At 63.6% G+C, this 224774-nt stretch carries 216 protein-coding genes, 2 tRNA genes, 1 pseudogene and 1 riboswitch (2 of these 220 only partly in view); of the genes and pseudogenes, 110 read left to right on the top strand and 109 right to left on the bottom strand.

Annotated features, from left to right (window positions below):
* From yidC to rpmH, 6 genes are all read right to left on the bottom strand, one after another.
* A protein-coding gene (gene yidC / locus B9A11_RS11455; RefSeq protein ID WP_058247657.1) for a membrane protein insertase YidC crosses the window boundary here: on the bottom strand, positions 1-810 show its 5' portion. It extends 993 nt beyond the left edge of the window; only the first 810 of its 1803 coding nucleotides appear in the window; the start codon lies at positions 808-810; the stop codon falls past the left edge of the window.
* Positions 811-970: 160 nt separating this feature from the next.
* On the bottom strand, positions 971-2518 hold the full coding sequence (locus B9A11_RS11450) for a putative bifunctional diguanylate cyclase/phosphodiesterase (RefSeq protein WP_058247656.1): 1548 nt from the start codon (positions 2516-2518) through the stop codon (positions 971-973).
* A gap of 59 nt (positions 2519-2577) precedes the next feature.
* On the bottom strand, positions 2578-3465 hold the full coding sequence (gene ttcA / locus B9A11_RS11445) for a tRNA 2-thiocytidine(32) synthetase TtcA (RefSeq protein WP_058247655.1): 888 nt from the start codon (positions 3463-3465) through the stop codon (positions 2578-2580).
* A gap of 25 nt (positions 3466-3490) precedes the next feature.
* A complete protein-coding gene (gene yidD, locus B9A11_RS11440) occupies positions 3491-3724 on the bottom strand; it encodes a membrane protein insertion efficiency factor YidD (RefSeq protein WP_083499841.1) in 234 nt (77 codons plus the stop codon).
* Complete coding sequence (gene rnpA, locus B9A11_RS11435; protein ID WP_058247864.1) at positions 3721-4056, bottom strand: ribonuclease P protein component; 336 nt, start codon at positions 4054-4056, stop codon at positions 3721-3723. The genes yidD and rnpA overlap by 4 nt, the downstream gene beginning before the upstream one ends.
* Positions 4057-4149: 93 nt before the next feature.
* Complete coding sequence (gene rpmH, locus B9A11_RS11430; RefSeq protein ID WP_012177012.1) at positions 4150-4284, bottom strand: 50S ribosomal protein L34; 135 nt, start codon at positions 4282-4284, stop codon at positions 4150-4152.
* Between the two features lie 312 nt (positions 4285-4596).
* Between rpmH and B9A11_RS11425 the strand changes: the two genes are divergently transcribed.
* From B9A11_RS11425 to B9A11_RS11405, 5 genes are all read left to right on the top strand, one after another.
* The gene (locus B9A11_RS11425) at positions 4597-5262 is read left to right on the top strand and encodes a TVP38/TMEM64 family protein (protein ID WP_234988809.1); all 666 of its coding nucleotides are present in this window, start codon (positions 4597-4599) and stop codon (positions 5260-5262) included.
* A gap of 1 nt (position 5263) precedes the next feature.
* Positions 5264-6682, top strand: coding sequence for a dihydrolipoyl dehydrogenase family protein (locus B9A11_RS11420; RefSeq protein ID WP_058247654.1), 1419 nt, complete (start codon positions 5264-5266; stop codon positions 6680-6682).
* Positions 6683-6691: 9 nt separating this feature from the next.
* Positions 6692-8074, top strand: a complete 1383-nt coding sequence (locus B9A11_RS11415) for a sensor histidine kinase (RefSeq protein WP_058247653.1) — start codon at positions 6692-6694, stop codon at positions 8072-8074.
* Positions 8075-8131: 57 nt separating this feature from the next.
* A tRNA-Arg gene (locus tag B9A11_RS11410) sits at positions 8132-8208 on the top strand.
* 109 nt (positions 8209-8317) lie between these two features.
* Positions 8318-8779, top strand: a complete 462-nt coding sequence (locus B9A11_RS11405) for an NUDIX hydrolase (RefSeq protein ID WP_058247652.1) — start codon at positions 8318-8320, stop codon at positions 8777-8779.
* Between the two features lie 6 nt (positions 8780-8785).
* On the opposite strand, the gene B9A11_RS11400 is transcribed toward B9A11_RS11405, so the two are convergent.
* The 3 genes from B9A11_RS11400 to B9A11_RS11390 all read right to left on the bottom strand — a co-directional run bounded on the left by B9A11_RS11400 (position 8786) and on the right by B9A11_RS11390 (position 11713).
* Positions 8786-10111, bottom strand: a complete 1326-nt coding sequence (locus B9A11_RS11400) for a cytochrome-c peroxidase (RefSeq protein ID WP_143595859.1) — start codon at positions 10109-10111, stop codon at positions 8786-8788.
* Positions 10112-10309: 198 nt separating this feature from the next.
* A complete protein-coding gene (locus B9A11_RS11395) occupies positions 10310-10816 on the bottom strand; it encodes a flavin reductase family protein (RefSeq protein WP_058247651.1) in 507 nt (168 codons plus the stop codon).
* 9 nt (positions 10817-10825) lie between these two features.
* On the bottom strand, positions 10826-11713 hold the full coding sequence (locus tag B9A11_RS11390; protein ID WP_058247650.1) for an aldo/keto reductase: 888 nt from the start codon (positions 11711-11713) through the stop codon (positions 10826-10828).
* Between the two features lie 138 nt (positions 11714-11851).
* On the opposite strand from B9A11_RS11390, the gene B9A11_RS11385 reads away from it, so the two are divergent.
* The 5 genes from B9A11_RS11385 to B9A11_RS11365 all read left to right on the top strand — a co-directional run bounded on the left by B9A11_RS11385 (position 11852) and on the right by B9A11_RS11365 (position 21992).
* A complete protein-coding gene (locus B9A11_RS11385; protein WP_058247649.1) occupies positions 11852-12553 on the top strand; it encodes a GntR family transcriptional regulator in 702 nt (233 codons plus the stop codon).
* A gap of 265 nt (positions 12554-12818) precedes the next feature.
* The gene (locus B9A11_RS11380) at positions 12819-17198 is read left to right on the top strand and encodes an Ig-like domain-containing protein (protein WP_058247648.1); all 4380 of its coding nucleotides are present in this window, start codon (positions 12819-12821) and stop codon (positions 17196-17198) included.
* Positions 17199-17281: 83 nt separating this feature from the next.
* Positions 17282-18601: a TolC family protein gene (locus tag B9A11_RS11375; protein WP_058247647.1), complete on the top strand. Its 1320-nt coding sequence runs from the start codon at positions 17282-17284 to the stop codon at positions 18599-18601.
* A 17-nt stretch (positions 18602-18618) separates the two neighbouring features.
* On the top strand, positions 18619-20811 hold the full coding sequence (locus tag B9A11_RS11370; RefSeq protein ID WP_058247646.1) for an ATP-binding cassette domain-containing protein: 2193 nt from the start codon (positions 18619-18621) through the stop codon (positions 20809-20811).
* Complete coding sequence (locus B9A11_RS11365) at positions 20811-21992, top strand: HlyD family type I secretion periplasmic adaptor subunit (RefSeq protein ID WP_186009195.1); 1182 nt, start codon at positions 20811-20813, stop codon at positions 21990-21992. The genes B9A11_RS11370 and B9A11_RS11365 overlap by 1 nt, the downstream gene beginning before the upstream one ends.
* Positions 21993-22086: 94 nt before the next feature.
* Here B9A11_RS11365 and dtd read toward each other — a convergent pair whose 3' ends face one another.
* The 10 genes from dtd to B9A11_RS11315 form a co-directional block, all read right to left on the bottom strand.
* Positions 22087-22530, bottom strand: a complete 444-nt coding sequence (gene dtd / locus B9A11_RS11360; protein WP_058247644.1) for a D-aminoacyl-tRNA deacylase — start codon at positions 22528-22530, stop codon at positions 22087-22089.
* Positions 22527-23423 (bottom strand): carbohydrate kinase family protein, encoded by an 897-nt coding sequence (locus B9A11_RS11355; RefSeq protein ID WP_058247643.1) that lies wholly within the window; start codon positions 23421-23423, stop codon positions 22527-22529. Before B9A11_RS11355 ends, dtd begins: the two co-directional genes overlap by 4 nt.
* 69 nt (positions 23424-23492) lie before the next feature.
* Positions 23493-24626, bottom strand: a complete 1134-nt coding sequence (locus B9A11_RS11350) for a TFIIB-type zinc finger domain-containing protein (RefSeq protein WP_058247642.1) — start codon at positions 24624-24626, stop codon at positions 23493-23495.
* Positions 24627-24685: 59 nt separating this feature from the next.
* Complete coding sequence (locus B9A11_RS11345) at positions 24686-25813, bottom strand: SPFH domain-containing protein (protein ID WP_058247641.1); 1128 nt, start codon at positions 25811-25813, stop codon at positions 24686-24688.
* 116 nt (positions 25814-25929) lie between these two features.
* Positions 25930-26907 carry a DUF2927 domain-containing protein gene (locus B9A11_RS11340; RefSeq protein ID WP_058247640.1) on the bottom strand — a complete coding sequence of 326 codons (978 nt, stop codon included), beginning with the start codon at positions 26905-26907 and terminating at the stop codon, positions 25930-25932.
* Between the two features lie 2 nt (positions 26908-26909).
* Entirely contained in the window at positions 26910-28106 is a 1197-nt protein-coding gene (locus tag B9A11_RS11335; protein WP_058247639.1) for a toxic anion resistance protein, read from the bottom strand.
* Positions 28107-28133: 27 nt separating this feature from the next.
* A complete protein-coding gene (locus B9A11_RS11330) occupies positions 28134-29021 on the bottom strand; it encodes a 5-bromo-4-chloroindolyl phosphate hydrolysis family protein (RefSeq protein ID WP_058247638.1) in 888 nt (295 codons plus the stop codon).
* Between the two features lie 174 nt (positions 29022-29195).
* Positions 29196-30026, bottom strand: a complete 831-nt coding sequence (locus B9A11_RS11325; protein ID WP_143595858.1) for a hypothetical protein — start codon at positions 30024-30026, stop codon at positions 29196-29198.
* Positions 30027-30038: 12 nt separating this feature from the next.
* Positions 30039-30236, bottom strand: a complete 198-nt coding sequence (locus B9A11_RS11320; protein WP_058247636.1) for a hypothetical protein — start codon at positions 30234-30236, stop codon at positions 30039-30041.
* Between the two features lie 110 nt (positions 30237-30346).
* Complete coding sequence (locus tag B9A11_RS11315; RefSeq protein WP_058247635.1) at positions 30347-31162, bottom strand: pseudouridine synthase; 816 nt, start codon at positions 31160-31162, stop codon at positions 30347-30349.
* A gap of 117 nt (positions 31163-31279) precedes the next feature.
* Here B9A11_RS11315 and B9A11_RS11310 point away from each other — a divergent pair, with 117 nt between their 5' ends.
* Together B9A11_RS11310 and B9A11_RS11305 are read left to right on the top strand one after the other, a co-directional pair.
* Positions 31280-31729 carry a nucleoside deaminase gene (locus tag B9A11_RS11310; protein WP_058247634.1) on the top strand — a complete coding sequence of 150 codons (450 nt, stop codon included), beginning with the start codon at positions 31280-31282 and terminating at the stop codon, positions 31727-31729.
* Complete coding sequence (locus B9A11_RS11305) at positions 31726-32268, top strand: rRNA large subunit pseudouridine synthase E (RefSeq protein WP_058247633.1); 543 nt, start codon at positions 31726-31728, stop codon at positions 32266-32268. Before B9A11_RS11310 ends, B9A11_RS11305 begins: the two co-directional genes overlap by 4 nt.
* Here B9A11_RS11305 and B9A11_RS11300 read toward each other — a convergent pair.
* The 5 genes from B9A11_RS11300 to clpS form a co-directional block, all read right to left on the bottom strand.
* Positions 32265-33950, bottom strand: a complete 1686-nt coding sequence (locus B9A11_RS11300) for a PAN domain-containing protein (RefSeq protein WP_058247632.1) — start codon at positions 33948-33950, stop codon at positions 32265-32267. The genes B9A11_RS11305 and B9A11_RS11300 overlap by 4 nt on opposite strands.
* A gap of 75 nt (positions 33951-34025) precedes the next feature.
* Entirely contained in the window at positions 34026-34907 is an 882-nt protein-coding gene (gene hemF / locus B9A11_RS11295) for an oxygen-dependent coproporphyrinogen oxidase (protein WP_058247631.1), read from the bottom strand.
* A 69-nt stretch (positions 34908-34976) separates the two neighbouring features.
* The gene (locus B9A11_RS11290; RefSeq protein ID WP_058247630.1) at positions 34977-35777 is read right to left on the bottom strand and encodes an SDR family NAD(P)-dependent oxidoreductase; all 801 of its coding nucleotides are present in this window, start codon (positions 35775-35777) and stop codon (positions 34977-34979) included.
* A 15-nt stretch (positions 35778-35792) separates the two neighbouring features.
* A complete protein-coding gene (locus B9A11_RS11285) occupies positions 35793-36770 on the bottom strand; it encodes a class I SAM-dependent methyltransferase (protein ID WP_058247629.1) in 978 nt (325 codons plus the stop codon).
* Between the two features lie 18 nt (positions 36771-36788).
* Complete coding sequence (gene clpS, locus B9A11_RS11280; protein ID WP_186009202.1) at positions 36789-37115, bottom strand: ATP-dependent Clp protease adapter ClpS; 327 nt, start codon at positions 37113-37115, stop codon at positions 36789-36791.
* A gap of 127 nt (positions 37116-37242) precedes the next feature.
* Between clpS and B9A11_RS11275 the strand changes: the two genes are divergently transcribed.
* Both B9A11_RS11275 and B9A11_RS11270 read left to right on the top strand, forming a co-directional pair.
* A complete protein-coding gene (locus tag B9A11_RS11275; RefSeq protein ID WP_058247627.1) occupies positions 37243-37941 on the top strand; it encodes an HAD family hydrolase in 699 nt (232 codons plus the stop codon).
* Between the two features lie 368 nt (positions 37942-38309).
* Entirely contained in the window at positions 38310-39647 is a 1338-nt protein-coding gene (locus B9A11_RS11270; RefSeq protein WP_234988807.1) for a D-alanyl-D-alanine carboxypeptidase family protein, read from the top strand.
* Here B9A11_RS11270 and B9A11_RS11265 read toward each other — a convergent pair whose 3' ends face one another.
* Together B9A11_RS11265 and rpsU are read right to left on the bottom strand one after the other, a co-directional pair.
* On the bottom strand, positions 39648-41387 hold the full coding sequence (locus B9A11_RS11265; protein WP_058247625.1) for an alpha/beta hydrolase: 1740 nt from the start codon (positions 41385-41387) through the stop codon (positions 39648-39650).
* A 162-nt stretch (positions 41388-41549) separates the two neighbouring features.
* Positions 41550-41756: a 30S ribosomal protein S21 gene (gene rpsU, locus B9A11_RS11260; RefSeq protein WP_008207378.1), complete on the bottom strand. Its 207-nt coding sequence runs from the start codon at positions 41754-41756 to the stop codon at positions 41550-41552.
* A 111-nt stretch (positions 41757-41867) separates the two neighbouring features.
* Here rpsU and B9A11_RS11255 point away from each other — a divergent pair, with 111 nt between their 5' ends.
* Entirely contained in the window at positions 41868-42542 is a 675-nt protein-coding gene (locus B9A11_RS11255) for a COQ9 family protein (protein WP_058247624.1), read from the top strand.
* Between the two features lie 52 nt (positions 42543-42594).
* The gene (locus B9A11_RS11250) at positions 42595-43578 is read left to right on the top strand and encodes an NAD(P)H-quinone oxidoreductase (protein ID WP_058247623.1); all 984 of its coding nucleotides are present in this window, start codon (positions 42595-42597) and stop codon (positions 43576-43578) included.
* A gap of 18 nt (positions 43579-43596) precedes the next feature.
* Here the strand turns inward: B9A11_RS11250 and hemC are convergent, their stop codons facing one another.
* The gene (gene hemC / locus B9A11_RS11245) at positions 43597-44556 is read right to left on the bottom strand and encodes a hydroxymethylbilane synthase (RefSeq protein WP_058247861.1); all 960 of its coding nucleotides are present in this window, start codon (positions 44554-44556) and stop codon (positions 43597-43599) included.
* Positions 44557-44658: 102 nt separating this feature from the next.
* Between hemC and hemE the strand changes: the two genes are divergently transcribed.
* Positions 44659-45687 carry a uroporphyrinogen decarboxylase gene (gene hemE, locus B9A11_RS11240; RefSeq protein WP_058247622.1) on the top strand — a complete coding sequence of 343 codons (1029 nt, stop codon included), beginning with the start codon at positions 44659-44661 and terminating at the stop codon, positions 45685-45687.
* A gap of 69 nt (positions 45688-45756) precedes the next feature.
* Here hemE and B9A11_RS11235 read toward each other — a convergent pair whose 3' ends face one another.
* Positions 45757-46731 carry a DMT family transporter gene (locus tag B9A11_RS11235; RefSeq protein WP_058247621.1) on the bottom strand — a complete coding sequence of 325 codons (975 nt, stop codon included), beginning with the start codon at positions 46729-46731 and terminating at the stop codon, positions 45757-45759.
* Positions 46732-46872: 141 nt separating this feature from the next.
* Here B9A11_RS11235 and B9A11_RS11230 point away from each other — a divergent pair, with 141 nt between their 5' ends.
* Positions 46873-47802, top strand: coding sequence for an ABC transporter ATP-binding protein (locus B9A11_RS11230; RefSeq protein WP_058247620.1), 930 nt, complete (start codon positions 46873-46875; stop codon positions 47800-47802).
* Entirely contained in the window at positions 47799-48560 is a 762-nt protein-coding gene (locus B9A11_RS11225) for an ABC transporter permease (RefSeq protein WP_058247619.1), read from the top strand. Before B9A11_RS11230 ends, B9A11_RS11225 begins: the two co-directional genes overlap by 4 nt.
* A gap of 2 nt (positions 48561-48562) precedes the next feature.
* Here the strand turns inward: B9A11_RS11225 and B9A11_RS11220 are convergent, their stop codons facing one another.
* The gene (locus B9A11_RS11220) at positions 48563-49624 is read right to left on the bottom strand and encodes a YeeE/YedE family protein (protein WP_058247618.1); all 1062 of its coding nucleotides are present in this window, start codon (positions 49622-49624) and stop codon (positions 48563-48565) included.
* Positions 49625-49838: 214 nt separating this feature from the next.
* Here B9A11_RS11220 and B9A11_RS11215 point away from each other — a divergent pair, with 214 nt between their 5' ends.
* The 4 genes from B9A11_RS11215 (at position 49839) to B9A11_RS11200 (ending at position 52947) form a co-directional block, all read left to right on the top strand.
* Positions 49839-50261: a cupin domain-containing protein gene (locus B9A11_RS11215; protein ID WP_058247617.1), complete on the top strand. Its 423-nt coding sequence runs from the start codon at positions 49839-49841 to the stop codon at positions 50259-50261.
* Between the two features lie 66 nt (positions 50262-50327).
* The gene (locus B9A11_RS11210) at positions 50328-51557 is read left to right on the top strand and encodes an MFS transporter (RefSeq protein WP_058247616.1); all 1230 of its coding nucleotides are present in this window, start codon (positions 50328-50330) and stop codon (positions 51555-51557) included.
* 64 nt (positions 51558-51621) lie between these two features.
* Positions 51622-52494 (top strand): 50S ribosomal protein L11 methyltransferase, encoded by an 873-nt coding sequence (locus tag B9A11_RS11205; protein WP_058247615.1) that lies wholly within the window; start codon positions 51622-51624, stop codon positions 52492-52494.
* Between the two features lie 105 nt (positions 52495-52599).
* Entirely contained in the window at positions 52600-52947 is a 348-nt protein-coding gene (locus B9A11_RS11200; protein WP_058247614.1) for a hypothetical protein, read from the top strand.
* 136 nt (positions 52948-53083) lie between these two features.
* On the opposite strand, the gene B9A11_RS11195 is transcribed toward B9A11_RS11200, so the two are convergent.
* Positions 53084-53287, bottom strand: coding sequence for a DUF1127 domain-containing protein (locus tag B9A11_RS11195; RefSeq protein ID WP_058247613.1), 204 nt, complete (start codon positions 53285-53287; stop codon positions 53084-53086).
* 323 nt (positions 53288-53610) lie between these two features.
* Between B9A11_RS11195 and ruvC the strand changes: the two genes are divergently transcribed.
* The 5 genes from ruvC to B9A11_RS11170 all read left to right on the top strand — a co-directional run bounded on the left by ruvC (position 53611) and on the right by B9A11_RS11170 (position 56965).
* Positions 53611-54099 (top strand): crossover junction endodeoxyribonuclease RuvC, encoded by a 489-nt coding sequence (ruvC, locus tag B9A11_RS11190; protein WP_058247612.1) that lies wholly within the window; start codon positions 53611-53613, stop codon positions 54097-54099.
* Positions 54096-54767 (top strand): Holliday junction branch migration protein RuvA, encoded by a 672-nt coding sequence (ruvA, locus tag B9A11_RS11185; RefSeq protein WP_058247611.1) that lies wholly within the window; start codon positions 54096-54098, stop codon positions 54765-54767. Before ruvC ends, ruvA begins: the two co-directional genes overlap by 4 nt.
* Positions 54768-54773: 6 nt before the next feature.
* The gene (gene ruvB, locus B9A11_RS11180; RefSeq protein WP_058247610.1) at positions 54774-55802 is read left to right on the top strand and encodes a Holliday junction branch migration DNA helicase RuvB; all 1029 of its coding nucleotides are present in this window, start codon (positions 54774-54776) and stop codon (positions 55800-55802) included.
* 69 nt (positions 55803-55871) lie between these two features.
* Positions 55872-56519, top strand: a complete 648-nt coding sequence (locus tag B9A11_RS11175; RefSeq protein ID WP_234988801.1) for a hypothetical protein — start codon at positions 55872-55874, stop codon at positions 56517-56519.
* Between the two features lie 71 nt (positions 56520-56590).
* Complete coding sequence (locus B9A11_RS11170; protein ID WP_058247609.1) at positions 56591-56965, top strand: SpoIIAA family protein; 375 nt, start codon at positions 56591-56593, stop codon at positions 56963-56965.
* A 96-nt stretch (positions 56966-57061) separates the two neighbouring features.
* Here B9A11_RS11170 and trpS read toward each other — a convergent pair whose 3' ends face one another.
* Positions 57062-58093 (bottom strand): tryptophan--tRNA ligase, encoded by a 1032-nt coding sequence (trpS, locus tag B9A11_RS11165; protein WP_058247608.1) that lies wholly within the window; start codon positions 58091-58093, stop codon positions 57062-57064.
* A gap of 75 nt (positions 58094-58168) precedes the next feature.
* Here trpS and B9A11_RS11160 point away from each other — a divergent pair, with 75 nt between their 5' ends.
* On the top strand, positions 58169-58858 hold the full coding sequence (locus B9A11_RS11160) for a rhomboid family intramembrane serine protease (RefSeq protein ID WP_058247607.1): 690 nt from the start codon (positions 58169-58171) through the stop codon (positions 58856-58858).
* Between the two features lie 51 nt (positions 58859-58909).
* Here the strand turns inward: B9A11_RS11160 and B9A11_RS11155 are convergent, their stop codons facing one another.
* The 5 genes from B9A11_RS11155 to B9A11_RS11135 all read right to left on the bottom strand — a co-directional run bounded on the left by B9A11_RS11155 (position 58910) and on the right by B9A11_RS11135 (position 67269).
* A complete protein-coding gene (locus B9A11_RS11155) occupies positions 58910-59989 on the bottom strand; it encodes a calcium-binding protein (RefSeq protein ID WP_058247606.1) in 1080 nt (359 codons plus the stop codon).
* A 100-nt stretch (positions 59990-60089) separates the two neighbouring features.
* Positions 60090-61571 carry a phospholipase D family protein gene (locus tag B9A11_RS11150; protein ID WP_058247605.1) on the bottom strand — a complete coding sequence of 494 codons (1482 nt, stop codon included), beginning with the start codon at positions 61569-61571 and terminating at the stop codon, positions 60090-60092.
* Positions 61572-61580: 9 nt separating this feature from the next.
* Complete coding sequence (gene murJ / locus B9A11_RS11145; RefSeq protein ID WP_058247604.1) at positions 61581-63125, bottom strand: murein biosynthesis integral membrane protein MurJ; 1545 nt, start codon at positions 63123-63125, stop codon at positions 61581-61583.
* A gap of 201 nt (positions 63126-63326) precedes the next feature.
* Positions 63327-66122 (bottom strand): [protein-PII] uridylyltransferase, encoded by a 2796-nt coding sequence (locus B9A11_RS11140; protein ID WP_058247603.1) that lies wholly within the window; start codon positions 66120-66122, stop codon positions 63327-63329.
* Positions 66082-67269, bottom strand: a complete 1188-nt coding sequence (locus B9A11_RS11135; RefSeq protein WP_058247602.1) for a penicillin-binding protein activator — start codon at positions 67267-67269, stop codon at positions 66082-66084. The genes B9A11_RS11140 and B9A11_RS11135 overlap by 41 nt, the downstream gene beginning before the upstream one ends.
* A gap of 86 nt (positions 67270-67355) precedes the next feature.
* Here B9A11_RS11135 and rsmI point away from each other — a divergent pair, with 86 nt between their 5' ends.
* Genes rsmI through B9A11_RS11115 form a run of 4 tightly spaced genes read left to right on the top strand, consistent with a single transcriptional unit; the run spans position 67356 to position 70482 of the window.
* Positions 67356-68222, top strand: a complete 867-nt coding sequence (gene rsmI / locus B9A11_RS11130) for a 16S rRNA (cytidine(1402)-2'-O)-methyltransferase (RefSeq protein ID WP_234988800.1) — start codon at positions 67356-67358, stop codon at positions 68220-68222.
* Entirely contained in the window at positions 68219-68590 is a 372-nt protein-coding gene (locus B9A11_RS11125) for a YraN family protein (RefSeq protein ID WP_058247601.1), read from the top strand. Before rsmI ends, B9A11_RS11125 begins: the two co-directional genes overlap by 4 nt.
* A gap of 60 nt (positions 68591-68650) precedes the next feature.
* A complete protein-coding gene (gene gshB / locus B9A11_RS11120; protein ID WP_058247858.1) occupies positions 68651-69586 on the top strand; it encodes a glutathione synthase in 936 nt (311 codons plus the stop codon).
* Positions 69583-70482 carry an alpha/beta hydrolase gene (locus B9A11_RS11115; RefSeq protein ID WP_058247600.1) on the top strand — a complete coding sequence of 300 codons (900 nt, stop codon included), beginning with the start codon at positions 69583-69585 and terminating at the stop codon, positions 70480-70482. The genes gshB and B9A11_RS11115 overlap by 4 nt, the downstream gene beginning before the upstream one ends.
* Here B9A11_RS11115 and B9A11_RS11110 read toward each other — a convergent pair.
* Positions 70452-71966 carry a YifB family Mg chelatase-like AAA ATPase gene (locus B9A11_RS11110; protein ID WP_058247599.1) on the bottom strand — a complete coding sequence of 505 codons (1515 nt, stop codon included), beginning with the start codon at positions 71964-71966 and terminating at the stop codon, positions 70452-70454. The genes B9A11_RS11115 and B9A11_RS11110 overlap by 31 nt on opposite strands.
* Before the next feature lie 360 nt (positions 71967-72326).
* Here B9A11_RS11110 and B9A11_RS11105 point away from each other — a divergent pair, with 360 nt between their 5' ends.
* A complete protein-coding gene (locus tag B9A11_RS11105) occupies positions 72327-73205 on the top strand; it encodes an RNA polymerase factor sigma-32 (protein WP_083499837.1) in 879 nt (292 codons plus the stop codon).
* Positions 73202-73969, top strand: coding sequence for a ChaN family lipoprotein (locus tag B9A11_RS11100; protein WP_058247597.1), 768 nt, complete (start codon positions 73202-73204; stop codon positions 73967-73969). Before B9A11_RS11105 ends, B9A11_RS11100 begins: the two co-directional genes overlap by 4 nt.
* Position 73970: 1 nt before the next feature.
* On the opposite strand, the gene B9A11_RS11095 is transcribed toward B9A11_RS11100, so the two are convergent.
* The 6 genes from B9A11_RS11095 to B9A11_RS11070 form a co-directional block, all read right to left on the bottom strand.
* Positions 73971-75983, bottom strand: a complete 2013-nt coding sequence (locus B9A11_RS11095; protein ID WP_058247596.1) for a M3 family metallopeptidase — start codon at positions 75981-75983, stop codon at positions 73971-73973.
* A gap of 91 nt (positions 75984-76074) precedes the next feature.
* Complete coding sequence (locus B9A11_RS11090) at positions 76075-76824, bottom strand: hypothetical protein (protein ID WP_058247595.1); 750 nt, start codon at positions 76822-76824, stop codon at positions 76075-76077.
* Positions 76821-77855: a HesA/MoeB/ThiF family protein gene (locus B9A11_RS11085; RefSeq protein WP_058247594.1), complete on the bottom strand. Its 1035-nt coding sequence runs from the start codon at positions 77853-77855 to the stop codon at positions 76821-76823. The genes B9A11_RS11090 and B9A11_RS11085 overlap by 4 nt, the downstream gene beginning before the upstream one ends.
* Positions 77855-78310 (bottom strand): dUTP diphosphatase, encoded by a 456-nt coding sequence (gene dut / locus B9A11_RS11080; protein WP_058247593.1) that lies wholly within the window; start codon positions 78308-78310, stop codon positions 77855-77857. Before dut ends, B9A11_RS11085 begins: the two co-directional genes overlap by 1 nt.
* Positions 78311-78348: 38 nt before the next feature.
* Entirely contained in the window at positions 78349-79548 is a 1200-nt protein-coding gene (coaBC, locus tag B9A11_RS11075; RefSeq protein WP_058247592.1) for a bifunctional phosphopantothenoylcysteine decarboxylase/phosphopantothenate--cysteine ligase CoaBC, read from the bottom strand.
* Between the two features lie 73 nt (positions 79549-79621).
* On the bottom strand, positions 79622-80614 hold the full coding sequence (locus tag B9A11_RS11070; protein WP_058247591.1) for a TraB/GumN family protein: 993 nt from the start codon (positions 80612-80614) through the stop codon (positions 79622-79624).
* A gap of 81 nt (positions 80615-80695) precedes the next feature.
* On the opposite strand from B9A11_RS11070, the gene B9A11_RS11065 reads away from it, so the two are divergent.
* Positions 80696-81364, top strand: a complete 669-nt coding sequence (locus B9A11_RS11065; protein WP_058247590.1) for a DUF2161 domain-containing phosphodiesterase — start codon at positions 80696-80698, stop codon at positions 81362-81364.
* On the opposite strand, the gene B9A11_RS11060 is transcribed toward B9A11_RS11065, so the two are convergent.
* On the bottom strand, positions 81346-82269 hold the full coding sequence (locus B9A11_RS11060) for a DMT family transporter (RefSeq protein WP_234988799.1): 924 nt from the start codon (positions 82267-82269) through the stop codon (positions 81346-81348). The two genes, B9A11_RS11065 and B9A11_RS11060, sit on opposite strands and share 19 nt — an antisense overlap.
* A gap of 410 nt (positions 82270-82679) precedes the next feature.
* Between B9A11_RS11060 and B9A11_RS11055 the strand changes: the two genes are divergently transcribed.
* The 8 genes from B9A11_RS11055 to B9A11_RS11020 all read left to right on the top strand — a co-directional run bounded on the left by B9A11_RS11055 (position 82680) and on the right by B9A11_RS11020 (position 91622).
* A complete protein-coding gene (locus B9A11_RS11055; protein ID WP_058247589.1) occupies positions 82680-82967 on the top strand; it encodes a co-chaperone GroES in 288 nt (95 codons plus the stop codon).
* Between the two features lie 68 nt (positions 82968-83035).
* Entirely contained in the window at positions 83036-84685 is a 1650-nt protein-coding gene (groL, locus tag B9A11_RS11050) for a chaperonin GroEL (RefSeq protein WP_058247588.1), read from the top strand.
* A gap of 205 nt (positions 84686-84890) precedes the next feature.
* Positions 84891-85184, top strand: a complete 294-nt coding sequence (locus tag B9A11_RS11045) for a hypothetical protein (protein WP_143595857.1) — start codon at positions 84891-84893, stop codon at positions 85182-85184.
* A gap of 70 nt (positions 85185-85254) precedes the next feature.
* The gene (locus tag B9A11_RS11040; protein WP_058247586.1) at positions 85255-86421 is read left to right on the top strand and encodes a hypothetical protein; all 1167 of its coding nucleotides are present in this window, start codon (positions 85255-85257) and stop codon (positions 86419-86421) included.
* Positions 86422-86609: 188 nt separating this feature from the next.
* Positions 86610-87224 carry a ribonuclease HII gene (locus B9A11_RS11035; protein ID WP_058247585.1) on the top strand — a complete coding sequence of 205 codons (615 nt, stop codon included), beginning with the start codon at positions 86610-86612 and terminating at the stop codon, positions 87222-87224.
* A 106-nt stretch (positions 87225-87330) separates the two neighbouring features.
* The gene (locus tag B9A11_RS11030; RefSeq protein WP_058247584.1) at positions 87331-88434 is read left to right on the top strand and encodes a site-specific DNA-methyltransferase; all 1104 of its coding nucleotides are present in this window, start codon (positions 87331-87333) and stop codon (positions 88432-88434) included.
* A gap of 284 nt (positions 88435-88718) precedes the next feature.
* Positions 88719-89612, top strand: a complete 894-nt coding sequence (locus tag B9A11_RS11025; protein WP_058247583.1) for a DMT family transporter — start codon at positions 88719-88721, stop codon at positions 89610-89612.
* Between the two features lie 102 nt (positions 89613-89714).
* The gene (locus B9A11_RS11020; RefSeq protein WP_058247582.1) at positions 89715-91622 is read left to right on the top strand and encodes a methyl-accepting chemotaxis protein; all 1908 of its coding nucleotides are present in this window, start codon (positions 89715-89717) and stop codon (positions 91620-91622) included.
* 3 nt (positions 91623-91625) lie between these two features.
* Here B9A11_RS11020 and aroC read toward each other — a convergent pair whose 3' ends face one another.
* Positions 91626-92735: a chorismate synthase gene (aroC, locus tag B9A11_RS11015; RefSeq protein WP_058247581.1), complete on the bottom strand. Its 1110-nt coding sequence runs from the start codon at positions 92733-92735 to the stop codon at positions 91626-91628.
* A gap of 91 nt (positions 92736-92826) precedes the next feature.
* Positions 92827-92937, top strand: a riboswitch (TPP riboswitch).
* Positions 92938-92976: 39 nt separating this feature from the next.
* On the opposite strand from aroC, the gene thiB reads away from it, so the two are divergent.
* From thiB to B9A11_RS11000, 3 genes are read left to right on the top strand one after another with little or no spacing between them, the layout of a single operon-like run.
* Positions 92977-93951, top strand: a complete 975-nt coding sequence (gene thiB / locus B9A11_RS11010; protein WP_058247580.1) for a thiamine ABC transporter substrate binding subunit — start codon at positions 92977-92979, stop codon at positions 93949-93951.
* Complete coding sequence (locus B9A11_RS11005; protein WP_058247579.1) at positions 93927-95465, top strand: thiamine/thiamine pyrophosphate ABC transporter permease ThiP; 1539 nt, start codon at positions 93927-93929, stop codon at positions 95463-95465. The genes thiB and B9A11_RS11005 overlap by 25 nt, the downstream gene beginning before the upstream one ends.
* Complete coding sequence (locus B9A11_RS11000; RefSeq protein ID WP_058247578.1) at positions 95458-96153, top strand: thiamine ABC transporter ATP-binding protein; 696 nt, start codon at positions 95458-95460, stop codon at positions 96151-96153. Before B9A11_RS11005 ends, B9A11_RS11000 begins: the two co-directional genes overlap by 8 nt.
* A gap of 76 nt (positions 96154-96229) precedes the next feature.
* On the opposite strand, the gene B9A11_RS10995 is transcribed toward B9A11_RS11000, so the two are convergent.
* The 3 genes from B9A11_RS10995 to petA are packed head-to-tail and all read right to left on the bottom strand — an operon-like array spanning position 96230 to position 98957.
* Positions 96230-97021: a cytochrome c1 gene (locus B9A11_RS10995; RefSeq protein WP_058247577.1), complete on the bottom strand. Its 792-nt coding sequence runs from the start codon at positions 97019-97021 to the stop codon at positions 96230-96232.
* 16 nt (positions 97022-97037) lie between these two features.
* On the bottom strand, positions 97038-98366 hold the full coding sequence (petB, locus tag B9A11_RS10990) for a cytochrome b (protein WP_058247576.1): 1329 nt from the start codon (positions 98364-98366) through the stop codon (positions 97038-97040).
* A 12-nt stretch (positions 98367-98378) separates the two neighbouring features.
* A complete protein-coding gene (gene petA, locus B9A11_RS10985) occupies positions 98379-98957 on the bottom strand; it encodes a ubiquinol-cytochrome c reductase iron-sulfur subunit (protein WP_058247575.1) in 579 nt (192 codons plus the stop codon).
* A 211-nt stretch (positions 98958-99168) separates the two neighbouring features.
* Here petA and B9A11_RS10980 point away from each other — a divergent pair, with 211 nt between their 5' ends.
* Entirely contained in the window at positions 99169-99822 is a 654-nt protein-coding gene (locus B9A11_RS10980) for an outer membrane protein (protein WP_058247574.1), read from the top strand.
* A 70-nt stretch (positions 99823-99892) separates the two neighbouring features.
* Here B9A11_RS10980 and B9A11_RS10975 read toward each other — a convergent pair whose 3' ends face one another.
* The 3 genes from B9A11_RS10975 to B9A11_RS10965 are packed head-to-tail and all read right to left on the bottom strand — an operon-like array spanning position 99893 to position 102227.
* Positions 99893-100492 carry a glutathione S-transferase gene (locus B9A11_RS10975; RefSeq protein WP_058247573.1) on the bottom strand — a complete coding sequence of 200 codons (600 nt, stop codon included), beginning with the start codon at positions 100490-100492 and terminating at the stop codon, positions 99893-99895.
* Positions 100493-100552: 60 nt separating this feature from the next.
* A complete protein-coding gene (locus B9A11_RS10970) occupies positions 100553-101476 on the bottom strand; it encodes a tyrosine recombinase XerC (RefSeq protein ID WP_058247572.1) in 924 nt (307 codons plus the stop codon).
* 43 nt (positions 101477-101519) lie between these two features.
* Positions 101520-102227, bottom strand: a complete 708-nt coding sequence (locus B9A11_RS10965; RefSeq protein WP_058247571.1) for a DUF484 family protein — start codon at positions 102225-102227, stop codon at positions 101520-101522.
* A gap of 183 nt (positions 102228-102410) precedes the next feature.
* Between B9A11_RS10965 and B9A11_RS10960 the strand changes: the two genes are divergently transcribed.
* Entirely contained in the window at positions 102411-102734 is a 324-nt protein-coding gene (locus tag B9A11_RS10960) for an antibiotic biosynthesis monooxygenase family protein (protein ID WP_058247570.1), read from the top strand.
* 9 nt (positions 102735-102743) lie between these two features.
* On the opposite strand, the gene B9A11_RS10955 is transcribed toward B9A11_RS10960, so the two are convergent.
* Positions 102744-103433 (bottom strand): winged helix-turn-helix transcriptional regulator, encoded by a 690-nt coding sequence (locus B9A11_RS10955; RefSeq protein ID WP_058247569.1) that lies wholly within the window; start codon positions 103431-103433, stop codon positions 102744-102746.
* A gap of 259 nt (positions 103434-103692) precedes the next feature.
* Between B9A11_RS10955 and B9A11_RS10950 the strand changes: the two genes are divergently transcribed.
* Complete coding sequence (locus B9A11_RS10950; RefSeq protein WP_058247568.1) at positions 103693-104106, top strand: universal stress protein; 414 nt, start codon at positions 103693-103695, stop codon at positions 104104-104106.
* A gap of 44 nt (positions 104107-104150) precedes the next feature.
* Positions 104151-104699: a hemerythrin domain-containing protein gene (locus tag B9A11_RS10945; protein WP_058247567.1), complete on the top strand. Its 549-nt coding sequence runs from the start codon at positions 104151-104153 to the stop codon at positions 104697-104699.
* Between the two features lie 67 nt (positions 104700-104766).
* Here the strand turns inward: B9A11_RS10945 and B9A11_RS10940 are convergent, their stop codons facing one another.
* From B9A11_RS10940 to uvrB, 4 genes are all read right to left on the bottom strand, one after another.
* Positions 104767-105126: a hypothetical protein gene (locus tag B9A11_RS10940; RefSeq protein ID WP_058247566.1), complete on the bottom strand. Its 360-nt coding sequence runs from the start codon at positions 105124-105126 to the stop codon at positions 104767-104769.
* Between the two features lie 298 nt (positions 105127-105424).
* Entirely contained in the window at positions 105425-105613 is a 189-nt protein-coding gene (locus tag B9A11_RS10935) for a PLD nuclease N-terminal domain-containing protein (protein ID WP_058247565.1), read from the bottom strand.
* Positions 105614-105688: 75 nt separating this feature from the next.
* Complete coding sequence (locus B9A11_RS10930) at positions 105689-105934, bottom strand: hypothetical protein (RefSeq protein WP_058247564.1); 246 nt, start codon at positions 105932-105934, stop codon at positions 105689-105691.
* 116 nt (positions 105935-106050) lie between these two features.
* Complete coding sequence (gene uvrB / locus B9A11_RS10925; RefSeq protein ID WP_058247563.1) at positions 106051-108243, bottom strand: excinuclease ABC subunit UvrB; 2193 nt, start codon at positions 108241-108243, stop codon at positions 106051-106053.
* A gap of 411 nt (positions 108244-108654) precedes the next feature.
* Between uvrB and B9A11_RS10920 the strand changes: the two genes are divergently transcribed.
* Complete coding sequence (locus tag B9A11_RS10920; RefSeq protein WP_058247562.1) at positions 108655-108966, top strand: ETC complex I subunit; 312 nt, start codon at positions 108655-108657, stop codon at positions 108964-108966.
* A gap of 74 nt (positions 108967-109040) precedes the next feature.
* Positions 109041-110471, top strand: coding sequence for a DUF6880 family protein (locus B9A11_RS10915; RefSeq protein ID WP_058247561.1), 1431 nt, complete (start codon positions 109041-109043; stop codon positions 110469-110471).
* Positions 110472-110544: 73 nt separating this feature from the next.
* Here B9A11_RS10915 and B9A11_RS10910 read toward each other — a convergent pair whose 3' ends face one another.
* From B9A11_RS10910 to B9A11_RS21130, 3 genes are read right to left on the bottom strand one after another with little or no spacing between them, the layout of a single operon-like run.
* Complete coding sequence (locus B9A11_RS10910) at positions 110545-110820, bottom strand: hypothetical protein (RefSeq protein ID WP_058247560.1); 276 nt, start codon at positions 110818-110820, stop codon at positions 110545-110547.
* A complete protein-coding gene (locus B9A11_RS10905) occupies positions 110774-111232 on the bottom strand; it encodes a hypothetical protein (protein WP_143595856.1) in 459 nt (152 codons plus the stop codon). The genes B9A11_RS10910 and B9A11_RS10905 overlap by 47 nt, the downstream gene beginning before the upstream one ends.
* The gene (locus B9A11_RS21130) at positions 111223-111411 is read right to left on the bottom strand and encodes a hypothetical protein (RefSeq protein ID WP_143595855.1); all 189 of its coding nucleotides are present in this window, start codon (positions 111409-111411) and stop codon (positions 111223-111225) included. The genes B9A11_RS10905 and B9A11_RS21130 overlap by 10 nt, the downstream gene beginning before the upstream one ends.
* A 609-nt stretch (positions 111412-112020) precedes the next feature.
* On the opposite strand from B9A11_RS21130, the gene B9A11_RS10895 reads away from it, so the two are divergent.
* Positions 112021-113265, top strand: a complete 1245-nt coding sequence (locus tag B9A11_RS10895) for a lytic murein transglycosylase (RefSeq protein WP_058247557.1) — start codon at positions 112021-112023, stop codon at positions 113263-113265.
* 4 nt (positions 113266-113269) lie between these two features.
* Here B9A11_RS10895 and B9A11_RS10890 read toward each other — a convergent pair whose 3' ends face one another.
* Both B9A11_RS10890 and B9A11_RS10885 read right to left on the bottom strand, forming a co-directional pair.
* Positions 113270-120652: a Hint domain-containing protein gene (locus tag B9A11_RS10890; RefSeq protein ID WP_058247556.1), complete on the bottom strand. Its 7383-nt coding sequence runs from the start codon at positions 120650-120652 to the stop codon at positions 113270-113272.
* Between the two features lie 230 nt (positions 120653-120882).
* Positions 120883-122481, bottom strand: a complete 1599-nt coding sequence (locus B9A11_RS10885) for a hypothetical protein (RefSeq protein WP_058247555.1) — start codon at positions 122479-122481, stop codon at positions 120883-120885.
* Between the two features lie 160 nt (positions 122482-122641).
* Here B9A11_RS10885 and B9A11_RS10880 point away from each other — a divergent pair, with 160 nt between their 5' ends.
* Positions 122642-123697 carry a phosphatase PAP2 family protein gene (locus B9A11_RS10880; protein WP_234988798.1) on the top strand — a complete coding sequence of 352 codons (1056 nt, stop codon included), beginning with the start codon at positions 122642-122644 and terminating at the stop codon, positions 123695-123697.
* 104 nt (positions 123698-123801) lie between these two features.
* On the opposite strand, the gene B9A11_RS10875 is transcribed toward B9A11_RS10880, so the two are convergent.
* Positions 123802-125850, bottom strand: coding sequence for a S8 family serine peptidase (locus B9A11_RS10875; RefSeq protein WP_058247554.1), 2049 nt, complete (start codon positions 125848-125850; stop codon positions 123802-123804).
* Positions 125851-126118: 268 nt separating this feature from the next.
* Here B9A11_RS10875 and B9A11_RS10870 point away from each other — a divergent pair, with 268 nt between their 5' ends.
* Both B9A11_RS10870 and B9A11_RS10865 read left to right on the top strand, forming a co-directional pair.
* A complete protein-coding gene (locus B9A11_RS10870; RefSeq protein ID WP_058247553.1) occupies positions 126119-127576 on the top strand; it encodes a phosphatase PAP2 family protein in 1458 nt (485 codons plus the stop codon).
* Between the two features lie 65 nt (positions 127577-127641).
* A complete protein-coding gene (locus B9A11_RS10865) occupies positions 127642-128040 on the top strand; it encodes a c-type cytochrome (RefSeq protein WP_058247552.1) in 399 nt (132 codons plus the stop codon).
* Between the two features lie 4 nt (positions 128041-128044).
* On the opposite strand, the gene B9A11_RS10860 is transcribed toward B9A11_RS10865, so the two are convergent.
* From B9A11_RS10860 to B9A11_RS10840, 5 genes are all read right to left on the bottom strand, one after another.
* Entirely contained in the window at positions 128045-128725 is a 681-nt protein-coding gene (locus B9A11_RS10860) for a hypothetical protein (protein WP_058247551.1), read from the bottom strand.
* A gap of 48 nt (positions 128726-128773) precedes the next feature.
* Positions 128774-129247: a hypothetical protein gene (locus tag B9A11_RS22090; RefSeq protein WP_083499835.1), complete on the bottom strand. Its 474-nt coding sequence runs from the start codon at positions 129245-129247 to the stop codon at positions 128774-128776.
* Between the two features lie 43 nt (positions 129248-129290).
* The gene (gene parE / locus B9A11_RS10850) at positions 129291-131249 is read right to left on the bottom strand and encodes a DNA topoisomerase IV subunit B (RefSeq protein WP_058247549.1); all 1959 of its coding nucleotides are present in this window, start codon (positions 131247-131249) and stop codon (positions 129291-129293) included.
* Positions 131250-131396: 147 nt separating this feature from the next.
* A complete protein-coding gene (locus tag B9A11_RS10845; protein WP_058247548.1) occupies positions 131397-131867 on the bottom strand; it encodes a dihydrofolate reductase in 471 nt (156 codons plus the stop codon).
* A 10-nt stretch (positions 131868-131877) separates the two neighbouring features.
* Complete coding sequence (locus B9A11_RS10840) at positions 131878-132669, bottom strand: thymidylate synthase (RefSeq protein ID WP_058247547.1); 792 nt, start codon at positions 132667-132669, stop codon at positions 131878-131880.
* A gap of 96 nt (positions 132670-132765) precedes the next feature.
* Here B9A11_RS10840 and B9A11_RS10835 point away from each other — a divergent pair, with 96 nt between their 5' ends.
* Positions 132766-133806 carry a zinc-dependent alcohol dehydrogenase family protein gene (locus B9A11_RS10835; protein ID WP_058247546.1) on the top strand — a complete coding sequence of 347 codons (1041 nt, stop codon included), beginning with the start codon at positions 132766-132768 and terminating at the stop codon, positions 133804-133806.
* A 162-nt stretch (positions 133807-133968) separates the two neighbouring features.
* Here the strand turns inward: B9A11_RS10835 and B9A11_RS10830 are convergent, their stop codons facing one another.
* On the bottom strand, positions 133969-134667 hold the full coding sequence (locus B9A11_RS10830) for a CbiX/SirB N-terminal domain-containing protein (protein WP_058247545.1): 699 nt from the start codon (positions 134665-134667) through the stop codon (positions 133969-133971).
* A 241-nt stretch (positions 134668-134908) separates the two neighbouring features.
* Between B9A11_RS10830 and B9A11_RS10825 the strand changes: the two genes are divergently transcribed.
* The 5 genes from B9A11_RS10825 to B9A11_RS10805 are packed head-to-tail and all read left to right on the top strand — an operon-like array spanning position 134909 to position 139131.
* Positions 134909-135877, top strand: a complete 969-nt coding sequence (locus B9A11_RS10825) for a hypothetical protein (protein ID WP_058247544.1) — start codon at positions 134909-134911, stop codon at positions 135875-135877.
* A 6-nt stretch (positions 135878-135883) separates the two neighbouring features.
* Positions 135884-137245: a surface lipoprotein assembly modifier gene (locus tag B9A11_RS10820; RefSeq protein WP_058247543.1), complete on the top strand. Its 1362-nt coding sequence runs from the start codon at positions 135884-135886 to the stop codon at positions 137243-137245.
* Between the two features lie 37 nt (positions 137246-137282).
* On the top strand, positions 137283-137717 hold the full coding sequence (locus B9A11_RS10815) for a VOC family protein (protein ID WP_058247542.1): 435 nt from the start codon (positions 137283-137285) through the stop codon (positions 137715-137717).
* Positions 137711-138406: a DUF1194 domain-containing protein gene (locus tag B9A11_RS10810; RefSeq protein ID WP_058247541.1), complete on the top strand. Its 696-nt coding sequence runs from the start codon at positions 137711-137713 to the stop codon at positions 138404-138406. Before B9A11_RS10815 ends, B9A11_RS10810 begins: the two co-directional genes overlap by 7 nt.
* Entirely contained in the window at positions 138403-139131 is a 729-nt protein-coding gene (locus B9A11_RS10805) for a DUF1194 domain-containing protein (protein WP_306345504.1), read from the top strand. Before B9A11_RS10810 ends, B9A11_RS10805 begins: the two co-directional genes overlap by 4 nt.
* A gap of 120 nt (positions 139132-139251) precedes the next feature.
* Here B9A11_RS10805 and B9A11_RS10800 read toward each other — a convergent pair whose 3' ends face one another.
* From B9A11_RS10800 to B9A11_RS10790, 3 genes are all read right to left on the bottom strand, one after another.
* A complete protein-coding gene (locus tag B9A11_RS10800; protein WP_058247540.1) occupies positions 139252-139749 on the bottom strand; it encodes a MarR family winged helix-turn-helix transcriptional regulator in 498 nt (165 codons plus the stop codon).
* Positions 139750-139923: 174 nt separating this feature from the next.
* Positions 139924-140184 (bottom strand): succinate dehydrogenase assembly factor 2, encoded by a 261-nt coding sequence (locus tag B9A11_RS10795; RefSeq protein WP_058247539.1) that lies wholly within the window; start codon positions 140182-140184, stop codon positions 139924-139926.
* The gene (locus B9A11_RS10790; RefSeq protein ID WP_058247538.1) at positions 140185-140580 is read right to left on the bottom strand and encodes a helix-turn-helix domain-containing protein; all 396 of its coding nucleotides are present in this window, start codon (positions 140578-140580) and stop codon (positions 140185-140187) included.
* 86 nt (positions 140581-140666) lie between these two features.
* Between B9A11_RS10790 and B9A11_RS10785 the strand changes: the two genes are divergently transcribed.
* From B9A11_RS10785 to B9A11_RS10775, 3 genes are all read left to right on the top strand, one after another.
* Positions 140667-141869 carry a pyridoxal phosphate-dependent aminotransferase gene (locus tag B9A11_RS10785; RefSeq protein WP_058247537.1) on the top strand — a complete coding sequence of 401 codons (1203 nt, stop codon included), beginning with the start codon at positions 140667-140669 and terminating at the stop codon, positions 141867-141869.
* A complete protein-coding gene (locus tag B9A11_RS10780) occupies positions 141866-142399 on the top strand; it encodes an EF-hand domain-containing protein (protein WP_058247536.1) in 534 nt (177 codons plus the stop codon). Before B9A11_RS10785 ends, B9A11_RS10780 begins: the two co-directional genes overlap by 4 nt.
* A gap of 98 nt (positions 142400-142497) precedes the next feature.
* Complete coding sequence (locus tag B9A11_RS10775) at positions 142498-142896, top strand: hypothetical protein (protein ID WP_058247535.1); 399 nt, start codon at positions 142498-142500, stop codon at positions 142894-142896.
* A gap of 3 nt (positions 142897-142899) precedes the next feature.
* On the opposite strand, the gene B9A11_RS10770 is transcribed toward B9A11_RS10775, so the two are convergent.
* Positions 142900-143175, bottom strand: a complete 276-nt coding sequence (locus B9A11_RS10770) for a hypothetical protein (protein ID WP_058247534.1) — start codon at positions 143173-143175, stop codon at positions 142900-142902.
* A gap of 215 nt (positions 143176-143390) precedes the next feature.
* Here B9A11_RS10770 and B9A11_RS10765 point away from each other — a divergent pair, with 215 nt between their 5' ends.
* The gene (locus B9A11_RS10765; RefSeq protein ID WP_058247854.1) at positions 143391-143702 is read left to right on the top strand and encodes a hypothetical protein; all 312 of its coding nucleotides are present in this window, start codon (positions 143391-143393) and stop codon (positions 143700-143702) included.
* Positions 143703-143798: 96 nt separating this feature from the next.
* Positions 143799-144590 (top strand): inositol monophosphatase family protein, encoded by a 792-nt coding sequence (locus tag B9A11_RS10760; RefSeq protein ID WP_058247533.1) that lies wholly within the window; start codon positions 143799-143801, stop codon positions 144588-144590.
* Positions 144591-144650: 60 nt separating this feature from the next.
* Here the strand turns inward: B9A11_RS10760 and B9A11_RS10755 are convergent, their stop codons facing one another.
* From B9A11_RS10755 to putA, 3 genes are read right to left on the bottom strand one after another with little or no spacing between them, the layout of a single operon-like run.
* Positions 144651-145019 carry a GFA family protein gene (locus B9A11_RS10755; RefSeq protein WP_058247532.1) on the bottom strand — a complete coding sequence of 123 codons (369 nt, stop codon included), beginning with the start codon at positions 145017-145019 and terminating at the stop codon, positions 144651-144653.
* A complete protein-coding gene (locus B9A11_RS10750) occupies positions 145016-145756 on the bottom strand; it encodes a rhomboid family intramembrane serine protease (protein ID WP_058247531.1) in 741 nt (246 codons plus the stop codon). The genes B9A11_RS10755 and B9A11_RS10750 overlap by 4 nt, the downstream gene beginning before the upstream one ends.
* 45 nt (positions 145757-145801) lie before the next feature.
* Complete coding sequence (gene putA, locus B9A11_RS10745) at positions 145802-149209, bottom strand: bifunctional proline dehydrogenase/L-glutamate gamma-semialdehyde dehydrogenase PutA (RefSeq protein WP_058247530.1); 3408 nt, start codon at positions 149207-149209, stop codon at positions 145802-145804.
* A gap of 110 nt (positions 149210-149319) precedes the next feature.
* Here putA and B9A11_RS10740 point away from each other — a divergent pair, with 110 nt between their 5' ends.
* Together B9A11_RS10740 and B9A11_RS10735 are read left to right on the top strand one after the other, a co-directional pair.
* Entirely contained in the window at positions 149320-149796 is a 477-nt protein-coding gene (locus B9A11_RS10740; RefSeq protein ID WP_058247529.1) for an Lrp/AsnC family transcriptional regulator, read from the top strand.
* A 79-nt stretch (positions 149797-149875) separates the two neighbouring features.
* Positions 149876-149961, top strand: a tRNA-Leu gene (locus B9A11_RS10735).
* Positions 149962-149984: 23 nt separating this feature from the next.
* Here B9A11_RS10735 and B9A11_RS10730 read toward each other — a convergent pair.
* Positions 149985-150737: an alpha/beta fold hydrolase gene (locus B9A11_RS10730; RefSeq protein WP_058247528.1), complete on the bottom strand. Its 753-nt coding sequence runs from the start codon at positions 150735-150737 to the stop codon at positions 149985-149987.
* A 128-nt stretch (positions 150738-150865) separates the two neighbouring features.
* Between B9A11_RS10730 and B9A11_RS10725 the strand changes: the two genes are divergently transcribed.
* Positions 150866-151735 (top strand): glucosamine kinase nucleotide-binding domain-containing protein, encoded by an 870-nt coding sequence (locus B9A11_RS10725; protein ID WP_234988797.1) that lies wholly within the window; start codon positions 150866-150868, stop codon positions 151733-151735.
* Positions 151726-152823, top strand: a complete 1098-nt coding sequence (nagA, locus tag B9A11_RS10720; RefSeq protein WP_058247527.1) for an N-acetylglucosamine-6-phosphate deacetylase — start codon at positions 151726-151728, stop codon at positions 152821-152823. The genes B9A11_RS10725 and nagA overlap by 10 nt, the downstream gene beginning before the upstream one ends.
* 9 nt (positions 152824-152832) lie before the next feature.
* Here the strand turns inward: nagA and irr are convergent, their stop codons facing one another.
* Entirely contained in the window at positions 152833-153252 is a 420-nt protein-coding gene (irr, locus tag B9A11_RS10715) for a Fur family transcriptional regulator Irr (RefSeq protein ID WP_058247852.1), read from the bottom strand.
* Positions 153253-153450: 198 nt separating this feature from the next.
* Between irr and fabA the strand changes: the two genes are divergently transcribed.
* Positions 153451-153960: a bifunctional 3-hydroxydecanoyl-ACP dehydratase/trans-2-decenoyl-ACP isomerase gene (fabA, locus tag B9A11_RS10710; protein WP_058247526.1), complete on the top strand. Its 510-nt coding sequence runs from the start codon at positions 153451-153453 to the stop codon at positions 153958-153960.
* Positions 153961-154017: 57 nt separating this feature from the next.
* Here the strand turns inward: fabA and B9A11_RS10705 are convergent, their stop codons facing one another.
* Positions 154018-154635, bottom strand: coding sequence for a hypothetical protein (locus tag B9A11_RS10705; RefSeq protein WP_058247525.1), 618 nt, complete (start codon positions 154633-154635; stop codon positions 154018-154020).
* Between the two features lie 264 nt (positions 154636-154899).
* Between B9A11_RS10705 and B9A11_RS10700 the strand changes: the two genes are divergently transcribed.
* The 8 genes from B9A11_RS10700 (at position 154900) to B9A11_RS10665 (ending at position 161491) form a co-directional block, all read left to right on the top strand.
* Positions 154900-156780, top strand: coding sequence for a PhoX family protein (locus tag B9A11_RS10700; RefSeq protein ID WP_058247524.1), 1881 nt, complete (start codon positions 154900-154902; stop codon positions 156778-156780).
* 143 nt (positions 156781-156923) lie between these two features.
* A complete protein-coding gene (locus B9A11_RS10695; RefSeq protein ID WP_058247523.1) occupies positions 156924-157325 on the top strand; it encodes a hypothetical protein in 402 nt (133 codons plus the stop codon).
* A 104-nt stretch (positions 157326-157429) separates the two neighbouring features.
* Positions 157430-158659, top strand: a complete 1230-nt coding sequence (fabB, locus tag B9A11_RS10690) for a beta-ketoacyl-ACP synthase I (RefSeq protein WP_058247522.1) — start codon at positions 157430-157432, stop codon at positions 158657-158659.
* A 16-nt stretch (positions 158660-158675) separates the two neighbouring features.
* Complete coding sequence (locus B9A11_RS10685) at positions 158676-159467, top strand: enoyl-ACP reductase FabI (RefSeq protein ID WP_058247521.1); 792 nt, start codon at positions 158676-158678, stop codon at positions 159465-159467.
* A gap of 21 nt (positions 159468-159488) precedes the next feature.
* Positions 159489-159812, top strand: a complete 324-nt coding sequence (locus tag B9A11_RS10680; RefSeq protein ID WP_143595853.1) for a hypothetical protein — start codon at positions 159489-159491, stop codon at positions 159810-159812.
* A gap of 3 nt (positions 159813-159815) precedes the next feature.
* Positions 159816-160175, top strand: a complete 360-nt coding sequence (locus B9A11_RS10675) for a hypothetical protein (protein WP_143595852.1) — start codon at positions 159816-159818, stop codon at positions 160173-160175.
* Positions 160172-160783 carry a DedA family protein gene (locus tag B9A11_RS10670; RefSeq protein WP_058247518.1) on the top strand — a complete coding sequence of 204 codons (612 nt, stop codon included), beginning with the start codon at positions 160172-160174 and terminating at the stop codon, positions 160781-160783. Before B9A11_RS10675 ends, B9A11_RS10670 begins: the two co-directional genes overlap by 4 nt.
* Positions 160784-160816: 33 nt before the next feature.
* Positions 160817-161491, top strand: coding sequence for an FAD-binding oxidoreductase (locus B9A11_RS10665; protein WP_058247517.1), 675 nt, complete (start codon positions 160817-160819; stop codon positions 161489-161491).
* A 4-nt stretch (positions 161492-161495) separates the two neighbouring features.
* On the opposite strand, the gene B9A11_RS10660 is transcribed toward B9A11_RS10665, so the two are convergent.
* The 6 genes and pseudogenes from B9A11_RS10660 to B9A11_RS10635 form a co-directional block, all read right to left on the bottom strand.
* Entirely contained in the window at positions 161496-162029 is a 534-nt protein-coding gene (locus B9A11_RS10660) for an acyloxyacyl hydrolase (protein ID WP_058247516.1), read from the bottom strand.
* A gap of 2 nt (positions 162030-162031) precedes the next feature.
* Complete coding sequence (locus B9A11_RS10655; protein WP_083499834.1) at positions 162032-164989, bottom strand: error-prone DNA polymerase; 2958 nt, start codon at positions 164987-164989, stop codon at positions 162032-162034.
* A 48-nt stretch (positions 164990-165037) separates the two neighbouring features.
* Complete coding sequence (locus B9A11_RS10650) at positions 165038-165946, bottom strand: metal ABC transporter permease (protein WP_058247515.1); 909 nt, start codon at positions 165944-165946, stop codon at positions 165038-165040.
* 17 nt (positions 165947-165963) lie between these two features.
* Positions 165964-166857, bottom strand: a pseudogene (locus B9A11_RS10645) (metal ABC transporter permease); the annotation flags it as partial.
* Entirely contained in the window at positions 166850-167596 is a 747-nt protein-coding gene (locus tag B9A11_RS10640; protein ID WP_058247514.1) for a metal ABC transporter ATP-binding protein, read from the bottom strand. The pseudogene B9A11_RS10645 and the gene B9A11_RS10640, both read right to left, overlap by 8 nt.
* A complete protein-coding gene (locus tag B9A11_RS10635) occupies positions 167593-168558 on the bottom strand; it encodes a metal ABC transporter solute-binding protein, Zn/Mn family (protein ID WP_058247513.1) in 966 nt (321 codons plus the stop codon). Before B9A11_RS10635 ends, B9A11_RS10640 begins: the two co-directional genes overlap by 4 nt.
* Before the next feature lie 149 nt (positions 168559-168707).
* Between B9A11_RS10635 and B9A11_RS10630 the strand changes: the two genes are divergently transcribed.
* The 6 genes from B9A11_RS10630 (at position 168708) to rlmH (ending at position 174161) form a co-directional block, all read left to right on the top strand.
* The gene (locus B9A11_RS10630) at positions 168708-169385 is read left to right on the top strand and encodes a glycosyltransferase family protein (RefSeq protein WP_058247512.1); all 678 of its coding nucleotides are present in this window, start codon (positions 168708-168710) and stop codon (positions 169383-169385) included.
* 63 nt (positions 169386-169448) lie between these two features.
* Entirely contained in the window at positions 169449-170438 is a 990-nt protein-coding gene (gene deoC / locus B9A11_RS10625; protein ID WP_058247511.1) for a deoxyribose-phosphate aldolase, read from the top strand.
* Between the two features lie 47 nt (positions 170439-170485).
* Positions 170486-170779, top strand: coding sequence for a hypothetical protein (locus B9A11_RS10620; RefSeq protein WP_058247510.1), 294 nt, complete (start codon positions 170486-170488; stop codon positions 170777-170779).
* Complete coding sequence (locus B9A11_RS10615) at positions 170776-173112, top strand: aldehyde dehydrogenase family protein (protein ID WP_058247509.1); 2337 nt, start codon at positions 170776-170778, stop codon at positions 173110-173112. Before B9A11_RS10620 ends, B9A11_RS10615 begins: the two co-directional genes overlap by 4 nt.
* Before the next feature lie 170 nt (positions 173113-173282).
* Positions 173283-173687 carry a ribosome silencing factor gene (gene rsfS, locus B9A11_RS10610; RefSeq protein WP_370736531.1) on the top strand — a complete coding sequence of 135 codons (405 nt, stop codon included), beginning with the start codon at positions 173283-173285 and terminating at the stop codon, positions 173685-173687.
* A gap of 3 nt (positions 173688-173690) precedes the next feature.
* Entirely contained in the window at positions 173691-174161 is a 471-nt protein-coding gene (gene rlmH, locus B9A11_RS10605) for a 23S rRNA (pseudouridine(1915)-N(3))-methyltransferase RlmH (RefSeq protein ID WP_058247508.1), read from the top strand.
* Between the two features lie 141 nt (positions 174162-174302).
* Here rlmH and B9A11_RS10600 read toward each other — a convergent pair whose 3' ends face one another.
* The gene (locus B9A11_RS10600; protein WP_058247507.1) at positions 174303-175106 is read right to left on the bottom strand and encodes an undecaprenyl-diphosphate phosphatase; all 804 of its coding nucleotides are present in this window, start codon (positions 175104-175106) and stop codon (positions 174303-174305) included.
* A gap of 224 nt (positions 175107-175330) precedes the next feature.
* Between B9A11_RS10600 and B9A11_RS10595 the strand changes: the two genes are divergently transcribed.
* The 11 genes from B9A11_RS10595 to B9A11_RS10545 all read left to right on the top strand — a co-directional run bounded on the left by B9A11_RS10595 (position 175331) and on the right by B9A11_RS10545 (position 191188).
* Complete coding sequence (locus tag B9A11_RS10595; RefSeq protein WP_058247506.1) at positions 175331-176770, top strand: NAD(P)-dependent oxidoreductase; 1440 nt, start codon at positions 175331-175333, stop codon at positions 176768-176770.
* A 121-nt stretch (positions 176771-176891) separates the two neighbouring features.
* On the top strand, positions 176892-181436 hold the full coding sequence (gltB, locus tag B9A11_RS10590; RefSeq protein ID WP_058247505.1) for a glutamate synthase large subunit: 4545 nt from the start codon (positions 176892-176894) through the stop codon (positions 181434-181436).
* Positions 181437-181757: 321 nt separating this feature from the next.
* Complete coding sequence (gene mtgA / locus B9A11_RS10585) at positions 181758-182480, top strand: monofunctional biosynthetic peptidoglycan transglycosylase (RefSeq protein WP_058247504.1); 723 nt, start codon at positions 181758-181760, stop codon at positions 182478-182480.
* Positions 182481-182574: 94 nt separating this feature from the next.
* A complete protein-coding gene (gene fzlA, locus B9A11_RS10580; protein ID WP_058247503.1) occupies positions 182575-183240 on the top strand; it encodes an FtsZ-binding protein FzlA in 666 nt (221 codons plus the stop codon).
* 69 nt (positions 183241-183309) lie between these two features.
* The gene (queG, locus tag B9A11_RS10575; protein WP_058247502.1) at positions 183310-184350 is read left to right on the top strand and encodes a tRNA epoxyqueuosine(34) reductase QueG; all 1041 of its coding nucleotides are present in this window, start codon (positions 183310-183312) and stop codon (positions 184348-184350) included.
* A gap of 193 nt (positions 184351-184543) precedes the next feature.
* Entirely contained in the window at positions 184544-184993 is a 450-nt protein-coding gene (msrB, locus tag B9A11_RS10570) for a peptide-methionine (R)-S-oxide reductase MsrB (RefSeq protein ID WP_058247501.1), read from the top strand.
* Complete coding sequence (gene msrA, locus B9A11_RS10565; RefSeq protein ID WP_058247500.1) at positions 184990-185493, top strand: peptide-methionine (S)-S-oxide reductase MsrA; 504 nt, start codon at positions 184990-184992, stop codon at positions 185491-185493. Before msrB ends, msrA begins: the two co-directional genes overlap by 4 nt.
* 138 nt (positions 185494-185631) lie before the next feature.
* On the top strand, positions 185632-187194 hold the full coding sequence (locus B9A11_RS10560; RefSeq protein ID WP_058247499.1) for a methyl-accepting chemotaxis protein: 1563 nt from the start codon (positions 185632-185634) through the stop codon (positions 187192-187194).
* Positions 187195-187288: 94 nt separating this feature from the next.
* A complete protein-coding gene (locus B9A11_RS10555; RefSeq protein ID WP_058247498.1) occupies positions 187289-189313 on the top strand; it encodes an NADPH-dependent 2,4-dienoyl-CoA reductase in 2025 nt (674 codons plus the stop codon).
* Positions 189314-189507: 194 nt separating this feature from the next.
* On the top strand, positions 189508-190068 hold the full coding sequence (locus B9A11_RS10550) for a type 1 glutamine amidotransferase domain-containing protein (RefSeq protein WP_058247497.1): 561 nt from the start codon (positions 189508-189510) through the stop codon (positions 190066-190068).
* A gap of 214 nt (positions 190069-190282) precedes the next feature.
* Positions 190283-191188: a LysR family transcriptional regulator gene (locus B9A11_RS10545; RefSeq protein ID WP_058247496.1), complete on the top strand. Its 906-nt coding sequence runs from the start codon at positions 190283-190285 to the stop codon at positions 191186-191188.
* 169 nt (positions 191189-191357) lie between these two features.
* Here the strand turns inward: B9A11_RS10545 and B9A11_RS10540 are convergent, their stop codons facing one another.
* The 4 genes from B9A11_RS10540 to B9A11_RS10525 are packed head-to-tail and all read right to left on the bottom strand — an operon-like array spanning position 191358 to position 194319.
* Positions 191358-192305 (bottom strand): OmpA family protein, encoded by a 948-nt coding sequence (locus tag B9A11_RS10540; protein ID WP_058247495.1) that lies wholly within the window; start codon positions 192303-192305, stop codon positions 191358-191360.
* The gene (locus B9A11_RS10535) at positions 192277-192846 is read right to left on the bottom strand and encodes a peroxidase-related enzyme (RefSeq protein ID WP_058247494.1); all 570 of its coding nucleotides are present in this window, start codon (positions 192844-192846) and stop codon (positions 192277-192279) included. The genes B9A11_RS10540 and B9A11_RS10535 overlap by 29 nt, the downstream gene beginning before the upstream one ends.
* Positions 192843-193589, bottom strand: a complete 747-nt coding sequence (locus tag B9A11_RS10530; RefSeq protein ID WP_234988796.1) for a GNAT family N-acetyltransferase — start codon at positions 193587-193589, stop codon at positions 192843-192845. The genes B9A11_RS10535 and B9A11_RS10530 overlap by 4 nt, the downstream gene beginning before the upstream one ends.
* 4 nt (positions 193590-193593) lie before the next feature.
* Positions 193594-194319 (bottom strand): competence/damage-inducible protein A, encoded by a 726-nt coding sequence (locus tag B9A11_RS10525; protein WP_058247493.1) that lies wholly within the window; start codon positions 194317-194319, stop codon positions 193594-193596.
* A 49-nt stretch (positions 194320-194368) separates the two neighbouring features.
* Between B9A11_RS10525 and sfsA the strand changes: the two genes are divergently transcribed.
* On the top strand, positions 194369-195073 hold the full coding sequence (gene sfsA, locus B9A11_RS10520) for a DNA/RNA nuclease SfsA (protein ID WP_058247849.1): 705 nt from the start codon (positions 194369-194371) through the stop codon (positions 195071-195073).
* Positions 195074-195268: 195 nt separating this feature from the next.
* Here sfsA and B9A11_RS10515 read toward each other — a convergent pair whose 3' ends face one another.
* The 3 genes from B9A11_RS10515 to mutY form a co-directional block, all read right to left on the bottom strand.
* On the bottom strand, positions 195269-196189 hold the full coding sequence (locus B9A11_RS10515; RefSeq protein ID WP_058247492.1) for a manganese-dependent inorganic pyrophosphatase: 921 nt from the start codon (positions 196187-196189) through the stop codon (positions 195269-195271).
* 146 nt (positions 196190-196335) lie between these two features.
* Positions 196336-197484, bottom strand: a complete 1149-nt coding sequence (locus tag B9A11_RS10510; RefSeq protein ID WP_058247491.1) for an alkane 1-monooxygenase — start codon at positions 197482-197484, stop codon at positions 196336-196338.
* A 116-nt stretch (positions 197485-197600) separates the two neighbouring features.
* Complete coding sequence (gene mutY, locus B9A11_RS10505) at positions 197601-198653, bottom strand: A/G-specific adenine glycosylase (protein ID WP_058247490.1); 1053 nt, start codon at positions 198651-198653, stop codon at positions 197601-197603.
* 83 nt (positions 198654-198736) lie between these two features.
* Here mutY and B9A11_RS10500 point away from each other — a divergent pair, with 83 nt between their 5' ends.
* Genes B9A11_RS10500 through B9A11_RS10490 form a run of 3 tightly spaced genes read left to right on the top strand, consistent with a single transcriptional unit; the run spans position 198737 to position 201112 of the window.
* Positions 198737-199246: a DUF721 domain-containing protein gene (locus B9A11_RS10500; protein WP_058247489.1), complete on the top strand. Its 510-nt coding sequence runs from the start codon at positions 198737-198739 to the stop codon at positions 199244-199246.
* A 37-nt stretch (positions 199247-199283) separates the two neighbouring features.
* Positions 199284-199985, top strand: a complete 702-nt coding sequence (locus tag B9A11_RS10495) for a DsbA family protein (RefSeq protein WP_143595851.1) — start codon at positions 199284-199286, stop codon at positions 199983-199985.
* Entirely contained in the window at positions 199982-201112 is a 1131-nt protein-coding gene (locus B9A11_RS10490; RefSeq protein ID WP_058247488.1) for a CaiB/BaiF CoA transferase family protein, read from the top strand. The genes B9A11_RS10495 and B9A11_RS10490 overlap by 4 nt, the downstream gene beginning before the upstream one ends.
* A 3-nt stretch (positions 201113-201115) precedes the next feature.
* Here the strand turns inward: B9A11_RS10490 and B9A11_RS10485 are convergent, their stop codons facing one another.
* From B9A11_RS10485 to B9A11_RS10465, 5 genes are all read right to left on the bottom strand, one after another.
* Positions 201116-201559, bottom strand: a complete 444-nt coding sequence (locus B9A11_RS10485; RefSeq protein ID WP_058247487.1) for a hypothetical protein — start codon at positions 201557-201559, stop codon at positions 201116-201118.
* Positions 201550-202680, bottom strand: a complete 1131-nt coding sequence (locus B9A11_RS10480) for a saccharopine dehydrogenase family protein (protein WP_058247486.1) — start codon at positions 202678-202680, stop codon at positions 201550-201552. Before B9A11_RS10480 ends, B9A11_RS10485 begins: the two co-directional genes overlap by 10 nt.
* Before the next feature lie 4 nt (positions 202681-202684).
* Positions 202685-203731 carry a saccharopine dehydrogenase gene (locus B9A11_RS10475; protein WP_058247485.1) on the bottom strand — a complete coding sequence of 349 codons (1047 nt, stop codon included), beginning with the start codon at positions 203729-203731 and terminating at the stop codon, positions 202685-202687.
* A gap of 117 nt (positions 203732-203848) precedes the next feature.
* Positions 203849-204508: a histidine phosphatase family protein gene (locus tag B9A11_RS10470; protein ID WP_058247484.1), complete on the bottom strand. Its 660-nt coding sequence runs from the start codon at positions 204506-204508 to the stop codon at positions 203849-203851.
* 62 nt (positions 204509-204570) lie between these two features.
* Positions 204571-205497 carry a mechanosensitive ion channel family protein gene (locus tag B9A11_RS10465; protein ID WP_083499830.1) on the bottom strand — a complete coding sequence of 309 codons (927 nt, stop codon included), beginning with the start codon at positions 205495-205497 and terminating at the stop codon, positions 204571-204573.
* A 134-nt stretch (positions 205498-205631) separates the two neighbouring features.
* Here B9A11_RS10465 and map point away from each other — a divergent pair, with 134 nt between their 5' ends.
* Positions 205632-206444 carry a type I methionyl aminopeptidase gene (map, locus tag B9A11_RS10460; protein WP_058247483.1) on the top strand — a complete coding sequence of 271 codons (813 nt, stop codon included), beginning with the start codon at positions 205632-205634 and terminating at the stop codon, positions 206442-206444.
* 136 nt (positions 206445-206580) lie between these two features.
* Here map and B9A11_RS10455 read toward each other — a convergent pair whose 3' ends face one another.
* Both B9A11_RS10455 and B9A11_RS21120 read right to left on the bottom strand, forming a co-directional pair.
* The gene (locus tag B9A11_RS10455; RefSeq protein WP_058247482.1) at positions 206581-207621 is read right to left on the bottom strand and encodes a TRAP transporter substrate-binding protein; all 1041 of its coding nucleotides are present in this window, start codon (positions 207619-207621) and stop codon (positions 206581-206583) included.
* 12 nt (positions 207622-207633) lie between these two features.
* Entirely contained in the window at positions 207634-207900 is a 267-nt protein-coding gene (locus tag B9A11_RS21120) for a hypothetical protein (protein WP_143595850.1), read from the bottom strand.
* On the opposite strand from B9A11_RS21120, the gene B9A11_RS10450 reads away from it, so the two are divergent.
* On the top strand, positions 207901-208869 hold the full coding sequence (locus B9A11_RS10450) for an MBL fold metallo-hydrolase (RefSeq protein ID WP_058247481.1): 969 nt from the start codon (positions 207901-207903) through the stop codon (positions 208867-208869).
* A gap of 1 nt (position 208870) precedes the next feature.
* Here B9A11_RS10450 and rsmD read toward each other — a convergent pair whose 3' ends face one another.
* The gene (gene rsmD / locus B9A11_RS10445; RefSeq protein WP_058247480.1) at positions 208871-209428 is read right to left on the bottom strand and encodes a 16S rRNA (guanine(966)-N(2))-methyltransferase RsmD; all 558 of its coding nucleotides are present in this window, start codon (positions 209426-209428) and stop codon (positions 208871-208873) included.
* Positions 209425-210633: an NAD(P)/FAD-dependent oxidoreductase gene (locus B9A11_RS10440; protein ID WP_058247479.1), complete on the bottom strand. Its 1209-nt coding sequence runs from the start codon at positions 210631-210633 to the stop codon at positions 209425-209427. Before B9A11_RS10440 ends, rsmD begins: the two co-directional genes overlap by 4 nt.
* Positions 210634-210715: 82 nt before the next feature.
* Here B9A11_RS10440 and B9A11_RS10435 point away from each other — a divergent pair, with 82 nt between their 5' ends.
* Entirely contained in the window at positions 210716-211204 is a 489-nt protein-coding gene (locus B9A11_RS10435; RefSeq protein WP_058247478.1) for a peroxiredoxin, read from the top strand.
* Positions 211205-211296: 92 nt separating this feature from the next.
* On the opposite strand, the gene B9A11_RS10430 is transcribed toward B9A11_RS10435, so the two are convergent.
* The 6 genes from B9A11_RS10430 to B9A11_RS10405 all read right to left on the bottom strand — a co-directional run bounded on the left by B9A11_RS10430 (position 211297) and on the right by B9A11_RS10405 (position 217252).
* A complete protein-coding gene (locus B9A11_RS10430; protein ID WP_058247477.1) occupies positions 211297-211587 on the bottom strand; it encodes a 4a-hydroxytetrahydrobiopterin dehydratase in 291 nt (96 codons plus the stop codon).
* Positions 211584-212768 carry a GNAT family N-acetyltransferase gene (locus B9A11_RS10425; protein WP_058247476.1) on the bottom strand — a complete coding sequence of 395 codons (1185 nt, stop codon included), beginning with the start codon at positions 212766-212768 and terminating at the stop codon, positions 211584-211586. The genes B9A11_RS10430 and B9A11_RS10425 overlap by 4 nt, the downstream gene beginning before the upstream one ends.
* Before the next feature lie 33 nt (positions 212769-212801).
* Positions 212802-213563: a glycerophosphodiester phosphodiesterase family protein gene (locus B9A11_RS10420; RefSeq protein WP_058247475.1), complete on the bottom strand. Its 762-nt coding sequence runs from the start codon at positions 213561-213563 to the stop codon at positions 212802-212804.
* Positions 213563-214027 carry a RidA family protein gene (locus B9A11_RS10415; RefSeq protein WP_058247474.1) on the bottom strand — a complete coding sequence of 155 codons (465 nt, stop codon included), beginning with the start codon at positions 214025-214027 and terminating at the stop codon, positions 213563-213565. The genes B9A11_RS10420 and B9A11_RS10415 overlap by 1 nt, the downstream gene beginning before the upstream one ends.
* A gap of 190 nt (positions 214028-214217) precedes the next feature.
* Positions 214218-215522, bottom strand: a complete 1305-nt coding sequence (locus B9A11_RS10410; RefSeq protein WP_058247473.1) for an HlyD family type I secretion periplasmic adaptor subunit — start codon at positions 215520-215522, stop codon at positions 214218-214220.
* A complete protein-coding gene (locus B9A11_RS10405; protein ID WP_058247472.1) occupies positions 215519-217252 on the bottom strand; it encodes a type I secretion system permease/ATPase in 1734 nt (577 codons plus the stop codon). Before B9A11_RS10405 ends, B9A11_RS10410 begins: the two co-directional genes overlap by 4 nt.
* A gap of 215 nt (positions 217253-217467) precedes the next feature.
* Between B9A11_RS10405 and B9A11_RS10400 the strand changes: the two genes are divergently transcribed.
* Positions 217468-218217 carry an MlaA family lipoprotein gene (locus tag B9A11_RS10400; protein WP_058247471.1) on the top strand — a complete coding sequence of 250 codons (750 nt, stop codon included), beginning with the start codon at positions 217468-217470 and terminating at the stop codon, positions 218215-218217.
* Positions 218218-218228: 11 nt separating this feature from the next.
* Positions 218229-218813, top strand: coding sequence for an MlaC/ttg2D family ABC transporter substrate-binding protein (locus B9A11_RS10395; RefSeq protein WP_058247847.1), 585 nt, complete (start codon positions 218229-218231; stop codon positions 218811-218813).
* 63 nt (positions 218814-218876) lie between these two features.
* Here the strand turns inward: B9A11_RS10395 and B9A11_RS10390 are convergent, their stop codons facing one another.
* Positions 218877-221027, bottom strand: a complete 2151-nt coding sequence (locus tag B9A11_RS10390; RefSeq protein ID WP_058247470.1) for a transglycosylase domain-containing protein — start codon at positions 221025-221027, stop codon at positions 218877-218879.
* A gap of 258 nt (positions 221028-221285) precedes the next feature.
* Between B9A11_RS10390 and B9A11_RS10385 the strand changes: the two genes are divergently transcribed.
* Together B9A11_RS10385 and B9A11_RS10380 are read left to right on the top strand one after the other, a co-directional pair.
* Complete coding sequence (locus tag B9A11_RS10385) at positions 221286-221624, top strand: P-II family nitrogen regulator (protein WP_058247846.1); 339 nt, start codon at positions 221286-221288, stop codon at positions 221622-221624.
* Positions 221625-221657: 33 nt separating this feature from the next.
* Positions 221658-222989 carry an ammonium transporter gene (locus B9A11_RS10380; protein WP_058247469.1) on the top strand — a complete coding sequence of 444 codons (1332 nt, stop codon included), beginning with the start codon at positions 221658-221660 and terminating at the stop codon, positions 222987-222989.
* Between the two features lie 529 nt (positions 222990-223518).
* On the opposite strand, the gene B9A11_RS10375 is transcribed toward B9A11_RS10380, so the two are convergent.
* Entirely contained in the window at positions 223519-224286 is a 768-nt protein-coding gene (locus B9A11_RS10375; protein WP_058247468.1) for a FadR/GntR family transcriptional regulator, read from the bottom strand.
* Positions 224287-224449: 163 nt separating this feature from the next.
* On the opposite strand from B9A11_RS10375, the gene B9A11_RS10370 reads away from it, so the two are divergent.
* Positions 224450-224774, top strand: the start of a protein-coding gene (locus B9A11_RS10370) for a calcium-binding protein (protein ID WP_143595849.1). Its footprint extends 671 nt past the window's final position; 325 of the gene's 996 nt are visible here — the first part of the coding sequence; its start codon is at positions 224450-224452; the stop codon falls past the right edge of the window.

The raw sequence follows: 224774 nt of genomic DNA, 5'->3' as shown, positions 1-224774 counted from the left end.
GGTGAAGCCGATCCAGCCGTTTTCCGACACTTGGGTGACCTCGGCGCGGGCGCCCTCATTCGGGTTGATGTCGAAATCGGGCATGTCCGAGTAGCCGATTTCGGACAGCGTACCGTCGGCCATTGCCACAACACCTTCGTGCAGGACGAAGAAGTTTTTGACATCAGCGGGTTCGCCGTGACGGGCCACGATGCCGTAGGGCGCAAGCGAGACCGTCGCATCACCGGGGTTTTCGACCGTTTGCGTCACGGTGAACATGAAGTCTTGGTCAATCGAAATCGAACGACGGAAGATCAGGCCCGAGGGGCTGTCCCAGCGAAGGATCACCGGTGTTTGCGCGGTCAGCGTCTCGCCGGTCTCGACGGTCCAAGGAGTGTTCGCCCCGGGCACATCATCCAAGGACAGGCCCGCACCCGGCGCCCAGCCGTAAAGCGCGTAATAGGCATCATCGTTGCCCGCCGGATCCAGCATCTGAACGATGGGCGAGCCCTCTTCGAGCGTTTCGCGATAGTCTTTAAGGCGCAGGTCGTCGATCCGGCCGCCGGTCAGCGAGATTGAGCCTTCGAGGCGCTCGGTTTCCAGCGGTAGACGCGGGGCTTCGGTGGTTTCCGTAGCTGCGAGTGCGTCCCCTGCCGCGCTAGGTGCCGCGGCCGGAGCCGTTGCAATGTCCGCGTCTGCGACGGTTTCCACCGCAGCGGGTGCGTTCGGGTCCTCTACCGTTTCCGGTGGGGGGAAAAAGTAGAACCAAACCAAAATCACAGCAAAGCTGAGTGCCGTCGCAAGAAGTAGGTTCTTGTTCTGATCGTCCATTGGGACTGCCGCCTTTCCCTTGAGAAGTCATCGCTGGGTTCAAACCCTACAGGCCTCAAAGGTCAAGCAGTTTCCCTGTTTTCCATGGGGAAATGCGCTTGGTGGGTAGGTTTCTGTTGGCGCTTATCGTGCCGGCGTTCGGATGTCTTGGCCAAAGCACTTACCCGGAGCCGCGGCCAAGACGCTGCGCACCCGCGATCCGTTCGGCGTGCCCGGCGGCCCAATCGACCATCTGATCTGGTGGCATGGGGCGGGCGATGCCGAAACCCTGGACGTGATCGCAGCCGAGTTGCGCCAAAAGGGCGTGTTCCCCAACGCTTTCGACCCCTTCGGCCAGCGTCTCGAGGCCCAGTCGATCAGCCATACCAAGAATTGCGGCCAACATCCGGTGTTGGTCTTCGTCCCGGTCGACGCGAGTCACAAAGCTGCGGTCAATCTTGAGGCGGTGCACTTTGAACCGCCGCAACGAGGTGATCGACGCATGGCCGGTGCCAAAATCGTCCAAGTCGATATGGCAGCCCATTTCGCCAAGAGACATGATGTTCCGCGCAACAATGCCCTCGGGGGAGCCAGCGATCACGGTTTCGAGGACTTCGATACCGAGTCGCTGCGGAGTGAGGCCAAAGCGATCCAGTTCCCACTGAATGCGTTCAACGAGGCGGGGATCGCGAAGTTCCGTATCCGAGAAATTGACGCTGACGCGTGGAATACCCAAGCCCGCTTGATCCCAACTGCGCAAAGCTGTGAGGGAATGCTGCAAGATCACTTCGCTCAGCCGTTCCATTTTACCCGACTCTTCGAGCACGCGAAGAAACTGGGCGGGGGGCACAATGCCACGCTCTGGGTGAATCCAGCGAGCGAGCGCTTCGACGCCGCTGATCTCGCCGGTCGAGGTGCAAACCTGAGGTTGGAACCAGGGTTGGATCTGCCCATTTGCCAACGCACGATCCACCTCGCTCTTGAGGGTCGTCTGTTCACGGTGCGCGGCCCGCATGTTTTCTGACCAAGCCCGAATGGCGGAGGGGCCGTTGGCCATGGCTTCGCCCAAGGCGATCTGCGCCCCTTCGAGCATTTGCTTGCCGGTTGCATCGTCTTTCAGACGCGCGCTGCCGCAAAAACCAATGGAGGCCGACAGGTAGCGCATCGTGTTGTCGATCGACGCGGGTTCCTCAACGCCGGATTGGAGCCGCGTTGAAAGTTGTAGCAATGCTTCGAGATCGAGCCGCAGAGATGGCCCGAGCAGCACAAGGTAGCGAGAATCGCCGAGGCGTACCGCCACGTCGTCGCGTCTCAGGGCATTACGCAACCGATTCAGGGACAAGTCCCGCAGAATATCAGCGGTATCTTCGCCGTCGCGATCCGCGACATCGTCAAACCCCTCAAGTTCGACCAGAATCACCGCTGTGGCGAGATTCGCGGCGCGCGCGCGTTCCAAAGCTTTTTCCGCCATCGCAGACGCAGTGATCAAATTCACAAGGTCTGCCGACTTGCCGCCAGCCGAATCCTCTTGCGGCACGACTTGCCCGCCACCGACCGCAATGAACAGCAGCGGCATTCCCAGCGCAGCCAAGATCAAAAGCGGCTCGCCGCCCAACCAGAACGCGGCCAGCACTGTGGCGGGCAAAAACGCCAATGCCTGCGGACCGTATAGCCCGCGACGCAGCATGGACTGCAAACTCGCGATGCGTGCGCCAAAGCCCGCCTTCATCATCGGTCCCTTTCCCTAGTCACCAAAGGCGACCTTAGAACAGACCGGTAACTCAGATATTAACGCACCGGGAACTTTTCCGAAGAATTTACAGACCCTGCGTTCGTCGCCAGCCCAACAAAGTCAAAAATCTTGGGGTCCAGCATGTGCGACGGGCGAATATTCATCAAAGATCGGAACATCACGTTGCGCCGTCCGGGGCTGTTTTTCTCCCATCCGTCAAGGATTTGCTTGACCTGTTGGCGCTGCAAGCCGTCTTGGCTGCCGCACAGATCGCACGGAATGATCGGATAGTTCATCGCCTTCGCGAATCGCTCACAATCGACCTCGGCCACATGCGCGAGCGGGCGGAAAACGAACAGATCGCCCTCTTCGTTGACCAGTTTTGGCGGCATTGTTGCCAGTCGCCCGCCGTGGAACAGGTTCATAAAGAACGTTTCGAGAATATCGTCGCGGTGATGGCCCAAAACCACCGCCGAGCAACCCTCTTCGCGGGCGATCCGGTACAAATTGCCGCGGCGAAGACGCGAGCACAGCGCGCAATAGGTGCGGGTCGAGGGCACTTTGTCCACCACGATAGAGTAGGTGTCTTGGTACTCGATCCGGTGCGGAACGCCCATTTTCTCAAGGAATTCAGGCATTACGGTCGCGGGAAAGCCCGGCTGACCTTGATCCAGATTGCAGGCCAGCAGTTCCACCGGCAACAAGCCGCGCCATTTCAATTCATAGAGAATCGCCAGCATCGTGTAGCTGTCCTTGCCGCCGGAGAGGCAGACCAGCCACTTGGCGGGCTTGGCGTCTTTTTCATGCGCGTCGGGCGCGATCATCCCATATTGGTCAACCGCTTCGCGCACGTTCTGCACGATTCGTTTGCGCAGCTTCTTGAACTCGGTGCTTTTGGGGGCGCCGTAGAAGAGCGGATGGATATCGTCACCGTCATCAAGCATTTTTGAAACCTTTTGAGCAAAGCGATCAATCGGGGTCTTTGGGCGGCACGTTGTCGATGCCGCTGCCGCCCCATGGGTTGCAGCGCAAAATCCGCCACGCCGCCAGCCAGCTGCCTTTTGCCGCGCCGTGTTTTTCCAATGCTTCCAACGCGTAAGCCGAACAGGTCGGGTGAAACCGACAGCCGTTTCCGACCCACGGGCTGGCCACCAAACGATAGGCTTTGACCGGCAGGGCGACGATTCGGGCGAGGGGGCTCATGTGCTGTGCGCTTTGCGCAGGGCGCGGCGCAGATCGTCCTGCATGGCGATGAAATCGCGCGCGGCGGTCTGTTCGGCGCGGCCAATCAGCACATAGTCAAAGCCGTCCTGACCCAGCTCGGGCAGCACCAGTCGCGCGATCTCACGCAAGCGCCGCTTGGCCCGGTTGCGCGCAACGGCGTTGCCGACCTTTTTCGAACAGGTAAAGCCCACGCGAACGCCCGTCGCCTCGCCCTCGGCACGCTTTCGGGCCTGCAAGAGAAAGGCTCCTGCTGGGACCCGCCGTGCCTTGGCGGCTTTGAGAAAGTCGGCGCGTTTCTTAAGAACCTGCATCAGCGGAATGCGCAAAAAGGGCCGCCGCGGATCGCTCCGGGGCGGCCTTTTCGACAAAGCCAACTGCTCCGCCAAACGGCGAAGCGGCAGACCTTATGCGCTCAGGCTTTTGCGGCCGCGAGCGCGACGTGCGTTCAGAATTTTGCGCCCGGCTTTGGTGGCCATGCGCGCGCGGAACCCGTGGCGACGCTTGCGGACGAGGTTCGACGGTTGAAAAGTGCGTTTCATCGCGGCTACTCCGTGTCATGAAACCGCGACGAGGTAACTCGCACGGCCATTGGCATTCGAAGCCCTGCCTATAGGGGGACGCTTTGCGCATGTCAAACGTGGAATCGGCATTCGTTGCAACAATCCGCGCGTTTATTCCGCCGAAATGTTTCAGACCGGATGAATCTCGGCAAAATGTTCACGGATTGGCGTCATCCCGTTCAAGCGGGCGTGATCGGGGTATCGCCCCACGCCTCCAGCGGCCATGTTCAGGGCATTCCTAACGAAAGAGCCGCAAAAGTGAAGCGTCACCTGCCCCTGATCACGATTCTCATGGTCGCCGTTGTCGGTTTTTTAACGCTCCGAGACTATCTGACCTTTGAGACTTTGCGTGAAAACCGCGAGGCGCTGCTGGCCTATCGCGATTCGCATGTCGTGTTGATGGCGTTGGCGTTCCTTGGAACCTATGTGGCAATCGTCGCCTTTTCCCTGCCGGGGGCGGCGGTGGCCTCTGTTACCGGGGGCTTTTTGTTCGATCTGACCTTTGGGACGGTGCTCAACGTCACATCGGCCACCATCGGCGCAATGGTGATCTTTGTCGCGGCGCGCGCGGGGCTTGGCCAAACGCTGGTTGCCCGTATTGAGACGTCGGATGGCACCCTCAAACGGCTCAAGAATCGCCTGCACGACAATGAAATCAGCGTCTTGTTCCTGCTGCGGCTGGTGCCTGCGGTGCCGTTTTTCGTCGCCAACCTGCTGCCGGCGCTGGTCGGGGTAAAATTTCGCAACTTTGTGCTGACGACCGCGTTGGGCATTATTCCCGGCGCGATCGTGTTTACTTCGATTGGGGTGGGGCTGGGCGAAGTCTTTGATCGCGGCGAAGATCCCGATCTGTCCCTTTTATGGGAGCCGCACATCATCGGCCCGATTCTCGGACTGGCGGCGCTTGCGGCTTTGCCTTTGGTGATCAAAGCCCTGCGCGGCAAAGAGGAGATCTAAGATGGAGCAGATCAAAACCGATCTATTGATCCTTGGTGCCGGGTCTGGCGGGCTGTCCGTGGCGGCGGGCGCCGTGCAGATGGGGGCCGATGTGGTCCTGCTCGAAGGGCACGAGATGGGCGGCGACTGCCTGAACTACGGTTGTGTTCCGTCCAAGGCTTTGATCGCAAGCGGAAAAACGGCCTACATGATGGCGCAGGCCGCGCCCTTTGGGATTACGCCCGTCGCGCCGCAGGTCGATTATGCCGCGGCCAAGGGCCACGTCCGCGAGGTGATCGACACTATCGCGCCGGTCGACAGTCAGGAGCGATTCGAAGGCTTGGGCGTGCGGGTGATCCGGGAATACGGGCGCTTTGTCTCGGACACGCAGGTCGAGGCGGGCCCCTACCGCATCACCGCCCGGCGGATCGTGATCGCCACGGGATCGTCGCCCATGGTGCCGCCGATTCCCGGCCTGTCCGACGTGCCCTATCTGACGAACGAAACCCTGTGGGAGCTGACCGAACGGCCGTCGCATCTGTTGATCATTGGCGGTGGGCCTATCGGGATGGAAATGGCGCAGGCGCATCGGCGGCTCGGGTCAGAGGTCACCGTGATCGAAGGCGCGCGCGCCCTGGGCAAGGACGACCCCGAGATGGCCGCCGTTGTGCTGGATGCGCTGCGGGCCGAGGGCGTGACCATTGCCGAAGGTGCCTTGGTCCAAGAGGTGCGCGGCACTGCGGGGGCGATTGAAGTGCACGCCAAAGATGGGCGCGTTTTCAATGGCTCGCACCTGCTTGTCGCCGCCGGTCGCAGCGCCAACATAGGTAAACTCAACCTCGAAGCCGCCGGGATCGAGACCACCAAGACCGGGGTAAAGGTCGACGCCGCCCTGAAAACCACCAACCGCCGGGTCTATGCCATCGGCGACGTGGCCGGCGGGCTGCAATTTACCCACGTGGCGGGCTACCACGCCGGGATCGTTATCCGCTCGGCGCTGTTCGGCCTGCCCGCCAAGGCCAAGACCGACCACATCCCTTGGGCGACCTACACCCAGCCCGAACTGGCTCAGGTCGGCCTGACAGAGACGCAGGCGCGCGAAAAATACGGTGACGCGCTGGAAATCGCGCGCTTTCACTATGCCCACAACGACCGCGCCATCGCCGAGCGCAAAACCCCTGGCCTGATCAAGGCGATGGTCCACAAGGGCAAGCCCGTCGGCGTGTCGATCGCGGGCCATCAGGCGGGCGAGTTGATCAACCTTTGGTCCATGGTCATCGCGAACGGCCTGAAAATGAGCGCCGTGTCGAACATGGTTTCGCCCTATCCTACTGTGGGAGAGGTTAACAAACGGCTGGCAGGTGCCTATTTCACGCCTAAATTGTTTGAGAACGAAACCGTGAAAACCGTGGTCCGCCTTGTCCAGCGATGGCTGCCCTGAGACTTTGACATGCTGAACTCTCTCTCTGGCCGCTTCCTGATTCTGACCGTGATCTTTGTCATGTTGGCCGAGATCATGATCTTTGTGCCGTCGATTGCGCGCTTTCGCGAGGATTACCTGCTCTCGCGGCTTGAACGCGCACAGATCGCGTCGCTTGCGCTGTTGGCCGATGACATGCTGTCCACAGAGCTAGAGGCAGAACTGCTTGATAACGCAGGTGTTTACAACGTCGTGCTGCGGCGGGACCAGATGCGGCAGCTGGTGCTGGCCTCGCCCTTGCCCGCCATGGTGCACCAGACCTTTGACCTGCGCGAGGCCACGGCGGGCGAGTTGATCCGCGATGCGGTGCTGCGCCTTGCCGACCCTCAGGCGCGTGTGATTCGGGTGATTGGCGTGCCGTCTTTGGACGCCGGCCAACTGATCGAAGTCACCATGGACACCGCGCCGCTGCGCATGGCGATGCTGGATTACGGGGTGCGAATCCTGATCCTGTCGGCGGTAATTTCGGTGATCACCGCGATGCTTTTGTTCCTTGCGGTGCGCGTTTTGCTGGTCAAACCGATCAAAAGCGTCGTCGGCCAGATGCAGTCCTACGCCGCCGCCCCCGAAGATGCGCGGCGGATCATCAAACCCACCGCAAGCGTGCGCGAATTGCACGAAGCCGAGGTGGCGCTTCAGGCTTTGGAAACCCAATTGACGCAAAGTCTGCGGCAAAAAGAGCGTCTCGCCCAGCTTGGCGGGGCGGTTGCGCGGGTCAGCCACGATTTGCGCAATATCCTGACGTCGGCGCAGCTGTTCACCGACCGGATCGAGATGTCCGAGGATCCCGCCGTCAAACGCATGGCGCCGAAACTGGTGAATTCGATCACGCGGGCGGTGTCTTTGTGCGAAAATACCCTCGCGTTTGGCCGCGCCGAGGAACCCGCCCCGGCGCTGACGCTGTTCAATCTTGCCGAGCTGACCAGCGAAGTGCTCGAAGCAGAGCGTCTCGCCATCGGGGAGGATGACATTTCCCTGTCCGAAGACGTGCCCGCCGGGATGGTTCTGCGCGGCGATCCCGAACAGATTTACCGAATCCTGTCGAATCTTGTGCGCAACGCGCGTCAGGCCATCGCTGCCACCGGCCAGTCCGGTGAGATCAGCGTTGCCGCCAACATCGACGAGGACGACTGGGTGATCCAAGTGGCCGACACCGGGCCGGGGCTGCCGCCAAAGGCGCGCGAACACCTGTTTCAGCCCTTTCAGGGCGGGGTCCGCAAAGGGGGATCGGGGCTTGGCCTCGCGATTGTGGCCGAGCTGGCAAAGGGCCATGGCGGGGCGCTGACGCTGCTGCGCAGCGACGAAAACGGCACCTGTTTCGAGGTCAGATTGCCGATGGGCGAAATGAACTGAATTTTCTTTCATTTTCCTCTTGCGCATCCCCGCGCCAAACCGTAAACCCCGCCTCACGGACCGATAGCTCAGCTGGATAGAGTACTTGACTACGAATCAAGGGGTCGGGGGTTCGAATCCTCCTCGGTCCGCCAGGATAGGGAAAGCCGCGCAGCACAGTCTGCGCGGTTTTTTCGTTTTTATGGCTTTCGTAACCTTTCTGGCGAATTATCTAAGTGTGTGTGCCCAGGCAGGAGAGGGTAGGTGCCTGAAATAGGGGAGCAAATCGCAGCCTTGCCGCTGCGCCGGGATGACAAGCATCATCTGCGGGTTCTGATGGTGACATCTCGGAACACGGGGCGTTGGTTGATTCCGCGTGGCTGGGAAATGGACGGCAAGACCCCGTGGCAGGCCGCCGAAATCGAAGCCATGGAAGAGGCGGGGGCCAAGGGCGAAATCAGTCCCGAGGTAATCGGCACCTATCGCTACGCGAAGATCCTGTCCGACGGGCGGATCATCCCCTGCGTCGTGCGGGTCTACCCGATGATTGTGCACAAGCTCAAAGACGACTGGAAAGAGCGCAAACAACGCTCTCGCCGGTGGTTCTCTCTTAAAGAGGCGGCCAAGCGGGTGATCGAGCCAGAGCTGGCCGATCTTTTGCTGTCGCTCCAGACCGAAGCGAACCTGCCCACCGCCCTGCGCAAGCTGTCGACCCGGCGCGTCTAAGCGCGCTTAGTCTACGGGCAGCCCGCTGGGCACCTCGTCCGGCCGCCCCAAGGGGCGCTGCATCGCGGATTGCCCGGTCAGGGCGTTGAGGAACGCTTCGATCGCATCGATATCCTCTTCGATCATTTTGACCGGTTGCAGGTCCAGATGCGCCACTTGTCGCGCCATCTCTTGGGTGTTTGCGGCCAGCACAAAGTCGTTCGCCTTGAGCCAATCGACCTGCGGCAGCCGTGCCATGCCGGGGGTCCAAGCGTTGCGGCTGGTGATCGGATCACACATGTGGCGGATCATGTCGCGCAACGTCGGATAGGCGCCGCTGTGCCCATAGGGCGCGGTCAGGGCCACATTGCGCAGCGACGGGGTGCGGAAACGGTAGGCATCGGCGGGCAGCTTGGTCACCTCCATCCGGCCGACGTCGCTGCCGATCAGCGTTTCAAACGCGCGTCCCGGCCCGAATTGCGGCACGCCCACCGCGTAGAAATTCTGGTCCGTAAACAGCGGTCCATTGTGGCAATTGGCGCAGCCCGCGTCGCCAAAGAACAGCGCGCGTCCCTTTTCCGCCAGCGGCGGCAGAGGCGTGCCCGCGTTCAGATAATCGTCGTAAGGGCTGTCAAAGCTTTGCCATTCGGTGCCGATGAACGCGGCCAAAGCGTTGGCGATCTCGACAATCGTGATGTCATCCTTGGACCGGACCTCGCGCACATCGCGGCGGAACAGGTAGGCGTATTCGGGCGTGTTGCGCACCCGCTCGGCCACCTGTTCCCAACCAAGGTCGATGCGCTCGGCAAAGGCGGCGCTGACCGGGTTTTCGTCGGGCTTGCCCGCCATTTCGGCGTCAGAGCTCATGGGGAACAGCGCCTGCGCCGCCAAAACAGAGTTCAACCCCTCGGGCAAAAGCGTGCCTGCGGGGGTGCGAAAGCGCAGCCCGTCGCTGTCCACCTGTTCAACCCGGCCATCGTGAAACAGCACCCGCATGTCGCGGTGGCCAAGGTTCCACAGCGCAGGGGCGTTGCGCGGGATGCGGGCCGAAATCAGCGACAGGCCATCACCGGGGGTGCGATCCATGCCCAGCCCGCTGCCGCCTTCGCCAATCCCAAGGCTCACGCCATCGGCGCTGTTCAGGCTGTGGTGATGGCAGGTGCCGCAGCTGATATTCTGATTGCCCGACAATATCTTATCGTAGAACAGCATCTGCCCCAGCCGGGCCTGCCGGGCGTCGAAATCAAGGTAATCCTGTGCGGTGACGGGCTCTTGGGCCGACAGGGGCGTGCCCAGCCCGACCGCGACAGACACCACGCGCATGAAATGAGATGTGTACCGAAAAAACTGCATGACCAACCATAAAGGGAATTTGACCGGAGATGACTAAATTGTGATCCTCTCGCCGCCCTATGGCAAGTGACGGAATTGCCACGTCTATTTGGTGGCGCGCTTTGGGCCCATCCCTACATGTTGCCGCAACGTCAACGCGGCGTCTCGCAATCGGAAACCGCTCTCAGAGCGGCGATTCTGAGCGCCCCCGCCGCAGGGTCAGGCCAAGGGCGAAAACGCCCCAAAGCCGCCACCCTGAAACGCCAGCGGGCGGCCTTCGCGTGTGGTGACGCGGGTGACTTCGCCGATCACGATGGAATGGTCACCGGCATCATGCAACGCCACTTGGCGGCATTCGAACCGGGACAGGCAGCCTTCGATCAGGGGGGTGTTGCCGTCGCCAGAGGTCCAAGGCAGCGTGTCAAATATGTCGCCTGAGCGGGCGAAACCTTGGCACAGGTCGCGCTGCTCTTCGCCCAGCACGTGGATCGCAAAGTGCTGCGCCGCAATGTAAAACGGATAGCGCGAGGACGATTTTGCCGGCGACCACAGCACCAGAGGCGGGTCGAGCGAGACGCTGGAAAAAGAGTTCGCCGTGATCCCCAGCGGCCCGGTCCCGGTGTCGCAGGTCACCACCGTCACGCCGGTGCAAAACCGCCCCAAGGCGGTGCGGAAATCGCGCGGGTCGGCGCTGGCCGGGTCAAAGCTATGAGGCATCGAGGTCATCGTGGCTCCTTAGGGGACTTCTTGGCCGAGCGCGAGCGTGTAAAGGTCGAACCACGTTTCGCGGTCCAGTTTGACCTTGGCAGCATCGCTGATCCGGCGAATCCGGTCCAGATTGTTGGTGCCAAGCACAGGTAGGATACGCGACGGATGTGCCAAGAGCCACGCAACGGCGACCGACGCGGCGTCAGTGCCGACATCCGCGCCGATTTGCGTAAGGCGGGCGCGCAGGCTCTCGTTGGCTTCGGCAAACAGCGTCCCGCCGCCAAGGGGCGACCACGCCATCACCGGCTGGCCTTGGCGCTGGTGAAAGGCGATGTCGCCATTGGTCAGCGGCGCGTTGTTCAGCAGGCTGATCTCGATCTGGTTGGTGGCCAGCGGCGTCTGCATCCCCGCTTGCAGCAGCTCCCAGTCCCAGGGGCGAAAGTTCGATACGCCAACGGCGCGCACCTTGCCCGCGCGCACCAGATCATCCAGCGCCGCGCCGGTTTCCAGATGGTCCATGAACGGGTCGGGTCGGTGGATCAGCAAAAGGTCGATATGATCAATGCCCATCAGCCGCAGGGAGGCATCCACCGACGCATGGATATGCGCCCGCGAGGTGTCATAGTGTTTCACCCGCTTGTCCGCGTGCCGCCCGACCGGCGCGACGATGTCGCATTTCGTGACGATCTCAACCTGCGCGCGTAAGGCCGGGGTCAGCGCCGCGCCCAACACTTCCTCGGCCATGTAACCGCCGTAGATGTCCGCTTGATCCAAGGTGGTGATGCCCTGATCGAGACAGGCGTCGATCTTGGCGCGCACATAGGCGGGCGAGGTGTCCTTGTCGCTCGTCAGCCGCCACATCCCGTAGACGAGGCGGCTAAGGTCCAGACTGTCCGTGATCGCAACGCGTTCCATGGCGGCTCCTGCGTGAGGCTTGGGGAAAGGTGTGGCGGAAATGGGCGGGCAGGTCCAGTGCCCCTTGCACGCGGGCGGCATTTGGAAAATCAATGCTGTAGCAATCCCGAAAGCCCCTAAGAGCCGCCCGAAAGCCTGATGACCGACCGCCACGCCTTGCCCCTGTACCTTCAGATCTCGGAAATGCTGATCCGCGAGATCGGCGCGGGGCGTCTGGCCGATGGGGCGCGCTTGCCGCCGGAACGGGACTATGCCGCGCAATTGGGCATTTCGGTGGGCACGTTGCGCAAGGCGCTGGGCGATCTGGCGGACAAGGGCTTGTTGCGGCGGGTGCAGGGGTCGGGGAATTACATCCGGGCCAAGGCCGACGTCCAATCGGTCTATGCGTTCTTTCGGGTCGAGCTGCTGGAGGGCGGCGGGTTGCCCACTGCCGACGTGCTGTCGCTGGACCGCGTGACCAAGTCCGCCGATCTGCCGGACTTTGGCGCCAGCGCGCAGGCGTGGCGCATCCGGCGGTTGCGGCGGCTGAACGGCATCCCTGCGGTCTTGGACGAGGTCTGGCTGGACGCCTCTTATGCGCCAAGCCTGACGGTGCGCGATCTGTCGGACTCTTTGTATCTGACCTACCGCGAAAAGCTGAACCTGTGGATCACCAGCGCCGAAGATCGCATGTCCATCGCCCCCGTCCCGGACTGGGCCCCGGCGGAGTTCGGCCCGAAACCGGGGGTGCAGATGCTCTTGGCGACGCGGGTCAGCCTGACGGCGGATGGCACCCGTGCAGAGGTATCGCGCGGCTATATCGACACCTCTGTGGCGACCTATATCGCACGTTTAAAGTGATCTAGATCACACCCTTACGTTGATCAATCGCAGGTCAACACGGCGCATCGGGCCGACTGTCGACATTTTCGCAACAGCGCATCAGCCATATTTTCACCACATTTTAAGGAACATGTGGTGCGGACCCTCGCAATTTTGCCCGGATATCGCTGTGTTAACAAAAAACTATCTGGCGAAATTAAGGCAAATGCGGTAGTTACAAATCAGAACAATAAGTCGGCCACATAAAAATCAGGGCCGTCGATTAGAGTAGAGCGGTGTTATCATGAGCGCGATCGATTTCGTGATCCGTACCCGTGCGGGTGCGCTTCAACGTGGTTCCGTAGGCGGCAGCGATGAGGATTTTCTCATCGACGCAGGTGCCGGGAACGATATTTCCCTTCATATTCGTCAGTCGGATCTGCGTGGCTATGACCGCGCGGCAGATGATCTGCTGATCACACTGGCCGATGGCCGGGTCATCGTGCTCGAAGGTTACTTCGACACGGGCGCTGAGGGCGCAAATCGCCTGTTCATCAGCGCCGATGGCATCCTCAACGAGGTCAGCTTTGTCGAGACCGACAGCGGCGCGTTGTTCGCCCAGTATGGCCCGACCGAGACCTGGGGCAAGTGGAGCCCCACCGACGAGCTGATCTATGTCGACGACCCGCAGGTGGTCGCGGATGTGCCGCTGGGCGCTTACGACGGCGAAGAAGAGCAAGTCTCGATGCTGGCAACCGGCCTTTTGGGCGCGGCAACCGGCCTTGGCGCGACGGGTGTCGGCGCAGGTCTCGCAGGGGCGGCCGTGATTGGCTCGCTCGGCGGTGGCGGCGGCGATGGCGGCACCGAATGGACCGCGCCGACCGTGGATAACCCCGACGCGAACGTGGCCGTAGGTGGCGGGGACAACCCCGAGCTGACCATCACCGGCACCGCCAACCCCGGTTCGGAAATCGTGGTCACCGTGGGCGACAAAGAGGTCACCGTGATCGCGGGCGAAGACGGCACGTGGGAAGCGGTCTTTACCGGCGATGATTTCCCCGATGACGGCGTCTATGACGACGTGGTCGTGATCGTCACCGACCCGAACGGCACCATCACCAACCTCGATGGCCCGTCCTTTGAGATCGACACCACGCCTCCGGCTGTGGACATCTACAACGGTACCACCGGCGCGGGCGATCTGTTCAACGCCGAAGGCCACGAAGGCGGCGTGACCATTTCCGGCACCGCCGAGGGGGGCACCACCCTGACCATCGAGGTCGAGGGCCACTCCGAGACGGTCACCGTTGGCGGCGACGGCACCTGGAGCTTTACCTTTGACGAGACGGTGCTGCCGGGCGGCGAATACACCACCGACGTCAAGATCACCGTGGTTGACGGCTTTGGCAACGTGACCGTGATCACCGACGTGATCGAGATCGACACGATCCCGCATCCGCTGACCATCGACATGGTGACCCCGGACAACGTCATCAACGGAGTTGAGGCCGACGCGGGCTTTATGATCACCGGCACCTCGACGCCGGGCGCGGTTGTGACCGTGACCTTCGAAGACCTGACCCAAGAGGTTCTGGTCGCCGCCGATGGCACCTGGGAGCTGAGCGTAACCGCGACGGACTTCCCGGGCGGCGAGTACACCTCGTCCATCACTGTCAGCACCGTGGACCTTGCGGGCAACGCGTCCTCGCTGACGACCGAAGTGCAGATCGACACCGTCAACGTGGTCGAGATGAACAACGGCCCGCTGACCGGCGATGACATGATTTCCGGCGCGGAATATGACGCAGGTATCACGCTGACCGGCACCACGCAGGCCGGCGCGACGGTCGAAGTCACCATCGAAGGCGTCACCCAGACCTTCACCGCAGGCGGTGACGGCGCGTGGTCGGTGACCTTTGCGGGCGGCACGCTGCCGGGTGGCACCTATGACACCGTGGCGACCATCGTCTCGACCGATCTGGCGGGCAACGCGTCGACCATGACGCACAGCTTTACCATCGACACCGAAGCGACCGTGACCATCGACACCTCGCTGGTGGCGGGGGATGGCGTGATCAACGCGTCCGAGTACAACGGCATGATCGCCGTGACCGGCGCGGGCGAGCCCGGCGCAACCATCGAAGTGTCCAACAGCATCAACAGCTGGACGACCACCGTGGGCGCGGATGGCTCTTGGTCGATCACCCTGTCTCCGACGATGCTGGACGGCGGTCCGGGCCACTCGGAACTGGGCTACACCTCGACGCTGTACGTGACCTCGACCGATCTGTCGGGCAACACCACCAGCACCTCGGGCACCATCGACGTCGACCTGAACACCATGATCCTCGCAGGTGTCGTGGACGCGGACGGCGTGATCAACGCCGCAGAGCGCGCCGATGGCGTGGTCCTGAACGGCGGCGGAGAGCCGGGGGCCGCGATCGTGGTCACCGTCTCGGGCGAGCAGCTGTCCACCACCGTGGATGCGACCGGCATGTGGTCCGTGACCATCCCGGCCTCGGTCATCCCCGAGGGCGAAGCTTCGTTGGCCTTCTCGGCGACCGCGACCGACCTTGCGGGCAACACCGCGACCGCATCGGGCAACATCGCCATTGATACGGTCGCCAACGTGGCCGTGATCACCGACACCGTTGAAGGCGACGGCATCATCAACGACGCAGAGCGCGCGGACGGCGTGACCCTGACCGGCCAGACCGAGCCAGGCAACACCGTCACCGTGACCATGGGCAACATCACCCACACCGCCACCGTGGCGGCGAACGGGTCGTGGACCGTGGACTTCAGCGCGGCGGAACTGCCGGTGGGCGAGCGCACGCTCAACGTCACCGCCAATGCGACCGATCCGGCAGGCAACACCGCCACCGCGACCGGCACCGTCGACGTGGACACGCTGGTGCGCAATTTTGCGATCACCTCGGATGCGCCGGGCGGCGCGGACGGCATCGTCAACGCGGCAGAGGCCGCGGACGGCCTGACCCTGACCGGCACGACCGAGCCGGGCGGCTCTGTGGTACTGAACCTCGGTGGTCAGACTGTCCAAGCCAACGTGGCAGCGGACGGGTCGTGGACCGCGACCTTCAGCGCGGCGCAGATGCCTTCGGGCGAGCAGACCGTGACGCTGACCGCGACCTCGACCGATGCCGCGGGCAACACCGACGTCATCAGCCAGAACGTGCGCATCGACACCGACGCAGGCCTGCTGACCATCTCGGCAGCTCCAGTCGAAGGCGACGACGTGGTCAACGCGGCAGAAGCCTCGGACGGCGTGGTGCTGACCGGCACCTCGACCCCGGGCCAGCTGGTGGACGTGACCATGGGCGGCGTGACCCACACCGTGCAGACCGGCTCCAACGGGATCTGGACCGCGCCCTTTGCGGCGTCGGAAGTCCAGCCCGGCACCTACGTGGCGCAGATCAGCGCGACCATCACCGACAGCGCGGGCAACACCCTGACCCGCACCGACGCGGTGAACGTCGACACCGAAGTGGTGAACTTTGCCGCCAGCGGCGATCCGGTCGAAGGGGACAACGTCATCAACGCCACCGAGGCCTCGAACGGCTTTATCCTGACCGGCACGACCGAGCCCGGCTCGATCGTCAACGTCACCTTCGAAGGTTTGACAATTGGCGCGTCGGTCAGCGGCTCTGGCGCATGGTCCGTGGTCTTCCCGGCCCCGGCGATTGACGGCGGCGAATACGCCTCTGGGGCCGTGATCGAGACCATCGACCCGGCGGGCAACCCGGCGACCACCTCTGTGACCTTCAGCGTCGACACCTACGTCAACGAGCTGACCTCGGACGCAGCGACCCTCGCGGGTGACGGTGTGATCAACGCCGCAGAGGCCGCGCAGGGCGTGACCCTGTCCGGCACCGTCGAGGCAGGATCGGATGTCACCGTGACCTTTGGCGGTATGGCCCACGTGGCCACCGTGCAGGCGGACGGCAGCTGGACGGTGGACATTCCGCCCGCAGCGATCCCCACCGGCACGCTGGACGCGCCGATGCTGGTCGAGGCAACCGACCCGGCGGGCAACACCACCGTGATCAACGAAACCGTGCACATCGACACCGATGCGCCGGACGTGTTGACCTGGCTGGGCTATGGCCGCGACGGCACCGGCGTGGACGAAATCCGCACCGAGATCACCGAAGACACGGTCTATCTGGGGCAACTCGACACCTCTGGCGCGGCCCCGACCGTGACGGATGTGGACGTGGCCACCACCACTGATGTGCCGTTCCTGGATCGGTCCTACATCTCGCTGGATGGCTCTGTTCCCGATGGCACGCACCTTGTCCTGGCCAGCACCGATGCGGCGGGCAACACCTCTGGCAGCTTGCTGGTGACCGACGATCCGGCCACGAACCAGGTGCTTATGTCCGACGGCATCGCCGACGCGCTCGGCCAGTTCCAGATCGAGACGATCGACCTGCACTTTGCCGAAGACAGCCGTCTGACCATCACCGAGGAGCAGATCCTTGCGCTGTCCACCAACAGCGACACGGTGACGATCGAAGGTGGCAGCGACGACGCGGTCACGATCACCGGGGCGCAGGCCACCGGTACGCAGACCGTCGGTACCGAGACCTACAACGTCTTTACCCTTGGCGATGCCACGGTGCTTGTGGATGACGACATCCACACCAACACCGGCATCATCTAAGGGCACCTACGTCCGGAGGGCGGGCTGAACCCGCCCCGGATCCCGACCATAATCATAATCGCGCCGAGAGCGGGGGCACGACCATGAGCAAGAGCAGGCGGAGCCTGGGTCTGATCGCTATTCTGGCGATGCTGCCCGGGTGTATGAAAGACATGGGGGACGGGGTTGTCTCGCGCTTTAAGGGCGCAGAGCCCACAGCCACGGCCCCGGCAGATCCCAAGCTGCAAAAGGCGGTCGCGAAACCGTCCGATGCCTCTGAAATCATTCACGCTTTGCAGACCCGGCCTTCGGTCATTCTGTCCGGCACGCCCTACAGCCGTGTGGCTGACGCCGTGATCGCCTCTGACTCCCGCGTCGCCGAGGCAGAGCTGCGCGTCGCCCAACTGCGCGCCGAAGCCGCCCAGAGCAACTGGATGCCCCGGATCGGGCCGCGTATCTCTTTGAACTCGCTTGGGGATTTCGTCGCAGAGCTGGTCATCAACCAGGTCCTCTTTGACAATGGCCGCAAAAAGGCCGAGCGCGATCTGGCCAAGGCCAACGTGGAAATCGCTGCTGTCACGCTGGTCGAGGACGGCAACGAGCGCGTGTACGACGCCCTGTCGCTGTATATCCGCGCCGAGGAAAACCGTGATCTGTCGGCCCACCTGAACAGCGCGCTCAAGGAAATGGCGCACTTCGAATGGGTCATGCAGGAGCGCGTCAACGGCGGCGTGTCCGACATGTCCGACCTCAACGTGTTGCGGCAGAAACTGTCCTCCATGCGCGCCCGGTCCGGTGAGGCGCAAGAGGCGACCACCACCGCGATGGCCGAGCTCAACGCCATGTCCGCGCGCAAGCTGGACGAGCTGCGCGGCATCGGCGGGCTCAAGGAAACCTCCGCCGGGGAGCCTCTGGGCGTGATCCGCGCCAGCGCCAAGCGCGAGCAAGCCATTGCCGAGGCGAAAATCGCCCGCGCGTCGAACCTGCCCGGTCTGGCGGCCAATGGCGCGGTCGGGGCAGGGGGGCTGAGCGGCGGTCTTGAGGTCACTACGGACTCGTTGTTCTCGCTGGGCACCATGGCCGAATTCGAGGCGATTGAGGCCACCAAGGAAAGCGCCACCCGCCGCGTGGCCGAGGCCCGCGAAGTGGCCGAACGGCAGGTGCAGGCGCAAAGCAACCGTCTGGTGGCCTTCCGCCGCCAAGCCGCCGAGGCGAGCACGCTCACCGCACAGGCCAAGCAGAACCTCGACCTGTTCCGCGCCCAATACGAGGGCGGGCAACGGCAGGTGATGGACGTGGTTGGCGTGTACGAGACCTACGCCGCCGCATTGGAAACCGAGATTCAGTTGAAATACAAAGCCGCCCGCGCGGAGCTAGAGCTGGCCCGCCTGCGCGGCGCGCTGGCCGAGGGGGCACGGATTTGAGCGCCTCTGTCCTGTCCATGGCGGGCCGCGCCCGCAGCGCGGTGCTGGCGGCGGTGCCGCAGGGCAAACCCGCAGGTAACGCCCGTCGCGCGCGCCACTCGGAACGCGCCAACAGCCGCGCTGACCTGATCCGCGTCCTTGCGGGCCGCTTGGGCGTCGACGCCAAGGCGACCGACATCCTCGAAGCGCTGTCCCAGCACGCCGGTGAGGGCGACAGCTATGACCTGCGCGCGCTGCGCATGGGCGTCGAAGCGGCGGGCCTGCTGGCGCTTGAGGACGAGCCCGACACGCTGGTCCCCGGCCTCTGGCCTGCCATCGCCCTGATGCGCAACGGGCAGGCGGTGCTGGTCCTGTCGCAGGACGGCGGGCAGCTGACGATCTACGACGACACCACGTCTTCGCGGCACTCCGAAGTCGCCGTGGCCGAGTTCGGCCCCTATTTCACCGGCCAGTTGATCCGCGCCGAAGCGCCGGTGCAACTGCTGTCGGAAAACCACGCGCGCATCGAGCGCGAGCAGCATTGGTTCTGGGGCCAGTTTGGCCGTTTCAAGCGCCATTTCGGCGAGGTCGCGCTGGGGTCTTTTGTGGCCAACCTGCTGGCCGTGTCGGTGGCGCTGTTTTCCTTGCAGGTCTATGACCGCGTGATCCCGCACCAGTCCGAAGCGACGCTCTGGGTGCTGGCCGCGGGCGCGGGTCTGGCGCTGCTGATGGAGGCTTTCCTCAAGGTCGCGCGCTCGCAATTGCTGGACGGCGCGGGGCGGCAGATCGAACTGGGCGTGCAAAAGCTGCTGATGGATCGGCTGCTTGGGATGCGTTCGGATATTCCGGGGCGTTCGCCGTCTAAGCTCTTCTCCTCCATGCGCGAATTCGGGTCGGTGCGCGAGTTTTTCACCGCCTCGACGGTGGGCGCGCTGGCGGATATTCCCTTTATCTTTGTCTTCCTGCTGATGGTCTGGTCGATTGCGGGATCGGTGGTCTGGGTCTTGGTCCTTGGCGGTGTGCTGATGGTCGTGCCGGGCTTTTTCATGCAGAAACGGATGATCCGCCTGACGCAGGAAATGCACGGGGCCAGCGCCAAGCAATCGCGGCTGTTGCAGGAAACCGTGACCGATCTGGACACGATCAAGACGCAGCGCGCCGAAGACCGCTTTGCCCGCCTGTGGGAAGAGTTGACTGCCGTGCAGGCGCTCAAGAGCTCGGACCAGCGGCGGTTGGGCGCGGTGCTGACCTTCTGGAGCCAAGGCGTGCAGCAGGCGACCTATGTGGCCGCCGTCATCACCGGCACCTACCTTGTTTTTGCTGGCGAATTCACCGTCGGCTCGATCATCGCCGTGGGCATCCTGTCGTCGCGCACGCTGGCGCCGCTGACGCAGCTGTCGGGCATTCTGGCGCGCTGGGGCAACGTCAAGGCGGCGCTCGACGGGCTGGATGGCCTCGCCAACATCCCGCAGGACCGCTCGGGCGAGCGGACGTACCTGCGCCGCGAACGGCTGAACGGCCAATACGAGCTGAAGGGCGTGACCTACCGCTATGATCCCGAAGGCGCGGCGGTGCTGGACCTGCAACACCTGGTGATCCAACCCGGGCAGGTGCTGGCGGTGCTGGGGGCCAACGGCTCTGGCAAATCGACCTTCCTCAAGATGCTCACGGGGCTGTACGCGCCGAGCAGCGGACAGCTGATGATCGACGGCACCGAGATGGCCCAGATCGAACCCAAGGACCTTCGCCGTTCGATTGGTTACCTCGGGCAGGACGTGCGGCTGTTCCACGGCACGCTGCGCGACAACCTGAACCTCAATATGCTCGAACGCGACGACAACCGCCTGTATGAGGCGCTCGATTTCGCGGGGCTGGGGCCGTATATCAAGGCGCACCCCAAGGGGCTGGATCTGGACATCAACGATGGCGGCGAAGGGCTGTCGGTCGGTCAACGCCAGAGCATCGGCTGGGCGCGGCTGTGGCTGCAAGACCCCGACATCTGCCTGCTGGACGAACCCACGGCGGCGCTGGACCAGACGCTGGAAAAGACGCTGATCTCGCGGCTTGAAAGCTGGCTGCACGGGCGCACCGCCGTGATCGCGACGCACCGCGTGCCGATCCTGACGCTGGCTTCGCGGACGCTGATCCTTGCGAATGGGCGCATGGCCATTGACGGCCCGCGCGATCAGGTGCTCGACCACCTGCGCACTTCCGGACAAGGAGCCGCGTGATGGCCACCTCGACCACCAACCTCAGTTCTCAATTGGCCGGCAAGATGCGCGGCCCGTCCCTGACCATCTGGCTGTGTGCCGCGTCGGTCTGGGTGTTCATTATCTGGGCGTCCTTCGCCTGGCTTGATGAGATCGTCCGTGGGCAGGGCGAGATCATTTCCTCTTCGCGTCCTCAGATCATCCAGAACCTCGAAGGCGGTATCCTGACCGAGCTTTTGGTGAAAGAGGGCGACGAAGTTCTGCGTGGCGATATTCTCGCGCGCCTGCATGGTACCCAGTTTCAGTCTTCCGTTGACGATTTACGCGATCAGATCACCGCCCTCGAGATTCGCCGTCTGCGGCTCGAGGCTGAACTGGCGGGGGCGTCGAAATTCGATGTCCCCGCATCTTTGGCGATGCGTTCGCCCCAGATGGTTGCGTCCGAGCAGGCGTTGTTGAATGCGCGGCAGCAGGACTTTTTCTCGCGCCGGGATGGCGCGGCGCGGATCCTGGATCAGGCCGCGTCCGAGAAGAAGCTGATGGAAAATCTGCTGGATAAAAAGGTCGTGGCGCTGATCGAGGTCACGCGCGCGCGCAAGGCCCATGCCGATGCGCAAAAGGCCTTTGACGATGTGGTGACGCAGACCGAGCTGACCCGCGCGCAGGAGTATTCCGACACGCTCAAAGAGCTTGCGACGCTGAAACAGAACCTCAAGGCTTCGCAGGATCAGCTGAACCGGACGGTGCTGATTTCGCCGATGCACGGCGTGGTGAACAAGCTGCAAGTGACGACGATTGGCGGCGTGGTGCGCCCCGGCGAAGAGATCATGCAAATCATTCCCGTGGACGAGGAACTGTTCGTCGAGGCGCAGATCCGCCCCGAGGACATCGCCAACATTCGTCCCGGCCAGGAGGCGACGATCAAGCTGTCGGCCTATGACTACACGATCTACGGCACGCTCAAGGGGCGGGTGGATGTGATCTCTGCCGATACCTTCAAGGACGAGCGCCGCCCCGAGCAGGAGCCGCATTATAAGGTGTCGGTGCGCGTGGATATGTCGGCGATGACCGACCGTCAGGCCTTGATGGAGATCCGTCCGGGGATGCAGGCGACGGCAGAGCTGCACACCGGCGAAAAGACCGTGCTGCAATACCTGCTGAAGCCTTTGTACAAATCCCGCGAAGCCTTCCACGAGCCGTAGGCTGATCCAACGGGGCCGCGTTGCGGCGCTTGTCTACGCCTCCGGCGGCCTGCGGCCTTGTCGTCGCGGTTGGCGTCCAGCCCAGCGGTTGCGCCTAGTCGGCGGTGTCCATCCAGATGGTGACCGGGCCGTCGTTGACCAGATGCACCTGCATATCCGCGCCAAACCGCCCGGTGGCGACGGGAATGCCCAGCGACGCCAGCTTTGCGGCGAAGTATTCGTACAGCTTTTCGCCCTCGTCGGGGCGGGCGGCGGCAGAGAAACCGGGTCGGTTGCCGCGACGGGTGTCGGCGGACAGGGTGAACTGGCTGACCACCAGCGCGCTGCCAGAGATGTCCAGCAGCGAGCGGTTCATCTTGCCCTCGTCGTCCTTGAAAATCCGCAGTTTCGAGATTTTCGCGGCCAGCTTGTCGGCCTCGGCTTCGGTGTCGCATTGCATGGCGCAGATCAGGATCACCACGCCTTGGGCAATTTCGCCGACGGTGGTCCCGTCGATGTCGACGCGCGCGCCGCTGGTGCGTTGGATCAGCGCTCTCATAGTTCGTGCTTTCGCGGCGGGTTGGCCCCTGCGCGGCTGACCGTGATGGCGGCGGCGGCGGCGCCCAGTTCGGCGGCGGGCTTGAGGCTGTCGAGCCAAGCTGTGGACAGCGCCGCGCGGCTCAGAAGGCCGTCACGCGCCAGCCCGGCCAAAAAGCCCGCGTTAAAGGTGTCGCCCGCGCCCACGGTGTCGACCACTTCGACGCGCGTGGCGGGGACGGTCAACGTGCCTTCGCGAGAGACGACGTCGACGCCTTCGGCCCCGCGGGTGACCAGCACCACCGACGCGCCGTTTTTCAAGAGCTCTTCGGGCGAGGTGCCGAGCCACGCCATATCCTCGTCCGAGACCTTGACGATGTCGGCGCGTTCCAGCATGGCGGTGAGGCGCGCGCGATACTTAGGCTCATCGGTGATAAAGCCGGGGCGGATGTTCGGATCAATCATCACCGGAAGGTCGCCCGCGCGCGCGCAGAGCGCGGCATAGCTGTCCGCCTGCGGTTCGGACACAAGGCTGATGCCGCCAAAGAACAGCGCGGTCAGGCCGTCGAGGCCCGGCAGATCGTCCTCGGACAGCATCCGCCCGGCGGTGTTCTCGTCATAAAACGCATATTGCGCGTGGCCGTTCGTCAGCGTCACAAAGGCCAGCGTCGTCGGGCGATCCGAGCGCGGGCACAGGCGGTGATCGACGCCCGACCCGTCCAGCGCATCGGTCAGCATCTGACCAAACAGGTCATTGGACAACCCGCCAAAGTAGCCCGCCGGCGCACCCAGCCGCCCCAGCGCAATCGCCGTGTTCATCACCGCGCCGCCCGCGTAGGGCGAGAACGCGGGCTCGCCTTGCGTAGTCTCACGCGGAAGCATGTCGATCAGGGCTTCGCCGCAGCAGAGGATCATGGCCGGTCTCCGAAAGTGATGTTTGCGCTAACTTGCACGATCTTTGCGTTCAGGCAAGCCTTGCGCGGCTTATTGGTTCATGGCGATCAGATAGCCAACGCCGCCCGCCACCAAAAGGCCAAGGATCACGGCAAAGGTGATCTTCCACGCCGACCAAGGCCGCTCGCCCTGCACCCGGCCCGTGCGGCCATTCACCACGAACCGATAGGATTTATCGCGATACTTATAGGCGGCGATCCAGACCGGCAGCAGAACATGCTTGAAGGTCACGTCCTTCACGTCAGTGTTCACGTGGTGAATGCGCTGGCGGTCGCCGCCGATGTCGAACTTGATGTCGCGTTCGATCTGGCGGTCCATCTTGACCCGCGCCTCGTCGAAACCGGCGTCCAGATCGACCTGATAGCCTTCGGCCCGGAAGCCAGCCAGATACTCGGGGCTGTAGGGCTCCATCGCGGCCAGATCCCACGGCTCCAGCGCGTCGGTGTATTTCTTGGGCAGGGACTGCGAGGCCAGCACCAGAACGTCGTCAAAGAACCGATGCACTCGGCCAGACACGCGCTGCCAGCGGATTTTCTGCACGCGTTCGGTGGTCATCTTGCCATCGCGCATGACGCTGCGGTTTTCGTAGTAAACGGTGCCACGCTCGCCCTGATAGGCCGAGTTGGTGTCGGCGTCATAGGTCCAATAAGGCACGTAAATGCCGGTCATCTTGCGCCCCTTGCGTGCGTATTCTTGCAGACCGTTGGGCGCAAACCACAGCTTGCCCAGCCAGTCGGTCATGGCGGCGCGGGCGGCGCTTTCGTCCATGGCAAAGGGCAGCAGGCCGCGCGGTTTGATGTGCCGGTTGACGCCGGTGTCGGTCACGACCGGGGTCGCGCAAAAGGGACACTCGGTGGCGTGCTGCTCGGGGTCGAATTCGACTTCGGCGCCGCAGTTGGGACATTTGGAAACGCGGGTTTCCTCGATCTCTTGCAAGGGCAACAGGTTGTCGATGGCGGCGCGGAAGTCGAGCTCCTTGACGCCGCCGCCCCACGGCCCGGCACCCGCGATGGCTTGCGAGTTCCCGCAGTGATCGCAGACCAACTGCCCGCCCTCGGGGTCAAATCGGAAATCCGAGCCGCATTGATCGCAGGGAAAGCGGTGTTCCTCGGTGGGATCGGTCTTGGCAGTAGCGGGCGGCGGAGGAGGGGGGGCGTCGGACATAACAGGCTCGGATCAGCGGCAGAAAGGGGGCCAGCGCGGCCCCCTGTTGAGTTCAGGATTTAGCCAGCCGGGGGCGGCGGAGGCGGGGGCGGCGGCATCACCGTAAACAGCTGCGCCAACTCCTGCACTTGGCCAGCGGGCTTCCAGCCGTCTTGCCCTGCGGTCCAGACGAGGGTTTCACGGGTCAGCTCGCCATCGGTTGCCATCCGGCCCAGACGCGCCTTGGAGAACGGCCCCTTGGTCGCGCCATTTTCGGCAATATGCCAGACGTGTTCGACCGGCGGCGGCGGCGGGGCCATCGGGGCTGCGGCAGGGGCGGCGGCTTGGGGTTGCGCGCCCCACGGACCCATGCCCATCTGACCGGCCATGCCCGCGCCCATGGCGGCGCCCATACCCATGCCCATGGCCGAATCCATCGACCCACCCGTGCCCATGGCCTCGGCGGCCTTCCACTTCATGTGGTCATTGAGGTTGCCTGCAATCCCGCGCGAGGTCCGCGCATCCAGTGCCTTTTCCACCGCCGGGGGCAAGCTTATGTTTTCAATGTACAATTCCGGCAAGGCCAAGCCATAAGCGTGGATCACCGGGTCAATCGCCTTGGCGATCAGCGCGCCGACTTCGCCGGTGTTTGCGGCCATGTCCAGCACCGGAATGCCGCTCTTGGCAATCGCTTTGGAGAATTCCTGCACGATCACGTTACGGATTTGGTAACTGATCTCGTCCATGGTGAACTCACCATCGGTGCCGACGATCTCGGTCAGGAACAGCGCGGGATTGTCGACCTTGACGGTGTACGTGCCAAAGGCCCGGATGCGCGTCGGCCCGAACTCGGGGTCGCGGATCATGATCGGGTTCTTGGTGCCCCATTTGAGGTTGGTAAAGCGGTTGGTGTTGACGAAGTAGATTTCCGACTTGAACGGGCTCTGGAACGCGTGGTCCCAATGCTGCAACGACGTCATGATCGGCATGTTGTTCGTTTCGAGCATATACAGCCCCGGCGTGAACACATCGGCCAGCTGGCCTTCGTGCACAAACACCGCCGCCTGACCTTCGCGGACGGTCAGCTTGGCGCCATACTTGATCTCGTGGCCTTCGCGCTCAAAGCGGTAAACCATGGTGTCGCGCGTGTCGTCCGTCCAGTGAATGACGTCGATGAACTGCCCGCGCAGGAAATCGAAAATGGGCATAGGGCCACCTCGCTTGTACTTTTCGGGCAAAGGGTAAGCCGCGCCGCAAGGCATCGTCAAACCGCTTTGCCGCGGTGCAATGCGCCCCTGTCAAAATGGTCAGGGCGCGGAAATTATCAAAGCCCGCCAGCCAGTTCGGTGGCGCGCTGGTTGATGACGGGGCTGGCCTGCGACAGGGTCATGCCGGGGCGCAGGCGCGGATCATAAAGGATCTTGAGCAGCATCTCGTCATGGGTGGTCAGCAGCGCGAACTCGTCATCGTCGTTAAAGATCGTCGGGCGCGCGCGCGGGTCGTCATTGCCAAGACCCAGCCCCTGCGCCACCTCTTCGTGGATGCAGGACCGGCGCAGCAGCTCGGGGTGCTCGGTGCGGATCACGGCGATGGCGGTGCCGTAATCATAGCCGCCCGGCGTGTCGGAAAAGGCCATCACGAGGCAATGGATGCCGCGCGGCAGATTGTTGAACACGCGCAAGGCGTTGGGGTTTACGTCCGGCACGATCTGGCGAATGCGCGGGGCGATCCTGTCCTTGTCGTCTTCGGACATGAACAACACGTGAAAGTTCGCGCCGCTCTCGACCATCTGGATCGGGTGGCCGGTGACGCGCGACAGGCGCGCCGCATAGCTGGCGACCTGCGCCTGATCCCAGGCGATCTGGTCACGGGGCACACGCGGGCCGAACTCTGTCGTCATGCGGATCGGCTTGGTCCACTTCTTGATCGCGCCGGACCCACCTTGCGACGGCTGCAAGCCGCCGCCACGCACGTATTCCTCTTCCAGCGCGATGCGGGCAAAGTTGCGCGCCAGCATGGTGTCGGTAAAGGCCGTGTCCGGCCCGCCGCCATCGGTGCGCAGCAAGCCGCGCGCCAGCCGGTCATGCTGCACGCGGGCGTAGTAATCGACCAAGGCGAGGCTGGCCGCCGAGGGCTGCGCCGCCACATTGGGCGCGGGCAGCGCCGCGGGGACCACGGCTTCGGGTCGCTGCGCCGGGGTGACAGAGGTCTTGCGCGGGGCAAGGTCCGAGCCGACGCAGCCCGCGAGGGCCACGCAGCAGAGCGCCGCCGCAGCGGCTTTGAGCTTGCCCGTCACGCGCATGATCAGGACGGAACGGCGGTCGAAGCGGTGTCGCCCACGCCATCTTTGCGCGCCTTGGCGGCCGCCAGTGTGTCGCGCAACTCGCTTTCCATCTTCTTCAGCTCTTCCTCGGCCTTGGCACGGCGTTCCTTGCCTTCGTCGGCAATGCGCAGGCTGTCCTGAATGGTGCCGATCAGATCGGCGTTGGCCTGCTTGACCGCTTCGATGTCGAACACGCCGCGCTCCATCTCTTCGCGGATCATGGCGTTGCTCTGACGCAGGTTCGCCGCGTTCGAGGTCAGCAGCTCGTTGGTCAGATCGTTGGCATCGCGCACGGCGGCGGCGGCCTGTTTGCTGCGCTGGATCGTGACCGCCTGCGCCAACTGGGTTTCCCACAGCGGAACGGTGTTCACGAGGGTGGAGTTAATCTTGGTCACCAAAGACTTGTCGTTTTCCTGCACAAGGCGGATCGAGGGCAGCGATTGCATGGTCACCTGACGGGTCAGTTTCAGGTCATGCACGCGGCGTTCCAGATCGTCGCGGCTGGCGCGCAGGTCGCGCAGCTCTTGCGCCTTCATCACCTGATCGCCCTCGGGGGCGGCCTGAACTTCGGCCTCCTTGGCGGGGATCACTGTGGTGTCGAGCTCGGCCAGCTTTTCCTCACCGGCGGCGATATACAGCGCCAGTTCGTCGTAGAACTGAAGCGTCTTTTCATAGAGCAAATCCAAGGACTTAATGTCCTTCATCAGGGTGTGCTCATGCTTCAGAAGGTTGTCGGTGATCTTGTCGATCTGGCCCTGCACCTCTTCGTAGCGGGCGGTGAATTTCGCAAAAGGCGCGGCGCGGCCCAGCAGTTTTTCCCACCAGGAGCGATCCCGGCGCACGTCCAGTTCCGAAACGGAAAAGCCGCGAATGGTCGTCACGATCCCGCGCAAGCTGTCGCCCGCCGGACCCACATCCTTGTTGCGCACATCGGCCAGCATGGCCTGCGAAATCTCTTGCAGTTCCGCCTGCGCGGCAGAGCCAAAGGAGACAATCGAGTTGGTGTCGCCCATGTCGATTTCATCCATCCGGGTGCGGATTTCCTCGGACACTTCGGCGTCAGCCTCTTTCAGGGGCACCACGGCGTTGGCATCCTTGGGCTCTGGCAGAACCACCGCGTTCAGCTCATCGACCATGCCGACGATCTGTTCGGCCTCTTGACGTGTTTTCTCAGACATAGGAAATCCCCGTTTATTATCGGCACCTTACAGGCGCACACCTTCACGCTGGAGCCGGTCCCGCAGCACTTCGATTTCGATTTGCAGGTCGGCGTTATTGTCGGTCAGCAGGTGATCGATCTTTTTGTCAAAGCTCTCTTCGAGATCGGTCAGCAGCATCATGAAATCCGTTTTCGCGGCGCGGTCGGGTTTGCGGTCGTAAATGTCCGAAAACTTAACGGCGGCGTCGCGGGCACCCATCAGGTAAACCCCCAGAAACTTTTTGGCGGCGGTCAGATCGCGCGGGTCCTCTTCGACGGTGCGGATCATCTCGCGCACCTTTTCGGCAAAGCGTTCCACGCGCGCCTCGACCTGCCGATCGCCGGCGCGTTTCACCGCGTCCTGCATCCCGTTCAGATAGGTTTCGGCCTCGTCGACCACGCGGGCGACGCGATCTTGTTGAAAGGTATCAATGCCTTCCATGCCTTTGTCGCGCATCGGGTCCAGACCAAACGCCCCAACCGTCAGGGCCATCGCGGCCACGCCGAAAATCACCGGCGCGATCAAACCCGGCTCGTTCTGCCAAGCGGCCAGACCCGTGCCAATGCCGGTCAGCAGCGCGGCAAAGACCTTGCGCGGCAGGGCAGGGCGGCGCGCCACCTTGCGCGCATCAAAGGCGGCCTGCGCCTTGAGCCCCTCGCGCATCAGCCACGCGCCCAGCAGCAGCGCCCCGGCGCCAAGCAGACCCACGGCCATGCTGATCGCGCCTTCGTTGATCGACAATGCGGCGAGCACGATGGGCGGGATGAACAAGATGTTGGATTGCGCGCCAGCCGGGGCCACCTTGGCCCCCTTGTAGGCGGGCGCGACGGGGCGGTCATCGCTGGTCGGTCCGCTGCCGTCGGGGCTGTATTTTCCGCCGAATTTCTGAGCCATATCAAAGCCCTCCAAGCCAGCCGGTGGACACACCGAACAGCAGGACGATCAACAAGACATAGCTTACCTTTTGCAAGGCGTTTCCGGACATAGGGACCCCCGTGCACTCACGCTCCGAGGGAAACTTAGGCACAAAATGCTGCACTTGCTAGGGGGAAGTGACGGGCCTTTGCGTCAAGCCGCCGATTCGCGCGGCATCCGGTCCAAAAGCATGTCTGCTTCCATCTCGAATGCGTCCCGCCCCGCCTGAAAGCCGTTTTTCCGGGCACGCGTGGCAAAGCTGTCGGTCATTACGTCCAGCTTGGCCACATAACGCTTGCGGGCAAAGAGATAATCCTCGCCATCCCACGATGCGATCAGGCGCTCTGCCTCTTCGGACAGCATGGCGCTGAACTTTTCCACGGGTTTGCGGACGCGGCGAAACCCTTTGATATCGCTGACATTATCGCGCGCCAGACGGACCACCATGTCGCGAGCGACCTCTGTGCGGCGGGTCAAATCGGCATCCTGCAAGGACGCCACTTGATCGGCGACGATGGCCAGCTTGGCCTCGATGGCTTCCATGGCGGTGTCGATTTCGATGCGGGCGACGACCTCGGGGTCGTTCAGCCCCTTGTCGGTCATCGGGTCCAGACCAAAGGCGGCCACGCTTAGCCCCATGGCAAAGACGCCCAGCACCAGCGGGAACAGCAGATCGGCAAACTGGTGCCCGGCAAGGATCAGCACCATGACCCCGATCAGGGCAGAGCCAAGCAGCTTGCGCGGCAAGCGCGGCCGATGGGCGACCTGCGCCGCATCATATTCGCGCTGGATCTTTTGACCGCGCGAGATCAGCCGCAAAGCGATCGAGAAAATCCAGATTTCCACAAGGGCCGTGGCCACCCCGGCAAAGGAGCCTTGGAACACCCAAAGCAATAGCGGAAAGGCCGCAAGAAACATCACATTCAGAGCCGAATCGAAATTAGCGGCCTCATTGGATGCGCGTTTTTCGAATCTGTCTCTCATGGTGCTGCTTCCCTACAGATAGCTCAGGGCAAAGATCATCAGCCACAGCATCACAAAGGCCAGCTTTTGCGTCAGCTGCCCGTTGGTTTTGGCGCGCGCGGCGCTGGTGGCGAGAATATCGATCGTATCGGTGGCCACGGTGCGCAGGCTTCCCAGCACCATGAACGAAGATACGGCGAGCGTAAGTATGGCAATCAACGTGGTCATCATGCCGTTATTTCTGCCTGCGAATCCGGGCAAAAACGGGGCATCTCACGGGAAAAAGAAAGGTGAGTTAACGAACCGTAAATATCCCCATTCTAATTCTGCGCCTGCACAATTTAATTCGGCTTGCGGCCCTTGGGCGGCATCCGGCGCTTGGGCCGCAGGTTTTTTCCCTTTGGTTTCAAAGGAGCGGGTGCCTCTAGGCCCAGTTGGTCGCGCACGGTTTTGCGGCGGACCTCTTCGACTTCGCCGGATTTCAGCTGCCCCAATTGGAAGGGGCCGTAAGAAATGCGGATCAGTCTGTTCACACTTAGGCCGATGTCGGCCATGGCGCGGCGGATCTCGCGATTCTTGCCTTCGCGCAGGCCGACGGTCAGCCAGGCGTTGGCCCCTTGCTGGCGGTCGAGGTTCACGATCATCGGCTGAAAGCGCTGCCCGTCCACCACGATCCCGTCGCGCAGGGGTTTGAGCATATCGTCGCTCGGGTTGCCCTTGACCCGCACGCGGTAGCGCCGCAGCCAGCCGGTGCTGGGCAGTTCCAGCTTGCGCTTGATCCCGCCGTCGTTGGTCAGCAGCAACAGCCCTTCGGAGTTCAAATCGAGCCGCCCGATGGACATCACCCGAGGCATATCTTCGGGCAATTCGTCATAAATCGTCTTGCGCCCCTTTTCGTCGCGCGTGGTGGTCACGAGGCCGGTGGGCTTGTGATACAGCCAGATGCGCGGCGCTTGCGGCACGGCGAGCATGACCCCGTCCACGGTCACGCGATCCTTGTCGGTCACGTTCAGCGCGGGGCTGTCGATGGTCACACCGTTCACGGCCACGCGGCCTTCGGCGATCAGCTTTTCGGCTTCGCGGCGGCTGGCACGGCCCGACCGGGAAATGACCTTGGCGATGCGGTCGCCTTCGGGGGTTTTGGATGTCTCGCTCATAGGGCGCGCTCTATAGCAAAGCTTTGGTTTGCACAAAGCTTAAACCGCGCGAGGGGCGTCGCACCAGCGTTTAACAGCGCATCTTTCGCCCCGCGCGCGGGCTGTTTAAAAGGGCGCATGACCTTTACCAGCCACATGCACATTGCCCTGTCTCAGGCGCGGGCCGCCGCCAAGCGTGGCGAAGTGCCGGTGGGCGCTGTGATCGTTGCCAAAAGCGGCAAGGTCATCGCGCAGGCTGGCAACCGCACGCGCGAGCTGAACGACCCCACCGCCCATGCCGAAGTCCTTGCGATCCGCGCCGCCTGTGCCGCGCTTGGGCAGGAACGGCTGGAGGGCTTTGATCTTTATGTGACGCTGGAGCCGTGCCCGATGTGCGCCGCCGCGATCTCTTTTGCGCGCATCCGGCGGCTGTATTACGGCGCGTCCGATCCGAAATCCGGCGGCGTGGCCCAAGGCGCGCGGGTCTATGCGCATCCGCAATGCCACCACGCCCCCGAGGTCTATGACGGGCTGTCCGCGGACGCCTCGGCCCGTTTGCTCAAGGATTTTTTCGAGGCCCGCCGATGACCCTGATCCTGTTCAACAAACCCTTTGGCGTGCTCTCGCAGTTCACCGACAAGGGCACCGAGGGCTCCACCCGTCCGACGCTGTCGAGCTACGTGAACGTGCCCAAGGTCTACCCCGCGGGCCGTCTGGACCGCGACTCCGAGGGGCTGTTGCTGTTGACCGACGATGGCCGCCTGCAAGCGCGCATTGCCCACCCCAAGTTCAAAAAGCCCAAAACCTACCTCGTACAGGTCGAAGGCACGCCGACGGGGGCGCAGGTCGACGCGCTGCGCACCGGCGTGACGCTAAAGGACGGCCCAACGCGCCCCGCCAAATGTCAGACAATTGACCCGCCCGCCCTGTGGGAGCGTGACCCGCCGGTGCGGTTCCGCAAATCGGTGCCGGACGCGTGGCTGCGCCTGACCATCACCGAAGGCCGCAACCGTCAGGTCCGCCGGATGACCGCGCACGTGGGCTTGCCCTGTTTGCGGCTGGTGCGCTGGTCCATTGGCGAATGGTCGCTGGACGGGCTGGGCCTTGGCGACTGGCGTGACGCCTAGGGCTGTTCGAAATAGCCGATGTCGACGCCGCGTTCGGTGAAATACTCGGGCGGGGTCGCGTACAGTTGGCACTGGTTGCCGGGGCGCCAGTTTACCCCCAGACAGTCGCCATCGCGCTGGCAGATCGCCGCGCAATCGTCGAAATTGCGCGCGGTGACGGTGCGGTCGGGCGTGGTCTGATAGGACTTGTCGTTGCGCTTTTTCAGCACCAGATCGGCGTTGGAAAACCGCACGAAATCCTGCGCATCGCTGCGCACCACGCTCGAGGCTTTGGCGAACAGTCGAAGAGTGGTCGCGCGGGGCAAGTCCTTGAGGAAACAACGGTTGTTCCAGCGGTCCAGCGTGGCGGCGTTGCAGCGCGGGTTGGCTTCGCAGGCGGCTTGGCATTGCGACAGGCTGCTGGCGGAGACGGTTTTCAAATCGCGCCCGACGATGTCGCGGCCCGGATAGGCGCGAAAGCCGGTCTCAGCGACGACCACCGGAGCGGCGACCGGGGTAGGGGCGGGGGCGCGGCCCCCGAACAGGCGGCGATACTCGGCGTTCTTGGGCAGGTCTGCCAAGTCCGCCGCCCACGGGAACAGCGCGAGGCTGTCCAGCCGCACCGGATCATCGCTCTTGGCGTCATTCCAGCGTTCGCGCACTTCGGAGGCGCTCTCGACCCAGCCGTAGGCGGTGCCCAGCCAGACGCCAACGGTGTCCCCCGGAGCAAACCGGCCGGCCGTCAGGCGGTTCGCGGGCATGGGCACAAAGCACTCTGCGAAAAAGCGGTAGTCGCCCGAAGGCACAAGCCCCATGTAGCCCAACAAATCCCCCGCGTCGTCGCGCGTCAGCATGATTTGGAGGGTTTCGACGGAATTGTCGCCCGCTTCGCCATAAAACTCGTCCATCGCGTCGCGATAGCCCTTTTGCAGCCGAGTGGCGGATCGGTTCGCCTCCAGCCCCGTCCAAAGGCTGGACTCAAACCCGCGCGAGGCGATCATGGCGTTCTCGCACAGGGTTTCGATGAGGTCTTCGTCGATGGCGGCTTGCCGTTCGACGCCCAGCACCGGGATCTGCGCTAGGATCGCTTCGCCCACCTTGTCGATGTAGTGCATCTGGTCGGGCGGCGTGTCCAGAAAACGCTGGTAGAGATAGGCGTTCATCGTCGGAGTGCCTTCGATATCAGCGGCTTGGTGTACCGCATAGACACCTGCCGCGGCGCTGAGCGCGATCTTGAAGGCGGATTCGACCGTGTCTTTGTCCACCGCCGCGCTGTCGGGCAGGGTCAGCCCCGGCGAGTGGAAGCCCAGCTTGGCCCCGGCCCAGATCGCGCGGTCATGGACGAACACCGGCACGCCGTTGCCCGTTTCATACCCGCCGCGCAGGAACGCCAGCGCGCAGGCGCTTTCGCAGCGCTCGCCGGGTAGGACGCGGGTGTGCCAGCCAAGGTTGGTGCCAATGTCCAAGGCGCGCGACAGCGTCCCGCCGGGGCTGTTCAGGCACAGGGGGGCGCCCGAGGTGCCATAGCCATAAGGGATTTCGCTGTCCTTGGTGATCTGCCCGTCAAAACGCCCCAGACAGGCGCCGTCCTCATCAGCCTCGGTCCAGTCGTCCATGGACATGGTCAGGGAAAAGCCCTGCGCCAAGGCGGGCGCGCCGAATGTCAGAGCGCCCACAACAGTCAAAATCCCGGCAAACCGCATGACCCATCCCCCTTTTCCAATTCTCGCGCCCAAGGGTGCATGAGGCGTTAGGGATTGGTCAACCTATTGGGCGTGTCAGACCCACTTGGCCAAGGGCGGCAGGCTCATCAACACGGCATTTGCGTCATGACCGGTGGCCAGACCGAACTTGGTGCCACGGTCATACACAAGGTTGTATTCCGCATAGAGCCCGCGGTGGACCAGCTGCACGTCCTTTTCCGCCGCGCCAAAGGGCATCACGCGGCGCTTTTCGACCAAGGGCAGATAGGCGGGCAAAAAGGCGCGGCCAATGTCCTGGGTCAGGGCGAAATCCGCCTCCCAGTCGCCAGAGTTCTGGTCGTCCATGAAGATGCCGCCGACACCGCGCGCGCGGCTGCGGTGCGGGATGTAGAAATACTCGTCGGCCCATGCCTTGAGACGCGGGTAATGCGCCTCGTCATGGGGGTCGAGATGCGCCTTTTGCGTGGCGTGGAAATGCGCGGTGTCCTCGTCGAACTCGATGCAGGGGTTCAGGTCAGAGCCGCCGCCGAACCACCACGCGCCGGGGGTCCAGAACATGCGGGTGTTCATGTGGACGGCGGGGCAGTTGGGGTTCTGCATATGCGCCACGAGGCTGATCCCCGAGGCCCAGAACTGCGGGTTTTCAGCGATGCCGGGAACGCCGCGCGCGGCCATCGCCTTTTGCGCGGCGGTGCCAAGGGTGCCGTAAACGGTGGACACGTTGACGCCGACTTTTTCGAACACACGCCCGCCACGCATCACGCTCATAAGACCGCCGCCCGCGTCGCTGCCGTCATCGGAATGGCGCTTGGTCTCGGTCACCTCAAAGCGGCCGGTGGCCATGTCGGTCAGGGGGCCTGCGGCGTGGCTGTCTTCGAGCCCTTCAAAAGCGGCGACGATCTGGTCGCGCAACTCCCGGAACCACGCGCTGGCGCGCGCCTTTTCTGCATCCATCATCTGGCTGTCCTCTCCCTGTTTGGGGGCTGTCTAGACCGCGCAGGGCAGGGCCCGCAACGGGGCAATCTGTCAGTGCGCCGGGGCGGCAACCGTATCCAGCAGCGTGCGCCCGCCGTCGACGGTCAGGATTTGCCCGGTCATAAAGCTCGCAGCGTCGCTGGACAGGTATTGCACCGCCTCGACCAGCTCGCCGGGGCCAGCGATGCGGCCAAGGGGGGTGTGATCCTCGATGTCCGAGCGGTAATCGCGGTGCTCTTTAAGCGTGTCCTGCAAGCTGGCCGACATGACAGAGCCAAAGGCCACGGCGTTCACCCGGATGCGGTGCGGCGCAAGCGCCACGGCCATGGATCGCGTCATCTGGTCCAGCGCGGCGCAGGACACGGAATAGCCAAGCAGTTCCGGATGGGTCCGGCGCGCGGCGATGGACGATAGGTTGACGATCGCGCCAACGGTGCCTTCTTGCTGGTCTTTTGCCTGTTTGATCATACGATTGGCGACCATCTGGGTCATCCGGTACGAGGTCATCAGGTTCTGCGAAATCAGCTGTTCGACCGTCTCATCCTCGACGTCAAAGGGGTCGGACGGGGCCATCTGCCGCGATGCGTTGACCAGAATGTCGATGCGGTCAAAGGCGTCGATGGTCGCCGACAGCAGGTTCGCCATGGTCAGCCGCTCGCGCAGATCCCCGGCGAAGTAGCGCATGTTGGCGTCTTCGCAATCCTCGCCGCATTCGCGCACCAATTGCGGCTCGTCCATATCGGCGAGCATCACGTTCGCACCCTTGTTGGCAAAGTGCCGCGCGATGGCCAGCCCCACGCCATTGGCCGCGCCGGTGATGATGGCCGTCTTGCCTTCGATCGAGAAACTCATGGCGTGCTCTTTCGTTTAGCGTTTGGCCCGATTGGGGCGCATCGCGTGCAGGATCTTGAACTTGGAACTGCCGGCGATCTCGGTCACGTCGCGGAACAGCGTGGTCAGCGCTTGCTCGTAGGGCAGGTGGCGGTTGGCAACCATCCACAGCTGGCCATGCGGGGCAAGCGCCTTGGCCGCGGTGGCGATAAAGGCCTGACCCAAGGCCGGTTCCGCCTTGCGCCCGGTGTGGAAGGGCGGGTTCATCACCACGCCGTCCAGCTTGGTGGGCGGGGTCCAGCGGGTGGCGTCGGCCCAGTGAAAGCTGGCGCGCGGGTCGGTCACGTTGACCTCGGCGCAGTCCAGCGCGGCTTTTTCCGCCTCGACCAGATGCAGCGATTTGACGCCCTCGTGGCGCAGGATTTCGCGCGACAGCCAGCCCCAGCCCGCGCCCAGATCGGCAAAGTTGCCCTTGAGCGGCGGCAAGGCCTGCGCCAGGGCAACCGACGCCGGGTCGGCCCCATCGGCGGAAAACACGCCCGGCGCGGTGAAATCGCCGTCCTTGTTTGCGGACATGGCGGGGCGGTCCCACGCCAGCAAGGCTTCATCGGCGGTGAACCACACGCATTTGCCGTGCGCCTTGGACACTTGGCCCAGCAGCGCGACCTTGGCGCGCAAGGCCTTGATGATGGGTTCGATCCCGTCGGTCTTGGCCCCGTCGACGACGATCAACCCGCCGGGGGCAATTTTCACCGCGCGGGCAATGCGCGCCTCGTTCAGGTCGCGGGCGCGACCAAGGGTCACAACCGCCCCGGCATACGGACCCTCGGGCGCGGTCAAAACCGTCGCGCCGCGCGCGATCAGCGCATCATAATCGGGGCGAAAGGTCTGGATGACCTCGACGTCGCCCTCGGGCAGGGGCCCCTCGCTGGAGGCACCGAAAAGGGCAACTTTCCCGTCGGGCAGCATCAGCCCGCCGGAGTGAATGGCGTAAGAAAGACGATCAGCGCTCATGACAGGTAGGCGAAACGCCTATTCCTTTTCCATGGTGCACTGCAGCGGATGCTGGTGCTTGCGGGCAAAATCCATCACCTGACCCACCTTTGTTTCGGCAATTTCATGGCTGAAGACGCCGACCACCGCGACGCCCTTTTTGTGAACGGTCAGCATGATTTCAAACGCTTGCGCGTGGGTCATGCCGAAAAAGCGTTCCAGAATGTGCACCACGAATTCCATCGGGGTGTAGTCATCGTTGAGCAGCAAGACCTTGTACAGCGGCGGGCGCTTGGTCTTGGGGCGGGTCTGAACCACCACGCCTGCGTCACCGTCCCCGTCGTCGGGGGCGTTGTTGCCGCTCATGGCAAAGATATTAGGCAGCTGGGTGTCAGTCATCGAAACCTGTTCGCATTTTGCGTTTCGGGATACGGCCCTTCTATATAACCTGTCAAACGCCCACGAAAAGGGGGCGCCCTGTCATGAGGTCACAATGGTGCAAAAACTAAAAACAATTGGTTTCGATGCAGATGATACACTTTGGCACAATGAGCGGTTTTTTCAGCTGACGCAGGAGCGATTCGCCGATCTGCTCAAGGATCATGCGGAAAAGGACCACCTGGAAGAGCGCTTGCTAGAGGCGGAAAAGCGCAACGTCGGGCACTATGGATTTGGGGTCAAAGGGTTCGTCCTGTCGATGATCGAGACCGCCATCGAGGTGACGGACGAACGCGTTCCTGCGTCTGTTATCAAGGAGTTGCTCAAGGCGGGGCAGGATATGCTCGACCACCCGATGGAGCTGCTGCCCCACGCGCGGGACGCGGTAGAGGCGGTCGCAGGCAGCCATCATCTGGTGCTGATCACCAAGGGCGACCTGCTGCATCAGGAACGCAAACTGGCGCAATCGGGTCTGGGCGAGCTGTTCGACGGGATCGAGATCGTCTCGGACAAACAGCCGCAGACCTACGCGCGGATTTTCGGCGACACTCCGGGCGGCACCGAGGGCGCGATGATGGTCGGCAACTCGATGAAATCCGATGTTGTCCCCGCGATCGAGGCCGGGGCCTGGGGGGTGCACGTGCCCTTTCACATCGTTTGGGGGCTGGAACACGCCGACGCGCCCGACGCCGCGCGTTATCGTGAGCTCGAGCATCTGGGTCAGCTGCAAGCGCTGGTTGAAGAGCTGGGCTGACAGACTCAAATCGTGCCACATTCCCGCCACATTTCGCCTTATTCCCGTCACAATGGCTTGTCTTGGGGGTAGGGCGTTCACGCCCCCTAGATGTGGTTCGCCTTCGCTCACAAAATCTATGGTTAATCAAAGATTTGCGGGTTTCCGGAAAGCCGGTCTCGTGTTATCGTTTTGTTAATCATAAAGCCGTCAAATAGCGGCGAGCAGAAAAATTTACTCACCGAAAAATCGGGAGTGAACGAGGCAGAAAGGCAGACATCGTGACGGGACGTCGCAGGCAGGCTGGCCGTATAGGCCTGTATTTACTCACGTTCATTTGGTTGGCACTGTTCGTGCCGTTCAGCGCCAAGGCCGCGCCCTATGCGGCGATGGTGATGGATGCGCGCAGCGGCAAGGTACTGCATTCGAGCAATGCGGACACGCGGCTGCATCCGGCGTCTCTGACCAAGATGATGACCCTCTATATCGCCTTCGAGGCGGTGCAAAACGGCGAGCTGACCATGGATACGCTGGTGACCGTGTCCAAGAACGCCGCCGCAGAGCCGCCCTCCAAGCTTGGCCTGCGGGCCGGGCAAAAGATCAAGCTGCGCTATCTGGTGCGCGCCGCGGCGGTGAAATCGGCCAACGATGCGGCGACCGCGATTGGCGAGGCGATCGAAGGCTCCGAGGCGGCCTTTGCGCGGCGCATGAACCGCACCGCCAAGGCGATGGGCATGACCCGCACGACCTTTAAGAACGCGCATGGTCTGACGGAAAACGGCCACCTGTCCACGGCGCGCGATATGTCGATCCTCGGGCGGCACGTGATCTATGACTACCCGCAGTACTACAACCTGTTTTCGCGCAAAACGGCGGACGCGGGCGTGCGCACCGTGTCGCACACCAACGCGCGGCTTTTGTCGTCGTACAAGGGCGCGGACGGGATCAAGACCGGCTACACCCGCGCGGCGGGCTTTAACCTTGTGGCATCGGCAGAGCGCGGTCGCCAGCGGGTGATCGCGACCGTGTTTGGCGGGCGCTCGACGGCCTCGCGCAACGCCAAGGTCGCGGAATTGCTGGATTTGGGCTTTAAGCGCTCGCCGAACCGTGTGGCGCTGCGCGCGCCGGGCAAGCCGCCCTACCTGGGCAAGGGCACCGCCGTCGTGGTCGTCGAAAACGGCGGCAGCGCGCCGAAAACCCGAGCGAAATCCATCGTCGTCGGCAGCGCCGCGGTCAAGAAAAGCCTGCGTCCCATCGCACGCCCCGCCGCTGCGGTGCCGGATGTGGCGCCCCTCGTGGCGCAGCTTGAGGATGACATCGAAAGCGTGCTGAAAGAGGTCCAGACCGTTTCGGCCCAGGCGCCTGCGCCGACCCCCACGGTCAAGCCAAAGCAGCGCCCGATGATCATGTCCGCCGCCGCCATCACCCCCAAGGCCAAGCCGACCCCCGCCCGCGAGGCCGAGGTCGTCACGCGCCTGTCCACTTCGGGCGGGCGTCACTGGGGGATCAACGTGGGCCGCTATCCCAACCGGTTCACGGCGGAAAAGGTGCTGCTGAAAACCGCGCTTGCGGAAACCTCGACCCTTGATGGCGCGCTGCGCAAGGTGGTCAAAGGGTCGCGCGGCTTTGACGCGACCTTTATGGGGCTGACCCGCGACACCGCCGAGCTGGCTTGTAAACGGCTGCAAGCACGGCAGGTCACCTGCTTTATGGTCGGGCCGGGCTGATCAATTGGTCTGCATCGCTTCGATCAGGGCCATAACGGCGTCCAGCCGGGGCTGATCGGGGATCAACGGCGTTATCAAAGCGCGCATCTCTTCGGGGGTGCGCGCATTTTTCTGGCGCAAGTTCGCGATGGCTCCGATCAGATCATTCGAGGGGCAGCCCTGTTTGCGGTATTCCCATGCGCTGACCTGTCCAATGGCGCGCGGATGCAGCCCGCAGCGCACATCGGGGGGCGTGTTGCGCCAGAACAGCGTCACCATATCCGCCAGAACCGAGCTTTCGTTCGAGAAGTAGTTATGCGCCAGCATGTCTTCGCCCAAGGATGTCACGTCGATGCTGTCGAACTTGTCCGAGGCCAGCAGAACGTCGCCGCCAAGCCCGGCGCGCGGGGCAGAGCCGTGCAGTTTGCGCGAGGACACCAACGCCCAGTCGGTCGACGAGGCATAAAGCGACACGCGCCGGGCCAAGGGGTGAAAGGTCCGGGCCATGGTGGCGAACAGCTGCGCGTCCACATCGGGCGCGGCGAACATGACCTGACCAAAGACCGGATCGTCCCCCGGCTGGCTGTCGCGTTTCAGCGCCATGATCTCTAGCGCGTCGGTTAGCGCGCGGCTGCCCATGGAATGCGCAAGCACGTGGATCGTCTGCGCCCCAGAGCGCGCCGCGAGATCCTCTAGAAAGACCGCAAGCCGCCGGCCCGACACCCGCACAGCCGCCGCATCGGCGATATAGCCCACGGTGGTGTTGCGCGACGGCCAAGAGAACAGCACCGGCACCGCGCTATCGCCCATGTCATGCGCGATTTGCGCGGCGCGCTGGCTGGCGTATTCGAAACTGTGGTTAAATCCATGGATATAAACGAACAAATCGCGCCCCGGCTGGCCGCTGAATTCGCCCTGAAGGCGGCCATAAAAGCTGTCCGGGTCCACGGGCTGAACCGCGCGCAGCAGCACGTGCTTGGACGGTGAGGGGCTGAACTCCAGCCGCCAGACCGACGGGCGCTCCACCGTGCCGGGCACATGCGTCGCGGGGATCGTGACCGTGGCTATCCCCAGCTCCAGCCGGTCGCCGCGCCGCCCGCTGTAGAACTTGGTCGGGGCGGGATGGCCACTGCGGGCGCGGTCGGTGGCGTAATAGACATCCATGGAAATAAAGGGATTTTTGCCCTCGGTCAGCGCGGTTTCAAAGGATGGCTGAGACAAGGATTGCGCCGCGGCATTGGCGTTGGCGGCGGCTTCGGGATCGCCATCCAGCGTGGCCACACGGGCCAGCGCGAGATATAGTTGTTCCAACGTGTCGTCGTCGCGGCCCGTCTCGGCTTCGGCGGAAATCGCGGCCTCCAGCGCGCGGCGGGCATGTCCCAGCGCGTTTTGCGATTCGTATAGTGCGGCGGCCTGCTCATAGGCGGGCACCGGGTCGATATTCAGCTCTGCACGCGAAAATTTCTGGGTGCGCGCCACATGAGACCACGCGTCGCCAGCGGCCATCGCATACCCAAGCTGCTCCAAAAGCTGCGCGCGCAGGGTCAGCAGGTCAATGAGAATGCGCAGCTCTGGCGGGCTGCCCAACACTGCCGAATCGCGCAGGGCCGCCTCGGTCTGCTGTAGGGCGCTCACCGGATCGTCCACCGCAAGCTGGTCCAGCGTGATGATCCGGGACAGATCTTGGGCCTTGGTGGGCAGCGGTCCCAGCAGCGCCGCGCCACAAAGCAGCAGAGCCATAAGGCGAACGAAAAAGGTCATAGGAAAAGTCCAACGCGTTAAGTTGCCGCGATTAAACCGATCTAAACCTTTCCGGGCAAGGCTGGCATTCCATGCCCTAACGTCGCCAAAGGAGGCGCAAAATAAAAACCCCCGCGCGGAACGCAGGGGTTTTCTGAATGTCATAAAGCGTTCGAACGTCGCTTAGAGCATACCTTCGCGCTGGGCTTTTTTACGAGCCAGCTTGCGGGCACGGCGAATTGCTTCGGCCTTCTCGCGCGCTTTTTTCTCGGACGGCTTCTCGAAATGCTGCTTGAGCTTCATTTCACGGAAAACGCCTTCGCGCTGGAGCTTTTTCTTCAGGGCACGGAGCGCCTGATCGACGTTGTTGTCGCGAACACTAACCTGCATGTGGTTGTCACCACCTTTCTAGTCTAGAGTTGCAAGGAATTGCAGGAGGTGGCCCTATAGCAAGCCTCGCCCTATATGTCCAGTGTGATGGCCAACCAAAAGGAGCCAACCATGACCGACACCCTTTCCGATCGGCTGCTGGACGCGGCCCTGATGCACGTGGCCTTTGACGGCTGGACCGAGACGACCTTTAACGCGGCGGTGGCCGACGCCGAGGTCGATCCGGTGGTGGCTCGCGGGCTGTTCCCGCGCGGCGCGGTGGATCTGGCGATTGCCTATCACAAGCAGGGCGACGCCGAAATGTTGCGCAAGATCAACGCGGCGGACCTGTCCGAGATGCGGTTTCGCGACAAGGTGATCTTTGCCGTGCGCGCCCGGATCGAGGCCGCCGAGGATCGCGAGGCGGTGCGCCGGGGGACAACCCTGTTCGCCTTGCCGCTGTATGCGGGTGACGGGGCCAAGCTGATCTGGGGCACGGCGGATGCGATCTGGACCGCGCTGGGCGACACCTCGGACGACATCAATTGGTACACGAAGCGCGCGACGCTGTCGGCGGTCTATTCGTCGACGGTGCTCTACTGGTTGGGCGATGATTCGCTGGGCAATGACGCCACTTGGGAATTCTTGGATCGGCGGATCGAGGACGTCATGCGCTTTGAAAAGGTCAAGGCGGGGGTGCGCGAAAACCGCCTGTTGTCCACCGTCTTGGCGGGGCCGATGGCGGTTTTGTCCCGCGTCAGCGCGCCGCGCCGTGCCGATGACCTGCCGGGGGGCGTCGGCCACTAAGCCTTGCGCCGCCGCGTCGTCCTGTTAGCAATGGCCCAAACAGGAGGCCAAGATGACAGACCAGATGCGCGCAATCGAAATCACCGAAGCGGGCGGGCCGGACGTGCTACAGCCGTGCGCGCGCCCCGTGCCGACGCCGGGTGCCGGGCAGGTGGTGATCCAGGTCGCTTACGCCGGGGTGAACCGCCCCGATGCCTTGCAGCGCGCGGGCAGCTACGCGCCGCCCCCCGGTGCCTCCGATCTGCCGGGGCTCGAGGCCTCGGGCGTCGTGTCCGCCGTTGGTCCGGACGTGGCCTGGCCCAAGGTCGGCGATGAGGTCTGCGCCCTGCTGCCCGGCGGCGGCTACGCCGAATATGTGGCGACTCCGGCGGCGCATTGCCTGCCCGTCCCCACTGGCATGGGCCTGAAAGAGGCCGCTTGCCTGCCCGAGACCTTCTTTACCGTTTATTCAAACGTCTTTCAGCGCGGCGGGCTGCAAGCGGGCGAGCGGTTCTTGATCCACGGCGGGTCCAGCGGCATCGGCACGACCGCGATCCAGCTGGCGAAACATTTCGGCGCGCGGGTGTTTGTGACGGCGGGCTCGGATGAGAAATGCGCCGCTTGTGTCGACCTCGGGGCCGAGCGCGCGATCAACTACCGCGATGAAGACTTCGTCGAGGTGCTGCGCGCCGAAGGTGGGGCGAACCTGATCCTCGACATGGTCGGCGGTGACTATATTCCCCGCAACATCAAGGCTTTGGCCGATGATGGGCGGCTTGTGCAGATTGCGTTCCTGCAAGGACCGAAGGTGGCGCTGAACTTTGCCCAAGTCATGACGCGCCGCCTGACGATCACCGGCAGCACCCTGCGCCCGCAAAACGATCTGGCCAAGGCGCGCATTGCCGATGCTCTGCGCGAACAGGTCTGGCCGCTGCTGGATGCGGGGCAAATCGCGCCGGTGATGGACAGCGAATTCGCGATGGACGACGCGGCCCAAGCCCATGCACGCATGGAAAGCTCGGGCCACATCGGCAAGATCGTTCTTAAGGTGCGTTAACGCGCGAGGCGGCGGGGGTTAATCCCGCCACTCGAAAAAGCCTTCGCCCGCCACGCTCAGCAGTTGCGCGGCGAGGGCGCGGCCCATGTCCGGGCCTTCGACGATCAAGCCGCTGATCTCGGCGGCGTGCGCCTCGGACCCGTCGGGCTTGAGGATCTCACCGCGCAGGTGCAGGCTGTCGCCATCCAGCTCTGCCAAGGCGGCAATCGGCGTCTCGCAGGAGCCATCCAAAGCCTCCAAAAACGCACGCTCGGCCGCCAGACGCTGGCCGGTGGGCACATCGTGAATCGCCGCCAGCATCCGCTCGGCGCGGGCATCATCGGCGCGGCGCTCAATGCCGATCGCGCCCTGGGCCACGGCGGGCAGCATGTCTTCGGGCGCGATGGGCTGGTTCGCCACGTCCATCATGTCCATCCGGCGCAGACCGGCGCAGGCGAGGAAGGTCGCGGTCGCCACCCCTTCGGACAGCTTTTTCAGGCGGGTCTGCACGTTGCCGCGAAACTCGACCACTTGCAGATCGGGGCGCCGGAACAGCAGCTGCGCGCGGCGACGCAAGGATGAGGTGCCAACAACCGCGCCCTGCGGCAGATCGTGGATCGTCTTGTAATCATGGCAGATAAAGGCGTCGCGGGTGTCTTCGCGCGGCAGATAGGTGTCCAGCAGCAGACCTTCGGGCTGCGCGACGGGCATGTCCTTCATCGAGTGGACGGCGATGTCGATGCGGCCATCCAGCATCGCTTCCTCGATTTCCTTGGTGAACAGCCCCTTGTTGCCGATTTCCTTGAGCGGGCGATCCGCCTGGATCATCGCGCGATCATCGCCGGTGGTCTTGATGACAACGATCTCAAAGGCAGTTTCCGGCAGCTCGAACGCGGCGGCCAGACGGCCACGCGTCTCATAGGCCTGCGCCAGCGCAAGCGGCGAGCCACGGGTGCCGATTTTGAGGGGCGAGGCGGGGGTGGGAAGGTCTAGCGTCATGCCCGCAGGTTTATGCGGCGGCATGGTCACTGGCAATGGCTTGCGTTTTGACATATTGCCGCCAGAGGCCAGATTGGCACACAGACCAAGAGGGAGGTCCCGATGACCAAGAAAATTCTACGCGCCCTTGCCGGGGAAACCCTGCCGACGCCGCCGATCTGGATGATGCGCCAAGCGGGCCGCTACCTGCCCGAGTACAAGGCGACGCGCGCCGAGGCCGGGGACTTCCTGTCGCTGTGCTATAATCCTGAGCTGGCGACCGAGGTGACCTTGCAGCCGATCCGCCGCTATGGCTTTGACGCGGCGATCCTTTTTGCCGACATCCTGCTGCTGCCGCAGGCGCTGGGGGCGGATTTGTGGTTTGTGACGGGCGAAGGTCCGCGCCTGTCCACCATCACCACCGATGCCGAGTTCGACAAGCTGGGGCAGGGCGAGATAATCCACGACACGCTGAACCCGGTCTATGAAACCGTGCGCCGCCTGTCCAAGGAACTGCCCTCCGAGACGACGTTGATCGGTTTCGCGGGCGCGCCCTGGACCGTGGCGACCTATATGATCGCCGGGCGCGGCACCCCGGATCAAGGCCCGGCGCACGCGCTCAAGGCCGAGAATCGCGCGCTGTTCGAAAAGATCATTGACCGTCTGACCGAGTCGACCATCGACTACCTGTCCGAGCAGGTCAAAGCGGGCGCCGAGGTGGTCAAGATTTTCGACAGCTGGGCGGGGTCTTTGCAGGGCGAGGATTTCGACCGCTACGCGCTGGAACCGGCGCGGATCATCACCAGCGAGCTTAAATCGCGCTTTCCTGACCTGCCCGTGATCGCCTTCCCGCGTCAGGCAGGGGACAAATACATCGGGTTCCACAAGGCAACCGGAGCGGATTGCGTCGCGGTGGATGACAGCGTGACGCCGGAATGGGCGGCGGAACATGTGCAGGTCGATGGTTGCGTTCAGGGCAACCTCAAGAGTTCTCACATGGTGACGGGCGGGCAGGACCTGATCGACGAGACGCGCCGCGTGGTCAAAGCGTTTTCGAAGGGGCCGCATATCTTTAACCTCGGGCACGGCATTACGCCGGATGCCGACCCCGAGAACGTGCAGCTGATGATCGACACGATCCGAAACGGTTAAGGCAGGCGGGCCAAATTCCTTGAGGAAGGAATTTGCAAAAGTTTTGAAAAACTTTTGGTCGCCCGGCCTTTAGCGGCGTCCCCATCTTGCCCGTCGACCGGGCAGGGGGCGCTGTTTCTGCTGCTCTCGCACAAAGACGAACAGGCCCGCGCCGATGATCAGCGCGCAGCCAATCCACGTCGCAAGGCTCGGCCATTCTCCGAACATCACCCAGCCCCACAGGATCGCCAGTGGCAGGCCGATGTACTCGAAAGGTGCCACCGTGGCGGCGTTGGCTGTGCGGTATGCCGCGCTCAGGCAGTAGCCTATGAGCCCCGATGTGGTGCCCAGTCCGATCAACACGATCCAGTCTTCGGGCGCGGGCCAAATCCACGCGCGCAGCAGGAATTTGAGGCTTTCGTTTTGCACCCCTTCGGCAAACCGCCCGTCGCCTGCGATGAGGAAAAACGCCACCGACACCAGCAAGAATGTTCCTTGGGTGTAGACCGCCATCGCCGAGGCCCGCGTCGTGACCCCCAGTTTGCGGGTCATCACCTGCATCAACGCATAAAAGCCCGCGCCGATCACCGGCAGCAGCAAGGTCAGGCGTGACACCTCGACGTCGGCTTTCCACGGCTGCTGCATCACCAGCACGCCTGTAAAGCCCACCACCACCGCGCCCAGGCGCAATGGCCCCACAGGCTCGCCCAAGATCGGGATCGCCAGAACGGTGATCAGCAGCGGCGCGACAAAGAACAGCGCCGTCGCTTGGCCAAGGGGCATCACCGCCACCGCCGCGTAAAAGCTCATATTGGCCATCACAACGAAAACGCCCCGCAGCGCGTGAAACCCCAAATGCCGGGTGCGCAGGATGCGAGGGCCGCCTTCGTACATGACAAAGCCAAAGGTAAAGAGCATCCCGATTGCGGAACGCGCAAAAATCATCTGATGTAAAGGATAGCCGCCAGACAGCAGCTTGATCATCATATCGTTGGCCGAAATCGCAATGACCCCGACACAAATAAAGAAAATGCCCAATCCAGGCCGGTCCAAATTGTCAGTCATTGGCTTGTGTTAGCGCCTCATATCAGGCGTTAACCTTCTAAAAGCGACATCGCAAAATGTATAAGCGTTGTGCAAAAATGTTGGATTGCTCTCGCGCGTAAGAGGTCTACGTTCGCCAATACGCAAAACAGGAGGCACCCCATGGCGATGGTCCAGATCACAGATGCGCGCAAGTCCTACGAGGGCGGCTTTGAGGCGCTGCGCGGGGTCAACCTCAGCATTGAACAAGGCGAGATCCTCGCGCTGCTTGGTCCCAATGGCGCTGGGAAAACTACCTTGATTTCAGCGATTTGCGGGATCACACAGCCGACGTCCGGTCTGATCCAAGTGGGCGGGCACGACGTGGTGCGCGACTATCGCAAGGCGCGCGCTCTTGTTGGATTGGTGCCGCAAGAGATCAACCTCGAACCCTTTGCCAAGGTTCGCAGTACGGTGGAATTCTCGCGAGGATTGTTCGGCCTCAAACGCGATGACGCGTTGATTGAACGCATCTTGCGGCAGTTGTCGCTGTGGGACAAACGCGACAATTCCGTGCGCGAACTGTCCGGCGGGATGAAGCGCCGCGTGCTGATCGCCAAGGCGCTCGCGCATGAGCCGCGCGTGCTGTTTCTGGACGAGCCGACCGCAGGCGTTGACGTGGAACTGCGCCGCGACATGTGGGACGTGGTGGCCGAGATGAAGCGCGACGGCGTGACCATCATCCTGACCACCCATTACATCGAAGAGGCCGAGGCCATCGCCGACCGCGTGGGCGTCATCAACAAGGGGCAAATCCTGCTGGTCGAGGAAAAAGCATCGCTGATGCAGCGGATGGGGCAAAAGACCCTGCGGATCGAGCTGACCGATCCCATCGACGCCATCCCCTCCAGCCTTAACGAATACGCGCTGATCCGCGCCGAGGACGGCGGGTTGATCTACACCTATGACACCCGCGCCGAGCGCACCGGCATTGGCCGCCTCATGGCCGACCTGTCCGAAGCGGGGCTGCATGTGCGCGACGTGTCCACCGCGCAGAACTCGCTCGAAGATATTTTCGTGGGCCTCGTTGCCCAACAGGAGGACGCCGCATGAACTGGCCCGCCATTGGTTCTATCTACAGTCATGAAATGATGCGGTTTTTCCGCACGCTCATGCAAAGCTTCCTGTCTCCGGTGATCTCGACCTCGCTGTATTTCGTGGTCTTTGGCGCGGCCATTGGCAGCCGGATCGACGAGGTCGAGGGCGTCAGCTATGGCGCGTTCATCGTGCCGGGGCTGATCATGCTCAGCGTCATCACGCAGGCTATTTCCAACGGCTCTTTCGGCATCTTCTTTCCGAAATTCACCGGCACCATTTATGAACTGCTCTCTGCCCCGATTAACTTTTTCGAAATCGTCATCGGTTTCGTCGGGGCGGCGGCGACCAAGGCGCTGTTCATCGGGATAGTGATCCTTGGCACGTCGTTCCTGTTCGTCGATCTGACGATCCAGCACCCGGCGGCGATGATGGCGTTCATGGTCATGACGGGGGTCAGCTTTGCGCTGTTCGGCTTTATCATCGGCATCTGGGCCAAGAATTTCGAGCAATTGCAGCTGGTGCCGCTCTTGATCGTGACGCCGCTGATTTTTCTGGGCGGGTCGTTTTATTCGATCTCTATGCTGCCGCCGTTCTGGCAGACGATCGCCTTGCTCAACCCGGTGGTCTACCTGATTTCCGGCTTTCGCTGGGCGTTCTTTGGCATGGCGGACGTGCCGATTGCCGCCAGCCTTTTGGCCATCGCGGCGTTCATGGCGATCTGTCTGGGGGTCGTGTGGTGGATCTTTAGAACCGGGTGGCGCATCCGGTCCTAGGGTCAGACGGTGGCGGGCTGGCCACGCCCGCCCATCACAACGTCCATGGCCATGCCGCCGACCCACATGCAGAACAGCGCCAGCCACGCGGTCCCGGCAAAGATCGACCCTCCGGACACCCCCGCGCCAATGGCACAGCCGCCCGCCAGCATCCCGCCAAACCCCATCATCACCGCGCCGATCATGGCGTTGCGCATGGGGGTGGGGCCCTCAAACCCTTGGAATTTCAGCTCTTTGGTCACCAGCGCGGCAAGGAACGACCCCAGCACCACGCCGGGCACAAGGCCGATGTCAAACTCCAGCACCGCGTTGCGATCCAGAAAGAACATCAAGGTGTTGGCGGACGGTCCGGTAAAGGTCAGGCTTTCGACCTGCACGGGCTCGAACGCCGATTGCGCCAGCGCAAAGGTCAGCCCATAGCCCACAGCGGCGGCAAAGCCCACGCCGGAGGCAAAGACCAAGCGGCCAAAGCCGATCCTGTTGCGGCGGCTGAGTTCCAGCGCGATCAGGGCGATCAACAGCCCGATCACTAGGCCGGTGCTTTGCGGCAGGCCGACGGTGGTCAGCAGGTTCATGTTGCGCCCGCCAGAGGTGATCCACAACGCGGCCAAGTAATCGCGGATCGGCGAGAGCCAACCGGTCAGGCTCATTTGCGCGACCACGGCAAAGATCAGGCCCGAAACGACCGACCGCAGGTTCCCGGTTGCCGCCAGCACCAGCAAGCGCCCCGAACAGCCGCGCGCCAGCACCATGCCCATGCCGAACAACAGCCCGCCGATGATCGCGCCGGACCAGCTGCCGGGGACGGCCATCATGCGCGCCTCGCCGGTGTCGATCAGCCCCAGCATCTGCGCGCCTTGCACCCAGACCACGGCGGTCGAAAAGGTCAGCAGCCAGACGGCCACCTTGTCGCGCATCATCCCACGCGCGAATTCCACCGTCGCCGCCCGCAGGCAAAAGCGCGAGCGCTGCGCCGCCACGCCAAAGATCACCCCGGTGATCAGGCCGAACAGCGCGGCGGTTGGGCTTTCGCCGATGCGGTCGATAAGCGGGACGATATCCATAAGAGCCTCCGTTCGCGGTTTGCGCACCAATGCGGCAATTCGAATGTGTCTGCCTTGATTCAGATCAGTTGGGTCTGGTCTGCGGGCGACACGCCGGTCGCAAACGGGGCGTCTGGGCACGACAGGGCGGCGGTCGCACATGGCGCAGACCGCTGCGGATGATTCGGCGCAGGCTTTTGGTCATTCGAAATGTCGCGAGGGAAGGAGACGCGCCATGGAAATGAATGTTGTCGAAGCCATGGGCCAAGCCATGCTGGCCCTGCCCGTCGTGGCCAATGCCGATCACGCCCCGCTGGAGGGCGGCGAAGATCCGGCCTTTGGCACCGTGACCTGGCGCACGCTGTTCAGCGCCGATCGCACGCAGACCGCCGGAATGGTCATGGGCGTTGCCGAGTTCGGCCCCCAGGGCACATTGAACGCGCATCGCCATGGTCCGGCGGAAATCTATTTCGGATTGTCCGGATCGGGGGTCGTGACCATCGAAGGTATCCCGCATGAGATCGGCCCCAACGTCGCGCTGTTCATCCCTTCGGACGCCGAGCACCACACCGTGGCCGGGGACGAGGGGCTGCGGTTCTTGTATGTTTTCCCCAAGGACAGCTTTGCCGAGGTCGAGTATCGCTTTTCCCAAGCGTGACCTCTGTGCGCTGGCGCAGGGTTTCGGCTCTCGCCAGACCTGTAAAATAGGCGTAAGGGCAGGGGTATGAAAACCATGCCCCTCGCCGAAGCCCGGCAGCTGCCCCTGTGGCGCCGCCCCGTAGCCCTGTTGTTCCTCATGGCGATTGCCATGCCGCTGAGCTTTATGACGTGGTCGGCGCTGCTCAATAACTTTGTCATCGAGGTGGCGGGGTTCGACGGGTCCGATATTGGCTGGCTGCATACGGTGCGCGAAATCCCCGGCTTTCTGGCGATTGGCGTGATCCTTGTCATCATGGTGATGCGCGAGCAGGTACTGGGGCTGTTGTCGCTGGCACTGCTGGCGGTGGCGACCGCCGTGACCGCGTGGTTCCCCACGGTGGGCGGGATCATGGTTATCACGCTGCTGTCGTCCATCGGTTTCCATTATTACGAAACGGTAAACCAAAGCCTCCAGCTGCAATGGCTCCCCAAGGACCGCGCGCCGCAAATGCTGGGTTGGCTCTTGGCCGCAGGCTCTGCCGCGACGCTGGTGGCCTATGTGGTGATCGTGCTGCTGTGGGACACGCTGGGGTTGACCTACAACATGGTCTATCTGGCGTCCGGCGGGGCGAGCCTGTTGATCGCGGTCTACTGTCTGTTGGCCTTTCCGCAATTCGAAAGCCCCAACCCGCAGGTCAAGAAATTCGTCCTGCGCCGCCGCTACTGGCTGTATTATGCCATGCAGTTCATGGCGGGCGCGCGGCGGCAGATTTTCACGGTATTTGCGGGCTTTATGATGGTCGAGCGGTTCGGTTTCGACGTCCACGAAGTCACCGCGCTGTACCTGATCAACCTGATCGCCAATATGATCCTCGCGCCGGTGTTCGGCAAGATCGTCCACCACTTTGGCGAGCGGCGCGCGCTGGCGTTTGAATACGCCGGTTTGGTGACGGTGTTCTTGCTGTACGGCGGGGTCTATTGGTTCGGCTGGGGCGTGGTCCTGGCCTCGGCGCTGTATGTCATTGACCACATGTTCTTTGCCTTGGCCTTGGCGCTTAAAACCTATTTCCAAAAGATTGCCGATCCCGGCGATATCGCCCCCACCGCTGCCGTGGCGTTTACCATCAACCACATCGCGGCAGTGTTCCTGCCGGCGCTGCTGGGCTATCTGTGGCTGGTCTCGCCCGGCGCGGTCTTTGGTCTGGCGGCGGGGATGGCGGCGACCTCGCTGGCGCTGGCCCTGATGATCCCGCGCCACCCGCAGCCGGGAAACGAGACGATCTTTGCCCGCTTTGCCCCTGCTGCCGCCGAATAGGCTAGCGGTCGCGCGCCCAAGGGGGTAAAGGGGCCAAAACCCCTGCTGTGCCCCGGAGAGTGCCATGCCGACCTATACCGCTTTTACCAAACTGGCCGCCAAGGACCGCGCCGAGGCGCTGGGCGAGGCTCTGGAAGAGCTGGAACCCGAACCCACGGGCATCGGCGTGTTCGAGATCGAAGACGGCTCTGGCACGTGGGAAGTGGGCGGCTATTTCCTTGAACAGCCCAACGACATCGAACTGGCGCTGATGGCCGCTGCCTTTGATGCGCAGCCTTTCGTGGTGTCCGAAGTGCCGGATACCGACTGGGTCGACAAGGTCCGCCGCGAGCTGACCCCGGTCGTCGCGGGGCGCTTTTTCGTCTATGGCAGCCACGACGCCGACAAGATCCCCGAAGGGTCCGAGCCGCTGTTGATCGAGGCCGCCATGGCCTTTGGCACCGGCCACCACGGCACCACGCAGGGCTGCCTTGAGGCGCTGGATCGTCTGGCCGGCGAGGGCTTTGTCGGGCAGAACGTCGCGGACATCGGCTGCGGCACGGCGGTGCTGGCCATGGGCGCGGCGCGGATTTTCCCGAACCCGGCGATTGCGTCGGACATCGACGAAGTGGCGGTCGACGTGGCCGAGGCCAACGTGCGCGCCAACGACATGGAAGGCCGGGTGATCTGCGTCGAGGCGGCGGGCTTTGGCCATGACGACCTGCACGCGCGCGCGCCCTATGATCTGGTGTTCGCCAACATCCTCAAGCAGCCGTTGATCGACCTTGCACCGGATATGGCGAGCCACCTCGCCCCCGGCGGCTATGCGATCCTGTCCGGCATCCTGACCCGTCAGGCGGACGAAGTCGTCGAGGTCTACGCCGCCAACGGGATCACCCAGATTCGCCGTGACGTGATCGGCGACTGGGTGACGCTGACGCTGCAAAAATCTGTGTGATACGAAACTGATTTGCGGAAAATCTGCGGCGTTTGCCCCATTTTTGCCGCAAATCAGGGCTATTTCTTTTGCATCCGGTGGGGGCCGGATGAGTGAGATGTTGCTATGGAAAACACGCTGCAAGATTTTCGTAAACGCCAAGAGGCAGTGCATCGCAAGCACAGCCGCATGGCAAAAGGGTATGTGAACAAACTGGACAAGACCACCGGCGTCATCGTCCAGCAGCCTGACAGCAAGACCGGCGGCATCGGCCTGCGTGTTCTTGTGTTCCTTGGCCTCTTCTTTATGGCGTTCAAAGGCTTTGTGCTGGCTTGGCTGGGCGAGGAGGCCTTTCTTGGCCACGTGGCAGAGCTGCAAACCGGATCGACGGTCGAGCAGGCGGGCGCGTGGCTGATGCAGATTGACCCCGTGACGGCGCGGATCGCCGAGGTGATCACACCATTCTTGGGATAACTGGATGTATCCGCAGATGGGGGCCTTTGGGCCCCTTTTTTGTGCCGTGCCGCACCGTTTCACTGGAAAAAGAAAAGGCCACGCTCCCGCCCGGGACCGTGACCTTTTGCAATGTGAAGCGGGGGTGGTGCGCTATTTAAAAGCGCGACATCCCGTCGATGTCACCCCGGCCCAGACCGATATCGTCCAGCTCACGGTCGGTCAGAGCGGACAGGCTCTTGCGGGTGATGCGGGTGTCGTTCCACGCGGAAAACGCGCTGACGGCATGGGTGAACATCAGGCCAATGCGGCGGGCAGAGCCAGTTGCGGCAGCGGGTTGGGTCGTATCGAATGCAGCCATGTCTGGTCTCCTTTTGACTATGGGCGGCTTGTTCTTAAACCGCACATAGAATGGGCAATCGTGCCAAACAAGCAGCAGTTTTTGCATAGGTCCCATGCCGCTTTTGCATGGCGATAACGCGGTTAACGCACTGTAAAAATTGGTAAAAATCCAACTGAAACGGTGTCGGTTTTGCCATCCGAAACGGCGCTTTTGTGGACCGCTTTGGGCGGGGTGTCGCCATGGTGACACGTCGGGTCGTTTTTGCGCTGAGGGGCATTAACCTTGGCGTTTGTTCGCGTTTCGTGCTACTCGTGGCGAAATAACAACAAATGTAGGCAGTCATGCGGGTATTGGGCATTGATCCGGGGCTAAGGAACCTCGGGTGGGGGGTGATCGACGCGGATCGCGGACGGTTGCGCCATGTGGCGAACGGGGTGATTCACTCGGAAAAGGGTGAATTGGCGGCGCGGCTGTTGTGGCTGCATGGCCAGTTGACCGAAGTCTTTCGCACCTATCAGCCCACGACCTCGGCGGTGGAACAGACCTTTGTGAACAAGGACGCGGTGGCGACGCTGAAACTGGGGCAGGCGCGGGCGATTGCCCTTTTGGTCCCGGCGCAGTTCGGCTTGGACGTGGGTGAATACGCCCCGAACAAGGTTAAGAAAACCGTGGTTGGCGTCGGCCACGCGGAAAAGCAGCAGATCCAGCACATGGTTAAAATGCAGCTGCCCGGCGCGGTTTTGAACGGGCCTGACGCGGCAGACGCCTTGGCGATTGCCATCTGTCATGCGCATTATTACGGCGCGCAACATATGAAGGTACGGGCATGATCGGACGGATCGCAGGGCGGATCGAGTATAAGAACACGGACCACGTGCTGATTGACGTGCGCGGTGTCGGCTATGTGATCTACGTCTCGGACCGGGTCATGGCGAGCCTGCCGAACCCCGGCGAGGCGGTGGCGCTGTTCACCGACCTCTTGGTGCGCGAGGATTTGCTCCAGCTGTTCGGCTTTCCGACGCTGGTGGAAAAGGAATGGTTCCGCCTGCTCATGAGCGTGCAGGGCGTGGGGGCCAAGGCGTCTCTGGCGATCCTTGGGACGCTCGGCCCCGACGGGGTTAGCCGGGCGATTGCCCTGGGCGACTGGAACGCGGTCAAAGCGGCCAAGGGCATCGGCCCCAAGACGGCGCAGCGCGTGGTCAACGAGCTCAAGGACAAGGCCCCGGCGGTTATGGCCATGGGCGGTGCGGCGAGCGTTGCGACCGAGGCCTCCGAGGACGACGCGGTGATCGAACCGGTCGCCGCTGCGCCCCGCCCGAAACCCGCGCCCAAGCCCAACGCCTCGGCGCAGGCCGAAGCGCTGTCGGCCTTGGGCAACCTTGGCTACGCGCCCGGAGAGGCCGCCAGCGCCGTGGCCGAAGCGGCAGGCGATGCGCCGGATGCGGACACCCCCGCCTTGATCCGCGCCGCGCTCAAGCTGCTGGCGCCAAAGGGATAATCACCGATGATCGACTCTGATCCCGCCCTGCGGCCCGACCCTTTGCCCGAGGACCGCGACCGCGCCTTGCGTCCGCAGATGCTGGGCGATTTCGTCGGCCAGGCCGAGGCCCGCGCCAACCTGCGCGTCTTTATCGACTCGGCCCGCCATCGCGGCGAGGCCATGGACCACACGTTGTTTCACGGCCCGCCCGGTCTGGGGAAAACCACCCTCGCGCAGATCATGGCGCGTGAGCTGGGCGTCGGCTTTCGCATGACCTCGGGGCCGGTGTTGGCCAAGGCCGGGGATCTCGCGGCAATCCTGACCAACCTCGAAGCCAAGGACGTGCTGTTCATCGACGAAATCCACCGTCTGAACCCCGCCGTCGAAGAGGTGCTGTACCCCGCGATGGAGGATTTTGAGCTGGATCTGGTGATCGGTGAAGGCCCCGCCGCGCGCACCGTTCGGATCGAGTTGCAACCCTTTACGTTGGTGGGGGCGACGACCCGTCTGGGCCTGTTGACCACGCCTTTGCGCGACCGTTTCGGCATCCCGACGCGGCTGAATTTCTATACGATCCCGGAGCTTGAGACCATTGTCGCCAGCAATGCGGTCAAGCTGGGCGTGACCATCAAGGGCGACGGTGCGCTGGAAATCGCGCGGCGCTCGCGCGGGACGCCGCGGATCGCGGGGCGGCTGCTGCGGCGCGTGGTGGACTTTGCCGTGGTCGAAGGTGGCGGCGTGGTGACCCAGGCGCTGGCCGATAGCTCGCTGACGCGGCTGGGGGTGGATAACCTTGGGCTCGACGGGGCCGACCGGCGGTATTTGCGGCTGATCGCGGAAAACTACGCGGGCGGCCCGGTGGGGATCGAGACGATCAGCGCCGCCCTCAGCGAAAGCCGCGACGCGCTGGAAGAGGTCATCGAGCCGTACCTGCTGCAACAGGGCTTGATCCAGCGCACCCCGCGCGGGCGGATGCTGGCGCAAAAGGCGTGGACGCATCTTGGCATGGCCGCGCCGAAACCGCCCGGTCAGAGCGATCTGTTCACCAGCTAGGGCATCTGGGCATTTGCCGCGTGTTGCGCCATAAAGCGGCACGCCAAACGCCGATAAAAGACCAAAGCCATGACCGACCTGATCACCCCCGAAGAGATCACCGCCCTGTTCACCCGCGCCGATGGCCAGTTCCTCTGCGCGCGCTGGGGGCGGCCCCTGTCGCCCATCGTCTTTGGCGTCGAGGACGAGACGCTAAGCGTGGTCAAAGGCGCGTTCGAAGCGGTCTGCGCCATGTCCGGTCATAAGATGGCCGAGACCGATCCGGAACTGGGCAGCAACGTCATGGTGTTTTTCTTTCGCCAGTGGGACGAACTGCTGGAGGTCCCCGACCTCGACCGGCTGATCGAGGGGCTTGGGCCGATGGTCGCGCGCCTCAAGGAGGCGGACGCCAACCAGTACCGCGTCTTCCGTTTTGACAAGGACGGCTCGATCAAGGCCTGTTTCGTCTTTCTGCGCATGGACAAAGAACTCAGCGCGCTGCCCGCTGAAACCTTGGCGCTAAGCCAGGTCATCCAATCCATGCTGGTCTGGTCCGATCAGGCGTTTTCCAAGCGCTCGCCGCTGGGCAAGCTGGAAAACGGTCACGTGGTCCTGCGACCAGAGATCGCGGCGGTGGTCAAGGCAGCCTACGCCCCGGAATTGCCCCCGGTTTCGACCGATTCCAGCCACGCATATAGAATTTTCGCCAGACTCGCCTCAAATTTGCCAGATTCTTGATCAAGGTTAAGGGCGTCCTAAATCTGCTTGGGGACACTGCCACACTTTAAATCCATCAAGGACGCTGCCCGTTGACCTTGAGATATGCCGAGTACCCGGAGGATCGGATCGTGGAATTCACGGTTTCTGGCCGCGTGTCCCAAGAGGATTACGACGCGGTTCTGGGGTCTTTGCATGCCTTTATCGACCGGCACGGCGGCGCGCGGATCCTTGAGGTGTCCAAGCAGTTGGATGAGATTGCGCCGTCTTTGTTGACGCCCGAAATTCAGACTGAAGGCTGGGGGATGCCCCAGGTCAGTCATGTCGCGGTGGTGTCTGACAGCGGCTGGTTCAGCCCGGTTGTCCGGGCGGCTGGCGGTCAGGCGGGCACGCGGCTGCGCTTGTTTCAGCTGGATGAGTTGGACAGCGCAAGGTCTTGGCTTCAAGACCCTTTTTCGCACGGATAGGGGAAGATCCGGGCGAAGCAAAACGGGCCGAGGGGATGCCTTCGGCCCGTTTCGTTTTCTCTCTCAGGCGCTTAACGCACCGTTCAAGTCAGGCGCTCAGCGCACCATGCCAACGATCTCATAGGTCTTGGCAAGGATCGGCGCGGCGATTTCGCGCGCTTGGGTCGCCCCATGGCGGAGGATCGCGTCGATCTCGTCCGGGGCTTCCATCAGACGGGCCATCTCGGTCGAAATCGGCGACAGCTTGGCCACCGCCAGATCGGACAGCATCGGCTTGAATTCCGAGAACTGCTTGCCCCCCACATCGGTCAGCACCTGATCCACGGTCTGATCGCTCAGCGCGGCGTAGATGTTCACCAGGTTGCGCGCCTCGGGACGCTCTTCGAGCCCCTTGGCCTCGGAGGGCAGGGCGTCGGGATCGGTGCGGGCCTTGCGGATTTTCGAGGCAATCGCGTCGGCGTCGTCGGTCATATTGATGCGCGACATATCCGACGGATCGGATTTCGACATCTTTTTCGACCCATCGCGCAGCGACATCACGCGGGTGGCCGCGCCTTCGATGACCGGCTCGGTGATCGGAAAGAACTCGACCCCAAAGTCATTGTTGAACTTGATCGCGATGTCGCGGGTCAGCTCAAGGTGCTGCTTTTGGTCCTCGCCGACCGGCACATGCGTTGCGTGATACAGCAGAATATCGGCGGCCATCAGCGCCGGATAGGCAAACAGCCCAAGCGAGGCGTTTTCCTGGTTCTTGCCGGCCTTGTCCTTCCACTGGGTCATGCGCTTCATCCAGCCCATCCGGGCCACGCAGTTGAAAATCCACGCCAATTGCGCGTGCTCGGGCACTTGGCTTTGGTTGAACAGGATCGATTTGTTCGGGTCGATGCCCGAGGCAATGAACCCCGCGCACAGCTCGCGCGTGGCGCGCGTCAGCTTGGCCGGGTCTTGCCAGACCGTGATCGCGTGCAGGTCAACCATGCAATAAATGGACTGGATACCGCTGTTCTGACTGTCGGCAAAGCGCTTGAGCGCGCCAAGATAGTTGCCAAGCGTCAGACCGCCCGAGGGTTGGATCCCCGAGAAGACGCGCGGTGTGAAGGCGGGAGAGGTTTGGACCCCCTCGGTCATGGGCTTACTCCGTCTGGAAGTTTCAATCCAAGTGGCTTACCGAGGGGGCGTGAGCGCGTCAAGAAAGGCCATCCGATGCAGCACCCGCATAACGAAGCCCCGGTGAACCCGTTGCCCCCCGCCGTGCTGGGGCTGTTCGTGGTGATGATGGGCATCGAAGCCGCCTTTAGCCTTGGCGAACGGTCGTTGATCGGCGGGCCGGGGGCGGTGGGATGGCGCACCGGCGCGCTTGAGGCCTATGGCTTTTCCGGCACGGTGTTCGACTGGATGGTCGAGAACGGCGTCTGGCCGATCGAGCATCTGGCGCGCTTTGTCACCTATGCGTTTTTGCACGTCGCCTTTTCCCACGCGCTGTTCGGCATGGTGCTGACGCTGGCCCTGGGCAAGGCGGTGGCCGAAGTGGTGGGCAACCTCGGGTTTCTCGCGATTTTCTTTGTGTCCTCGGCGGTGGGTGCGCTGTGCTGGGGGCTGGTTCTGGACGATCCGCGCATCTTGGCGGGGGCCTATCCCGGTGCCTACGGCCTGATCGGGGCCTTCACCTTTTTGCTGTTCCAAAAGCTCAAGCGCAAAGGCGCGCCGCCGTTTCGGGCCTTTGCCTTGATCGGCGCGCTGGCGGTGATCCAGTTGATCATGTGGCTGGGGACCGGGCGTCAGGGAACCGAATGGTTGGCCGACTTGTTCGCCTTTGCTTGCGGCTTTGGGTTGGCCATCGTTCTTGCGCCGGGCGGCTGGGCGCACGCGCTGAACGTGATCCGGCGGCGCTGAACGGCAAAAGGGGGCCAAGCGGCCCCCGAAACTGGTTAAGATACCCGCGCCTTACAGCACAAAGTCGTCGGCGGTCAGGGTGAACGCGCCGTTCAGCAGGATATCCATGTCCGAGCTGCCGTCGCCATCGACGTCCATTTTCAGCAAGGTGTTGCTGCCGTGGACCACGGCGCGCAGCTCACCCGCGGTGCCGGAAAACTGAGCGTTGCCAATCAGGGTAAAGGCTTGGTCGCCCGAGGTGGCAATATCGGCGTCGATGTTGCTTAGGTGAACCACGTCATAGCCCTGCTCAAAGTCGCGGATCACATCGCGCGCCGCGCCAAGGCCGCTTTCGCTGGTGTCGGTAAAGACAAAGCTGTCCTTGGCGAAGTCCGCGCCCGCGCCGTCGCCGCCCCACATGATGTCACGGCCTGCACCGCCTTCGAGCGCGTCAATGCCCGTGCCGCCGCGCAGCACGTCGTTGCCGGCGTCACCACGCACCAGATCGTGATGCGCGCCGCCGTCGACAAAGTCGTTGCCATTGCCGCCGTAGACCTGATCGCTGAGACCACCACCGTACAGCCGGTCGTTGCCGTCGCCGCCGTGCATGGTGTCCTGGCCATCGCCGCCCAGCATGGTGTCATTGCCGCCGCCCAGCAGCGCGTAGTCGTTGCCGCCAAGGCCAAAGATCTTGTCATCCGACGTGGTGTTGAGCGAAGAAAAGCGGTTGTCCCCCGGCGTGCCAACCACGCGCAGACCGTCAAGGTTGAAGTAGGTAAAGTTCTCAAAGTTCAGCAGCGTATCGGTGCCCGCACCGCCCGTGGCCTGCGCGCCGGTGGCGTTCATGTTGATGGACACCGCGCCCTGGCCCTGCAGGTTGTCGTAATAGCCGACATACATGGTGTCGACGCCGTCGCCTGCGTCGATGTAGTCGTCGCCAAGGCCAATCTCGATGGCGTCATTGCCGCTGTCACCTGCAACGGTGTCATTCCCCACGCCGCCCGCCAGCGTGTCGTTGTCGGCCCCTCCATCGAGGAAGTCATTGCCGGTCAGACCGTAGATTTGATCGTTGCCGCCCATGCCAACGATGCTGTCCGCATCCGCGGTGCCCGATAAAATGTTGCCGTTGTTGTCGCCCAGATAGTTGGCCATGAAAAACTCTCCTGTAAAACTGGGCTCCGTTTACAGAGGTTAATTTTTGACTACACGGTAAGGAAAACCGGAATTGTTCGGATTTTCCGAGGGTTTGACCCTAAAACATGTCAGCGGGCAGGAACATCATCTTGCGCGCAAACTTGTGCCCCGCAGCCATGGGGAAGGGCAGGACAAAGGCTTCGCGGCTGTCCGGCGCGCGGGTGGCCTCGGCCTCGGCGCGGGTTTGCCACGTGCGGGCGTCACGCAGATCGGCCCCGTCGAGACGCAGCCATTTCTGCCCCAGACGGTCCAGCAGGTTGGCGGCGAAATCGCCGTTGCGGATCAGGGCCGACGCCTCTGTGTCCCAGCGCATGGACCGCCCGTTGAGGTTGGCCGAGCCGATGATCGCGGCGCTGTCATCGACCAAAGTGACCTTGGAATGCAGGTACACCGGCCCCGCGCCATCGACGGCGGGATCGCTCGGGGCGGCCTCATGCGGTTGCACCGGCGTCAGCAGTGCCAGCCGGGGGCCAAAGGCCTGTTGCAGCCGGTCAAGCTGGCGCATTTGCAGGCCGTGGGCGTGACGGGCGTCCCAGCTGTAATCCTCGTCGAACAGCACGCGGTCGGCGGCGGCGGGCAGGATCACCACCAGATGCAGGTCCGGCGCGCGGGCCGCGGCGGCAACCAGCGCATCGGTCAGCGGCGCGTGCCGCAGGAACTGCGTCTCGATGTAGATAAAGCGCTCGGCCTCCTGGAACAGCTTGATCAGGGCGGTCTCATGCTCGGTGATGCGGGGCTGCGGCGACAGGCGGGCGGCGCCTTCGCAGGGGCTGGAAAAGGTCCGCAAAACGCGTAGATCGGCACGGCCTTGTGCGCGGGCGCTGGCGGGCATCTGCGCCGCACGCTCGGCCATGGAGGCCCCGCCGCAGGCCATCGCGGCGTTCCAGACTTCGGCGAAATGCCCGGCCAGCGAGGCGGCAAAGTCGTCGTCCTCGATCGCCACGGACAAATCGTGCCACGTCTGATCAGGCGCGCGGTCGTGGTCCTTGGTGTCAAAGCGCCGCTCGTTGATGTCGAGGCCGCCGATCACGCAGCGTTTGCCGTCGGCGATGGCGAATTTCTGGTGCAGCGTCACCGGGCGCAGCACCGGCCCCGCCTTGAGGAACAGCCGTTCGACCGGGGTCAGCTGGGTCGGGTCTTGCTTTTGCAACTCGCGCATGGCCTGCCGGATGCGCCCACGCATGAACAAACGCCAGACCGACCCGGCGCGCTGCCCGTGCGGAGCACACAGAATCTGCGTATCCCCCTGAACCACATCGGCAAATTGCGACGCGCAGACCCACGCGTTCCGATGCAGATCACGGATGAACAGCGGATCGAAATCGGCAATCAGCAGCCGCAGACGCACGCCTTTGCGCGTGACCCAAGCGATCAGATCGGCCCAGGTTTCCAGCCCCATTTCCAGCAATTCCGGCGCGCGCAGACGGGTGCGCGGGTCGATGATGCGAAACGACAAAAGCAGCTCTTCGCGGGCCGATGCCACAAGGCGTTCCATGGCGGGAAAGCCCTCTTCGGCGGTAATCAGCGGTGTGAGCGTCATTGTGTCCCCTTATTTTCTGCGCCGGACGATCCCGCGCAGTTCGGCCATGCCAAAGGCCCCCAGCATCTGACCCGCAACGGCATAAGCCACAATGCCGATGGCGATCAGAACAGCAAGAGCCGCATATCGTACATAGGACATACTCAGCACGGGCATCATCAGTTCCTGTGCGCCCCAAAGAACCCCGCCCATCACCGCCGATGCTGCCACGATCCGCCACAAACGGGTGAAAAACCGGGCATCGAAGTGCGCGACTTCGCCCATTTTGCGTGCGCCATAGGCCAGTTGCGCGACCATGGTCCAGCCCGCGAGGGTGGTGGCAATGGCCGAGGCGGTCCAGCCGATGACGGGCGCAAGGCCGATGGCAACGGCGGCGTTCAGCACCATGGCCCAGACCGCGTAATGGAACGGGCTGCGGGTGTCTTCGCGGGCGAAGAACAGCGGTTGCAGCACCTTTTGCAGCACGAATGCGGGCAGCCCGAGGCCGTAGATCGCCACCGCCAGCGCGATGGCCTGACTGTCGGCGCGGGTCGTGGCACCGCGCTCGAACAGGACCGACACCAGCGGCAGAGGGATCACCACCAGCGCCACCGCGCAGGGCACGGTGATCGCCAGCGACAGCTCTCCGGCGCGGGAAAAGGCGTTGCGCGCGCCCGCGTCGTCCTGCGCCTTGAGGCGGCGCGACAGGTCCGGCAGCAGCACGATGCCGACGGCGATGCCCACCACGCCCAGCGGCAACTGGTACAGGCGATCGGCGGCATAGAGCCAACCGACGGCGCTATCGAAATGGCTCGCAACCTGTTGGCCAACCAGCAAGTTCACCTGCATCACGCCCCCTGCCAGCGCGGCGGGAATGGCGACGACCAGCAGGCGCTTCATGTCGGGGGTCCAGCGCGGGCGACCGGGGCGCAGGCGGATGCCCGCCCGCTCGGCGGCGACCCAGACCACGGCCAATTGCGCGACACCCGCCAAGGGCACGGTCCAGATCAGCCACAGGATGATTTCACCGCCGAGGACGTAGCCAATCGTCATGGCGCTACAGACGAGAATGTTCAGCAAAACCGGCGCAGCGGCGGCGGCGGCAAAGTACCCCGCGGCGTTCAAAGCGCCCGAAAACAGCGCCGCCAGTGAGATCAGCAGGATATAGGGAAAGACGATGCGGCCAAAGCCCACGGTCAGGTCAAACCGCGCATCCCCGGCAAAGCCCCCGGCCGTGGCATAGACCAGCGCGGGCATGAAAATCAGCGCCAAGGCGGTCAGGATCAGCAGGCAAAACGCCAGCCCGTTCAAAGCGTCTCGGGCAAAGACTAGCGGGTCTTCTTCGCCTTCGTATTTCTTGGAGAACATCGGCACAAAGGCGGCGTTGAACGCGCCTTCGGCAAAGAAGCGGCGGAACATGTTGGGCAGGCGAAAGGCGGCCACAAAGGCATCCATCACCGGCCCCGGCCCGATCAGCGCAAGGATCATGACTTCGCGCACCACGCCCAGAACGCGTGACGCAAGGGTCCAGAACCCGACGGTCATGACGCCGGAAATCAGCTTGATGGGTTTCATGTGCTCAGCCTCTTGCTTGGCGCAGGCTTAGCGGATCGCTCTGGGGTTGGATAGGGGGCGCAGCCGCGCGGCGGCCCCCAGCGTGAAAACTGCGCGATTTCACTGCGCATGGACGGCCTATTCAGGGCGCGGCCCCGACCAGCGCGCGCGGGTCGGGGCCTGTTTGCGCTCGTTGGGGTGCGCACCCGGCGATTGACCGCCCTAGCCGTAGGCGCGTTCGGTCCCTTCGCTGATCGCTTCGCGCAGTTTCTTTTCGATCACGTCGCGTTTCACCTGGCTGTGCAGTTTCAGCCCGAACATGTCCTTGACGTAGAAGGTGTCGACCACCTGCTCGCCATAGGTCGCGATGACCGCGCTGGCGATGTAGATGTTCATATTCGCCAAGGTCCGCGTCAGATCGTAGAGCAAGCCGGGGCGGTCACGGGTGTCGACCTCGATGATCGTAAAGATCTCGGACCCTTCGTTGTCAAAGGTGACATGGGTCGGAACCTTGAACGCTTTTTCGCGCTTTTTCAGCTTGTCCTTGGGCTTGATTGCGTCGCGCGCGACGACTTCGCCCATTAGGGTCTTGCGGATCATGTCTCGCAGGCGCGGGATGCGGCTGGCTTCATACGGATGGCCGTCGCTGTCCTGAATCCAGAAGGCAGCGGTGGCGTAGCCGTCCTTGGTGGTAAAGGTCCGCGCGTCCACCACGTTGGCCCCGACCAGCGCCAGCGCCCCCGCCAGACGCGAGAAGATGCCGGGATGGTCCTGCAAGGCAAAGCACACGCGGGTGGCGTCGCGGTCCTCGTCGGGGTGGATGTCCAGCTTGATCTCGTCGTCGGTGATCTCGCGCAAGAGCTGGGCAAAGATCACATGGGCGGTGATGTGCAGCCCCTGCCAATACGGATCGTAATGGCGCTGGGTCTCGCGGCGCAGATCGGTGCCGGTCCAGTCCTCCAGCGACTCGCGCAGCAGCTTTTTCGCCTCGGCGCCGCGGTTCTCGCGGTTGAGGTCTTCCATCCCGCCTTCGAGGGCGCGGCGGGTCTGGCGATAGAGCGCGCGCAGCAGCGCGGCCTTCCAGTTGTTCCACACGTTGGGGCCGACGCCGCGAATGTCGCAGACGGTCAGCACACAAAGCAGGTCCAGCCGTTCCTTGGTCTGCACCGCCTTGGCAAAGTCGCGCACGGTGCGCGGGTCGGCGATGTCGCGTTTCTGCGCCATGTCCGACATCAGCAGATGATAGCGCACCAGCCATTCGACGGTCTCGGACTCTTTCTTGTTCAGGCCCAGACGCGGGGCGACGGTGCGGGCGATGCGCGCGCCAAGGATCGCGTGGTCTTCGTCGCGGCCCTTGCCGATGTCATGCAGCAGCAGCGCCACGTACAGCACCCGGCGGTTGACGCCTTCGGACAGGATATCCGAGGCGACGGGCAGCTCTTCGAGCAGGTTGCCGTGTTCGATTTCCGACAGGTGCCAGATGCACTGGATGGTGTGCTCGTCCACCGTATAGCTGTGATACATGTTGAACTGCATCATCGCCACGATGGGTTCGAATTCGGGGATGAAGGTGCCCAGGAACCCCAGCTCGTTCATCCGGGTCAGCGCCCGCGCCGGGTTGCCATGCTTGAGCATCAGGTCAAGGAACAGCTTTTGCGCGGTCTTGTCGTTGCGAAAGTCGTCGTCGATCAGGTCGAGGTTCGCCTTGACCAGACGCATGGCGTCGGGGTGGATCAGCAGCCCGGTGCGCAGCCCTTCTTCGTAGAGGCGCAAGAGGTTGAGCTTGTCCGACAGGAAGGCGTCGTCATCGGCGATGGCGAGACGACCATGGACCACCTTGTAGCCCGCCTTGACCTTGGGCTGGCGTTTAAAGATGCGCTCCAGCAGGGGGGCGCCCTTGGTGTGGTCCGCCTCGAGCGAGGTCAGCAGGATGCGCGTCAGATCGCCCACAGAGGTCGCGTGGTGGAAATAGGCCTGCATGAACCATTCCACGCCGCGCCGACCCGAACGGTCATTGTAGCCCATGCGATGGGCGACCTCGACCTGCATGTCAAAGGACAGCTGTTCCACCGCGCGCTCGGCCACAAGGTGCATGTGGCAGCGCACCGCCCAAAGGAACCGTTCCGCTTGGGTAAAGGTGTCGTATTCCTCGGGCAGGAACACGCCCTTGTGGACCAGTTCCGACACGTCGTCGGTGTGGTGCACATAGCGGATGATCCAGAACAGCGATTGCAAATCACGCAGGCCGCCCTTGCCCTCTTTGACGTTGGGCTCGACCATGTAGCGCTGGCCCTGCCGCTCATGGCGGGCGTCGCGTTCCTCTAGCTTGGCCTCGACGAACTCGCGTTCGGTGCCGGTAAAGAGGTCCTTCCACAGGGTGTCGTTGAGATCGACCGACAGCGGCTCGTCGCCGATCAGGTAGCGGCATTCCAGCATGGCGGTGCGGATGGTGTAGTCTTCTTTGCCAAGGCGCACGCAGTCGCGGATCGTGCGCGAGGAATGCCCGACCTTCAGCTTGAGATCCCAAAAGATGTAGAGCATCGATTCAATGACGCTCTCGGCCCAGGGGGTGATCTTGTAGGGGGTCAGGAACAGCAGATCGACGTCGGAAAAGGGGGCCATCTCGCCCCTGCCATAGCCGCCGACGCCCAGCACCGACAGGCGTTCAGCCTCGGTGGGGGTGGCAAGGCGGTGCAGGTGCTGGGTCGCGATTTCGAACGTCAGCTTGACGAGGCAATCGGTCAGGTAGGTGTAGGACCGCGTGGTGCGCCGCGCGCCAAATGGCTCTGCGGCAAAGGCGTCGGCGATCACTTGCCGCCCGGCGTCGCGCGCGTCGGACATCAGCCCCACGGCGATCTTGCGGATGTCGGATTCGCTGGCACCGGCGGGGAAGGCGGCAAACAGCGCCGCACGCACCCCGTCGATGTCAAAGATGTCACACGCCGGAGCGATCAGGTCAGGCGTGAAGGTTTCCGGCTTAGAAGCCAGCTCCGGAGAGGCTGCTGGGGGCAGGGTCAAGGATCACCATCTGTTTGTCTTTTACCGTGGCGATGGCCAGCGCGCGCTGGTTGGTGCCGTCGCTCATCAGACGGAATACACCGCCCGTGCCGGTAAAGCTAGCCGAGGTCAGGGCTTTGGCCGTCAGCGCGTCACCACGTCCCGCCTTGGCGAGTGCGCCGATGGCCGAGATGCCGTCATAGGCCAGGCCCGACAGCGGGTGCGCCGAGGTGCTATAAACGCTGGAGTAGCGGCCCGCATAGGCTTGGCGGCGCGCGGCGTCGGGGACCGCGAACCAGATGCCGTCCGCACCGGGCAGCGAGAACAGATCAGGACGCACGTCCAGACGGCCAAGCCCGGCGTATTGCACCTGCGCCGGGTCCGCGCCGTTGTCCGGCAGCTGGTTCAGCAGCATGGGCAGCGCGGCGTTTTGCGCTTCGGGCGTCAGGAATACGGTGTCCGCCGCGCCGGATTTCAACGTGGCCGCGGCGCGCTGGGCGGCAGAGGTGACGCCTTCGACGGACAGGGCATAGGGTTCGGATGCGACAACGCGCACGCCGTTGACGGTCGCGGCTTGTTCAAAGGCGATCTTGCCGAACTGGCCGGGGACATCGTCGGAATAGACGATCACGGCCCCGGTCTTGCCGGTTTTCTTGGCGTGGCCCATCAGGCGGTTTGCGACGTTGGCAAAGGTCTCGCCCAGGATAAAGACGTTGCCGCCCGCGATCGCCGGGTTATTGGAAAAGCCAAGGACGTTGATGCCTTCGTCGGCGACAGCGAGGCCTGCGGCGTTCACCGCATCGGCGCGCAGCGGCCCGAGGATGATCTTGGCGCCTTCGTCCACGGCCTTTTGTGCTTGGGCTGCGGCGGTGGCGGCTTGACCGGCGGTGTCATAAACGCGCAGGTCGATGGTCACGCCGTCCTGTTCCTGCATGGCCAGACGCGCGGCGTTTTCCAGCGATTTGGCGATGGGGCCGGCCTCGGGGTCCGATTGCGGCACCAGCAGGGCCACCTGGATCGGCTTGGTCGGGTCGATCTTGGGGCCAGTGGCCGAGGCCGCCCCGGTCGAGTTGAGGGAAATCGGCTCACACGCGGTGATGGCAAGCGCGGCCAGAGCAGCGGCAACAGGGCGCAAGACCTTGCGCGCAGTAGAGAAACGGGCAAACATGGACGGGAACTCCCTCGTATTTCGGGCGCGGCCTTTTGGCGGCGCGAGATTGCGTGCGACTATAGACAAGCAAAGAGAGGGGTCCAGTGGCGATTCCGGACAAGAGCAAATTGGCGCCGGGGCTGTACCTTGTCGCCACACCCATCGGTAATGCGCGCGACATCACGCTGCGGGCGCTGGACATGCTGCGCGACGCGGACGTGCTGGCCGCCGAGGACACGCGGTCGCTGCGCCGGTTGATGGAACTGCATGGGATTTCGGTGGGGGACCGCCCCTTGCTGGCCTATCACGAGCATAACGGGGCCAAGATGCGTCCTCGGATCGTGGCAGAGATCGCGGCGGGCAAGTCAGTGCTCTATGCCTCCGAGGCGGGCACGCCGATGATCTCGGACCCGGGGTTCGATCTGGCGCGCGCGGTGACCGCCGAAGGGCTGGAGGTCACAACCGCGCCGGGGGTGTCTGCGGTCGTGACGGCTTTGACGCTGGCGGGGTTGCCGACGGACCGGTTTTTCTTTGCCGGGTTTTTGCCGAACGCCTCGGGCGCGCGCAAATCTGCGTTGCGCGGGGTCAGCGGCGTCGAGGCGACCTTGGCCTTTTACGAAAGCCCCCGACGCGTGGCGGCGATGTTGACGGATGCGGCAGAGATCCTGGGGGATCGGCCAGCAGCAGTGTGCCGGGAATTGACCAAGAAATTCGAAGAAATCCGGCGCGGGACGTTGTCCGAACTTGCCGCGAGCTTTGAGGAAGCCCCGGCAAAAGGCGAAATCGTCGTCTTGGTCGGCAAAGGCGATTCAGAGAAAATTAGTGAATTGGACATAGAACAACAGGTGAACTTGGCGCTGGAAACGATGTCAGTGCGCGATGCGGCGGACTTCGTTTCGGCCAAACTGGGGGTCAAACGGCGGCCCGTTTACCAACTGGCCATGCGGCTATCGGAAAAGGACGACGGATGACGGCAAAGCGGCGCAATCGGGGACGGGTCAGCCACTATGCGGGCGAAGCTGCGGAAATGCAGATCGCGTCCGACTACGAACGCCGCGGCTTTCCTTTGGCGCAACGGCGCTGGCGCGGTCAGGGCGGTGAAATTGATCTGATCGTCCGGGATGGGGATGGCTTGGTGTTTGTCGAGGTCAAGCAAAGCCGCGATTTTGATCGCGCCCTGTCTCATGTCACGCCCCGGCAGGTGATGCGCCTACAATGCGCTGCCGAAGAATATCTTGGTACCCAGCCCAAGGGGGCGCTGACAGATGTGCGATTCGATGTGGCCTTGGTGAATGCTTATGGTGACATCCGCGTGATCGAAAACGCCTTCGGGGCGTAGCATACATTGCCTCTCTGACCTGCTTGGGCCACATATGGGTTAAAGCATGAGGGTATGCGCATGAAAATCGCCTTTCAAATGGACCCGATTTCCGAGGTCAACATCAACGCAGACAGCACGTTCCGCCTTGCCGAAGAGGCGCAGGCGCGCGGGCATGAGCTGTTTTACTACGGTCCCGATCAACTGGCCTATGAAGAGGGGCGGATCACCGCGCGCGGGCAGAGGATGACAGTGCAGCGCGTGGCGGATTGCCCTGCCGTTCTGGGCGACCACGTTCAAGTCGATCTGGAGGATATGGACGTGGTCTGGCTGCGTCAGGATCCGCCGTTCGACATGCACTACATCACCACGACGCATCTGCTGGATCGTCTTGCGGGCAAGACGCTGGTGGTCAACGACCCTTTCTGGGTACGGAACTACCCGGAAAAGCTGCTGGTTTTGAACTTTCCCCAGTTGACGCCGCCGACGACCATCGCGCGTGATCTGCAAACCATCAAGGCCTTCAAGGAAAAGCATGGCGACGTGATCCTCAAGCCGTTGTACGGCAACGGCGGCGCTGGCGTCTTCCGTCTGGATGCCAACGACCGCAACCTGTCGTCCTTGCATGAGCTGTTCACCGGCTTCTCGCGTGAGCCCTTGATCGTCCAGAAATATCTGCCCGACGTCAGCAACGGCGACAAACGCGTGATTCTCGTGGACGGCGAGCCGGTTGGCGCGATCAACCGCGTTCCGGCCAAGGGCGAAGTTCGCTCCAACATGCACGTTGGGGGACGTCCCGAGAAGGTTGGTCTAACCGAGCGAGATCTTGAAATTTGCGCCACCATTGGCCCCGTTCTGCGCGAAAAGGGTCAGGTTTTTGTGGGCATTGATGTGATCGGCGACTACCTGACCGAGATCAACGTGACCTCGCCCACCGGCATCCAAGAGCTGGAACGGTTTGACGGCATCAACGTCGCCGAGAAGATCTGGCAAGCCATCGAGGCAAAGCTCGCATGAGCTGGCAGCTGCAACTGTTGAACGCGCAGTTGCGGCTGACCGTGAAACGCCGGTTGCTGCGCGTGCCGGACGTAACGACCGCGCGACAGGACTTCGACTTTGCGGCGGCGTTTTCTTTCGTGCCAACGCCTTTGATGCGGCATTTGGTGCGGCCCGGCGGGCTGCATTGGATTTCGGCGGGCCCGTTCAAGCCGGGCCGGGTCATCCTGTATTTTCACGGGGGTGGCTATATCGTCGGCAGCCCGTGGACGCATGAGGCAATGCTGGCGCGGCTGGCCAAGCTCTCGGGTGTCGAGGTGTGCGCGCCGCGCTACCGTCTCGCGCCCGAAGCGCCGTTTCCGGCGGCCTTTGACGACGCCTGTGCTGCGTGGGGGCGTTTGCGCGCGCTGGGCTATGCGCCGGGCGACATCCTCATCGGCGGCGATTCGGCCGGGGGCGGGCTGGCCTTGGCGCTGGTGGCCCGGCTGTGTCAGCTGGGCACTCCGCCCGCTGCGGTCTTTGCCCTGTCGCCCTGGACCGATCTGGCGATGACGGGCGACAGCCTGCGGGACAACGCCCAAAGCGATTCGATGTTGCCGGTCGCGCGGATCGAAGAATTGACCGAGTATTACCTGCAAGGGGGCGATCCCCGCGACCCCAAGGCCTCGCCGCTTTATGCCGAGTTTCCCGAATGCCCGCCGGTCTTGCTGCACCATTCCAAGGCGGAAATCCTGCGCGACGACACACTGCGCATGGCCGAAAGACTGCGCGCGCAAGGGGCGACGGTCACCACCCAGGCCGAAGAGACCGCGCCGCACGTCTGGCACCTCTTCGACGGCTGGATTCCCGAAGCGCGGCAGTCGATCCGCAGCATCGCGCGCTTTGTTCAGACCTCCTTTGCGGCCACCAGCCGATAGGACAGGGCTTCGCCCAAATGCGGGCGGCGGATGTTTTCCGACGAATCGAGATCGGCAATGGTGCGGGCCACGCGCAGGATTCGGTGATAACCCCGCGCGGTCAGGCCCATGCGCTCGGCGGCGCGCGACAACAGGGCTTTACCCTCGCTGTCCAAGGTGGCGATGTCCTCTAATACGCGGCCCTCGGCGTCGGCATTGGTGCGGCAACTTGGGTCTGCGTCAAAGCGTGCGGTCTGGATCTGACGGGCGGCGATCACCCGCGCGGCGACCTCGGCAGAGCTTTCTCCGGCGGGGGGCGCTTCGAGATCGGTGAAATCTACCGGAGGCATCTCAATCCGCAAATCAAAGCGATCCATCAAGGGGCCGGAAATCCGATTCATGTAGTCTTCACCGCAGTTGGGCGCGCGGGAACACGCCTGCGCTGGCACCGTTAAATACCCGCATTTACAAGGGTTTGCCGCCGCCATCAGCAGGAACCGACACGGATAGGTCACATGGGCGTTGGCGCGCGAGACCATGACCTCGCCGGTCTCGATCGGTTGGCGCAGGGTTTCCAGCACGTCGCGGGGAAACTCGGGCAATTCATCCAGAAACAGCACGCCATTATGCGCGAGGCTGACTTCCCCCGGTTTCGCGCCGCGCCCACCCCCGATGATCGACGCGCGAGAGGCAGTGTGATGCGGGTCGCGAAAGGGGCGACTCCGCGAGATGCCACCCTCTTTCAGCGCACCCGCAACGGACTGGATGATTGAGGTCTCAAGCGCTTCCATCGGGGACAATGGCGGCATGATGCCGGGCAAGCGCTTGGCCAGCATGGATTTTCCCGCCCCGGGCGTGCCGATCATGATCATGTGGTGTCGCCCGGCGGCGGCGATTTCCAGCGCCCGTTTGGCGCGCTCTTGGCCTTTGACGTCCCGCAGGTCGCGGGCGGCCAAGTCATGCGTCACTTCGCCGGGCCGGGCCGGGTCCAGCAGCGCCTTGCCAGTGAAATGTTGCACAAGGTCAATCAGGTTGCGCGCGCCCAGCACATGGCAGGCGTCGACCCAAGCGGCTTCGGGCGCAGAGGCGCGCGGGCACAGCAGCGCGCGGTCGTCATTGGCGGCGCTAAGCGCGGCGGGCAGGGCACCGAGCACCGGGATCAGCCCACCGTCCAGAGACAGCTCGCCCAAGGCAACGGTCTGCGCGACGGCCTCTTTGGGGATCACCTCCAGCGCGGCCAACAGGCCCAAGGCGATGGGAAGGTCAAAGTGTGAGCCTTCCTTGGGCAGGTCGGCGGGGGACAGGTTCACCGTGATCCGCTTGGACGGCAGCGCGATCGACAGTGACGCCAGCGCCGCGCGCACCCGGTCGCGCGCCTCGGACACGGCTTTGTCCGGCAGGCCCACGATAGAGAACGCGGGCAGGCCGGCGGTCACGGCGCATTGCACTTCGACCGAGCGCGCCTCGACGCCTTGGAACGCCACTGTGTAGGCAAGAGCAACCATGAAAATCCCCGAAGGTTAACCTGCGCAGGATGGGTTACTCTTGGTTAGCAGCCGGTTAACGCCTGAAGCAAGCCGATGAAACAAACCGAGGAAACAGCGGCCTATTTGGACGGCATTAGTTCCCGATCCGTCACATGTTACGCGCGTCTCTTTGGTCGCGGTCGGGTCAACCCGGTACGCCGAAAGCGGCTTTTGCCCCGCCGCCCAATCCCGTTTTGTGCGTTGAAAAATCAGGGTTTGTCATGGGCGCATAGCGGGCACTCGAAAAAAATCCACGCCGAAAATGAACCAATCGGCGGGTTCGTGCGTAATACCTGTCAAAGCCCCACCTGAACGGGGCGCTAGAATGGGGAACCGCCGATGGCACTAGATGCAAATTCCGACCAGAGCTTTTCTCGCAAAGCCATGAAGGCAGAATTGCTGGATGCCGAGACAGAATTGGCGCTGGCCTATGCGTGGCGCGATCACCGGGACGAAGCCGCTTTGCATCGCCTGATCACCGCCTATATGCGGCTTGCGATTTCCATGGCAAGCAAGTTCCGCCGCTATGGCGCGCCCATGAATGACCTGATCCAAGAGGCGGGTCTGGGCCTGATGAAGGCCGCTGACAAGTTTGACCCCGATCGCGGCGTGCGCTTTTCGACCTATGCGGTCTGGTGGATCAAGGCGAGCATCCAAGATTACGTGATGCGCAATTGGTCGATGGTGCGAACCGGCTCGACCTCTTCGCAAAAGTCGTTGTTCTTCAACATGAAGCGTGTCGCAGCCCGGATCGAACGCGAGGCCGCCGCCGAGGGGCAAAAGCTCGACGGGCATCAGTTACGTCACATGATTGCGTCCGAAATCGGTGTGCCGCTGCGTGACGTCGAGATGATGGAAGGGCGCCTGAGCGGGTCCGATTATTCCCTGAACGCGACGCAGTCGGTCGAGGATGAGGGCCGCGAGTGGATCGACACCCTAGAGGATGACAATGCGCAAGCCTCTGAGATCGTTGAGGATGACCACGACCGCGCCCAGCTGCGCGACTGGCTGGTCGCGGCGATGGGGTCTTTGAACGAGCGCGAACGCTTTATCGTACGCGAACGTAAATTGCGCGACGAGGCGCGGACGCTGGAATCCCTCGGGACCGAGCTAGGCCTGTCCAAGGAGCGTGTCCGCCAGCTGGAGGCGGCGGCATTTACGAAAATGCGCAAGGCGCTTGAAGCGCAGTCCGGCGAGGTGCAACACTTCCTCGCATGAGATATGCTTGGATTTTAGCGCTTTTCCTGGCCCCCGCAGCCCATGCTGACGGGGGTTTTGGCGCGGATGTGCTGTTCTTGGGCGAGGTCCACGACAACCCCGCGCACCACCTGAAACAGGCCGAAATCATCACGCAAGTCGTGCCAAAGGCCGTCGTCTGGGAGATGCTCACGCCCGATCAAGCGGCGCGGGTCACGCCCGACGCGCAAGATTTGGGCGACCTGTTACAATGGGAAGAAAGCGGTTGGCCCGATTTTGCGATCTACGCCCCGGTGTTCGACGCAGCCAATGAAGCGACCCATTACGGCGCGGCCATCCCGCGCGATCAGGCGCGCGCCGTGATGCAAACGCCCATCGCCGAGGTGTTCGGGGCGGATGCGGCGCAGTTCGGCCTTGATCAGGCCTTGTCCGAGGATCAGCAAACCGCGCGAGAGGCCATGCAGATGGCGGCGCATTGTGACGCGCTGCCCGCCGAGATGCTACCGATGATGGTGGATATTCAACGGCTTAGGGACGCCGAGCTGGCGCGCCAAGCGCTGAAGGCACACACCGACACCGGCGGCCCCGTCGTGGTCATCACCGGTAACGGCCACGCGCGCATGGACTGGGGTGCACCCGCCGCGCTGACCCTCGCCGCGCCCGATTTGCACATCTACGCGCTGGGGCAGGGCGAAGCTGGTCGCGGCGCGCCGGATGGGGTTTTCAACGCCCTGAAAGAGGCCGCCCCGGTGGACCGAGGCGACCCCTGCGAGGCCTTCAAATAGATCAGGCCGCCAGCCCGCGCCCTTTCAGCAGCGCATCGACGCCCGGCATCTTGCCCCGGAACTGGGTGTACAGCTCTGCGGCGTCCTGCGATCCGCCCTTGGACAGGATGAACTCTTCGAGCCGTTTCGCCATCGCCGGATCGAACGCGCCCTCCGCCTCTTCGAAGGCGGCAAAGGCGTCGGCGTCCATGACCTCGGACCACATGTAGCTGTAATAGCCCGAAGAATATCCATCCCCGGCAAAGACATGCGCGAATTGCGGCGTCGCGTGGCGCATGGTGATGGCGCGGGGCAGGCCCATGGCCTCTAGCACTTCGGCCTGTTTCTGCATCGGGTCCGCGGGCGCGCTGCCGCTGTGGAACTCCAGATCGACCATGGCCGAGGCGATGTATTCCACCGTGGCAAAGCCCATGTCATAGGTCGCCGCCGCCAGCACCTTGTCCAGCAAGTCCTGCGGCATCGCCGCGCTGGTTTCGGCGTGGGTGGCAAATTCCGCGAGGACTTCGGGGACCTCCAGCCAGTGTTCGTACAGCTGCGAGGGCAGTTCGACGAAATCGCGCGCCACCGACGTGCCAGAGACCATCTCGTAGGTCACATCCGACAGCATCTGGTGCAGCGCGTGGCCGAATTCGTGGAACAACGTCCGCGCGTCGTCATAGGACAGCAGCGCAGGCTCCCCCTTGGCAAAGTTGCACACGTTCACGACGTGCGGGATGCGCGTGTCGGGGAATTTGCGCTGAGACCGGATGGCCGAGCACCACGCCCCAGAGCGTTTCGACCCGCGCGCGAAGTAGTCACCGATGAACACCGCGATGACCTCGCCGCCGCGCGACACCTCCCAGGCGCGCGCATCGGGGTGGTACAGCGGCACGTCCAGCGGCGCAAATTCCAGCCCGAACAGGCGCTGCGCACAGGCAAAAGACGCCTCGATCATGCGATCGAGCTGGAAGTACGGCTTGACCTCGGACTCGTCCAAATCATGCAGCGCCTTGCGGCGCTTTTCCGCGTAATAGCGCCAATCCCACGGCTCCAGCGGCCCGTCGATCCCATCGGCGTGCAGCATCTTTTCCAGCTCGGCCCCGTCGGCGACGGCGGCGGCGCGGGCAGGGGCCCAGACGTCATTCAGCAGCTTGCGCACGGCGGCGGGCTCACCGGCCATCTCGGTTTCCAGCTTGAAATGCGCGAAATCGGGGTAGCCCAGCAGCTTGGCACGCTCTTCGCGTAAGGAAAGCGTCTCGGCAGCGATGCCCCGGTTGTCGGTGGCCCCGCCGTTGGCGCCACGCGCGGCCCATGCCTCGAACGCGATTTTACGCAGGTCGCGGCGCGGCGAGAATTGCAGGAACGGCACCACGATAGACCGCGACAAGGTCAGCACCGGGCCACCTGCCTCGCGCTCTGCCCCCGCCGAGGTCATGGCGTTCACGAGAAAGCCGGGCAGCCCCTGCATCTCGTCCTCGGCCATGGGGCGGAACCAGTCGCGCTCATCGGCCAGCAGGTTCTGGGTGAACTGTGTCCCAAGCGCCGCCAGCCGCTGGGTGATTTCCTTCATCCGTGCGTCATCGTCGCCCTCCAGCGACGCACCCGCCCGGACAAACCCGCGATGCAACAGCATCAAAACGCGCGCCTGCTCATCTGTCAGGTCCAGCGTGTCGCGCGCTTGCCACAGCGTGTCGATCCGTTGGAACAGCGCCTTGTTGGCGTAGATCGCCGATCCATGCGCCGCGAATTTGGGGGCATAATCGCGCATCAAGGCTTCGCGTGCAGGGGTGCTGTCGGCGCCCGAGATATTGTAGAACACCCCCGCCGCCTTGCTCAGCAGCGGGCCGGTGCGGAAAAACGCCTCGACCGTGTTTTCAAAGGTCGGCGCATCGGGGTTTTCGGCGATGGCTTTCACATCCGTCAGATCCTGCGCCATGCCTTGATCAAAGGCTTCGGCAAAGTGTTCGTCCTTGATCAGGTCAAAGGGCGGCAGCGCGTGCGGCGTGTCCCAATCGGACAGCAAGGGGTTGGTCATATGGGGTCTCCTACGTCTGGGACTAAGCTAGGCGTGCGCGCGGCGGGCTTCAATCGGCGACGCTGTCGGAGCGGGATTTAGATTTGGTAAATCACGCCTTGGCGCAGCAGGAAAACCCGGCCCAGCGGCGCAGATAGGCAGCGATGGAGGGCTGGCCATCCAGCCGGTCGGCCAAAGTGCGGGCAAAGGCGCGCTGCTGATCGGCCTGTGCGGCAGGGCCGGTGGGGGTGTCCTCTGGGATCGCCTCAAAGGTATAGCCGTCTGCGCCGGGAAAGCCGTAATGCGCCTGCCCGCAGTCGAGGCAGATCACCTCCGTCTCGTACAAAGGCGCGCCCTGAAGGGCGATTGCAAGCTCGCTGGCCTTGGCGAGCGCCGCCGGTCCCACCAGCAAATATCCACAATTCTCATGGGTTTGCGCCTCTGTGATGCAATCCTCGGCGATCAGCGGCGCGGTCTTTCGCGCCCAATCGGCCAGCGCGGCCATCTCGGCCCCGTACTGCGTCCGCAACGTGTCAGCGGGCGCGGAATTGCCCCCGCAACAGGCCTCGGCCAAGACCAAGGCCATGCCATCCCCGGCGTGCAAGGCGTAGCCCGCGCAGTAAAGCACCCAAGACGCGAACTCCAGCACCTCGCGCCGCGCGGGCATCTCTAGCAGCCACGGCAAGGCGGCCCAGGTCACGGGGTAAAGCGTTTCCTGATGGTGCAGCTTTTCCCAGAACAGATCGCGTGCCAGATCGGTGTGCCATTCGGCGCTCAACGCCCGCAAAACGCCGGGGACATCCTGTACGCCATAAGGGCCGAACAGCGCCCCCCAGGCGGGATGATCCAGCGGCAGCTTCACCCGCAGACCGGGCAGTCGGCGCGTTTCTTCAGCCCGATCTTGCGGGTCTCGCCCCACAGCGCGTCATAGATCAGCATCTCGCCGCGCAAGACCGCGCCCGCGCCGATGATCTGCTTGACCGCCTCGACCGCCATCATTGAACCGACCACGCCGGGCAGGGGGCCAAGCACGCCCGCTTCGGCGCAGGACGGGGCCAGCCCTTCGGCGGGCGCTTCGGGGAAAATGCACTGGTAGCAGGGGCCACCATGGGCCGGATCAAACACCGACACCTGCCCCTCCCACTGGCTAAGCGCGCCTGAAATCAACGGCTTACCCTGCGACACGCAAATCCGGTTCGCCAGATAGCGCGTGTCAAAATTGTCGGTCCCGTCCAGCACCACGTCATAGTCGCCGATCAGATCCTCGGCGATGTCGCTCGTCAAACGCCGCTGGTAGGGGCGCACCTCAAGGTAGGGATTGACCGCCTTCATGGCGCGCTCGGCGCTGAACACCTTCGGCTCGCCAATGTCCTGATCGCGGTGGATCACCTGCCGTTGCAGGTTGCCCACGTCAACTTCATCGTCGTCGATCACCCCGATGGTGCCAACCCCCGCCGCCGCCAGGTACAGCAGGGCAGGCGACCCAAGGCCCCCCGCGCCAATCACCAACACCTTGGCTTGCTTGAGCTTTTTCTGCCCCGGCCCGCCCAGCTCGCGCAGCACGATATGGCGCAGATAGCGGTCCAGCTCGCCATCGGCGAAGGTTCCCTCGGGCTTGGTCACAGGCGGCTCCTTTTGTTCGGCCCTGTTTCGTAACTTGCCCAGCCCCATGCGGTAAAGCAGCACCAAGGCCGCAATCCCCAGCAAGATCAGCCAAGGGGCCGCACGCCCGCCGGTCGCCACCCGCAGCCCGTTGCCCTCAGGCAAAACCAGCTGGGCCAAAACCACCACGCCAAGGATGCCGCAAATCACGCCCCAGCGCAGCCGCACCGGCGCGCGCATCACCGCGCCCAAGGCGTAAACCAACAGGCAAAGCCCCAGCACCAAGCCCATCAGTCGCGCCCCGTCGAGCCGAACCCGCCGCTCCCCCGCACGGTCTCGGGCAATTCCTCGGCCACCGCAAAGGACGCCACCACCACCGGCGCCACCACCATCTGGCAAATCCGCTCACCATGGCGGATCACAAACGGCTCACTCCCGGCGTTCATCACGATCACCCCCAACGGCCCGCGATAATCGCTGTCAATCGTGCCGGGACTGTTCGGCAAAGTGATCCCATGTTTCAGCGCCAACCCGGACCGAGGCCGCAACTGCACCTCGTATCCTTCAGGAATTGCCATCCGCAGCCCCGTCGGCACCAAGGCCCGCGCCCCGGCCTCGAGCACAACCTCGCCGCGATCCGGCAGGTTCGCCCGCACATCGGCCCCCGCGGCCCCCGCCGTCTCATAGGCCGGCAAGCCCAAAGACCGATCGGCCCCGGCGTCCCACGCAAAGATGATCTCGACCATGGCTTCTTCTCTTTCCAAATATCCAAACTGCAGTGCGCTCACCCCGCGCTCAACGCCTCGGCGATGCGCTCCGCCAGCTTCTTTGCGACCTCGGCCTTGCCCATGCGCGGCCATTCTTCGACCGCCTCTTCAGAGATCAGCAAAACCGCGTTCTCGGACCCGCCCATGATCCCCGTCTCGGGCGAGACATCATTGGCGACAATCCAGTCACAGCCCTTGCGTTTGCGTTTGGCGGTGGCGTGGGCCTGCACGTCGTCGGTCTCGGCGGCGAACCCCACAACCAGACCGGGCCGCCCGTCGCCCATCTGCGACACCTCGGCCAGAATATCGGGGTTTTCGGCAAACTCCAGCACCGGCAGCGCGCCGTTGACCTTCTTGATCTTGCTGTCTGACGCGGAGGCCACCCGCCAATCGGCCACCGCCGCCGCGAACACCCCGGCATCCACCGGCAAAGCGCCCAGCACCGCCTCGCGCATCTCGCGCGCGCTTTCCACTTCGACCACCTGCACACCCAATGGCCGCGCCGCGTCGGCGGGACCGGTGACAAAGACCACCTCGGCCCCCAAGTCGCGCAACGCATTGGCAATCGCCGTCCCCTGCGCGCCCGACGACCGATTGGCAATGTAGCGCACCGGGTCGATCGGCTCATGCGTCGGGCCAGAGGTCACCAGCACCCGCTTGCCCGCCAAAGGCCTCGCCGCCAGCGCAGCGCGCAACGCCTCGACAATCTCCAAGGGCTCCGACATCCGCCCCGGCCCATGCTCGCCGCAGGCCATATCGCCGGAATTCGGCCCGATCACCCGCACCCCGTCCCCTTGCAGTGCCTTAAGGTTGCGCTGGGTCGCCGGATGCTCCCACATGCGCACATTCATCGCAGGCGCAATCATCACCGGCGTATCGGTCGCCATCAGCAGGGTCGAGGCCAGATCGTTGGCCAACCCGCCCGCCATCTTGGCCATCAAATCCGCGGTTGCGGGCGCAACCAGCACCAGATCGGCCACGCGGGACAGCTGGATATGGCCCATCTCGGCCTCTTTGGTCAGGTCGAACAGATCGCGGTGGACCTCTTCGCCCGCCAGCGCCGACACGCTCAAAGGCGTCACAAATTCCTCGGCGGCGCGGGTCATCACGGGCGTCACCTGCGCGCCTTGTCCGCGCAAAAGGCGGATCAGTTCGAGACATTTATAGGCGGCAATCCCGCCGCCGATGATCAAGAGTATCCGTTTGCCCGCCAGCATCTTGCGCCCTTTCGTCGTCCCTTGCGGGGTCACTATGACGGCAAAGCCCGTGCCTGCAAGCCCTGCGAGACGCTTAAAACGGCTCTTGTGTCAGCACAAAGCCTTGATCGGCCAGCAGCTGTAGCACGCCTTGATCGCCGCTCAGATGGCCCGCGCCAAAGGCGGCGACCACCGGGCCGTCGGTCTGGGCAGCAGCGTCAAGGATCACCGGAATCCACGCCTGATTGCGCTGGTTGATCAACGTTTCGGTGAACATCTGGTAGACCTGTTGCGACTCGCTTTCGTCCAAGGGAGTCAGGCGGGGCGACAGCAATTCCAGCACGATCTGGATCTCGGCGTGGGCCTCTTCGAAATAGCCCGCGAGCAGGGTTTCGAACATATCCTCGCCCACCTGCGGGCCGGTCAGGGCGGACAGCATCACCTTCACCTGCATGTCCAGCGGCACCTGCCCAAAGGCATCCAAGGCGGTGTCGAACGGCTCCAGCGCGCGGGTCGGCACTTCGCTGACGTCGGCCAACGCCTCTAGCCGCGCGTCGAGGCCATTCTTTTCCGTCAGCGCCGCTTGCAGGCAGGCGGGCACCGCCAGCAGCATCGACACGTACCACGGTTGCAGCTTGGCGGCCATGACGGGGGGCAGGCCGCGCGCCTCTATCGCGGCGGACAGCATCTGCCAGTCGTCCTCGTCCATCAGATCGGGCAGCGAGCTGCCTTGCAAGATCAGCATATCCATCCGGCTGGCGAGGGTCTGTTCCATCTCGGCCTGCTCGGTCGCGGTCATTTCCAGCAGCAGCACCCCGGCATTCTGGATCAACGGACGCAGCCGCGTGTACGGCCCGTCCAGACGCGGGTCCGCAAGGTGCATCGTGCCGATCAGGTGGATTTCCTCGTCATCCTTGACCGCTTTCCAATGGTTGCCCGTGGCAAAAGGCGTACGCCCAAGGCTTTGTTCCACAAAGACTTCATCCTCGGGGGTCAGCGTCGCGCGCAGATCTTGGCCGGTGCAGGTCGCCCCCGCAGCGGTGCTTAGCCCCAGCAGGCAGCAAAAAGTCAGTAAAAAGCGACGCATAAAATTCTCCGGTTGTGCCGGGGCATCATTTAGAACCCGCGCGCGCTGGACAAGCCCCAGAACGACGCTAAAGCTGACGCCATGAAGCGGGAGAGTGAACTTTACGCGCCGGTCAAGGCGTTCTTGTTGCGCCAAGGCTATGAGGTCAAAGGCGAAGTCGGCGCGGCGGACCTGGTGGCCATGCGCGAGGACGCGCCGCCGGTAATTGTCGAGCTCAAGCTGCGCATCACCCTGTCGCTGTTTCATCAGGCGGTGGCGCGGCTGGCGGTGACCGATCATGTCTATATCGCCGTGCCCAAACCCACCGGCAAAACGGCGCGGCGGGCGCTGAAAGACAACCTGTCGCTGTGTCGCCGGCTGGGTCTGGGCTTTATCACCGTGCGCGAGGATCAGACGGTCGAGGTGCACTGCGATCCCGGTCCTTTTGCCCCGCGCAAGAGCAAGGTGAAACAAGCCCGCCTGCTGCGAGAGTTCCAACGCCTGCGGGGCGACCCGAACGAGGGCGGCGCGACTCGCCACGGCATCGTCACCGGCTATCGGCAGGACGCCTTGGCCTGTGCGCGCTTTTTGACCGGGGCAGGGCCGTCACGCGGGCAGGACGTGGCGAAATCCACCGGGGTGAAACAGGCCACGACGATCATGCGTTCGAACCACTACGGCTGGTTCGAAAAGGTCGAAACCGGGGTCTATGCCTTGACGTCCGAGGGCCGCGAAGGACTGCGTCACTGGGGTTATTCGCTGGAGGATTGAGCCATCGCCAACCGCTCGCGGTGCAGCGTGTACAGCCCCGAGGCGACGATCACCGCACAGCCGAACAGCGTCCAACCGTCGGGCAGATCGCCGAACACCAAAAACCCGTAAAGCGTGCTCCAGATGATCAGCGAATAGTGCAGCGGCGCAAGGACCACCGCCTGCGCCATGTCCAGCGCCCGGATCACAAGCACTTCGCCCAGGGCCGAGCAGACGGTCATGCCAAAGATGACGGCCCAGACGCCCCAACCCTGCGGGGTTTCCCAGAAAAACGGCTGCAACAGCGAGGCGACCAGAGTCGCGGTGATTGAGGTATAGGCCACCGTTGTCGCCACCGGATCGCCCCCCGCCAAGAAGCGTGACAGGATTTGCCGCGAGGCGAACAGGCAGGCCGCCAGCACGACGAAAAAGATCGCCGGGTGGAACACGCCAAGGCCGGGGCGGATCACCACCAGCATCCCGGCAAAGCCGATGGCCACGGCGATCCAGCGCCGGATGCCGACGGTTTCCTTTAGCACCAGCGCGCCCACCACGGTCACCACGAAAGGCGCGATAAACGACACCGCTGTAGCATCCGCCAGCGGCACGTCGCGCACCGCAAACAAGAAACACACCGCCGAGGCGACCGCCGCCAACCCGCGCGAGATTTGCAGCACCGGGTTCTTGGTGCGCAGAAGATGCGTGCCGCGCATGGCGATCATCACCACAACGCCAAGGAACAGCCCCAGCAGGCGCAGCCAGACGATCTGCACCGGATGCAGCGTTTCCGTCAGCACTTTGGCCTGCACATCGCAGGCGGCAAAGGCGAAAAAGCCAAGCGCCATCAGGACAATCCCGCGCATATTGTCGGGCTGCCGGACGGGCGGCGGGGCGCTGCGCAGCGGCGCGGCTTGGGGTGCGGGCATGTGGGGGCCTTTCAGGTGGTCTGATCTGTGGCAGACGGTCGCAGGTTAGACCCGATGGTCAGGAATGAAAAGCGGTGCGCGCCTATAGCGTCAAAAGTTTTGCCCAACCCTGCGTTCCGCGCGCCGACAGGAAAAGGGGCATGGCCCGGACCTCTTTACTATAGTCAGGCACTATCCGCCGCGCCGCCAGGCACAAGATCCGCGATGCTGCCGTGCAGCATGAAACGCCTACTGACAGCCGTGTAAAAATTTCCTTCACCAAAGCGCAAATTTTCCGCCCCGCCCCCGTTGACTCGCGCTTGGACGCTGCCTAACTCTGCGTCCGTTAGCACTCGACCAAGGTGAGTGCTAATGGTCTGCTCGATGAGCGAGGGACCTAGGGAGTAACTTTGAGCCAGGAGAACTCAGAGATGGCATTCAAACCGCTTCATGACCGTGTGCTGGTGCGCCGTGTGGAAAGCGACGAGAAGACCGCAGGCGGTCTGATCATCCCCGACAGCGCAAAAGAAAAGCCCGCAGAGGGTGAAATCGTCGCTTGCGGCGAAGGCGCACGCAAGGACAGCGGCGAGCTGATCGCCATGGCCGTGAGCGCAGGCGACAAGGTCCTGTTCGGCAAGTGGTCGGGCACCGAAGTCACCGTCGACGGCGAAGAGCTGCTGATCATGAAGGAAAGCGACATCCTCGGGATCATTTCCTAAGGCACGTCCCCGGCGCGCCGTAGGGCGGCCGTTTCTTCAAACCCCAACATTCATTCAGGAGAACGCACATGTCTGCAAAAGACGTCAAGTTCGATACCGACGCCCGCACCAAGATGCTGAAAGGCGTGAACATTCTCGCCGACGCGGTCAAAGTGACCCTCGGCCCCAAAGGCCGTAACGTCGTTCTGGACAAGTCCTTTGGCGCGCCGCGCATCACCAAGGACGGTGTCTCTGTCGCCAAAGAGATCGAGCTGGAAGACAAGTTCGAGAACATGGGCGCGCAGATGGTCAAGGAAGTCGCATCGCGTACCAACGACGAAGCGGGTGACGGCACCACCACCGCAACCGTTCTGGCTCAGGCCATCGTCAAAGAAGGCATGAAAGCTGTTGCAGCTGGCATGAACCCGATGGACCTGAAGCGCGGCATCGACCTCGCGACCGCCAAAGTGGTTCAGGCCATCAAGGACGCAGCCCGCACCGTCGAGAACACCGACGAAGTGGCTCAGGTCGGCACCATCTCTGCCAACGGCGAAGCTGAAATCGGTCGTCAGATCGCAGACGCGATGCAGAAAGTCGGCAACGAAGGCGTGATCACCGTCGAAGAGAACAAAGGTCTGGAAACCGAGACCGATGTCGTCGAAGGCATGCAGTTCGACCGCGGCTACCTGTCGCCCTACTTCGTGACCAACCCCGACAAGATGACCGCAGATCTCGAAGACTGCATGATCCTGCTGCACGAGAAGAAGCTCTCCTCGCTCCAGCCGATGGTTCCGCTGCTCGAGCAGGTCATCCAGTCGCAAAAGCCGCTGCTGATCATCGCAGAAGACGTCGAAGGCGAAGCGCTGGCGACCCTCGTGGTCAACAAGCTGCGCGGCGGCCTGAAGATTGCTGCTGTCAAGGCACCGGGCTTTGGCGATCGCCGCAAGGCCATGCTGCAGGACATCGCGATCCTGACCGGCGGCCAGGTGATCTCTGAGGATCTGGGCATGAAGCTCGAGTCCGTGACCATGGACATGCTGGGCACCGCCAAGAAGGTTCAGATCACCAAGGACGAGACCACCATCGTCGACGGTGCTGGCGAGAAGGCAGAGATCGAAGCCCGCGTTGGCCAGATCCGCAACCAGATCGAAGAGACCTCTTCGGACTACGACCGTGAAAAGCTGCAGGAACGCGTTGCCAAACTGGCCGGCGGTGTGGCTGTCATCCGCGTTGGCGGCATGACCGAAATCGAAGTCAAAGAGCGCAAGGACCGCGTTGACGACGCTCTGAACGCGACCCGCGCGGCCGTTCAGGAAGGCATCGTTGTGGGCGGCGGTGTTGCTCTGGTTCAGGCTGGCAAAGTGCTGGCAGGTGTCGAAGGCGAAAACGCCGACCAGAACCGCGGCATCCAGATCGTGCGCGCTGCTCTCGAAGCACCGCTGCGCCAGATCGCTCAGAACGCAGGTGTCGACGGGTCCGTCGTGGCTGGCAAAGTCCGCGAATCCGACGACCTCAAGTTCGGCTACAACGCTCAGACCGACGAATATGGCGACATGTTCTCCTTTGGTGTGATCGACCCGGCAAAAGTGACCCGTACCGCTCTGGAAGACGCGGCATCGGTTGCTGGCCTGCTGATCACCACCGAAGCCATGGTTGCTGACAAGCCCGCCAAAGAAGGCGCGGCAGGCGGCGGCATGCCCGACATGGGCGGCATGGGCGGCATGGGCGGCATGATGTAATCACCTGCCTCTTGGCAGGCGGTTCATCCGCTCACAGTCTAGGAAAGGGCGTCCTTTTGGGCGCCCTTTTTCTTTTGCGATGTTCCTATCTCGTTCTCCTGTTGTTGGTTTAACGTTAGGGTTGCATTTGCAGTAGGGAATACGTCTCGCACGAGGGCAGGAAAACGCTAAGCTTTTTATGGAAAGGTCGAATCCAGGAGCAGACATGAGTCGGCGAGACGCGAAAAAGATGATGGATTTACACCTGCCCGATACCCTGCGGAAACGGCTGATCGCCACCTCGGGGGAGGCGCTGCCCTTGGCCTATTTGGTCCGCCAAGCCTTGCGCCGCGCCATGGACAGCAGCACCGGCTGGGAAGAGGATGTGACCCCCGCCGCCGGCCCCCCCGTGCAGCTGCAACTGACCACCGAAGAACGCGCGCGGCTGGACATGTGGACGACGCAGCGCTCGGTCACGCCCGAAGTGGCCATCCTGTCGCTGATTTCCGCAACGGTTTGACCCCGCGCAATGCGCCTGACAGGTTTGCGCCGAAGATGACCGGTGCGAGATTCGGGTGAAAGGGGTTTTCATGAAAGGTTTTTACGGGGCGCTGCTGGCGCTTTGCGTCGCGGGGCAGGTCTGCGCTGACGAGGCCGCCCAGCAATTGGCCGTGGGCCAGGACATCTACATGGGCGGGCGCAGCATCGTCATGGATGCCGAGGGGCGCGACGACGTCTTTCTGGCGGGCGAACGCGTCGACCTGCGCGACCCGATTACGGGTAGCGCCCATCTGGCGGGCCGCTGGGTCGAAATAGAGGGCGCGGTGGCCGGCGACGTCTATGCCATGGGCCAGCGCGTGACGGTCGCGGATCCGGTGGCGGGCGATGTGTCGGCCGCGGCGCAGCGCCTGCGCGTCAATGCCGAGGTGGGCGGCGATCTGCGCGCCATGGCCTCGGAGATGAGCATCGCGGCCCCGATTGGCGGCAATGCCATGCTGACCGGCGAGATTGTCGAGATCGACGCTGAAATCGCCGGGGACGTGGTGTTCCACGCCAGCACGGTGCGCTTTGGCCCCGATGCCCGGATCGGTGGCGCGATCCGCATCTACGAAGAGGTCGCGAACACCGTTACTATTCCCGACAGCGTCGCCAGCCCTGATCAAATCGAGCGGCGCGGCCTGTCTGGCAACCCTCTGGCCCCCGACCTGTTCGGCCAAACCGCCAAGGATCAGCGCGCCGCCGCTGGCCTGCCCAAGCCCGCGCCAGAGCCAGAGCCGCTGCCCACGGGCTTTTTGTCCGGCGTGCTGGTGGTCGCCATCCTCGGGGCTCTGCTTGCCGTGATCTGGCCGCATGGCGTGGCAGAGATGCGCCGCAGCGTGCTGGGGACACCGGGCCGCGCGCTGGCGACAGGCTTTGTGACGGTCTCTGCGGTGATCGGCTCGACCATCTTGCTGGCAATGACCCTGTTCGGCCTGTTCGTCGCGCCGGTGTCGATCCTTGCGCTGATCGTGCTGTGGGTGCTTGGCTATATCGTGGGCACCTATGCGGCGGGCGTCTGGGTTCTGGGCTGGTTCGGCGGCGGCGAGCCCATGACCAACGGCGAGCGCGCCATGGCGGCGGGCATCGGCGCGCTGGGCGTCGGGTTGCTCAGCCTGATCCCGGTGGTCGGTTGGCTGCTGCTGCTGGTGCTCAGCACCATGGGGGCGGGGGCGGTGGCCCTGCGCATCCTGCGCCCACGCCTGTTTGCCGACGGCTGAAAGCGGCTTTAATAAGGCACCGCGCCCCTGTGGCGGATAAGAGACTCCTCGGCGGGGCGCTGCCGGGGATACCCACAGCCCGATATGTGGATAAGCCTGTGCATAGGTTTTTCGGCCCGCTGAGAGCCCCCTTGCTCGTACGGGCAGGGGACTCGACTCTTGGGCGGTGATGCGTTTCGTCGGGCGCTATGACAGCTCTGAACACGAATCTCGAACAGCCCTATTGGGATCAAGGCCTGCGCGTCGCGGGCGTCGATGAGGTGGGCCGTGGCCCCCTTGCCGGCCCTGTGGTGGCCGCAGCGGTGATCCTGCTGCCCGAAGCGATCCCCGACGGCCTCAACGACAGCAAAAAGCTGACGGCCAAGCGCCGCGACCTGCTGATGCCGCTGATCCAGCAAAGCTGTCTGGTGGGCATCGGCGAGGCGACTGTTGAGGAAATCGACGAAATCAACATCCTTCAGGCGAGCTTTTTGGCGATGAAAAGGGCTGTGGAAAACCTTCCGGAGAAACCTGGGCATATCCTTGTGGATGGAAATCGCCTGCCGGTCGGTTTGCCCTGCGCCGCGACCCCGATCGTGGGCGGAGACGCCCGGTCCCCCAGCATCGCGGCGGCCTCAATTGTGGCGAAAACATGGCGGGATGATGTCATGAAAAAGATCGCGACACAGTTCCCCGGTTATGGTTGGGAAACAAACGCCGGCTATCCCACGAAATGTCACAAATCTGCACTCCGAGATATGGGGGTCACCCCACACCATAGACGTTCGTTCAAACCCGTACGCGATATCTTGTGTCGAGACTAATTCGTAAAGCTCTGATTAAATAAAGAAATTGACGGTGATTCGAGTTTTCCGCAGATTCATCCCCAACCAATGAGCCCGAAAAAGGGCCGGGGACAGAGAGCAGAGAATGACGAAAATGACCAAGTTGAAGGGGGCTGACGGCCTCCCGCTCAATAGTATTTTGGCCGGCGATTGTATCGAGGTTATGAACAGCCTTCCCGAAGGCTCGGTGGACCTGATTTTTGCGGATCCGCCCTATAACCTGCAGCTGAAAGGCGAGCTGCATCGCCCCGACAACTCCAAGGTCGACGCCTGCGACGACCACTGGGACCAGTTCAACTCTTTTGCCGCCTACGACAGGTTCACCCAAGACTGGCTGAAAGCGGCGCGCCGGTTGCTCAAGCCCGACGGGGCGATCTGGGTAATCGGCTCTTATCACAACATCTTTCGGGTCGGCTCGGCGCTTCAGAACGAAGGCTATTGGATCCTGAACGATGTGGTCTGGCGCAAGTCGAACCCGATGCCGAACTTCCGTGGCAAGCGGTTCACCAACGCCCATGAGACGATGATCTGGGCGTCCAAATCCGAAGGCGCCAAGTACACCTTTAACTACGAAGCGCTGAAAGCCCTGAACGAGGGCATCCAGATGCGCTCTGACTGGGTTCTGCCGATCTGCAATGGCGGCGAGCGCATCAAGGACGCCAACGGCGACAAGGCGCACCCGACGCAGAAACCGCATTCGCTGCTGCATCGTGTGCTGGTCGGCTCGACCAACCCCGGTGACGTGGTTCTGGACCCGTTCTTTGGCACAGGCACCACCGGCGCCGTGGCCAAGATGTTGGGTCGCGACTTTGTCGGGATCGAGCGCGAGGCGGCCTACCGCGAGGTGGCTGAAAAGCGCATCGCCGACATCCGTCCCTTTGATTCCAGTGCCTTGCAGGTCTCGCAGTCGAAACGCGCCGCGCCGCGTGTGCCGTTCGGTACGCTGGTCGAACGCGGGATGCTGCGCCCGGGCGAAGAGCTGTGGTCGATGAACGGTCGCCACAAGGCCAAGGTTCGCGCCGACGGCACGCTGATCGGCGACGACATCAAGGGCTCGATCCATCAGGTGGGCGCGCATCTGGAAAACGCCCCGTCCTGCAACGGCTGGACCTACTGGTGCTTCAAGCGCGAAGGCAAAGTGGTGCCGATCGACATTCTGCGCCAGCAGATCCGCGCCGAGATGGAATAACCGTCCCTTTCAGGCATTCAAGAATTCAAGAACACCGCCGGTGCCCCGCTTCATGCTGCGGGCACTAACTGGCCCCGCCTGTCTTTCGACCGGCGGGGCATTTTTCGTCTTGGATTTGGCCCCAAGACACAACGCGAGGAGAAGACGCGTCTGGTAAAATCTGTCCTGAAAAGGGTGGACAGGCTGGGAAGCATCCTGTGCCTATCATGGTACCTGTTAAGAACAGGTTAGCGGCGGCACACTTGGGGCTTTCGCTTTGCGCTGCAGATGCTAAGCCTTGAGACATGGATATACGCGCGCTTTTGATGGGGCTGGCCTTTGCGGTCATGTGGTCATCGGCTTTCACCTCGGCCCGGATCATCGTCGCAGCGGCGCCGCCCCTGTCGGCCTTGGCCTTGCGATTCCTATTGTCGGGCCTGTTGGCGGTCGCGATCGCCTTGATCCTGCGGCAAAACTGGCGGCTCACGCGGGCGCAGTGGCGTGCAACCATCATCTTTGGCGTCTGCCAGAATGCGCTGTATCTGGGCCTGAACTTCGTCGCGATGCAAACGGTGCAGGCGTCGCTTGCGGCGATCATCGCCTCAACGATGCCGTTGCTGGTCGCCTTGGCCGGCTGGCTGTTTTTCCGCGATAAATTGCGCCCCCAAGCGGTCGCAGGCCTGTTCGCAGGCGTCTTGGGCGTGGCGCTGATCATGGGCGGCCGCATGAGCGCCGGTCTGGATTGGCAGGGCGTCGCGCTGTGCGTTGGCGGGGTGATCGCCCTGACCGTGGCCACGCTGAGCCTGCGCGGGGCGACCTCTGGCGGCAACTTCATGATGGTGGTCGGCCTGCAAATGCTGGTCGGCAGCGCGGCCCTCTGGCCGTTTGCTCTGACGCTCGAAGAGGTGGCGGTGCGCTGGTCGTGGCAACTGGTTGCGGCCTTCGCCTATACCACGCTTGTGCCGGGTCTGGCGGCGACCTTTGTCTGGGTGCTGCTGGTGAATCGCATCGGTGCGGTCCGCGCCGCGACCTTCCATTTTCTCAATCCCTTTCTGGGGGTTGCAATCGCAGCACTGCTGCTGGGCGAAGGCCTGCACCTGCTCGATCTCGTCGGCGTCATGGTCATCGCGGCCAGCATTCTTGCGGTGCAATTGGCCAAGCTTTCACCGCAAAACTCGAAAAAATTTGGCGATTCCTAGGGAAAACTGCCGATCCGGAAAGTTTTGTTTACCTCGTGGGGCTAGGACTTTGGTCCAAGCCGGTGGCGAATGCTGCCTTTACCAATGATGCACGAGGTACCGATGGGTAGGTTCAAGATCGGAACGCAGGTCACTTTGTTCGCGGCTACCTTGTTTTTTGCGTTAACGATGGTGGTGGCCGTCAGCTGGCACATGAAGTCGACGATGATTGCGGCAGCGCAGGATCTGGCGACCTTCGCGGAAATTGACGACGCCATCATGCATCTCGAACTGGATCTGGGCCATGCTGAAATCCATTTGTTGCGACATGCCATTGGCGAACAGGGCGCGTGGGAGAATTTCCTCACAGAGTATGAGCACCTGCTAGAGGCATCTAAACCGGAGGCGTTTGCCGCCTTTGGGTCTGCTGAAATCTCGGATCAGGTTGCCCGCGTACGCGCAGAGCTGACCTCGGCGGAACAATGGTTGGCAGCCATCAAGGTCGCGCCAAGCGCCGCAGAGGCAAGCAATGAGATCAATGCCTTGGCTCTGGTTTTCGACGATGCCATTGCCGAGTTGGACAGCTTTGGCGAGACGACAGACGCGGCGGCCGAAGGGGCCATTCCGGTCGCTTTAAGGGCCGGTGAGACGGCGCAACTCGTTCTCGCGGGTGTTGCTGCGATGGCGGGCGTCGGCGCCTTGGTCCTGGCTTGGTTGTTTGGGCGGGCGCTGTCTAAGCCGATCGGAAGCTTGTCGGAGTCGGTGCGCTGCCTCACCCAGCAACAGCTGGAGTGTTCGGTGATTGGAACGGACCGCAAGGACGAGATCGGCGATATCGCGCGTGACCTGTTGGTGTTGAAGGACCGGCTGGTCGAGGCGGACGAAGTCAACGCACGCATCAAGGATGAAAACAGCCGCCGGGTTGATCTGTTCCAGACCTTCAGTCACGCGATGAGCCGTCTTAAAGGCGGCGATCTTGAATCGCGGATTGAGGCCGAGGAATGGGAAGATCTGGGTGACAGCTACGTCAAGCTCTGCACGGATTTCAACAACTTGGCCTCGGCCCTGGAGGAATTGGTTGGATCGCTGCGGCAAAGCTCGGAGACGGTTCAAGCCAATGCAACGGATCTTTCGGGGATGTCCGACGAGATGTCGCGCCGCGCCGAAGTGCAGGCCGCCACCTTGGAACAAAGCGCAGCGGCACTGGATGAGTTGTCGGAAAGCGTGCAATCGGCTGCTCGCCGCGCCGAAGAAGTCGATTCGATGGTGGGCGAGGGGCGCAAGCGCGCCGAAGAGGGGGGCGTCGTCATGGGCAACGCCTTGGCGGCGATGAGTTCGATCGCCAAGTCGTCCGAGCAGATCACCCAGATCATTGATGTGATCGATGACATTGCCTTTCAGACCAACCTGTTGGCGCTCAACGCCGGGGTCGAAGCCGCCCGCGCCGGTGAGTCCGGCAAAGGCTTTGCCGTTGTCGCGTCCGAGGTCCGCAACCTTGCGCAACGGGCCGCAGAATCCGCCAGCGAGATCAAGGATCTGGTGCTCAACAGCACGCAACAGGTGGCCGACGGGGAAAAGCTGGTGCAGCAGACCTCCGAAACCTTGGGGCACATCGTGCAAAGCGTGACGGATGTGTCCGGCATGATCTCTGACATTGCCGTATCCGCGCGCGAACAGGCCAGCGGTGTTCAAGAGATCAACATTGGCGTGTCCGAACTCGATAAAGTGACCCAGCAGAACGCCGCCATGGTCAGCGAAACCAGCGCCGCCAGCCAGCAACTCAGCACCGAGGCCACCCGCCTGAGCGACCTGCTGTCGCGGTTCAGCGGCGGTGTCGCCCAAGCCGCGCTCAGCGGATTGAACATGAACCCCGGTGATGAGATGTTCTACCTTCCCGATCCGCAAGCCAAGTCCACGCCTGCGCTGTCCAAAAATCCGGCAGATGAGTTTTGGGATATTCCCGAACCGTCCAAAAGCGCGCCGCCCGTCGCCGTCGGCGCGGGCAATGACGCGGTTTGGAAGGATTTCTAGGGGTTAGCCCTGCGGTCCAATCCGCCCACCGGCCTCGCCGATTTGGCCTCGATGCAACAGCAAGTGATCCAGCAACACACAGGCCATCATCGCTTCGCCAACGGGAACCGCGCGGATGCCGACGCAGGGATCGTGACGCCCCTTTGTGATGATCTCGGTGTCTTCGCCCGATTTGGTGATCGTCTTGCGCGTCGTCAGGATCGACGACGTCGGCTTGACCGCGAACCGGGTGATGATTTCTTGCCCGGTGGAAATCCCCCCCAAGATCCCCCCCGCATGGTTCGAGGAATACTCCGGCCCATTCGGCCCCATGCGAATCTCATCGGCATTCTCGGTGCCGGTCAGACAGGCCGCCGCCATGCCGTCGCCGATTTCGACGGCCTTCACCGCGTTGATCGACATCATGGCTGCCGTAATATCGGTGTCCAGCTTGCCGTAAATCGGCGCCCCCAGCCCGGCGGGCACGCCGCGCGCCGTGACCTCGACCACCGCGCCAACGCTGTCGCCGGACTTGCGCAACGCATCCAGATCGGCGGCCCAGGCTTCGGCGGTTTCGGCATCCGGGCACCAGAACGGGTTCTGCTCAATCTGCGCCAAATCATACCGCGAGGGCTCCGCCTTTCGCGCGCCCATTTGCACCATGTACCCGGCGATCTCGACCCCCGGCATCAACGCCGCCAAAGCCGCCCGCGCCACGCCACCCGCCGCAACCCGCGCCGCGGTTTCTCGCGCCGAAGAGCGTCCGCCGCCGCGGTAATCACGAATTCCGTATTTCTGCCAATAGGTGATATCCGCGTGGCCGGGGCGGAACTTTTCGACGATATCGCCGTAATCCTTGGACCGCTGATCGGTGTTCTCGATCATCAACTGGATCGGCGTGCCGGTCGTCTTGCCTTCGAACATGCCGGACAGAATCCGCACCGCATCGGGTTCGCGCCGCTGCGTGGTGTATTTGTTCTGGCCGGGTTTGCGCTTGTCGAGCCAATGCTGAAGCATCTCTTCGGTGATTTCGATCCCCGGAGGGCAGCCATCGACCGTGGCGCCCAACGCGGGTCCGTGGCTTTCACCCCAGGTGGTGACTCGGAAGAGATGTCCAAACGTGTTCATGCTCATGGGCGTGTCTCCTTTGGGGGTGTCCTAGGGCAGGGCGCGCGGCGGCTCAAGGCATTTCGGCTTGCAAGACCGCCGCACCGGCCCTAGGTTCCCCAGTGCCTCGGGGTGCTGAGAGACAACTCAGCTGAGATTTGCGTACCCGCATCAACCCGTTGAACCTGAACCGGTTAAAACCGGCGGAGGGAAGGTGCAGCGCCCCGTCGCGACATTTTACCCTCTCGCCGCATTTTTGGAGGACGCCATGAAGGCACCTTTTCTTGCAGCGGGATTTTTCCTTGCAACCGCCGCCTCGGCCGAGACGCTGACCGTCTACGCGCCGGATTACTTCACATCAGAGTGGGGGCCGGGCCCCAAGATCGAAGAGCTGTTCGAGGCGCAGTGTGACTGCGATTTGCAGTTCAAGCCCGGCGATCTGCTGCCGCGCCTGATGCTCGAAGGCGAACGCACCGAGGCTGACGTGGTCATCGGCCTCAACACCGATGTGACGAAAAAGGCCCGCGAGTCCGGGCTGTTCGCGCCGCATGGCGTGGACCTGTCGCCGCTGACGCTGCCGCTGGAGTGGACCGATAACGTGTTCTTGCCGTTCAACTACGGTCACACGGCGTTCATCTATAATACCGAAAAAGTAACCACGCCGCCCGCGTCGTTCCAAGCGTTGCTGGACGCGCCGGACGATCTGCGTCTGGTGATCCAAGACCCGCGCAGCTCGATTTCGGGCCTCGCGCTGGTGCTGTGGGTGCAGTCGGTCTATGGCGATCAGGCGCAGGACGCTTGGGCCAAGCTCGCGCCGAAAATCGTAACCGTGACAAAGGGTTGGTCCGAAAGCTACGGTCTGTTCACCGATGGCGAAGCGGATATGGTCCTAAGCTACACAACCTCGCCCGCCTATCACATCATCGCCGAGGGCGATGAGACGAAAAAGGCCGCGATCTTCCCCGAGGGGCACTACTTCATGGTCGAACTGGCCGCCAAGGTGGCGGGCAGCGACCAGCCGGAATTGGCGCAGGACTTCATGGACTTCATCCTTTCTCAGGATTTCCAGTCCATGATCGCCACGGGCAACTGGTCGATCCCGGCAGCTTTGGATCAGGCACAGTGGCCCGAGGGCTTCCAAAAGCTCGACCTGCCGGAAAACGTGCTGTTCTACTCCGAGGATGAGGCGGCCGAGGTGCGGGACGCGGCCATCGAGGCATGGCGCGCCGCGTTGTCGCAATAAAACGACCGCTGACATCAGCGGGGATCATCGCGGCATTGGCCCTCGTGTCTTTGACACTTGGGCCGATTGTCGCCGTGGTTTTGCGCGCGGGCGGACTTGGGGCCATCGGACCGGGTGATTGGCACGCCTTTCGCTTTACCCTGTTCCAAGCCCTTCTGTCTGCGGGCTTTTCCGTGATCCTTGCGATCCCGGTGGCGCGCGCCTTTGCACGGCGCAGGTTCGCAGGGCGGGGCGTTTTGGTCACGCTTATGGGCGCGCCGTTTATCTTGCCGGTGATCGTCGCGGTTATCGGCTTGATCGCGGTTTTCGGTCAGAACGGCGTGGTGAACGCAATCCTAACCACGGTTGGCCTGCCCAAAATCGACGTCTACGGGCTGCACGGCGTCGTCTTGGCCCATGTATTCTTTAATCTTCCGCTGGCGACGCGGATGCTGCTCCAAGCGCATCTGGCCATCCCGGCAGAGCGGTTTCGATTGGCGGCGTCCCTCGGACTTGGGCCTTGGGCGTTTTTCCGCACCATCGAATGGCCGTTGATTCGGCGGATCGCGCCGGGGGCTTTTGCGGTGATTTTCGTGATCTGCCTGACCTCCTTTGCCGTAGCGTTGACGCTGGGCGGCGGCCCGCGCGCCACCACCGTGGAACTGGCGATTTATCAAGCCATGCGGTTCGATTTTGACCTTGGGCGCGCCGCTGTCTTGGCGGTGATGCAACTGGCCTTGGCGCTGATCGCGGGCATCGTTGCACTGAAAGTTTCGCATATGGATGGGTTCGGCGTGGGGCGCGACCGGCAAGTGGCCCGTTGGGACGGGCGCAGCCTTTGGGCCCGAGGCTGGGACGCCGCGTGGTTGGCCATTGCGGCGAGCTTTTTGTTGGTGCCGCTCGGCGCAGTGATCCTCAAGGGCGCGCCGGGGCTGGCGCTGCTGAACGCCGACACGTATCGCGCGGCGGGGCATTCTCTGGCGGTGGCGCTGGGGTCGACGGCGCTGTGCCTTGCGTGGGCTTTCCCGCTGGCGAGCAAGCGCGGGGAACTGTTGTCGCTGGCGGCCATCGCCATTTCGCCGCTGGTGCTGGGGGCGGGGATTTTCTTGATGCTGCGGCCTTATGTAAACCCGTTCAGTATGGCCCTGCCGGTGACGGGGCTGGTGAATGCGCTGATGGCCTTGCCCTTTGCCTTGCGGATTTTGCGCCCCGAAGCCGAGGCGGTCGAGGCGGATTTTGCCCGCCTGCGCGCGACGTTAAGGATGACGCGCGGCGCATGGCTGCGGCTGGTCTGGCTGCCACGGTTGCGCAGGCCCCTGGGCTTTGCCGGAGGGCTGACGGCGGCGCTGGCCATGGGTGATTTGGGCGTCATCGCGCTGTTCGCCGACCCGGACCGCACGACCTTGCCCCTGCAGGTCTACCGCCTGATGGGCGCCTACCAGATGGAGGCAGCGGCGGGCGCGGCGCTATTGTTGCTGGGGCTGTCGCTGGCGCTGTTCTGGCTGTTCGATAGAGGAGGGCGGGCGGATGCTTGACCTGCGAGACATCAAGATTGCCATGGATGGCGGGGACTTGGCGGCGAATTTCGTGGTCCCGGCGCGGCAGAAACTGGCGGTCCTGGGGCCGTCAGGCGCGGGTAAGTCGACCTTGCTGGATGCGATTGCGGGGTTTCGGCCCATGCACGCAGGGACGATCCTTTGCGATGGCGCAGAGATCACCCAATCGCCGCCAGAGCAGCGCCCGGTGTCGATCCTGTTTCAGGACGCAAACCTTTTTCCTCACCTGACCGTGGCGCGCAACCTTGGGCTGGCGCTGCGTCCCGATGGTGGACGGCTAAGCCCGGACGCCGCGCAACAGGTCGCAGAGGCGCTGACCCGCGTCGGCCTGAGCGGTTATGACGACCGAAAACCCGGCACGCTGTCGGGCGGGCAGCAGGGCAGGGCGGCGCTGGCGCGGGTGCTGCTGCAAGCGCGGCCCGTGATCCTGCTGGACGAGCCTTTCGCGGCGCTGGGGCCTGCGCTCAAGGTCGAGATGCTGGGGCTGGTCACCGAAGTGGCAGACCGGCTGGGCGCGACCGTCTTGATGGTGACCCACGACCCCGAGGACGCGCGGCGCTTTGCCGATGGGGTGATCCTTGTGGCGGACGGGCAGGCGCATCCGCCGCAGCCGACGCAAGAGTTCTTTGACGACCCGCCGCGCGCCTTTGTCGATTACGTGGGCTAAACGCCCCAAAAGCGCCCCAACGAAAAAGCCCCGCCAGATCCGGCGGGGCTTTCTTATTGTCAAAGCTCAGAAAAGCTTAGTCCTTGCGGCCGTACTTGACCGGCTTCCAGATGCGCTTGTTCACGAGGTACAGCAGCACCGACAGAACAACCAGGAAGAACACGCCGACAAAGCCAGCCTGCTTGCGGGCCATCATCTTGGGCTCGGCGGTCCACATCAGAAAGGCCGCAACGTCCTGCGACTCGTGGTGCAGCGAGTTGCTGTGACCGTCGTCGAAATCAACGTCTTCACCGGCCAGCGGCGGCGCCATGGAAATCCAGCCACCCGGGAAGGCGGTGTTGGCATACAGGGTCACGCCTGCTTCTTCCTTGGTCTCACCGGTGTAGCCGGTCAGCAGCGATGCGATGTATTCCGCGCCGCCCATGCCCTTGACCATCTGGTTGATGCCCAGACCGTAAGGACCGTGGAAGCCAGCGCGCGCCTTTGCCATCAAGGACAGGTCCGGTGCGCCAACGCCGGTGTTTTCCGGGAAGTTGTCCGCCGGACGGGCCGGGCGGAAATCGTCCAGCTCTTCGTCGAACACTTCGAAGTTCTGCGCCGCGTAGGCGCGCACTTCGTCCTCGGAGTAGCCCAGTGCGCCCTCTTCGCCCAGCGAGCGAATCGGAACGAACTTGAGACCGTGGCAGGCCGCGCAGACTTCGGTATAGACCTTGAGACCGCGTTGCAGCTGCATCTGGTCATAGGTGCCAAACGGACCCTCGAACGAGAAATCAAAGTCCTCGATGTGGCCTTCGCCGCCAGCGGCAAATGCGCCGCCAGCAGAAAGGGCCAGGGCCGTGAGGGCCGAAAGCGTGAGTTTCTTGAACATCTCTATCGGTCCTTTCTTATTCAGCAGGCGTCGTGTTGGACGACTTGCCGTAATGCGCCTCGAAGTCTTCTTCGATGGTCGCGGGGCGCGGCAGCGGCTTTTCGATCACACCCAGCAGCGGCAGGATCACCAAGAAGTAGGCGAACCAGTAGGCCGACGCGATCAGCGAGAACGACGCGTAGGGCTCTTCAGCGGGCATGGCGCCCAGCCACATCAGGGCAAAGAAGTCCACGACCAGCACCCAGAAGCACCACTTGAACGTCGGGCGGTAACGGCCCGAACGCACGGTCGAGGTGTCCAGCCACGGGGCCAGAGCCATCACGGCAATCGCGCCGAACATCGCCAGAACACCAAAGAACTTGGCGTCAACGATGCCGCCGGTGATGAAGGACGCGAACTGAACGGCCCAGACATCAGCGGTGAAGGCACGCAGGATCGCGTAGAACGGCAGGAAGTACCATTCCGGAACGATGTGTGCAGGGGTCGAGAGCGGGTTCGCTTCGATGTAGTTGTCCGGGTGGCCAAGGTAGTTCGGCATGAAGCCAACGATGGCAAAGAACACGGCGAGGATCACGGCCAGCGCGAACAGGTCCTTGATCACGAAGTAGGGCCAGAACGGAACGGTGTCCTTCTCGGCGTCTGCCTTCGAGGTGCGGCGCACTTCGACACCGGTCGGGTTGTTGTTGCCCGTGGTGTGGAACGCCCAGATGTGAACGGCGACAAGGGCCGCGATCACGAAGGGCAGCAGGTAGTGCAGCGAGAAGAAGCGGTTCAGCGTGGCGTTGTCCACCGCGGGCCCGCCCAGCAGCCAGGTCTGGATCGGCTCACCGATCAGCGGGATCGCACCGAACAGGCCGGTGATCACGGTCGCGCCCCAGAAGGACATCTGACCCCAGGGCAGAACGTAGCCCATGAACGCGGTGCCCATCATCGCCAGGAAGATCAGCATACCGATGATCCAGGTGATTTCGCGGGGCGCCTTGTACGACCCGTAGTACAGGCCGCGGAAGATGTGCGCGTACACAGCGATAAAGAACAGCGACGCGCCGTTGGCGTGCAGGTAACGCAGCATGTAGCCGCCGTTCACGTTGCGCATGATGTGCTCGACCGAGGCAAACGCCAGGTCCACATGCGGCGTGTAGTGCATCACCAGCACGATGCCGGTGACGATCTGCAACGCAAGGCAGAAGGTCAGGATGATGCCCCAGATCCACATCCAGTTCAGGTTCTTGGGCGTGGGGATCATGATGGTGTCATAGAGAAGGCCCACAATGGGGAGACGCTTGTGCAGCCACTTCTCGGCGCCCGTTGTGGGCTCGTAATGATCGTGCGGAATACCGGCCATGTTTAGCGTTCCTTATCCCAGCAGAATGGTGGTTTCGTCGACGAACTCGGCCGGCGGGACCGGCAGGTTCTCGGGCGCCGGACCTTTGCGGATACGGCCAGCCGTGTCGTAGTGAGAGCCGTGGCAGGGGCAGAACCAGCCGCCACCAACACCTTCGACGGTGAAATCGCCCGCGTTGCCCAGCGGCACGCAGCCCAGGTGCGTACACACACCCATCATCACCAGCCACTGGCCGTCCGCGTCCAGCGAACGGTTGGCGTCGGTTGCGTCTGCTGCGCCATCAAGGTTGGCGTTGCGCGCAATCGGGTCCGCCAGCGCGGAGACGTCGACGCTCTGGGCGTCTTCGATTTCGGCGGGCAGGCGGCGGCGGATGAACACCGGCTTACCAAGCCACTTGACCGTCAGCTGGCTGCCTTCGGACACGCCGGACACGTCGACACGGATGGTCGACAGGGCGCGCACGTCGGCGGACGGGTTCATTTGGTTGACCAAAGGCCAGACTGCCGCACCGGTGGTGACGACACCCGCGCCTGCTGCGGCGTAGTAGAGGAAGTCCCTCCGGGTGCCTTCGTGATCTTCTGCGTTTGACACGAGGTTCGCTCCATTGCTTGGGGGCCGCACGGGCCGCAATAAACCGTTGGCCGCAGGGAGTCTGCGACGTTTCCGGCCCGGTATGTAACGGTGTACCTTTAAGTGGTAAAGCGCTCAAAAGGCCTCAGGTCGCTTTAGCGCGGTTGTGTCGCGGTTGAAACCCACGTCGGACAGGCATTATCTGTTCGTGTTCGTTCAAGGAAGGCCCGTGATGCGACACCTGATTCTCTCGACCGCCCTCGTCTCTGCCCTGGCTGCGCCCGCTGCCGCCGAGGTGGAATTGTCCTTTTATACTGGCTGGCAGACCCTGCCGCACAGCCGCATCAGCGGCGATCTGCCCAATGGGGGCGGGTCCTACGACGAGCTTGTCGGCTGGACGGGCAAGTCCTTTTCGCCGCCGCCCTACTATGGCGCGCGGGCCACATGGTGGCGCACCGAGGATCTGGGCTTCGCGCTCGAATACACCCACACCAAGGCGTATATGCCCTCGGCCACGCGGGCTAAGTTGGGCTTTTCGCGGATGGAATTCTCGGACGGGCATAATGTCGCGACCGTCAACGTGATGAAGCGTTGGAGCAACAAATGGGGCAACGTGACCCCCTATGTGGGCGGCGGGATCGGCTTTGCCTTTCCGCATGTGGATGCGACTCATGCCAGCGGCTCGCGCACCTATGGCTTTCAGCTGACCGGCCCCGCCGTGCGCGCGATTGCCGGGGCGAGCTACCAGATCAACGATCGCTATTCGCTGTTCGGCGAGTATCAGTTCACCTTCTCGCACAACAACGGCACCTTTGATCAGGGCGGCACGTTTAAAACAAACATTAAGACCAACGCGCTGAACGTCGGTTTTTCCGTGAACTTCTAAATAAAAAAGGCGAGAGATTCCCGCCTTTCACACGCCATACAGGCCCGTGCACCCTGCGCGGGCCTTTCCTTTAGGGTGCAGTGGCCAGCATTGATTCGCGCGTCTTGAAGGTATCGAACCACGCGGCAAGACCATCGCGTCCGGTGCGCCAGCTGCGCACGTCATGGCGGAAATCAAGGTATCCCAGTGCACAGCCGACGCTGATCTGCCCCATGTCCAGCGGCCCGCTCAGGTGGCTGATCCAGCGTGTGTCCAGTGCGTCCAGCGCGCGGGCGACCTTGGCCCATTGCCCCTCAATCCACTCCATCGACACCTTCTCGGCGGGGCGAAACCGCTCTTCGTAGACGATCAGGACGGCGGCATCCATGATCCCGTCGCCGGTCGCCTCTAGCGTCAGCGTGTCCCAAAGACGGCTTTCGGGATACAGGCCTGCCTTGGCGCGGTCGTCCAGATAGCGGCAAATGACGCGGCTGTCGTACAGCGCGGGGCGGTCGGCGCGCAGCAGGGCGGGGATCTTGCCCACCGGGTTGGCGGCGATCAGCCCGGCGTCGGGCGCCAGCGGCGTGGTGGCCACGTCGATCTTTTCCACGTCGTCGAACTGGCCGGTTTCGTGCAAGGTCACCATCACCTTGCGCACAAAGGGCGAGGCGCCCGAATGTAAGAGTTTCATGGTCGGCTCCTTATCCTTTCCCGCACTGTTTCAGCCAAGCGGCGGGTCGGCAAGAGCGGTTTAGGCCTTGGGGTGGCAGGCCTCGTAGACCTTCATCAGGTGGACCTGATCGACCGAGGTATAGGCCTGCGTCGTCGACAGGGACGCGTGGCCCAGCAGTTCCTGGATCTCGCGCAGGTCGCCGCCCGCAGAGAGCAGGTGCGTGGCAAAGCTGTGGCGCATGGCGTGGGGCGTGGCGGTGGCGGGCAAGCCCAGCTGCATCCGCGCCTGTTCGGTCACCTTGGCGATGTGGCGCGGGTTCAGCGCCCCGCCGCGCGCCCCGCGAAACAGCGCTTCGTCCGGCGACATGGGGTGGGGGCAAAGCGTCAGGTAGGCCTCGACCGCGCGCCGCGCCACGGGCAGGACCGGGACGATTCGCTCTTTGCCGCCCTTACCGACGATCCGCAGGGTCTGGCCCAGCGGCAGATCGCGCCCTTTCAGGCCCAAGGCCTCGGAAATCCGCAAGCCGCAACCGTACAGCAACGTCACCACGGCGGCGTCGCGCGCGCCCTGCCAGCCGGTGGTCGATTGCAGCTCGACCGTGTCGATCATCGCGCGGGCGGCATCCTGCGACAGGGGGCGGGGCAGCTTTTTCTGGAACTTAGGCGCGCGGGCGGACAGCACGGCGGTCGGCTCAAAGCCTTCGCGCTCGGCCAGCCAGCGGTAAAAACTTTTGACGGCGGACAGCTTGCGCGCGATCGACCGCGGCGCGATCTCTTGCCCGCGCAGATGCGCCATCCACGACCGCATGTCCTGCACCGTGATCCGGGCCAAGGGCGCGAGCCCCTGCGGTTCGGCGTGGTGGTGGGTCAGAAAGGCGATGAACTCGGCCACATCGGTGCGATAGGCGGTCAGCGTGTTCTGCGCCGCGCCTTTCAGGGCGCTTTGCGCGTCAAGCCAATGCGACAGCGCATCCCGCGCCTGCGGAGAAATCGTCAGAGTCATTTTGCAATGCTCCCAAGCGTTTGTCCCCCGAAGAGCGGCGGCGTCAGGCCAGCCAACGGCGCATGGCGCGTTCGAACACCCCAGCAAAGAAGGACAGCAGGTCGGTGCCTTGCTGGGGGGTAAACTGATGCGGGTCCTCGGCGCCCATGACCAACAGACCGGGCAGACGGCCAGGGCCAAAATCGAGCTTGAGGCAGGCTTCGGAGCGAATCCACTCGGCCTTGTCGCCGTAGATGCGGCCGTCGCCCTGCTGCAACTGGCGCAGGGTCACCTGACGCAGCGGCGCTTCGCGGCCCGCAGACAGGTAGCTTTCGACGAAACCCGGCTCGGCCACGGACAGCACGTCGCCCAGACGGCGCACCACAGGTTCGTTGTCGTTGACGGCGGATTCCAGCACCAGCTTGACCACGTCGACACGCAGGATCTGCGCCACTTCGCCCCCGAGATCCTTGAGGAAAGGCTCAAACTCCAGCGGGTCAAGCATACGCAGGATCGCGCGGTGAATCTGGTTGGTGCCGGCGAGGTTCTCGTAGGCGGCGGCGATCACGCTGCGATGCGTGTCTTCGAGCCGGTCAAGACGCGCCTCAAGGCGTTCCATGGCAATGCCGCGCAGGTCGATGATATTGCCGCCCATGGCGCGTTCGTTCGCGGCGATCAGCGCGTGCATCATTTCCTTGTCGTCCAGAATGATGTCGGGACGCGAGATGATGGTTTCCCGGACGGAATCCTCGATACGCTGGCTGTTGCTCATGTCGAAAGGCCGATCCTGTGCTGCTCGCCCGCTTTGGGGCTTTTTATTGCTTGGCTCCTTCTTTGGCCCTTGGGGGGGGATTCTGTCAAGGAAAACGGGGCAATTGCGGCGAATTTGCGGCACGTGGCGGGATTTGGTCACGGGCCGGTTTCGTGCCATGATCCCATCAGGAGGAGGCCCATCATGCCACAGATCGACGACCAGACCAGCGCGCAGACTGTCATCACCACGTTCGAGACCAGCCCCGGCACATGCCAGGACCTGCTCGAGGCGCTTCAGGATGCTTACGACAGTTTTATATCAAAACAGCCCGGCTTTATCGCCGCCGGGCTGCATGTGAATGACGCGCAAACGCGCATCGCCAACTATTCACAATGGGAAAGGAGAGAGGACTTTCAGGCCATGCTGCGGTCGGCAGAGATGAGAGAGAGGAATCGTCAGCTGAACGCGCTGTGCCGCACGTTCGAGCCGGTCTTGTACGAGGTCGCGGCGACTTATCGCGCGTAACCTGCCGGATCAGGCTGCGATCTGAGCCGGGCTGTCGTGAACCGCAAAGCGAAACCCGGACCCCCGGACGGTTTCAATATCGACCGCGCCGCAAGCTGCCTTGAGGCAGGCGCGCAGGTTGCAGATGTAGACGTCAAAGACGCGGGCGTCCGGCTCGTCCTCCAGCCCGTAAACATGCGACAGCAGCTCGGCGCGGGTGACCAGACGGCCCGGACGCAGCGCGATGTATTCCAGCAGCTCGTACAGCTTGGGCGACAGCTTGATCGGGCAGCCCAGCAGGAATGCCTTGCGCTGGTGCAGGTCGATGCGCAGCGGGCCATGCGCCACTTCGGGCGTCGCCAGATCGTGCACCCGGCGCACAACCGCCTGAAGACGCATGATTGTTTCCTCTGGCTCGGCCTCTGCGGGCACGATGCAATCGGCCCCGGCGCCCAGCCAGGATGCGATCTGTTCGTGGTTCGGCTTGGACGCGACCAGCGCGATGGGGGTATCGGGGAACTCGGCCCGCAGCGACGCCAGCGCCAGCCCGTTTTGCCCCAACTGATCCGCCTCAAGCAGCAGCAAGTCCGCCTGACCCAGACGCAGGTACTGCGGCACGTCCTCGGGACGGTCCGTGCGAGTCAAAAGCGTGCCATTGGCGCACAGCTCTTGAGCAAGGGTCATCATGGTCCAGCTGGTCTCGGCAATCAGGTAACGCATCGGCGAATTCCTCTCGGGCAATGACAGCGACCCCACGGTGTCACCCGCGCGGGGCCACACACATGGCAGTTTGGTCAGTCCGTTGCTCGCCTTCTGACAGCGCGCGGAGGTATTTGCTGGCGCGTTCTTTCGCCTTCATTAGGGTTATTGAAAAATTATGGCGGGAATGTGCTGGGGCCATGGCCGCAATTTGGCATGACCTGAATCAAGGCGTCTCGAAAGGATAGGGCGCACCTTCGATCGTAGGAGGTACGTCAAAATGTACAAGAATATTCTGGTCCCCATCGCCTTTGACGAGGGCAGCGACGCCAAGATCAAGGCAGAGATCGCCGTGGCGCAAAAGCTGGCGGACGAGGGCGCAAGCATCACCTTGATGCACGTGATGGAGCGGGTTCCCGGCTATGCCATCAACTATATGCCCGCCGATTACAGCGCGCAGGCCCGTGCCGCCATCGAAGGCGAGCTGCACGATCTGGCTGCGACCATTCCCGGTGGCGTCGGCCTTGTGATCGAGGGGCACTCGGGGCGGACCATCCTTGACTGGGCCGAAGCCAACGGCACCGATCTGATCGTGCTCGCCAGCCACCGTCCGGGGATGCAGGACCTGCTGATCGGCTCGACCGCGGCGCAGGTTGTGCGCCACGCCACCTGTGCTGTGCACGTACTGCGTTGACAGTAGGGGCTTTCGCGGCACCTTAGCGGCAACGGAGGCCCATTATGGACGAACTTGATCTTACGGCCCGCACGGGTCTGCCCGATGCTCTCAAGGCTCTGCTGGAGCACTATCCCCGCGCCGATTGGCAACAGCATGCGAATTTCGCTGGGCTGGTGGAATTCTGGCTGGACCGTCACCTGATGTTCCGGCGGCTGTGCGACATGCTGCGCAGCGACGCCGAGTTGGCGGTCGACAAGGGCATCGACCCAAAACAGTACAAGGCGCGGGTGTCGCGCTTTGGCGGGATGCTGGTGCAGCAGTTGCACGGCCACCACCAGATCGAGGATGCGCATTACTTTCCGGTGCTCAGCCGCCGCGAGACGTCTTTGCAGCGCGGGTTTGATATCCTCGACAAGGACCACCACGCCATGGACGGCTTGCTGAACCGCTTTACCGTGGCGGCGAATGGCGTGCTCCAAGACACCGCCGAGCCGGGCGCCTTTCACGCCGAAGTGCTGTCGTTCGAGGCGCTGCTGTCGCGCCATCTTGAGGACGAAGAGGATCTGATCGTGCCGGTGATCCTCAAACACGGCGCGGACGGTTTGCATTGACCTGCATTAACCTGCGTTAAAAAGGCGGCCCCGCGCGGGGGCCACCCTTGGTTTTAGGGATTGCGCCTTAGCACTTGCCAAAGGACTGGCTGACGACGGTGATGCCTGCGATTTCCACGGAAACGCGCACGCCGGTGGGGATGCCCCAGGTGGTGCAGATCGACAGGCAAGCCTGCGCGACGGTGCCAGCGGGGAATTTTGCGGGGATCGGCAGGCAAACCTTGCCAATGCCCAGCGGCAGGTTCAGGCAAACTTTGCCATCCTCGACCGTCACCTTGATGCACTGCGCCGCAAGCGCCATGTGACCGCTGTCGGCAAGGCCTTGGACCTGTTGCGTCATCAGCATTTTGCGGTCGGCGTAATGCGCATGGGCGGTCTCGAGGGCTTCGTCGATCGCGGCTTGGTCAAATTCATGATAGGTGGTCATAGGTCTTCTCCAAAATGTATTTGCGGGCCGGAATGGGCCGCTGCGTTTAGAAATTTGGAGGAAAATTCAGCGCTGGAATCTGCGCTGCCTCCCTGTCACCAAATCAGCTTTTGGTTGATCCCCCTAAAGTCGATTTGATGAAGGAAAATTGCGCTATTGGTAGATTCGGCGCTGTGAGCCACGTCACGGGGGCTGTTGCTTTACGCTAGGTAAATTTCGGGCAAAAATGACAGGCGCATAGAAAAAGGCGGGCTGAGGGAGCCCGCCTTGGTACTGGTTAGTGCCTTTGATATGTGTCTTACACGTGGGCCGAAGTGCCGCCACGCGGACCGGCCACGAGCCATGCGATAAAGCCCAGAACCGGCAGGATCAGGATCGCGAGGGTCCAGACGATCTTGGCCACAGTCGAGGCCGGAGAGGTCAGGGTCTGATAAATCGCGTAGATGTCCAGAACCAGAATGATGAGGCCGAAAATACCATATTCCATAGTCACTTACTCCCGTGGGGTGTTAATGTCTGCGTCTGGTAGGACAACGGCCAAGGGCGTATTTGGTTCCCGGCTTCACAACTTTTCTACGGCGGTGACCTTGGGGGCGGTGCTGTCGGTGCCCGCCGTGAAGGTCAAGATGACCTCAGCGCCCGTCAGCAATTCCTGCGGGGTCGCCGACGCGCCAAGCGTCCAGACGGTGCCGTCCTCAAGGATCAGCATCCCCGAGGCGGGATCAAAGGTTTTGACCGTCCCTTGCGCAGTGTCGGCAAGGGCGGGCAGGGCAATCAGGGCAAAGGCGGCAGCCAAAAGGGGGCGCATCAGGTCCACTCCGAAAAGAGCAACGCGCGGGGGCCACAGCGGCCCCGGCTCGGCCGGTCGATCAACGTCCGGCAGAGTTGTAAATGGTGCGCTTTTGGCAAATGGCAAGGGGGGCGTTAACGCTTGCGCCGCTTGACCCCACCGCGCTGACCGGGGCGCCCTGCGGTGCTGCGGCCCTTGGCCTTGACCGCATCGGCAGACGCCTTTTCCACCGCTTGTTGCCGCGCCAAGGGGTCGTCCGACACCGCCAGATCGACGGCTTCAAGCCGCTTGACCTCGTCGCGCAGACGCGCCGCCTCTTCGAATTCGAGGTTCTCGGCGGCCTTGCGCATGTCGGCCTTGAGCCCGTCCAGAACCGCCTGAAGGTTCGACCCGGCAAAGCTGTTGTCGATCGTCGCAGTGACGCGCGACTGGTCGGTGTCGCCTTGGTACAGGCCGGCCAGAATGTCCTCGACGTTCTTTTTGACGGTGGCGGGGGTGATCCCGTGTTCCTCGTTATAGGCGATCTGCTTGGTGCGGCGGCGCTCTGTCTCGGCCAGCGCGCGCTCCATGCTGCCGGTGATGCGGTCGGCGTACATGATGACCCGCCCGTCGGCGTTGCGCGCGGCGCGGCCAATGGTCTGGATCAAGGACGTCTCGGACCGCAAAAAGCCCTCTTTATCCGCATCCAGAATGGCCACCAGCCCGCATTCGGGGATGTCCAAGCCTTCGCGCAAGAGGTTGATCCCGATCAGCACGTCAAACGCCCCAAGCCGCAAATCTCGAAGGATTTCAATGCGTTCAATGGTGTCGATGTCGCTGTGCATATAGCGGACCTTGATGCCCTGCTCGTGCATATACTCGGTCAGGTCCTCGGCCATACGCTTGGTCAGCGTTGTGCACAGGGTGCGCATCCCCGCCGCCGTGACTTTGCGTACCTCGTCCAGCAGATCGTCCACCTGCATGTCCACGGGGCGAATCTCAACCACCGGGTCCAGCAGACCCGTCGGGCGAATGACCTGCTCGGCAAAGACGCCGCCCGCCTGCTCCAATTCCCAGGCCGCCGGGGTCGCGCTGACAAAGATCGACTGCGGGCGCATGGCGTCCCATTCCTCGAACTTCAGCGGGCGGTTGTCCATGCAGGACGGCAGGCGAAAGCCGTGCTCGGCCAGCGTGAACTTGCGCCGGTAGTCGCCTTTGTACATCGCGCCGATCTGCGGCACCGAGACGTGGGATTCGTCTGCAAAAACAATGGCATTGTCGGGGATGAACTCGAACAGGGTGGGGGGCGGCTCGCCCGGTGCACGGCCCGTCAGATAGCGCGAATAGTTCTCGATCCCGTTGCAGACGCCGGTCGCCTCAAGCATTTCGAGGTCAAAGTTGGTGCGCTGTTCCAGCCGCTGCGCTTCGAGCAATTTGCCTTCGTTCACCAGCTGGTCCAGCCGTTGCCGCAGCTCTTGTTTGATGCCGATGATCGCTTGGTTCATCGTCGGGCGCGGGGTCACGTAGTGGCTGTTGGCGTAGATGCGCACCCGTTCGAAAGTATCGGTTTTCGATCCGGTGAGCGGGTCGAACTCGGTGATCGCCTCCAGCTCGTCGCCGAAAAACGCCAGCCGCCACGCGCGGTCTTCGAGGTGGGCGGGCCAGACCTCGATGCTGTCGCCGCGCACCCGGAACGACCCGCGCTGGAACGCCTGATCGTTGCGGCGGTACTGCTGCGCCACCAGATCGGCCATCACGGCGCGCATCTCGTACTCTTTGCCTGTGTGCAGATCCAGCGTCATGGCGCCGTAGGTTTCCACCGAGCCGATGCCGTAGATACACGACACCGAGGCGATGATGATCACGTCGTCCCGTTCCAGCAGCGCCCGCGTGGCCGAGTGGCGCATCCGGTCGATCTGTTCGTTAATCTGGCTCTCTTTTTCAATGTAGGTGTCGCTGCGGGCGACATAGGCTTCGGGCTGGTAGTAGTCGTAGTAACTGACGAAATACTCCACCGCGTTATCGGGGAAGAAGCCCTTGAATTCGCCGTACAATTGCGCCGCCAGCGTCTTGTTCGGGGCAAGGATGATGGCGGGCCTTTGCGTCTCTTCGATGACCTTGGCCATGGTAAAGGTCTTGCCTGTGCCGGTCGCGCCCAAGAGCACCTGATCGTGCTCGCCCCCAAGCACGCCAGAGGACAGCTCCGCGATTGCGGTGGGCTGGTCGCCCGCGGCGCTGAACTCGGTCTGCATGACGAACCGCTTGCCGCCCTCCAGCTTTTCGCGCTCGCGCACATCGGGTGCGGGGGCGTGCAGGGCGGGCATGGCCTGGGGATTGTTGTTGTGCATCGGGCGTCTCCTTGGCGTCTGCTGCGCGCCGCGGCGCGGGGCCTGCCAAGCCCCAATGTGGCACTTGGGGCCGGTGATGCAAGGCTGCTGCTGTCAGTTTCTGGCGGCAGACGGCCTGTCAGGCGGCGTCTCACCCGTGAAATTAACGCTTTCGCAATGCGACTTAACGCGCATTGCGCAATGCTGCGCCGCAGATACGGTAAACGCCAGCAAGCAGCGCCGTGTCGCCGGGACCTCCTCTTCCTTCCCCTCGCTCCTTGGAGCAGCGGCGCGTGGTGACTGCTTGTGACCCTCGGGGTGTGATCACAGCGGCTAAGGCCTTTAAAACTGTGACAATCATGCAAGGCATGGCCACTTGCAAAAAGGCCCCCAAGAGGGGATAAAGCCTGCGTCCTTGAATCGGAGGCTTTCATGCGCGCACGTATCTATCAGCCGGCCAAAACGGCCATGTCGTCTGGGCAGGCCAAGACCAAGTTCTGGATGCTCGACTATGCGCCCGCATCCGCGCGCGAGGTTGATCCGCTGATGGGCTGGACCTCTAGCACCGACACGCAGACCCAGGTGCGCCTGCGCTTTGACAGCAAAGAGGCGGCGCTGGCCTATGCCAAGGAGCACGGCATCGACGCGCAGGTGATCGAGCCGAAAAAGCGCAAGGCGAACATCCGCCCGCGCGGCTACGCCGAAAACTTTGCAGTGGATCGTCGGGGTGCCTGGACGCACTGAGGCCCGCCTCGGATGATGACTGACACACGCAAGGCGCCCCTCGGGCGCCTTTTGCTTATGCGAAAGGGGGCAGGATGGCTGGCAAGGCGTTGAACAAGGCGAACCTCTTGGCGCTTGGGGCCGATACGCTGGCCGATCTGTTGCTCGAAGCGGTCAAGGGCGATGCCGCCCGCCAGCGCCGGGTGCGCATGGCTTTGGCCGCCGATCAAGGCCCAGAGGCGGTGGCCGCCGATGTCCGCAAACGCTTTGTCCAGTTGCGGCGGGGCAAGAGCTATATCTCGCGCAAGTCGCAGAAAAAGCTGGGGGCAGAGCTGACCGGCCTGGTCCAGCTGATCGAGACGCGCATCGCGCCGGACGCCCCGGATACGGCTTTTGACCTGCTGTGGACACAGTTGCATCTTGCCGAGGGGATTTTTGAGCGCACCGATGACAGCTGGGGCACCATCGGCGAGACGGTCCAGCAGGCCATGACCGCCATCGCGGGGCTGGCCGATCGTCTGACCGCCGCGCCAGAGACCCTCGCCGGGGACATCTTTGAGGCCATGACCGGGGACGGCTACGGCGCTTTTGACAATGCGGTGTCGGCGCTGGCCCCGGCCTTGGGCGAGGCGGGGTTTGCCGCGCTCAAGGCACGGGCCGAAGCGGCGCGGGACGCCCCCCTGACCGCCGCCGATCTGGACCATTACGACTATATCTCGGACCGGGCAGAGCGCGAGGCACGGGCGCGGCAGTGGCGCAATCGGACCACCGAAGTCATCCTTCAGGACGTGGCCGACCAGCTGGGCGACGTGGACACGTGGCTTGCGCAGTACACGCCCGAACAGCTGACCCAGCACACCATCGCTCCCGCCGCCGCCACCCGTCTGCTAGAGGTGGGCCGCCCCGAAGAGGCGCTGACCCTGATCCGCAAAGCCATCGACGCGTTCGAGGCCGACTGGCTGGACCCACGAGAGCTGGACGACGTGCATTTCGCCTGTCTGGATGCGCTGGGGCAAAAGGACGCGCTGCGTGATGCGCTGTGGCAGAGGTTTGCGAAACGGCTTTGCCCGGACGCCCTGCGCCACCACCTGAAATTGCTGCCGGACTTTGACGACATCGACGCCGAGGATGCCGCGCGCCAAGTGGTTGCGACCTTTGAGCCGGTCGAGGAGGCGCTGTCCTATTGTCTGGCCGTGCGCGATCTGCCGCTGGCCAAGCAGGTGATCGACGCACGCCTTGGGCAGATCGACGGCGACGCCTACGAGGTGCTGACGCCGCTGGCCGAGGCGCTGTCGCCGCATCATCCGCTACAGGCGGTGCTGCTGTGGCGGGCGATGATCGACTTTGCCCTGACCCGGCAGCGCAAGGGCCGCTATGGCCACGCCGCCGGGCATCTGGTGGCCTGCGCCGAGGCGGACAGCGGGATCACCGACTACGGCCCGCACCTGTCCCATGCCGACTACCTCGCGGCGTTGCAAGATACCCACGCCCGCAAGCGCGCCTTTTGGGATCGGATCGCACTGTAGGGGGTGATGGGGCGGCAGCATAAAGGCCCGCAGTGCGGGCCTTTGTTATGTGATTGCAATGCTTTAAAGTACCTTAGTGGATGCAGATTTCCCAAGCATCCTGCCCAAGGTTGGCCTGCGCGTCGGGGGATTCCGGACCTTCGGGCAAAAGGCAATTGCTCGTGGTCTTGGCCCAATACCCCATGTACATCCAGTCCGGCTCGCCGGGGAAGGCGGCCCAGACGTCGGCCGAGCCCGCCCCATGCGCCGCCACGAACAACGAGGGGTTTTCGTTCGCGGTGTCCGCGATTTCCATGGCAAAGCTATAGCCCGCGTCCGGCACCGCGCCGGTAAAGGTGCAGCGATACATCTGGGTAAAGCCCATCTTGCAGTTGCCGATCCCGCTTTCGCCGTTGGCCATGCCGAACAGGATGTCCAGCGTGCTGGCCTGCGGCTTGGTCGGGGCAGGCCGCGAGGGCGCCGCGCGATTGGCCGGGGCGCTGCCCGCATTCCTCGGCCTTGAGCATCGCCGCCGTCGAGCCGGTCAGCGACCAGTATTTCATCGGGCCATCGCCGTTGATCTGCACGCCAAACTCGCGGCCCGCCTTGATCAAGGGGATCTCGGCGGCGCTGATCTCGCGCATGGCCACGCCGCTGTCAAAACCGAATTGCGCGTCGACAGAGGCTTTGCCGATGTCCACGACCCCGCCGCCAAAGCGCCCGCCTTGGTTGGTGTTGAGCCACATCTCCCAGGTGCCGGACTGGCTAAGTGTCAGGACCAACAACTCGCCGCGCTCGACCTTGCTGGCCCGCAGCCGGCAAAGCTGCCGTCCAACTGGATGCTGTTCACGTCCCAGCCCTTGACCGTGGCATAGGGTGTTTCGACCATCTGAGCGCTGACCGGTCCCGCAACCAGCGCCATCAGTGCAAGCCCCACGGGGTTCAGAAGTTGTTTGATCATCGACGCGCTGCGCCTCCGTAAAAATATGATGTATCTAATGAAATCCACTCTGCTCCCGCTCCTGTCGAAGGGCAAGCCTGATCGGACACCGTGCGTGATCTGGCGCACAGGCCTGCCGTCTCCTTGGGTTCTTGGCGCAGGGCGATTTGTTTGGGCGAAATGTTGCCGGAAATATAATGGGTAGCTGATATGTACGATTGGGTAGTTTCTTTCGACCGGTCGCTCCGCTACATGGCTTGAGTGTTGAAGACAAAGCGTTTTGTGCCTCGGATCATGGGAATTTCCCCGTGTTCGGAGTGGCAGAGTCCGGCTATCCGGGATCTGCCAAGCGCACCAAAGCGCGAACTAAGAAAGAATACGAATGAACGTCAGGCTGTTCCAGTGCTCGTGTAATTATCATCTTCGGTTCGGAGCATCCTCTTGTTCGTATTGCTTCAAGCCCACCCCGATCTGGAACCGCTACGGGTTCACCATCGGCATGGTTGCGGTGCTTGCGGTGGTTCTTGCCTTGGTCTTCTCGGCCTGATCGGCGCTTCTTTGCTCGGGTAGTTGCGGTTCCTTGCGCCCCTGCGCTAGCGTGACGTGAAACGTCAGAGCAGGGGACGCGGTATGGTGGTGACGAGACGGGTTTTCACGCTGGGGCTTTCGGCGAGCGTTCTGTCGGGCTGCGTGGCGGGCGGTGCGCCGCAGGTGGCGCGGCCTGATCCGGCGCTAGAGGCCGGTTTGCGCCCGCAGCCGAATGCGTCCTATGACGCGTGGGTTGCTGCCTTTCGCAACCGGGCCAAGGCGCGCGGCATCACCGAAGCCACCTTGCGCGCGGCCTTCCGGGGGCAGGGCTATCTGCCCGGCGTGATTGAACGCGACCGCAACCAGACCGAATTCAAACGCTCGCTCGAAGATTACCTCGCCATCGTCGCGCCAGAGGACAAGGTGACCTTTGGCAAGCGCGCCTATGCCCAGCAACAAAGCGCTTTGCGCAAGGTCGAGGCGGCGTATGGGGTACAACCCGAAGTCTTGGCGGCGATCTGGGGGCTGGAAAGCTATTTCGGCACCAAAAAGGGCAAGATCCCGGTGATCTCGGCCACCTCGACCTTGGCTTGGGAAGGGCGTCGGGGGCGGTTCTTTGAATCCAACCTGATGGACGCCCTGCGCATCGTCCAGAGCGGCGACGCGCAGCCTTCGCAACTGGTGGGCAGCTGGGCCGGGGCCATGGGGCATACGCAGTTGATCCCCAACGCCTATCAGGCCAACGCGGTCGATTTCGACAAGAACGGCAAGCGCGACATCTGGTCGAACAACCCCATCGACGCCTTTGCCACCACCGCGCGGTTCCTGTCGCGCGCCGGGTGGCGGCGCGGCGGATTGTGGGGGCTGGAGGTGCGGGTGCCAGATGGCTATTCCGGCCCGGTGGGGCGCAGCGCAAAGCGGTCCGTGGCCGACTGGCGCGCTGCCGGGGTGCGGCCCGCGGCGGGGGGCAGCTTGCCCGATCATGGCGCGGCGGGTTTGCTGGCGCCCATGGGGCTGGGCAAGCCGACGTTCCTGGTGTTTCGGAACTTCGACATGATCCTGCGCTACAACCCGTCCGAGAACTATGGCTTGGGTGTGGGCTATATGGCTTCGCGCCTTGCGGGGGGCGGGCCTTTGCGCGCCGATTTTGGCCCGGACCGCTATGGGCTGACGCTGGAGGACCGCAAAGCCTTGCAAAAGGCGCTGACCCGCAAGGGGTTTGACGCGGGCACGCCAGACGGGGTCATCGGCAAAAAGACCGAAGCCGCCATCGCAGGCTATCAACGCGCAACGGGCCTGCCGGTGACCGGCAAGCCCTCTGCCGCTTTGCTGCGGGCGCTGACCTGACGGTTTACGCCTCGGTCAGCAGCCGGGCCTGGAACGCCTTGAGCGACATGCGCGCGGCGCCATAGGCCTCTTGCCCGCTGGATTTCGCCAGTTCCGGGAACAGCGCCAGCAGTTCCGCGCGCTGGTCGGTGTCCAGCCCCGCCAAGGACAGATCCCCCGGCTGGAAGCTTTCGGTCCACGTCCCGTCGGACATCACCAGCTCGTGCCGGTCGAACATGAAGTGCACGTAGGTGACCCCGGCCTTGGGGCAGACCTGTTCGATCCCCGGACGCCCGACCAGATGGCAGGCGGCGACAAGCACCTCTTCTTCGCCGAACAGCAGCTGGATGGCCGCGCCCGACATCACCACGCGGTGCTGCGGCGAGACAACCATGTCGCGTTCCGGCATTCCCCGGCCCAGCGCGCCTGCCGCAATGCGGATGGGTTGCAGGGCAGCGTTGGCCGAAATTTCCAGCCCGGTCAGGGGTTTGGACCCCGCCCAGCGCACCGTCTGATAGCCGTTGTCGCGGGTCAGAACCACGTCGCCGGGCTTGATGTCGGCGGCGTCCACCTCGCCCGAGGCGGTCTTGATCATCGTGCCCGGCGTAAAGCAGGGCGTGTAGTTGATGGTCTCGATCTCCGAGAAGGTCAGGACCGATCCGTCGAGCCACGTGACCGTGCCATCCTCGGCGCCGGTCATGGTGATGGTGGCGGGGCCGGTGATGTTCAGCGTGTCGCCCACCGTCTCGCCGGTCTCGCCGCCGGTGATGGTCGCCGGGGTGCCGTCCATGTCGGCCGCGTCGACAAAGAACGTGTCGTCCCCGTCGTCGCCCGTCGCGGTATCGCCAGACCCCACGGTCAGCGTATCGTCGCCAAGGCCGCCCGTCAGGCTGTCGTCGCCAAGCCCGCCGGTGATGCTGTCGGCGTCGCCGCCGCCGTCGATGGTGTCGTCTCCATCGCCGCCGTCCAGCGTATCCGATGAGGTGCCGCCAAGGATGCTGTCCGCGCCGAGCCCGCCAAAGATGCTGTCGGCGCTGTCTTCGCCGTCGAGGGTATCGTCGCCAGAGCCGCCGATGATGGTGTCGCCGCCGTCGCCGCCAAGGATCGTCAGACCAAGGGTGTCTGCTGTCCCGTCAACGCTGTCGCCGCCTTCGGTCAGTTGCAGGGCCTCGATCTCGTCGAACAGCGCGGAGTTTGTGCCATCGGTGACGATGCCGTTTTCGTCTCCTAGGAAGGTGACGGTCAGCGGCGCGGTCACCGCGCTGGCGTCCAGCGTATCGTTGTCGGTGCCGGTGGTGACCGTCTCGCCGCCCGCGATCGTGTCGCTGCCGAACCCGTCTTCGAGCACGATCAGGTCTTCGTCAGAGCCGCCGGTGATGCTGTCGTCGCCGGTGCCGCCCAGCAGGGTATCGACGCCGTCGCCGCCCAGCAGGGTGTCGCCGCCATCGCCGCCGGTCAGGCTGTCGTCGCCTGCCTCGCCCAGCACCGAGTCGTCGCCTGCGCCCGCGGCGACCTCGTCGTCGCCGGTGCCCGCTTCGACGGTGTCATCGCCCGCAGCAGACTGGATGGTATCCGCGCCGTCCCCGGCCAAAACGCTATCGCCCTGGATGCCGCCGACGCCGTCGCTGTTGTCGATCAGATCGCCGTCCGGGTCCCCGAGGTAGGCCGAGTCAATCAGCTCGCCCGCCGCTGTGCCAGAGACGATGAAGTCCCCGCCAAAGGGCGGGATGCCCATGGCCTCCAAAGCGGCTGGGGCCGAAACCGCCGCAGGCAACACGCCCACAAGGGTGATCGCTTCGCCATTGGGGAAGGTCAGGATCGCGTCGCCGGTGCCATCGCCGTTGGTGTCGGTGACGGTCACATCGCCGGTGTTGACCGGGTTGCCGTCCAGATCGTTCAGGCCCGTCACGTCGAGCAGATCGTTGCCCGAGTAGGCGCCGCCCCCCAGATCGGTGGGCGCCTCGAAGCCCGAGATCAGGTCGTTGCCCGACCCGTCCGCGAGGATCACAAGGTCTTGTTCTCCATCGCCAGCGCCAACGTCGATTTCATCGTCGCCCGCGCCGCCTTCGACGGTGTCGGCCCCGGTCGAGGTCACGAGGCTGTCGTTGCCGTCGCCGCCCGAGACCGAGTCGTTGTCGAAGCCCGAGAAGATCGTATCGTCGCCGCCGCCCGCGATGATCGTGTCATCACCGAAGTTGCCGATGATATGCTCGGCCCCGGCAGAGCCGATGACGCTGTCGTTGCCGGTCCCCATCTGGAACCGTTCGATTTCCTCGAAACTGGTGGTGTTGGTGCCATCGGTCAGGGTGCCGGTCTCGGCCCCCGTGAAGGTGATGGTGATGTCATCGCCCAGCGTGGAAAAGTTGATCCGGTCGCCCAAGGTCTCGCCGGTCTCACCGCCGACGATGCTGTCGTTATCCAACGCCACGTCGAGGTAAATCTCGTCGTCGCCGCCTTGGCCAAGGATCGTGTCGTCCCCTGCGCCCGCGTCGATGCTGTCGTCGCCGTCGCCTGCCTCGATGCTGTCGTCGTTCGAGCCGTCGGAATAGTCGTTGTTGTCAACGATGTCGCCGTCCGGGTCGCCTGCATAGCCGGTGTTGATGGTATCCGCCGCCGCCGTGCCCGAGATGATAAAGTCGCCCGCCGCCGTGGCCGGGATGCCAATGCTTTCGAGCTGCGCCGGGGTGCTGACCTGCGCGGGCAACACGCCCACGAGGGTGATCGCCTCGCCGCCGGGGAAGGTCAGGATCGCATCGCCGGTGCCGTCGCCATTGGTGTCGGTGACCGTGACGTCTTCGGTGGTGACGGGGTTGCCCGAACCATCGGTCAGGGCGGTCACGTCCAGCTGGTCGTTGGTGGTGCCGTCGCCGCTGTCGGTCAGGTCAAACCCGCTGACGGTGTCGGTGCCGCCACCATTGGCCAGCGTCAGCGTATCGCGCCCGCCGCCCAGCGTGATCGTCTCGATCTCGGTAAAGGTCAGCGTGTCGGTGCCATCGGTGACGGTGCCGCGTTCCCCGTTGGTGTCGGTCAGGTCGAGGGTCAGATCGGAGGTCACACCGGACAGGTCCAGCGTATCGCCCGCCGTCTCGCCGGTTTCGCCACCGACCACCGAGTCGTTGCCAAAGCCGTCGTTCACAAGGATGACGTCATCGCCGCCCTGGCCAAGGATCGTGTCGGTGCCTGCGCCTGCGTCGATGGTATCGGCGCCGTCGCCCGCTTCGATGCTGTCGTTGTTGCTGCTGTCGGAGTGGTCGAGGTTGTCGACGCGGTCGCCATCGGGGTCACCCAGATAGGTGCCGTCGATCAGCTCGCCCGCCGCTGTGCCCGAGACGATATAGTCGCTGCTGCCCATGGGCACGCCGATCGCCGCCAGCTGCGCCGGGGAGCCAAGGCTGGCCGGGACCACGCCCAGCAGGGTGATCGCTTCACCACCGGGGAAGGTCAGCACCGCGTTGCCGGAGCCATCGTCGGTCACAACCACGTCGTCGGTGGTCACCGGGGTAAAGCCATCCGAGGTCAGACCGGTCAGGTCCAGCTGGTCGTTGCTGGTGCCATCGCCGCTGTCGGTCAGATCAAAGCCGCCGATCGTGTCGGTGCCGCCACCGTCGCCCAGCACAACCGTGTCGCGCCCACCACCCAGAGAGATATTCTCGATCTCGGAAAACGCGATGGTGTCCGCGCCCGAGGTAACAGTGCCTTGTTCCGGGTCGACGTTGGTCAGGTCCACCGTGGTGTCGGTGGTGACCATGCTCAGGTCCAGCGTATCGTCGTCCACGCCGCCTTCGCCGCCGACGATGGTGTCGTTGCCAAAGCCGTCCTGAACTTCGAAGACGTCGGCATCGTCGCCGCCGCTGACGCTGTCATTGCCGGTGCCGCCGCGCAAAGTATCCGCGCCGGTGCCGCCGGTGATGATGTCGTCGCCCGCTTCGCCCCAGATGACGTCGTCGCCCGCGTTGCCATCGGCCGAGTCATTGCCCGCGCCCATGCCCACCTGATCGCCGCCATCGCTGCCCAGCAGGGTGTCGTTGCCCGCGCCAAGGCCGAAGGCTTCGATCTCGGTAAAGGAAATGGTGTCGGTGCCGTCGCTCAGCGTGCCTTGCTCGGGGTCGAGCGGTGCCACGGTTTGCAGATCCAGCGTCAGGTCAGAGGTGACCAGCCCGGCGTAAAGCACATCGCCAATGCCGTCTTCGGTCGTCTCGCCGCCGGTGATCGTGTCATTGCCAAAGCTGTCCTCGATCAGGAAGGTGTCGTCACCACCGCCGCCGGTGATGCTGTCCGCGCCATTCTCGGAATAGATCAGGTCGTCGCCGTCGCCCGCGATGATCGTATCCGCGCCGTCGCCGGAATAGATCGTATCGTTGCCCGCGCCACCGTCCAGCAGGTTGCCGCCCGCGTGCTTGATGATGTCCTGATCGTCGATCAGGTCGTTGCCGTCGCCGCCCAGAACGGTGCTCGCGCCTTGGCCGAAGTAGATCGTGTCGTCGCCTGCGCCCGCGTCGATGTTGGTCCCTGCGGTGTCAAGGATCGCGTCCACGCTGTCGTTGCCAGAGGTCAGCGTCAGCGCTTCGATCTCGGCAAAGCTGAGGGTGTCGGTGCCATCGGTGGCGGTGCCGACCTCGTCGCCGGAATAGGTGACGGTGATCGGCACGGTCATGCCGGAGAAATCGATGCGGTCCTCGTCGGTGCCGGTCGTGACCGCCTCGCCGCCCACGATGGTATCCGCGCCAAAGCCATCGTCCACAAAGAAGGTGTCTTCGTCCGCGCCGCCATCCAGGCTGTCGGCCCCGGTGCCGCCGGTGATCAGGTCCGCGCCGTCGTTGCCCAGCAGGGTCTGGTCCGCTGTAGAGGCTCCCGCATCCAGCGTGTCGTCATAATCGGTGCCGCTGACGGCCTCGATTTCGGTAAAGGTCCAGCTGCTGGTGCCAAAGGTGCCGCTGGCGGCCTCGTCCCCGGTAAAGGTCGCATCGACCCCGGTGCTGCCACCCGCCCAGTTCTGGAAGTCCACGAGGTCAAGGTCGGTGCCGCCTTCGCCGCCGGTGATCGTATCGCCAAGGTGGTCGTCCGCCGCGATGAAGGTATCCGCGCCGTCGCCGCCGGTCATGACGTTCGCGCCCAGCTGGCCATCAAGGTAGTCGTCGCCGGTGCCGCCGCTCAGCGTGTCGTCGCCCATGCCGGTGACGATGCTGTCATTGCCCGCGCCGCCCTCGACGCTGTCCGCGCCCTGACTGGTCAGCAGCGTGTCATCGCCGCCATTGCCGAACACGGTCTGCGGGCCAAAGACGCCGCTGCCGTTAAAGGTGTCGGCGCTTTCGGTCAGATCGAAGCCTTCGATCTCGGTGAACGACACGGTGTCCGCGCCATTGACCACGGTCCCGGCCTCATCCGCCGTGGCGGTAACCGTCACGCCATTTGTGACGGCGGTAAAGTCCAGCGTGTCAAAGTCGGTGCCGGTGGTGGTCGTCTCACCGCCGGTGACGGTGTCGTTGCCGTGCCCGTCCTCGAAGGTAAAGAAATCCGCGTCGGCGTCGCCGTTCAGAATGTCCGCATCCGCGCCGCCGTTGATCGTGTCCGACCCGTCGCCACCGTTGATGGTGTCGCTGCCTGCCATACCATAGATCAGGTCGTCGCCGGTGCCGCCGTCGATGCTGTCGTTCTGGCTTTCAGGGGTGGCCGAAATGACCGTCGGCGCGCTGGAAAAGTCGTTCGCCGAGAAGGCATAGTTCGTGCCCACCCCGCGCGAGGTGACCGTAAAGACAAGGCTTTGCTGGTTGGTATAGGCGAACTGCGCCCAGTGGTTTTCGTCTGCTGCCCCCGAAGAGGTGCCGTCCGAGCTGGCAGAGAGCGCCTCGCCATCGTCGGCAGCGCTGAGGTTGGTGGCGGGCGAAGCCGACAGGGCGACGCTTTGGACGTCGGCAGACTGCGCCGTGACCGATTCGGCCAGGGTGTCGATGTCCTGGAAGGTGAACGCGCCGGTCAGCTGCACCGGCTCGCCGGTGGCTTGGTCAAAGAACTCAAAGGCGACGGTGACGCCGGACCCCGAGTCCGCCACGTTTGTGGCGTTAATGTAGAACGAGTTGGCGTTGAAGGTGATGTCGATGTCGGGGTTGTCCGCGTCGATCACGGTCATCTTGGCTTGGATGACGGTGCCGTCGCTGGACGTGCCGATGTTGTCGTAGATCGCGAACTGGCCGATGGCCCCGGTGCCCGTGTCGCCGGTGGAACTGATCGAGCTGAAGTCAAAGGTCGCCAGCGTGCCGACATTGGTGCCCAGATCCGCGTCATCGCCGTAGATCGTGTCGTTGCCGCCGCCGCCGATCAGCGTATCAAGGCCAGAGCCCCCCGCGATCTGATCCGCGCCATCGCCGCCGTCCACGTAATCCGCGCCGGTACCCGCATCGACGGTATCATCGCCGCCGCCCGCGGTGATGGAATCGGTGCCGCTGCCGCCCCAAAGCTGGTCCGCGCCCGCGTCCGAGGTCAGCGTGTCCGCGCCGTCGCCGCCCATCAGGGTGTTGTTGCCCCCGGTGGCGCTGGCGGTCTCGTCGCCGCCGCCGAGGTTGACGAAGTCGTCGCCGTCGATGCCGGTGACCGTGTCCACACCCGCGCCGCTGGACACCACGTCGCTGCCGCCGCCCAGCATGATGCTGTCCGCGCCATCGGCGGTGGAAATCGTGTCGTTGCCCGTGCCGCCCAGCACCGTGTCGTCGCCGCTGCCCGCTGCGATTGCCATGCCGCCCGCGTCCAGCGTGGCATCAATCGAGTCGGCGAAATCGGTGCCCGAGATGGCCTCGATGTCCGAAAAGGTGCCAGAGGCGGTCGCGCCGCCGTCGGTATAGGTGCCCGCGCCGGTGCCGCTCAGCGCGACGGTCGCGCCGGTGGTAAAGCCCAGCGACAGGGTGTCATTGTCGGTGCCGCCGCTGCCGCCGTCGATGGTGTCACTGCCGTCGCCATCGGACAGGTAGACGATGTCCGACCCGTCCCCCGCCAGCACGCTGTCCGCGCCGCTCGCGACAAAGATCGTATCGTCCCCGGTGCCGGTGTCGATCGTGTCGTTGCCAGCATTGTCGACGACCACGTCATCGCCGCCGCCCGCGACAATGTTTTCATCGCCAGTGCCGCTGTCGATGGTGTCATTGCCCTGACTGCCAAGGATCGTGTCAAAGAAGTCAAAGACCGTCCCGCCGCCAAGGCTCGCGCCATAGGGACCACCCGTCGCGCTCGCGTCGCCGACGACAAAGATCGTCGCGCCGTCGCTGATGGTGACTTCGCCCAGGGTTTCGTTGAAATTGACGGTGTATCCGGAACCGAGGCCCGAGAAATCCAGCGTGTGACCGCCAGTGGCCTCACTGATCCCCGACCAAAAAACCGCCGAGTTCCAGTTGGTTGTCGTTACCGTATACGTCGCCATGAGCGTTCCCTACCGATTACCGGCAAAGCACAGTGCCGCGTCCCGGCGCCCGGGCAGGGGCGCAAAGACCGCAGTGCTTTGCAGTCGCATTTCAAAGTCGTCGGGCATGGTGGCCCGCGTCCTAGAAACGCTGGAAATGTGTCCTGTTTGCGGAAGGAACTGGGTAAACCGGGGGTTTCATCAGGCCGATTTCAGGGAATTGGCCACAATTGTTTCGGGTTTGAATCCAGTTACAGAAGGGCGCGGATCGGTTCCAACAGCCCCTTTTTGCGCAGGGTGCGCACGGGATAATTGTCATCGTTTACAAGGCGATCGAGCGAAAAGCCCGGTTCGATCTTGGCCATCTTGTCGGCGACCTTCTGGGCCTTGTCCAACTGCCCTTCGAGCGCATAAAGCGCCAAAAGATGGCGGTGCGCCGGGCGCGACAGGGGGGCGGCACGGGCGGCGGCCTCTCCGGCCTCGATGGCTTCGGCGGGGCGGTTGCAGGCGATGGCGATCACGCAATGCCCGGTGTCCCACCAGTGCTTGAACGGCGAGGTGCGCGCGATGCTGCGTGCCCGCGCCGACATGGCCAAGGCATCCTCGGGGCGGCCCGCGATCATGTTGGCCTCGGCCAGCGACACCCACGCATAGGCCGACGCCGGGTTCGCCTCGACCGCCAATTCGGCCAGTTCCAGACAGCCCGCCGGGTCGCGGAAAATGCTGCCGCGCATCTTGGCCACGATGGCGTTGACCAAGGGGTTGCCTTCGCTTTGTTCCATCGCCAAATGCTGAAGCTCGGTGGCCTCGTCCAGCAGTGCCTCGACGTTGGTTTCGGCGCGTTCCATGATCTGGATCGAGCGGATCAGGCTGGTCCAGGCCAGATAAACTCCGTTGTTGTCCCGCTCATGCGCCTGTTTCATCAGGCCGTAGGCTTCGCGCAGCGAATCCTGTTCAAAGCTGAACATCCGGTACATTCCCAGGCGCGAGAGCGCCGTGGCGCGCGCCTCGGGGCGGGCATTGTCCAGCACCTGCGGAAGCTTGCCCATGATCTGGTCGGTCGCCTCAAAGATCGTGCGGCCCATGGTTTCGTCGCAGTCCAGAACACCGCTCAGATCGCCGACCTTGGTCAGCTTGGAGTACAGGATCCGGGCGCTGGGTTTGTGCAGCGCCTTGACGAAAACCGCGTGGCCGTTGCCTTCGGCGATCAGCTGGCAATCGACCTGAATGTCGGTGGCGGTCAGATCCGGGGCGTCGTCGTCCTGTGATTGTCGCCAGGCGCGCACTTGCTCGGACACGCCTTCGCCGATGCGGTTGGCCATGACGTCGGCGGCCAGCCGTTCGTGGCCGGTGTCGCTGTCGGTGATCGCCCGGCAGTGGATCAGGATGCCGCGCGCGTCCTGCGGCGCGAATCGCGCGATTTTGGACTGAAGCTCGGCCCGTTCGGCGCGCAGCCAGTCTTCGAATTCGGGGTCGCGCACGTCCAGCCCTTGCAGCAATTCGCTGCGCTCGTCCAAGGGCATCTCGCCATCGTGCAGATCGACCCAGACGCGCGACGCATCCAGCGACACCGACGCCCGGTCGGCGACCAAAATATCGGCATAAGTCCCAAGGCTTGCGCGGATTTTGGACAGCGCCTGACGCAGGTTCGCGCTGGCTTGCTCTGGGCCGAAGGTGCTCCAGAGTTTGTCTTCGATCCAGCGGCGCGGGCGCGTCATGTCGCTGGACAGGGCCAAAAGCACCAGCAACGCCTGATTTTTCGCGCCTTTGGGGGTCAGGCAACGGCCCTGCGCCTCGATGTTCAGCGCACCGAGCACGTGAATTTCCAAAAGGCCGTTTTCGTTAACCATTGCTCAACCAATTCGTGTGTCCCAGAATGCTACCACTGGCCGTGCGGCGCAACAATGTTCGTGAATTAAACGTTAATGGTGGGCGGACAGGGGGCTTGGGCTTTGACCGGGCGCGCGTGGGCGTCGCAAGCTGAGACAAAGCATTTTCAGGAGAGATATTGTGTCGAAATACGGTTGGGATGGCTGGGATGGTTGGGACGGCTGGGATGGCTGGGACGGTTGGGATGGTTGGGACGGTTGGGACGGCGGCAAAGGGCGCCGCGCCTCGGCTGGGCCGCTTGCCTCGGCCCGCGACGGCACGGTGGGCCATTGGGACGGCACGCCTGACCGCGCCAACAAGCCCGCGCGCGACGCCTGGACCGCGTTCAAAACCATGGGCGTCAAGCCCAAGCGCATCGTCTTTGACCAAGCCTTGGGGGCGATGTTTGGCGTCTCGCTGAATGCGGCGGCGGACACGGGGACGGTGTCTTGTGGCGATCAGACCCTCGTGACGCTCAAGAAACCGGGCGTTGATCTGCTGCGGACCAAGCAGCTGCCCTACCTGCGCACCTACGCCGATCTGCGCCGCGACCGGGTGGGCGAGATCGGGGCGCAAATCAGCGACATCCAAAGTTTTTACGCCATGGTCAGCTATATGTCCGGCGCGGCCACCCCGTGGACCATCGCGCTGAACATGGGGGTGCTGCGGCTCGCGCAAACCCTTGAGATGCCGCTGAAACATGGGCTGGACGTGCCGCGCCCGATCACCATGACGCATAAGGTGCAGCCGATCATCCAGACACCGGGGCATGGCTCTTGGCCGTCGGGGCACGCGACCGAAGCCTTTGCCACCGCGACGCTGTTGTCGCGCCTCTTTTACGACGAGGCGTTCAACCCCGTCGCCGGGATCGGCGCGCAGACAGAGCTGTATCGCCACGCCGCGCGCATCGCCATGAACCGCACGGTGGCGGGGGTGCATTTCCCCACCGACAGCATGGCCGGGGCGGTGCTGGGTGTGACGCTGGCCGAAGCCTTGGTGCGTTTGCTGGATGGCGAAACCGAAACCACGGCGCGTGTCTATCACGGCGACAGCTACGAGGGCGACTTTACCCTCGCGGCGCTGGCGGATGCGTTGGACGACAGCGCGGTGGTGTCCAGCTCGACCGTGACGCTGACCGCCGAGATGGTCCCGGCGTGGCTGCGCCAGATGTGGGCCGAAGCGAAATCCGAGTGGTAACCAGTTTACTGTGCTGCGCGAGGAGACTTGCGCATGGTGTGTGGAAAAGCCGGGGCCTTGCGCCCCGGTTTTTTTGTCTGCTTCGGCTGTTTAGAACGGGGACATTAGAACCGCGACAGGCGGCGGTGCGGCTCTTGCACCAGATAGGTGCCCAAACGGCTGGCCTGATCGGGCGGGACGGCGATTCGCGCCACCTTGGCGGTGTCCAGATCGTCCGTATGCAGGGTGTTGCCCCGCTTGGCGTTGCGCTTGATCCGCTCGGCGGACAGCCCCAGCGCGCGCGTCAGCCGCGCAGCCGCAGCGCTGGTGCCGTTCAGCACGTGGGTGGTGCCGGAAAACGTGCCCGCGGCCAGCACGCCGGGCAGAAACTGCGACTCTTCGGCGAGGGTGGACACGGTTGGTCCGCTGACGGACCACGCCGCGCCTTCGCCAGAGTAGGGCGCGGCGCGATAGTTCTCTGCCGTGTCCGCGGCGGTGCGCGGCGCGTGTTCCGCCGCCCCCACGCAAAAGACTTGTCGCGCGGTCGAGGAGGCCAGCGCCGAGTGGCTGCCCGCATAGCAAAGCGGGCCATCCGCGGCGGGGCGACGGTAGGACGCGCTGCCCGTGTCCCACTCATAACCGCTTGGCGCGTCCAGATAGGATTGCCGCCCGCGCGCGCCGTGCAGATCGTCGTCCCGCTGGACTTGGACCACCACCTGCGCGGTGCCTTTGCCCGTGTGTTGGACCGCAACCTGCCACGCGCCGGCGGGGGCGCACGGCTCGGTGGGTTTGCGGTTTTCGGTCGGGGCCAGCGCCAGAACGTAATGGCCGGGCGAGACGATGCCTTGGCCAAAGTCGCGTGCCGCCACGTGATACAACCGCGCGACCGGCGCGCCGTCCTTTTCCAGCGAAGCCATCTGCCCCGGTTCCAGCGTCAGCGGGCCAGAGCTTTGCCCCCCCGGCGTCGTCACCATGAGGGCCAGCGCGCCGCAGTTTTGCCCCGGCGTTCGGATTTCCATGTAGTTCGCGGTCTGATCGCAGGGCTGGGCGCGCCAGGTGACGGCCTGCGCGGTCTCGGTGCAGGTGATCTGCCCGACCAAGCGGCCAAGCCGGTTGTTGCCAAAGGCCCAGACCAGCCGCACGGGCTGGCCGGTAACGGTTTCCCAATGCGCGGCCTCTTGGGCCATCTGGTATTCGGCAAAGCGGGTGCCGTCCTTTGGCCCCGCCAGGAAGCCCAGAGAGATGTTGACCACCACCGGGGCGTCCGGGTTGACCTTCGCCGCCTGACGCAAGATCCAACGCAGCCCTTGGATCAGATAGCTTTCCATCCGCGTCCCAGAGGTATCCTCGATCGCCTGCGGGGGCAGTTGCACGCCAAGCAGGGGCCAATCGCGCACCGGATCGGCCGCATCCGCAGGGTCGGCTCCGGCGGCGAGGTCCAGCATATGCGTGCCGTGGCTGCGCCCCCGCTCGACCGCGCGCGGGCTGTCCGCGCCGTAAAGATCTGCGTTCAGCTTGGCATAGCTTTCGGCCTCAACCCCTTGGAAAAGCGCGGTGATCTGATCGCGGCTCAGCACCTTGCCAGAGACCACGTGATGCGGACCGGTCCCGCGCTGCTCAAGCGTCTGAAGCCACAGGGCGTGAAAGCGCGAGACCTGCGCGCCGTCCGGCAAAGTCCGCCGGAACCGAGCGTTCAAAAAGCCCAGACCGTCGTCAAGGATCGCGATGATCGGCGCGTCTTGGGTGTCGGCAGGGGGCGGCGCGGCGGGGGCCAGCGTTTGCGGTGACGCCTCTGCCAGCCGCACGGGCACGCCCGTGTCGAGCACCTCGAACAGGGCGGCGTGGTCGCTGTCCGGCGTGCCGACCCGGCGATACAGCGCGTATTCATCGGGCAGATCGCCGTGCGTATCGGGCGAGTCGATCCGGTCGTTCAGGGTCGCCAGCTCATGCGCGTCCATCAGTAGCGGCGCAGAGACATCCTGGACCAGATCGCGCAGGCTTTGCCGGGCAAAGACCGTCCCAGAGGTCAAGCGGACAAAGATCGGCTCAAAGTCGGTGCCCGCCGACGGGCGCGCCGGATGCAGCGCGTCGCGGCGTTTTTCCACCAGGCGCGACCAATCCAGATAGGCGTCCTGAAACGCACCAGCGCGCGCGGGGGTCCACGTCATTGCCATAAGAATACCTGCCTAAAATACATCCAATGGATGCAATGAGACGAACATTCGTAAATGCGGTCAAGAAATGCTTGGCTGTTTGCGTAGAATTCACGCGCTTCGGCGGCGATGGGCGCGGGTCAATTTCACGCGCTGGCCAAGTTTCACGGAGGAATTGTGCAAAAATTACGGTGCGATCACGCAAGGGCGGCAAACTGCGCTTAACGTATCGTCATCCATGTTATGTTTCATCGATTCTAACCACCGCCCATTCGCCAAGAGGACCGTCATGCCCGGCACCGGAAACACTGGCACCCATCGTACTGGCCCCGCCGTGGCGCGCGCCCAACCCTTCAAGGTGATCGAAGGGGGGCGGCGTGCCCAGACAGGCTTTGCCAAGCCGGACCCGCTGCGATTTTCCCCGCAAGAGTTGGCGGCAGAGATGGCAGAGCTGTTCGCGCTGGGCTTGATGCAGGATTGCCGTCTGGATCAGATCGCGTCGCCGGATTGTCCGGTTCAAATTGCGCCGGGCTTGGTGGTCACGCAAGCGGATGTGATGGCGCAAGTCTCTGCCCTGCCATGGTTTTCTGGTCAGACCTGCCTTGCTCCGGGGATGTCTGCGCAGCGCCGCGCCTTGCACAGGCAAAAGGGCAAGCTGACCCTGTGGCGGGGTGGTGTGGCTTTGCCGGGGAATGGGGCGGCTGCGTCGGCGGTGTTGATGCAGGATCACAGCGCCGCCGCGCCTGCGCCGGTGCGGCACACGCCACAGCCCGACGCGCCCATGTCGGTTTGGGCCGATTGGTGCGCGCGCCAGTTCGGGGCCGGGCTGCGGCTGCCGGGGGCAGAGGGGGCGGCGCCACAGATCGACACCTTGGCGGAAATGGCCGCGCATATCCACGCGATGCCCGCCGCGCGCCCGTTCTTTAACGCGGCGTTGGCGGCACTGGCCCGAGGGGCGCGCTTTGGCGGCGGGGCGACTGACTGGAACGGCAAGCGGTTGCTGTCGACCATGGCCAAGGCCGCCGATGCCGCAACGCGCGTGTCGCTCTTGCAGGCCAGCAGCATCGACCGCATGTCGCGCCCTGCGGTGACCGCTGCGCGCCTGTCGTTGAACCTGTCCATGGCCCAAGTGCCCGACGCGCTGGAAACCGAACAGCTGCGCGCCGCCGCCGAGATCCTGCGCCAACACGCCCCGCAGTTGCTGGCGTGGATGAGTGCCGCCAATGCGGCGCGGCGCGGCCCGCAGCGCACGGCCTACAGCCTGTTCTTGCCGCTGAACAACAGCGACTCGGTGCCTTTGCACCCCGCCGATTGCGCCACGCATATGTTGGTCGGATCGGCCTTGGCGACGGTGCTCAAGGCGGTCGTCGATGGCGGTCACCAGACCCAGTTGACCACGGTCGGCAGCCAAGGGCGCGATGTGATCTTTGCCAATGAAATCGATCAGTTGGTCGCCAATATCGCCACCGCGCGGGTTGTGTCCGGGGGCTATTTCCCGGCGGAAAACCATCAAGAACAACGCTTGGGACAGGCTCTGGGGTTGGCCGCGTTGCGCGATACGCTGACGCTGCGCAATTGCCCTGCGGCCATGGCCTTTCGCGATCTGGATGGGCGGGTGTTGCAGTTGGTGGCAGAGCCGGGGGCGGATGGGCACCCGCTTGTCCGTTTGCTGTCCGAAGGCACCTGCCTCGATTGGCCGTCGGGCAAGCGCCCGCCCAAGCCGCCAGAGCATCTCGCGGTGGTTTGACACGGGTCAAGGCACCCATGCGCGTCCGGTGACAAGCTGCCCTTGGTGGGATTAGGAGAACGCCGATGATACGCTTAGCCGCACTGACTCTTATGCTCGCTACCCCGGTTCTGGCGCAGGACGCCGACGTGGGGCGCGGCCATTTCTACACCCATTGCGCCACCTGCCACGGTCTCGAAGGGCGCGGCGACGGCCCCATGTCCGGCGTGCTGATGATCCAGCCCACGAACCTGACAGAGCTTGCGGCCCAGAACGGCGGCTCGTTTCCGCTGGACCGCGTGGTCAAACGTATTGACGGCCGCGATCCGCTGGTCAGTCACGGCTCGCCCATGCCGGTCTACGGCGACTACTTCGAAGGCCTCTTTGACGTCCCGATCAACGCGCCGGACAATGACCCGGTGCTGACGTCGCGCCCCGTGGTCGATCTGGTCGCTTACCTCATGGAAATTCAGCACCCGGATTAAGGGCTTAGCGGCAGATCCCCTCGGCCTGGATGCCCGGCCAAGGCACGAGGATCGTGGGGTCGTCCAGCTTGTCCAACCCTTGAAGGGGCATGTGCGCAGAGATCATCGCGCGCAACCGTTCGGTGCGCGGGGCCTCTGGGTCGAGCAGGCGGCAGCAGACGTATTCTTCGACGATGCTCCCCTGTTGCTCATAGCCATAGTCCAGAAAATCGCGCGTCTTATCCGGGTCGAACAGGTAGGGATCGGCGCTGCCCGTGTGTTCCAGCAAAGCCTTGAGCGGCGTGTATCCCGTCTTGGCCCTGTTCTGCCATTGCCAGACGTGGGTCGCCTCATGGGCCATGAGCATCGCGTCCAAGAGGTCGATCTGCTCTGGGTATCCGGCAAGGAAGTCCGGGCGGAAAAGATCTTGGCGGATCAAGACCTTGTTGAACAGAACCGTGGCCGCCGGGGCGACGGTGACGGTGCGTTCCTGCGTGATCGGCGGCCAGATGCGTTCCTGACAGGTGGTGCGGGGGCGGACGGGAATTTTGTAGGTCATCTCGCTCGCGAAATGCCCGTTCACGAGGCGCATTTTGGTCGTATCGGTCTGCGTGCCTTGGATGTCCTTTAGGTATGTCTGTTCCAGCGGCGTCAGGGGCCGTCCGCACGCGGCGAGGAACACGAGAAGGAAAAGGATCACACGCATGAGGTGAGGATGGCGCGAGGGGGGATGGCTTGTCTAGAGGGGGCGGGCCTAGTCTTCGATGACGTCTTCACCGGGTGGGCCTTCGCATTTATGCGGGGAGGAAGCGAAGCGTTCCGCGATCCAGGTGTGGGCATGTCCGGGAAAACCGCTCTGATAGCGCTCTACAAGGCGGCTGTAGCTGAAACCAAGCTCAGAGGCTTTGCAGAGACGCTCACCGGACGGGTGCCGATGCAAGGCCAACCCACCGCCGGCGGGGCGAATGGCAAAGCCAACATTGCGCAGGTCATTTTCCAATTGGTTCCAGTCATTTGCGGCGGCGAAAATCGGAGCGAGGCGCGCACGCAAGGGCGCGAGGAGCTGCTCGTCCGCCCGATTGGGCGGCCTCGCATTTTTCCGTCTGGAAATCTCTGCCGACAAAAGATTGCGCAGCAATTGACCGACCGAGATATCCTTTTCCCGGGCGATCTGGTTCGCAACGACCAGCATGTCGAAATCGATTTTGAAATGGACATCCTCTAGCATGCGCTCAGGATGGTGAATGCGCACTTAAAGTGAGGTTAACGCCTCACACATCCAACTCCTCCACGAACCGCGCATTCTCTTGGATATACTGAAAGCGCAGCTCGGGTTTTTTGCCCATCAGACGTTCCACCAGATCGCCGGTCTCGCCGGGTTCGTCCTCGTCGATGGTCACGCGGATCAAGGTCCGGGTCGCCGGGTCCATCGTTGTTTCTTTGAGGTCCTTGGCGTCCATTTCACCCAAGCCCTTAAAGCGCTGGACGTCGATTTTTCCCTTTCCGCCCAAGCCCTTGGTCAAGGCCGCCTCTTTCGCTGCGTCATCCGCCACGTAGATGCGCTTGGCCCCTTGGGTCAGGCGATACAGCGGCGGGCAGGCCAGATACAGGTGCCCCTGATCGATCAAAGGCCGCATCTGCGTAAAGAAGAACGTCATCAGCAAGGACGCAATATGCGCGCCATCGACGTCCGCATCGGTCATGATGATAATCTTGTCATAGCGCAGGTCTTCGACGTTGAATTTCGTCCCCAGGCCGACCCCAAGCGCCTCGCACAGATCGCGGATTTCCGCGTTGGAGCTCAGCTTGTTCGACGCCGCGCCCAGCACGTTCAGGATTTTACCCTTTAGAGGCAGCAAAGCCTGCGTCTCGCGGAAACGCGCGCCTTTTGCCGAACCGCCCGCCGAGTCGCCCTCGACGATGAACAATTCGGTATTCTCGCGGGTTTTGGATGAACAATCCGTCAATTTCCCCGGCAAGCGCAGCTTTTTCGTCGCCGATTTCCGCGCGGTTTCCTTTTCCTGACGGCGGCGCAGACGCTCTTCGGCGCGCAGCACAAGGAAATCAAGGATCGCGCCCGCGGATTTCGTATCCGCCGCCAGCCAGTTGTCAAAGTGGTCGCGCACGGCGTTTTCCACCAGACGTTGCGCCTCGGTCGTGGCGAGGCGGTCCTTGGTCTGGCCGACAAATTCCGGCTCGCGGATGAAACAGGACACCAGCGCGCAACCGCCGGTGATCAGGTCGTCGCGGTTGATCTGTGCTGCCTTTTTATTGTTCACCAACTCGCCGTATGCGCGAATGCCCTTGAGGATCGCCGACCAGAAACCCGCTTCGTGGGTGCCGCCCTCGGGCGTGGGCACGGTGTTACAGTAGGACTGGATGAACCCATCGCGCGAGGGTGTCCAGTTGATCGCCCATTCGACCTTGCCGGGGGTGTTGAACTTTTCCTTGAAATCCACCACGCCGGCAAAGGGCGTATCGCTGTAAGTCGCCGATTTCCCAAGCGTTTCCATGAGGTAATCGGCCAAGCCGCCGGGGAAGTGGAACGTCGCCTCCAGCGGCGTTTCGCCATCGTTGATCTCTGTCTTCCAGCGGATTTCGACGCCGCTGAACAGGTATGCCTTGGACCGCACCATCTTGAGCAAACGCGCGGGTTTGAACCGGTGATGGCCGAAAATCTCTTCGTCGGCGTGGAAGGTCACGGTTGTGCCACGACGATTCGGAGCGGCTCCGATCTTCTCCACCGGACCAAGCGGGATCCCGCGCGAGAATCGCTGCTCAAACAGTTCCTTGTTCTTGGCCACCTGCACGACCATCGAATCCGACAGCGCGTTCACCACCGACGCGCCCACGCCGTGCAAACCGCCCGAGGTCTCGTACGCGTCGCCCGAGAATTTGCCGCCCGCGTGCAGCGTACACAGGATCACTTCCAGAGCCGATTTGCCCGGAAACTTGGGGTGCGGGTCGATCGGGATGCCGCGGCCGTTGTCTTTGATTTCAATCGAGTAATCGGCGTGCAGCGTGACTTCGATCCGGTTGGCATGGCCCGCGACCGCTTCGTCCATCGAGTTGTCGAGCACCTCGGCGACCATGTGGTGCAGCGCCCGTTCGTCGGTGCCGCCGATGTACATGCCGGGGCGTTTGCGGACGGGTTCAAGCCCCTCGAGCACCTCGATCGAGGAGGCGTCATAGGTGGCTTCTGCGGCGGATTGCAAGAGATCGTCGGCCATGGGGTGCTCGGGTTTGTTGTTGATTGGCGGGCATTATGACACCCGATGTCGGGGGGAGCAATCCGTGTGGCACCTATATGCTGGGGTCTCGGCGGCAAATCCGGCAACGGCTTGTGGATAAGTCAGAGCGCCGCGCCGCCCCTCGTTTCAACGCCGCAGTTCGCGCACGCGGGCAAGGTGCGGCGTCTGGGACACCGCCATGCTTGCCTCTTCGCGCCACCCCTCGCCAATCTCGGGGAAGAACGCGTCGGCGTCTTCGATTACCGTGTCGACTTCGGTCAGCAGCAGGCGGTCCGCCAAGGGCAGCATCGCTTCGTAGATGCCTTGGCCGCCGATGCCGTAGATGCGGAAGCACCCTTCGGCGCGGGCGAGGGCGATGGCCTCTGCGACCGATCCGACCACGTGCTCGTGCAGCGACGTATCGCGCGAGACCACGATATTCAGGCGGTTTTTCAGCGGCTTGAACGGCAGAGAGTCCCACGTCCGCCGCCCCATGATGATCGCGCCGCCCAAGGTTTCGCGTTTGAACAGCGCGAGGTCTTCGGGGATGTGCCACGGGATGTCGTTGTCTTTGCCGATGGCGCCGTTGCGGGCGCGGGCTGCGATGAGGGTGATCATGGGGGCTTCCTTAGACGGCGACGGGGGCTTTGATCGCGGGATGCGGCTCATACCCCGGAAAGGCGAAATCCTCGTAGCGGAAATCGAAAAGATCGGTGACCTGGCGTTTGATTTGCAATTGCGGCAGCGGGCGGGGGTCGCGCGAAAGCTGCTCGGCGACCTGTTCCATATGGTTGGAATAAATATGCGCATCGCCAATGGAATGGATGAAATCCCCAGCCTCTAGTCCCGCCACATGCGCCAACATATGCGCCAGCAAGGCGTAAGAGGCGATATTGAACGGCACCCCAAGGAACATATCCGCGCTGCGCTGATACAATTGCAGGTGCAGTTTCCCGCCAAGGATTTTGACCTGCCACAGGGAATGGCAGGGCGGCAAAGCCATATCCGGCACATCGGCGGGATTCCACGCGCTGACGATCATCCGGCGGCTGTCCGGCGTATTGGCGATTTGATCCAGCAAAGTCTTGATCTGGTCGATTTCGCCATTGCGCGACGGCCAATGCCGCCATTGGTGGCCATACACCGGGCCGAGATCGCCGTTTTCATCGGCCCATTCGTCCCAGATGGTGACCTTGTTTTCTTGCAGATAGCGAATGTTGGTATCACCCGAAAGGAACCACAAAAGCTCGTGAATGATCGAGCGCAGGTGCAGCTTTTTCGTGGTCACCAAGGGGAACCCGTCCGCCAGAGGATAGCGGCATTGCAGGCCGAAATAGCTGCGCGTGCCGGTGCCGGTGCGGTCGGTGGTGTCGATGCCGTGGTCCAGCACGGTTTGAAGCGCGTCGAGGTATTGCTGCATGGTGGTCCCCCTTTTGCCTTGGTGTACCCTAGCCGAAGGGGGTGGAAAAGGCCGTTGCGCCGGGGCAGGGTGCATCCAACGAAGAAGGAGAGAGCGATGAAAGCGGTTGTGTTTGAAGCCTTTGGCGAGCGCCCCGAGCTGCGGCGGGTGCCCGACCCGATCCCCGAGCGCCACGGTGTGGTGGTCGAGGTGGGTGCAACCGGCGTGTGTCGCAGCGATTGGCACGGCTGGAAGGGGCACGATTCGGACGTGGTCTTGCCGCATGTGCCGGGGCATGAGCTGGCCGGGACGGTGGTCGCGGTGGGCGCGGAGGTGACGCGCTGGCAGGCGGGCGACCGGGTGACGGTGCCTTTTGTCGGCGGCTGCGGGTCGTGCCCCGAATGTCACGCGGGCCACCAGCAGGTGTGCGAGGCGCAGATGCAACCGGGCTTTACCCATTGGGGGTCTTTTGCGGAATACGTCGGTCTGCATCAGGCAGACCTGAACCTTGTGGCCTTGCCCGAAGACATGAGCTTTGGCGTGGCGGCGAGCCTTGGCTGCCGGTTTGCGACCTCGTTCCGCGCGGTGGTGGACCAAGGCCGCGTGGGCGCGGGCGAGTGGGTCGCGGTGCATGGCTGCGGCGGCGTGGGGCTGTCGGCGATCATGATTGCGACGGCTTTGGGCGCGCAGGTTGTGGCGATCGACATCAGCGACGAGACGCTAGAGCTGGCGCGGCAGATGGGGGCGGTGGCCTGCATCAATGGCGCGCAGGTGGCCGATGTGCCCGAGGCGGTGATCGAAGTGACGGGGGGCGGCGCGCATGTGTCGCTGGATGCCTTGGGGCATCGGGTGACCTGCTGGAACTCGGTGGCGTGCCTGCGGCGGCGCGGGCGGCACGTGCAGGTGGGCCTGTTGCTGGGCGATCAGGCGGACCCGCCGCTGCCCATGGGCAAGGTCATCGGCTGGGAGCTGGAGATCCTTGGCAGTCACGGGATGCAGGCGCACCGCTATGGTGCGATGCTGGACATGGTGCGGCGTGGGGTTCTTGCGCCCGAGAAGTTGATCGGGCGGGAGATTTCCTTGGCCGAGTCGATTGATGCGCTCGTGCGGATGGATACGTTCGAGGCCAAAGGGGCGACGGTGGTGACGTCTTTTTGAGGTCGTGGTTTGGGGGCGCTGCCCGTCACACCAAAGGTGTGCCAACGAAGAGAGGAGGGGGCGCTGCCCTCTCACCGAAGGTGAGGCACTTAGTGTGGAGGGGGCGCTGCCCCCGCCCTGCGGGCTCCCCCGGGATATTTTTCAAGAGAAGAAAGCCCGGCGTCAGGGGAGGTCGCGGGCTAGGGATTTTGCGAGGAAAGCGGGCAGGTCTGGGTGCAGGCCGAAGGGGTCGAGCAGGCGGCCCTGAAAGTTGGTTTTGGTCAGGGCTTCGGGGAGGTCTTCGAGGACGTGGCCGCGTTTCAGGGCGAAGAATGGCAGGCAGATGGATTGGGACGGCAGGCGGGTGGCGGCTTGTTCCAGGAAGGGCTCTTGTTCGACAAAGCCGCAGCGGATGTCGCCCCACGGTCGCAGTTCGGCGAGGTGGCCCGCGAAGGTTTGCGTGACTTCGGCGGGGCGGGGGCTGCGGCCTGATCCGTGGGCGGCGATAAAGAGCGATGTGTCCTCGGGTCGCCAGTTTTCCGTTTGAAGGACCGAGGTTAGCCAGTGTGTGGTGAAGGCGGGCAGGTCCGGGTCAAGGCCAAAGGGCGGCAGTTGCCGGGCGTTGGTGCCGGTCAGGCGCTTGGGCAGGGCCGATTTGGTGAACCAGCCGTCGGACATGAAAAACGGATAGATCAGCGGGGCGTCGCAGCCGTCCAGCGCCGTCTCTAGCGCGCCCTTGGCGGCGAGGGTCGCGCCGCGCACCTCCGCAGCGGGCAGATGCTGTGCCGTGGCCTGCGCGAGGGCGATGATTTCGGCCTCTCCGACGTCGGGGTCAGAGGGTTGGCCGTGGCTGACGATGATCACGCGAGGGGGCTGGGGCATGGGCTTTCCTGTCCGGTTCGGGGCAGAGTTAGGCCGCGCCGCGCAAAAGGCCAAGTCCGATGCGGGCCACTATATGGCCATGTGGCGGCTTTCCCTAGGGGTTGGGCGATATGGAGCGTGTATCTCTGGTGGGGCAAATCTGCCTCAGTCGGGGTAACCCGCTTAGGTCTGAATTGACTTTTAACCATATCCCCGCCACGCTTGGGACAAAATATAAACGGGCAAGACCTGAGGCAGTCAGATGTATCGCAATTTTATAGCGCTCGCAGTTGCGGGCGTTCTCGCCGCTTGTTCGGCGGGGACCAATCCGCTGAACTCCTCTGATCCAGAGGCGGGCGTGGGCACGGGCGAACAGCCCTTGGTCACCGAGCCGGACCCGGATGAAAATGAAAACGCCGATCCCAACGCGCTGAATGTCTATGGCGAGGATGCCAACGCGGATCTGTTTATGGATAACATGAGCTTTGACGCCAGCACGGGGGAACTGGTGCTGAACGCGCTGCCCTATGATGGCGAGGAAAGCGTCTATACGCGGGACGCCGCACGCTCTGCGGGTCTGGCGCGCGGCGGGTCGACTTTTGACGTCTTTACCAACGCTGCGGGCTCGGCCGATTACTACGCGGTGTTCCGGCGTTCGGACAGCGGCTATTCGCAGGTTGGGGCGGTTGCGCTTGATCCGGCGAACGCGAACGACAGGCTGGCCGGCGGCGTCGCGGCGCAGCGCCTGCGCGATATCGACAACGACCCCATCGGCGCGTTTACCTTTACCGGGGAATATGCCGCCGTGCGCACGGTGCAGGCGGACAGCGGGACGGACATCCAATACGTTGCGGGGACCGTGACGCTGAACGTGGACACCACGCAGGCCGATGGGGCCAATGCGGTGTCGGGCAACATCGACGACCGGACCTTCTTTGATGCCAATGGCGCGCTGATTGCCGAGCTGACCAATGCCAACGAGGTCTACCTGTCGCTGTCCGACATCGACTACACCGATTGGACGATCGGGTCGGCGTCGGCGATTGCCAGCGGCAGCGGCACGACCACCGTGACCGGGACGTGGGATGGCATCCTGACCGGCCCCAACGGCGAAGAGATCGCGGGCATCGTGGTGCTTGAGGGCGACCAGCCCGTGGGCATCGACCCGGTCACCGGCGGCTATACCGAAGTCGAAGTGCGAGAAGCTGGCGGCTTCATCGCGGCGCGCTGACGCGGCATGGCCGTGGGGTTTTGGGTGCGCCGAGGGGTGGCGGCTTTGGCGGTGGCGCTGTGCCTGAGCGGCGCGGCGCAGGCCCAAGAGGTACGCCTGACCCTGCCAGAGGCGCGCGGCACCGCGGCCCGGTTCCTGGCCAATGGGCGGCCCGAAGTGGCGTTGAAACTGGCCGAAGGCGTGCTGCTGGGTGCGCCGCAAGACCACTTTGCCCTGCTGATCAAGGCGCGGGCGCTGCGCGATCTGGGCTATCCGGTCGAGGCGGGCAAAGCCGCGCGTGTGGCTTGGCAAATCTCTGACACCGATCAGGAAAAGTTCTATGCAGCGCTGGTGGTGGCGCAGGCAAAGGCCACGCAGGGGCGCAAGCTGGCCGCGCAGCTGTGGTTGCGACGGGCGAGCCAAGCCGCGCCCGACGACAGGCTGAAACAGACCGCCATGCGCGACTTTCGGCAGGTCAGGGCGGCGACGCCCACGCGGTTGCGCTTTGATCTGTCGCTGACCCCATCGGACAACCTGAACGACGCGCCGACGAGCGATACCCTTTATCGGGGGCCGTTCAGTTCCCCGCTGGCACAGCCTTTGTCCGGGGTCCGGTTGCAATTCGGCGCGCAGGTCACGCATCGCATCGCTTTGGGGGAAAACGCGCGGGTGAACCTTGGGGCGCAATACGCCATGACCCGCGTGCGCCTGTCGTCTGAAGCGCAAAGCATTGACCCCGCAGCGGAAAACAGCGATTTCGCGCTGGATGTGTTCGGCCTGTCGCTGGGCTATGAACAGCGCGGCGCGGCGGGCGACTGGCTGGGGAGCCTGCGGCTGACGCAGCTGCGCACCCTGTCCACGGGCGAGGCGCTGTCGGATGTGACCCAGCTGGATGGCCGCTTTGGCTATAGCTTGGCGCCGGGGCTGAACGGGACGGTGAGTGCGTCCTATTCGCATGAGGCGTGGCTGGGATCGGGGACGACCGTTGATACGCGAACGCTGGGCCTGAGCTTGGAAAAACGTTTGCCCGCAGGGGTTTGGCGCTTTGGCCTGTCGATGCGCGACGTGATGTCGGACAATACGGCTATTGCGCGGGACGTGCGGCGGGCGGACCTCAGCTATGCCACGGCCAAGCCGGTGATGGGCGCGCTGCCGCGCGTGACGCTGAGCTATGAGCGGGCCGAGTACGACACCGCGTGGACCCCGATCTGGACCGACCCTCGGCAGGATGAGACGTGGACGCTGGGGCTGGACGTGACCCTGCCAAAACTCGACTACTATGGCTTTGCGCCGGAAATTGGGGTTTCCTTCCGCGACCGGCGCTCCAATTATGTGCCCTATGAGACCCAAGGCACGAACCTGCATCTTGGGCTGAAATCGGTTTTCTAGGCGCGAGGGCAGGGCTCCTCGTGCGGAAGGGGAGAAAATGGGGATCAAGTATCTGCACACCATGGTGCGCGTGAAGGATCTGGATAAATCCATCGCATTTTACAAGCTGCTAGGGCTGGTAGAGCGTCAACGCAAGGAAAGCGAACAGGGCCGGTTTACGCTGGTGTTCCTGTGCCCGCCCGAACAGGCGGATGGCACGGCGGATGTAGAGCTGACGTACAATTGGGACGGCGACGACGGCCTGCCCAGCGACAGCCGCCACTTTGGCCATTTGGCCTATACGGTGCCGAATATTTACGAGGCATGCCAGACGCTTATGGACAATGGTGTGACAATCAACCGGCCGCCGCGTGACGGGCATATGGCCTTTGTCCGCTCGCCCGACAATGTCTCGATCGAGCTGCTGCAAGAAGGCGATGCACTGGCGCCGGCAGAGCCTTGGGCGAGCATGAAAAACACGGGCCATTGGTAAGGCTTCTGGCCCTCGTCGCGGCGCTTTGGCCGGGCTGGGCCAGCGCTTTGGAGTGTCGTCTGGCGCTGCTTTTGGCGCTGGACGTGTCGTCATCGGTAGATGAGGCCGAGTATGCCTTGCAACGTGAAGGTGTCGCTGCGGCGCTGCTGTCGGACAGCGTTCAGGGCGCGATCTTGCAGGGCGCGGGCCACGTGGCCTTGGGCGTTTACGAGTGGAGCGGTCGCCGCCAATCGCACGTCGTGCTGGATTGGGTGATGCTGCGGTCGGCGTCCGATATCAAAGCCGCGGCGGCCCGGATTGCAGCGGCGCAGCGGTCTTATCGGCGGTTTCCGACGGCCATGGGTTACGCGATGGGGTTCGGCGCGACGATGATGGGGCGCGCGCCCTTGTGCGAGCGGCAAGTGATCGATGTTTCGGGGGACGGCGTGTCCAATGACGGGTTCGGGCCGCGTCTGGCGTACAAACACTTCGCCTTTCGAGAGATCACGGTAAACGGCTTGGCTGTTCTGGGGGCCGATCCCATGGTCGAGGACTATTTCGATTTCGAGGTTCTTCACGGGCCGGGGGCTTTTCTAGAGACGTCGGATGGGTACGACGGCTATCGACAAGCCATGGAGCGCAAGCTGTATCGGGAAATTCAGGACCGGATCGTCGGTGAAGCCTTGGGCCGTGCAGGAGAGCGCGGGTGAGGCGAGGCGGGGTAAAAATTTTCGAAAATTTTTGCAAAACTTTTGGAAAAGTTTTGGCGCTGGGCCTTGCTGTTGGTGGGACCTTCGGCGGGGGCGCTCAGGCGACCTGTCGGCAAGCCTTGGCGTTGGGGTTGGACGTCTCCGGTTCCGTGGATGCGCGGGAGTATCGGTTGCAACTCGATGGGGTTGCCGGGGCATTGGACGACCCAGAGGTGCGGGCTGCGCTGTTCCAGATGCCGGGCGCGCCGGTGGCTTTGGCAATCTACGAGTGGAGCGGGCCTGCGGCGCAGCGGGTTTTGGTCGATTGGACGGTGATCTCTGACCCTGCTGGCCTTGCGCAAGTGATTGCGAGGTTGCGCAGTGCGCGGCGCGTCGAGGGGCCACCTTCGACGGCGCTGGGGTCGGCCAAGGCCTTTGGGGCGATGATGTTGGCGCAGCAGTCCGGATGCTGGCGGCGGGTTTTGGATATCTCTGGCGATGGCGAGTCGAACACCGGCCCCCGTCCGCTGGACGTGCGTCCGCCGGGGATTGATATCAACGGGTTGGTGATTGGATCGGCAGGAGAGGCAGGCGACCTTGGGGCGCTGAGCGCCTATTATCGCGCCTATGTCATTCAGGGGCCGGACGCCTTTGTCGAGACCGCGCACGGGTTCGAGGCCTATGAGGCGGCGATGGTCCGAAAACTGAAGAGGGAATTGCAGGTATTGACGCTGTCATCGCGCTGAGCCTTGGTGGCAATCCTTGCCGGAGGCTGTGGAGCGCGGGGTGGGGCTTCTGCCCCAGGCTACCTGTGGCCCGCGTCAGGGCGTGGGGTAGCGAGGTTGGGAATGGTCCCGTGGCCCGGCTTAGTAGATGTAACGGATCTGGTCCGTCCAGTAGCGTTCGACGCGGCGCAGCGCGCCAGAGATGTCGTCGATGCCTTCGAGTGTCAGCACGTTCTTGGTTTGCAGACCATCGGCGTGGCGCACAAACAGATCCTCGACGATGTCGCGAATCTCGCGGCCCCGCTGTGTCAGGCGCACCCGCACCGAGCGGCGATCGATTTCGCAGCGTTGGTGGTGCATATAGCCCATCTCAACCAGCTTCTTGAGGTTGTAGCTGACGTTGGACCCTTGGTAGTAGCCGCGGCTTTTCAGTTCGCCCGCGGTCACCTCGTTGTCGCCGATGTTGAACAGCAGCAGCGCCTGAACCGCGTTGACGTCGATGATCCCGAGACGTTCGAATTCATCTTTGATGACATCCAGCAGCAGCCGGTGCAGCCGTTCCACAAGGCTCAGCGCATCGAGGTAGCTGGTCATGAACCCCTGATCGGTTCCGCCACCCATGGAGGAATGTATGCTCATTTCATGTGTTCTCCGCCTGTTTCTTCGACAGAGGTTTTGAGCATAAACTCCAAATATCCGGTTAAACCTCGACAAGGTCCGGCAAAATTCGAAATATTTTCGTTGAAAAGGTGAATCCAGTCTAATGGATCGCACGGTGGGGTAGGGGCGGATTAAACCCGCCCCACCAAAGGTTTAGCCGTTGGCAGCCACCTTGATGATCTCTTGGATCATGTCCGCGTGTTCGGCGGGCGCGGGGCGCTGGCCGGAAATCCACTGGTACAGATCCTGGTCGTTCTCGTTCATCATCGCCTCATAGGCGTCGAGCTGCGCATCGGTCATGTCCGCCAACCGCGCCTCGGTGAAACGGACCAAGAGAATGTCCATTTCCTTGGTCCCGCGCCGCATCGAGCGCATTTGCAAACGTTTCAGCCGGGTGGCGCGGTCTTCGGTCATTCAGCCCTCTTCCTTGAGCAGCAGGCGCAGCTTTTTCTCCAGCCGGCCCAGTCGTTCGGCGCGCGACAGGAATTGCGCACGCAGGCCGCGCAGTTCCATCAGCACTTCGTTCACATCGGGCGAGATCGGGTCCTCTTCGGGCTCGCTCACGCCGTCAGCGCCTTCGCCAGTAATCAGCCAGACCATCGAAACATTCAAGATGCCAGCCAGCATTTGCAGACGGTTTGCGCGCGGCTCGGTCAGGTCGTTTTCCCAGGTCTCGAGGGTTTTCACCTTGAGCCCCAGACGTTTGGCCAGCGTCGCCTGATCCATACCGGCGGCTTCGCGCGCGGCGGCCAGACGGTCGCCAAAGGTTGCATTCTCAGAGCTGTACCAGCCGTTGGTCGTGTCGTTCATGTCGTCTCTCCCTAATGCGTTGCCGCTTGAACGGGGGTTTAGCGCACCCTAAGACAGGGAACACAGATATACAAACGGGGACCCCGATGGCATTTCTTTCCGATAACCTGGCCCGCGTGAAACCATCGCCCACCGTTGCGGTGACGCAACTGGCAGCAGAGCTCAAAGCGCAGGGCCGCGATGTCATCGGACTCGGGGCCGGCGAGCCCGATTTTGACACGCCGGACAACATCAAGGCTGCGGCGATTGCGGCAATCAATGCCGGGAAAACGAAGTACACCGCCCCCGATGGTATCCCCGAGCTGAAACAGGCGATCTGCGACAAGTTCAAGCGCGAGAATGGCCTTGATTACACGCCCGCGCAGGTCAGCGTCAGCACCGGCGGCAAGCAGGTGCTGTTCAACGCGCTGCTGGCGACGCTGAACCCCGGCGACGAGGTCATCATTCCCGCGCCCTATTGGGTCAGCTACCCTGATATCGTCCGTCTTGGGCAGGGCGAGCCGGTGATCGTCGAAGGCGCGCGCCAGCTTGGCTACAAGATCACGCCCGACGCGCTCGAAGCCGCGATCACGCCGAAAACCAAATGGTTCATCTTTAACTCGCCGTCCAACCCGACCGGCGCGGGGTACAGCCGCGATGAGCTCAAGGCGCTGACCGATGTGCTCATGCGCCACCCCCACGTCTGGGTGATGACCGACGATATGTACGAACATCTGGCCTATGACGGGTTCGAATTCGTCACCCCTGCGCAGGTCGAGCCGGGGCTGTATGACCGCACCCTGACTGTCAACGGCGTGTCCAAGGCCTATGCCATGACCGGCTGGCGCATTGGCTTTGCTGCGGGTCCGGTGGACCTGATCAACGCCATGCGCAAGCTGCAATCGCAGTCCACCACCAACCCCTGCACCATCAGCCAGTGGGCGGCGGTCGAGGCGCTGAACGGCCCGCAAGACTACCTCAGCACCCGCTGCGCGGCCTTCAAACGCCGCCGCGATCTGGTGGTGGAGGGGCTGAACGCCTGCCCCGGCATCACCTGCGCCACCCCCGAAGGCGCGTTTTACGTCTACCCCGACATCGCCGAGTGCATCGGCAAGACCTCGGCGGGTGGGGCGCTGCTGGACAATGACGAAGCCTTTGCCAAGGCGCTTCTGGAAGAGGAAGGCGTGGCCGTGGTCTTTGGCGCGGCCTTTGGCTTGTCCCCGAATTTCCGGGTCAGCTATGCCACCTCGGACGAAGCCCTGCTTGAGGCCTGCGCGCGCATCAAGCGCTTTTGCGAGGGGCTGGCATGAGGGCGCTGGTTCTGGCCCTGATGTTGCCGCTCGCCGCGCAGGCAGAGGGGATGCCGACGATCCCCGCCGACATCGCCGCCAAGTTCGATGGCAAGCCGCAGCTGCTGACCGAGTGGTTGACCGCGATCATGCACAGCACCGCGCGACAGGTGGGGCGCTTTGATTCCACGTCGTTGGACCTGTCCCGCCTGCAAACGCAGATCGACATCGCCAGCGTCGCGCAGCGCGCCAAGGGAGTGGGCGATTTCATGGCCTATGATCTCAACTGGGACGGCACCGTCACGCGCCAAGAGGTCATTGACAGCTATGGCGCAGCCGACCCCGATCTGGACTGGACCTTTAAACCTTACGACCTGAACAGCGACGGCGCGGTCCCGCTGGCCGAGCTGCACGCCGCGCTCGGGCGCGAGGCCGTCGATCCGTCGCACTTTATCGAACCCATCGTTCTGGAAATGCGCGGCTGGGATCTGGACGCCGATGGGCAGGTCACCGCCGAGGAAATCGCCCAGATCGTCGCCGCCCAGCCCTGACCTATACGAAAGGGGGCACCGATCGGTGCTTTCCCCCTTTCCACTTCGTCCCGCTTTTCGGTAAACCTATAGCCAATCCGTGAATTCGAGGGGGCCAAATGGCTGATCTGCCCGAATATTATTATCGTGTGCGTGACAATGGCGCGCTGGTGTTCCTCGTGGATACGGAAAATCGCCAGCGCCGCATCGAGATGGACCAGATCGCCGTCGTCAACCTCAACAAGGGCGAGATCAAGCCCCACGGCGGGCGCGACCTGACAGAGGCGGACCTGATCGAAATCAAGGGCTGGATGGCGCGGCGCAAGGCGCTGTTGGCGATGCGCGACATCGACGACATCCACCGCGCGGTGGACTATCTGAACATCACGACTCAATGGGCGCAGTCCAAGGCCTCCGACGACCAGCTCGAAGAGGTCACCGACGATCTGCTGCTGGCGATGCACGACCTGCGCACGGTCTTGGTGCGCAAAAAGGCCGACCGCCTGATGAAGAAATAACGCCTAGCCTTGCGACATCTGCGCGCGCGCCGTCTGGCGCATCGCGCGCACGGTGGCGGGGTTTTCAGCCTCCCACGCCTTGAACCGGGCGTAGCCCTGACGGACCTGCGCGGCGCGTGCCGGGGTGCCGACCTGCGCCAGTTCATCGTCGACGAATTCCAGTTTGAGTTGCTCGTAGTTGGCCATGCAGGTGGCGACCTCGTGCGCCGCCAAGGGGCGCTGGATCGCCGTCTGGTCGCACAGGTAATACAGGCCGAGGATCGTCAGAAACGGGGACATGGGCGCGCTCCTTTTTGCGGTGCGAATCGTGCGCCCGCGATCCTGCGATCTGGTTAACGCTGCGCGCGCGGGGTGGCAGGCCCATGTGTGGCGCGCGGGAAATCACCGGAATTATTCGCAAATTTCCGTATTTTAACCACGAACAAATTGACTTGGACGCACGCATTGGTAGCTTAGCCCCGGACGGTTTTTGTATTTTCACGATGGGGGACATCATGCGTATTGCGCTTCGTTTTGCTGCCGCTGCGGCGCTTTGCCTGACCGGCGGGGCCGCCTTTGCCTGGGGCGACATGTATATGGGGGACGCAACCAACGACCCCAACTCGAACTTTATGGTACATACCTACAACGCGCCCAACTACTGCCCCGAGGGGCTTCAGCCGGTGCTGGCAAACGGCATGATCTGCTGCGGCGAACCCAACGCAGGCGCCTATATCAACCGCGCGGGCAAATCCACCTATCGCCCCGCCAAGGCCGCCCCGCGCGCCTATGCGCCGGTGGGCGAAAAGGGCGTGGTCTACCGCTGATTAACCGCTCGGGGGTCAAGCCCTCTTGGCAATTCCGGTCAGGCCGCGTATACGCGCGGCCTGATTTCTTTTTGATCTTCCGGGAAGGGTTGCACCATGCAGGGCACCGCGAATCTCAACGTCATGATGAAGGCCGCGCGCAAGGCGGCCCGGTCGCTGGTCAAGGACTTCCGCGAAGTTGAGAACCTTCAGGTGTCCATGAAGGGTGCGGGTGACTTTGTCTCGCGCGCCGATCTGGCTGCCGAAAACATCCTCAAAGAAGAGCTGCTGGGCGCGCGTCCGACCTATGGCTGGCTGGCCGAAGAAGGCGGCGAGATTGACGGTCAAGACCCGACCCGCCGCTGGATCGTCGACCCGCTGGATGGCACCACTAACTTTCTGCACGGGATGCCGCATTGGGCGATTTCCATCGCGTTGGAGCACAAGGGCCAGATCGTGTCCGCCGTGGTCTACGATGCCGCCAAGGACGAGATGTTCTTTGCCGAGCGTGGCGCGGGCGCGTGGCTGAACGATTCCAACCGTCTGCGTGTCTCGGGCCGCCGCAGCATGGTCGAGGGCGTCTTTGCCCACGCGATCCCCTTTGCCGCCGAGAAAACTCTGCCCGCGACGATCAAGGATCTCGCCCGCGTGATGCCGCAATGCGCTGGTGTGCGCGGTCTTGGCTCTGCGGCGCTGGACCTGTGCTACGTTGCGGCGGGCCGCTTTGACGGCATGTGGCAGCGCGAGCTAAAGCTCTGGGACGTGGCCGCTGGCTACCTGATCGCCAAAGAGGCCGGCGCGCTGGTCGAAGGCATCCGCGAAGGCGAAGACCCGCTGGAAAGCGGCCGGATGGTCGCCGCCAACGGCGAGCTGTTCAACCCGCTGGTCAAGCTGCTGCGCGAAGTCTGATCGCGCACTGATCCGAATTCCAAGCCCCGTCAGAACGCTCTGCCGGGGCTTTTTCGCGCTTTAGCGGTCGGACGGATGATTGACCCCATCGACCCAAGGCACAGGCTCTACGTCGGCGGGCATAACCCCTTCGATGGTGTAGAGGTTTACGCCGTACTCGTTCGGGTTCGACCGTCGCTGGTGGTACATGTAGATCCCGCAGACCGAGCAAAAGTGGTGTTTCGCCGTATGGGTGCCAAAACTGTAGAGCGTCAGTTTGTCCGCGCCCTTGACGATCTCAACCCCGCCCAAGGGGGCCGACACCGCCGGTGCGCCCCGCCTGCGGCAGAAAGAGCAATCGCAGCGGCGCGCAGTGTTCAGCCCGTCTGTCAGAGTGACGCGCAGCTCGACCGCGCCGCAGTGGCAGGTGGTGGTGACAGGGGTGGTCATCGGCGGGGAATCCTTGGGATACGGGTTACGGATTGGAACTCTGCCGGGGGATGCGGCGGCAGTCCATGGTGGCGCGACCAATAGCGCGGCCCGCCAAGGCGCAGCCACGTGGGCACCGCCAAGATCGCCCCCACGACAAAGCCGCCCGCGTGCGCCCAATAGGCCACGCCGCCTTCGTCCGGGGAGGCGCCCCAGCCGCCGATGATCTGCATCCCGAACCACAGCGCCAGCATCAGCCACGCAGGCACCGGGACGACCTTGAAGATGATGATGAGAATGATCAGGATGTCGACCCGCGCCTTTGGGAACAGCAGCAGATAGCCGCCCATTACACCCGCGATGGCCCCCGACGCGCCCACCGTCGGCACCAGCGATCCCGGCGCGGACAAATAGTGCACCAACCCCGCGCCGATCCCTGCGGCGAGGTAGAACAGCGCAAAGCCCACATGCCCCATCTCATCCTCAAGGTTGTCGCCAAAGATGAACAGGAACAGCATGTTGCCCGCCAGATGCGCCAGGCCCCCATGCACGAACATAGAAGTCACGAGCCCGGTGAACCCATGCCCGTTCGACAGGAACTGCGGCACCAGCGCGTAGTCGGCATAGAACTGCACCAGCTCGCGCGGTGAGGCCGCCAGATGCCACGTGCTGACGAACACGAGGATGTTCGCCAGCATGATGGCATAGGTGACAATCGGCACACGGCTGGACGGGTTGTGATCGCGGATCGGAAACATACCCTAGAGGTAGGCTTTGCGGTCCCTCGCGTCTAGTTGCCCTGTTCAGTCGTTCCCCGCCAGCAGCGCGGCATTGCCCCCGGCGGCGGTGGTGTCGATGCACACGTGCCGTTCGGTGCGGGCGTGGCCTGCGTCCGGCGCGCCGGTGATCAGCGGCAGGATCGGGCCGGACCGCTGGGCAAGCGCTTGGCGATAGGGACGGGCGTCCGAGCCCCAGTACAGCACCCCCGAGAACCCCTGCGCCTCGGCCAAGACCTCTGGCGTCACGTGGCCCGTCGCCACCACAGCGACACCGCCCAGCGACCGAACGGCCTCGGCCTGCGCGCGGGCGACATCAATCCCCGGCCCAAGGCACAGGACCGGTGGGCGGGGGAGCGTCGTCAGCTGGTTCGCCTCGCCGGTGGGGCCGGGCAAATCCTGACGGATCGGATCGCCCTTGGCGGTCTGCGCCAAAGCGCTCTGCAATGCCTCCAGCCCCATTTCGCCGTCAAACGCCGTGCCTTCCATCGGCGCGGGATGCGCGCGGAACCGGTCCAGATACTGCGGCCCGCCCGCCTTGGGCCCGGTGCCCGACAGGCCTTCGCCGCCGAAGGGCTGGCTGCCGACAATCGCGCCGATTTGGTTGCGGTTGACATAGATGTTGCCCGCGTGGACCCGCTCGGTCACATGCTGCACCCGGTCGTCGATCCGCGTCATCAGCCCAAAGGTCAGCCCGTATCCCGTGGCATTGATCGCCTCGATCACCCGGTCCAGTTCCTGCGCCTTATAGGTCGCCACATGCAGCACCGGGCCGAAGATCTCACGCCCGAGATCCGCAATCCCGCCCACCTTGATCAGCGTCGGCGGCACAAAATGCCCCGCGTCCGGCACGTCATAGGTTTTCAGCACGCGGTGCCCGGCGGCGGCAATATGCGCCATGATCCCGGCCTTGGCCTCGGCGTCGATGACAGGGCCAAGATCGCTGGCCACCTGCCACGGATCGCCCATCACCAGCGTGTCCATCGCGCCGGTCAGCATGGTCAGGAACTCGGGCGCGATGTCCTCTTGGACGTACAGACACCGCAGGGCCGAGCACCGCTGCCCCGCCGATTGAAAGGCGCTTTCGACGATGGCTTGGACGGCTTGCTCGGGCAGGGCGGTGCTGTCGACGATCATCGCGTTCAGCCCGCCGGTCTCGGCGATAAAGGGCGTCCCGGGGGCGAGATGGTCGGCAATGCTGCGGTGGATGATCTGCGCCGTCTCGGTCGAGCCGGTAAAGGCCACGCCCCCCACCTGCGGCTGCCGGGTCAGCGCCGCGCCCACGTCGCCCGCGCCGGGCAACAGGTGGAGCGCGTCACGCGGCACGCCCGCCTCGTGCAGCAGCTGCGCGGCGCGATAGGCGACCAGCGGCGTCTGCTCGGCGGGTTTGGCCAACGTCGCGTTGCCCGCCGCCAGAGCCGCCGCGATCTGCCCGGTGAAAATCGCCAGCGGGAAGTTCCACGGCGAGATGCAGGCAAAGACCCCCACGGGCGCGGCCCCTTCGGCGCGGGCGGCGTAGTAGCGCAGGAAATCCACCGCCTCGCGCAATTCGGCCACCGCATCCGGCAAGGACTTGCCCGCCTCGCGGTGCAGCAGGGCGAAAAGCTCGCCGTAATGCGCCTCGTAAAGGTCGGCGGCGCGGTTCAAGACCTCGGCGCGGGTGGCGGCGGGGGCTTGCCACGTCCGCGCCTGACGAGCGGCCTCGGCCACAGTATCCGGTGTCGCCCAAGCCACGTGGCCCACGATGTCGTCGGGGCGGGCGGGGTTCAGGACCGCTTCGGGTGGGGTGGCAAGGTCCGAGCGGGTCAAAGGCTCTGCCTGCCATTGGTGCGTGTTGAACCGCCCGCGTGCCTCGTTGATCGCGGCCAAGGTCGGACGGTGGCGCAGGTCGAACCCGCGCGAATTCACCCGCTCGGGGGCGAACAGCGCGGGGCCGTCGGTCAGGCTCCCCGGCGCGGCGGTCTCAAACGGATCGGCGGCCACCACCTCTGGCGGGACATCCTCATCGACGATCTGGTTCACGAAGGACGAGTTCGCGCCATTCTCCAGCAGGCGGCGCACCAGATAGGCCAGCAAATCGCGGTGCGCCCCCACCGGCGCGTAGATGCGGCAGCGGGTGCCTTCGGCGCTGTGCACCAGATCATGTAAGGTCTCACCCATCCCATGCAAGCGCTGGAACTCAAAGGCATTTTTGTCCTGAGCTATATGCAGGATCGCGGCGACCGTATGGGCGTTATGCGTGGCGAACTGCGGGTAAATCCGGTCGGTCATCGACAGCAGCTTGCGCGCGTTGGCGATATAGCTGACGTCGGTGGCGCCCTTGGAGGTGAACACCGGGAAACCCGCGACCCCAGCGACCTGCGCGCGCTTGATCTCGGCGTCCCAATAGGCGCCCTTGACCAGCCGGACCATGATCCGCCGATCCAAGCGGTCGGCCAAGGCATAGAGCCAGTCGATCACCTTGCCGGCGCGCTGGCCATAGGCCTGCACCACCACGCCGAACCCGTCCCACCCGCGCAAGGTCGGGCTGGATAGCGTGGCCTCGATGATGTCCAGCGACAGGGACAGACGATCCGCCTCTTCGGCGTCGATGTTCAGCCCGATCCCGGCGCTTTTCGCCAGACCGCAGAGGCTGGACAGGCGCGGCACAAGCGCGTCGATGGCGTCCTGCCCTTGCAGATCGTCATAGCGCGGGTGCAAGGCCGAGAGCTTGACCGAGATGCCGGGGTTGTCGCGGATGTCCGGCGATTTGGCCGCGCGGGCAATCGCCGTGATCGCCTGCGAATAGGACAGGTGATAGCGGCGGGCGTCAGCTTCGGTGCGGGCGGCTTCGCCCAGCATGTCGTAGCTGTAGGTGTAGCCGCGCGCCTCCATCCGCGAGCCGCGGGTCATAGCGGCGTCAATGGTCTCGCCCAAGACAAACTGCGCGCCCATTTCCTTCATGGCGCGGGCAACGGCGGTGCGGATCACCGGCTCACCCAGACGTTTGATCGCGCCGCGCAGGTGGCCCACCGGGCCGGGCTTATGATCCTCCAGCACCTTGCCGGTCAGCATCAAGGCCCAGGTCGAGGCGTTCACGAGGGGCGAGGTCGAATGCCCCATGTGCTTGCCCCAGTCGGAGGGCGCGATCTTGTCCTCGATCAGGGCGTCAATCGTCGCGGCGTCGGGCACGCGCAGCAGCGCCTCTGCCAGACACATCAGCGCGATGCCTTCGTCGGTGGACAGGCCGTATTCCGCAAGGAACACCTCCATCAGGCCGGGGCGGGTGCTGCCGCGAATATCGCGCACCAACTGCGCCGCCTTGGCGCTGATCTGGGCGCGCGCCTTTGGCGTCAAATTGGCGGCGTCGCGCAGGCGGCTAAGTGCCTCCGCCTCGTCTGCATAGGTCAAAGCGTCGATTTGTGCGCGAAGATCAGGCATGGTGTCTTTGGGCATGGGGGTGAACCTCTGGGGGATTTGTCCCAGTGTACTGCGGTTCGCCCGGGCGGATTGACCGCTTGTGCCCCATATTGTTATCAAAGTGACTTCATTTGAGGGGTAGTGCGATGCAAAGCGACCAGTCTGACCTTGACCGTTTCGACCGGGCGATTCTGACCGAACTGGCCGGGGACGGGCGGATTTCGATCACCGAGCTGGCCAAACGCATCGGCCTGTCCAAATCCCCGACCCAAGCGCGCCTGCGCCGTCTGGAAGACGAGGGGGTCATCAAAGGCTACCGCGCCATGCTGGACCCGATCCGGCTGGGGCTGGACCATGTCGCCTTTGTCGAGGTGCGGATGGTGGACACGCGCGAGGCGACGCTGGCCAAGTTCAACGCCGCCCTGTCGACCATCCCCGAGATCGAGCAAGCCCACCTGATCGCCGGGAACTTTGACTATCTGCTCAAGGTGCGCACCGCCGATATGCCCAGCTATCGGCGCGTTCTGGCGGAAAAAGTGTCGACCCTGCCGGGGGTGTCCTCGACCTCGACCTTTGTGGCGATGGAAGCGGTCAAAGAGGCGGGTTTTGCCGAAGTCACCTGACGGCCAATCGCGCGGAAATTGCGCGGGGGCGAAAAAAGCCCTTTCCCCCGGCGGAACCCTTGCTATTTTGCGCGCGCTGGCCCGCGTGGTGGAATGGTAGACACAGGAGACTTAAAATCTCCAGACCGAAAGGTCGTACCGGTTCGAGTCCGGTCGCGGGTACCAGCGATTTGCCAAGAACAGCGCCGTCAGGCCGCCGCTTTGTCCCGGAACCGCCTTATGAACATGCCGCCGTGGCGTTCGATCAGGCGCCGGAACCGAACCGGCTGCCCGTTCAGCGCGGCGCTGATCAGCGCGTCCAGCTGGCCCTTGCGCTTAAGACGCTGGCTGAGCTTGTGGTTGTAATCAGGTAGGATGAAATGCTTGACCCCGTCCACCGCATCAAAGCGTTCGGCGTGGCGCAATTCGTCCTCGGTGCCGCCGTGCACGATGAACACCTCTTGTCCCGGCGTCTTGCGCAAAAAGATCTCGCGATAGCGAAAGGTCTTGATGTGATTGCGAAACCGCATCCAGCGGGTTTCCTCGGGGATGATCTCTGGGTCGACCGAATACTGCGGCGTCAGCGACAGCACCGTCTTGGCGGGCACCTTGTCCTTGAGCAGCAGCGCCATGGTGCCGCCCATGGAATTGCCCATCAGGTGTAATTCGCGCGCGCCGGTGTCGGCTTGGGCTTGGTCGATGGCGTCGACGATCTGCTCGGCCATGCCGTCACCGTTCAGCCAGGTGCGGTCATGGTCGCTGACGAACAGAGCGTTGTTTTGCTTGTCCTCGGTGGCAGAGCGAAAGAACTCGATGTCGGGCGGTTCTGCGGCGGTCTCACCGACGCCGCTAAAGACCACCACCAGCTTGTCCGACGTGCCGCGCCAGAGCTTTATCTCTAGCGGTGGCTCGGTGGGAATATGTTCCAAGGCTTCGGTCATGCGGATGATATGATTGAACAATTTGACAACCCTTGGGCGGGTTGGTGGTGTCTGAGTGTTCGGTGTGTGGTAAACTGAGGTGGCCTTGGGTTACAAACACTTAACATAGCTAAGACGCGTGGCGGCGCATGACAATGTTGGCGGGAAAAATGCAGCGAGGGCTGGTGATTGGCATTGACGGCGGCGGGACGAGCTGCCGGGGCGCGCTGCTGTGGCAGGGCAGGCGGGTCGATGCGCAGGTCGCCGGGGCGAATGTAACCTCTGACTTTGACGGGGCGGTGCGGGCCGTGCGCGCGGTGGTGGCGGCTTTGGCGCAGGCCGCGGGCTGTGACGAGGCTGCCCTGTGGGACGCCCCTGCGTTTCTGGGCTTGGCCGGGGTGACGGATCGCGCCATGGCGGATCGCTTTCGCGCGGCCTTGGGCTGGCCAAAGGCGGTGGTCGAAGAGGACACGCGCGCCTCGGTCGTGGACGCTTTGGGCGAGGGCGACGGCTGCGTAGCGGTGATCGGCACCGGCTCTTTCCTGGCGCGGCAAGTGGCGGGCGCGCAGCGGTGCATTGGCGGCTATGGTCTCGCGTTGGGCGATGAGGCATCCGGCGCGTGGCTGGGGCGCGAAGCCTTGGCCATGGCTCTGCGTGCGCATCAGGGGCTAGAGGCGGACAGTCCTTTGCTGGCCGAACTGCGGGGCAAGTATGGCGAGTTCGCCGGGGTGACAGGCTTTGCCGCCGGGGCGTCCCCGCGCGATTTTGCGACGCTTGCGCCCGAGATTGTCGGCGCACAGGGCGACCGCGCGTCCGAGGCGCTTTTGCGGCGCGGGGCCGCCTATATCGCGGAGGGGCTGACAGCCCTCGGGTGGTCGCCGGGCCAGCCGATCTGCCTGACCGGCGGGCTGGGCGCGGTCTATGCGCTCTATCTGCCGGAAAACATGCGTGCGGGGATCATCCCGGCGCAAAGCACAGCCCCCAGCGGCGCGTTGATCCTCGCGCAGCGGGTCGCAGAAGGATGGCAAGGATGGGACTGAAGGTAACCGGCGCGCGGGTCTTTGACGGGGTGCGGCTCACAGATGGCCCGGTCACCGTGACGCAGGGCCGCTTTGGCGGGGCAGGGGGCGCCGAGGTGGTCTTGGACGGCGGCATCTTGATGCCCGGTTTCGTCGACCTGCAGGTGAACGGCGGCGACGGGGTGATGTTCAACGACGCGCCCACGGCGGAGACCTTGGGGCGAATGGCGCAGGCCCACGCGCGCCTTGGGGCGACGACGATCCTGCCGACGCTGATCACCGCCCCGCGAGAGGTCGTGGCGCAGGCGATCGAGGCCGTGGCCAGCGCCGATATCCCCGGCATCGCGGGACTGCACCTTGAGGGGCCGCATCTGGCGCTGTCCCGCAAGGGCGCGCACACCGCCGCCTATGTCCGTCCGATGGACCTCGAAGATCTCGCGATGCTCTGTGATGCGGCGCAGCGCTTGCCCGTCCTCAAGGTGACCGTCGCGCCAGAGGTCGTCACGCCCGATCAGATCGCGGCGCTGGTGCAGGCGGGGGCGCTGGTCTCGCTTGGGCATTCCGACTGTACCGGGGCGCAGGCGCTTGCCGCCCAAGCTGCGGGGGCCACCTGCGTGACGCATCTGTTCAACGCCATGAGCCAGATGGGCGGCCGCACGCCGGGCCTTGTAGGGGCTGCGTTGGCCACGCCCGCCCTGCGCGCCGGGGTGATCGCGGACTTGATCCACGTCGACGCGCTTAGCCTGAAGGCCGCGCTTGCCGCCAAACCGGAGGGGCTGTTCGCGGTCAGCGACGCCATGGCCGTGGCAGGCAGCGACGCGCGCGCGTTCCACTTGGACGGGCGGCGCGTCGCCCGACACGAGGGGCGCCTGACCCTTGATGACGGGACGCTCGCCGGGGCCGATCTGGACTTGGCGACGGCGGTGCGCAACCTGCTGTCCATCGGCGTGCCCGAGGCGCGCGCCCTGCACATGGTCACCGGCGCCCCCGGCGCGGTGATCGGGCGTGGGGGCAGGTTGGACGCTGGCGCGCCTGCGGATTTTGTCTGGCTGGATGAAACGTACCAGCTGCGCCGCGTCTGGCGTGCCGGTCAGGAAATCACGATCTAGCGGGGCGCGTTACTGGGCCTTGCGGCGCAGGCGGATCACAACGTCAACAGAGGCGATCTCTGCCCCTTCGGGCGCGTCGGGAATGCGGATGATTTCCAACTGCTCGGCGGGGGCGTCGGTCAGCTTGCTGTCGTCTTCCCAGAAGAAATGCGGGTGGTCGTGGGTGTTGGTGTCAAAGTAGCTCTTTGACCCGTCCACGGTGATTTCCTGCATCAGGCCCGCATCGCAAAACGCCTTAAGCGTGTTGTAGACGGTCGCCAGCGACACCGGCTCCCCCCGGTCCTTGGCAGCGGCAAACAGGCTTTCTGCGGTGACATGTCGGTTCTGTCCATCGCCCACCAGCAAAGCCGCCAGCGCCACGCGCTGACGTGTCGGGCGCAGGTCGCTGCGACCCAGCCAAGTCTTGCCACGTTCGATTGCCTCGGACATTTGCTCTCCGCCCAAATCCTCTTCCATATGCTATATAAAGCGCCATTCGGGGTGATTTCAATTGGATTTGCCCGTGTTTCGCGGGGTTTTGCGGTGGCGCAGCCGGTGCGAGTACACTTGCAAGCCGCGCGGGGCGGGTGCTAGACGGGCTGTCAACGCACAACCTGTAGAACCATAGCACAAAGGGGCATCACGCGTATGGCCGACTATCCGACCAGCTTCACCAAGGAAGACCTGCTGAAATGCGCACAAGGCGAGCTGTTCGGGCCGGGCAACGCCCAGCTGCCCGCGCCGCCCATGCTGATGATGGACCGCATCACCGATATTTCGGGCGATGGCGGCGCGCATGGCAAGGGCCACGTGATCGCAGAGTTCGACATCACCCCGGACCTGTGGTTCTTTGACTGCCACTTCCCCGGCAACCCGATCATGCCCGGCTGTCTGGGGCTGGATGGGCTGTGGCAGCTGACCGGCTTTAACCTTGGCTGGCGCGGCTGGCAGGGGCGCGGCTATGCGCTGGGCGTGGGTGAGGTCAAACTGACCGGCATGGTGCGCCCGGACCGCAAGATGCTGACCTATAAGATCGACTTTACCAAGGCGATCCAGACCCGCCGCCTGACCATGGGTGTGGCCGACGGCATCGTCGAGGCCGACGGCGAGGTGATCTATCAGGTCAAGGACATGAAGGTCGCGCTGAGCGAGAGCTGAGGCTTTTCAGGCCAGCTTTTGGAAAGGGCGGTGCCAATGGGGGCCGCCCTTTTTATTTCATTGCGCGCGCAGGCCCAGCCCGCGCTCGGCGCAGGTTTCTGCAGACTGTCCAAGTTTTCCAGTCAAGCCGACAGTATCAGCAATATCCTCGCGGGCCACGGCGACGGACAGGATATTGCCGTCCAGTTTAGCTTCGAAACATCCAACTACGCCGTCCAATTCGTCGTTTCCGGCTTTGACCTCCTCCCAGCAGATCCCAGTCTTGTCGATCAGGTTGCAGGCTTTGCTGTCGGTTTCCGTGGCCGAGATCTTTCCGCCTTTAACGGCAGAGGAGTAGATCGACCCGGCCGTCAAGGCAGAAGCGGGCAGAAAAGCACCGCCTTTGCTGGCGATCACCGCGCAAAATCCTTCGCCAGGAGAGACGATGACCGCTTCGTCCAAGGCCTTGAGCAGAAAGGTCTGCGCCATACCCGGTAGGGCGGAGGTTATGGTTTGTGCCACGCTTTCGACTTCGTCTGAAAGGCCCTCGTCCTTTGCTGCAGAGCACAGGAGACGCAGGCGGACTTCATCCGATATATTGAAGGTATCGGTGATGGATTTCTCGCCAAATTCCTGTGCGGCGGGCAGCGTTGTAGTTGCGAATAAGGCAAGAATGGAGGCCAGAATAATTTTCATGGGATTAGCCTTTCGAAATTTGAGAAAAGTTTGGTCGGGCGAAATTAAAGGCAGCACAGCACAACTGTCGGTTTTGTTCAAGCCTCTGTCAAAACGCTTGCTACCTTCTGCCCTCTTTCTTTTCATGTGCGGCTGCCCTCTCACCTCACCGTCACAAAACCTTAATCTCAGCGATACATTTCCGTCATGGCCTCTCTCTAGATCGTCCCCAGCCGTGGGCCCGATGCCCGCGTCCTGACGCATCTAGCAAAGTGAGACAAAGCTATGGCCGACAAGACCCTGATCGACCTGTCCTGGGACGATTTCGACGAAGCCCGCGATCCGCGCCCGACCTCCAACCAATTCGACGCCGTGGTCGAACGCGCCGTGTCGCGTCGCGGCTTTCTGGGCGGTGCGCTGGCCTTTGGCTCGGCGGCGACGGTCTTTGGTGCGGGGCTGATGTCTTCGACCACCGCAGCGCGCGCCGAGGGCGCTGGCTTTGCCTTCAAGCCGATCGACATCGCCACCGACCACGCCATCCACGTTCCCGAGGGCTATGCCCACAAGGTGCTGGTGCGCTGGGGGGACGCGCTGTGGTCCGAGGCCGATGGCGCCTATGACCCCGAGACCGGCGTTTCGGTCGAAATGTCCGACAAGGTCTTTGGCGAGAACACCGACGGCATGGAGCTGTTCGAAGTCGACGGCAAGCAGCTGATCGCCGTGAACTCGGAATACGTGAACCCCAAGATCAACCTGCCGGCCGCCTCCGAAGGTGTGCCGCAGACCGCCGACGAGGTCCGCCTGCTCAAGAACCTGCAAGGCGTCACCGTCATGGAGATCGCAGAGGGCGAAAACGGCTTTGAGGTGGTCAAGGACAGCCCCTACAACCGCCGCATCACCCATGAGACCGTGATGGAGCTGCAAGGCCCGCTGGCCGGTCACGCGCTGGTTCAGACGAATGCCGACCCCGAGGGGCGCACCGTCAAGGGCACCATGAACAACTGTGGCTCGGGCAAGACCCTGTGGGACACCTACCTGACCTGCGAAGAGAACTTTAACGGCTACTTTGGCGCCACCGGCGAAATGCCCGAGGGCGAAGGCTACAAGCGCTACGGCATCGGCGGCGAAGGCCGCTACGCCTATGAAAAGTTCGACACCCGCTATGACATCTCGGCAGAACCGAACGAGCCGCACCGCCACGGTTTCGTGACCGAGATCGACCCGGCGAACCCCGGCAGCACCCCGATCAAGCGCACCGCCCTGGGCCGTTTCAAGCATGAAAACGCCGAGATGGTGCAGGCCTCTGATGGTCGCATCGTGGTCTACATGGGCGACGATGAGCGCGGCGAGTACCTGTATCGCTTTGTCTCGAACGGCGTCTGGGAAGAGGGCACCAACGGCGGCGACCTGCTGAACGACGGCACGCTGTATGTGGCCAAGTTCAGCGACGACCAGACCGGCGAATGGCTGCCGCTGACCCCGGCGACCACCGGCATGGAGCTGGCGGAAATCCTCGCCTTTACCCGTATGGCGGCCTCTGCTGTCGGCGGCACCACCATGGACCGCCCCGAGTGGGTCGCGGCCAACCCGACCAAGGTCGAGGCCTACGTGGCGCTGACCAACAACAAGAACCGCGGCGTCAAGCCGAACGCTGGCGGCGACGACACCTCGGTCAACGCAGTCAACCCGCGTGAGACCAACAAGTTCGGTCAGATCGCCCGCTGGACGCCGAACGGCGGCAACCACGCGGCGGACGGCTTTGCCTGGGATCTGTACGTGATGGCGGGCAACCCGACGATCTACGACAACGCCTATGCGGGCTCTGACAACGTCAACGCCGGCAACATGTTCAACTCGCCCGATGGCATGGCGTTCTCGTCCGACGGGATGCTGTGGATCCAGACCGACGGCGACTACAAGAACGAAGGCGATTTTGTCGGGATGGGCAACAACCAGATGTTGGTGGGCAACACCGACACCGGCGAGATCGCTCGCTTTATGACCGTGCCGAACGGCGCCGAAGTGACCGGCCTGTGCTGGTCGGCGGACCGCAAGGTGGCCTTTGTGGGTGTGCAGCACCCCGGCGGCCAGTGGCCCGACAACGCAGGCAAGCCGCGCTCTTCGATCGTGGCGGTCTGGCGCGAAGACGGTGCCGTGATCGGCTGAGCCTTTCCGAGGGTTTGAAACACGGACGGCCTCGGCAGCAATGCTGGGGCTGTTTGCACCTAAAGCAAAAATAGACGTATTGACACAAGGCTTTGACTGTCTCATCATAGCTCTATAATTTTTCTATGATACAAAGGTGAGAGATGTCTGTTATCAAGGCTTTGAGGAAAACCAAGAAAGAATTTTCCTGTGCTGAAGATGTTTTTAATCTGATGAAGGGATACACGAATAGGATCGCAGAAACCAAAGTTTCACGCTTGGAGAAAGAATGCCAAGCGGACCGGAGAGAAATTATCGGCTTGCTGAAGCGTTTGGAAGAACTTGAGTTGGGTCGGTTCTGGGTTGGCCGTCGTGGTCAGGAAAGCCGGTTCGAGTATTGGGTGCATGTAAAAGAAATCGGTCAGGCCGCGCTCGGCGAAATTAATGAAATCGACTTCGGTGAGGATGAATGGGATGAGGACGAGATCCTCGGTCTGCACAAGCAATTAATTGCTCGGTCTCTTGGCGTCGATACAGAGGCTGTCGTTCTTAGGATCAAACGATAGCCTATGGGGTAGCGCAAGGTTCAGGTGACATTGCGTGTGCACACCTTGCGCCACCCCGCCTTCATGGCCTAAACAGCCCTCAACCAAACGGGAATGGAGGCCACATGCGCCGCGTCGTCGTCACCGGGCTGGGGATCGTGTCCAGCATCGGCAATAATGCTCAAGAGGTTCTTGCCTCGCTCAAGGCCGGGAAATCCGGCATCACCGCCAGCCCCGAGATGGCCGAGCACGGCTTTCGCTCGCAGATCGCCGGGACGCTCGACATTGACGTCACCCAGCATATCGACAAGCGCACGCTGCGCTTTATGGGGCCGGGCGCGGCCTATGCGCATATCGCCATGCAGCAGGCGATCGCCGACTCTGGCCTGACCGAAGAAGACGTTGTCAACCCGCGCACCGGTCTGGTTGCTGGCTCTGGCGGCCCGTCCACCTCTGCCATGCTGACCGCGCATGAAACCGTGCTGAAAACCGGCGCGACCAAGCGTGTCGGGCCTTTTGCGGTGCCCAAGTGCATGTGCTCGACCGTCAGCGCAAACCTTGCCACGGCGTTCAAGATCAAGGGTCTTAACTACTCGATCACCTCGGCTTGCTCGACCTCGCTGCACTGCATCGGCAACGCCGCAGAGCAGATCATGATGGGCAAGCAGGACGTGATGTTCGCAGGCGGCGGCGAGGAACTGGACTGGACCCTGTCCTGCCTGTTCGATGCCATGGGCGCCATGTCCTCGAAATACAACGACACCCCGGAAAAGGCCTCGCGCGCGTTTGACGCCAACCGCGACGGGTTCGTGATCTCGGGCGGCGGCGGCATCGTCGTGCTGGAGGATCTGGAACACGCCAAGGCGCGCGGTGCCAAGATCTACGCCGAAGTCACCGGCTACGGCGCGACCTCGGACGGTGCCGACATGGTGGCCCCCAGCGGCGAAGGCGGCGAGCGCGCCATGCGTCTGGCCCTGTCGACCTTGCCCGAAGGCCGCAAGGTCAGCTACATCAACGCGCACGGCACCTCGACCCCGGTAGGCGATGTGGGCGAAATCGAAGCGGTCCGCCGCGTCTTTGGCCAAGGCTCCACGCCGCCCGTGTCCTCGACCAAGTCGATGACCGGCCACAGCCAGGGCGCAACCGGCGCTCAGGAAGCGATTTACTGCCTGCTGGCGCTGGAACACGACTTCATCATCCCGTCGATCAACGTGGAAACGCTGGACCCGGCCTTGGACCCTGCGGAAATCGCAACCGAGCTGGTGGAAAACGCAGGTCTGGACTCGGTCATGACGAACTCTTTCGGGTTCGGCGGCACCAACGGGTCCATGGTCCTGTCCAAGTACAAAGACTAACGCGCGAGGCGGGTGGATGAGCATTGATCTGAAGGGCAAGCGCGGGCTTGTCATGGGTGTGGCGAACGAGCGGTCGATCGCCTGGGGCATTGCCAAGGCTTGCGCCGAGGCGGGGGCCGAGCTGGCCTTCACCTATCAGGGCGAAGCCTTTGGCAAGCGGTTGCAGCCGCTGGCGGAAAGCGTTGGCAGCGACTTTATGGTCGACGTGGACGTGACCGACGACGCGTCGCTGGACGCGGCGTTTGACCAGCTGTCGCAGCGCTGGGACAGCCTTGATTTCGTGATCCACGCCATCGCCTATTCGGACAAGTCCGAGCTGACGGGGAGGTTCCTGAACACCAGCCGCGCGAACTTCAAGAACTCGATGGATATCTCGGCCTATTCCTTTATCGAGGTGGCGCGCCGGGCCTATCCCCTGATGAAGGACAACGGCGGCACCCTGCTGACGCTGACCTACATGGGCTCGACCCGCGTGACGCCCAACTACAACGTCATGGGGGTTGCCAAGGCGGCGCTCGAGGCAACGACCCGCTATCTCGCGAACGATCTGGGCCCCGACGGCATCCGCGTCAACGCCATCAGCCCCGGCCCGATGAAGACGCTGGCAGGGGCGGCCATTGGCGGTGCGCGCAAGACCTACAAGCACACCGACATGAACGCGCCGCTGCGCTCGAACGCGAGCCTTGAGGCTGTGGGCGGCACCGCCGTCTGGCTGATTTCCGACGCGGGTAGCTGCACGACCGGCGAAGTGGTAAGAGTGGACGGTGGCTTCCACGTTCTGGGGATGCCGCAGAACGAAAACCTGTAAAGTGTGCGAGGGATAGCGATGGTGCGGTTGGGGTTTACGATTTCGGCGGCACTGGCGCTGTCGGCCTGTATGCAGGCGGGCACGGTCCAAGAGCCGCGCAACACCGGGCGCGGCATCGCGGCCAAGCTGCACACCGGCGTGACCAAGGCCGAGGCCGACGTGGCCCTTGGCTTTGACGCCGGGTATGAACGCAACCCGAACGATTTCGACGAGGCCTGCGCCAGCTACGCCTATGACGTTGGCGACAAGACGGAATACGTCCACGCGGTGTTCCGGCAGGGTCAGTTGACCCGCGCCACGGACGGTCACCTGACGCTGTGCACCTACGCAGCCCCGGCCGAGTAACCCATGCCCCGCCGTCTCAAGGATCGGATGCAGGACAAGCCTTTGCTAGCAGGGGCGTTTGCGCTGACGGTGCTGTTCTGCCTGTTCTTTGGGGCCAAGCTGGTCTTGATCGCGCTGCACCACCCGCCGCGCCCGACCGATCCGCCCATCGCCAACTGGATGACGCCCGGCTACGTGGCGCATACGTGGCATGTCCCCAAGGAGATGATGCTAGAGGTCGTCGGCCCACGCCCCGGTGAGCGTCGCGAGACGCTGGACGAGGTCGCAGAACGGCTGGGGATCACCACGCCAGAGCTGATCGCCCGCATCGAGACCGCCATCGCTGACTATCGCGCCACCCACCCAGAGGCCGCGCCGGAATGACCGACACGCTGCTGGCCATGGTGCCGCATTACGGTGCGTGGATCGTCCTTGTGGCGACGTTCTTTTCCTGCCTCGCATTGCCCATGCCGTCCTCGCTCATCATGCTGGCGGCGGGGGCCTTTGCCGCAGCGGGCGAGCTGAGCCTGATGGCTTCGGTCGGTGCGGCGTGGGGCGGGGCGGTTGTGGGGGACCAGACCGGCTATGCCATCGGTGCCAAGGGTGGCGCGCCGCTGGTGCAGCGTCTCAAGCGCCGCAAAAAGGCCGCCGAGACCATCCTCAGGGCCGAAGCCATGCTGCACCGGCGCGGCGTGTCCACCGTGTTCCTGACGCGCTGGCTGTTCAGCCCGCTGGGGCCCTATGTGAACTTTGTCGGCGGCGCGACGGACCTGCCGTGGCGGCATTTCACCATCGGCAGTATCTCGGGCGAAACCGTCTGGGTGACGCTTTACGTGGGGCTGGGGTTCGCCTTTGCGGGGCAAATCGCCGAGGTGGCGCAGATCGCCTCCAACGTGGCGGGGTTCCTCGCGGCGGGGGCGATGGCGGTTTGGCTCGGCTGGTTGATCTTTCACCGACGGGTGCATCCGCATCACGGCGGAACAAGGCGTTAGGCCCGCGCGTTTCCTGACCAAAGGAGACGCCCCATGACCCATACTTTGACGCTGCAAACCATCGAACCCGTCACCCACGACACCTATCATCTGGTGTTCGACCGCCCCGAGGGGTTCGAGTTCACCCCCGGCCAAGCCACCGATCTGGCGCTGGATCAGGACGGCTGGCGCGACGAATACCGCCCCTTTACCTTTACCTCGCTGCCGGGCGATGACAGCCTAGAGTTCGTCATCAAATCCTACCCCGAGCATGATGGCGTGACCAAACGCATTGCCGCCCTGACCCCCGGCGACACCGTCACGATCAAGGACCCGTGGGGCGCGATCCACGACGAAGGCGACGGCGTCTTTATCGCCGGGGGCGCAGGCGTGACGCCCTTCATCTCGATCCTGCGGGCCAAGCTGGCCGCCAAAGGCAACCTTGCAGGCAACACCCTGCTGTTTTCCAACCAGACCGACCGCGACATCATCCTCAAGGATCAGTTCGAGGCGATGACGGGGCTGGACACGCGCTGGATCGTGACGGATCAGCCGGGCAGCCCCTATGCCAGCGACCAGATCGGGGTGAAGACGCTGAAACAGGTGATCACGCCGGGGCAGGACGTCTGCTATGTCTGCGGCCCCGATCCGATGGTCGAGGCGATGCCCAAGCTGCTCGAAGCCGCAGGCGTCCCCGAGGCGCAGATCATCACCGAGGATTTCAGTTGATCCGCTAGTCCGCAGGCAAGGGCACCGCTGCGGGCGCGCCAAAGCGCACTTGCAGCGTTTCCTTGCCGGGGTTGGCCTCGAATATCCCGCCGTTTGATCGGTGGTCATAGGCCAGCCCGACGCGCCAGCCATCGGCGCTTTCCAGTCCCAGTTCCAGCCCGGATCGGAACTCTAGCAGCCCGCCCATGTCAAAGCCGCCGTTGTCCAGGTACAGCCCCGGCATCAGGTGCAGCTCGGCGTAGAACGCGCCCATGCGCATGGTGTAGGTCAGGCCATAGCCGGCCCAAAGCTCGCCCTCTTCGCCGGCGGAAAAGCCCGCCGCCTGCCCAAAGGGGCCGACCTGCGTGCCCAGATCGTAGCGCACATAGCTTTCGTTCGCCACATGGGCGCGGCGGCGGATCACCTCGCCCTGCGACAGCATGAGCTGCGCGGGGCGGTCCGACGGCGCCCAGCAGCCCCCGGCTGTGTCGCAGTAATTGTCGCTCATATCGCTCCAGCCCAGCAACATCAGCAGAACGGCAAAGGTCCCATCGGCCATGGTCAGCTCCCTGTCTTGTCAGAGGGATGACCCATGCGGGGCGGGCTGTCCAGAGGGCGCGGGCCATAGGCTTCGGGTGGGGTCAGGATATGCCGCAACAGCGCGACCGGATGGCGGCGCAGGGTCAGCCGCATGGCGACGTAGTCTTCGACGATTTCCTGCCCCTCGGTCATGGCGGGCAGATGGGCGGCGGGCTCAAAGATCGCCTCGCCGTCAATGTCCTGCGCGAAGAGCGGCAGCTCCGGGCCTTTGGTCAGCGCCTTGGCCTCCCACAGGGCTTCGCGGCGGGTCATCCCCAAGTCGGCAAAGACATCCGCCTCGGCCAGTCGCGCCAGCAGATGCGGAGCCACCCCGGCGCGCCGCCAGACATCGCGCACCGAGCCATAGCCGTTGCCGCGCGCGGCGGTGATCCAGGCGGCGTCATCCTCGGACAGGCCCTTGATCTGGCGGAACCCCAGCCGCAGCGCCAGCCCGCCGCGCCCGTCCGGCTCCATGGCGTTGTCCCAGTAGCTGGCGTTGATGCAAATGGGCCGGACGGTGACGCCATGTTCGCGCGCATCCCGCACGATTTGCGCCGGGGCGTAGAACCCCATGGGCTGAGAGTTCAGCAGCGCGCAGGCAAAGATCCCCGGCTCGTGGCATTTCAGCCAAGCCGAGGCATAGACCAGCAGGGCAAAGCTGGCGGCGTGGCTTTCGGGGAAACCGTAGCTGCCAAAGCCTTCGATCTGGCTGAAACAGCGTTCGGCAAAGTCCAGATCATAGCCGTTGCGGCGCATCCCCGACAGGAACCGGTCGCGGAATTCCGACACGTTGCCGTGTTTTTTAAAGGTCGCAAGGCTGCGGCGCAGGCGGTCGGCCTCGGTCGGGGTAAAGCCCGCGCCGATGATGGCGATCTGCATGGCCTGCTCCTGGAACAGCGGCACGCCGAGCGTCTTGGCCAAGACCTCGCCCAGCTCGTCCGAGGGGAATTCGACCTTTTCCTCGCCGTTGCGGCGGCGGATGTAGGGGTGGACCATGTCGCCCTGGATCGGGCCGGGGCGGATGATCGCGACCTCGATCACCAGATCATAGAAACAGCGGGGCCGCATCCGCGGCAGGAAGTTCATCTGCGCGCGGCTCTCCACCTGAAACACCCCGACGCTGTCGGCGCGGGACAGCATTTGATAGACCTTGGGGTCTTCGGGCGGCAGGGTGGCCAGCGTGTGGCGCGGCCCCTTGTGCATGGCAATCAGGTCAAAGGCCTTGCGGATACAGGTCAGCATCCCAAGGCTGAGGATGTCGACCTTGAGAATGCCCAGCGTGTCGATGTCGTCCTTGTCCCAACAGATGACGGTGCGGCCTTCCATCGTCGCGTTTTCCACGGGCACCAGTTCGTCCAGACGGCCTTCGGTGATGATGAACCCGCCCACGTGCTGCGACAGATGGCGCGGGAAGCCGATGATTTCGTTGACGATATCAAGGGTCAGTTGCAGGCGGCGGTCGTCCGGGTCCAGCCCGATTTCGCGCAGGCGCGCGGGTTGCAAGGCGTCCGAGGACAGGAACCCCCAAAGCTGGCTGGACAGCGCGCCGATGGTGTCGCGCGACAGGCCCATGGCGGTGCCGACCTCGCGGATGGCGCGCTTGCCCCGGTAGTGGATGACGGTGGCGCACAGGCCCGCGCGGTGCCGACCGTAGCGTTCGTAGATGTGCTGGATGACCTCTTCGCGCCGTTCGTGTTCGAAATCGACGTCGATGTCGGGCGGCTCGTCCCGCGCCTCCGAGACAAAGCGTTCGAACACCATGGTGCCGATTTCCGGGCTGACGCTGGTGACGCCAAGGCAGTAGCAGGTGATCGAGTTGGCCGCAGAGCCGCGCCCCTGGCAGAGGATCCCCCGGTCGCGGGCAAAGGCGACAATGTCGCGCACGGTCAGGAAATACGGCTCGTATTTGAGCTTGGCGATGAGGTGTAGCTCATGGGCCAGCATGGCGCGCACCCGGTCCGGCGCGCCTTGGGGGTAGCGCCAGTTCAGGCCTTCGTGGGCGAGGCGGGACAGGCGGTCTGACGGGGTCTCATCGCCGCTGATTTCCGAGGGGTATTCGTAGCGCAGATCGCCAAGGTCAAAGGTGCACCTGTCCGCCAGCGCGGCGGCGCGGTCGATGGCCTCGCCGTGCGGGCCGAGCAGGCGGCGCATCTCGGGTTCCGAGCGCAGGCGCTGTTCGGCATTGGCCAGCGCCGCCCGCCCCAAGGCGTCGACCCGGCGGCCCAGCCGGATGGCGGTCAGCACGTCGGCAATGCGGCGGCGGCGTCCGTGGTGCATGATTGGCGCGGCGGTGGCGATGGTGGGCAGGTTGAGCTGCTTGGCCAGCGCGGCGTGGGCGTCAAAGCGCTGCGCGTCCAGCCCGTCGTAGCGCGGGGCAAGGGCGAGGTAACATGCCTCGGGGAGGCGGCGCGTCACCCGTTCCGCAAGCTTGGGCCACCCGTCCGCGCCGGGCGGAGAGGTCTGCGCGTGGTGCGGCGGGTGGAGGATCAAGATCAGCCCGCTCAAGTCGTCCGGCAGGTCGGACAGGCCCAGATCGCAGCCGCCTTTAGGTGCGCGCAGGCGACCTGTGGACAGCAGGCGGCAGAGGGTGGCCCAGCCTTGACGCGTGGCGGCCAGCGCCGTGGCCTCGATCCCTTCGCGCAGGACCAGTCTTGCGGCGGGGATCAGCCGGGGCAGGTTGGTCACATGCAGGCCGGGGCGCGGCGGAAAGGGCGAGGGCGGGCCGATGGGGCCGTCTTGTTGCGCCGCCGCCCGCTCGGCGATCTGGTGGCTGATCTCCTTGGCCTGGGCGTAGGCGCGCACGATCCCCGCGACGCTGTTCACATCGGCGATGGCGATGGCGGACAGGCCTGCGAGGGCCGCACGCTCCATGTATTCCTCGGGGTGGGACGCCCCGGTGAGGAAGGTAAAGTTGGAGGTGATGCAGAGCTCGGCGAACATGCTGCGCAGTTTAGTTCACGTTTCGTTCCGGGTGGAGTCTTTTGTGGTTTACGCTTTGCGGTGAGGGGCGAACACAGCGGCCAACGCGAGGATCATCCCCGACACCGTGGCGATCATCCCCGCCGCCGACACTGACGCGGGCGCGCCCAGCCACAGCGGCCCGTAGCCCGCCAGCACATAGCCCAGCACGGCAGAGGCCAGCGCAAAGGCCAGCGACCAGGCGACTTGCCGTTCCAGCCGATTGGTCATCAGGCGCGCGGCGGCGGGCGGGCAGATGAACATGGCGATCACGATGATCGAGCCCACCGCGTCAAAGGCCGCCACCGCGCAGAGCGCCGCCGCCAGCGTCACGCCAAGGCCGATGGCTCCGGTCGGCAGGCCGAGGCTTTGGGCAAAGCCCGCGTCAAAGGTCGACAGTTTCAGCGGCCGCCACAGCAGCGCCGTCAGCACCGCGACCACGGCAAAGGTCACCGCCATACGCGGCAGTTCCGGCGGCAGACCGGCCAGCGCACGCGGGTCCAGCAGCGATCCCCAGCCCACCGCGTCGATCCAGATCAGGCTTTCGAGGTTGCCATAAAGCGCGTGTTCCACGTCCAGATGCACCGAGGCGGTGTTGCTCTGCTCCAGCAGCAGCACGCCGCCCGCGAACATCGTGGTGAACACGACGCCCATGGCGGCCCCCGGCTCGACCCCGCCAAAGCGGCGGATGGTGGCGATCAGTACGGCGGCCAGCAGCGCCGCCCCCGCCGCACCCAGCATCATCGGCCCGGTGGCCACCATGCCGGTCAGCAAAAAGGCCACGACGATCCCCGGCAGGACCACGTGGGAAATGGCGTCACCGATCAGGGCTTCGCGCCGGAGCAACAGGAAATTCCCCGGCAAGGCGCAGGCCATCGCGGCCAAAGCTCCGATCACCATTGGCGGCAGGGACAGCATGACAAATTCTGCGCCCATCACGCCCCCCTTTGCAGTGCGCGCCGCATTTTTAGGTGGCGCAACGCCCCGGCGATGACACCTCGGGTCGGGGCAAACAGCATGGACAGCGTGAACACCGCGGCGCTGGTCAGGACGATCAACGGCCCGGTGGGCAGCCCCGGCGCGCTGGCGGAAATTGCCGCGCCTGCGTAGCCGGACACCCCGCCGATTCCGCCGGACAGGGCGATCACCCGCGCGGCGTTGTCCGACCAGAACCGCGCCGCGACCGGGGGAATAATCAACAAGGCGACGATCAGCACGAGGCCGACGATTTTCAGCCCCACCACCGTCACCGCCAGCACCAAGGCCATCAGCGCCCCGTCCATCCGGTTGGTGTCGATGCCGCGCTGGCGGGCGTATCCGGCGTCAAAGGCGGTCATCAGCAGCGGGCGGCGCAGCGCCAAGGCGGCCAGTAAAACGGCAACTCCTCCGGCGGCGATGGTCAACGCGTCGCTGCGCAGCATCCCGGCGGTGGAGCCCAGAAGGAAGCCTTCGAGCCCCGCTTGGCGACCCGCCGACAGCGTCTGGATCACCGTCATCAAGACGACGCCAAAGCCAAAGAACACCGACAATACCGCGCCGATCGCCGCGTCTTGGGGCAGGCGGGTGCGCGTGGTCAGCCATGATACGACCCACAGGCCAAGGCCCGCCGAAACCGCCGAGCCCAGCATCAAACCGGGCAGGGATCGCCCTTCGCCGCCCAAAGACACCATCAACAGGAACGCCAAGGCCAACCCCGGCAAGGTCGCGTGGCTGATCGCGTCGGACATCAGCGCGCGTTTGCGAAAGTTCAGAAAGGCTCCGACGACCCCCGCCGCCACGCCCAAGGCCGCCGCCCCCAAGGTTACAAGCGTCGCGTTGTAGCCCAATTGCAGCGTCAGTGCCTCAAACATGCACGCGCCCGCCGTAGGTGGCCTGTAGCGTTTCGGGGGTAAAGGCGACGTCCACCGGCCCTTCGGCCTGCGCGGTGCGGTTGATCAGGAACACTCGGTCGAAATAGGCGGGCACGGTGGACAGGTCGTGATGCACCGCGACCACCGTCTTGCCCGCATCGCGCAGGCCATGCAGGACGGCGATGATCGCGCTTTCGGTGGCGGCATCCACCCCGGCAAAGGGTTCGTCCAACAGGTATAGATCGGCCTCTTGCGCCAAGGCCCGTGCGAGGAACACCCGCTGCTGCTGGCCGCCGGAAAGCTGGCCGATCTGGCGATCCGCAAAGTCTTGCATTCCCACACGGGTCAAGCAGTCCTGAGCCTGCTTAAAATGCCGCGCCCGGACCCGGCCCAGCAGGCCCAGCTGGCGGTACATCCCCATCAGAACCACGTCGATCACCCGCGTCGGAAAGTCCCAATCGACCGAAGCGCGCTGCGGCACATAGGCGATCCGGTCGCGTTGGCGCGAGGTTGGCTGGCCCCAGGCGCTCACCTGCCCGGACAGGGGCTTGACCACGCCAAGGCACGCCTTGAGCAGGGTGGATTTGCCCGCGCCATTCGGCCCGATGATCGCCGTCATGGCCCCCGGAACCGTCGTCATATCAACGCCTTGCAAGACCGGCTGCGCGCCATAGGCGACGGTCAACCCGCGCACCGCGAGCGGCGACAGGCCTGCGTCGTTCAGATCGCGCGGGCTCATGCGCCGCCCCGCAGCTTGCCCGCCATGCCGGTTTCCGGCGCGGTGCCGCCAAGGGCGCGGGCGATGGTCGTGGCGTTGTGGTCGATCATCCCCAGATAGGTGCCCTCATACGTTCCGGGTGTGCCCATGGCGTCGGAAAACAGCTCGCCACCGATCTGGACGGTATGGCCTTGGGCGGCGGCCCCTTCGATCAGCGCGCGCAGGTTGCGATCCGAGACAGAGCTTTCCACGAACACCGCCCTGATCTGTCGCTGCACCAGCGTGTCGACCAGTTCGGCAATGCGGCTAAGGCCGGCCTCGGACTGGGTGGAAATGCCCTGCACACCCAGCACCTCGAACCCGTAGTCGCGCCCGAAATAACCAAAGGCATCATGGGCGGTGACCAGCACGCGGGCGCTTTCGGGCACGGTGGTCAGGACCGCGCGGGCGTAGTCGTCAACCGCCTGAACCTGCGCGAGGTACGCGGCCGCCTGCGCGGTAAAGGCGGCTTCGGGGCGCTGGGCGTGCAGGGCGTCGCGGATACCTTCGACCACGTAGCGCCACAGGCGCGGGGCCATCCACAGATGCGGGTCGGGGCGGCCCTGATATTCGGCATGGCGCAGCAGGTAATCGCTCGGGGCGCTGTCGCCCACGGCCACCACGGGCACGCGGCGGGCGAGGGTGTGCAGGAACTCTTCGAGCTGCGCTTCGAGATAGAGACCGTTCCACAGCACCAGATCGGCGCGGGTCATCGCCGCAATGTCCGAGCGGGTCTGACGGTAGCTGTGCGGATCGACGCCGGGCCCCATCAGCGCGGTCACCTGCGCCAAGTCCCCGGCGATATTGCGCACCGCATCGGCGATCATCCCCGTGGTGGCGACCACGTTCAGCGGCGCCTGCGCGTGCACCGCCACAGGGGCCGCAAAGGGCGCGGCACAGGGGGCAACCAGCAAAGGCCCAAGCAGGGCGCGACGAGACAGCATGAGGCAAAATCCTTTCCCTGATGAAATTGAGAACGAGTCGCAAGAAAGTCAAGCCAGTTGCGAGCCATTCGCATTTAAATCCGCCGCTTGGCTTATTTACTTGGCGGTTTGCCTGCTGTACGCCCAAAACGACACGGGATAGGTGGCTTATGACAGCTTTGAAACGCGGCGTTCTGTATATTGCATGGGGCAAGGCGCATGTGGATGTGGCCCGCCGATCCGCCGCCAGCGTCAAGGCCTCGAACCCCGAATTGGGTACGGCGATCTGGTGCCACGAAGGCGACGACACCTCTGGCTTTGATCAGGCGTTCTTTATCCCCGATGGGCTGGCCCGCCCCAAGGTCGACCTGCTGCCCGACACACCCTTTGACGAAACGCTGTACATGGACAATGACACCATCGTCCGCGACGATCTGGGCAGCCTGTTTGACCTGCTGCAAAAGTTCGAGATCTGCGGCGCGCATGTGCAGCTGTGGCATCGCCCGCGCCATAACAAGCGCTGGAAATACGACGTCCCCGAAACCTTCCCCGAGATCAACTGCGGCGTGCTGCTGTACCGGTCTTCGGATCGGGTGTTCGATTTCTTCCGCGATTGGAGCCGCGCCTTTGTCGAGGCGGGCTTCCGCGTCGATCAGGTGACCTTCCGAGAGCTGTTGTGGATGTCGGACATTCAGTTCTACGTCTTCCCGCCGCAGTTCAACAAACGCCTATATGAGGCGTCCGAGCTGATCTATTCCGACCAGCCGCGCGCGCGGATTTTGCATCTGGAGCTGCTGCGCCCGCAAAAGAACCCCATTCTGCGCTGGCTGTCGAACCGGGTACGCTAGGACAGGCTTGCCTCTGCGCGATGTTGGTGCGACCTTGGCGCTCTGATCAAGGGAGCCGTTGCCATGCAGACCGCCACGACCATCCAGACCCCGCACCTGCCGCAGGTGCATGACGCCCGCAATCCGGGGATGGCGCTGGACATGGACTGGGTGATGCGCGCGCGGGCGAACCGATCCGCGATTGAACGGCGGGCGGCGAGTTTGCCGGGGCGGCGCAGCGTGAAAAAGGACTATCAGGCGGCGTGGCTGGCGCGGGCGGTGTCCTGCATCGACCTGACGACTTTGGCGGGGGACGACACGGCGGGGCGCGTCGCGCGTCTGTGTGCCAAGGCGCGCCAGCCGGTGCGCGCCGATATTCTGGACGCTTTGGGGCTGCCGGATCTGACGGTGGGGGCGGTCTGCGTCTACCACGACATGATCGCGCCTGCGGTGGGGGCTCTGGAGGGGTCGGGCATCCCGGTGGCGGCGGTGTCCACGGGCTTTCCGGCGGGGCTATCGCCCTTTCACCTGCGCGTCGCCGAAATCGAGGAAAGCGTCAAGGCCGGTGCGCAAGAGATCGACATCGTGATTTCCCGGCGCAAGGTGCTGACCGGCGATTGGCAGGGCTTGTACGACGAGATGAAGGCCTTTCGCGCCGCCTGCGGCGAGGCGCACGTCAAGGCGATCCTCGCGACTGGCGAGCTTGGAACCTTGCAGAATGTCGCGCGCGCATCGCTTGTGTGCATGATGGCAGGGGCGGATTTCATCAAGACCTCGACGGGCAAGGAAAGCGTCAATGCCACGCTGCCGGTGTCGCTGGTGATGATCCGCGCGATCCGCGAGTACCATGAGCGCACGGGCTATCGCGTCGGCTACAAGCCTGCGGGCGGGATTTCCAAGGCCAAGGACGCGGCGGTTTATCTGTCTTTGATCAAGGAAGAGCTGGGGGATCGCTGGCTGCGGCCTGATCTGTTCCGCTTTGGCGCGTCGTCGCTCTTGGGTGATATCGAGCGGCAGTTGGAGCATCACGTGACGGGGGCGTATTCTGCCTCTTGGCGTCATGCGATGGGCTGAGCCGGGCTTTTGGATATTTACAAAGAGAAGAAGCAGGGGGCGCGCGCATGATGCAGGACAATCCGATTGTTTTGCTGCTGGGGGTGTTTTTTGCTCTGTTTCTGGGCGGGCGCGGCTGGCGGCGGCGCAAGCTGAAACGGGCGGTACGGGATTTGCCGACGCGGTTGCAGCGGATGATCGGCGAGGAGCCGGGGTTTGAGCCGCCCGCCGAGGTGCCCGAGGGGCTGCAAGGCTATGTGGCCCTGTACGGGCGCAGCGCGCGGGTGATGTATGGGATTTGGGCCTTGGCCTTTGGCTGGCTGGGCTACGTGATTTACCTCTGGTTGGGGACGATGGGATGAGCGTCAAGGATATTTTCGAGACCATGGAATACGGGCCTGCGCCGGAGAGTGCCGGGGATGCCTTGGCGTGGATCACCGATCAAGGCGCGCGGTTCGGGTGCTTTATCGACGGGGCGTTTGATGCGCCCGGCGCGGTGTTCGAGACGCGCAACCCGGCCACGGGCGAGGTTTTGGCCGAGGTGACGCAGGCCACCGCCGAAGATGTGGCGCGGGCCGTTGCGGCGGCGCGGGCGGCGCAGCCGGGGTGGGAAGCCCTTGGCGGGGCGGGCCGTGCGCGGTTCCTCTATGCCTTGGCGCGGCTGTTGCAAAAGCACGGGCGGCTGTTCGCGGTGCTGGAAACGCTGGACAACGGCAAGCCGATCCGCGAGAGCCGCGACATCGACATCCCCTTGGCGCAGCGGCATTTTTACCATCACGCTGGCCAAGCGCAGCTGATGGATGCTGAGCTGCCGGGGATAGTGGCGCAGGGCGTTTGCGGGCAGATCATCCCGTGGAACTTCCCGCTGCTGATGCTGGCGTGGAAGGTCGCGCCCGCGCTGGCCATGGGCAACACGGTGGTCCTGAAACCCGCCGAGTGGACGCCGCTGACCGCGCTGCTGTTTGCCGACATTTGCCGTCAGGCGGGCTTGCCCAAGGGGGTGGTGAACATCGTCACTGGCGATGGCGCGGTGGGTGAGATGATCGTCGCCGCCGAGGTCGACAAGATCGCCTTTACCGGCTCGACAGAGGTGGGGCGGCGTATCCGGCAGGCGACGGCGGGGCGGGGCATTGGCCTGACGCTCGAGCTGGGGGGCAAGAGCCCGTATATCGTGTTCGAGGATGCCGACATCGACAGCGCCGTCGAAGGCTTGGTCGATGCGATCTGGTTCAATCAGGGGCAGGTGTGCTGTGCGGGCTCGCGCCTGCTGGTGCAAGAAGGCATCGCCGAGGATTTCCTGAAACGCTTGCGGGCGCGGATGGACAAGCTGCGCGTGGGCAACCCCTTGGACAAGTGCATTGACGTTGGCGCGATTGTCGATCCGGTGCAGCGCGCGCGCATTGCGGCGTTGGTGGATGGCGCGGGCGGAGAGGTCTATCGCGCGGCGTGTGACATGCCCGAGGGCTGTTTCTACCCGCCGGTGCTGATTTCTGGCCTGTCGCCGGCGGATGCCCTGATGCAGGAGGAAATCTTTGGCCCGGTGTTGGTGTCGAGCACCTTCCGCACGCCTGCCGAGGCGGTCGAGATGGCGAACAACACGCGCTATGGCCTGGCCGCAAGCGTCTGGTCCGAGAACATCAACACCGCGCTGGATGTGGCCCCCAAGCTGGCCGCCGGGGTGGTTTGGGTCAATGGCACCAATATGTTCGACGCCGCAGCGCCCTTTGGTGGGGTGCGCGAGAGCGGCTTTGGGCGCGAAGGCGGTCCCGAGGGGCTGATGGCCTATGTCAAACCTGCCAAAGTGGCGGAAAAGCTGGTGCCGGTGCAGGGTTTTGCCGGCGATAGCGCCGAGCCGCAGCCGGTGGACCGCACCGCCAAGCTGTATATCGGCGGCAAGCAGGCGCGTCCCGACAGCGGCTATGCGCGGGGTATCTATGACAAGGACGGCAAACTGCTGGGGCAGGCGCCCTTGGCCAGCCGCAAGGACATCCGCAACGCGGTTGAGGCGGCGCGTGGGGCCAAGGCTTGGGCCGGGGCGAGCGCGCATTTGCGGGCGCAAGTCTTGTACTACATCGCGGAAAACCTGTCGGCGCGGGCCGAGGAGTTTGCCGCAAGCATCGACCGGATGACCGGCGGCACCGGCGGCAAGGCCGAGGTGGATGCGGCGGTCTCGCGCCTGTTCAGCTATGGCGCTTGGGCCGACAAGTTCGACGGGCGGGTGGCGCAGGCCCCGGTGCGCGGCCTGGCGGTGGCCTTGCGCGAACCCTGCGGGGTGATTGGCGCGCTGTGCCCGGACGCCTTGCCTTTGCTGGGCTTGGTGTCGGTGATGGCCCCGGCGATTGCCATGGGGAACCGGGTGGTTCTGGCGGCGTCCGAGGCCTTTCCCTTGGTGGCCACGGATTTCTATCAAGTGCTTGAAACCTCTGACGTTCCCGGCGGGGTGGTCAATATCCTGACCGGCGATCACGGCGATCTGGCGGGGCCGCTGGCGAGCCATATGGACGTGGATGCGGTCTGGTCCTTCTCTTCGTCGGATGTCTCGGGGCTGATCGAACGCGAGGCAGCGGGCGTGCTGAAACGCACTTGGGTCAACAACGGTTTGGTGCGCGACTGGATGGGGGCAGCGGGCGAAGGCCGCGCGTTCCTGGAGGCCGCGACCGAGGTCAAAACCGTCTGGGTGCCCTACGGTGCGTGAGGCGAAAAGGGGGTTTACAGTCTGTTAAAACAGCGGCAAAGCGCGTGGCTCACCCGATGGAATCGCCAGATTATTGAGATTTAACGAATCCGGTGCTATATTCAGGGTATCGCTTTGCGTCGGGGCGTGGTTCGGCGCGTGACTCATAGGAGGACAATGTCCTGTCTTCGATGGCAAACGCGGCATCTGCCGCTGAGCGGGGGCAGCCCATGCCGGGCGTGACCCAAAATCAGGTGACCAGCGCCGAGATCCTCGCGCTGGTTCTGGAAACCCTCTCTGACAACAAGGCCGAGGATGTCGTGCAGATTGATCTGCGCGGTAAATCTGCCGTGTGTGATCACATGGTGATCTGCTCGGGCCGGTCGTCGCGTCAGGTCGCAGCAATCTCGGAGAAAGTGTCCGAAGAGCTCAAGCAAAAGCTGGGCGTGCTGTGCAAGATGGAAGGCAAGGAAACCGGCGACTGGGTCTTGATCGACTCGGGCGACGTGGTCCTGCATGTGTTCCGTCCCGAAGTGCGCGAGTTCTACCAGCTTGAAAAGATGTGGGTGCCAAGCGCACCGGGGGCGCAGGCGTAAGTCATGCGCGTCCATCTTTGCGTGGTGGGCCGCTTGCGCAAGGGCCCCGAGCGCGAGCTGGTCGACGACTATCTGAAACGGTTCGACAAAACCGGCCGGGCCCATGGGCTTGGGCCTGTGTCCGTGTTGGAGGTCGAGGATAAAAAGGGTGGCGGCATGGCGGCAGAGGCGGCCTTGTTGCGCAAGGCGTTGCCGACCGGTGCGGTTCTGTGCTGCCTGGATGAGCGCGGGGCCGTGGTGACGTCGCCGGAGTTTTCCGAGCGCATGGCGCGCTGGCGCGATACCGGCTGTCAGGATCTGGCGCTGGTGATTGGCGGCGCGGACGGGATTGACCCGAGCCTGCGCGCCGAGGCGGATTTCCTGCTGTCGTTTGGCAAGATGGTCTGGCCGCACATGCTGGTCCGGGTAATGGTCGCGGAACAGCTGTACCGCGCGGCCTCGATCCTTGCGGGGACGCCGTATCACCGGGCGTAAGCTGGCGTCTGGGTGGGGCAAAATTATTGGTTAATAATTTTGGGGGGCGTTGCCGTCTCACCGCAGGTGCGCCACGTAGGGATGGAGGGGGCCTTGCCCCCGGCCTGCGGCCTCCCCCAGGATATTTATAAAGAGAAGAAGTCAGCTGTAGGCGATGTACAGCAGGATCGCGCCGAGGATCACGCGGTAGATCACGTAGGGTGTGAAGCTGACCGAGCGGAGCAGGCGCATCATCAGCGTGAGGGCAAGCAGGGCTGAGACAAAAGCGAGGGCGGCGGCGATGGCACCATCCTTGGCGGCGGCGGCGTCTGCGGTGGAAGCGACCTCAAGACCGAGCAGGGTTCCCGAGGCGATGATTGTCGGGATCGACATGAGCATCGACAGTTTCGCGGCGTCCTGACGTTTGTAGCCGAGGTGGCGCGCGGCGGTGATGGTGATTCCGGACCGAGAGGTGCCAGGGATCAGCGCGATGGCTTGGGCGATGCCCATATAGATGGAGTCCTTGAGCGACCAGTTGCGGTCTTCGTAGAGTTCCGCGCCGCGCGTGTCGGTCCAGTACAGCACCAGCCCAAACCCCAGCATTGTCCAGCCGATCACCGCCGTGGACCGCAGCATGTCGTCGAGCCCGGTCAGTTTCAGCGCGAGGCCGAACAGGATCACCGGGATCGTGGCGATCAGCAGCAGGAAGGCGAGCTTTGCGCCCGGCGTGTCGATCTTGCCCGTGGCCATGCGCAGGGTTCCGAGCGCGGCCATTTTCACGTCGGACCAGAAATACAGGATTACCGCGAACAGCGTGCCCACGTGCACGGCCACGTCAATGACTTGCCCTTGGTCCTCCATGCTGGTCAGATTCGGCAGGAGAATCAGGTGTCCTGATGAAGAAATAGGCAGAAACTCTGTAATTCCCTGAATCAGGGCAAGAATCAGTAACTGGGCAAATGGCATGTGGTAACGTCCTTGGCGAATACCCTGCTTGGTATAAACCCTTGTTTCCTTGATGAAAGCGCTAAAATAGGTCCGGATCGTGACTTAAAATTGCGGCGGCGCAGCGGAATTTAAGGCGCAAAGGCTGACTTATTCTGAATATAGGTCAGTATTTTTGACTTTTATTCCCTTTTGGCTTTGTGTAACTAGCCCTCAACCCGAAATGCATTCAGAAGGCAGGGACCATGGCCAAGCAGCCGATGCTCAAGTTTGTCAAAGTCGACCGGCAGATGCCCGAAAAGCGCGACGCCACCGTCCGCAAAGAAGATTTCGACGAGATCTATGCAGAATTCGCAGCGCAAAAAGCGGCCGAGCAGGCCAGCCGGTGCAGCCAGTGTGGCGTGCCCTATTGCCAATCGCATTGCCCGCTGCACAACAACATCCCTGATTGGCTGCGCCTGACCGCGACGGGCCGTCTGGAAGAGGCCTATGCGATCTCGCAGTCGACCAACACTTTCCCCGAGATTTGCGGCCGCATCTGCCCGCAGGACCGTCTGTGCGAAGGCAACTGTGTGATCGAACAGTCCGGCCACGGCACCGTGACCATCGGCTCGGTGGAAAAGTACATCACCGACACCGCTTGGGAAAACGGCTGGGTCAAGCCCGCATCCCCCGCGCAAGAGCGCACCGAGAGCGTTGGCATCATTGGCGCGGGCCCCGGCGGCTTGGCGGCGGCGGACATGCTGCGCCGTGCTGGCGTTCAGGTCACCGTATATGACCGCTACGACCGTGGCGGCGGCCTGCTGACTTACGGCATCCCCGGCTTCAAGCTGGAGAAGGACGTGGTCATGCGCCGCATCCAGCAGCTCGAAGAGGGCGGCGTGCGCTTTGTCTATAACTGCAGTGTCGGCGCGGACATGTCCTTTGAGGACATCCGCAACCAGCATGACGCGGTGATCATCGCCACCGGCGTGTACAAGTCCCGCGATCTGCGTGGCCCCGGCGCGGGTGCCAAGGGCATCGTCAAGGCGATCGACTATCTCACCGCGTCCAACCGCGTGGCGAACTTTGGCGACACCGTGGCCGAGTATGACAGCGGCGAGCTGAACGCCAAGGGCAAGAAGGTCGTCGTGATCGGCGGCGGCGACACCGCCATGGACTGCGTGCGCACCGCGATCCGTCAGGGTGCCGAAAGCGTCAAATGTCTGTACCGCCGTGACCGTGCCAACATGCCGGGCTCGCAGCGTGAAACCCAGAACGCCGAGGAAGAAGGCGTGCAGTTCGAGTGGCTGACCGCGCCGGCGGGCTTCAAGGGCGGCGACGTTGTGTCGGCTGTGACCGTGCAAAAGATGCGCCTTGGCGCGCCGGACGCCTCGGGCCGTCAGTCGCCCGAGCTGATCGAAGGCTCTGACTACGATGAGCCCGCCGATCTGGTGGTCAAGGCTCTGGGCTTTGAGCCCGAAGAGCTTCAGACCCTCTGGGGTGCGCCCGAGCTGGAAGTGACCCGTTGGGGCACCGTCAAGGCCGAGTTCACCACCGGCCGCACCGCTTTGCCGGGCGTCTACGCCGTGGGCGACATCGTGCGCGGTGCGTCCTTGGTGGTCTGGGCGATCCGCGACGGGCGCGACTGCGCCGATGCGGTTCTGGCCGATCTGAACGCCAAGGCGGCTGTCGCTGCCGAGTGACCTGAACGGCGGGGCAGGGTGCCTCGCCCCCCCCGGTCCTTACCCCATTTCAGGGGCCGCCCACCGGCCCCCTACCGAATTCACGGCCACGCTGCGTGGCCCTTCATGGAGGAAATAAGCCATGACCAAATATGATGAAGCCTGGGTCCGCGAGGAAGAAGCCAAGCGCGCATGGATGTCGGAAAACGGCATGTACCACGAGAGCGAAGAGCACTCGTCCTGCGGTGTTGGCCTTGTGGTCAACCTGAACGGCAAGCCCTCGCGCAAGGTCGTCGAGGCGGGGATCACCGCGCTCAAGGCCATCTGGCACCGTGGTGCTGTGGACGCTGACGGCAAGACCGGCGACGGCGCGGGCATCCACGTGCAGATCCCCGTTCCCTTCTTCTATGACCAGATCGAGCGCACCGGCCACACCCCGCGCAAGAACGAGCTGATCGCTGTGGGTCAGGTGTTCCTGCCGCGCACCGATCACGGCGCTCAGGAAGCGTGCCGGACCATCGTGGAATCCGAAGTTCTGCGCATGGGCTATTACATCTACGGCTGGCGTCACGTGCCGGTCAGCGTTGCCTGCCTTGGCGAAAAGGCCAACGCGACCCGTCCGGAAATCGAGCAGATCCTGATCTCGAACTCCAAGGGTGTGGACGAAGAGACCTTTGAGCGCGAGCTGTATGTCATCCGTCGCCGCATCGAAAAGGCGGCTGGCGCGGCTGGCATCGGCGGCGTGGGTGGTCTGTACATCGCCTCGTTGTCCTGCCGCTCGATCATTTACAAGGGCATGATGCTGGCCGAGCAGGTGTCGGAATTCTACCCCGACCTGCAAGACGAGCGCTTTGAGTCCGCTTTCGCAATCTACCACCAGCGTTACTCGACCAACACTTTCCCGCAGTGGTGGCTGGCGCAGCCCTTCCGCATGTTGGCCCACAACGGTGAGATCAACACGCTCAAGGGCAACGTCAACTGGATGAAGTCGCACGAGATCCGCATGGCCTCCAGCGCGTTTGGCGAGCTGGCCGAGGACATCAAGCCGATCATCCCGAACGGCGCGTCCGACTCGGCGGCGCTGGACGGCGTGTTCGAGGTGCTGGTTCGCGCGGGCCGCAACGCGCCCATGGCGAAAACCATGTTGGTGCCGGAAAGCTGGTCCAAGCAGGCGGTGGAGCTGCCGCAAAGCTGGCGCGACATGTATTCCTACTGCAACTCGGTTATGGAGCCGTGGGACGGCCCCGCCGCCCTGGCGATGACCGATGGCCGCTGGGTTTGCGGCGGTCTTGACCGCAACGGCCTGCGCCCGATGCGCTATGTCGTGACCGGCGACGACCTGCTGATCGCGGGGTCGGAAATCGGCATGGTCCCGACCGACGAAGCCACCGCCCGTGAAAAAGGCGCGCTTGGCCCGGGTCAGATGATCGCCGTCGACATGAAAGAGGGCAAGCTCTACCACGACACCGAAATCAAGGACGCGCTGGCCGCGTCGCAGCCTTTCGGTGACTGGGTCGGCAAGATCAACGAGCTGGACGAAGAGCTGGCCGCCGTGACCGAAAAGCCGGTCTTTGAGGGGGCAGAGCTGCGCCGCCGTCAGATCGCCGCTGGTTACACCATGGAAGAGCTGGAGCAGATCCTCGCGCCCATGGCCGAGGACGCCAAGGAAACGCTGGCCTCTATGGGCGACGACACGCCGTCCGCCGTTCTGTCGAAAAAGTATCGCCCGCTGTCGCACTACTTCCGCCAGAACTTCAGCCAGGTGACCAACCCGCCGATCGACAGTTTGCGCGAATACCGCGTGATGTCGCTCAAGACGCGGTTCGGCAACCTCAAGAACGTGCTGGACGAAAGCAGCAGCCAGACCGAGATCCTCGTGCTGGACAGCCCCTTTGTCGGCAACGCCCAGTTCGAAGAGCTGTGCAAGCACTTCAACGCGCCCTGCACCACCATCGACTGTACCTTCAGCGGTGGCGCTGGCGCGCTGCGTGACGGTCTGGCCCGCATCCGTGCCGAAGCCGAAGACGCCGTGCGCTCTGGCGCAGGTCACATCATCCTGACCGATGAAACCGTGTCCGAGGACAAGGTCGCCATGCCGATGATCCTCGCGACCTCGGCCGTGCACTCGCACCTGACGCGCAAGGGTCTGCGGACCTTCTGCTCGATCAACGTGCGCTCGGCGGAATGTATCGACCCGCATTACTTTGCGGTGCTGATCGGTGCCGGTGCGACCGTGGTCAACGCCTACCTCGCCGAGGACAGCCTGGCGGACCGCATCGAGCGCGGCCTGCTGGACCTGTCCCTGACCGAGGCCGTGGCCCGCTATCGCGAAGCCATCGACCAGGGCCTGCTGAAAATCATGTCCAAGATGGGCATCTCGGTGATTTCCTCCTATCGCGGTGGTCTGAACTTTGAGGCCGTGGGCCTGTCGCGCGCCATGTGCGCCGAGTACTTCCCCGGCATGATCAGCCGTATTTCTGGCATCGGCGTGTCCGGCATCCAGAAAAAGGCCGAAGAGGTCCACGCCCTTGGCTTCAAGGGGGGGCGCGACGTGCTGCCCATCGGTGGCTTCTACAAGTCGCGCAAATCCGGCGAGACCCACGCATGGGGTGCGCAGAACATGCACCTGATGCAGGCCGCCTGTGACCGCGCGTCCTTTGAGCTGTGGAAGCAGTATTCGAACGCGATGCAGGCGAACCCGCCGATCCATCTGCGTGACCTTTTGGCGATCAAGCCGCTGGGCGAGGCGATCCCGATCGAAGAAGTCGAATCCATCACCTCGATCCGCAAGCGTTTCGTGACGCCGGGGATGTCGCTGGGGGCGCTGTCGCCCGAGGCGCACAAGACCCTGAACGTCGCCATGAACCGCATCGGCGCGAAGTCGGACTCTGGTGAGGGTGGCGAAGATCCGGCACACTTTGTGCCCGAGCCGAACGGCGACAACCCGTCCGCCAAGATCAAGCAGGTGGCATCCGGTCGTTTCGGCGTCACCGCCGAGTACCTGAACCACTGCGAAGAGCTGGAGATCAAGGTCGCACAGGGCGCCAAGCCCGGCGAGGGTGGTCAGCTGCCCGGCATGAAGGTCACCGACCTGATCGCGCGTCTGCGCCACTCGACCAAGGGTGTGACGCTGATCTCGCCGCCGCCGCACCACGACATCTACTCGATCGAAGACCTCGCGCAGCTGATCTACGACCTCAAGCAGATCAACCCGACGGTGAAGGTCACGGTGAAACTGGTGGCGTCTTCGGGCGTTGGCACCATCGCCGCTGGTGTGGCCAAGGCCGAAGCCGACGTGATCCTGATTTCGGGTCACAACGGTGGCACCGGCGCGTCGCCCGCGACCTCGATCAAGTACTGCGGCCTGCCGTGGGAAATGGGTCTGACCGAAGCGCATCAGGTTCTGGCGATGAACAACCTGCGTTCGCGCGTGTTGCTGCGCACCGACGGTGGTCTGCGGACCGGTCGTGACATTGTCATGGCCGCGATGATGGGCGCCGAAGAGTACGGCATCGGCACCGCTGCGCTGATCGCCATGGGCTGCATCATGGTCCGCCAGTGCCAGTCGAACACCTGCCCGGTGGGCGTGTGTACCCAGGACGAAGCGCTGCGCGGCAAGTTCACCGGCAACGCCGACAAGGTCGTGAACCTGATCACCTTCTACGCGCAAGAAGTGCGCGAGATCCTCGCGTCCATCGGCGCGCGGTCGCTCGAAGAGGTCATTGGCCGTGCCGACCTGCTGAGCCAGGTCAGCCGGGGTGCAGAGCATCTGGACGATCTCGATCTGAACCCGCTGCTGATCCGCGTGGATGGCTCGGACAAGATCAAGTACGACCTGAACCGCCCGCGCAACCCGGTGCGTGACACGCTGGACGCCGAAATCGTGCAGGACGCCGCGCGCTTCTTGCAGGACGGTGAAAAGATGCAGCTGTCCTACGCGGTGATGAACACGCACCGCACCGTGGGCACGCGCACCTCGTCGCACATCGTGCGCAAGTTCGGGATGCGCAACGCGCTTCAGCCCGACCACCTGCACGTCAAGCTGACCGGCTCTGCGGGCCAGTCCCTCGGCGCGTTCGCCGCTCCGGGCCTGAAACTCGAAGTGTCCGGCGATGCCAACGACTACGTGGGCAAGGGTCTGTCGGGTGGTACCATCGTGGTGCGTCCGCCGCTGGTCTCGCCGCTTGAGGCGTCCGAGAACACCATCATCGGCAACACTGTCCTGTACGGTGCGACCGACGGTTACCTCTATGCCGCCGGTAAAGCGGGCGAGCGTTTCGCGGTCCGTAACTCCGGTGCCAAGGTCGTGGTCGAGGGCTGTGGCTCCAACGGTTGTGAATACATGACCGGCGGCGTCGCGGTGATCCTTGGCGGGATCGGTGCCAACTTTGGTGCGGGCATGACGGGCGGTATGGCCTATCTGTACGACCCCGAAGGCACCGCGCCCGACATGATGAACATGGAAGGTCTGGTGACCTGCAAAGTCACCACCCCCGAGTGGGAAGCGCAGCTGAAAGAGCTGATCGAGAACCACGCGGCAGAGACCCGCTCTCGCAAGGCGGAAACGATCTTGCAAAACTGGGATCTGGAGAAGGACAACTTTGTTCAGGTCTGCCCCAAGGAAATGCTGGACAAGATCCCGCACCCGCTGGGAATCGAGGAAGATCTGGCCGTTCCGGCGGAATAATCCCCGATACACGCATGAGAAGAGGCCCGGAGGAAACTCCGGGCTTTTTCATTTCTGGGTAGAAATATTCGCGGCCAGGGATGCGTGGCGGGGTGAATGCAACCTGACGCTGCGTAAATCACCTTATTTCCGCCACATTCCCACCGCAGCCGGAACCAATTTCGCGGGCATAAAGGGATTGTTCGTAACAGGTTCTATTTTGGGTCTTAGCGAGTGCACACGTTGACTAGAACTACCCGGTTTGCGGTAACGGCGGGGCGGCCTTTGGCGGCTCCGCCATTTTTCTGTCGCGCATTCGCGCGGGACGTGTAGAAAACACCTATGGCAAAGAAACCAACGAAGAAGACCACCAAGCGGGCCAAGCGCGACATCCGCCCCGGACGGTGGCTTTTGAAACAGGCGCTGCGGGTGGGGGTGCTGATGGCGGGGCTGATCTTGGCGGCGGTGGTGATCTACGCGGGGCTGAACCCGCCCACGACGCACACCATGTGGTCCGAAAGCCAGCGGCTGGGCCGTCCGGTCGACCAGCACTGGGTCGACGTGGATGACATTGCCCCGGTGATGCTGCGCTCGGTCGTGGCCGCAGAGGATGCCAACTACTGCACCCACTGGGGCTTTGACATGAGCGCCATCCGCGCCGCCATCGAAGGCGGGGCCGAACGCGGCGGCAGCACCATTTCCCAGCAGGTCGTCAAGAACGTCTACCTCTGGCAGGACCGCAGCTATGTCCGCAAGGCGCTGGAGGCGGTGATCACCCCGGCGGTCGAGGCGGTCTGGTCCAAGCGCCGCATCCTAGAGGTATACCTGAACATTGCCGAATTCGACGAGGGCGTGTTCGGCGTCGAGGCCGCGGCGCGCCACTATTTCGGCAAAGGCCCAGAGGCGCTGTCGGCGCGGCAGGCGGCGCTGCTTGCGGCTGTCTTGCCCTCACCCAAGAAACGCAACGCGGCGCGGCCCTCGGCCTTTTTGGACCGGCGCGCGCGCGGGATCATGGACGGGGCCGCGACGATCAAGGCAGACGGGCGCGCGGATTGTTTCGAGTAAAGGCATGAGCCTGCCGGTCCCGGCGGCAGCGCTTGAAACCTCCGGGCAAACGCCTGTATCAGAGAGGTGTTTTCCGCCAACCTCTGGGATTTCCATGGCCAAGCTTTACCACGTTCCGTTGTCTCCGTTCTGCCGCAAGGTGCGTCTGAGCCTCGCCGAAAAGAAGATCGAGGTCGAGTTGGTCGAGGAACGCTACTGGGAGAAAGATCCCGAGTTTTTGCGCCGCAACCCTGCCGCCAAGGTGCCGATCCTGCGCATCGACGGCAAGACCATGGCCGAGTCTGCGGCGATCTGCGAGTGGATCGAAGAGAAATACCCCGAGCCGTCGCTGATGCCGCGCTCTGCGGATGCGCGCTACGAGGTGCGGCGTCTGGTGGGGTGGTTCGACGACAAGTTCCACAACGAGGTGACGTCCAAGCTGCTGTATGAGCGGGTGAACAAGAAGGTGATGAAGCTGGGCTTTCCCGACAGCGGCAACGTGAAATCGGGGGCCAAGGCGATCAAGTATCACCTCGATTACCTGGCGTGGTTGCTGGATCACCGCCGCTGGCTGGCGGGGGACACGATGACCTTGGCGGATTTCGCCGCTGCGGCGCATTTGTCGTCGTTGGATTATATTTCGGACGTGGATTGGAACCGGTCCGAGGTGGTCAAGGATTGGTACGCCAAGATCAAGTCGCGGCCGGCGTTCCGGTCGATTTTGGCCGATCAGGTGCCGGGGTTCCCGCCGCCGGCGCATTACGCGGATTTGGATTTTTAAGGAAAGGGCGAGGGGCGCTGCCCCTCGCGCTCCCCGGGATATTTTTAAAGAGAAGAAGATGAGGGCGCGGTGGAGGGGCTTGCGGCACGATTGAAGGCGGAGGCGCAGGCCGTGGGGTTTTCGGCGTGCCGGGTGTGTCGGCCATCGGATGTACCGCAGGTGGCCGCGCGCTTGGCGGCCTTTGTTGAGCAGGAGCGGCATGGGCAGATGGCGTGGATGGCCGAGCGGATGCACTGGCGCGGCGCCCCGGATGTGCTGTGGCCCGAGGCGCGATCGGTAATCATGCTGGCCGAGAGCTATGGTCAGGCGCATGATCCGATGGCGGTTGTGGGGCAGGGCGATCGTGGGGCGATTTCGGTCTATGCGCAGAACCGCGATTACCATGACGTGGTGAAGAAGCGGTTGAAGCGGCTTGGGCGGTGGCTGATTGACGCCGCCGGGCCCGAGACGCAGATCAAGGTGTTCGTCGATACCGCGCCGGTGATGGAAAAGCCCTTGGGGCAGGCGGCGGGTCTGGGCTGGCAGGGCAAGCATACGAACTTGGTGAGCCGGGAGCTTGGGTCTTGGTTCTTTCTGGGGGCGATCTTTACGACTGTTGAGTTGCCGGTGGACGGGGCAGAGCGCGACCATTGCGGGTCGTGCCGGGCCTGTCTGGATGCTTGCCCAACGGGGGCGTTTCCTGCGCCCTATCAATTGGATGCGCGGCGCTGCATTTCCTATTTGACGATCGAGCATTCCGGCCCGGTGCCCGAGGATCTGCGCGCAGGTCTGGGCAACCGGATTTACGGCTGTGACGATTGTCTGGCGGCCTGCCCGTGGAACAAGTTCGCCCAGATGGCGGCAGAGGTGAAATACCACGCGCGGCCCGAATTGATCGGGCCGAGGCTGGCAGAGCTGGCCGCTTTGGACGACGCAGGGTTTCGCGCGCTGTTCAGCGGCTCGCCGATCAAGCGGATCGGGCGGGATAGGTTCGTCCGCAACGTCTGTTATGCGATTGGAAACTCTGGAGACATGGGTTTGCGCCCCGCCGTCCAGGCCTTGGCCGATGATCCTGACGCGGCGGTGAGCGATGCCGCAAGCTGGGCTGTGGGCCGTCTTGACGGGCGCTAGGCTGCCATCCCAGCGCCCGGAGCGACGGCCTTCGATCCTTGGGAGAAAGAAATTGTCACTCAGGCGTTACTTAGGGGGGCAGCCCCCTTTCCCGCAAGGCCCGCGCGCGCCAATGTGAGCGATGTGTCGCCGGGCTTTGTTTTTTGCGCAACGGCCCCATCTATTGATTCACGCGCAAGACAGGAGGGCCAAAATGGCAAAATACGAACGAAGACCGGAAGTTATCCACAGCCTGACGCCTGAGCAGTACCATGTGACGCAAGAGTCCGGCACAGAGCGGCCCGGCACGGGCGAGTACCTCGATAACAAGGCGGCGGGCCTGTATGTGGACGTGGTTTCCGGCGAGCCGCTGTTCGCCAGCGCCGCGAAATACGAATCGGGCTGCGGCTGGCCGAGCTTTGTCAAACCCATTGAGCCGGACAATATCGTCGAGCTGCGCGACACCACGCACGGGATGATCCGCACCGAGGTCCGCTCGCGCCACGGGGATAGCCACCTTGGGCACGTTTTCCCGGACGGGCCGCAGGATCGTGGTGGGTTGCGGTACTGCATCAACTCGGCGTCGCTGCGGTTCATCGCTAAAGAGGACATGGAGTCAGAGGGTTATGGTGCCTATCTGGACCAGGTGGAGGATGTGACATGAGCGAACGTGCGGTTCTGGCCGGGGGATGCTTTTGGGGGATGCAAGAGCTGATCCGCAAGTTGCCTGGCGTGATTTCGACCCGTGTCGGCTATACCGGCGGCGACGTGCCGAACGCGACCTATCGCAACCATGGCACCCACGCCGAAGGCATCGAGATCATCTTTGATCCGAGCAAGATCAGCTATCGGCGGCTGCTGGAGGTGTTCTTTCAGATCCACGATCCGACCACGGTGAACCGGCAGGGGAATGACATCGGCATGTCCTACCGGTCGGCGATCTATTATGTCGATGAGGCGCAAAGGCAAGTGGCGATTGATACAATTGCAGATGTCGAAGCGTCTGGAAACTGGCCCGGAAAGGTCGTGACAGAGCTGGAGCCGGTCGGTGATTTCTGGGAGGCGGAGCCAGAGCATCAGGATTATTTGCAAAGGTTCCCAGCGGGTTACACCTGCCACTTCCCACGGGCGGACTGGGTTTTGCCGCGCCGCGCCGCCGAATGAGCAAGCCGATAAAGCCGGGGGATGTCCCCCGGTTTTTTCATGAAAAATCTACGCATGTGATGGGATTTTAAAGAAGTAGAAAACGATGGGTCTTAGACCTTCGACATGTGTGCCACACATTTTCTACGGGCACACGTAGTGCCGGAGCTGACGACCATGATGAATTTCCTCAAGACGCTGATCAAAAGAGACGCGCGTGACCTTGCCTTGCTGAACGTCTTCATGTTGACGCCGGTGCCGGCTTTGGTTGCGTGGGGTGCAGGGAATTCGGTGGTTATAACGGTGGTTGCCAGCGGCGTGATGCTGGGGATTGCTCTCTTGGCCGTGCGATTAAAGTCATTTGTAGCCGATTTGACGCTGGTCGCGGTTTTGGTCGGCCTGCCCATGTTGATCACGGCGGCCGCATCTGGGCAGTTCTGGCAGATCGACATGCACATGCTGTTCTTTGTCCAGCTGGCGGTTGTGTCCATGCTGGGGCGACAAAGCCTGCTGTTGTGGTCGGCCGGGCTGACGGCGGTGCACCACGTGGCGCTGACCGTTTTCTTTCCGCTGCTTGTCTACCCGACGACGGATCTTTGGACGGATGTGATCCGCACGGCGTTGCACGCGGTCGTGGTGGTTTTTGAAACTGGCACGCTGGCGGTGATCATCGCCAACCGGAATGAGGTTCTGGGCCAGGTCAATGAAGCCGCCGAGGAGCAGAGCCGTCAGGCCGAACTTGCCTCGCAAGCACGGGCCAAGGCCGAGGCCGCCGAAAGCAGTGCATCCGAAGTTATGAGCCTGCTCAGCGACCGGTTGCGCCGCTTGGCGGACGGTGATTTGACCTGCGCCATCAACCGTGAGCTGGAACCGGAATTCGAAGAAATGCGCGCTGATTTCAACATCGCCGTTTCGACCCTGCGCGGCGCAATTGCCGAAACGGCGGACACCGCGCGGACCTTCGACAGCGAGGCGACGGCGCTTTCGGGGGCGACCAACGACCTGTCGACCCGCACGGAACGTCAGGCGCATGAAATCACCGAGACGACCACAACCTTCAACCAGATGACCGAGACGATCCGCAGCACCGCCAAAAAGGCCAGCGACGCCTCTGAGGCGGCCAATGGGGCCAATTCGCGTGCCGAGAAAAGTCGTGAGATCACCGGCAAAGCCATGGAGGCCATGCGCGGCATCGAGGCGTCTTCGGGCGAGATCGCGCGCATCATCGACCTGATCGACGACATCTCGTTCCAGACTAACCTGCTGGCTCTGAATGCGGGCGTCGAGGCGTCGCGCGCCGGGGTTTCGGGCAAGGGGTTTGCCGTGGTCGCGTCCGAAGTGCAGCAGCTGGCGCAAAAGACGGCCAGCGCCGCCAGCGGCATTCGCGATTTGATCGTCGAAAGTGAAGTCCGCGTGAACGAAGGCGTCGAACTGGTCTCGGCGGCCATCTCCTCACTCGAAGAAATTCGCGCGGCGGTGCACAAAACCAGCGCCTTCAACGCCGAGATTTCCGAGCAGAGTGCCCAGCAGACGGCGGCGCTGGACCAGTTGAACAGCACCATCGCGGCGTTTGATGGCAACACCCAGTCCGCCGCCGCCATGTCCGAAGAACTCGCAGCCATGGCGGACCGGATCGCACGCGCGGCGCGTGATCTGACCGGGCGCATGGGCGCGTTCCAGACCGAAGACGCGCGGGATGGCGCGCCCTCCAAGGTGGCGTGACGCGTCTGTTGCGCGCCGTTTCTGACGTGACGTTTCGTGGTGACAGGGTGCCTGCGATCGTATGAGGTACCCGCAACACGCAGGGAGGCCCGTCATGTCAGACTATCCGCATTTGTTGACCCCTTTGGATCTGGGGTTCACCACCCTCAAGAACCGCGTCCTTATGGGGTCAATGCACACCAACCTCGAAGAGCGCGGCGATTGGAACGCCGTCGCTGAATTCTACGCGGCGCGGGCGCGGGGCGGTGTGGGCCTGATGGTGACCGGCGGCATGGCCCCCAACCGCGAAGGCGGCGTTTTCCCCGGCGCGGCGGGACTTTTCACCGCCGAGGACATCGCCAACCAAAAGATGGTGACGGACCGGGTCCACGATGCAGGCGGCAAGATCGCGATGCAAATTCTGCACGCGGGCCGCTATGCCTATGCCCCCAACTGCGTCGCCCCCAGCCCCGGCAAATCGCCCATTTCTCCCTTTCCGCCCAAGGAATTGGACGAAGAGGGGATCGAGAAACAGATCGCGGACATGGTCACCGCCGCGCAGCGCAGCCGCGAGGCAGGCTACGACGGGGTCGAGATCATGGGCTCGGAAGGGTACTTTCTTAACCAATTCCTAGTGGCTCACACCAACAAGCGTACCGACCGCTGGGGCGGCTCTTATGAAAACCGGATGCGCCTGCCGCTTGAGGTGGTCCGCCGCGTCCGCAAGGCGGTGGGCGACGATTACATCGTGATCTACCGTCTCAGCATGATCGACCTGATCCCCAACGGTTCGACCTTTGACGAGGTGGTGACCCTGGCGCAAGAGGTTGAAAAGGCTGGCGCAACGCTCATCAACACTGGCATCGGTTGGCACGAGGCGCGCGTTCCGACCATCGCCACATCTGTCCCCCGCGCGGGATTTGCGTGGGTCACCAAAAAGCTGATGGGCAAGGTGGGCATCCCCGTGATCACCTCCAACCGCATCAACACCCCCGGTGTGGCGGAACAGGTCTTGGCCGATGGCTGTGCGGATATGGTCAGCATGGCGCGGCCCTTCCTCGCGGACCCGGAGTTCGTGAACAAAGCGGCGGCGGGGCGGGCCGATCTGATCGCACCGTGCATCGCCTGTAACCAAGCCTGCTTGGATCACACGTTCAGCGGCAAGGTCTCGAGCTGCCTTGTGAACCCGCGCGCGGCCTATGAGACCGAATTGACCGTCACCCCAGCCCCGACCCCCAAGACCGTGGCTGTGGTGGGCGCGGGGCCAGCGGGGCTGGCGACGGCGATCACGGCGGCACAGCGCGGGCACCAAGTGACGCTGTTTGACAAGGCCGAGACGGTGGGCGGCCAGCTCAACATGGCCAAGGTCGTGCCCGGCAAAGAGGAATTTCATGGCCTTGTCGACTGGTTCGCGGCCATGCTCGAGGACACCGGCGTGACTGTGCGTCTCGGCCAGACCGTCCGCGCCGAGGATGTGACAGGGTTTGACGAAGTGGTGGTGGCCACGGGGGTTGCGCCGCGCGATCCGGGCATTCCCGGGCAGGACCACGCCAAGGTGGTCGGCTACGTGGATGTGCTGCGCGGCGGGGCCGAGGTGGGCCAGCGTGTGGCGGTGATCGGGGCAGGGGGCATCGGCTTTGATATGGCCGAGTTCCTCGTGACTGGTGACAGCCCGACCCTGAACCCCGAGGCATGGCTGCGCGAATGGGGGGTGACCGACCCGGCACTGGTCCGCGCGGGGCTTGCTCCCGAAGGGCCGCAGCCAGACCCGGCCGAGCGCGACGTGATCATGCTGCAACGCAAAGCCGAAAAGCCGGGGAAGCGTCTGGGTAAGACGACCGGTTGGATCCACCGCGCGGCGCTCAAGATGAAAGGGGTGCAGATGCGCGCGGGGGTCAACTACGAACGGATCGACGACGACGGGCTGCACATCAGCTATGGCGAGGCGCGCGAAAAGCCCGAAGTGATCGCATGCGATACGGTGGTGCTCTGCGCAGGGCAGGTCTCGGAGCGTAGCCTGGCCGATGAGCTTGAGGCGCAGGGTGTGCCGGTGCACGTGATCGGCGGCGCGGATGTGGCGGCGGAATTGGACGCCAAGCGCGCCATCAACCAAGGTGTCCGCTTGGCGGCCAGGCTGTAGGCCGCTGTACGGCGCTCTTCCTGCGGAATTCGCCCCGCCCACCGTCCCATCAGCATCGCGAGGAATGCGGGATGGTGGGCGGGGCGATGGCAGAGCCGAGCGCCGTACCATCATCTGCAGGAACGAAAGGACAGAGCGCGCGTTGATGGGTCAAGAGGGCTGAACCTCAGCCCATCAGCTAAAAGGAGCCTCTCATGACAGCCATTCAGTCCGCCAAAATCCTGATCATCGCCACCAACGGGTTCGAACAATCCGAACTGGAATTTCCCCGCGATCAACTGCGCGTCAAGGACGCCACCGTGCATGTGGCCACGCTTGACGGCAATGCCATCAAAGGCTGGGAGGGCTCGGACTGGGGGCGCGATGCCTCTGCCGATCTCAAGATCGCTGACGCCACCCCGGAGGACTACGACGCGCTCGTGATCCCCGGCGGCCAGATCAATCCGGACCTTCTGCGTGTCGAAAAGGATGTCCTGACCCTCGTCAAAGCCTTTCACGATCAAGGCAAGGTCATCGCCGCTGTCTGCCACGCCCCTTGGGTCTTGATCGAGGCGGGGATCGTCGCGGGCCGCGAGATGACCTCTTTTCATTCGATCAAAACCGACGTGAAGAACGCCGGCGGGGTGTGGAAGGACCAAGAGGTCGTCGCGGACCAAGGCATCATCACCAGCCGCAATCCCAGCGACCTCAAGGCGTTTGTGTCCAAGATCGTCGAAGAGATCGAAGAGGGGCACCACCAGCGACAGGCGGCCTGACGCTCGATCCAGAAACCCCATTGCGCGTCGCCCCGTGCGGCGCGCTGTGTGGGTCCAACCGGGTGTTTCCCGGACCAAGACCCATCGTTTCCCTGTTTCCGCCTGTCCGACAGCCAAGGGCGATTCCCCTGAATTGTCGCTGCACTGCCTCAGTTGCGCCGCAAACCGCCGCGATAACCATCACAACGGATTTGAACGAGTGATGGAGACGTAGATGGATCGTCTGACTGAAATGGAGGCCTTTGCGACCGTGGTGGACCAAGGTGGGTTCACCGATGCCGCGAAGAAGATGGGGATCTCCAAATCCGCCGTCTCCAAGCACGTGTCCAGCCTTGAGGCGCGCCTTGGGGCCCGTCTGCTGAACCGGACCACGCGCCGCGTCTCGCCTACGGAAATTGGCCTTGCCTATTACGACCGCGCCCGCCGCGTCTTGAACGACGCCGGAGAGGCCGACGCGCTGGTGACTTCGATGCAAAGCGCGCCCTCGGGGCTGTTGCGGATCTCGGTGGCGACGGACTTTGGCGTCAACCACCTAAGCCCGGTGCTGGGTGAGTTCCTCGCGGAATTCCCGGACATCACCGTCAACATGGTGCTGAACAACCGCTACGTCGAACTGATCTCTGAGGGCTTTGACATGGCCGTGCGCATCGGGGAGTTGGAAGACAGCACCCTGCGCGCCCGCAAGCTGACCGAGACGACCAAGCGGATGATCGCCGCGCCGTCCTATTTCGAGAAATTCGGGCGACCCCAGCGGATCGACGATCTGAACGAACACAAGCTGCTGCATTACTCGAACCAAGCCTCGGGCAACGTGTGGAAGCTGACCGCGCCGTCCGGTGAAAAGCGTCAGGTGCGCACCGCGGGCTGGCTGACGGTGAACGATGGCCAGTCGCTGCTGAACGCCTGTATCGCGGGGCTCGGCATCGCCTACCTGCCGTCTTATCTGTATCATGACGCGATGGAAGCGGGCCTGGTCGAGGATGCGATCCCCGATCTGCCGCTGGAAACCCAAGGCGTCTACGCGGTCTACCCGCCGGGCCGGTTCACCCAGCCCAAGGTCCGCGCCTTCATTGATTTCCTGGTGCATGCCTTTGCCGAAAAAGGCCCGCAGCAGTGGTGAGATGATTGGGGGCGCTTGGCTGCCCCCGACACCCTTGTTCTTCCCCAGCCTGAGATGAACACAGGCCAACTTATTTCTCCTCGGGTTTCGGCCCGAGGTTTTTTCGTTTTACGGTAAGGCGTTACGGCGCTCGTTCCTGCGGAACATCGCCCCGCCCGCCATCCCGCATTCACCGCGCGGGGAGAAGGACCGCCTCAACGCGGCGGTTGGCCCTGCGCCCCTCTTCGGTCAGGTTCGAGGCGATAGGGGCGAGGTAGCCTGCGCCTTGGGCGCTGATCTGGGCGGCAGGCACGCCTTTGCGGCGCAGGTAATCGACAGCGGCCTGCGCACGTTTCAGCGAGACCGCCTTGTTGGCATCCAGCGAGCCGGTGGCGTCGGTGTGCCCGACGAACATCACCGTCCGGTCCGGGGTGCGCAGCAGATAGTCAGCGATGGCGTCGAGCGAGCCAATCGCGCCGTCCCCCAGCTGGGTCGAACCAGAGGGGAAGACCACATCGTTCAGCACCGCATGGCCGGTCAGCTCCAACCCCTTGGCCACGTCGCCCAGATCGGTGGGGGCCACGGTGGGCAAGGGCGCGGCGTCGGGTTTGGTCTGGCCTTTGGGGGCAGCCCCGGCGCGGATGATTTGCAGGTAGCTTTTGACGTCGTCGCGGCTGGTCAGGATCGACACCGCGCCGCCGTCCTTGCGCGCGGCGACAAAGTGGTAGTCGGTCAGGTCCACGAACATCTCGGGCGCGGGCAGCACCAGCGTGGCAAAGCGAAAGTCAAACCCGCCGCAGGCAAAGGCGCGGCAATCCAACAGGATCTCGTACCCGGCGTCCTCAAGCGTGTCGCGCAGCGGTTTGGCCAGCTGAAAGGGTGTCTGGCTGGTGCCGGACAGGCGCCATGCCTCGACGCTGATGCGGCCTTCGAATTGTTCGGTGGGCAGGCCCGCGTCCTTGGTCCACGGGCCGGTGGGCAGGCGGTAAACGCCGGGATCGCGCACCGCGTCATAGCTGCGCACTGCCCCCGAAGGCAGCGAGAAATCCTGCGCCAGCGCCGCCACGGGCAGCGCCAGAGCGGCGAGAAGGCTGAACAAACGCAAGGGCTTAGCGGGCCTGCGCGTGATACTCATCATTCGGGCGCATATCCGTGGCCGAGGCCACCCGGTTGGTCATGTTAAAGAACCCCGCCACATTGGCGATGTCCCAGATGTCGCGGTCGGAAAAGCCCGCGTCGCGCAGGCTCTCGCGGTCGTATTCGGCGATTTTCGACGACTCGACGGTCATTTTTTCGGCAAAGGCCAGCATGGCGCGCTGGCGGTGGTTCAGATCGGCCACCCGCCAGTTCATCACCAGCATTTCGCCCAGCTTGGGGTCGCCCGACAGCTCGCGCACCGCCGCGCCATGGGCAGTCAGGCAGTAGAAACACTTGTTGATAGAGGACACCACGACGGCGATCATCTCGCGTTCCAGCTTGGTCAGACCGCTGTTCGCCAGCATCAGGTCGTTGTACATCGCCGTGAAAACATTGAGCTTTTCGATGTCGAACGCGTAGGCGCGCAGCACGTTGGGGATCATCCCCAGCTTGTCCTGACAGATGTCAAAGTACTTTTGCGTCGCCTCGGGCAGCGGGTCGACCATGGGCAGGTTCAGCGCCGTGGGGGCCGTGTCGGTCATGGGTCGTCACCTTCTGCGTCGTTGAGAATGCGGTAATGGTACTGCCCGACGATCTCCATCCGCAAGGCCGAGTAGAGCGCGCTCGCCGCAACGTTACTTTCGGTGGCGGCAAGGCTCATCCACAGGGCACCCTTGCGCTGCGCCCAAAAGGCAGCGGCGCGCATCATCCAGCCGCCCAGACCCTTGCCCCGGTGTGCCTCTGCGATCAGCAGGGCGTGGACCATGGCGATGCCGTCATGCACCGCGGCAAAGCCAGTGCCCGCCGGTTTGTCGCTCACCCGCCCAAAGAGGCCAGTCTTGGGCAGGGCGCAGCGGTCCATCACGGCGCGGCGTTCCTCTCCGATGCCGCCCTGCGTCCACAGCTCCAGCATGATCGCCAAAGGTTCCCAAATGGTAAAGGCCGTCACCAAAGGCACCTTGCGGTCGGTCAGCGTCTCGATCGGGCAAACCCACAGGTTGGTCACGTCGCGCTTTTCATAGCCCAAAGCCGCCAGTTCGCGGTCTAGGGCCATTTCGCCGGGCCGGATCATGAACAAAGGCTGCTGCCCCATGAGGCGCATGGATTTCTCGGCGGCGGCGATGTCTTCGGGCCGCCACGGGCCGCGGATCGTCGCAGCAGAAACGCGGCTTCCGCCCCCGCGCCCTTCGCGCAAAGTCCAGGGGCCGGCCTCGACCTTGGCGGCGGCGGGCCATGTGGCGTCCAATGTCGCCAGCAATCGGTTCGCGTCGGGGGACAGGGCCACGGGGTTACGCCTCGGGAAAGAGCGCGCGCAGCGCCACCATGGCCGCGTCCAGCCGCGCCGCGTCGGCCCCGCGCACCACCACGTTGGAGCCATACACGCCGTCCTGCTGATAGGGGTAGGAGCCCACCTGCAAGTCACTGTAATCGCGTGCGAACTGCCCCAAGGGCTCGGCAATGTCGCCCTCGCCGCGCTGCACCCGCAGGGTCTGCGACAACAAGGGCGCGCCGCCGGTCAAGGTCGGCAAGACGCTCGCGACCATGGCCTGAAACACGCTCGGCACGCCGGCCATCACATGGACGTTCTCCATGGTAAAGCCGGGCGCAATGCTCACCGGGTTGTCGATCAGCGTCGCCCCATCGGGGATACGCGCCATCCGCTGGCGGGCGGTGTTGAACTCCTTCCCCTGCGACTTGTAATGCGCGTCCAGCAAGGCATAGGCGTCGTCCCGCACGTCGATATGCGCGCCAAAGGCTTCGGCCACGCAATCGGCGGTGATGTCGTCATGGGTTGGCCCGATGCCGCCGCTGGTCACCACCACGTCATAGGCGCTGCGCAAGGCGTTCAGCGCATCCACAATCGCTGCCCGATCGTCCGAGACCACCCGCACTTCGCGCAGGTCGACGCCATGCTTGGTAAACTCTTGCGCGAGGTAGTGCATGTTGGCGTCACGGGTGCGCCCGGACAGGATCTCGTCTCCGATCACGAGCATGGCAGCGGTGGGGTTGGACATGGTGGGCCTCCTTGGCGCGGGTCTTGACCAAGGGTATAGGCCCCGGATGATGCGCTTTCAATGTGACCTGATCCCCGCCACGCTTTTGCGACGCTACAAACGCTTTCTGGCCGATTGCCGCCTCGAAGATGGGCGCGAAGTCACCGCCCATGTGGCCAACCCCGGCTCGATGCTGGGCCTCAAGGACGACGGCCTGCGCGTCTGGCTTGAACCCAACGATGACCCCAAGCGCAAGCTGAAATACGCATGGCGGCTGGTGGAACACCCCGGCGGGCACTTCACCGGCGTCGACACCGGTGCGGCCAACCGGATGCTCAAGGACGCGCTGACCTCCGGCCAGGTTCCCGGCCTGCAAGGCTACGATACCACCCGCCCAGAGGTGAAATACGGCGAAAACAGCCGCATCGACTTTCTGCTGACAGCCGAAAACCGCCCCGACTGCTACGTCGAGGTCAAATCCGTGACCCTCTCGCGCACCCATGGCCTCGCGGAATTCCCCGACAGCGTCACCGCCCGCGGCGCCAAACACCTCGGCGAACTGGCGAACATGGCGGCCCAAGGCCACCGCGCCGTGATGCTCTACCTCGTCCAGCGCACCGATTGCACAAACGTGACCCTCGCTCGCGACCTGGATCCCAAATACGCCGCTGCCTTCGATCAGGCCCACGCCCAAGGCGTCCAAGTCCTCGCCTTCGCCTGTCAAATCTCCCCCCAAGGCATCTGCTTGGGCGAGCAACTCCCCTTCGCCCCATAGAAAAAGGCCGCCGCAAACGCGCCGACCCTCATCTTCTTCTCTTCCAAAATATCCCGGGGGTCCGGGGGCAGCGCCCCCGTCGTGCAAAGCACGACAAATGACAGATGGCTACGGGGGCAGCGCCCCCGTCGTGCAAAGCACGACAAATGACAGATGGCTACGGGGGCAGCGCCCCCGCCCAGCCCCAAGGCCCAGTCAGACCTTCAGGTTCGGAATGATCTGCTTCTTGCGGGACATGATCCCCGGCAGCACAACCGTGTCACCAGACACCGACGCGCCAAAGCTCTTCTCGGCAACGCCCTTCACCAGATCGTTTGGCACCAGCAGGGTCGCCTCTTCGTTCAGGATGTCCACGGCGAACAGCAGAACCTGATCCACGCCATCTTCCTTGGCGACGTCCACCATGGACGCCATCAGGCTGTCCTTGCGGTCCAGCACCAGCTTGGGCGCGGTGGTCTCCAGAACGGACACGCGGAACTTGGTGCCGTCCACTTCGTATTCCTTGCTGTCCATGCGGATCAGCTCGGCGTCCGAGAATTCCGAAATGTCGGACTTGGCTTCGAACATCGCCGAGGCGTACTCGCCCAGGTTCACACCCAGATCAGCGGCCAGCTTTTCGGCGACAGCCTTGTCATGCGCGGTGGTCGTGGGCGAGCGGAACTCCAGCGTGTCGGACAGGATGCAGGACAGCGCCGCGCCCTTGATCTCACGCGGCATCTTTTCCGCGTCGTCGCCCATCAGGTCGATCATGATGGTCGCGGTGCAGGCCAGCGGGCGGATGGTGATGTCGATCGGGCCTTTGGTTTCCAAGCCGCCCACCAGCTTGTGGTGGTCGATGATCGCCTGAATGTCCGCGGCGTTGATGTCAGCGGGCAGCTCGGCAGGGTTGTTGGTGTCAACGATGACAACCGGCGCGCCAGCTTCGACGGTGCCGATGATCTCGGGCTTGTCCAGACCCCAGTGGGTCAGCATGAAGGCCGCTTCGGTGTTCGGCTCGCCCAGCAGGACGGGCTTGGCCGCGGTGCCTTTGATCTCGTTGAGATACCAAGCCCAGATGATCGGGCTGCCGGTGGAATCGGTGTCGGGGGACTTGTGGCCGAAAACCTGAATGGTCATGGGGAATCCTCTGTCAAATGTCCAATTTTGCGGGGGTTCTAGACCGATGCGCCGCCCTTGTCACCCGACAAGAGCGCGCAGGGGCACGGGCCAAATTTCTTAAGTAAGAAATTTGCAAATTCCTTTTTCAGAAGGAATTTGGTCCCTCACCGCGGCAACGGATTGCGCGCTTTGTTATAGGCGCTCCAATCGGTGATCTCGGGATAGTACATCTGCCGCCAATGGCGCACCTTGGGGTTCATGATCCGTCGCCACACCGGCGGGATCATCGCGGCCATGGCCATCAGCGGATAGCCATAGGGCAGCTGCGGGGCCTCATCCTCGGAGTAATTCTGCAACAGGGGAAAGCGCCGGTCGGGCTTGTAGTGGTGGTCAGAGTGCCGTTGCAGGTTGATCATCAACCAGTTTGTCGCCTTATGCGCGGCGTTCCAGCTGTGGCGCGGCATCACGTGTTCGTACTTGCCGTTGCCCAGATGTTTGCGCGTCAGCCCGTAGTGTTCGACGTAGTTCACCACCTCCAGCTGCCAGATCGCCACCCCGGCCTGCACCACAAACAGCAGCACACCTTCCCAGCCGCCGACCACCAAAGCCAGCACCAGCATCCCCAGTTGCAGCCCCCAGTACAGCCAGAACGGGTTGCGGCGGCTGTACCAAGGCAAGCCCTTGCGGCCCAGCATCTCAGCCTCTGCTTTGAACGCCGAGTGCCAGCATTCGCGCAGCACACGCGGGTAAAAGCGGTGAAAGCCTTCGTTGTAGCGCGCCGTCACCGGGTCGCGCGGCGTGCCGACATAGCGGTGATGCACCAGCAGGTGTTCCGACCGGAAATGCGAATAGAGCACCATCGCCAGCAGCAGATCGCCCAAAGCGCGCTCGAACCGGTTCCTTTGGTGCAGCAACTCGTGCGAGAACACGATGCCCACGGTCCCGGTCATCACACCCGTCCCGAACATCACTCCGAACTTTTCCCAGCCGTTCAGGTGCCCGGCGCGCGAGACGTAAAACAGCAGCCCGAACAGCGCCACGAATTGCAGCGGCACCCAGATTTGCGTCAGCAGCTTGTACCAGAACAGCTGGTCTTCGGTGGTGTTCAGGTCGGCGTCGCCGGTGTTCAGCCCCACTGCCACGTCGATCGCCGTGAACAAATACCAAGCGCACAGCGGCGCCAGCAGCACCCAAAACCCGCCATAGATCGCGCCGATCCACACCAGCGGGATCAGGACAAACGACAGGCCAAAGGGCAAAGCGGCGGTGAACCGCGCGACCTTGGCCGGGGGGATGGGGGCCGAGGAAGTCATGGGACTGCTCCGAAGTTTACTCGTCTTTTATACCCCACTACTCGGATCAAGCGGCGGTCTTTTGCTTTGCGCGAGGTCAAATCGCGGTGATTTCGCGGCAAATTGCGCTCAAATCGTCACGCCCCGCCGCGCGTCAGGTCAAAGGCCTTGCGCATCACCGTTGGCAGATCGGAGGGCGAGAACTCTTCCAAAGGCACGAATTCGCCCCGATCCGGCACCCGCTCCATCGGGACAAGCGCGGTTTTCACCGTCAGGATCAGGTGGAAATGGGTAAAGGTGTGGCGGGCCTCGGCGGGCAGGGTCTTCCATTCGGCGCGGATCGGCGGCGCCTCGACGGGCGGTGTTTCGGCCCAGTCCGACCCCGGCCAGCCCAGCATTCCACCCAGCAGCCCTTGATCCGGGCGACGTTCCAGCAGCCACGCGCCATCGACCCGCCGCGCCAGATAAGCAATCCCCTGCCGGGTGGGTTTGCGTTTCTTGGGCGACTTTTTCGGCAGTTCGGCGGCGGTGCCATTGTGCCACGCAGCGCAAGCAGGCCGCCAGGGACACAACCCGCAGGCCGGACGCTTGGGCGTGCAGATCGTCGCCCCGAGGTCCATCACAGCCTGCGCATAATCTCCGGGCCGCTGATCCGGTGTCAGGGCTGCGGCGTAGTCGGTCAACACGGGCTTGGCGGCGGGCAAGGGCGTATGCTCGTCATGCAAACGCGCCATCACCCGCTCGACATTGCCATCCAGCACCGTTTGCGGGTCGTCATAGGCAATCGCCGAAATGGCCGCCGCCGTGTACGGCCCAACCCCCGGCAAGCTCAGCAAGGTCGCGTGATCGCGCGGGAACACGCCGCCGTGTTCACTCGTCACCACCCGCGCGCATTTCAGCAGGTTGCGCGCCCGCGCGTAGTACCCAAGCCCCGCCCAGGCGGCCATCACGTCGGCATCCTCGGCCCCCGCCAGATCGGCAACCGTGGGCCAACGCGATGTAAAGGCAAGGAAATAGTCTTTGACCGCCGCGACGGTCGTCTGCTGCAACATGATCTCGGACAGCCACACCCGGTAGGGATCGGGCGCAACCCCCGCCAGCCGTTCAGCGGGCGGCGTGCGCCACGGCAACACGCGGGCATGGCGGTCGTACCAGTCAAGCAGGTCGGCGGCTTGGGCGATTTCACGCAAGGGTGAGGCTCCGTGTGGTTCAAGGGGGCTGGTTGCCCCGTGTCGCAGCCACTAGAATAGGGCGCAAGAGAGGGATTCAACCCATGTCGAAGCGCAGCACAAGCACATATGGCTTCAAGCCGACGTCCAAGTTCCTGGAAAGCAAGATCCGGAACGCGTCGGAAAGCCGTGGCTTTTCCCAAAGCCGTGTCCTGACCCACTGGGATGAGATCGCAGGACCGGACATTGCCGCCATGACGCGGCCCGTCGAGGTGTCTTATGGGCGCGGCGGCTTTGGCGCGACGCTGGCGCTGCTGACCACCGGGGCGAACGCGCCCTTGGTGCAGATGCGGGCCGAGGAAATTCGCGCCAAGATCAACGCGGTCTATGGCTACAACGCCATCACGCGCGTGCGGGTGACGCAGACTGCCGCCACCGGCTTTGCCGAAGGGCAGGTGGATTTTCAGCATCGCAAGAAACCGCAAACCGCCGAGCCGCCCGCCGAGGTCAAGGCGCGCGCCGCCGAAGTCGCGGACGGTGTGGGCGATCCGGCTTTGCGCGCCGCCCTTGAACGGCTGGCGACAAACGTCATAACTAAAGGCAACCGGGGCTGATCCCCGCCGCAGAACACTGAAACAAGAGGCTTATCGCATGAAGATGACATCGACCGCAGGCGCGCTGGCGCTGGCCGTGATCGCCGGGGGCGCGTGGTTCTATGGGCAGGAACAGGGGCAGGTCGCTGGCCCCGAGTTCACCCTGCCCATGGCCGCCAATGCGCAAGAAGCCTCTGCGCCTGCCGCCGAAGAGGCAGAGGAATATGTCGTTCAGGACATGGTTCTGGGCGCCGAAGACGCGCCGGTCACCGTGATCGAATACGCGTCATACACGTGCCCGCATTGCGCCACCTTCCACGAGAACGTGTTCAAGGACGTCAAGGCGAACTACATCGACACCGGCAAGGTGAAATTCGTCTACCGCGAGGTCTATTTCGACAAGTTCGGCATGTGGGGCTCGATGATCGCGCGCTGCGGCGACGACACCAACCGGTTCTTTGGCATCACCGACATGTTGTTCAAGACCCAAGGCACTTGGGCGCGTGCGGGCTCTGAGGCGGCGATTGCCGATGAGCTGCGCAAGGTGGGCCGCCTCGCCGGTCTGGGCAACGAGCAGCTGGACGCCTGTCTGACCGACGGCGGCAAACTGCGCGCGCTGGTCGGCTGGTACAAGGAAAACGCCGAAGAGCATGGCATCGACTCGACCCCGTCGTTCATCATCAACGGCGAGAAAGTGTCGAACATGAACTACGCCGACTTCTCGGCTTACCTGGATGAACAGCTGGCAGCGGCTGAATGACATCGGCTCCGCGCGGCCCGCTCGAAGGGGTAAAGGTCATTGAATTGGCACGGATTCTGGCGGGCCCCTGGGCTGGCCAGACCCTGTCCGATCTGGGCGCGGATGTTCTGAAAATCGAGGCCCGCACTGGCGATGATACGCGCCAGTGGGGGCCTCCGTTTATTGAGGATGAAGGCGAACGCACTGCCGCCTATTTCCATTCGTGCAATCGCGGCAAACGCTCTGAGGTGGTGGACATCGCCTCGCCAGAGGGACAGGCGCGGCTGCGCGATCTGGTAGCCGAGGCCGATATCCTGATCGAGAATTTCAAGGTCGGGGGCCTGCGCAAATACGGGCTGGATTACGACAGTCTATCGGCGGTGAACCCCCGCCTGATCTATTGTTCGATCACGGGCTTTGGGCAGGATGGGCCTTATGCACACCGCGCCGGTTACGATTATATCATCCAAGGCATGAGCGGCTTTATGTCGATCACCGGCGACCCGGACGGCCAGCCGCAGCGCGCAGGCGTTGCGATCACCGATCTGTTCACCGGGCTCTATTCCGTGACCGGCATCCTCGCGGCGCTGCACCAACGCGACCGCACGGGCAAGGGGCAGCACGTGGACATGGCCTTGCTTGATTGTGCCGTGGCGGCCATGGCGAACCAAGGCTTGAACTATCTCAGCACCGGGACGCCGCCGGGGCGCACGGGGAACTATCACCCGAATTTGACGCCGTATCAGGTGTTTGACTGCGCCGACGGGCATATCATCATCGCCACCGGGAACGACGCGCAGTACCAGCGGCTTTGCGGCCTGCTGGGGTTGGATGACATGGCCCACGCCCCGCAATTCCTGACCAACGCCGACCGGATTGCCAACCGCGAAGCGATGACCGCGCGGCTGGCCGAGGCCACGGCGCGCTTTACCAAGGCCGATCTGCTGGCCGCCTGCGAGGCGCAGGGCGTGCCCGCCGGGCCGATCAACGACATGGCCGAAGTCTTTGCCGATCCTCAGGTGGTGGCGCGCGGGATGCAGATCGCCCCCGGCGGCATCCCCGGCATCCGCAGCCCGATCAAGTTCTCGGACGCGGATCTGGTGCTGGACCGACCCGCGCCGCGTCTGGGCGCGGACACGCCCGAGTAACGCTTAGTCGTAGGTGAAACAGACGTTGATCTGACCGGCGTTGTCGGCCAGATGGCTGTCCGCTTCGTTGATGCGGAAATGGAGCGCGCCGAGGTTCATGTTGAACGCCCCGGCGTTGGTGACAAAGCCAGTCAGGGTTTTCCACGTCATGACGCGCTCTTGCGCCAGCGGGATGCGCACCAGCAATGCGCCGTGACCTGCGTCCTCGTCGATACGAGGGTGGTTGTCCGGGTTGAGGTCCGCCGCCAGCGTGCCGGTGTGGCCGTTGGTGCCCGCGGGGCCAAGGGTGCCGTCAAGGACGGTCCAGAACCCTTCGGAGCGGATGCCTTGGACAAGGCCCGCCGGGAACTCGACCGTTTGCCAGCCTTGGGTCGCGACGATCGGGTGACAGACCTCAGAGGCCACCGCAGGGGCGGCCAGCAGGCAAAGCGCCGCGATCAGGCGCATTGGTCCACCACCATCAGATGTTGCGCCAAGGTCTGCACCTCGTCCAGCCAGCGGGTGACCAGCTTGGGGTCGGACGGGGCGGCGTGCACGCCCGGTGCGATCTCGCGGTTCAGCACAGCCTCGACCGCGAGCGACACCGGAACCGACACCAGCCGCGCCATGGCGGTGCCGCGCGCGTCGCCCCAAGCGTCCATAACGTAGGTCTTGTGCCAGACGGTTTCGCCCTCGGCCTCGGCCTTGAGGTCGACGCACAGAACCACGCGGTCGGGCTCGCCGGGGGCGTAGGCGTTGTCGGCCAGCAGCTCATCCGCGATCTCTTGCAGCCGTTCGTCGCTGGCGCTGGGCGCCTCGGCAAAGATGTCCTTCCACGCCTCGGCCCAGCCGTTTAGACGCAGGGTGCCACGGACGAAGTCCTTGACCTTCCAGTCTTTTCCGAACCCATACTCCGCCATGAAGGGCAGCGATTCGCGGTTGGGATAGACCTCGAAGCTCTCAGGCGTAGGCAGCGGCGCGTCATAGCGCGACAGCGCGTCCCAAGGCCGCGAGACGTTGAGCTCGGTGAAATGCTTGATGGATTTCGACGGAGAGCGCAGCGCCTTGAGCACGCCGACCGGCGCCCAAGAGAACTTGTAGCGAAAGGCATTCGCCTCTTTCGGCACGCCGCCGCAGTAGGACAGGAAACTGACCGCGTTGCCCTTGTCGAAGGCGGGCGACGCCTTGTAATCGGCCACCAAGGCGTGCGCCATCAGGTGGTCGATACCGGGGTCGAGGCCGACCTCGTTGACCAGCCGCGCGCCGGCCTCTTTGGCCTTGGCATCCAGCGCGCGCATTTCCGGCGCGATATAAGAGGACGAGACGAAATGCGCGCCCTTGGCGATGGCAAGCTCGGCCAAGTCGACGTGCCAGTCGCCGGGCAGCATCGAGACGATGATATCCTCGGGCTGGACCTTGGCGGCGAGCGCCTCGGGCGAAAAGGCGTGGATGTCGTCCGTCAGATCGCCAACGGCGGCGCGCGCCTTTTCGGTGGTCCGGTTCCAGACGGTGACCTGATGGCCGTTTTCGATCAGGCGACGCAGGCCAGGGATCGAAGACAGGCCGGTGCCGCACCAGTGGATTGTCATGGGATCAGCCTTTCTTGTGGTCTTGGTAGGTGGCAAAGGCGCGGCCCCAGACGCCGTCCTCGATGGCGGTCAGCGTCAGCAGGTGGGGCAGCAGTTGCTGGGCGAAATCCTGAGAGGATTCGAGCGGCAGCAGCGAGGGCAGGTTGTCGATGGCCATAACGTCCAGGGGCGGCGCGTCATGGGCGCGGGTGACGGGGGACTGCCAGTCGGTTTCGCGGTCATAGACCTTGATGGGCGAGAAATCCGACTGCGGATCGCAGGCGATGTCGCCGATGACGGTCAGATCGCGTTGGGCGGTGGTGGCGTCCGCGGGCACAAAGACCGGGCAGCCGGGGCGCGCGAGGATGCAGTTGAAGAACAGATCGTGCGTCAGAACTTCGGGAAAGGGGCCGCCGTGCGCGGTTTCGGCCATGTCCCACTTGGTGACCGGAATGTCGAGCGCGGCGCAAAGGTCCGACGCGCCGGTGCCGACCCGGCCCAAAGCGCCGATCACCAGCGCGTCCTTGGGGCGTTTGCCGCCGAGCGCCGCGCGCAGGTCGGTCAGCATGGCTTCGGAATTCGGCCAAGTGGTGACGGCGGGGCAGACCTGATCGCGCTGCTGGGCCGCCCAGGCGAGGATCGACACCGCCGCCCCGGCAAAGCCCGCCCAATAGCCAAACGCAGCGACGCGGCGGCCAGCGGCGTCGGTGAGGTACTCAAGGTCATAAAGCGCGCCGCCCCCAGCTCCAAAGCGCGCGAGCAGGCGCTGCCCGGCCTCTTGGCCCTTGTAGGCGTGGCCGAACATAATGTGGCGATGGGGCAGGGGCGTGCCGTCGTCGGGCAGTTCCTTGAGGCCAAAGATGATGGCATCGCGCGGGGCGTCCGGCCAGCTGCCTTCCTCGGCGAGGGTGGCACCTGCGGCGACGAAGTCTTCGGACGGGATGACGCGGGTCGGGCTGTCCTCAAGGGTGACGTGGATGCCCTTGGCGATGGCGGCGCGGACGCCGTCGGGGGTGATGCCGACGCGCTCTTCGTTGGGGCGGCTTTCGGCTCTGATCCAAAGATGTGTCATGTGGTCTCCTGCACTTGGGCGGACTGTCGCGCCGCTGCGGTCAAAGTGCAAGGGGGCCACCCGCGGGACCAAAAGTCTTTCAAGACTTTTGCAAATTCCTTGGAAGGAATTTGGCCCTCACAGGTGGCTGCGGGCGTGCTGCCGGTCCGGCGTATCAAGGTGCGGCAGGGCGTTGAATTGTGTCAGCGCCAGCCCGGTGGGCAAGGGCTGAACCCGGTGGACTGAGCTGTTCTCAATCGCGAGGCAGGCGTGCGCCATCGCCGTCAGGTCCAGCCCCATCACGATGCGCATGGCCATGCCGATCAACCCGCCGGAGGTCACGATCAGCGCCCGCCCGTCGCCTGCTGCGATCTCTGTCAGAGCATCGCGCACGCGGGTTTCAAAGGCCTGGAAACTCTCAGGCGGGTTCTCGATCTTGCCATCGTGCCAGTGTCCGAACAGCACCGGCAGGTGGCTGACAAAGCCTTCGCGGTCCTGCGGGATCGGGATGCCGTGCTGTTGTTCCAGCGCGTGGGCGAGGTCAAAGTAGGACATCTCGTTCAGGCGCGCGTCCTGCACCGGCGCTTGGGTGCAATCGGGGTTGATCGCCTCGGCGGTCTCGATGTGGCGGCGCAGGGTGCCGGTGTAGACGCGGGCGTAGCGGTCGCCTGCGCTGCGAAAGTAGTCGCCCAGCCAGCGCGCCTGCTGCCAGCCCAGATCGCTCAGCTTGTCATAGCCGCCCTCATCGCGTGCGGTCGAGTTGGCTTGGCCGTGGCGGACGAGGGTGAGAAACGACATGGGGGACCTCCGGGCTGTTGGCGCAGGTGTACGCGCCTCGCAGCCCAAAGGAAAGCGGTGGGTCAGGCGGCCTCTTCGTCGCCATCCAGCCCGCGATTGTCCGTTTTCGGGTTTGGATCAGAGGGGCTCGGCGCATCGCCATCGTCCATGACCAAAGTGCGCGTCGGAAAGGGAATGTCGACCCCGGCGGCGTCCAGCGCCTCTTTGACCGCGCGTTTCATGTCGGCTTGGTATTGGAAGTAATCGGCGCTCTCGACCCAGACCCGCACGAGGAAATCCACCGAGCTGTCGCCCAGACCGTTCACTTGGATGAACGGCGCAGGCTCGGACAGCGAGCGGGGATCGGCCATGATGGTCTGGCGGATGGTCTCTTCGGCGGTTTTCAGGTTCGCACCATAGCCCACGCCAAAGGTCCACTCGGCGCGGCGGGTCGGATAAACCGAGTAATTTTCGATCACGTTGCCCCAGACTTGGGCGTTGGGGATAATCACTTGCACGTTGCTGAGCGAGGCCAGTTCCGTAGTGTTCAGGGTGATGTCCTTGACGGTGCCCATCTCGCCCGCGACCTCGACGAAATCGCCGATCTTGATGGGGCGAAACACCACGATCATCACACCGGCAGCGACGTTGGACAGGGTCCCTTGTAGGGCTAGGCCGACAGCCAGACCGGCGGCGCCGATGGCCGCAACAATCGACGTGGTCTGCACGCCAAAGGTGTTCAGCACGAAAAGCGCGGTAAAGGCCAGCACCACGTAGCGCGCGGCATTTCCAAGAAAGTGGAACAGCGTGGTGTCGAAGCGCGCGTGGTTTTCGCCAAGGGTCTGGATGCGGCGGCGCGTCCAATTGGCGATCATCCAGCCGACCAGCAGGATGACAATGGCTGCCACCACATTGCCAAGGATCTGCGCGAGGAATTCCAGCGTCAGCAAATCCGACAGAGATTTGCCGTTGTAAATTTCGGTGTTCATCAGCTGCGTCAGCTGCTCCATCTGTCCTGTCTCCGGTCTTGTTTTGATCAAAACGCCCTGCAGAGGACCAAAGTTCCCGGCTTGCGGCGCAGGGTGGTCTGGCAAAAGCCAAGGTAAGGCGTTACATAACCCGCAAACCAAGGACGGAGCGTAACGTGAGTGCAGATGGCGGCCGAGTGACCCGCGAAGGGATCCGGATTTATGAAGACGGCGATTTCGCCGGGATGCACAAGGCGGGCGAGCTGGCCGCGCAGATCCTCGACGAGGTGGCAGAGCATGTCTTTGTCGGCCAGACGACGGGCGCGATTGATGACTTTATCCGCAACCGGGTGAACGACGCGGGGGCGATTTCCGCGACCATCGGCTACAAGGGCTATCAGCACGCGTCCTGTATCTCGGTGAACCATGTGGTCTGCCACGGCATTCCCGGCGACAAAAAGCTCAAAGACGGCGATATCCTGAACATCGACGTGACGGTGATCGTGGATGGTTGGTACGGCGATACCTCGCGGATGTACGTGGCGGGCAAGCTGCCGCGCAAGGCAGAGCGCCTGATCCAAGTCACGCATGACGCGCTGATGCTGGGCATTGAGGCGGTCAAACCCGGCAACACCTTTGGCGACATCGGCCACGCGATCCAGACCTACGTTGAAGCGCAGCGCATGTCGGTGGTGCGTGACTTTTGCGGCCACGGTCTGGGTCGGGTGTTCCACGCGCCGCCGAACGTGCTGCATTACGGGCGCGCAAGGACAGGGCCAGTGCTGGAAGAAGGCATGTTCTTTACCATCGAGCCAATGGTCAACGTGGGCCGCCCGGAAACCAAGGTGCTGGCGGACGACTGGACAGCGGTGACGCGCGACAAATCCCTGTCGGCGCAGTTCGAGCATTCCATCGGGGTGACGGCCGACGGCTGCGATATCTTTACGTTGTCTCCGGCTGGCCTGTTCCACCCGACCTACAAAAGCTGACGTCTCAGGGGCACGGGGGCAAATTCCTTAGCGAAGGAATTTGCAAATCTCTTGCAAGAGATTTGGGCCCCGCAAGATAAAAGGGCGTGTGGATTTCTCCGCACGCCCTTTTATCTTGCCGTATCCGCTTGGCGTATCAGCCCTCGGGCTGCGCGCCCTTGTTGGCCTCGACCAGTGCGCGGGCGTCCTTGACCATCTGCGCGCCGGGCAGGCCCTTGGCGTCCATGTCGGCGATCCAGTCGGCGATCACCTCATCACCCTTGGCCTTGATCACTTCGGTCATCTCGGGCGACATTTCTGCTACCTCGTTGCCCGCCGCGATCATCACCGCCTTGCCGTCCGCGTCGCCCAAGTCATGCGCACGCCCCGCCCAGGCCGAGGTTTCCAGACCCGAGTTCGCGTCGATCACCGCGCGCAGGTCGTCCGGCAGGCTCTCGTACACGTCCTTGTTCATCGCCCAGATGAAGAACAGGTTGTACAGCGAGTAGTCCCCCGCCACATCCGTGTGGCTGTCGGTCAGCTCGTCCAGCTTCAGCGACGGCGACATCTCCCACGTAATCACGCCGCCATCGACGACGCCCTTGGACAGGCTTTCGGTGAACTGCGGCACCGGCATCCCGATGGGCATCGCGCCGAGTTTCTCCAGCAGCAGGGTCGCCGGGCGCGAGGGGCCGCGCAGCTTGAGGCCTTCGAAGTCGGTCAGATCATCGACCGCCGGGCCTTTCTTGTGCACCAAGCCGCGGCCGTGCATGTGCGCGGCGATCAGGTGGACGTTCTCAAAGTCGTCGGTCAGGTACTTCTGGGTGAATTCCCAGGCCACGCGGCTGGCTTCCTCGGCGGATTTGGTCACCATAAAGGGCAGTTCCAGCGCCTCGGTTTCCGGGAAACGCCCCGCCTGATAGCCGGGGATCACCCAACCGCCGTCGATCACGCCGTCCTGGATCAGGTCGAACTGTTCCGGCGCGGTGCCGCCCAGCTGCATAAAGGGATAGATCTCAACCTTGATGCGACCGCCGGACTCGGCCTCGATCTTTTCGGCCCAAGGCTCGATGAAGTATTTGGGGTTGGCCGACTGGGGCGACACAAAGTGCTGAAAGCGCAAAGTGACCTCTTGGGCCATCGCAGTGCTGGCCATGAGGCCCGCCATAAGGGTGAAAGCTGCGGTCTTGATCGTCATTTGGCGATCTCCTTACTGATGGTGCCGCGGGCGTTGCTGCATCGCGGCGACGACGCTGAAATAAGCCCAAGGCAAATCCAGCGCAACAGCCAATGCGTCGCAATACGCTAAAATTTGGGATTTAACCATTTGATAAAAATGAATTTTCACCCGGCGGGTGGGAATTGGCGGGTGTTTTTCTCTGGCCGGGAAACCTGCGGATTTGACGCAAGGAATCGTGGAAATGCGCCCCTGCAGTGATATCTTCTCATGCGAATGCTTGAATTTCAGGGAGGCCAAATGACCATCTTCAAACCCACCCGCCGCGAGATTTTCTCGATGGCTGCCGCCGCACCTGCGCTGGCTTTGCCGGTTGCCGCCCGTGCGCAGACCTTGGGCGCGCCGAGCGCGAGCAACCCGTCGCATTTCTCTTTCACGCTGGGGCAGGCCAAGCTGACCATCGTCTCGGACGGCCATCTGGAAACCCCGGTCAGCGGCCTTGGGGTCAACGCCGATTCCGCCGAGGTGCAGGCTTTTCTGACCAGCTATTTCCTGTCGCCGGACACCAACTACAGCCACACCAACCACATCGTGATCGAACTTGGGGACGCCAAGGTGTTGGTCGATGTGGGCTCTGGCTCGCGCTTTTTGCCCACGGCGGGCAGTCTGATGGACAACCTCGCCAGCGCAGGCATCGACGGGGCCGAGATCACACATGTGGTGATCACCCACGCCCACCCTGACCACATCTGGGGCATTCGCGACGATTTCGACGAGGCGATCCTGCCGGATGCGCAGTATTTCATCGGCGGGGCAGAGCACGCTTTTTGGACGCAGGACGGGCTGGCCTCGAACGTGCCCGCCGAGATGCAGCAGTTCGTCGTGGGCGCGGTGAACTCGCTGAACGTGGACGGGGCCGAGTGGACGCTGATGGCGGACGAGCAGGAAATCGCGCCGGGCATTCGCGTCATCGACACGCCGGGCCACACGCCGGGTCACATGTCGATCATCGTCGAAAGCGAGGGCCAGCAGTTGCTCGCGCTCGGCGACAGCATGAGCCACGCCTACATGAGCTTTGCGCGGCCCGAGTGGTTCAACGGTTTTGACATGGACGGCGATGTAACCGTCGCCACCCGCAAGCGCTTGCTGGACATGGCGGCGACGGATCGGATGGCCGTTCTGGGCTATCACTTCCCGTTCCCCGGCGTCGGCCACGTGCGCAAAGAGGGCGAGGCCTATCAGTTCGTCCCGGCCATGTGGCAGTGGTAACTTACCGCGCCTCTAGCAGCGTGACGGTGGTGTCGCCGTAGCGCTTGGTGTCCAGCGGGACAAAGCCCTCGGGCGCGGGCTGGGGGGCGTTTTCCTCCCAGACGATCAGCGCGCCGGGGGCGATCCAGCCGCCTTTGTGGGCGGCGTCCAAGGCGCGCGCGCCCAGATCCTTGCCATACGGAGGATCAAGGAAAACCAGCGAACAAGGGGTGCCCGCGGCGGGCAGGCGGGTGGCATCCGCGCCCAGCATGCGCGCCCGGTCGCCGCAGCCCAGCAGGGCAATGTTGGCGCGGATCAGCTTGGCCCCGACGCGGCCATTTTCCACCAAGGTCACATGCGCCGCCCCGCGCGACAGCGCCTCTAGGCCCAAAGCCCCCGTTCCGGCGAACAGGTCCAGCACCTGCGCGTCTTCGAACGGCTCGCCAAAGCGCCCGCCCGCCAGCATGTTGAACAGGCTCTCGCGCACGCGGTCGGTGGTGGGACGCAGGTGCGCGCCCGCGTCCCCCTTGCCCACGGGCGTCAACCGACGCCCGCGAAAGTCTCCGGCGATGATCCTCACGCTTTCAGCAGCGCCTTGAGGTCGGTCGAGGCATCCGCCACGGCCTCTGCCGCCGGGGATTTTCCGCCTTCGATCAAGCGCTTGCCGACCATGTAGGCACGGCTGTCGTTCATCGCGTCCACCGCCAGCAGTTTGTCGCCCGCGTAGTACCAGAACGACACCTCGTCGCCTGCGCCCTTGCGCGTGACGATTTTGTCGTAGCCGGCATTCAGCCCGGCGATCTGCAGCTTGGTGTCGTATTGGTCGGACCAGAACCACGGCTTGGCGACGTAATCGCGGCCCGCGCCCATGATGTTGTCGGCGACCAATTCGCCCATGTCGATGGCGTTGCCAACGCTTTCCAGACGCATCCGGGTGCCGTTGTGGACAAAGCTTGCGCAGTCGCCCGCCGCCCAGATCGACGGATCAGAGGTCTGGCACTGGGCGTTCACCGCAATGCCGTTGTCCAGCTCCAGCCCCGCCGCCTCGGCCAGACCGGACGTCGGGGTGATGCCGACGCCGACGATGACGAAATCCACCTCCAGCGTGGTGCCATCGGCCAGTTCCGCGCCAGTCACCGCGCCCTCGCCGGTCAGCTTCGACAGGCCCACGCCTTCGCGGATGTCGACACCGTGCGAGGTATGCAGGTCGCGGAAATAGTCCGAAGTCTGCTGCGCCGCGACCCGTTGCAGGATGCGATCCGCCGCCTCGACCAGCGTGACCTTGAGCCCCAGCTTGGCCGCAACCGCTGCCGCTTCAAGCCCGATATAGCCGCCGCCGACGATCAACACCCGCGCGCCTTTGGTAAAGCGCGGCTCCATCGCGTCGACGTCCGCCAGAGTGCGCACCACGAAAACGCCCTCCAGATCGCCGCCGATGGCCGCAGGCAGGCGGCGCGGCGCAGAGCCGGTGCACAGCACGAGGTGGTCGTAATCGTGGGCGTGATCCCCTGCCTGCACGGTCTTGGCGTCGGTGTCGATGCCGGTGGCCAGCTCATTCAGGTGCAGGTCGATGCCGTTGTCCTCGTAAAAGGCCTGCGGGCGCAGGTACAGCCGTTCCAGCTCCATATCGCCGAGCAGGTACGCCTTGGACAGCGGCGGGCGCTGATAGGGGACGACGGGCTCTTCGCCAATCAGGGTGATCGTGCCCTCAAACCCCTTGGCCCGCAGCCGCGCCACACAAGAAGACGCCGCCTGGCCGCCGCCAACCACCACAACTTTCGCCATTTTCCGCACTCTCCCATTTCCCTTGTTTGCGCGCAGCCTATAGTCGAGATCACAGGAAACGCAATTCAAGGAGTGAGCGCCAATGGCAATTTCCCAAGGTGACCGTCTGCCAAACGCAACTTTGTCTCGTATGGGCGACGCAGGGCCGGAAACGGTCGAGCTGGACACGCTGACCAAAGGCCGCAAGGTGGTGATCTTTGCGCTGCCGGGCGCCTACACCGGCACCTGCACCACGTCCCACGTGCCCAGCTTTATGCGCACCATCGAGGATTTCAAAGCCAAGGGCGTCGACGAGGTCATCTGCCTGTCGGTCAACGACCCCTTCGTAATGGGCGCTTGGGGCGAAAGCACAGGGGCGACCGCTGCGGGCATTTCGATGCTGGGCGACGCCGCGTCCGAATTCACCAAGGCCGTGGGCATGGATTTCACCGCGCCCCCCGCCGGGCTGATCGACCGCTCCAAGCGCTACGCTCTGGTGGCCGAGGATGGCGTGGTCACCGTCCTGCACGCCGAGGAAAACCCCGGCGTCTGTGACATCTCTGGCGGCGAGGCGCTGCTGGCGGCGATCTGATCGCTTGAAAGGGCCATTAAATGTCAAAGGGCGCGTCCGATGTGGCGCGCCCTTTTTGTTTGTCTAGGATTTTATGTGTCCAAGATCGGGCCCTAAAGCCCGTCCATCTTGCGCGCCAGCTTGGCGTCCAGCGCCGACAGCCCGTCCACGTCATGGGTGGTCAGCGTGACCACCACGGTGTTGTAGGTGTTGGACCACTCGGGGTGGTGATCCCATTTCTCGGCGAACATCGCCGCGCGGGTCATCCAGCCAAACGCCTCGGTGAAGTCCTTGAACTTAAAGGTTTTGCGCATGGCGTCGCGGTCGCCCAGCAGCTCCCAGCCGTTGTCCAGCAGCGGTCCCAGCACCGTCTTGCGGGCTGTGTCCGACAGTCTCTCGGTCATTGCTGTTCCTCCCTTTGGTCTTTGCGGAATGGCCCATAGGCCGTGAGGATCTCTATATCCTCGTCCACAGCTTTACGTTCCGCTTCAAGATAGCGCGCCACCGCGTCGGAAAACCCCTGATCGGCGATCCAATGCAGCGAATGCGTCGGGGCCGGCAGGTATCCGCGCGCCAGTTTGTGTTCGCCCTGCGCGCCCGCCTCGACCCGTTTCAGCCCTTGGGCAATCGCAAAGTCGATGGCCTGATAATAGCACGCTTCAAAGTGCAGGCAGGGGAAATCCTGGATGCAGCCCCAATAGCGCCCATACAGCACCTCGCGCCCGATCAGGTTCATGGCCCCGGCGACATACTGCCCGTCCAGCTTGCACATGATCAGCGCGATGTCGTCCCGCAAGCGCTCTTGCGCGAGGTCGAAAAACGCCCGCGTCAGATAGGGAGAGCCCCATTTGCGCGCGCCGGTGTCTTGGTAGAACACCCAGAAGGCGTCCCAGTGGTGCGGCTCAATCTGATTGCCGGTCAGGACTTCGATCGTGCCGCCAAAGGCTTGCGCCTTGGCGCGTTCCTTGCGGATATTCTTGCGTTTGCGCGAAGACAGCGAGGCGAGGAAGTCGTCAAAGCTGCCGTAACCGTCATTCACCCAGTGGTACTGCGTGGTGACCCGGTGCAGCAGGCCCATCTGCGCACCTGCAATCGCCTCGGCCTCGGTGCAGAACGTGGCATGCAACGAGGACAGCTCGTTGTTCGCCGCCAGTTGCACCGCGCCTTGCACCAGCGCCGACATGCCGACCGCCTCGAACCCCGGCTTGGTCAGGAACCGCCGTCCAGTGGCGGGGGTAAAGGGCACGGCGATTTGCAGCTTGGGGTAATAGCGCCCGCCCGCCTGTTCCAGCGCGTGCGCCCAGTTGTGGTCAAAGATGTACTCGCCCTGGCTGTGATGCTTGCCGTACAGCGGCGCAACGGCGATCACCTCGTCGCCCTGCTGCGCCATCAAATACCTCGGGTCCCAGCCGCTGCGCCCGCCGACCGATCCGCTGTCTTCAAGCGCGCTCAGAAAGCGGTAGGTCGTGAACGGGTCCATGGGCCGCCCGTCCGCCGCCTCTGGGCAAGCGCAGGCGTCCCATGTTTCGGGGTCGATCTCGGACAACGAGGTCAGGACGGTGACGGATAGATCTTGGCTGCTCATCGTGCCTTCAATTTGGCACGTCTGCGCGCCGGTTCAAGCGGCGTATCCCTCGAAGGTGATGTTATCGGCGACCTTTCTGGCGGCTGCCTCTTCCTCTGGCGACCGGATGGTCCACGTCAGGATCGCGATGCCCTTGTCGTGCAAGGCCTGCACGGCGGGGGCGGTGAGGCTCTGGTGATTGTGGCTGACGAAGCAGGCCCCCACGCGTTCGAAATCGGGGATGCGGCGCAGGGTGTCGCGAACCTCGGCGCGCAGGGTCGGCCAGTCGTCCGGGCGATAGCCGCAGGTGGTCAGACCGCGCGGCACATCCGGCAGCAGGCGGGCCATTTCCGCCACACTATGCGGGTTAAAGGACATCACCGCCACGTCACCGGGATAGGATTTCAGCGCGCGGGCCACGGCGGCCTCCAGCGCGCCGATGCCCTCGCCCATCTGGCCGTCTTGGTCCTTTATCTCAATCAGCACAGGCACTTGCCCCGCCACCAGACCCAAGACCTGCGGCAGGGTCGGGATGCCTTCATCGCCGCCCAGCAGGGACAAAGCGCTCAGCTCTGCCGCGGTCTTTTGCTGGATCGGACCCGCCGCACCGGTCAACCGCGTCAAGGCGTAATCGTGAAAGACCATCGCCTCGCCATCCTTGGACAGCTGCACGTCGATCTCGATCCCGTAGCCCGCCGCAATGGCCGCACGAATGGCCGCCCGCGAATTCTCGGGGCGGCCTTGGGTCACGTCGTGCAAGGCGCGATGCGCGATGGGCGTGGCCAGAAAGCTGTCGGGCAGAGCCTTGGGGTGCATCACGCCAGCTCGAAAATCGCTTCGATTTCCACCGCGACGTTGAACGGCAAAGCGCCTGCGGACACCGCGCTGCGGGCGTGACGGCCCGCCTCGCCGAGCACTTCGACCATCAGGTCGGACGCGCCGTTGATGACCTTGGGCTGCTCGGTGAATTCGGGCGTCGAGTTCACGAAACCCACCAGTTTCACCAGACGCCCCAGCTTGGACAGATCGCCGCTGCAGGCCGCGCGCGCTTGGGCAAGCAACGCCATGGCGCAGGATTTCGCCGCTTCCGCGCCCTCTTCGGTGGTCAGGTCCGCGCCGACCTTGCCGGTCCAGAACGCGCCATCCTTCATCGAGATCTGGCCAGAGATAAAGATTTGCTTGCCCGAGATGACATAAGGCACATAGTTCGCCGCCGGGGCAGGGGCGTCGGGCAGCGTCAGGCCCAGCTCGGCCAGACGGGATTCGATTGCATTGCTCATGGGAAAACCTCCAAGTCTTTGCCCGGACGCTATGCGCGCCGCGCCCCAAGGGAAAGCCCCAGCAGCGACGCAATCGCGAAAAAACCGCCCCTCTCGCGGCGGCGCCAAAAGAAAAGCGCGCCCGGGTGAGGGGCGCGCCAATCATAATAACCTGTGCGCGCGCCAGCGCGCTCCGCTGGATCAGTTGGGCCTAGCTTTCGCGGAAGGCCTTGGCGAAATAGTCGGTGAAAGGCTTCACCAGATAGGCCAGCGGGGTGCGGTCCTCGGTGCGGATGAAGGCTTCGACCGGCATCCCGGGGATCAGCGCCGCGCCTTCGGGCAGGCGGGCGATTTCACCTTCGTTGAGGATGATTTCGGCGCGGTAGTAGCGCAGCCGCGAGGCCTCGTCCTGGAACGCATCCGCCGAGATTTGCACCACTTGCCCGAACAGCTCCGGCGTCTCGCGCTGGTCCAAGGACGAGAAGCGCAGCGACACCTCTTGGTTCACGAACAGCTTGTCGATGTGGATCGGTTCCACCTGCGCGGCAATCACCAGCGGACGATCCTGCGGCACGAGGTACAGCACCGGGTCCGCAGGCCGAATGACAGAGCGCGGGGTAAATACCGTCAGGCCATAGATCACGCCGGACACCGGGGCCTTGATCTCCATCCGGGTCAGCTGTTCCTGCAAGGCGCGGCGGCGTTCGGCCAGCTCGCGCTCGCGGTATTGCAGGTCGCGCAGGGTGGTGATCGCCTCCTCGCGGCGGCGGGTGCGCAGGCTCAGGATCTGGATGTCGATCTCGGTGATGCGCCCTTCGGCCTGCGCCTTTCCGGCGGTGAGTTCGCCCACCTGACCGGACAGGCGCGCCTCTTCGCGTTGCAGGGCCAGCACCTCGGCCACGCGGACAAGCCCTTGGCCCAGCAGCCCTTCCTTGGCGGTCAGCTCTTGGCGGATCAGCTCCAACTGGCGGTTGAGCGCCGCTTGCTGCGCCTCGATCCCGGTCACCTGATCGGCGATCTGCTCGCGGCGTTTGTCCAGCTGCTCAATCTCGCGCGTGACGCTTTCGCTGCGCGCCAGAAAGAGGTTACGCTGACCGGACACCAGTTCGGCGACCTCAGCGTCTGTCTCGGCGCGCTCCAGCAGGATCGGGCTGAACTCCATCGTCTCGGCCTCGTCGCGCTCGGCGCTCAGGCGCGCGCGGCGGGCGAGCATTTCAAAATACTGCCCTTCGACGATGGCCAGTTCCGACAGCAGCATCGTCGGGTCCAGCCGGATCAGGACATCGCCCGCTTCGACGGTGTCGTTCTCGTCAATCAGTATCTCAGCCACAACGCCGCCGTCGGGGTGCTGCACGATCTGACGGTTCTGGTCGACCTCGATCTGCCCCCCGGCGACAATCGCGCCAGAGATATTGGTCGTCACGGCCCAGGTGCCAAAGCCGCCCACCAGCAGCCCCAGCGCCACAATGCCCGCCGTCATCGGCACCTTGAGCGGGAAATCAGATTGCGAGCTCATCGCACACCTCCGGGACCAGCACTGGTCTGAATTTGTTGATGGTTTTTGACCATGGACCGCAGGACCTCTTCCTTGGGGCCAAAGGCGGCGCGCTGGCCGTTTTCGATCATCAGCAGCAGGTCACATTCCTTGATGGCGGCGGGGCGGTGCGCCATGATCAGCACCGCTTTGCCCGCTTCTTTAAAGCCGCGGATCGCCTTGTTGACGGCCTCGGACCCTTCGTTGTCGAGGTTCGAGTTCGGCTCATCAAGCACAAGGATCACCGGATCGCCATACATCGCCCGCGCAAGGCCGATGCGCTGCATTTGCCCGCCCGACAGGCGGCCCCCGGCGGCGGTCACCCGCGTGTCATAGCCGTTGGGCAGTTTCAGGATCATCTCATGCGCGTCTGCCTTCTTCGCCGCCGCGACCACCTGTTCGGCGTCGGGTTGCGGCGAGAGGCGCGCGATATTCTCGGCAATGGTGCCGTCGAACAGGGTCACGCGCTGCGGCAGATAGCCGATGTGCTGGCCCAGAACGTCCGGCCCGTATTGGTCGATCGACGCACCGTCGAGGCGGATTTTCCCCCCGGCAGGCCGCCAGATGCCGGTAAGCGCGCGGGCCAGCGTCGATTTGCCAGAGCCCGACGGCCCGATTACGCCGCAAGCCTGCCCCGGCGCGATGTTGAACGACACCAGCCGCAAGGCCGCCTGCTGTTCGCCGGGCGGCACCACGGTCAGCTGCTGCACCTCAAGCTTGGCTTGGGGCTTGGGCAGTTGGGTGCGCTCCATGTCCTCGGGGACTTCGGTCAGCAGTTGCGACAGGTTCGCCCAGCCTTTGCGCGCGCGCTCGACCATCGGCCACTGGCCAATCGCCAGCTCGACGGGGGCCAGCGCGCGGCCCATCAGGATCGAACCTGCGATCATCGCGCCCGCCGTCATCTCGCCTTGCAGCACCAGATAGGCGCCCAGACCCAGCATCGCGGACTGCAAGAGCATCCGGAACGTCTTGGTCATCGTGGTAAAGGTGCCGGTCAAATCGGCGGTGCTGATCTGGCCACGCAGGCTTTCAGACCGGGCGTGCATCCAGCGGGTAAAGGCGTGTCCGCGCATCCCCAGCGCCTGAACCATCTCGGCCTCTTGGCGGATCTGCTCGGCGGTGCGCTCGGCGCGGACCACGGCCATGTTGGATTTCAGCGTCGGCTCGCGGCTGAGTTTCTGGTTCAGGATCGTCACCCCGATCAAAACCACAGCCCCGCCAATCGCCAGATAGCCCAGCCACGGGTGGAAAATCATGATCCCAAGGATGAACAGTGGCGACCACGGAATGTCGAACATCGCCATCAAGACGGGCGAGGACAGCAAGCGCTGCACCGATTCCAGATCGCGCAGGCCGGTCTGCGCCAGCTCATCGGGCATAACGGTCGAACGGCGCACCACCGCGTCGAACACCCGCAGGTCCAGATCGGCCTGAAACCGCGCGGCAACCCGCGCCATGACGCGCCCGCGCACGTAATCCAGAATGCCCATCATCCCATACAGGAACGCCACCAGCACCGACAGCGCCACCAGCGTCGCAATCGAACGCGAGCCCAGCACCCGGTCATAGACCTGCATCATATACAAGGGGCCGGTCAGCATCAGCAGGTTCACGAAGAAACTGAAAACGGCAACAAACCAGAAATAGGGACGGCTCTTGCGCCGAATGGCGCGCAGCTCGTCGCGGCCTGTGTCTTTGTTCGCGGTGCTCATACGCGTCTTTCCGCCCGAAGGCTTTGTTCATTGTGCCACTGTGTGGCAGGATAGGTCTTGGTAAATGACAGTGTCATCGAAATCCGCTGTCGCCAATGTGTCACAAATACTGCGCTCCCGGGCTTTTGAATTGGGTTCGCTTCAAAATGAATTTAAGTATCCTTTTAGGGAATAGCTGCCGCTACCCCAAGGTATCAATGAAAGGTCGACGCGGAATGACACTTCAGCGTGCGTTTTTCGCCATGGCTCTGGTTTCTGCTGCCGGAGCCTGTTCTGTCCCCGGGCCCAACGAGGCGCCCGACGGTATTTGGGACCCCTACGAGGCGTCCAACCGCAAGATTCACGCGTTCAACACCGGCGTCGATGAAAAGCTGCTGCGCGGCTCGGGGCAGGGGCTGTCCAATGCCGTGCCGCAGGATGTGCGTATCGTGGTGGGCAACTTTGTCGACACCACGTCCTTGCCGAAAACCGTGGTGAACCAAGTGCTGCAAGGCCGTCTGGGGGATGCCACCAAGAACACCCTGCGGTTCAGCATCAATGCCACCATGGGCTTTGCTGGCATCTTTGACGTGGCCGCCGATCTGGGCCTGCCGCAGGACGAAACCGACTTTGGCGAGACGCTGGCCGTTTGGGGCGTGCCCGAGGGGGCGTATATGGAACTGCCGCTTTATGGTCCGTCGACCGAGCGCGACACCGCAGGCACCGTGGTGGATTTCTTTACCAACCCGCTGGACTACGTGCTGACCACGCCGCAAAAGCGCTTCAAGACCGGCGCGTGGATTTTCGACGAGGTGCAGGACCGCGGGCAGTACTCTGACACGGTCGATTCGGTGCTGTACGAAAGCGCCGACAGTTACGCGCAACTTCGTCTCATGTACTTGCAAAACCGGCGTTTCGAACTAGGTGAAGAACCGCCCGCGAGCGAAGAAATCGACCCGCTGGCGCTGGATACAGAAGGATTTTGAGTATGACGTTCATGACCCGCCGCACTGTTCTGGCAGGCGCTGCTGCCTTGGCCCTCTTCCCCGGTGCGGCGTTTGCGCTGAACGAAGCGCAGGCCAAGAAACTGGTCGACGCGCTGGTGGGGGACATCAACCGCGTGATCGCCTCGGGCAAGTCCGAAGGCGCGATGTACGGCGATTTTGAACGCATCTTCAAGAAATACGCCGACATTTCCTATATCGCCGCTTACGCGATGGGGGCCGATGGCCGCCGGGCGACGTCGGCGCAGAAATCGGCGTTTTCCAAGGCGTTCACCGGCTACATCAGCCGCAAGTACGGCAAACGGTTCCGCGAATTCATGGGCGGGCGGCTAGAGGTCAAGGGCGTGAAGGCGGTCAAAAACTATTTCCAGGTGGAAACCACCGCCTATCTCAAGGGCGAAGCGCCCTTCCGCGTGGATTTCCACGTGTCGGACCGCACCGGCAAGGATCTGTTTTTCAACATGTACGTTGAAGGCGTGAACATGCTGCTGACCGAACGCACCGAGATTGGCGCGATGCTGGACAAGCGGCGCGGCGACATCGACGCGATGATTGCGGATTTGAAAAAGGCGTCCTAAGCGCGGGGCACAGAAACGACAAAGGCCGGGGTCGATCCCCGGCCTTTTGTGTTTCTGAGGTCTTTAGTTGCCGCCAAAGATGTCGCGCAAGACCTGCTCCAGCACGCTTTCCTGCACCCGCCGCTGCGGCACCGGGGCAGGGGTCGGCTCTGGCTCGGCCACCTGTATGGGCGCGGGCTGGACCATCGGCAGGGGCCGCACAGGCAGGCCGTCGTGCACACGCACCATAACCTCGTGCCAGATCTCGGCGGGCAGGCCCGAGCCCGTCACCCCAGTCAGCGGCGTGTTGTCGTCATAGCCCATCCATACGCCCGCCACGTAATCGGCGCTAAAGCCCACGAACCACGCATCACGCGCCTCTTGGCTGGTGCCGGTCTTGCCCGCCACCTGACGATCAGGCAGGCGCGCCCGCCCGCCGGTGCCTTCGGACACGACCTTTTCCATCATCCAGATCAACTGGCCCGCCGCCTCTTGGCGGATCACCCGCTCGCCCATGCCGCCGGGGGTGCCCATCAGCGCCTCTGACTCGCCCTTGAGCCGCAATTCGCGCAACCCATAAGGCGTCACCGAAGAGCCGCCGTTCAGGATGCCCGCATAGGCGCCCGTCATCTCCAGCAGGTTCGCCTCGGAGACCCCCAGCGCCAGCGACGGCGTGTCCTTGAGATCGCGGTAAATGCCGAAATCGCGCGCCACGCGCATCACCAGGTCACGCCCGACGCTTTCGGAAATCTTGACCGCGGGGATGTTGAGCGAGTTCTTGAGCGCCTCGGTCAGGGTCACGCGGCCATAATTCTTGTGGCTGTAGTTCTCGGGGCACCACTGGCCCGAGCCGGGGATATTCATGCAGAACGGCTCATCGACGATGGTGTCCAGCGGCGAATAGCCCAGTTCCAGCGCGGTGGCATAGACAAAGGGTTTAAAGGCGCTGCCGGTCTGGCGGATCGCCTGAAAGGCGCGGTTGAACACGCCAGAGGCATCCGTGTCGCGCCCGCCGATCATCGCGCGCACCGCGCCATCGGCGCTCATGACCACCACGGCAACCTGCGCCTTGGAGCCTTCACGGACCTTTTCGGAAAAGACCTTGTTCACCGCGTCGGCGGCGGCCTTTTGGATGCGCGGGTCCAACGTGGTGCTGATGATCACGTCTTCGGTGGTGTCGCGGGTGAAAAATTCCGGCCCGGTGCGCATCATCCAGTCGGCGAAATACCCGCCGGCCAGGTTTTTCGAGCTTTCGGCCAGCGTCGCCGGGTTGGCCTGCCAATAGGCAGTATCTGCATCCGACAGATAGCCCTGTTCGTTCATCAGGCGCAGCACCGTGGCGGCGCGATCTTGCGAGCGTTTCAGGTTGGCCGTGGGCGCCAGCGACGACGGCGCGGTCAGCAGCCCCGCCAGCATCGCCGATTCGGCAGGGTTCAGCGCCGCCGCCGGTTTGGAGAAATAGCGCTCGGCCGCCGCCGCCGCGCCATAGGCCCCGCCGCCCATATAAGCGCGGTTCATATAGATAGAGAGGATGTCGGACTTGGTGTACTTCCACTCCATCGCCATGGCGTAGATCGCCTCTGTCGCCTTGCGTTTCAGCGACCCGCGGCGGCAATCCTCGACATAATCGACCTCGGATTCCCATTTCGTGGGGTCATAAACCACGCCGAGGCACAGCAGTTTCGCGGTCTGCTGGGTGATGGTCGAGCCGCCGTGCCCGGACAAGGGCCCGCGCCCCTCGGACATATTGATGCGAATGGCGCTGGCGATGCCGCGCGGCGACAGGCCAAAGTGGCTGTAAAAGCGTTTGTCCTCGGTGGCGACGATGGCGTTCTTGAGGTGCTCGGAAACGCTGTCCGCCGTCACCGCCCCGCCAAACTGGTCGCCGCGCAGGGCAAAGACCCGGCCTTCGCGGTCCAGCAGCGTGACAGAGCCGCGTGCGCGCCCGTCGACCATGTCCGAGATTTCGGGCAGGCCGGTCGAGGTGTACCAGACCGCGCCGCCGATGAGCAGCGCCGTCACGATCGAGGCAAAGACCACCACGCGCCAGACCAGCCGCCACAGCATCAGAAACGGCCACAGCAGCACCGTCAGCACTTTGCGGATCGGTCCGCGGGGTGCCTTGCGCTTGGGCGCACGCCGCGCCGGTGCCTTTTTCTTGGGCGCCGATTCGGATTTTCGCGGGTAACGACGGTCTGCAACCAGCCGCGAGGGCTTTTTTCCTGAAGAACTCATGAATCTGTCTGCTCTTTGCGCCTTTTGCTTGCGAATATAGTGGCTCGCGCCGCGAATGTTGACCACCTGCAAACCGATTGAGCGTTTTCTTTGCGCTTAATTACTGTGCAGTTTGAGCGATGTGCGCAAAAAATAGGCGCACACCCCGCGAAAACGCCCCCTTTTTCACCCATCTGCCTTCAATTTTCAGGGCATCAGGGGCTTTTCTGCATGTGCACAAGGCGAGGGCAATTCTCGCAAGACGATAAGGGGATCAAGGTGAAACTGATCATTGCAACGATCAAACCGTTCAAGCTGGAGGAGGTCCGCGAGGCTCTCACCGGAATCGGCGTACGCGGCATGATGGTGACGGAAATCAAGGGCTTCGGCTCTCAGTCCGGCCATACCGAAATTTACCGCGGCGCAGAATATGCTGTGAACTTCGTTCCGAAAATCAAACTGGAGATCGTCGTGGCCGCTGCCATGGCCGATCAGGTCGTCGAGACGATCAAATCCACCGCCCAGACCGGCAAGATCGGTGACGGCAAGATCTTTGTGCTGGATGTCCAGCAGGCCGTGCGCGTGCGCACCGGCGAAACCGACGCAGACGCGCTGTAACGCGCCTTAGGGGGATCCAAAGGGACTATGAATATGAAACTGACCAAAACTCTGGTATCCGCAGCGGCGCTGCTGGCTCTGCCAACGCTGGGCTTTGCGCAGGAGGCCGAGGCCGCTGCCGAAGCCGTTGACACCTTCCCGTTCATCATGACCTCGGTGCTGTTCCTCGTGGGCGGCTTCCTCGTGTTCTGGATGGCAGCGGGCTTTGCGATGCTCGAAGCGGGCCTCGTGCGCTCCAAGAACGTCACCATGCAGCTGACCAAGAACGTCGCGCTGTTCTCGCTGGCGTCGATCTTTTACTACCTGATCGGCTACAACCTGATGTACCCGCTGGGCGACTGGTCCATCGATGGCGTGCTGACCAACGTTTGGGGTCCGGGCGTTCTGGAAGCCGTGGGCGTTGCTCCGGCTGACGCAGACGACATCGGCTATGCCTCCACCGGCTCTGACTTCTTCTTCCAGCTGATGTTCTGTGCGGCAACCGCGTCGATCGTGTCCGGCACCATGGCCGAGCGCGTCAAGCTGTGGCCCTTCCTGATCTTCACCGTGATCCTGACCTCCATCATCTACCCGCTGCAAGCGTCGTGGAAGTGGGGCGGCGGTTTCCTGGACGAAGCAGGCTTCCTTGATTTCGCAGGCTCGACCGTTGTGCACTCTGTTGGTGGCTGGGCGGCTCTGACCGGCGCTCTGATCCTGGGTCCGCGTATCGGCAAGTACAAAGATGGCCGCGTGATCCCGATGCCGGGTTCGAACCTGGCCCTCGCAACCCTGGGTACGTTCATCCTGTGGCTGGGTTGGTTCGGCTTCAACGGTGGCTCGCAGCTGGCGATGGGCACCGTGGGCGATGTGGCTGACATCTCGCGCATCTTCTCGAACACCAACGCAGCGGCCGCTGGTGGTGCAGTTGCAGCCCTGCTGCTGACCCAACTGATGTACAAAAAGCCTGACCTGACCATGATCCTGAACGGCGCTCTGGCTGGCCTGGTGTCCATCACCGCAGAACCGCTGTTTCCGACCCTGGGTCTGGCAACCATCATCGGCATGATCGGCGGCGCCATCGTGGTCTTCACCGTGCCGGTTCTCGACAAGCTCAAGATCGACGACGTGGTTGGTGCGATCCCGGTTCACCTGATCTGCGGCATCTGGGGTACCATCGCGGTTGTCCTGTCCAACCCTGACGCATCGCTCGCAACTCAGCTGTACGGCATTGTTGTGGTCGGCATCTTCACCGTGGTCGCCTCGGCAGTGGTCTGGTTCATCCTGAACATGATCATGGGTCTGCGCGTCAGCGAAGAAGACGAGATCAACGGCCTCGACATGGCAGAGCTGGGTATGGAAGCCTACCCGGAATTCTCCAAGGGCTAAGCCTCTCTGAGATCGGGTGTCTCCTTCCCGCCCGATCTTCATCAGATCCCCCCGGATGCATAACGCGCCGGGGGGATTTTTGGTTGTCGGGTGGCACTGGTTGAAATGCTATATCTTTCGGTCTGTTATTGCATAACACGCTGCTCACGAGCCACTAAGAGGCACATCAAAATCATTGTGAAGGAAAGAGTATGAATAGGTTTGTTAATTTGGCTCTTGTGATTGCAATCGTTTCAACCGCGAGCCTAACTGCCGTAGCGGCCAATGCAGGCGTTTATGAACGCGAAGCGATGAGACGGCATTGTGCGTCAATGGGCCGGAATTTGGCGGTTAACCCAAGTGGCGAGTTTTTGTGCGGCTCAGCCAAAGCAATTGTCGGCCCCGATTTAAGTGACGGTGCAGAACCGGCTGTCCAGTCGGGTGAATCTGTGCTTCCACAGCCCAAACGTGCTCAAACACTGGACGGCCTTGACAGGGTGCAAGAGAACTAAGCGCGCACGATACGTTGTTCGTTTCGAAACGACGTCTCTTATCTTGCCTTTTCGCGTTCCAGCCGTTGGCGGGCGATGGACTCGTTCGCCTCGGTGCGGCGATCGGCGTGCAGGGCGGTTTCGACGTAGCTTAGGTGCTGCTCGACCGCTTTGCGCGCCGCCTGCGGATCACGGGCCTGAAGGGCGTCGTTGATGGCGCGGTGCTGGTCCAGCAGGGCTTCGCGCGTGGTGCGCTGTTTGAACATGATCTGACGGTTATAGAATACGCCTTCGCGCAGCAGCTGGTACATGGACCGCATCATGTGCAGCATGATGACGTTGTGGCTGGCCTCGATGATCGCAAGGTGGAAATCGGCGTCCAGCCGCGCCTCTTCGTTTGGATTGCGTTTGCCGTGGGCGGCTTCCATCTTGGCGTAAAGCTCTGCGATCACTTGCAAATCCGTGTCGGTGCCATGTTCGGCGGCGCGCTCGGCGGCAAGGCCTTCCATGTCGCGGCGGAACGACAGGTAGTCAAAGACCGCCTCGTCATGGCCCGCGAACAGCTGAATCAGCGCCTCGGAAAAGGCGCTGCCCAGCACCTCTGTCACATAGATGCCCGCGCCCGCGCGGCTGGTCAAAAGCCCCCGCTCTTGCAGCTCTGCCACTGCCTCGCGCAAGCTGGGCCGCGAGACGCCCAAGCGCTCTGACAGCTCGCGTTCGGACGGCAAGCGTTCGCCCGGGCGCAGGATGCCGCGCAGGATCAAAAGCTCGATCTGGCTGACCACTGCGGCCGAGAGTTTTTCGGGTTGGACCTGGGAAAAGGGCATGGAACCTCTGGGTATTGGGCAAATCTTTTTACCAAACCCGCCGGATTTCGCAAACCCCGCCACTGTTTTCGTTTTGCCAACAAAGACCGCCATTTCGCACGATTTTCGCCTCATTTGAGGATCAAAGGTTAATAAACGTTAATGCAACCTCAGAGTGATCGAGATGCTCACCACGATACTGATGTCCATGATTGGCGCGATGGGGCTGGCCTCGCTGGCGGTTGGCACGGGCACCCCGGATGAGGACGCCGCCGACCCGACCCCGCCCGAAGGTGTCGAGGGCCAGATTGGCCTGACCGATGGCGACGACTGGCTGGGCACCACGGGCGACGACTGGATGCTGGGCGCGCGCGGGCATGACACGCTGGATGGCGCGGATGGGAATGATTCCCTATTCGGGGAAGAGGGGCGCGACCTGCTGCTGGGCGGTCTGGGCAATGACATGCTGGACGGCGGCGGCTGGCACGACGTTCTGGCGGGCGGCGACG

The sequence above is a fragment of the Tropicibacter naphthalenivorans genome (genome assembly GCF_900176475.1).
GTDB classification, from domain to species: Bacteria; Pseudomonadota; Alphaproteobacteria; order Rhodobacterales; family Rhodobacteraceae; genus Tropicibacter; species Tropicibacter naphthalenivorans.
The sequence above is the reverse complement of the archived record's forward strand: the minus strand, read 5'-3'. Positions and strand labels throughout refer to the sequence as shown.

Bases quoted from the DNA above. Each gene is read 5' to 3' on its own strand.
- B9A11_RS11450 (WP_058247656.1), bottom strand. From the start codon at position 2,518: ATGAAGGCGGGCTTTGGCGCACGCATCGCGAGTTTGCAGTCCATGCTG.
- ttcA (WP_058247655.1), bottom strand. From the start codon at position 3,465: ATGCTTGATGACGGTGACGATATCCATCCGCTCTTCTACGGCGCCCCC.
- yidD (WP_083499841.1), bottom strand. From the start codon at position 3,724: ATGAGCCCCCTCGCCCGAATCGTCGCCCTGCCGGTCAAAGCCTATCGT.
- rnpA (WP_058247864.1), bottom strand. From the start codon at position 4,056: ATGCAGGTTCTTAAGAAACGCGCCGACTTTCTCAAAGCCGCCAAGGCA.
- rpmH (WP_012177012.1), bottom strand. From the start codon at position 4,284: ATGAAACGCACTTTTCAACCGTCGAACCTCGTCCGCAAGCGTCGCCAC.
- B9A11_RS11425 (WP_234988809.1), top strand. From the start codon at position 4,597: ATGGTCGCCGTTGTCGGTTTTTTAACGCTCCGAGACTATCTGACCTTT.
- B9A11_RS11420 (WP_058247654.1), top strand. From the start codon at position 5,264: ATGGAGCAGATCAAAACCGATCTATTGATCCTTGGTGCCGGGTCTGGC.
- B9A11_RS11415 (WP_058247653.1), top strand. From the start codon at position 6,692: ATGCTGAACTCTCTCTCTGGCCGCTTCCTGATTCTGACCGTGATCTTT.
- B9A11_RS11400 (WP_143595859.1), bottom strand. From the start codon at position 10,111: ATGCAGTTTTTTCGGTACACATCTCATTTCATGCGCGTGGTGTCTGTC.
- B9A11_RS11395 (WP_058247651.1), bottom strand. From the start codon at position 10,816: ATGACCTCGATGCCTCATAGCTTTGACCCGGCCAGCGCCGACCCGCGC.
- B9A11_RS11390 (WP_058247650.1), bottom strand. From the start codon at position 11,713: ATGGAACGCGTTGCGATCACGGACAGTCTGGACCTTAGCCGCCTCGTC.
- B9A11_RS11385 (WP_058247649.1), top strand. From the start codon at position 11,852: ATGACCGACCGCCACGCCTTGCCCCTGTACCTTCAGATCTCGGAAATG.
- B9A11_RS11380 (WP_058247648.1), top strand. From the start codon at position 12,819: ATGAGCGCGATCGATTTCGTGATCCGTACCCGTGCGGGTGCGCTTCAA.
- B9A11_RS11375 (WP_058247647.1), top strand. From the start codon at position 17,282: ATGAGCAAGAGCAGGCGGAGCCTGGGTCTGATCGCTATTCTGGCGATG.
- B9A11_RS11370 (WP_058247646.1), top strand. From the start codon at position 18,619: ATGGCGGGCCGCGCCCGCAGCGCGGTGCTGGCGGCGGTGCCGCAGGGC.
- B9A11_RS11365 (WP_186009195.1), top strand. From the start codon at position 20,811: ATGGCCACCTCGACCACCAACCTCAGTTCTCAATTGGCCGGCAAGATG.
- dtd (WP_058247644.1), bottom strand. From the start codon at position 22,530: ATGAGAGCGCTGATCCAACGCACCAGCGGCGCGCGCGTCGACATCGAC.
- B9A11_RS11355 (WP_058247643.1), bottom strand. From the start codon at position 23,423: ATGATCCTCTGCTGCGGCGAAGCCCTGATCGACATGCTTCCGCGTGAG.
- B9A11_RS11350 (WP_058247642.1), bottom strand. From the start codon at position 24,626: ATGTCCGACGCCCCCCCTCCTCCGCCGCCCGCTACTGCCAAGACCGAT.
- B9A11_RS11345 (WP_058247641.1), bottom strand. From the start codon at position 25,813: ATGCCCATTTTCGATTTCCTGCGCGGGCAGTTCATCGACGTCATTCAC.
- B9A11_RS11340 (WP_058247640.1), bottom strand. From the start codon at position 26,907: ATGCGCGTGACGGGCAAGCTCAAAGCCGCTGCGGCGGCGCTCTGCTGC.
- B9A11_RS11335 (WP_058247639.1), bottom strand. From the start codon at position 28,106: ATGTCTGAGAAAACACGTCAAGAGGCCGAACAGATCGTCGGCATGGTC.
- B9A11_RS11330 (WP_058247638.1), bottom strand. From the start codon at position 29,021: ATGGCTCAGAAATTCGGCGGAAAATACAGCCCCGACGGCAGCGGACCG.
- B9A11_RS11325 (WP_143595858.1), bottom strand. From the start codon at position 30,026: ATGAGAGACAGATTCGAAAAACGCGCATCCAATGAGGCCGCTAATTTC.
- B9A11_RS11320 (WP_058247636.1), bottom strand. From the start codon at position 30,236: ATGATGACCACGTTGATTGCCATACTTACGCTCGCCGTATCTTCGTTC.
- B9A11_RS11315 (WP_058247635.1), bottom strand. From the start codon at position 31,162: ATGAGCGAGACATCCAAAACCCCCGAAGGCGACCGCATCGCCAAGGTC.
- B9A11_RS11310 (WP_058247634.1), top strand. From the start codon at position 31,280: ATGACCTTTACCAGCCACATGCACATTGCCCTGTCTCAGGCGCGGGCC.
- B9A11_RS11305 (WP_058247633.1), top strand. From the start codon at position 31,726: ATGACCCTGATCCTGTTCAACAAACCCTTTGGCGTGCTCTCGCAGTTC.
- B9A11_RS11300 (WP_058247632.1), bottom strand. From the start codon at position 33,950: ATGCGGTTTGCCGGGATTTTGACTGTTGTGGGCGCTCTGACATTCGGC.
- hemF (WP_058247631.1), bottom strand. From the start codon at position 34,907: ATGATGGATGCAGAAAAGGCGCGCGCCAGCGCGTGGTTCCGGGAGTTG.
- B9A11_RS11290 (WP_058247630.1), bottom strand. From the start codon at position 35,777: ATGAGTTTCTCGATCGAAGGCAAGACGGCCATCATCACCGGCGCGGCC.
- B9A11_RS11285 (WP_058247629.1), bottom strand. From the start codon at position 36,770: ATGAGCGCTGATCGTCTTTCTTACGCCATTCACTCCGGCGGGCTGATG.
- clpS (WP_186009202.1), bottom strand. From the start codon at position 37,115: ATGAGCGGCAACAACGCCCCCGACGACGGGGACGGTGACGCAGGCGTG.
- B9A11_RS11275 (WP_058247627.1), top strand. From the start codon at position 37,243: ATGGTGCAAAAACTAAAAACAATTGGTTTCGATGCAGATGATACACTT.
- B9A11_RS11270 (WP_234988807.1), top strand. From the start codon at position 38,310: ATGGTGATGGATGCGCGCAGCGGCAAGGTACTGCATTCGAGCAATGCG.
- B9A11_RS11265 (WP_058247625.1), bottom strand. From the start codon at position 41,387: ATGACCTTTTTCGTTCGCCTTATGGCTCTGCTGCTTTGTGGCGCGGCG.
- rpsU (WP_008207378.1), bottom strand. From the start codon at position 41,756: ATGCAGGTTAGTGTTCGCGACAACAACGTCGATCAGGCGCTCCGTGCC.
- B9A11_RS11255 (WP_058247624.1), top strand. From the start codon at position 41,868: ATGACCGACACCCTTTCCGATCGGCTGCTGGACGCGGCCCTGATGCAC.
- B9A11_RS11250 (WP_058247623.1), top strand. From the start codon at position 42,595: ATGACAGACCAGATGCGCGCAATCGAAATCACCGAAGCGGGCGGGCCG.
- hemC (WP_058247861.1), bottom strand. From the start codon at position 44,556: ATGACGCTAGACCTTCCCACCCCCGCCTCGCCCCTCAAAATCGGCACC.
- hemE (WP_058247622.1), top strand. From the start codon at position 44,659: ATGACCAAGAAAATTCTACGCGCCCTTGCCGGGGAAACCCTGCCGACG.
- B9A11_RS11235 (WP_058247621.1), bottom strand. From the start codon at position 46,731: ATGACTGACAATTTGGACCGGCCTGGATTGGGCATTTTCTTTATTTGT.
- B9A11_RS11230 (WP_058247620.1), top strand. From the start codon at position 46,873: ATGGCGATGGTCCAGATCACAGATGCGCGCAAGTCCTACGAGGGCGGC.
- B9A11_RS11225 (WP_058247619.1), top strand. From the start codon at position 47,799: ATGAACTGGCCCGCCATTGGTTCTATCTACAGTCATGAAATGATGCGG.
- B9A11_RS11220 (WP_058247618.1), bottom strand. From the start codon at position 49,624: ATGGATATCGTCCCGCTTATCGACCGCATCGGCGAAAGCCCAACCGCC.
- B9A11_RS11215 (WP_058247617.1), top strand. From the start codon at position 49,839: ATGGAAATGAATGTTGTCGAAGCCATGGGCCAAGCCATGCTGGCCCTG.
- B9A11_RS11210 (WP_058247616.1), top strand. From the start codon at position 50,328: ATGAAAACCATGCCCCTCGCCGAAGCCCGGCAGCTGCCCCTGTGGCGC.
- B9A11_RS11205 (WP_058247615.1), top strand. From the start codon at position 51,622: ATGCCGACCTATACCGCTTTTACCAAACTGGCCGCCAAGGACCGCGCC.
- B9A11_RS11200 (WP_058247614.1), top strand. From the start codon at position 52,600: ATGGAAAACACGCTGCAAGATTTTCGTAAACGCCAAGAGGCAGTGCAT.
- B9A11_RS11195 (WP_058247613.1), bottom strand. From the start codon at position 53,287: ATGGCTGCATTCGATACGACCCAACCCGCTGCCGCAACTGGCTCTGCC.
- ruvC (WP_058247612.1), top strand. From the start codon at position 53,611: ATGCGGGTATTGGGCATTGATCCGGGGCTAAGGAACCTCGGGTGGGGG.
- ruvA (WP_058247611.1), top strand. From the start codon at position 54,096: ATGATCGGACGGATCGCAGGGCGGATCGAGTATAAGAACACGGACCAC.
- ruvB (WP_058247610.1), top strand. From the start codon at position 54,774: ATGATCGACTCTGATCCCGCCCTGCGGCCCGACCCTTTGCCCGAGGAC.
- B9A11_RS11175 (WP_234988801.1), top strand. From the start codon at position 55,872: ATGACCGACCTGATCACCCCCGAAGAGATCACCGCCCTGTTCACCCGC.
- trpS (WP_058247608.1), bottom strand. From the start codon at position 58,093: ATGACCGAGGGGGTCCAAACCTCTCCCGCCTTCACACCGCGCGTCTTC.
- B9A11_RS11160 (WP_058247607.1), top strand. From the start codon at position 58,169: ATGCAGCACCCGCATAACGAAGCCCCGGTGAACCCGTTGCCCCCCGCC.
- B9A11_RS11155 (WP_058247606.1), bottom strand. From the start codon at position 59,989: ATGGCCAACTATCTGGGCGACAACAACGGCAACATTTTATCGGGCACC.
- B9A11_RS11150 (WP_058247605.1), bottom strand. From the start codon at position 61,571: ATGACGCTCACACCGCTGATTACCGCCGAAGAGGGCTTTCCCGCCATG.
- murJ (WP_058247604.1), bottom strand. From the start codon at position 63,125: ATGAAACCCATCAAGCTGATTTCCGGCGTCATGACCGTCGGGTTCTGG.
- B9A11_RS11135 (WP_058247602.1), bottom strand. From the start codon at position 67,269: ATGTTTGCCCGTTTCTCTACTGCGCGCAAGGTCTTGCGCCCTGTTGCC.
- B9A11_RS11125 (WP_058247601.1), top strand. From the start codon at position 68,219: ATGACGGCAAAGCGGCGCAATCGGGGACGGGTCAGCCACTATGCGGGC.
- gshB (WP_058247858.1), top strand. From the start codon at position 68,651: ATGAAAATCGCCTTTCAAATGGACCCGATTTCCGAGGTCAACATCAAC.
- B9A11_RS11115 (WP_058247600.1), top strand. From the start codon at position 69,583: ATGAGCTGGCAGCTGCAACTGTTGAACGCGCAGTTGCGGCTGACCGTG.
- B9A11_RS11110 (WP_058247599.1), bottom strand. From the start codon at position 71,966: ATGGTTGCTCTTGCCTACACAGTGGCGTTCCAAGGCGTCGAGGCGCGC.
- B9A11_RS11105 (WP_083499837.1), top strand. From the start codon at position 72,327: ATGGCACTAGATGCAAATTCCGACCAGAGCTTTTCTCGCAAAGCCATG.
- B9A11_RS11100 (WP_058247597.1), top strand. From the start codon at position 73,202: ATGAGATATGCTTGGATTTTAGCGCTTTTCCTGGCCCCCGCAGCCCAT.
- B9A11_RS11095 (WP_058247596.1), bottom strand. From the start codon at position 75,983: ATGACCAACCCCTTGCTGTCCGATTGGGACACGCCGCACGCGCTGCCG.
- B9A11_RS11085 (WP_058247594.1), bottom strand. From the start codon at position 77,855: ATGGGCTTGGTGCTGGGGCTTTGCCTGTTGGTTTACGCCTTGGGCGCG.
- dut (WP_058247593.1), bottom strand. From the start codon at position 78,310: ATGGTCGAGATCATCTTTGCGTGGGACGCCGGGGCCGATCGGTCTTTG.
- coaBC (WP_058247592.1), bottom strand. From the start codon at position 79,548: ATGCTGGCGGGCAAACGGATACTCTTGATCATCGGCGGCGGGATTGCC.
- B9A11_RS11070 (WP_058247591.1), bottom strand. From the start codon at position 80,614: ATGCGTCGCTTTTTACTGACTTTTTGCTGCCTGCTGGGGCTAAGCACC.
- B9A11_RS11065 (WP_058247590.1), top strand. From the start codon at position 80,696: ATGAAGCGGGAGAGTGAACTTTACGCGCCGGTCAAGGCGTTCTTGTTG.
- B9A11_RS11060 (WP_234988799.1), bottom strand. From the start codon at position 82,269: ATGCCCGCACCCCAAGCCGCGCCGCTGCGCAGCGCCCCGCCGCCCGTC.
- B9A11_RS11055 (WP_058247589.1), top strand. From the start codon at position 82,680: ATGGCATTCAAACCGCTTCATGACCGTGTGCTGGTGCGCCGTGTGGAA.
- groL (WP_058247588.1), top strand. From the start codon at position 83,036: ATGTCTGCAAAAGACGTCAAGTTCGATACCGACGCCCGCACCAAGATG.
- B9A11_RS11045 (WP_143595857.1), top strand. From the start codon at position 84,891: ATGAGTCGGCGAGACGCGAAAAAGATGATGGATTTACACCTGCCCGAT.
- B9A11_RS11040 (WP_058247586.1), top strand. From the start codon at position 85,255: ATGAAAGGTTTTTACGGGGCGCTGCTGGCGCTTTGCGTCGCGGGGCAG.
- B9A11_RS11035 (WP_058247585.1), top strand. From the start codon at position 86,610: ATGACAGCTCTGAACACGAATCTCGAACAGCCCTATTGGGATCAAGGC.
- B9A11_RS11030 (WP_058247584.1), top strand. From the start codon at position 87,331: ATGACGAAAATGACCAAGTTGAAGGGGGCTGACGGCCTCCCGCTCAAT.
- B9A11_RS11025 (WP_058247583.1), top strand. From the start codon at position 88,719: ATGGATATACGCGCGCTTTTGATGGGGCTGGCCTTTGCGGTCATGTGG.
- B9A11_RS11020 (WP_058247582.1), top strand. From the start codon at position 89,715: ATGGGTAGGTTCAAGATCGGAACGCAGGTCACTTTGTTCGCGGCTACC.
- aroC (WP_058247581.1), bottom strand. From the start codon at position 92,735: ATGAGCATGAACACGTTTGGACATCTCTTCCGAGTCACCACCTGGGGT.
- thiB (WP_058247580.1), top strand. From the start codon at position 92,977: ATGAAGGCACCTTTTCTTGCAGCGGGATTTTTCCTTGCAACCGCCGCC.
- B9A11_RS11005 (WP_058247579.1), top strand. From the start codon at position 93,927: ATGGCGCGCCGCGTTGTCGCAATAAAACGACCGCTGACATCAGCGGGG.
- B9A11_RS11000 (WP_058247578.1), top strand. From the start codon at position 95,458: ATGCTTGACCTGCGAGACATCAAGATTGCCATGGATGGCGGGGACTTG.
- B9A11_RS10995 (WP_058247577.1), bottom strand. From the start codon at position 97,021: ATGTTCAAGAAACTCACGCTTTCGGCCCTCACGGCCCTGGCCCTTTCT.
- petB (WP_058247576.1), bottom strand. From the start codon at position 98,366: ATGGCCGGTATTCCGCACGATCATTACGAGCCCACAACGGGCGCCGAG.
- B9A11_RS10980 (WP_058247574.1), top strand. From the start codon at position 99,169: ATGCGACACCTGATTCTCTCGACCGCCCTCGTCTCTGCCCTGGCTGCG.
- B9A11_RS10975 (WP_058247573.1), bottom strand. From the start codon at position 100,492: ATGAAACTCTTACATTCGGGCGCCTCGCCCTTTGTGCGCAAGGTGATG.
- B9A11_RS10970 (WP_058247572.1), bottom strand. From the start codon at position 101,476: ATGACTCTGACGATTTCTCCGCAGGCGCGGGATGCGCTGTCGCATTGG.
- B9A11_RS10965 (WP_058247571.1), bottom strand. From the start codon at position 102,227: ATGAGCAACAGCCAGCGTATCGAGGATTCCGTCCGGGAAACCATCATC.
- B9A11_RS10960 (WP_058247570.1), top strand. From the start codon at position 102,411: ATGCCACAGATCGACGACCAGACCAGCGCGCAGACTGTCATCACCACG.
- B9A11_RS10955 (WP_058247569.1), bottom strand. From the start codon at position 103,433: ATGCGTTACCTGATTGCCGAGACCAGCTGGACCATGATGACCCTTGCT.
- B9A11_RS10950 (WP_058247568.1), top strand. From the start codon at position 103,693: ATGTACAAGAATATTCTGGTCCCCATCGCCTTTGACGAGGGCAGCGAC.
- B9A11_RS10945 (WP_058247567.1), top strand. From the start codon at position 104,151: ATGGACGAACTTGATCTTACGGCCCGCACGGGTCTGCCCGATGCTCTC.
- B9A11_RS10940 (WP_058247566.1), bottom strand. From the start codon at position 105,126: ATGACCACCTATCATGAATTTGACCAAGCCGCGATCGACGAAGCCCTC.
- B9A11_RS10935 (WP_058247565.1), bottom strand. From the start codon at position 105,613: ATGGAATATGGTATTTTCGGCCTCATCATTCTGGTTCTGGACATCTAC.
- B9A11_RS10930 (WP_058247564.1), bottom strand. From the start codon at position 105,934: ATGCGCCCCCTTTTGGCTGCCGCCTTTGCCCTGATTGCCCTGCCCGCC.
- uvrB (WP_058247563.1), bottom strand. From the start codon at position 108,243: ATGCACAACAACAATCCCCAGGCCATGCCCGCCCTGCACGCCCCCGCA.
- B9A11_RS10920 (WP_058247562.1), top strand. From the start codon at position 108,655: ATGCGCGCACGTATCTATCAGCCGGCCAAAACGGCCATGTCGTCTGGG.
- B9A11_RS10915 (WP_058247561.1), top strand. From the start codon at position 109,041: ATGGCTGGCAAGGCGTTGAACAAGGCGAACCTCTTGGCGCTTGGGGCC.
- B9A11_RS10910 (WP_058247560.1), bottom strand. From the start codon at position 110,820: ATGTATCGCTGCACCTTTACCGGCGCGGTGCCGGACGCGGGCTATAGC.
- B9A11_RS21130 (WP_143595855.1), bottom strand. From the start codon at position 111,411: ATGATCAAACAACTTCTGAACCCCGTGGGGCTTGCACTGATGGCGCTG.
- B9A11_RS10895 (WP_058247557.1), top strand. From the start codon at position 112,021: ATGGTGGTGACGAGACGGGTTTTCACGCTGGGGCTTTCGGCGAGCGTT.
- B9A11_RS10890 (WP_058247556.1), bottom strand. From the start codon at position 120,652: ATGGCGACGTATACGGTAACGACAACCAACTGGAACTCGGCGGTTTTT.
- B9A11_RS10885 (WP_058247555.1), bottom strand. From the start codon at position 122,481: ATGGTTAACGAAAACGGCCTTTTGGAAATTCACGTGCTCGGTGCGCTG.
- B9A11_RS10875 (WP_058247554.1), bottom strand. From the start codon at position 125,850: ATGGCAATGACGTGGACCCCCGCGCGCGCTGGTGCGTTTCAGGACGCC.
- B9A11_RS10870 (WP_058247553.1), top strand. From the start codon at position 126,119: ATGCCCGGCACCGGAAACACTGGCACCCATCGTACTGGCCCCGCCGTG.
- B9A11_RS10865 (WP_058247552.1), top strand. From the start codon at position 127,642: ATGATACGCTTAGCCGCACTGACTCTTATGCTCGCTACCCCGGTTCTG.
- B9A11_RS10860 (WP_058247551.1), bottom strand. From the start codon at position 128,725: ATGCGTGTGATCCTTTTCCTTCTCGTGTTCCTCGCCGCGTGCGGACGG.
- B9A11_RS22090 (WP_083499835.1), bottom strand. From the start codon at position 129,247: ATGCTAGAGGATGTCCATTTCAAAATCGATTTCGACATGCTGGTCGTT.
- parE (WP_058247549.1), bottom strand. From the start codon at position 131,249: ATGGCCGACGATCTCTTGCAATCCGCCGCAGAAGCCACCTATGACGCC.
- B9A11_RS10845 (WP_058247548.1), bottom strand. From the start codon at position 131,867: ATGATCACCCTCATCGCAGCCCGCGCCCGCAACGGCGCCATCGGCAAA.
- B9A11_RS10840 (WP_058247547.1), bottom strand. From the start codon at position 132,669: ATGCAGCAATACCTCGACGCGCTTCAAACCGTGCTGGACCACGGCATC.
- B9A11_RS10835 (WP_058247546.1), top strand. From the start codon at position 132,766: ATGAAAGCGGTTGTGTTTGAAGCCTTTGGCGAGCGCCCCGAGCTGCGG.
- B9A11_RS10830 (WP_058247545.1), bottom strand. From the start codon at position 134,667: ATGCCCCAGCCCCCTCGCGTGATCATCGTCAGCCACGGCCAACCCTCT.
- B9A11_RS10825 (WP_058247544.1), top strand. From the start codon at position 134,909: ATGTATCGCAATTTTATAGCGCTCGCAGTTGCGGGCGTTCTCGCCGCT.
- B9A11_RS10820 (WP_058247543.1), top strand. From the start codon at position 135,884: ATGGCCGTGGGGTTTTGGGTGCGCCGAGGGGTGGCGGCTTTGGCGGTG.
- B9A11_RS10815 (WP_058247542.1), top strand. From the start codon at position 137,283: ATGGGGATCAAGTATCTGCACACCATGGTGCGCGTGAAGGATCTGGAT.
- B9A11_RS10800 (WP_058247540.1), bottom strand. From the start codon at position 139,749: ATGAGCATACATTCCTCCATGGGTGGCGGAACCGATCAGGGGTTCATG.
- B9A11_RS10795 (WP_058247539.1), bottom strand. From the start codon at position 140,184: ATGACCGAAGACCGCGCCACCCGGCTGAAACGTTTGCAAATGCGCTCG.
- B9A11_RS10790 (WP_058247538.1), bottom strand. From the start codon at position 140,580: ATGAACGACACGACCAACGGCTGGTACAGCTCTGAGAATGCAACCTTT.
- B9A11_RS10785 (WP_058247537.1), top strand. From the start codon at position 140,667: ATGGCATTTCTTTCCGATAACCTGGCCCGCGTGAAACCATCGCCCACC.
- B9A11_RS10780 (WP_058247536.1), top strand. From the start codon at position 141,866: ATGAGGGCGCTGGTTCTGGCCCTGATGTTGCCGCTCGCCGCGCAGGCA.
- B9A11_RS10775 (WP_058247535.1), top strand. From the start codon at position 142,498: ATGGCTGATCTGCCCGAATATTATTATCGTGTGCGTGACAATGGCGCG.
- B9A11_RS10770 (WP_058247534.1), bottom strand. From the start codon at position 143,175: ATGTCCCCGTTTCTGACGATCCTCGGCCTGTATTACCTGTGCGACCAG.
- B9A11_RS10765 (WP_058247854.1), top strand. From the start codon at position 143,391: ATGCGTATTGCGCTTCGTTTTGCTGCCGCTGCGGCGCTTTGCCTGACC.
- B9A11_RS10760 (WP_058247533.1), top strand. From the start codon at position 143,799: ATGCAGGGCACCGCGAATCTCAACGTCATGATGAAGGCCGCGCGCAAG.
- B9A11_RS10755 (WP_058247532.1), bottom strand. From the start codon at position 145,019: ATGACCACCCCTGTCACCACCACCTGCCACTGCGGCGCGGTCGAGCTG.
- B9A11_RS10750 (WP_058247531.1), bottom strand. From the start codon at position 145,756: ATGTTTCCGATCCGCGATCACAACCCGTCCAGCCGTGTGCCGATTGTC.
- putA (WP_058247530.1), bottom strand. From the start codon at position 149,209: ATGCCCAAAGACACCATGCCTGATCTTCGCGCACAAATCGACGCTTTG.
- B9A11_RS10740 (WP_058247529.1), top strand. From the start codon at position 149,320: ATGCAAAGCGACCAGTCTGACCTTGACCGTTTCGACCGGGCGATTCTG.
- B9A11_RS10725 (WP_234988797.1), top strand. From the start codon at position 150,866: ATGCAGCGAGGGCTGGTGATTGGCATTGACGGCGGCGGGACGAGCTGC.
- nagA (WP_058247527.1), top strand. From the start codon at position 151,726: ATGGGACTGAAGGTAACCGGCGCGCGGGTCTTTGACGGGGTGCGGCTC.
- irr (WP_058247852.1), bottom strand. From the start codon at position 153,252: ATGTCCGAGGCAATCGAACGTGGCAAGACTTGGCTGGGTCGCAGCGAC.
- fabA (WP_058247526.1), top strand. From the start codon at position 153,451: ATGGCCGACTATCCGACCAGCTTCACCAAGGAAGACCTGCTGAAATGC.
- B9A11_RS10705 (WP_058247525.1), bottom strand. From the start codon at position 154,635: ATGAAAATTATTCTGGCCTCCATTCTTGCCTTATTCGCAACTACAACG.
- B9A11_RS10700 (WP_058247524.1), top strand. From the start codon at position 154,900: ATGGCCGACAAGACCCTGATCGACCTGTCCTGGGACGATTTCGACGAA.
- B9A11_RS10695 (WP_058247523.1), top strand. From the start codon at position 156,924: ATGTCTGTTATCAAGGCTTTGAGGAAAACCAAGAAAGAATTTTCCTGT.
- fabB (WP_058247522.1), top strand. From the start codon at position 157,430: ATGCGCCGCGTCGTCGTCACCGGGCTGGGGATCGTGTCCAGCATCGGC.
- B9A11_RS10685 (WP_058247521.1), top strand. From the start codon at position 158,676: ATGAGCATTGATCTGAAGGGCAAGCGCGGGCTTGTCATGGGTGTGGCG.
- B9A11_RS10675 (WP_143595852.1), top strand. From the start codon at position 159,816: ATGCCCCGCCGTCTCAAGGATCGGATGCAGGACAAGCCTTTGCTAGCA.
- B9A11_RS10670 (WP_058247518.1), top strand. From the start codon at position 160,172: ATGACCGACACGCTGCTGGCCATGGTGCCGCATTACGGTGCGTGGATC.
- B9A11_RS10665 (WP_058247517.1), top strand. From the start codon at position 160,817: ATGACCCATACTTTGACGCTGCAAACCATCGAACCCGTCACCCACGAC.
- B9A11_RS10660 (WP_058247516.1), bottom strand. From the start codon at position 162,029: ATGGCCGATGGGACCTTTGCCGTTCTGCTGATGTTGCTGGGCTGGAGC.
- B9A11_RS10655 (WP_083499834.1), bottom strand. From the start codon at position 164,989: ATGTTCGCCGAGCTCTGCATCACCTCCAACTTTACCTTCCTCACCGGG.
- B9A11_RS10640 (WP_058247514.1), bottom strand. From the start codon at position 167,596: ATGAGCCCGCGCGATCTGAACGACGCAGGCCTGTCGCCGCTCGCGGTG.
- B9A11_RS10635 (WP_058247513.1), bottom strand. From the start codon at position 168,558: ATGCTGTCTCGTCGCGCCCTGCTTGGGCCTTTGCTGGTTGCCCCCTGT.
- B9A11_RS10630 (WP_058247512.1), top strand. From the start codon at position 168,708: ATGACAGCTTTGAAACGCGGCGTTCTGTATATTGCATGGGGCAAGGCG.
- deoC (WP_058247511.1), top strand. From the start codon at position 169,449: ATGCAGACCGCCACGACCATCCAGACCCCGCACCTGCCGCAGGTGCAT.
- B9A11_RS10620 (WP_058247510.1), top strand. From the start codon at position 170,486: ATGATGCAGGACAATCCGATTGTTTTGCTGCTGGGGGTGTTTTTTGCT.
- B9A11_RS10615 (WP_058247509.1), top strand. From the start codon at position 170,776: ATGAGCGTCAAGGATATTTTCGAGACCATGGAATACGGGCCTGCGCCG.
- rsfS (WP_370736531.1), top strand. From the start codon at position 173,283: ATGGCAAACGCGGCATCTGCCGCTGAGCGGGGGCAGCCCATGCCGGGC.
- rlmH (WP_058247508.1), top strand. From the start codon at position 173,691: ATGCGCGTCCATCTTTGCGTGGTGGGCCGCTTGCGCAAGGGCCCCGAG.
- B9A11_RS10600 (WP_058247507.1), bottom strand. From the start codon at position 175,106: ATGCCATTTGCCCAGTTACTGATTCTTGCCCTGATTCAGGGAATTACA.
- B9A11_RS10595 (WP_058247506.1), top strand. From the start codon at position 175,331: ATGGCCAAGCAGCCGATGCTCAAGTTTGTCAAAGTCGACCGGCAGATG.
- gltB (WP_058247505.1), top strand. From the start codon at position 176,892: ATGACCAAATATGATGAAGCCTGGGTCCGCGAGGAAGAAGCCAAGCGC.
- mtgA (WP_058247504.1), top strand. From the start codon at position 181,758: ATGGCAAAGAAACCAACGAAGAAGACCACCAAGCGGGCCAAGCGCGAC.
- fzlA (WP_058247503.1), top strand. From the start codon at position 182,575: ATGGCCAAGCTTTACCACGTTCCGTTGTCTCCGTTCTGCCGCAAGGTG.
- msrB (WP_058247501.1), top strand. From the start codon at position 184,544: ATGGCAAAATACGAACGAAGACCGGAAGTTATCCACAGCCTGACGCCT.
- msrA (WP_058247500.1), top strand. From the start codon at position 184,990: ATGAGCGAACGTGCGGTTCTGGCCGGGGGATGCTTTTGGGGGATGCAA.
- B9A11_RS10555 (WP_058247498.1), top strand. From the start codon at position 187,289: ATGTCAGACTATCCGCATTTGTTGACCCCTTTGGATCTGGGGTTCACC.
- B9A11_RS10550 (WP_058247497.1), top strand. From the start codon at position 189,508: ATGACAGCCATTCAGTCCGCCAAAATCCTGATCATCGCCACCAACGGG.
- B9A11_RS10545 (WP_058247496.1), top strand. From the start codon at position 190,283: ATGGATCGTCTGACTGAAATGGAGGCCTTTGCGACCGTGGTGGACCAA.
- B9A11_RS10540 (WP_058247495.1), bottom strand. From the start codon at position 192,305: ATGATGAGTATCACGCGCAGGCCCGCTAAGCCCTTGCGTTTGTTCAGC.
- B9A11_RS10535 (WP_058247494.1), bottom strand. From the start codon at position 192,846: ATGACCGACACGGCCCCCACGGCGCTGAACCTGCCCATGGTCGACCCG.
- B9A11_RS10525 (WP_058247493.1), bottom strand. From the start codon at position 194,319: ATGTCCAACCCCACCGCTGCCATGCTCGTGATCGGAGACGAGATCCTG.
- sfsA (WP_058247849.1), top strand. From the start codon at position 194,369: ATGCGCTTTCAATGTGACCTGATCCCCGCCACGCTTTTGCGACGCTAC.
- B9A11_RS10515 (WP_058247492.1), bottom strand. From the start codon at position 196,189: ATGACCATTCAGGTTTTCGGCCACAAGTCCCCCGACACCGATTCCACC.
- B9A11_RS10510 (WP_058247491.1), bottom strand. From the start codon at position 197,484: ATGACTTCCTCGGCCCCCATCCCCCCGGCCAAGGTCGCGCGGTTCACC.
- B9A11_RS10500 (WP_058247489.1), top strand. From the start codon at position 198,737: ATGTCGAAGCGCAGCACAAGCACATATGGCTTCAAGCCGACGTCCAAG.
- B9A11_RS10495 (WP_143595851.1), top strand. From the start codon at position 199,284: ATGAAGATGACATCGACCGCAGGCGCGCTGGCGCTGGCCGTGATCGCC.
- B9A11_RS10490 (WP_058247488.1), top strand. From the start codon at position 199,982: ATGACATCGGCTCCGCGCGGCCCGCTCGAAGGGGTAAAGGTCATTGAA.
- B9A11_RS10485 (WP_058247487.1), bottom strand. From the start codon at position 201,559: ATGCGCCTGATCGCGGCGCTTTGCCTGCTGGCCGCCCCTGCGGTGGCC.
- B9A11_RS10480 (WP_058247486.1), bottom strand. From the start codon at position 202,680: ATGACAATCCACTGGTGCGGCACCGGCCTGTCTTCGATCCCTGGCCTG.
- B9A11_RS10475 (WP_058247485.1), bottom strand. From the start codon at position 203,731: ATGACACATCTTTGGATCAGAGCCGAAAGCCGCCCCAACGAAGAGCGC.
- B9A11_RS10470 (WP_058247484.1), bottom strand. From the start codon at position 204,508: ATGTCGTTTCTCACCCTCGTCCGCCACGGCCAAGCCAACTCGACCGCA.
- B9A11_RS10465 (WP_083499830.1), bottom strand. From the start codon at position 205,497: ATGGAGCAGCTGACGCAGCTGATGAACACCGAAATTTACAACGGCAAA.
- B9A11_RS10455 (WP_058247482.1), bottom strand. From the start codon at position 207,621: ATGACGATCAAGACCGCAGCTTTCACCCTTATGGCGGGCCTCATGGCC.
- B9A11_RS10450 (WP_058247481.1), top strand. From the start codon at position 207,901: ATGACCATCTTCAAACCCACCCGCCGCGAGATTTTCTCGATGGCTGCC.
- B9A11_RS10440 (WP_058247479.1), bottom strand. From the start codon at position 210,633: ATGGCGAAAGTTGTGGTGGTTGGCGGCGGCCAGGCGGCGTCTTCTTGT.
- B9A11_RS10435 (WP_058247478.1), top strand. From the start codon at position 210,716: ATGGCAATTTCCCAAGGTGACCGTCTGCCAAACGCAACTTTGTCTCGT.
- B9A11_RS10430 (WP_058247477.1), bottom strand. From the start codon at position 211,587: ATGACCGAGAGACTGTCGGACACAGCCCGCAAGACGGTGCTGGGACCG.
- B9A11_RS10425 (WP_058247476.1), bottom strand. From the start codon at position 212,768: ATGAGCAGCCAAGATCTATCCGTCACCGTCCTGACCTCGTTGTCCGAG.
- B9A11_RS10420 (WP_058247475.1), bottom strand. From the start codon at position 213,563: ATGCACCCCAAGGCTCTGCCCGACAGCTTTCTGGCCACGCCCATCGCG.
- B9A11_RS10415 (WP_058247474.1), bottom strand. From the start codon at position 214,027: ATGAGCAATGCAATCGAATCCCGTCTGGCCGAGCTGGGCCTGACGCTG.
- B9A11_RS10410 (WP_058247473.1), bottom strand. From the start codon at position 215,522: ATGAGCTCGCAATCTGATTTCCCGCTCAAGGTGCCGATGACGGCGGGC.
- B9A11_RS10405 (WP_058247472.1), bottom strand. From the start codon at position 217,252: ATGAGCACCGCGAACAAAGACACAGGCCGCGACGAGCTGCGCGCCATT.
- B9A11_RS10400 (WP_058247471.1), top strand. From the start codon at position 217,468: ATGACACTTCAGCGTGCGTTTTTCGCCATGGCTCTGGTTTCTGCTGCC.
- B9A11_RS10395 (WP_058247847.1), top strand. From the start codon at position 218,229: ATGACCCGCCGCACTGTTCTGGCAGGCGCTGCTGCCTTGGCCCTCTTC.
- B9A11_RS10390 (WP_058247470.1), bottom strand. From the start codon at position 221,027: ATGAGTTCTTCAGGAAAAAAGCCCTCGCGGCTGGTTGCAGACCGTCGT.
- B9A11_RS10380 (WP_058247469.1), top strand. From the start codon at position 221,658: ATGAAACTGACCAAAACTCTGGTATCCGCAGCGGCGCTGCTGGCTCTG.
- B9A11_RS10375 (WP_058247468.1), bottom strand. From the start codon at position 224,286: ATGCCCTTTTCCCAGGTCCAACCCGAAAAACTCTCGGCCGCAGTGGTC.